This is a genomic window from Paraburkholderia sp. IW21 (assembly GCF_041321145.1).
Classification (GTDB): domain Bacteria; phylum Pseudomonadota; class Gammaproteobacteria; order Burkholderiales; family Burkholderiaceae; genus Paraburkholderia.
On the sequence record NZ_JBGGWA010000013.1, the window covers coordinates 1 to 183679 of the forward strand.

Consider the following 183679-nt stretch of genomic DNA (forward strand, 5'->3'; position numbering starts at 1 on the left):
ATAGCCGCGAAGCTCCAACCGCATCGGGGCACTCCGCGGTTTCCTCCATCGAGGCTTATTCGACGCCTGCCAACACGCGCAGAAACACCGTCACGTTCCTGTGGCCGATGGCAGGCATCGAATCACCCTTAACGCTCATGGCCGATTGGGTGAGGTCGCCAACGGCCGCTTTTAGGCCAGCTCTGTCTGCAAAACCCGAATTTGTGCACTGACCGGTTTGGAGGAAGTCGTCCGACCGGAGCGGGTCGATCAGCGCAATTTAAGTCTGCCACTGCCAAAGCAATGTGAATCTTGACGGCGCCCAAGATAGACACTTTTGCTCGGTATGGGTTGGCACTGACATGTCACTGGGTAGACACAGGGTCTTCTTGCTGCCTGCCTATTTCATTGCAGTGCTAATGAGGCACTTCCCTGTGCGACGGCGATTCCACTCCCTCACACACAAGCTGTCCAGTTCAGTCCCGTTATATAAGCTTCGGCTGCGTGTTCTGCTGCGTCGTAGGTGAGCGGGATCGCTCACTGGAGTCGATGATCCGTGAGCCTGAGCACGCGTACATGTCGGGGCTCAACGACTTCCGGAACTATCTGATGGCCACGCAATGGGACATGAGCCGGCGGGAGCTGGTAGGGCGCACCTTGAATGCCGATGGATGTGTGCGCATTCAGGCCGATACACTGAGCTTCCAGACACGTATGGATCTCCTGCGCTATCTGCTAACACTTGACGCGCTCGAGGTCGAGCGGGCCGAGCAGCACGACGCCGATCTTGCGGCGGGACGCATCGAAGACAACGCGGAGAACCGGGAGTTGTGCGAGGTGCAGTTCGAGATGATCACACCGGCTCAGCTAGTGGCGATCGATTTTATGCTGTCAATGCACCACTACGCGCCGCACGCTTTTCCGGCGCTGTCCGCGTGGTACGAAGTGAACCGGCTGGGTAGGCGGTACGTCATTCCAAAGGTGGAGCCATTCCCCAAGGTTCCGGTACCAAACTATGGTTGGTATCACGTCGGGCGTTTCGATGCCGAGGCTCCGGCTGATGGTTTGCGTGATTATCTGGCCGAGCAGTGGAATCCATATCGGCACCCCCAGCGCATCTCGACGTATGCGCAAACGAAGCAGGGTGAACGGGTTGTCTATTTCGAGGAAAGCGATCAACTGCGCGCAGACGCTGTACGCGCTTGCGAGTTTGTCACCTGTTCATTCGATCACGACTGGTACTCGCGTGTCCAAGGCCATCCGGCGATCGAGTCCGCGCGCTTCTGGCTTAACGAAGCGATCCTGACGCTCCCGGCCGGAAGCGCTCAACGCTATCAGGACATGGCGGTGCGCGGTCAATACTTCGCGCGGCTCGCGGAGCGTTTGAATCTTTCGCCGACGGAACTGGACCGGTATCTCATCGACAACGCGCTCAGTGATACAGAGGCGCGCGTCATCGAGGCTGGGCAGCTTGATCTATTCGCACTCGCTGCGTAGCCGTTAAACGACTCTTTTCTATCCCTCGCGGGGCATGCCCGCGAGGGGCTGCTCCGCACTTTTTTTGGAGTGGCAAATGACTATAGGACCACGCGTTCCCGGCATGCCGGTGCAGCAGAAAAACGCTCATGTAGATGACGGGCTCGTCGTGCGGGTCGGCATCCCTCATAGTGGCGGCCGGCTTGCGTTCCACGCTTTCAACGAGGGCTACCCGGCGATGGTGTCGGCGTCCGCATTCTGGAACCGGAAGACCGGTCAATTCCGCATCCCGCGAGCAACCGATCTGACGGAAATCGACTTTGCCCTGGATAGCGCGGGTTTTTCGGCGATGAAGCTCTTTCAGTCAAAAGGTGGACAAAGCGGAATTGCGGGCGTCTATCCCTGGACGATGGAGCAGTACGTCGAACTGGCATCCTGCTCAGGGGCGGCCTGGGTCGCCCAGCCGGATATGTGCTGTGAACCGGAGCTCGCAGCGGATCAGGATGCAGTCGACTATCGGGTGAACGCAACGGCAACGTTGCTCGAAGCGATGCTGCGGGTGGTTTATGCCTGGCAGGATCAGCTAGCGGCAAGTTGTAGCGCCGAGGTTGTGCAGAACACTGTCCGGATTCCCGTACCCGTCGCACAGGGTTGGGAAGTCGACGATTACCGACGGAGCATCGACCTGCTGCTCCAAGTCTGGGAGCGGTGGATGCCGTGGATTGCGGCGCCGGTTCTCGTCGGTCTGGGTTCGGTCTGTCGGCGGCACCTGACGGATCGCCGGCACGGGCTGTTCGCCATCCTCGAAGGGCTCGAAGCGCACCTGCCGGCCGGTTCCAAACTTCACCTGTTCGGCGTAAAAGGGCAGGCCCTGGAGCGCGTCAAGATGTATGACTGGGTGGCGAGCGTGGATTCCATGGCACCGGACTTTGCTGCCCGCGTGAAAGCGCGGCAGGCGGGGACGCCCAATACAATTGCTCACCGGGCGGCCGAGATGGACCGTTGGATGAGCAGTGCGTCGCGGCGGGTCGCTCCTCGGAGCGGCGATCAGTTTCGCCTTTCGTTCAACGGCTAGGCGCCGATAGTATTGTGATCAGCCCGCGGGTTCCTCTGGAACCGCGGGCTTTTTTTTGCTGTGCGACCAGCGCCAGCATAATCGCAGTCGAGCTGCCAAATCGCGCGTTTAAACGGAGGGGCACAGAACGTCCACGCTCACATCGAAAAAGCCACTGCATCCGGTACAGCGGAACAACCGCCGTTTGATTTCCGCCGCCGTCCGCTTCCTGGTCCGTTTGAAGCCGTGCGGCCGTGCTTCCACCCGCTTCAGGCAGTGCGGGCAGTCCATCATCGGCCACGGTGCCTTAAGGCCAAGTCGCACGCGTTTTTCGTAGTTACCCGCAGGATCGAGCGCCAGTAACCATTCGCGAAACCGCCTGACCCATGCCTTGACGACCTCTGGGGTTGTGCCCAGTTGATCTGCGGCATCTGCGAGCGGGCGATGCTGGGACAGAAGCGGAAGGATCCCGTAAGCGATGTCCTTCCGCAACATCTTCGCCAATGGCGTACGGGTCGCCCTCGAATACAGACGGGCGCAAGCGCGACATGGAATTGGGGCAAAGGCGAGTCCGCGCGCCTGGCGGAAACAAGCCTCGTAACGTCGCGGCCGCAATGCGGGCAGGGTGGAGGGTCGACACTGTCCGACAGCACTTCATCGACGTGGCGTCACAGAAACTTCGTCAGTTCCTTGTCCTCAGCCCACCTGCGCGGCAGATGACTGTTCTGTCGCAGCGGCCCGCCGAAATCAAACCGGCCGGCGTCGAGCGGAGCGACCGGGGGCGCGGGCACAACTGCTGGCGTAATGCGCGGCTCCGTCGTAACGGAACCCGCCTCGACACGCGGCAGATCTGGCGCGTCAAGTCCGGCGCGGCGGCGGCGCTCTGCCGCGTTCAGCGCCAGGTCGTTGACGACCACAACGGCGACAGCGCTGGAGTTTGAGTTCACGTTGAGCGGCCAATGGCAACCGCATGAGGGACATTTCACCTGCCGTCGGTTGTCAACGCTGAAGCCGCCATTATTGAGCTACCCCTCATACCCGCATCGGGTACAGGTCCCGTGCGGGCGGTACTTGAGCCCGAGCCGAACTAGCGGCGTCCAACGGCCGTCCGGATCGTTCAGTGCGATCAGTTGTCGGAACCGCATCAGCCAGTTCGAGATGGCGCCGTAGTCGATGCCGAGACGTCGCGAGACTTCCTCGAGTGGCAATGGCTGGGACAATAGCCGGAAGAATTCCGGCATCTTCGTCGCGAACCGCAGTCGTGCAATGGGAGTTCCCGTCAGACGGGTGTATAGGCGACGACAGTCGGCGCAGCGGAAGTACGGCACCGCGTGGTACGCGTTTGCCCGCGTATGAAACCGACCCCGGCCACCGTTGCAATGCGGGCAGGGAGGGATTGGAAGCGCGTCGACCGAATGCAGTTCCGCCCATAAGGTGCTGACAAAAGCCGTGAGCGCGGGAATCTCGCTCTCGCCGTAGTCACGGTCCTTACCGCGCGTCAGGGGATCGTCTGCATTGAACACGGCGGTGAGTACGGAGACTGGTCCGGACCCGGTTGCCTGAACTTTCACGCTGCGTTTCCTTGCCATCACATTTCGGGCCACTTAGACAGACACCGATTTTAATAGTATCGCCGAGGGGCCGGCCAGGGATCATCCTTGCCCCAGTGTGTCGAAGTCGCGGAAAACTTTGAGAAGGTCGTTGCGCAGTTCAGAGACATCCATTTCGTATCGCGCGCGTGTCAGACCGACATAGAGCAGGCGCTTTTCCTCGTCGGTCATCGTTGTGCGGCCGTCATCTTCGGTCCTGAAACGGAAATCGCCGCATACCTTGACCCGGTTCCATTCGAGACCTTTTGCCCGGTGGATCGTTGATACGACATAGTCTGCTTCGGCTTCCGGCGACGCGCGTGACAGGAGCTCGCGCAGATATGCTGTGCCTTCCCGGTCGATGATCTGGACGATCGGCAACAGGTCACGACCTGCATAACTCGCCGCGTACTCCTGGACGTCGCGCCACGTTTCGAAGAGCGCGAGCGATGCAGGGCTGAACGCGCGTTGCCCGCGCATCAACCGGTCGGCGCCGTCAGCAAATGCGAGGATCTCGTCGATGTTCGCGCGCACTGCTACCTTGTGGCCACTTTGCAACCCGTTTGCCAACGTTCCGATAACCGTTACGTTCTTCCGGCACAGGATTGCGTCGAAGGTACGGGCAGGGTCATGCTCTTCAAAAAAACTGGAGCTCACACCGCTCTGTCCGCGAATCGGCACACGTTCTCCGAGGAGGTTGAGAACTCGCGAGGCCAGCGCCGCGAAGTGAGGCCCGAAGCGGAAGGACTCCGTCAGTGCGCATTCCTTCGCCCTGATGTATTCCATCGCGTTGACCGCGCCACGCCACTCGTAGATCTGCTGGTAGGGGTCGCCTACATAGATGATCTGCGCGTGCTCCTGCCGACGCAAGACGGAAAGCATCAGGCCGTCGCTATCCTGGGCTTCATCGAACAGGATGAAGTCGGCGCCGATCTGCGGACGGGATCGCTCCCACGTTTTCAGATACGTGTCCGGGGTGATGGCGGTCTTACCGTTCGGGTCGATGCTCTCGTTCCAGTGCCGAACAACGAAGGGCAAGAGCATCGCACGCAGCTCGTCTGCAGCCTGCTCGGTGATCATCTCGTCGACGGGTATATGCCACATCTCTGGCTCGTCCTGAGCTGACCGGCAGAAGCGTGCGGCGCCGTCGGCGACCAGCCGGCCGACCTGGAACGCCGAGAGTTCGATGTTCTTGCCGATCACTGTGGGAACGCGCACCGGTCCGAGTCCATACCTGCTGGCGAGCATGTGAGGCGGCTCCTTGGGCAGATTCAGGCGCGCCGTGAGCGCGCGGGCGGAAGCACGGAATGCGACCGAATGAACGGTCTGGCACATGACGTTGCGGGGAAACTTCCGCTTGGCTTCGGCGGCGATGTCCCGGTTAAAGGCGAGGTACTGGCCGCGCTTCGTGCTGAACCGCTCGGCAATAATGCCGAGCGTAGAGGTCTTGCCGGCGCCAGCGTACGCTTTGACCTTTACCGTCTCGCCGGCGGCAACTGTCTCGAGTGTATGGAGCTGCTCGTCCGTCGGTTTCAATGCTGTCATGACGTGCAAGGTGGGGTAGATAACTGCGACGTTTGCGTCGCAGTTGTTGGGCAACACGAACATTCTGTCAGCCCTGCGACGGAATACCGTCGGGGAAAGAGGCGGGAATAGCACGGCCTTTTGGCGGTTACTGCCCCGCAGTCCCTTCCGACCTCAGCGCAAGGCGCTAAGAATGTCCCTCGGAACAGCCAGCGGCTCCGCGTGACTGGTGTGTACTCGCGTGTGGCCCGCGACGACGGACTCGGACCGGATCGCCACACGTTCCCGGAACAGTCCACGCGCCGTGGTGACATGTGTCGCTTCGTACGGATTGCCGCGCCTGATGTAATCGCCCACATCGAAATCGATGGGAAACAGGGACGACTGTCCGTCGTTCTCGACGACGAGCCGGATGGCGTTCAACGGCACACCGCGCAGGTGAGTGTCCAGAATGCGATTCAGGATCTGATCCCGGATGATGGATGAGTCCATCGGACCCTGGTATTCGGCCTTCGTTTCAAGCAGATGGACAATCGCCAGACGCTCAGTTGTTGCGGTAAGCGCAATGCGGAATTGAAGGGCGCACGGCCGGCCCGTTTCATCGGGATAGGCCATGTCCGCGAACGATGTTTTGTATGGCATGCAGCACTCCGGACAAAGGTCTTGCCGGCACAGACGTACCGGCAAGACCAGCCTACGGAGTGGGACGCGAAGTCAAGTCGCCTGGGCTCTGATGGTGTCGCGGATGCGGGTAACGGTGCGATGACTGGTGAGGCCCAGCATTGCGCTCGTCTGCTCGTTGGTGCGGCCAGAGAGCAGCTGACGACGCGCGAAGGTATTGCGCAACACGCGCGGGCTCATGTCCGGCGCGGCAAAGCCGATTGCGTCCAGTGCGTCGCGGACGATCGCGCCCAGGAGTACATCGTTGATCGGTTTGTCGTCTGTGCGCGGCGCGGGGAAAAGAAGCGCGCCGTCGGGCGACGGATGAAGCCGTTGCCATGCCGCAAGCGCGGGCGTCGAGAAAGCGGGAAGGGCCACGGTCCTCTCGAGGCGTGCGCCTCGCTTCGGAACGAACACCTGCGGCCTTATCCCCTCGACGACGATGTCGCGCCATCGCGCGCCGCGGAGTTCGGCCGCAGTGAGGCCCGCGCCAAGCAGCAGAGCTACGACCGCGCGGTTGCGGCACAGGCGGCCATCGTCGCCGGCGTCGGGTTGGACATAGCCTTGCAGAGCGGTGTCTGCATCGGTATCGAGAAAGAGCGGTTCGGGCTCGTCCTCGGGCCAGGCGGCCGAGAGCGCGAAGGTTGCCGCCGGATTGCTGTGACGCAGGCCGACGTCGACCAGATGGCGACACAGCCGGTCGATCAGTTTGACGTAACGCAGCCGGGTGGTCGTACCTGGCGCACAGCGGTTTTCGACGTCGTCAAAGAATGACTCAAGGTGCTCGGGCCCAAACGTCGCGAGTGCCGCGCCGCGCGTGACCAGATGGCGCAGGAACCGGTCGAACATCGCCTTGTGCTGCACGATCGAGCGTTGGGAGAACCGGCGGCGATCCGCGCCGGCCGCCTCGGTGGTCTGCCAATACAGGTAAGCGGTATGTGGCTCTGCTGTCCAGAGATGCGATTCGTTCATGGCATTCAGCACCTTATATACTGAAGTGACGTCATCCCTACGCCTGGCGAATCTCCGATCCGCCATTCGGTCTGCAGGAAGAGGGGGCTGTCGTCCCACCCTCATAGGCGTCGGAGATGGCACGCAGGCACTCAGCAGGACCGCCCTGGACGATCTTTGCCGCGCACGCGAGCATCAGGTTAAGGTGAAGCCCGAAATCCTCCACCAGGTAGCCGCGTTCGCAGACATCGCCGAGCCGTGTCGCGCTGCGTGGCACGCGCTCGCGCAGCGCGGCGAGATCCTCCCGATAAGCCCAGATGGGCTTCCCAAGCGCAGCCGCAAACCCGATTTCGAACGCGGTGCCGCTGTCCGGCTCGCCCGCGCCGCGAAAATCTGCCACGTTGGCCATGACGATATCCGCGCGTCCGATCGCGGCGAGGTTGGAGCGATAGATCCACGCAGCTTTTTCCTGCGGTGACAGGTCCGCCGGCGCCAGTGCATCGAGCGGGTAGAGCCCTTCGAATCCGGCGTCCGCGCACATACGCTGGAGCGAGCGACCGTAGTCGAGCGCATCGACGCGGAAAACGTCGAACCCCGCGAGATAGATCCGGGCCTTTGCAACGCCGTACTGCGCGCCGCTCATTCGGTGATGCGGAAGCGTTCGAGGTCCTGATCCTTGAGCCAGTGCGGTGCGCGGCCGCGCCCGCTCCACGTTTCGCCGGTCTCGGGATGGCGATACTTCGGCGCCACCGGCACGCCGGCGTCCTTGCGACGCTTCCCAAAGACGTCTTCCGGCGTGAAGCCGAACTCCGCGACGGCCTCGCGCACCCGTTCGAGCGCCGCACTGGCCTCTTTCTTATGCGCTTCGGCGATCAGCTTTTCCAACTGCTCCTTCTGCGCAAGCAAGTCCCTATAGCGTTCCATTTCGTTGAATTTTCGTTGGTTATGATGGACGATTCTACCAGGCTCCAGCTGCCGTCAAGTCCGCAGCCGGGCCACACCAATGAGCGCACACTCGACATTCACTGCAACAGGTACTGATGAAAAGAATTGCTGTCCGCCGCTCGGGCGTTCACGGTCGCGGCGTCTTTGCACTACATCCCATCAGGGAGGGCGAACTCATCCTTGAGTACGCCGGCACCGTCATGAGCTGGAAGCGGGCGATAACCCGCCATCGTCGGTTCGGCAAGGAGGGGCACACCTTCCTTTTCGGACTATCCGATGGGCGGGTCATCGACGGTTCGCTTGGCGGCAACAGCGCGCGCTGGCTCAACCACGCGTGCGTCGCCAATTGCGAGGCCGTCGAGTCCAATGGAAGGGTACACATCCATGCGGTCTCGGATATCGACCCGGGCGAGGAGCTTTTCATCACCTATGGGCTCTCGGTAGAGGGCCGCCTGTCGGCAGCCGTGCGGGCGCAGTACGAGTGCCGCTGCGGTCACCATCGCTGTCGCGGGACGATGCTCGCCGTGGCGGGACGCTTGACCTAGCGGCGGCGTCGGCAGATGCAACGCGTCGCCTGCATCTCTTCGTCCGCAGGCAACACGGTTCGGTCGTCAAGCGCGGGCACCGCCCACCCGAGCTTACCCGGCCCGGTCTGGCTGCGCCGCGGTTCTCGCCGCACGCAACCGTTCACGAAGCAGGACCTTCTCGACGACCGGCAGATCCGCGGCGAGCTCGTTGCATTTCTTGTGGGCCAGCGCCAGATTGGCGAGCCGCGACGAGCCTCCGTCTTTCTCTGATAGCAGGTGTTCAAGCGTGACGTTTTCATCTTCGAGCGCGGCACCACAGGAAAAGCAGTTACTGCAGTCCCGGGCGCGTAAGCTCCTTAGACGCGATGACCGCTTCTTCTGACTGGGATTAGGGGCATCTGGCGCTCTTCGTGCAGACGATCGAACTCCGTTTCCCAGTGGCCGCGTGAGCCTGATCGTCATCGGTGTCATGTGGACCAGTTCGGCCGCACCCTTCCCGATTAGAGCCATTGCACGTTCAAGCGAGCAGTTCGACGCCGCCACGCCAGCTTGATCCAATACCGAAACCGTAGACATTCCTGCTTCCGTTTCCATACCAGGCGGCGACGCCAGGCCATCGACAATCATACGCGACCCGGCGCATGGGGCCGCGAATGGCTAAATCAGCCGCGACTTCCCAGCGCATCGGCGCCGCTCAATGAAAAATATTCTCCGGTCGATCCACCGGTGCCATTACAAACTGATTTCGGGTCATGGCAGTCTTCTCGAGCCCGCGCGCGGGCAGTCCACAGTACTGGGTCGCCGCGGACACGGACGAGGTTGCTTACCGGAGAATCGGGAAAGATGACCTGATCGCGTTGCTGGAAGCGACGATCGGCTGGCACAGGGAGCGTACAACGCAGTATCCTCTCACCAAAATAAGGAGGTGATATGCGCCATCCGTTTCGTTCGGTTCTACCCTGTTTCGTCGCCGCCGCGACACTCGTTGTCACTCCGGTGGCATCGTTCGCTTGCACGCGGATTGTCTATCTTGGTGACGACTACGACGTTATCACGGCCCGATCGATGGACTGGAAGCTCGACATTTCCACCAATCTCTACATCCTGCCGCGCGGTATTGCCCGCACCGGCGAGGCCGGTCCGAACTCACTCAAATGGACCTCCCGATACGGCAGTGTTGTCGCTACCGGCTACGACGTATCCACTACCGACGGTATGAACGAAAAGGGTCTCGCCGCGGAACTGCTCTGGCTGGTCGAATCGCAATATCCGGCTTTTGACAGGAACTCGAAACCGGGCCTCACCATCGCCGCCTGGGCGCAGTACGTGCTCGACAACTTCGCGACTGTCTCGGAAGCCATAGCCGCACTCGAAAAAGAGCCATTCACCATCGTCACAGACAATGTCCCCGGAGAACAGCGCCTCGCCACACTGCACCTCGCCATGTCGGACGCCTCTGGCGATAGCGCGATTGTTGAGTACGTCGCCGGCAGGCAGGTTATCCACCACGGCCGGCAATATCAGGTCATGACCAACTCACCGACCTTTGACGAACAACTCGGCCTGAATGAATACTGGAAGAAGATCGGAGGCACCATCTGGCTGCCTGGCACCAACCGCTCTGCCGACCGCTTTGCGCGCGCATCGTTCTACATTAACGCCATCCCCAAAAGCGAGGATCCCGCCGTCGCACTCGCCAGCGTCTTCAGCGTAATCCGGAACGTGTCCGTGCCTTTCGGAATCACCACCCCGGGTGAACCAAACATCTCATCCACCCGCTGGCGCACCGTCGCCGACCATAAGCGCAAGCTCTACTTCTTCGAGTCGGCGCTCACCCCCAACACATTCTGGATCGACCTCAGGAAGGTCGATTTTTCCGCCGGTGCACCTGTCAAGCGTCTCAATCTCGGTAAGGATCAACGCAATACGTTCGAGGGCGAAGTCTCAAAGGACTTCCAGCCTGCACCACCGTTTCCTTTTCTGGGTATCGACGCCGGTAGGTCCCGCTGACGCATAGCGTCCAATCTGCGCCATGCCGAGCCCGGCCGTATCTGCCTGCTTGGTTGAAGGTTAGTCGCGTGGAAGCGGTTGTTCAAATTGTTGCAACCAGAGGCTGGTTGGAGCCGGCGGCGGCCCTCAGGCGCACGCGGCTCCAGGCTGAAATTCTTCCCAATCATTCGCGGACGCTTTGCGGTGAAGGGTGCGCAATGGGGGACCTTCCACGGCGAGCAAGCGCGATGACGGAAGAATCTGCATCCATCCAGGGATGGTAGTGCACGGATGTTCTCCCTTGGTCTATCGTGACCTGACCAAGGGGGAGGCCGCGATGACCGAATGGGAAGTCACCCAATTATTGGGGTTGAGGTGCAGTGAAACCGAAATCCGGGTCGTGGACCATCCGCGTCCTGACATCCGTCATCGTGCCCGCCTAACGTATCTTCGCGGCGTATCGATGGCGGATGTGTTCCATAATATAGGCGTGCAGGCCATCACCGGCAACGGCCAGCCGTTTTAGCTGCTCGACTTTTTCAGGTCCCGGCGTGAAGTAGTTGTACAGGTAGCCCGATCCATCCCGGAAATGCACCCGAATCGCTTCCCGGAAGAGTTCATATCCGACGACGGTGCATTTCCCGTTCGGCTCGCCATAGTACTCCATGCATAACCCCTTCATATGATTAGCAACGCTTTCATACACAACGACTGACAGCGTTGCCACGCGCGGCTGCAACGCATTTCAACATGCGCTTCCACCCCATCATTTACCACGCCCACCGAATACCAGCATTGCCCGTCACCGTGCGTTGATGTTCACCGCCCAGACTGGTGATGTAGCTGACCGTCGGTATGTGAACAACAATACCTATCAAAATTCGGCACAACCCGCACCGAGGCAGTCGCCGTTGATTCGAATGCTGGCGCGGTCCTTCTTCATATACGCTTCTCGGACCTACTCCAAGCCGTATCAGGCAATCGCTGCCGCGTCGTCGCGCCCCTAAAGTGTGCTCGCCGGAAGGACCTGGGGCGGTCCCCCGTCGCCGTGTTTCGCCTCCATCGCGCTCTCCTGAACGACCACAGTGCGTCGAAATCGTAACATCCGCCTCTGGCGGGCATCGGCGAGCCCGACGCGCCACAGAAGACGGGTGTAGCAACAAAGGTCAAAACGTGATCTTGCCTGCCAACACTGCGACGCGAACCACCACCGCGAGCACGATGGCGATCGAAACAATGCTGAGGACAATACTCTTGACATTCGCTTGCCTGGTTTGTGGCGCAGCGCAGCCGAAGCCGGTTAATACCGTCTGACAACTCCGGAAGAAAAGTGGGAGCGTGGCTTCCGAATTGGCAGACGTCGGCCTGTGCATCATTGCAGTTGATTCCGCACGCGCCTGGCGAGCCTGTCGCCACGGATCAGCTACATGCATCCTAACGCGACCAGAAGCGGAAGAATGCAAGCCAGTCGAACCCACGCCTGCACGTTAGCAACAATGTTCATCTTTGGTCCCGTTTGCCGATCTGCCCCGCCTTACCGACCACATCCTGCGCGTCGCCCGGCTACGAGGCCGTGCCCCGTCATCGTCTGCGAATCATCCTGATACGGGTACGGACGCCAGTCCGTTCAACAAGATCGCTTATGGATTGCAGCGCCTAAGCGCTTATCTTGGCTGTAACCGAAGTTTGCGCGGCTGGAATACACGCGCACAGAAAACCGGAGCGGGAATGCCCTGGCTGAGCGGATTCTGCCGGTCGGGAGAACCGGCAAAAGCAGAGGGCGGCAACTGCGCCAACCAACCTCAGCCTGCCGCGGTTTTGCGGCCGGTCAAGCTGACATTTGACCGTTATCGCGCCCGATGGTTGCCGATCACCCGGCTCCAGTTTTTCCGCCCATGCCAGGCGCAAACTGGGCGCCACCGTAAGGAAACCTTAAGAACCCACGTGTCAACCTCGTGCTGGAAAAAGGTCACATGGAGGCTGATATGCTGAAATTTATCGGAACCGGATTGGTTTGTGGGTTGTTGATTGCAAGTACTGGTGCTCACGCATTCAGCGGCGAGGAGCTCGCCAGGGACGCCAGGGTTGGCATCGCGCAGGCGCGCTCTATCGCACTCAAGGCACACCCCGGCAAAATCATCGACGAGGAGCTGGAAAAAGAAACGGGGGGCAGCGGGTTACGATATTCCTTCGTGATCCGCACGGGACAGCTGAAGCAGGAGGTTGGCATCGACGCTCAGAGCGGAGCGGTTCTGGAAAATAAGACAGAGGGCCCGAATCCCGACTGAAGGCAGACCGTCATGGTCGAAGTTGCGTTTTGTCGGACGGCAAGCCCACACAGCTCGCGTGCAGACCAGCAGATGTTCAACACGCGAGCCACGGCAACGCGCTGTCAGCAGGTGCTCGCCGGCGTTTTGTTCAGCCTCACTCGCGAGGGTCCCTGCGGGCGACGCGATACCTGTCTGATGCAGCAGTATCCTGCACGACTTTTCGACGGACCAGGCAGGCAGCCACGACAGGATAGCCGACGCTCGCGAAGCCCGGGCACGGCGCGCCGTTGTCGACGGTGGCCGGCCGTCCCGCAAAGTCCCGCCGCCATCGACTACTTCACGGATATGCCGGGACTGAGAGTCGAGACGGCCGAAAACACACGCGGCACGGGAATTGCGAACGAAGTGAGGCGGCGTCGAACCAGCCCGGTTGCAACCAGCCGCTTTGCGTTCAGGGGAGACGGTCATGAGCATTGCCAGAAAGGGAGCGATGTTTTCGATGCTGATTTTGAGCTTTTCGAGTGCCGCGTATGCAATGGGAGCCGGTGGCGGCGGTGAAGGCGGTGGGGCCGGGAGTGCGGGCCAGGGTGGCACCGGAATGGGAACGCCCAACGCGAGTGGCGCTACGGATACGATGTCGGGCGCCTCCGGCGCGGACACGATGGGTCACCCTGGCAGCAAGTCGAAAAACCAGATGCAGAAAAAGGGAGGAATGGACTTGCCTGCTTCCAGCAGTGACACAAAGAAGACCTACTAGAAAACCGGCGTCAGGTTCCTGTACCGGAGGCTGGAACTGAAGACTCCCGAAGGTGGAGGGGCTTGAATCCTGACTGTCGTACCCATCCGCGCGAACGTGCGATCTGCTCGCCCAGCGCCTTGGGGAAACCGGGGTGCCTGGCCCGCCATCGTCCCGCTCGGGTCCCTCGCGCATCGCCATGGCGCTGGCGCCGTCCTCGAAGCACTGCGCTCATGCCACCGGGGTGGGCCACGGTGGCATAGACGCTAGAGGGACAGTATCCGTCTGCCCGGATCGGCTTGCCGGGAAGCGCGTTTCAGTGTTCGCCCGGGCGAACCGCCGGGTCACCTTCCACGACCTCCCGGGTCGCTGACCAATACGGCTGCCGGTTGTAGTAGCTGTACGTTGACTCTGCCCACTTCGCATCTGCCATCGCCGGCCAGTGGTCCTTGTCGAAGCCGGGGTCATCCTTGAGGCGCTGCGCGGTAATGTCGACGAAGAAGCACTTCTCGTCCGTGTCGAGAGTCAGTGCACTCCAGGGGATGGCGTGCAGGTTCGAACCCATTCCCAGGAACCCACCCTCAGAAAGCACGGCATAGGCGATGCGGCCGTTCCGGACGTCCAGCATGATGTCTGAAATTTTCCCCACGTGTTCGCCATCGGAGGACATGACCCTGTTCCCGTCGAGCGTTGCTGCGGCCATGACGTCCGGCCCCGGTCCTTCGCCGACCCCACCGCCGACGATGTTCGCTCCGCCTTGAGCGCCACCTTGCGGGTTGATTGAGCCCATATTCACCTCCTTCAATAAAGTTACAGCAGTGGCACGCAAGCGACGTACCCGGGCCGACGGAGGGTCAAGCGCCTCCCTTCTTTCCGGGAACACAGGAACGCCTTCCTTCACAGCATGAATTCGACGGACTTTCTTTTTCCCGGCAACCGCGCAGGTGCAGAAAGGTCGGAGGGCCCGGATTGCCAGAATTGGCGGCGAGCTTCAGGACAGGAATTCTGGAAGTGATCGCAGGCACTGATTTGTGCACCGCGCATTGTGCGGTCCGTGCTTTTATCAAGCGCCATTTCGTTGCCACCCGGCGGCGATTTCATTGCCAGATCCCGTCAGCTACTCTCGACCCCACAGCGCGCGCCCTGTGCTGCAATACCGCATCGCCGCGCGGTCTCACTCCACCTGTGGACGAGGCATCGGTTCTTCGCCGTTTTTTATTTCTCGCACTATGGCCGCGAACCTGACGAGGTTGACAGTCGATGCCTCGCGGTCGCTCTTCGGTGCGAAGTACCGCTCAAGCGCCGCCTCCTTGACGGCCGACAACCGCAACCCGCACGACTGGTTGCTCTGCAATCAACTTCCGGCTGTGTCCATCGGGCGGAAAGGACGCACCGGTTGCCGTCGTCGTGCCGAAAGTAGAACAAGGCGCACATTGCGGCACGCACGGGTCGCTCGGCCGGGAACACGTATTGCGCGCGTCGCGTGCACGACGGCGTGAAAAGAAGCCGCCGGGCGGGCAGTACGCCGATTGTCACGGTCATCAGGAGGCGGTATGCGACTCTTAACAACACAGGACGGACTTCCCCGCGTTTCGTGGGGCGCCGTCATAGCGGGCGTGATTCTATCGCTCATCGTTTATCTGGTCCTAAGCGTGCTGGGCACGGCGATCGGCGCATCGTTACTGTCGCCGCTGTCGAGGCCCAATCCGCTGCACGGCTTCGGATTCGGCTCGGGCGTGTGGATCATCGTGACCACGGTCATCGCGGTGTTTGTCGGTTCGTATTTCGCGGGCCGCTGTGCGCCGGTACTGGGCTGGCTGCATGGTCTGCTCGCCTGGGCGGTGATGATTCTGGCCGTCGCGTACGGCATGACATCGATTATTGGCGGCGCCGTCAGTGTCGCGGGCAATGTCGCGTCTGCAGGGGCTGCGGTGGGTGCGACTGCGGGCAAACAGCCCGGCGGCGGCACGGTAACGGACCCTGTTGCGCAACAGGTGCAGGGCATGATCGCGTCGGCCGCCTCAGAAGTGTCCAGTCCGTCGGCCGCAGAGGACGCCCGTCAGGTCGGCGATACGGCAGCCCGGGACGTTGCGCGGGCAAGCTGGTTTTCATTCGCAGCGCTGATCGTCGGTGCGGTCATTGCGCTGGGGTCGGGAAGCCTCGGATTTCGTCATCAGCCGCCTTTCGAAGAAGGTGGGGGCGCTGCCCGAGACGACGCTGGGTTGAGCGGTACGGCGCCGCGTGGGACCCGAGCTTCGCGGCCTGTTCGTTGAGCGGGTCAGGGTGCCGCCGGACGTGTGGGCTTCAGTGCAGGGTAAGTTCCAGCGAGAAACGTCGGGATTCAATGCGCGCTGAGCACGGGATGTCAACGTCGGCAGATCCGAGTTGACGACGGGCACTGTTTCCCCACCGTTGGGCGCGTGTATCATGGAAATCTCTCCAATGGGACGCGGTGCGACCCGGGTCCCATCAGTCCGACGTTGTCAGGCGATCGGTCGAATGGGCAGAAATGCGGCGTACCCGGAGTGCGGAAGGTCGGGCACGGGACGACATCCTGTGCAAGGTCGGCAGTGGTTGAGAAAACATGGGCTCTCGAATGAACTCCATACACCCCTCGGCTGGAATCGCGAAGCGGCTGGCCGCTCATCGGTCCCACGTGACGTTTGCCGCGATAACTCTGGTGCTGTCTGCGTGCGGAGGCGGTTCGGACGACAACTGTCTGAACAACGGCACCTGCTACACGGTCGGCGGCAGTCTTGCCGGGTTGCTGGCGAACAGTTCGGTTACCCTACAGAACAATGGCGCCGATAATCTGGTGCTAAGCAACAATGGAGGATTTTCGTTTAACCACACGGTGGACGAGTCCCGCAACTTTACGGTCACGGTTCTAACGCAGCCCGTCGGACAGGCCTGCACCATCGACCACGCGGATGGCAGCGGATACGGTCCGTCCGACGAAAACGTTGATGTTAACTGCACGCCGAACAGCCATTCCCTGGGCGGCACGCTAAATGGTCTCGCGCCGGGGACGACAGTTACCCTGCAAAACAAAGGCGCAAATTCTCTCACTCTCGCAGCAAACGGCGGTTTCAGGTTTCCCACGAATGTGAAATACGGTGATGCCTATTCGGTTATGGTTTCCGTCCAGCCGAGCCCGCCAACGCGGGCTTGCACGGTAACGAACGGCACCGGCACCGTCCCGGACAGCGATCTGTCGACCGTAATGGTGACCTGTCAATGACAGCCACGATCATGCAAGTACCCCGGTCATCCCGGTCCTGAAAAATACCTGTGTCGGGGCGCTTGATCGCTGACGCCAGAAAGCGGCTGTCACGACAACGTAATGCCGACTTCTGCCACTGTCATGCCAGGCGCCACATGCGGCGATGTGACGGTGCGAGCAAGGCGGTGTCTTCCGGCAACGGCGACGGTACCTGCCGCCCTGGGCTCAGCGGTTGCCCCGTGGGCGCACGCCAATCGCCGTGCAGACGGCTATGGCTACTGCGTCAATCTTGCTGGCGGGGGGAACCGGCTGGAGTTCGCCAACGGGCTCGTGGAACTGCCGGAGCACGTTGCCTTGGGCGTCAAGGTATCTGCCGCCTGCGATGCCATACTGGTGGCTTGCGCAGTCCAGTACGAAAAGTGTCATGTCCGCCGCATACTGCGTCCCGACCGCTCCCTGTGGCGACGCATAGAACGTCTTGGTCCAGACCTTGACCAGTCCATGCGATTCCTGCTGCAGCGATTCCGCGTCCACGAAAACCTGAACATCGGGGCTCGCGGCGACCGGCACCCACGCCGCGCCTGCCGCCACGTTCAGTGACGCGACGACCATCGTAATGAAAGGCACGAGCCGTCGACTAACTAGCCCGCCGACTCCAGATGCGGCAGTCGTCCAGGTTCGCCCGGTAGCGCATTGCGTCATGATAAGTTCCCGATGTGTATCCAGCCGGAAGCGGTCCCGGGGACGGTCGGCAAGACCGGTCTCACAGGGCGTCTCTGAGTACGATAACGGACAGGACCGGGGCGCCGTTGCGCACTTCGCGCACTTCACGCATTCGCGGACCGGCGGTCGCTGGTTCACAACACCGTCGCCACCGGGCGCCGTCAGGATGCATGTGCCTGAACGGTCCGACGGGCGCCGCGATCCGCCAACAGCCCGCTGTCACGACCATCCGCCGGTTTCAGTGCAACAGCCCAAATACCGCAACGCCATTCGTCGCGCCGACATACACATGACCGTGCGCGATCATCGGCGTGATGAACTTGTTGCCCGCGCCGAACGCGTCGCGCGCACCGGACTGCGTACTGTCGTACAGCTCCCGACCGAGATCGCCCGCGTCAAAGGCATGCAGGCCGCCCGTCGGCCCGTTCTGCGCCGCCCAGACGATGCCGTTCGTCGTTCCGCTGGCCGAGATGCTCGGCGTCGCGCCGGGGTAGGGGAATGTGCCGGGACTATGCGACGACGGCGTCGTCGCGAGCCGTGCGGCGCTCAGGGGAAAGGCCTTCAGACTGTCGCCAACCGCGCCGAAGTAGACGACGTTGTTGTAGTACGCCGGCATGCCAAACTCGCCCCCGGGCAACTGGCCATCGACTTCCTGCCAGATCAGGTTCGCACTGGCGTTGAACCTGCCCATCGCATCGCGATTGACCACATAGATCTTCGAGTCCTTGCCGGCACCCAGCGCCAGATGGCGGATCGCGCCGCTCGCATCGGTCAGGTCCGGCAACACCAGTGCGCCGCCGGAACCCAGGTCCGCATCCTGCGCGGACTGGGCAATCGTGTCGAAGGTCGCGAAGTAGTCGGCCACCGCAAGCCGCGGCGACGTCGACAGCCTGAGGAACGCGTTGCCGTAGTCGCCGTTCACCGGGAAGCCCTGCGGGTTCAGCGTCGGGTCGAAGGTGCCGTTTGCGTCGAGCAGGTAGAGCGAGGTGCCATCCGACGCCATGCCGGCGCCGCTCATCCAGATAGAGCCTTCGCTGCCGTTGGGCGTCAGGTTCAGTGCGCCCGTCTGCGTCAGCGTCCGGGCGTCGTAGGCCATCACCCAGCCGCCATAAGTCCCCTGATCACAGTGTGAAGTCCAGCCGAGATAGACGTTGCCATTGACGAGCGCCAGTGCCTGCCGCTCCGCGTACTGCTGCGGGTCGAAGACAGTGACACCGCCGGTGCCGGGATAGGTCGCCGCGATCTCCGTCGGGCCGCCCAGCATCTCGGCACCCGTAGCGAGGTCGACCGCGTGTAGCCGCTGATGGATGCCGCCGCCCGCATCCTTGCTCATTGCGACCGCGTAGAGCACGCCGTTCGCGCCGCGGGCGCGATCGATGACGGGCGTGGCGGTAATGCCGATCTCCGGTGTGATCTGCCCGCAGTGCCGGTCGTCGCTCGTCGTTTCGCCGGCGCCGCGCAGGGAGCGTTGCCATAGCTGCGCGCTGGTGTCTGCGTCGAACGCGTAGACGCTGCCATGTTCGCTGACGACATAAACGACATTGTGGGCCACCCCGCCTATGCTGAGGTTGCTGACGTACAGCGGCTGCGCATCGACCTTGCCGTCTGCCGGCAGGAACGCGATCCTGCCGAAGCCTGACGCGTTGACATTGGCCGGCGTGAGGGAAGTTTCGACAAGGTACTGGCCGGTGCGCGCGAGATCATTGTGGTAGGTCAGTACATCGGTCGATGCGGCGGGATTACCGGAACTGCTGCCGGTACCGGAACCTCCGCCTCCAGAACCTCCGGTGCCACCGCCCGAACTTCCCGCACCTCCGGTGCCACCTCCCCCGGTTGTTCCCGCATCGACTGTCGCTCCGCCGCCACCGCTGCACGACACACACGCGGCCGCAAGCAGGGTGAGCAACACGCGCGGCAACCGGGACTCGATGCGGGAGTCGCCCCTGCCGCGACTGCCGGAATGTTCGATGCGATCCATGTGAACCTCCGGGGATCGGTTGCGTAGGCGGCGGCCACAACGTTGCCCGACCGGCGCAGTTGATCCGCGTAACCACACCGTTCTTGCAGCAAATCTCACGCCCGGAATAGACATTTGCAGCCGACCGAAGGCGACCGGCGACGTGAGGCGGGTCCTGGTCTATTGTCTTGGTGTGTCCTGCTCTACATGGACTGGCAGACGAACAACCAGTAAGGCATTCGCGTCGATGCCGCGCTGCCGGGAAACGGTCCCGCGTCAGTCAATGGTCGTCGCCTGCGGCAAGGCGAACTCGCGCAGCTGGAATTTGCCGTTGTTGTTGAAGAGCCAGTCTTCCAGCAGTTCCAGATGGCCGCGCCCGTCGAGCAGGTCCGGCGGTGGTTGCGGTAACGGCGCTGCCCGACGCAGCGCCGCGAGGGCGATGCGTTCGGCGCCACTGTCGCCGTTCGACCGGTAGACTGAAGACGACACGATCTGCCCATTACCGTCTACGGTGAATGCAACCACCACGACCGAGCGAAGCATCGCCTGCGGCGTCCCGTGCAGCACGGATGACGGGCTGCGCTCAAGTATGCGTTGGGCCACGCGCTGCCTGTACTGCTCGAGCGCTGCCGTATCCAGCCGCTGCGATGGGGCGGTCGCAGGCAGGCTGAACAGAGGTTTCGGGGGAGGGGTGACGGTACAGCCCGCCGCTGTGCCGAGCAGTAATGCAAGCATGCCGACGATGAGGCCCGAGCTGATCGGGAGTGTTAAAGAAAGCGGCGGGGTCTGCGGGTAAGACATCGGAAGCGCGCCTTTGGCCGTGCGTGACCAGTGCCTGATCACCATGACCCATGTTAGCGGAATCAGTCCCTCCCGGAAGCGGACGTCACGGGCACCTTCACACGTGTCTCATTCGCCACGGGGAGCCGCACCGCAGCGCAAGGGTTCGAGCAGGAGCTGGCTTCCCTGCGCCCCGTCTCGCTTGCCGTTCGCCGGACATGAAAATCAATGCCATGCCCGGCGGGTCGACGGCCGGCCGTACCCGGTCAGGCTTCTCCTTTCCTGAGACGCCCCCTAGCTGGCCTGCCGTCTTTCGACAGGGAACCGGATTTCGAAGGTCGTGCCGTGGCCCTCGCGGGACTTGAAATGGATGCGGCCCGCGAGAACCTGGCAAAGCTCCCTGACGATAGCCAGCCCGAGGCCCACGCCCGGTATGTCGTCGCCAGCGGCCCGTTCGAACTCGTCAAAAACGCGGCCCTGGTCCTGCGCCGCAATGCCAACACCGGTGTCAGCGACACGCAGATACCAGCTATCCCCGCCAGCGTTGCCCATCGCCAGTTCAATTTCACCAGCCTTCGTATATTTGGTCGCGTTGGACAGCAGATTGAGCGCCACCTGTTTCACCTTGATGCGGTTCGACAGCACCGTTGTCGCGCCAGCGTCGAAGAAGGTAGACAGACGCAATGCTTTCGCCTCAATACCCGGCCGGCAAGCCGTGACCAGCTCATCGAAAAGTTCGCGCAGGTCGAACTGCTCGACGGCGAGCGGCGTGTTGTCGCTCAGCACGACCGAGTACTCCACCATGTCGTCCACCAGCTGCTTCATGTCCGCCGCCTGCCGGGTCGCGAGCGCAAGGCCGGCCTCCGCCTTTGATGGGGCGCGGGATATCAGCTGCAGTGCGATCGAGAATGCGTTCAGGAAATTGCGCAGGTCGTGCACCACACTGCGGGTGATCTGCATGCGCGACTCGTAGAGATCGCTCACCAGCTGCTGTTTCAGCGTCAATTCATGGTTGGCCCGCTCCAGACTGCCGGTGTATTCGTCGATCTTCCGGTCGCGTTCGGTGACGACTTCCCGGATGGACGTGACGGTGACGAAGCCGATCGCTTCATCGATCAGCCGTCCGGCACGCCGTTCGTGGCGCCTCGTGAACGCGACATCCGATTCGGCGAACGTCTCGGCCGCATCCGCCAGTACGTGCCGGAACAGATCCAGTTCGTGAACCAGTTCATCGATGCGATAGCCCTGTCGCCAGCGTACCTTTCCATGGGTGCGGGCGTCGCGTTCGATCGCCGGCTCCGCCTGTTCAAGATCCTGTGAGTCGAGCGCAGTACAGATCCCGTCCAGGATTTCCGGTAGATGATCGGCGAGCTGCTCGTAGGTCAGCTTGTCGGCCTCGAAGAGGCCAGCATCGCCCACCACCGCGTGCATCCATTTTTCCGTCAGGCTGGTCCGCTGCTCGCGCAGGAATCCGGCAAAGCCGCGCAGGGGTGCTACTCGCATGTCAGTCATGATCGTTATTTGCAGAATAATGTTTCGGCAGTCGCTGATGAGCGTTCCCCCGCTGCGTCGAACGTGCGGGTCCCGGAACCTGCATTCGCGTCACGATGACCGGAACAGGGGAAAACCAGTCCGGATACACGGCCGGCCCGGACGCGCACCATTATCCGTTAATCCAGTGGCGGGAACACGTTTTGCTTCGCTATTCGAAGGTTCCAGAAAGATAAACCGAAGGTGGGTCCGGAATGTATTCGATCCTGCTCGTCGATGACGAGCCTGACCTCCTCGCGGTGTGGCATCTCATACTGAGCGGGGAAGGATATGACGTACGGTGCGCGAGCAACGGCGCTGAGGCGCTGGAGTGTCTCAGGCAGCGCGTGCCTGATCTCGTCGTCACCGACTGGATGATGCCATTGATGGGCGGGGCCGAACTGTGCCGCCGGATGCGGGCGCAACCGGAACTGGCGCGCGTGCCGATTTTCGTCCATACCTCCGCGCCGCTCCCACAGAAAAAAGGCAATGCATGGGATGTCTGTCTGCAGAAGCCGGTCCCGATGCAGCTTTTTCTCACAACCGTTGGACGGCTGTGTGCGGCGCGCGGATAGTCTGCCACGCGCGCCAGGTCGATTGACGATGGTCTGGCAGGCCAGCTGTCGAAGTACGAAACGGCGCCCTAAAAACGGTGCCCTGAACCTCGCACCTCGCTTTGAAACCAGGGAGAAAATCATGCACAGGAGACAGTTCATTCTGACAACCAGCGCGGCGCTTGCAGCGGGCAGCCTCGGGCTTGCCGGCTGTACCACCACTTCGTCGAAGTCTGCGTCGAGCACTGCGGGGAACGCGGACAAACGTCAGTCGATCAATGCCGGTATTGATTCGACGCTGGCGCGCCTGTATTCAACGGCCAACGGTTCGCGCGAACTCGTCGCGAAAGCCCGCGGCGTGCTGGTCTTCCCGTCCGTGATCCAGGCCGGCTTCTGGATCGGCGGCCAGTACGGCGAAGGCGCATTGCGCGTCGGCGGCCAGACCGCCGGCTACTACAGCACCGCCGGCGGCTCGTTTGGCCTGCAGATCGGCGCGCAGTCCAAGGCGATCATTTTCCTGTTCATGACGCAGGATGCGCTGGACCGGTTCCGCAACAGCGAAGGCTGGGCAGCGGGGGTTGACGCGACGGTCGCCGTCGTCAAGGTCGGGGCGAACGGCAATATCGATACGTCAACGGCGACCGCGCCGGTCGAGGCCTTCGTGCTGACCAATGCCGGCCTGATGGCCGGTGTCTCACTGGAAGGCACCAAGGTCACACGGCTGAAGATCTGAGCGCCATCCGGTACGCCCCGGCCCGGATCGCCATCGCATCCGGGCATCGGGATCCCGCCGTACGCGTGGTCAACGACGCGCAGCAGGGCGGACGATCAGGGCGAGGCATATCTGAATTCAGGTAACGCGGTCAGGGAATCCCGGGTCGCGCCTGGCAGACGCATCTGTGTGCCGGCGACCTGCAGCCTGGCAAAGGGCACCGCGATCAGATGAGTACCGAGGCCGAGAAAGCCGCCGACCGACAGGATCGCGTACGTCACGTTATCCTTCGGACTCACAATCAGATCGTCGATCGTTCCGATTGCGTCCCGGCTTTCGTTGTAGACGGTCGAGCCGATGACTTTCGAGGCCCGATAACCGGACGCCACCTGGACGACATCGACCCGACTCGCGGTGATCGACTGCGCCGTCCCCTGGGCCCGCAGGCTGTCAGTGGCAAACGCGGTGGCGAGCAGAACGGTGCAGGTGATGATTGCGTACTTCATATCAACCTCCCTGTGTATCGGACATGCCGCCCTGAAGCAACAGGGCTGCAGTGGTGGTCGTTTCAGGCGTGGCAAAAGCCATCCTCCCTGCTACGGGCGCTCCGATCATTCCATGTTAGCGCCTCACTGCAGCGACCAGGCAACGGGGGTTTGCTCGTTGCGCCGTCGGCAGCGCACGCTTCCGCACCAGGACGCTCGGGCACGCTGTTTGCTCAAATTCTGGGGGGCCTGCCCGGCGACGGGCGGCAACCCGTCCACGAAACAGTTTTGTATTGGAGGCCGGCCATGAACAAGGATCAGGTAAAGGGTGTGGCGGAGAAAGTCAAAGGCAAGGTGAATGAGACCATCGGCCGCGCAACGGGCGACCGGAAACAGGAGGTCAAAGGCGATGTCCAGCAGGCGGCTGGCGAAACACGGAAGAAGGCCGGCGACGTCAAGGAAGCCGTCAAGGACACGACCAGAAAGCCCGTCTGAAGCAGGGTTGCGTCGCGCTTCCGTTAGCAGGCGGTCTGCGCGAAGCATCTGAAGGGAGACGCCTGATGCGTATCGCGCAGATCGCCCCGTTGCACGAAGCGGTTCCGCCAAAGCTGTATGGCGGTACGGAACGCGTGGTGTCCTATCTCACCGAGGCGCTCGTCGGCCTAGGACACGATGTGACGCTGTTCGCAAGCGGGGATTCGCAGACAGGCGCGCGCCTCGAGCCGGCATGGCCGCACTCGCTGCGGCTCGATCCGGAAATTGGCGACACGTTTGCCCCGCACCTGGTGCTGCTCGAGAAGGTCCGGCGCGTAGCCCATATGTTTGACGTTCTGCATTTCCACCTGAGCTATCTGCCGTTTCCGACGTTTTCACCACTCGGCGTGCCGTTCGTGACCACCCTGCACGGTCGGCTCGATCTGCCGGAACTGCAGCCGGTGTTCGACATGTTCCCACAGGCGCCCGTCGTGTCGATTTCCCATTCGCAGCGGATGCCGTTGCCGTCCGCGAACTGGCTCGACACGATCTATCACGGCCTGCCGGAAAATCTGCTGGTGCCGCAGCCGCAAACACAGCCGGCCTATCTGGCGTTCCTCGGCCGGATCTGTGCTGAAAAGCGCGTCGACCTCGCCATCGAGATCGCCGCGCGCGCCGGTCTGCCCCTGAAAATTGCCGCGAAGGTAGACCGGGCCGACGAAGCGTACTTCCGGAACGTGGTCCAGCCGCTGCTATCGCGGCCGAACGTCGAATTCATCGGCGAGATCAATGACGCGCAGAAAGCCCGATTTCTTTCGGGTGCGCGGGCCCTTCTGTTCCCGATCGACTGGTCCGAGCCGTTTGGCCTGGTGATGATCGAGGCGATGGCCTGTGGCACGCCGGTCATTGCGTTCAACCGGGGCTCGGTGCCGGAGGTGATTGCCCACGGTGTAACGGGCTATATTGTCGAGGACGTGTCAGCAGCAGTCGACGCCGTGACACGGCTCGACGCTCTGTCGCGGACGGACATTCGTGCCGCCTTCGTGCGCCGCTTCACCTCGATGATCATGGCGCAGCACTACATGGACATCTATACCTCGCTCGCCCGAACAGCAGGATCCCCAGCATTGCGTCAGGTCGGCGCGGGCTGAGCCGGAGCGGAACGCCGGTCACATCTCGTACCGGGTTGATCGATCCGGCCGCCCCGCGCCTGTCGTCCGTCAGTAGACCGGAAACACGAAGTCCGGCGTCGGTGTGAACCGGATTCCGGAATCCGGACAGATGACGCGACCTCTCACGGCGACCCGCTGTCCCAGATAAGGGAGCAGGAGTAGCGGGTCTGTTCCGCCGGTCTTGCCGAGCAGGATGTCGGTCACGACCCTGTCGTTGCAGGGCGAGGTCGCCGGCCGGTCCAGCAGAAGGGTGGTGTAGTCACCCGGCGCGTATTGCCCGTTGCCTTGCTGGATGGTGCCGCTGATCCAGATGTCCTGCTGCAGCGGCAATGTTTTCAGGGGTGGCTCTGCGGCGCCCACAGTGGCGGGCAGCGAGCCCGCGACGAAGGCGGCTGATGCCAGCAGTGCATGCGAGCGTTTTTTCATGATGCGGCTCCCATCTGGCTTGACGGTAGTTATCCCGGCGCGGCCTGTGAAGCGCTGCGAGCGGCCGGCGCGGCGCGGCACAATCACTGGATGGGCGGCACGACGCCCAGTTTCTCGGCGAGCATGCGCTCATACACGCCGAAGTGCAGGTCGACTTCCTCCTGGCTGACCGTCGTCACCGTGATGTTTACCTGCTCCGGCAGCAGACCCAGTACAACCGCGAGTGCGGCTTCCAGCTGCGGTGCACAGACCCTGTCTTCCACCAGGGTGGTGCCCACGACAATATCGTAGGTTTTCTCCTGCTGGAAAACCAACTCGACCAGTCGCGCGCGGGCGCTCATGTTGCTGTCGATCGCGAGCCTGACGACCTCCGCTACGGTACGCATCGTTTCCGTCGGAAAGCCTTTTGTCGAGCGCAGCCTGACGCGGTGTCTGCCAAGCGTGAGCCAGTCCGAACCGAATTCCATGGTGTCCTCCGCCTCGTCGTTGCAATGCATCGCGACTATAGGACCGGGCAGGCGATTTTCAAGTCCGGAATTTCACCACTGCCCCTTGAAATTTTCACTGTAGCGCCTATCTTGGATTTCGCTCAGGCAGACGCGCTGGTGGTATCAGGCGCGCTGCGTGTTTCGATTTGTTTGCCAGCAGCTGGCAGGCGGACTGGAGCGCGTAGGCCCGTTCGCCTCCATGCTGCATTCAAGGAGGATACGACCATGAGTGATCTCTATTCCGGAACCGACCTGTTCAGTGAATTCGACCGTCTGCAGCGGCAGATGGCGAGTCTGTTCGGCGGCTTCCCGTCCAGCATCCGTGCCGGCCGCCTCGGCGCCTTCCCGCAGGTCAACATTGGTGCGACCGAAGACTCGATCGAGATCGTCGCGTTCGCACCGGGTGTCAACGCCGCTGAACTCGACGTGTCGATCGACAAGGGACTGCTAACCATCAGCGGTGAGCGCAAGCCGGCACAGGTCGGCGGCGGTGACGAAACCCGTGACGACACGCGCACGTACGCACAGGAGCGCTTTGCCGGCGCGTTCCGCCGCGTGATCGAACTGCCGCAGAACGCCGACCCCGACAAGGTGCGGGCGCGCTACACCAACGGCTGCCTGTCGATTACCGTCGGCAAGCACGAGGCGTCGAAGCCGCGGGCCATCACCGTCCAGTAACCCGTAGTAACGCCAGTCATTCAAGGAGGAAGCCATGAACGACAAGACCCAGGTTGCTGAACGCGACCAGAAAGCGGTAGCACGACGTGAGGGCGACCAGCCCGCACGCCGGATGACACTCACCCCGGCGGTCGATATCTTCGAGGACAGTCAGGGCATCACGCTGTGGGCGGACCTGCCAGGCGTCACAAAGGACAAACTCGACGTGAAGGTGCATGACGGCAATCTTTATATCGAGGCTGAAGCGGTCGTGCCGACCCCCGCCGGTCTTCGGCTGCAGCATGCCGAAATCCGCGAACCGCATTTCGCGCGGGCGTTCTCGCTGAGTCCGGACTTCGACACATCGAAGATCGACGCGAACCTGCAGGACGGCGTGCTGAAGCTGACCATTCCGCGCCGCGACGAAGCAAGGCCGCGCCGGATCGATGTCACGGGAGGCTAGATCGCGCGAATCGAACGGTGACATGGCAGAACGTGGTGGCGTCGATCGGGCGCCACCGCAAGGGAGTGCCTGACATGCAGGACGTGATCTGGGAGTCATGGAGAGGGCACACGATCAGCATCCGTGCGGTTCCGGTACGCCGACCGGTCACGCGCCGGTCCGCGACAGAGCAGTATGTCGCGCTAGTGCGGATCGACGCGCATGGCGACGCACACGCGGACTGGCATTCACCGCCTTCCAGGCGTCGCTGGTCGACAGCCAGCGAAGCGCAGTGGGAGGCGCTGCGATATGCGGTGCAACTGATCGACTGCGGCGTGGCGCGTGAACCGGTCGGCACGTCGGACTGTGGCCGTGGTGACGGTGAAACGTGACAGCCAAGGCCCCCGGCCAGCTTCGCATGCGGCCATATCTGCAAGCCGATGAACATCAACTGACGAACATCGTAAGGAGGATACGATGAATACTGATCTGAAAAAATGGAACCCGTTCAAGTTCCTGCGCAAAACCGGCGATCGTTCCGCGACGGATGAGGCGGCCAACGCGCCGGCGCCGAGACATTGGCCGGCGGAATGGCCGGAAGTATCCCGGCTCTTCTCAGGCGATCCATGGCGTGCGATGGGCGAATTCTTCCATGATCCGCTCGCGGGTGTAAGCGGCCTTGACCGGTGGTTCGGCGACTTCAGTTCGTCGCGATTCCGGCCCCGGATTGATGTCGTCGACGATGGCGAAGCGCTGCGCATCACCGCCGAACTGCCCGGCATGGATCGTGAGGATCTGCAGACCTCGATCGAGGACGGCGCGCTGGTGCTGCGCGGTGAGAAGAAGCAGGACGTGCGCAGCGAGGAAGACGGCTGCTACCGGCTGGAACGTGCCTATGGGGCATTCATGCGCACGATTCCGATGCCCGAGGGCGTTGACGTTGAGCGGATCGATGCGAAATTCGACAGGGGGGTGCTGACGCTGCGCCTGCCGAAAACGGGCGCCGCGGCGTCAACCGTCAGGAAGATCGAAATCAGGTAACGCAGGCAGCATGCACGCGGTGCGGCCATCCGGCCGCGCCGCTCTTTTCTGTCCGGCTGAGCGCACGCTGCTGCTGCGCTTCACTGCGCCTCAAAGTCGCAGATCCTGCGCCAGTATTCATCAGCCCGCCCTTCGGGCCGGCCTTCCTGATCCCACAGTGCGTAGGCGCGCTCACGCAGGTGCTGGTCAAGTGCGCGATGCCAGTATTCAGCTGCCCGCCCCTCGGGACACCCGTCCTGTTGCCAGAGAAAGTAGGCGCGTTCGCGTACGGTCTGCCCGAGGTCCGCTTTCGTTTCCGAACGGCCGGGCCGGTCGTCCCCGTAAGGCGCCATCTGCCCGCCGCGGCTGACGTGCATTCTGGCAGTCAGGGTGGCAAGCTCGGCGTCAGGAACCAGGTGACTGTGCGCGGCCGCCTCCAGCGCTTTTGCCTCGTACGCGGCATCATTGACCACGTCAGCCGGTTCCCCGACGGAAATGGGATACGTGTGCAGGACCGTGCCGCTCCTGTCCAGCACGTCGACCAGTCGTTGCGTCATCACCTGTCCTCCATTCCGTTGGTTCCGCGCTCGCTGTCATCGTTCGCACCAGTGGCAGTGAGGATCCCGAAGTTCAGCAGTCGACAGCTGTGCCGCACCGTACGCAGGCTACTGTTGCGCGATGAGCCCCGTTCCACATGCAGCCCCGGCGTTGCTCCTGCAGGCTGCGGGTCCGGATTATCGTTGCGCAAATGTCGGTCGATCAGTTTGCCGGCCGCTTACGCTGGCATTGCGCGTGTTGATCCAGTCAATCGCCCAGTTAAGCGCAATCTGGATCGCCTCGTCCTCGCTGTTGCACCAGGCAAGATCGCGTTCGATATGCATTTCAGTGTCTGCATCACATCCGGACGAGGCTCGTATTATTCGCGCGTGCGCGGAAAATTTCCCAAGCGAGAAATCTGGCATCGGGTCGATGCTCCAGCCACCATACTCGTACTCCATGATCACCTCCGATACCCGGGTTTATCGAGATTCGAACAGCGAAACCATGAGTTCGTCCGGTCGCAATCGCTAACCCTCAGTTTTGCTTTATAGACTTCGGGTCGCCGGAAAAAACGTTCCCCGCGTTGCTATATTGTTATAGACATTCCAGCGAAGCACGCCAGTGCTTTCGAATGTCGGAACGGCCGCCATCCGCCTGCGCTGCAATTGCTATGACCGGAGATTCCGAGATCCACGCCGACGCGTCGATGGGCCGGTTCAACGCTCCAGCAGACTGAGTTTGTCCCTTACGTCCTTGAACTGATCCGCTTCCGCGAGCGGTGCCTTCGTCTTCGTAATGGGTGGCCATTTGCGCGCGAGCTCTGCATTCAGTCTGATGAAAATCCGCTGATCGCCAGGGACATCTTCGTCCGCGTAGATCGCGTTCACCGGGCACTCTGCCACGCAGACGGCGCAGTCGATGCATTCGTCGGGGTCAATCGCCAGGAAGTTCGGACCTTCCCGAAAACAGTCCACCGGGCACGTGTCCACGCAATCGGTATAGCGGCATTTGATGCAGCTTTCGGTAACAACGTGAGTCATCCCCGCTCCCGCAGAATTCGTGACAGCGGCCGCATGGCCTGTTCCCGGCGGACCCGGGATGGCGGCTCAGTCGCCCAGGCACGCAGGCAAATTGAAGGAGACGCATGACCGCCTGGCGACACTCCGCAATCGCCTGATCGGACACCGGCGTTTTCCACTATCCCCAAAGTTCTCTGTGCGCCAGCATCCACGGAATCATCCAATACCGTCCACCTGGTCTCGCTCAAAAGCTTCGTACATGGCGCGCGTTTCCGGGCTCCGGCCAGTTCCTGCGCTTCGTCCATTCCACATACCCCTTCGTCAGTGACTCCAGTGATAATTCGGCCGTTGTTCCCATTGGCTTTGCCATCGCGCGGGAGGGCGCATGGCTGAACCGATGGGCGTGCGCCCAATGACGCCGCGATACCCGTCGACGATTAAAAGCCGCGGGGGCGTGGGTATGTCGGCGTCTCAAACAAGCTTACCGTTTTGTTTTCACTTCCCTGAATTCGGCGTCGACCACGTCGTCTTCGGGCTGACGCGCACCGTGCGCCGCCGATGCCGCGTCAGTCGCGCTGGCCGCTGCGTTGTCAGCGGCTTGCGCAGCTTGCATGCCGGCGTAGATCTTTTCGCCGAGTTTCTGTGAAGCCGTGGCGAGCGCCTGCGCTTTCGCGTCGATCTCCGTGCGGTCGGCGCCCTTGAGCGCCGCCTCGAGCTCCCGGATCGCGACGTCGATCTTTTCCTTCTCGCCCGCACCCAGCTTCTCGCCGTATTCGGTGAGCGCCTTACGCGTGCTGTGAACGAGCGCATCGCCGTGGTTGCGGGCATCGACCAGCTCACGCAGCCGGCGGTCTTCATCGGCGTGGGCTTCGGCTTCCTTCACCATCCTGTCGATTTCGGCGTCGGAGAGGCCCGAGTTCGCCCTGATCGTGATGCGGTTTTCCTTGCCCGTCGCCTTGTCTTTCGCGCCGACGTGGAGGATACCGTTCGCGTCGATGTCAAAGCTCACCTCGATCTGCGGCGTGCCGCGTGGTGCCGGCGGAATGCCTTCGAGGTTGAACTCGCCCAGCAGCTTGTTGCCGCTAGCTATCTCGCGTTCACCCTGGAACACCTTGATCGTCACGGCGCCCTGGTTGTCGTCGGCAGTGGAGAATGTCTCCGAGAACCGGGTCGGAATCGTGGTGTTCTTGTTGATCATTTTTGTCATCACGCCACCCAGGGTTTCGATGCCGAGCGACAGCGGCGTCACATCGAGCAGCAGCACATCCTTGCGGTCGCCCGACAGAACCTGGCCTTGAATCGCAGCGCCAACAGCCACGGCTTCGTCCGGATTCACGTCGCGACGCGGCTCCCTGCCGAAGACTTCCCTGACCTTGTCCTGCACCTTCGGCATGCGCGTCTGGCCGCCGACGAGAATCACGTCGTCAATCGACTCGACCGCTACCCCCGAGTCCTTGATGGCGATGCGGCACGGTTCGATCGTGCGTTCGATCAGGTCTTCCACCAGCGCTTCGAGCTTTGCGCGCGTGAGCTTCAGGTTCAGGTGCTTCGGACCCGACGCATCCGCCGTGATGTACGGCAGGCTGATTTCGGTCTGCTGGCTCGACGACAGTTCGATCTTGGCCTTCTCAGCCGATTCCTTCAGGCGTTGCAGCGCGAGCACGTCTTTCGTCAGATCAACGCCCTGTTCCTTTTTGAACTCACCGATGATGTAGTCGATGATGCGCTGGTCGAAGTCTTCACCACCGAGGAACGTGTCGCCATTGGTCGACAGCACCTCGAACTGCTTCTCGCCATGCACGTCGGCGATCTCGATGATGGAAATGTCGAACGTGCCACCGCCGAGGTCGAACACGGCGATCTTGCGATCACGGCTTTCCTTCCTGTCCAGGCCAAAGGCGAGCGCGGCGGCGGTCGGTTCGTTGATGATCCGCTTCACGTCCAGGCCGGCAATGCGTCCCGCATCCTTGGTGGCCTGGCGCTGGCTGTCGTTGAAGTACGCGGGAACCGTAATCACCGCTTCGGTGACCGGCTCGCCGAGATAGTCTTCAGCGGTCTTCTTCATCTTGCGCAGCACTTCCGCGGAGATTTGCGGCGGCGCCAGCTTCTCGCCGCGCACTTCGACCCATGCGTCACCATTGTCGGCCTTCATGATCCTGTACGGCATCAGGCCGATGTCCTTCTGCACTTCCTTTTCCTCGAAGCGGCGTCCGATCAGGCGCTTGACCGCGAACAGTGTGTTCGCCGGATTGGTCACGGCCTGGCGCTTGGCGGGCGCGCCCACCAGTGTCTCGCCGTTGTCCAGATAGGCGACGATCGACGGCGTGGTGCGCGCGCCCTCGGCGTTCTCGATCACCCTGACCTGGTTGCCTTCCATGATCGCCACGCACGAGTTGGTCGTGCCGAGGTCGATGCCGATGATCCTGCCCATGATGTTCAGTTGCCTCGCTCTGTCCTGTTCGGGAAATGCCCGTGAATGCTGATACGTTGTGCCGTCCGCCGCATGCCAGACGCTGGCGGCCAGTGCGATCCAGTCATCACGTGGGCGCTTCACGCCGCGTCGCGTCGTCAAAATCCCGGATCAGCCGGGACGCTGACGGCAACGCGCCGGGCACGAAGTAGTCTGCGGGCTCGCCGGCTGCCTCGGCCGTCAGCCGCAGGTCGCCCAGTCGGGCCTTGAGAAAGGCGTCGGCATTCATGAGCCAGCGGCCGAGTTCCTCCTCGCTGGTGCCGAGAACCTGCGCGGCTTCAGCTGGCGGCAGTGCTTCCCCCCGACAGAGCAGCAGTGCGCGGCGCCATAAGGTAGGCAGGTCCGCAAGAATCGCCGTCACGAGCTGCCGCATCTCCCGTGCGCTCACCGCCTCCTCGGGCGTGCCCGCGTCGGCCGCCGGCATCACGTCCTCGAGCCGCAGGACTTCGTCGGGTTGCCAGTATTCGAACAGCATGTCGTCATCGCCTTCATCCGGCTCGCGCAACTGGACCGGCACCCTGCTTTCCAGGGAGACCCAGCGACCTTCCTCCGACTGCCGGCGGGACACTTCCTCCGCCAGCACGGTAATCGCGATCTGCTGGAGCCACCGCAGCGGTTCGAGCCTGTGCGGCAGGGGCAGCTTTTCGCAGGCACGGGCCAGCGCTTCGTCGACCACGTCACCGAGCAGCGGATCGCCCGTTGCGAGGTCGCCGCGCGCCTGCAGATACGCGAGTTCGCGTTGCACGAAGCGCTCGAACGCGGGCAGCAGCGGACGTACGAGCTCGCCAAACCGCGCCCGCCCGGCGTCGTCATGATCCGCCAGCGCGGTTTTGAGCTGCCGCAGCCCGGCGCGTCGCTCCTTGCGACGCCAGCTGTCCTCGTGGCGTAAGTGGTCGAGGTGCCTTTCGAGTTGTCGCTCCAGTTCCACAAAGGACTGTTCAAGGGCCGGGCCGAGCCCGGGCGACTCGTTCCCGCATGCGAGTGCGCCACCCGGCAGGCCAAGCCGAAGCCTGGCGCGATACAGACTGCGACGGCGGCTTCTCTCCACGGTCGCCCGCAACCGCACGAGTTCCGCCGGGAAATGCGACAGATGTCGCTGGAGGTGCCGGCTGGCAAGCTTGCCGACCAGGCCTTCCAGATCAGGGTGGGCAAGCTTCGAAATGTTCCGGTAGCTGATCGCCGTTTTCATAACGAACCTGCATGTGTTCCTGTGGCCGCCTCATCCGCGGCAGCCCACACCGCTCTGCCTGGGCACCCGCACGCCGTGAATCGCGCACGTCCTGGCACGCTCCTGAGCATGGGATGCCCGACGTACCTGCCTGTACAGATGTACAGATGCGCCTGTCGGCTCAGTCCCAGCCTGCCCGAAGCTGACAACACAGAATATAAAAAAAACGGCGCAAAATTCAAGGGACCCGGACTCATCGGGGGCTGCTCCAGATCGCCGTTGCGTCCTCTTGAAATCTGCCGCCGCCTGCCCTAATTTGTGGTTGGGTCGCCGCTGCGGAACACCTAGCGTAGAGCACGTTTGCATCTGTCTGCAGCAGGGCAGGCGAACCGGCGCGTAAGTCCGTTCGCCTTCGGCGAACAGGGGAACGAGGATGAACCGCTTCCATTTGCATCGGGATATGCCGCGGTTTCCCCGTCGGCTTCGACGGCTTGCCACGGCGCTCCCCGGGGCGTTACGACCAGTGTTGCGCCGGTACGTCCGGACAGTGCCCCTGATATCCGGGGCGTCAAGGCAGTCGCGGCGAGCCCGGTCCTCACGGATGCGCAGCCGCTGAGCATGATGGCTGTCAAACCGCCGGAGGACACCGGGCGCCGCCAGATGCTGGTGCGGCCAGTGCGTACAGGCTCGCGCCGGGGGAGCGCAGCAAAGGAGCACTGAATGGACAGGATGAAAACGGAATCAGCAACATGAGCGCGCACGCCGAGGCTGTCTGATATCGCCGCCGACAGTGGCATGCTCATTCTGGACATCAATAGCGCCGACCCTATGAGGGAGAACCTCATAGGAGCCCAGATATTCAGGACCGGTCACCGGGTCGTTAGCTCAGCTGGTAGAGCAGCGGACTTTTAATCCGTTGGTCACTGGTTCGAATCCAGTACGGCCCACAGAACTCGTGTCGCAGGTCCAATGACTCACGTTGTTACCGAAAGCTGCATCAGGTGTCGCTATACCGATTGCGCGGACGTGTGCCCGGGAAACTGTTTGTATGCGGTCGAGAAACAACGCCCTTCCAATCAATGGCAGACGGTCTGAGGCCGCTCACAGCGTGGACCCATGTGCTCGTGAACGCCGTCTGACGTTTCGCAACCGGCGATCAGGGTATATCCGTACAAACAGGCATCTTGACTGCCCATTTAACAAAGTTAGAATGTTTGCTCTAATTGTTCGTGGCCGCTGGGGCCGGCGAGACGTGCTGTGGCGGACGGTCAAACCGGCTGCAAAAGCCGCTTTTCGTGCCTGACATCCGTCACGTGTCTGTTCAGTTGAACCTAGGGAGAGCATCAATGAGCGTTTTCACGCCCGAGCAACTCGTTGCGACGCACCAGGCTAACCTCGCCACCCTGTTTGCCTTCACGGATCAGGCCTTCCAGGGCTACCAGAAGCTGGTCGAACTGAACCTGCAGGCCGTCAGATCAACGCTGGCCGAAGGTCAGGAGAACTGGCAGGAAGCGCTATCTGGCAAGACGCCGGTGGAGCTTTTCGCGCGACAGGCCAGCCAGGCGCAGCCCGTGGCCGAGAAAGCGTTGTCGTACAGCCGCCATCTGGTTGATATCGCGTCGGTCACGCAAGTCGAATTGGCGAAGGTCGCACAGGCGCAGTACGAACAGCACACCCGGCGCACCCAGGCACTCGTCGACGGTCTGGTCAGGAACGCACCCGGCGGCACGGAAGTCACGACTGCCGTGCTGAATTCAGCATGGTTGACTGCCGGCCTCACCTGGGAAACGGCGCGCAAGGCCGCCGCGCAGGCCATCGAGATGGTGCAAGGCAACCTGGCCGCCACGACCGCCGCAGCCACAAAGGCTGGCCAGCACGCTGCGGCACAGGGCGCGCGCGCAACGAAGCAGTCGTGATTGCGGGTTGCACAGTGGTCGTCGCGACACTGAGCAGCGCATTCGCCGCGCGCCAAGGCCGACGCTCCTGGTCGCCAGACAGGCGACCATCCGGACAGAGCCGGGGCGCCGTAAACCCCATCTCGTCCGACCTTTGTCGGATCACGCTGGTGTCCGGAATATCGCGACGCGATGCCATTGCGCGGCCCGCACCCCGCGCTCGAGGTCGAACGCCGCGAGTCATTCAGGCGATACAAACTGTCCGGATGCGGGATGACCTGTCACGCGCACCCGGACCGGATTTCATTCGCGCAATACCATAAACCAAAAAACCCCGCGCAGTTCAGGCAATGCTGACCTGATCTCTCCTGCCCGGCAGGAGCGACGAGGCATGTGGCAAACCAGTGGCGGGCTGTGCGGGACGGCTATTGGGTATTCATGATCCTCGCAGATATTACGATCACGGATGGAAAGGATGACGAAACGAATCGCTGTGGTAACAGGCGGCATGGGCGGCCTCGGAGAGGCGATCAGCACGAAACTGCATGACGCCGGTTATGACGTCGTGGTCACACACTCACTGAACAACACCGACGTGACGGACTGGCTGGCCCGCATGGAAACCCAGGGCCGCGGTTTCCACGCCTACCCGGTCGACGTCGCCGACTATGACTCATGCCAGCACTGTGCGGCCCGGATCCAGCATGAGGTCGGCCCCGTCGACATTCTGGTGAACAACGCCGGCGTCACGCGCGACATGACACTCAGGAAACTGGACAAGGTGAACTGGGACACGGTGATCCGCACCAACGTTGATTCGGTCTTTAACATGACAAAACCCTTGTGCGAGGACATGCTTGCGCGCGGCTGGGGCGCATCGTCAACATCTCATCCGTCAATGGGTCCAAGGGTTCCGTTGGCCAGACCAGCTACGCTGCGGCCAAGGCCGGCATGCATGGCTTTACGAAATCGCTCGCGCTGGAAGTGACACACAAGGGGGTCACTGTCAACACGGTTTCGCCCGGCTATCTCGCCACGAAAATGGTTACCGCGATTCCGCAGGAGATCATGGACACGAAGATCCTGCCGAAGATTCCGGCCGGTCGCCTCGGCAGGCCGGAGGAAGTGGCGGCTCTGGCTGCCTGGCTGTGCACGGACGATGCGGGTTTTGTGACCGGGGCCAACGTTGCCATCAACGGTGGCCAGCACATGAATTGAGGCGCCCCCCGCCGGCAGTCGCGACTTCATCGCCACGCACGAACCGCCGTTCGTCTGTGGCCATGGACAGCGACGTCGGGTTTGCTGCGCCTTTTCGCGGATCGTCGCGCTGGTGTGAAAGCTGCCGCCGGCACCGTTTTTCCACGTTATTTTCCGCCGCTGTTGCCGACGTTCGACCGGCAGGGAGACGTATATAAGCGGTTGCTAAAATTCAGACAATCAGTTGCTGTGCGTATCGAGCAGCATCGTGACTCGTTAATATCGCGACATCGATCGCCGGCATTTAACGATGCGCCGCATCATTGTAATTTTCAGATTAATACAATATGACTTTTTTAACTCTCTTTGACTGCCGCATAAATTGCGCAGCATGCAAAAACCCAGAAGATCAGGAGGTGGACAGGCGATGGCGCTTGACCGTGAGCAGGACGAGTTCGTTCATATCCGGAAGATGGTACTTGAGCTCGAGCGGCAAGTGCTGAACGGTCATGAAGGTGATCTGAAAATCCCCGTGATGCAACCCGAATACTGGCGAAGCCGGATCAGGACGTTGCAGGCTATGCCACTGATTCCGGAACTCATGATGACACAGGCATCCGGATTATTGCTGAAACTGGATGGCATCGCCGACGCGCTGAAGAACGGAAGATAACGGATTGCGATTATCTGCGGTTGTCACCGACACCGAACAACCAATGAATAGTCGCGGGCGGGAAGGAGTTCAAAATGATCGAATCCTGGACAGGTGTACCTGTCGGCTCCTTTGTGCTTGCCATCGCGGCGCTGCTCATTGCCGGTCACTACCGTCGCGAGCGCGTGCGCGAGCGGCTGGCCAGCCGGATGGACCATCGTCACTGCCCGGACGTGATGCGGCGCCGGCGTTGACTACCATAACCCACAGACATGGCAACGGGCGCCCGTTGCACTTTCCATCACTGCGATGACCTACCCCGACGAACATCAGGCTGACGCCACTGCGGTGAACCTCACGATCCGGACTGCGGCTGGCCGGCTGAGGATCATACCGGTCTGGCAGGCTTTGGGAGCTCACGCCGTGCAGGCGAGACGGACTCGCGTTCACTGCAGCAGAAGGCACAATTTCGACGAAATGACGGTTACGTTCGAGTCAGTTCCGGTCGAGGAACTGGCCGAAATCGCCACGCGGCTGAATGCCCAGCCGTGGGTTGTAACCGCCTCGCTCCACACCCCGGTAGTCAAGGAATCGACCCCCGACGTGCGCGGCTAACCTGATCCCGGGGCGCGTGGCTGAACCGACCGCCGATCGCGACGCGCCGGCCGCTTATCCACGGTTTCTCGTGTACAGGGTCTCGGGTTCCGATTTTTGCATCGGGCACGTGCGCGAGATTGCCTGGTGATCCAGGGGATGAGTCCGGTTAAAAAACAACACGAGTTCGCCAGGGGCATGTGAACGGCAGCGGACACATGTGACTGAAACAGGGAAGGCAGGCAGCGATCGACAACCTGCTGTTCCTCAGATCAGCCGGACGTCTGATGACGATCGGTATCGTCATGGGCTGATGGATCCGGCATGCGCAACCGGCCAAGGCCGAATGCTGCGGCGAGTGATTGGGCAGGTGTCGCCAGATCCTCCAGCGTACAGGTATCGAGCTCGGCCAGGAACGCGTCCCGCGCATCAAGCAGAATATGCTGCAGGCGGCAATGCTCCACGATGGCGCATTCCCGTCGCCCGGCGGCGACGCCGGCCGCGTGGCAGCTTGCCAGCGCGAAATCGGGTTCCGTCGCGCGCACGACCGCGCCGACCGTCAGGTCGCGGGCGTTGTGCGCCAGCCGCACGCCACCGGAGCGTCCGCGAATGCCTTCCACCCAGCCGATCGCCACGAGCCGACCGATGATTTTCGACATGTGGTGCCTCGAAAGGCCGTACGCCTGGGCAATCTCCTCGATCGTCGCCAGTCTGTCGTCGCGGACTCTCAGATACATCAGCGCGCGCAACGTGTAGTCTGTGGAATCCGTCAGCCGCATACGACTTCTCCCCTGTCGGCATTCAAGGTTAAAACGGTTCGCTACGCCAGCCTGCGGAGCTGTGCGCGGGACTGTCAGTCTCCCGAGTAGCTCAGCTTCGGAGAATGATAGTTGCATGACGGCCAGACAGGAAGTAGGCGACTCGCGCTTTCGGGTTCGATCTGGATGTTCTGGCTACATGCCCATGGTCACTGACCCGAAACCGATTTCAGCCTGAACGACCATGTCTCTGTAGCCGGGTGTCGGCGCCCTGAGCCATGCGCGCAGACGTTGAAAAGGACCGGGTGCGGTGGCATGGTGCAGCCGTCGCTTTCTCCCCAATAACCAGCGGGATGGAGGCAGAAGTTTCTGGGACGTACGCCGTTTATGACCGTGTAGTCATCGGCTGGGAGAGCAGCATTATGTTGCTGCGCATTGCTCCTTGGGTGTGCACACCAGTTTTTGCTCCGCGGTTGTGAATATTAAGGGGGCGTCCTTCAAGCCATTATGCATTTCCATGCTGGTTTTCCAGTCTCGAGAATGCGTATTACAGATCTTCCCGGGATGCCCAGATAATGTCGTTCAAACACCTGAACGCAATCAGTTCTGTAGGACTGAGCTGGTCGGCACCAATGCAGCCCATGCGATGTGCGAGCATCCGGCGATAAAGTGCCGTCAGCAACTGCTCCTCAAGCGCGTCAGCAGGATTAAACCGCGCCTGCGCATAATGTTTGCGCCAGTAACCGATCGCCCTTTCGACCTGCGCCACCGTAAAAATCTGCATCGATCCATCCGTTGAAAAAATGGCTGACGCTCAGCACGATATCCCAGGATGGCCCATTGATGAAACCGTAGCACCCGTCACGCGTGAATGTAGCGTATCGACCCGGTTGCGGAAGTACGTCAGCGACACAGCACCAACCATTAAAGTCAATGATGGGCATGTGCGGATCTGGCGCGGCCCGTGCCCGTGACAATCATTTTCGAGATGGAGTGAAAAAGCTTGCGCGGGGCAGTCATCTTGTAACGCAGCGGCCGTCGCGGTGCTGGCACGACGCCCGTACCCCGGATGCTGGGCGCGCCAGCACTGCACGCGCGCGACCTGCTCGGCGCCGCGGAAATAGTCGCGGTTCTCGGGTTTGGCCAGCCACCGGCGCTGACTGGCAGCCTTGCTCGCCTGACGGCACGCGGCTTCGGAGCAATACCGCTGGTGCCGCACATTGCGCACATCGGGCTCGAACCACGCTCCGCAATTCGGGCACTTGCGCTTTCTTTGCTGGCGCTTCATGGACCGGCCCTCCCTGGGGCCGATCATGCGACGCGCCAATGCCCCGTGCCGATCGCACGAAGAACAGACACAACGGAAGGCAAGGAGAAACAGGGACTGAAGTCGCCGAAGAAAAGCCAGCCTTTAGAGAGATGACTTCGAAGAAAAACCAGGAAGAAAAGACGCTTTCACACCGTCAGTTTTTGACGACTTTCAGGTCGCCGATGACACGAACTTCTGAAGGTCGTGCTTGACGAGATCGGCCTGCGCTCCTTTCCGAAGACGAGCGGCGGTAAGGGCATTCACGTTGTTGTTCCTCTGACGCGCCGGCAGGGATGGAGCGAGACCAAGGCCTTCGCACACGCGGTTGCAAAGCATATGGCTAAGGTCGTGCCGCAAAGACTCTCGGCAGTGCTCGGGCCGAAAAACCGCGTGGGCAAAATTTTTATCGACTACCTGCGCAACAGTCGCGGGGCGAGCACGGTTGCCGCCTTCTCAGTGCGGACCCGCTCAGGGATGGGCGTATCGATGCCGTTCTCGTGGGACGAACTGAAGCAGGTGACGCGCGGCGATGAATGGTCGATGCGCAAGGCCGTTGAGCGTCAACGGTCGCTGAGAGATGACCCGTGGCATGGCTACTGGCAGACCCGGCAGGGCGTAACCGCGACAATGCGGCGGGCGGCGGGTATGGATTAACTGCGCCGGGCCGCGACGGCCCTGGCGAGGTGCTCCGACGCCGAGCATGGGGCAACACTGACCGCCGACGGGCTCACACCGACCCACAACGGCCGTTGGAAGACGCATCAGGTGAACGGCAGCCTTTTAGTAAGCAACGGTCGTCCGTGCCTTCGTGACGGACAAGCTCTGATGTCATTCGTCAGTTCGGCAGCGCAAGCTATGGAGCCATTTTCCTTCGCATCTGTGGGCGAGCGTACACTTTCCGCATCGCCTGTTCTCCATTTTGATTTAAAAGAGGGATGCGGCACCGGTTGAGTGCTTTGGCGTCTTTCTGGTTCCACCTTGCAGAGGGGAAGAGGCACGCGACAAATTAACCTGACATGCTCCAGCTCTGAGCCTCAGTGCCCTCACGTCGGTTGGCATCCGGTTGGGGGCTTCTGATGACCCCGATTTCGATAAATACGGAACGGATGCAGCCAAAGCACTCGCCTCAATTGACCCAAACGCCGCCGTGCACAACACCGAAAATCTAGAGTATTTTGCCGAGACCACCGCCTTCAACAGATAGTCACTCTGTAGCTAGATTGGAGATCGACTAATGCTCCATGAAAAATTGTTGGTTGTTCTTGCTATCGCGATCGTTGGCGAGCTCGCCCCTAAAGGGGCGTGGGCTCACGATATATCTCCGATAACTGCGACGCGCTCGGCGCTACCTGGCGACGCATACGACACCGACAAGCAGGACTTCCTCGGCGGGGCATGCGTTGCCGGATCACTCGTACCCGCAGGTACCGCGACGTCGTCATTTAGCTTCCAGAACTCACTGTCGCAGTCTGAAGCACAAAGCCAGCTTGGGATTGAAGTGGGAGGGCGTGCGCAATTTGGCGCTGTCAGCACTAGTGCGGCTGCAAAATTTGCCCAGAGCAGTACGTCTTCGCAATACTCTATATCTTCGATATGGTTATCTGATTACGAGCTTCCCACAGACCGGTTCCTGTATTCCGGACTTACGGCCGCGGGGAAGTCCGTGCAGTCTTCAGCAGGTCAATGGACGGCCACGTGCGGCGACGAGTATGTAAGCGAAATTACGCGGGGCGCCAAATTATTCTTTTCAATCCGGATTGATTTCAATTCATTGGAGCAAAAACAAAGCTTTCAGACAGAATTCAGCATAGCAGGACCGCTGTACTCTGTGAATGCGACGATGGCCCAGGCGTCGCGCCAATTTTCACGCGATACTAAAGTAAAAATTTCAGCGTTCCAAATTGGCGGTGACGTGAGCAAGATAACCAGGATCTTTGATCCATCGAGCAATGGATCCGAGAGTTTCGTGCAGTGCACCTTAGGTGACCTTTCTAAATGCGCCGCAGTTATCCAGTCAGCTCTGAATTATGCAACCGACACTAGCAAAGGCTTCCCTTCTCAAATCGCTCCGGGAGCGTCCCCCGGAAGCGCGCCACTGTTATATAGGACGACATCATACAGTAGCTTGGGCTTACAAGAGCCCGGACCGCCTTTTCTGTCGCAGATCGTGACGGAATCGCGAAAGAATCTGGCAAACACGTTTAATAACCAGCTCCAATATAAATTGGATATTGACCGTCTTTTAGAATTTGGCCTTGAGGGTGAAAAACGAACGCGTATTGAGGAGCAGCAAAAAAGCGTGGATGCTAATTTAGCGTCACTTCTTACGGCGAGCGCCGTATGCTACGATTCGCCGCCTAATTGTCCATCCGCAGTGTCGGATCTCCGACTCAATGCAGTAAATACTGCTGTGCTAATACTTCCGCCTCTGCCGACTGCCGATTATCGTCTCTTGACGACCCACCGGGGATTGTGGGGTCGCGATGCCTCCGTCTCGAAGATGAATGAGAGATACCATATCCGTATGTCTGTGCCGGGAATCCCAGGCCCGTTCGAGTCTTCTGGAAAAATGACGCTCCAGTATGTTGGAGACGGGGAAGCTAGCGCCGTGATAATGATTAACGGCACAGGTCTCGACCACGCAACCCTGATGTTCGAGGATACTGGCATCCGCACTTATCCCTTGTCAGTTAGTCAAGGACAAACACCCGAAAAAGCGACAGAGACGTCATCGTTTCTCGTTGTCGATTCGACGAGGGGCAATCCCGGCTGGCGCGACATAAATACTTCGGCGGAACGAGAAGCCTTATGGACATCCACGATGCCAAAGGCCGATGGGGTGTTCTATCTCTTGGTCTATGACGTATTCGGGCGAAAGACTCGTTTTGACATCGACTACCAGCACTGGTACCACATAGCCTCTAAGGATGGATCAAATTGTTTCTTAAATGAAAGTTACACCGTAGAAGATCGCTGGTGGATTCCGGGAGGGTCGGGCACCTCGGTGGCCGGGACTGGACCGTTTTCGAGAGCCTATACTCACGGAGAGATATCGACCAAGCCCATTCAAGGTGAATGTAAGTAAGTGTGCCTTTTAGGCGTGCCCGCAATGAAAATTGTTTTGTCTTTGGCAGCGGCGACAAATAGCGAGGCTATGGAACGCCCGGAGGCCTGCGTCGAAGGAACGGTGCAGCGGGGCAGGCGTTGATCTGTGCGGGCACGGGGCCAGGTTCGGCGGTGCCGGGAGGCGGCGATATGACCAGACGATGCGCAGTCGTGGCGGCTATGTTCGCTTCGACCTTTCTGCTCGGCTGCGCGGTCCGCGCCATGCCGTATAACGGCCCTTACCTAACGCCGAAAGAATGCCGTGACCTCGCGGCTCTAAAGTCGAATGCGCCCCCGACCATGGCGCAGCACCAGAGTGAACTGGCCGCGCTCAGGAAAGCCGGCTATGACCCGTCGCCATGGTATGACGATCCGTACTACCCCGATGACCTGCAAGCGGCACAGCGCCTCGTCGACTACTGGTTTCAGACCGAATGTCAGCAGCCGCAGCCCGGATGATGGGCGTGAATGTGCTGACGATCCCTAGGGGCCGAACCGGGAACCCGGGAGTTTCCCTTTGCGGATGCCGATTGCGGTCGTACCATGCGATTTCGTCCGACGAAAAGGAGGCGCGCATGGTCCAGCGTTACTACATTCGCAAAGGCGACAGCACCACCGCAGGCGGCACGGTAACCGAAGGCTCGGCCGTCATGCACTGTGATGGCTTGCCTCTCGCGTTTGAAGGCGACGCGGTGAGCTGCCCTGCATGCCACAGCACTGGCAAGATTCTGTGTGACGGTCCCCGCTGGTCAAAGGCAGGTCCCGATGGCAGACAAACCGCACTGAGTGATGATCTCTGTCTGTGCCGATGCAATCCATTGCCGCGGCTCATCGCTTCGCAAAGCACAATGTCAATGTCGATGGACGGCTCGCCGGCAGACCCAGTCGTGCAGCAGGCCACGGCCCATGTGTATGCGCCTAACGCGGAGGCCGCGACCACCGCGCCGAGCGCAACCTCTGGGTCAGCGGGGAGCGGGCTGAAGCAGTCGACGCCGCTCGCCTTTGCCAGCAACGCCGCAAGTAGCGGGGATGCGATGGAACTGGCCGCTCGAGGCGTGAGCGAGGACGACGAGGCGGAGTGTCATGCGCAGTACGAACTCGACATGGAAACGTGCAATGCGGCCAGGGCCATGTATAGAAATCCCGCGTATTTTCTGGCCTGCTCGCAGCGGGCGTTCGAGCGTTATCAACAGTGCAGGGGTTACTAAATGGAAGCGAAGCGCAAGACGTGCGTGATCACGCTATTCGATGAGGACGCAAAAGCAATTTCGTATCACCACGTTACGCAGGATCTCGTGGCGACAGCCATCGCGACAAGCACCAGCGTCGATGTGCCGCTCGAAGACTTTGATAACCGGCTCGACGATGATTTTGCACGTCGACTGGGCGGCATGATCTTGCTCATTCTCGCCGGCCGTTCGCCATTCCTTAAGAGCCATCTTGCGCTCACCACTGAAAACGATCGTGACGCATCTGAGCCGTCTTCCGGACCCGGTACGACGCCGCCGGAAACTGGAAAACGTTCATGGTGGGGGAAAAAGCCATAACGGGGTGCAAATGGCGACGCGCCCCCTAGAAGGTCAGGCAAACGTAAGAGGCCGGCGGTTCGCGCTGCCGCGTCTATGCATAGCCGGTGGCAGAATGATCGCCCCGATTCTCAATGGAGACTGGCATGTCGATTCTGGTGGGCACCGCTTCCTGGACTGACAAGACGCTGATTGAGTCCGGCGCCTTCTACCCTCCCGGCTGCAATAGCGCAGAAGCTCGCCTTCGGTATTACGCAAGCGTGTTCCCCCTGGTCGAAGTCGATTCCTCGTACTACGCGATGCCGAGCGCGAGCAACAGCGCCTTATGGGTCGAGCGCACACCGCCAGGGTTCGTCTTTGACTTGAAGGCCTTCCGGCTGTTCACCGGCCACCAGACCGAGCCGCGGTTCTTCCCGAAGGATTTACAGGCCCATCTACCGGACACTGGCAAGAAGAACCTTTACTACAAGGACATACCGCCGGCGGTGCTGGATGAATTGTGGGCCCGCTTTTTTGAGGCGCTGCAGCCGCTACATACGGCCGGCAAGTTAGGCTCAGTGCTTTTCCAGTTTCCTCACTGGATCACCGCGGCACCGAAAGCGAGGGAGCACGTTGAACACTGTGCCGAGCGGATGCACCCGTTTCTGACGGCGTTTGAGTTCCGCAACGAAAGCTGGCTGGGCGAGAAGCACCGCGAATCGACGCTGGCAATGGAGCGGGAGCGAGGTATCGTGCATGTCATCGTCGATGCGCCCGAGGGAGTGACCAAGCGCGCGCATACGGTATGGGAGACGACCTCGCCTGAGCTGGCGATCATGCGTCTGCATGGCCGCAATGCGTCGACGTGGAGTGGCGCCGAGTCCGCTGCCGAACGGTTCAACTATGAATACAGTGATCAGGAACTGCGCGAGCTTGCGCCACCGATCGCACAGATCGCACGGCGTGCTGCACGTACGCACGTCCTGTTCAACAACTGCTATCGCGATGTCGCGCAGCGCAATGCGGCAACGATGGCACGGCTGCTCAACGAGATCGAGGTGTGAGCCGACGGGTGCGCTTCCGCTAGCTGCGTGGCAAACCCGGCCCAATCGTCAGCGATCCAGGAGCCAAGGTAAGCTTTTTCCCGTGGACACCTCATTGATTGGTCAGGTGGACGAGAACCTGAAGGACTGGTTTGCTCATCGCGTCTGTCCCGCCGGCCGGCGTTGTATGCTGGCTGATGGACGGCTCCGTTCAAATCGACGCGGGGAGCCCTACGCGACGCTGGGCGGTCGCCAGCGGTCAGATAAGACACCGCTTCGGGGGTCTGATCGACCGTTTGCGGCGTGGCGGGTGCGGCTATCCTCACGCAGTCTCTCAGGTTCTGCCACGGCCCTCGGAAATGGGCAGAATCCTTGAGCCGACCCTTCGCGGTCGGCTTTTTTTGCCTGCCGTGGCCGCTTTTCCGAGGAATCGAATAAACAAGCCGTGATACGCTTGAAAAAGACACTCATCAAATCTCTCTCTGAATATGGCTTTAACCGATCCCATTCAGAGGGCGCATGACCCAAGCTGCAACACTCCGACCGGCTCAAATCCGGCATCTACTCGCCGTCACGTCTGCAACATCGCGCCATCCCGAGCGCGATTGTCTCGTTCTCCTGCTGGGCATCACGTGCGGAATGCGCGTCAGCGAAATAGCTCAAATCGAGGTTCAAGACGTGCTGTTTCCATCGGGCGCGGTCCGTTCAGAGGTCAGTCTCCGGGCCGCAATCACGAAGGGTTGTCGGCAGCGATGTGTCTATCTCACGCATCCGAGAACGGTTTCGGCTCTGGAGTGCTATCTGAACCATCGCATTGAACGTTGCATGGGAACCGAGCTAACCTCAGAGCGCTATCGAGGACTCGCGCCGTCAACGTGCCTGGTCCTTGCTGGCAAGGGCCGCAAGTTTGCGATGAGCACCAAGCGGCGAATCAACGAGGCCGGGGAGCCGGTTGATTACTCGGCGTGTGACAGCCTCCAAGCCTACGTCACAAAGCTCTACAGGGATGCGGGGATACGCGGTGGATCGTCCCATTCGGGACGGCGCTCGTTTGCTAGCAACCTCGTTGAGCAAGGGCACGATATTGAGACGGTGCAGCAGCTTCTAGGTCATGCGGAACTGGACCACGTTTTGCCCTATCTGGCCGTATCAGATAGAAGGCTCAGGCAGATGTTCTGCGACGTGCTATGAGGCTCGCGCGTGAGGTATGATCATGGAACACCTATGTTCCATTTGATAAACACCCATGAGGGATACCGACGTGCTTTACGGCGAAGACGTGCAGGCCCTGCGCAAGAAGGCCGGATTGACCCAAACGCAGCTTGCGGAGCGTTGGGGCTTGACTCGCCAACAAATCGGCCGCTACGAAAAAACCGGGCAGGAAGTGCCTGCGAAGGAGGCGGATGCATATCGCGGGCTAGTGCTTACGTTCAAATCAAATGCAACATAGGCGTCGCATTTGTAATTGCGGCGAGATATGATTCCCTCATGGTCGGCGCGCATGTGCCGATAACACGGACAGAAAAAAGGAAAAGAGGGTATGGAAAGCAATCAAGAACACGATGGCATTCTCGTTTCGATAGCAGGCACGCGCGTCCATGTTGTGAACGGCATTCAACGCCTGTTCGATCTTATCGAGACGCGCGGGAAGGCTGTAGCAATCTCGACGGATCGTAAGCGCGTGGAATTTACCAAGAGCGCTTGCGGGACTCATTTGGTTCCGCGTCTACTTGACCCGCAGGACGTGATGACCACGGACACACTGACGCTTGAGCAAAGCAAGGCGTCCGAGTAACAGCGGAAAACAGAAATCATGTCCGTCTACTTCATCCGCGAGCAGCCCGAGGAATACATCAAGGTCGGCGTATCCCGTAGTCCTCCGAAGCGTGTCAAGAACCTTCAGACTGGAAATCCTCGTGTGCTGGAACTGTTGGGGTGGATTCAGACGGAAGGTCAAGACTATGAGCTTGAGGCCATCCTCCACTCAAAGCTTGAAGATTACTGCGTGCTGGGTGAGTGGTTTGAAATAGACACGGGTGTTGTTTTGGATTTACTCAGAAGGGCTGGCATCGATGGCTTTGTTGCGAAGAACGCGGATGCGTTTGAAATCACCGGCAGAGATCGTGATGGTGTGCCGGAATACCTCGGCGTGTGCAAGTGGGTCGACTTGGAACTGTACGAATGCTGCCCGTATTGCGGATGTATGTGTGGGATGCACGAGCAAGAGGCCAGTGGAATGTTTCATTGTCTAAGCTGCGATGAGCTGACGCTATTCGATGAATTGCCAGACTAGGTATTGAACGGAAAACGAGGTAGAGCAACATGAAAAAGATCGCTTTGTTAATGCTCGCTGCGATGCCGCTGATCGCGTCGGCGCAGTCGCCTGCCGACAGCGACAAAATAGTTGTCATGCGTGATGGCGAGTCCGTACTGATGCTTCCGGCTGTCTTCGAACCGCAGCAGACCTATATGGTCGTTCAGCGACACGAGGATGTTGCCGTAGTCCCGTATTCGGGCGCCAAAGATTGCGCTCGCTTTGCTAAACAATTAGGCGGTAGCTGCCTCAGCGGTGTCGATGCCATGAAGCGATTTAATGCGCGGTAAAGCGCAACGGAAAACTAAATCATGATTACCAGCAAAGATAATTTGTTTAATGTGCTCGGGGCCGAAGTCGCCAAGAGTGGCCGTTCGGAACTGTACCTCGTCGCGGGTTTGCACTTCGAAATCGCGAATAAGTCACCCGAAGTTCAGCGTGTGCTCGATATTGCTGCCAGCGTTGCGGGTTGCAGCACGGCATCGGACGCATTGCGTGCGCATTACAACACTTGCGGCGGCATTCAAACGTCTCATCAAGCGTTCTGCGACGACTGCGGCGGGTTCGTCACGACCGACCATGTAGCGGTGCAGTTCTCGATTCAAAAAATTAGCGACAACCCTGATACGTACCGGGTGCTTTTCGTGCGCGTAGACGCGGGCAAGTTGGCGATGGACACGAAGGCGCACATCGATGCCCTAGAGGCTCGCGTAAAAAAAGGGGAAGATGCGCATTCGAGCGCCGTCCAGGCCCTCGCTGCGCGGCTCACGAAGCTCGGCGGCTAACTCGGAAAACGATGGACAGCAAGACGAACACACCAGCGCTCGATCTAGCGGCGGGCCTCACAGACAAGCAGTTGGCGTTGCATCCCTTTTGTGGAGCATGCGGCTGGCGAAAGGGTGGCCTCGACTCTTGGAGCGGCGGCGCTTGTAAGTGCGGCCACAGTGCGCCGAGTTTTCGAGATTCGTTCAAAACGCATTGATGTAGGAAAACAGGCACGATGGGAATTCTGGAGAACCATGCCGCGCAGGCAATCTTGCGCGAGGCATGCGAGAAACAGGACTGGTATTTGAAATGAATCGAGTATGTGCTGTGTGTCAGGCCAGAAGAAGTGCAGCCGTTCGCATTTTCGCCGCCATCGCCGTCGAGTTTTTCGGTTTCACGGTTGCCAGGCACTTCAATTCGGATTTGATAGCGGCGATCGGCGCGGCCACAACCATCATGATCGGCTGGGAGCCTATCCGAGTACTGTGGCGCTTGAGTGGTGCAACCTGCGAATAACCAACGGAAAACAGTCGAAGCATGGTTACGCGAATTTTGAACCGGCCCGACGACAGTCGAATCGCCGTATTGATCTTCAAGGCGATAGTCGAAGGTGCCACGATCAAGGGTGCGGGTCAGCGATTCGGTATCGAACCTGAACTGGCAAGGCAACGTTACCGTTGGGCTTGTCGTCAACTGCGGCATCCGCGCTTTCTTGGCTCGAATGTGCCCGACACTCTCTGGACGCCTGCCACGACCGAGACTGCGCAGCTTCGGCAGCACGCCACGTTTTGGCAAGAAGCGGCCGACAGAATGTTGGCTGAACTTGGCGCTGGGCAGTAAATGGGTTTGCTACACACCAGTGAATCGGAAAACGCTCGCGCTCGATGCGCTGGCCACACATGAAAAGCATCTGGCGCGTGGGCGCTCCGCACGGCCGGTAGCCGACAAGAGGACGTGAGAATGCAAACCATCGAAGTGGACGAATATCGAAAGGCTGTAGCCGATCCTGTGTACGAAAGTGCCGTGAAACGGTTCCGCAGCGAACTGCTCGCCGCGCACGCACTGCCGGCAGCTGCCTCAGAGTTCGATGAAGGCAAGTTCGTGCTTCCGGGGCATGAAGGTTCGGCAGGCGAATGGAGCGACGCTGATCGAGCCGATATCCGCGTCTTGCGCGCGACTTATCCTGAGCTTGCGTCGTGGGGTGACATGGCAATTGGCGGAGCGTGGGGTTCGTACTCACAGTTTGAGCTTGAAGTGAGTTGGTGCGACTGGCTGATCGGTCAGCGTCACGACGAATTTCTCGCTTACATCAAGGCCAAGTAGTCACACGCCGAACATCACGGAAAACGCTGGTGTTGCCAGCATCTAAGAAAAAGGCGCTTTGCAATGACGAAAGTATTGAAAGAGACGGTGGAATTCGCCGATGAAGGACATTTACAAGACGTGCTGGCCGGCGTCGGCGTTGGAGCGCAAGGCACTCGGGACAACCTCAGCCGCCTGGTTGAGACCGGTGCATCTGTGACGGTAACGGTACCCGGCATGCCTCGGCGCGCCGTCATGCAAAGGAGCAAAGTCGAGCCGGCTACCAAGGGCACGCCCGCTGGTTCGGACCTTGTCCTCGTTCCTTTCGAGCCGTAACCGATAACTGATAGGGAAAACGCCAACGGAGGCATGCACGACGGCGCAACGCACAGGATCTGAAAAAAATGGATGAACAAGATCTACTCAATGCAGTACCTGGCGAACTACTCCAAGCTGCGTACAGCGATGGAGTTTCGGATACATTGAAGGAAGTCGGAAAGATCGGTGTTGATTTCGCCAAGACGGCTCGCTTACTGCTTTTCCCCGTCCAGTTCGGAGCAATGCTGCAAGATCGTTTAGCGCGACATTTGCGCAACGCCATCGACCGTGTTCCGGTCGAAGCGCGGATTCCTCCTGTCGAATCCCTCGCTCTTCAAATTGGGGAGAAGCTGCGATACGAGGAGGACGGGACCGCGGTCGCCGAAATGTACGTCAATCTTTTGTCACGCGCGATGGACAAGGAACGGGTTTCCGATGCGCATCCGGCGTTTGTCCAAATTGTGGGGCAACTTGCTCCCGATGAAGCGCTTCTTCTTCAACAGCTATCTGAACGTGACCCATCTGCCTACATACGTCGAAAGGCAATTGACGATGTATTGTTGCAAGATGACCGCGACGAGGCCGTCAACAAAGCGCACTGCTCGGACGAATCCAAACAGTTGTTGAAGACGCTTTTCGTCCGTCCAGAAGAACTCCAGCAACCCTTCTTGCTGTACACCTACATTGAACATCTCGTTTCGCTCGGTCTTGTCTCATACACAAATGACCATCAATGGGCGTCGACTTACGGTGCGGTAAAAACAGCCATGAAAGAAACCGATTTCTGGTTTATCCGGCTGAACGGTTTCGGAAAGCTGTTTCATCGCGCGTGTCTAAACGGAGGCGACATCGATCCCCAAAAAGCAGATGCATAGGAAAATCGCACCATGACGAACGACAAAGACGATTCGCTGAAGCTCGCTCAAATGGGACACTCGAGCGGGCGAACTTCGCTCGCGCAGGAAACGCCTAGTGAGGACATGACCTTTGAAACTACGTTCTACGATCCGCTGCTGAATTCGCTTCGCGAGTTCTACGATAACGAAGACAGCGGGAATCAAGGCGTAGAGGTGATCAGCGGTGAGGAATATATGAGGCAGCTTGTCGCCGACATGAACAGTCGTGATACGACGAAGCTAGGTTGAACTCTCGGAAAAGTACCATGGCACACACTGTCGGGCTGGCTGAGGAATTGTTCAGGCGTATCGGCAACGCTGAGGATGTGGTTCGCACTGGCGAATATGCTAATGGCCACGTCGAGCGTCGCGGCAAGTGCCATGAGAACGTCGCGCACTGGTTGGATGGGCATCCTCACGATCGGCCCGTGCGAGGTTGGCTGGCAGATCAAAGCCAGTTGCAGTACGGCTTCATTGAGTTTCATGCGCATTCGGTTGTGGATGCTGCGGGCGATGGTCTGAAGGACGTGACGCTTGGAGAGAGCGACCCCGACTATCAGTTTTTGCGCGACGGACGGCCCGATGACGATTTTCTAATGCTCGCGAGCGCCGCGCCGACTTTACGTCATGTAGTCGATCAGGCTCGCTATGATGCATTTCAACTGGCCGTGGAGAACTCCCTGCTCTACGGTCGCTTCGACTCACAAGATTAACGGATCGGAAAACGTCATGCACGCATTGTCCATCATTCACGGGGTCGAAGCGGTTGCACTCGCAGGCGCCGGCATCGGGTGCCTTCGCGTCGGCAAATGGAAACTTGCCTTTTCACCGCTCGTATGCGCCGCGATGGTCGGCGCGGTGTTGGCTGCAGGCTACTAGGAAAACGGAAAAGATCAACATGCCTTTAGATACGACCATTAGTTACGGCGACTTGACCGGGAAGGCTGAGAGCGTCATCCGTGATTTTTTGTCCCATGGTGATAGCGGCTACGCCTTTGGCGCGTATTTCCTCTGGACGTCTGTTGCATTCCAGGCCGCATTGAACATAGGTCGGGCTGCCGTGAGCGAGTACGAGGCCGATAAGATTCGCCTGAAGGCGTTGCTCGACGAGACCAGGCAAGGATAGGAAAACGGGAGTGGTCATGCAGCACCAGATGAAACGCAGAACGATCATCGCTATCGCGATGGTGGGCCTGTCACGAATGGCGGGGGCGCATACGCTATCTGCTTCTGAAGTAGAGGCGGCTTGTCAAAGCGTGAAGGTCGCAGACGCGCACGAAAAATGCATCAAGACCTATGGTTCTATGGACCTCCGTTCATACACGGTCGCCGTTGAAATTTCAGGCAAGCCCTTCGCCCTGAACCTGGAGGATGGTGGCTCGCCGAAGTCAGCGAGTGCCGATGGCGTGACGGTACAGATCATGGCGCAGCCCTCATTGCATGACGGGGTGCTCAACGGGCTGCTGTTCGTTTCGGATAAAAAGGTCAGTCCGTCTGAGAAGGGCTGGTTCGGCCCGCCGACTTCGGTCGTTATCAGAAGCGATTTGCCGCTCATCGTGACGACTCCGACCGGTAAGCGAGTCACGATGATCGTCCGCAACATTCAGAGCTAGGAAAACCGGGAAAGCGCATGGACATTCCAAGAAAGCTGACTGAGGAGGATCTGTGGCCGAGTGCGCGGGACATCGTGCACTTCGTCGGAATCTGTGGTGCTGGCAAGTCCACCTTGTCGAGCCGCCTTGCTTCGCGTATTGCGAAGCACGGGGGAAACGTCATCGGCGCCATCGACTACGATCCACACGTTTCCGACAGTGATCGGTCGAGTGATCGCGCGTTCAGTCGCTTTCTCGACCATCGCAATATCCGGACAGGCTGCGCCGATCCAGTCGTCCACCAAGCGATCGTCGACCACACGCTGACCACGCTGGGCTGCTGGGTAGCGTCGGATGCGAACGTGGTGCTTGTCGACCGTTGGTACGAATCCTACGATGGGTTGCCGCACGAGCACATCGAGTACATCGAAACTGCTGTTCGTTCGTCGGGGTTCAGGGTGCATCACGTACTGCTCGTGGTGGCCGACAGTGTGTTCGGGTCAGAGGAAGGACCAATCAGACAGCGACTGCTTCACACAAAGGGCACGCGTCCCGCTGCGTGGTGGGAAAGCGGTCCGGGCTCACTCGACAAATGGGTGCGTGAGGAACAGGCCTGCCAGGACGCCTATCGTTTGTTCGTGCGCTGTTCGCCGTTCGGGTCGCTGACGCTGAGCACGGCCCGCATGAGCTGGGCAGAATACGAAGACGCTATCACCGGATCGCTGCTTCAAGGGCGGTGGTTCGAAGCGTTTGAACAGGCATGGAACGACCGCAAGCAAGAACATGCATCGTTCGCTGGCGATCCTGGGCGGCCGTGGGGTGCATCGCGCGCTGGAATGTCAGCACCCAAAATGTTCTAAATATCTCGGAAAACGATTAAAAGGATTTGGAAATGGAAAGCCGCTATTTTCGCGGTCTAGCTGCAGGTGCCATGCTCGGCTTCGGACTGGCTCTCCTGTTGGCCTGTATCGCGACGGGGAACACGGTTGGCGTAGCGTGGTTCTCGGCGGGACTGGCGTCGGCTCTTATTACTGCGTGGGTCAGTGCGCCGGTTGCCTTCCGAAAGTTGCGCAAATCGTTGCCTCGCGGTTGGCCCTTCAAGTAGGACGGAAAACACCAATGGGAACTCAGCAAAGCGAACTTCAGCCGTTGGGGAAACCGGTGCCGAAGACAGAGCGTCGGAAGCAAGCTCATTTGTTTTCACTTGACCGTATGGCCGAGGATCAATATCTCGGTTCACAAGAACCACCGGCGAAGTGCTACCACATTTGTCACCACGGCGAGCCGCCGTTCGGTTTCATATGGCTCGCCCTATCACGCGACGAAGACGCACCGGATCACTGCTACGTTCACGTGGACTATGTGTACGTTCTCCCGGAGAGGCGCGGAGGGATGTCGGTGTGGCTGGCTGGCGAGGTGCTCCGCAAGTTCGACAGTTGGGTGAAACGGCAGCGCCTTGAACCAGATGCAACGGTCGTTTCTTCCTCAAGCCCTGTGACTTTTGCAGGAAACGGGTTCGTACACCACTTGAATCTTAAACTCAGGGCTTACTGCAACGAAAATCAGTTGCGGATGATAGGCGACGGTTTATAGGAAAACCAGAGGCTGCCGATGGATCTCAATGACCTTGAGCACAACGACGCAGGCCGTGCGAAGTGGCTGGCTGATTGGGACGCCAGGCACGCGGCGAGGAAGAGAGAAGAACGAAGCGATTTCCGGTGGATGATCGCCCATTGTGTGCTGCTAACGCTGGCTATCGGCGGGATGCTCGTCAAGCTTGCGCAGGATTTGAAGTAGGAAAACTATGAGCGCGATGACACCCGAGCGCGCAAGCGTAATCCTAGACGACGCGACTTTTCAGAGCTTGCTTTGTAGCGCAAAACTGGGGAGTTGGCTTAACCTGACCGGCTCCCTGTATCGTTTGTCAGGAGAGCAGTTGGGACAGTTGCTCGTGGCATCGAAAGAAACACAGAAAGGCAAGGTCATTACGCGAGGCGAGGACTACGATCCAATTTGGCTAGCGCATCTCATGTTGAACTACGGCCCAAATCTCGACATTGTTTGGTCGACTTCAACGCAGCTTTGACGAATCAAAACGGGGGGGGGGCGAAGCATGGCACCGCTACTTCAAGAAATCCTGGAGACCACCGAACGCCTTGATTGTGTCAGGCGCATTCCTTGGGGACAATTGCGGCCATTATGTGCGGGCGCCACTGACGCTGAGCGCATGCGTGCCTTTATGAATTGGTGTGACGAGCGAGGTCGCGCTGTCACAGTGCCGGACCTCGCCGGTCCGAACGGGCTCGCTGATCACGTGCTCGTTACAATCGCTCGGCGATAAAAGGGAAAACGTATGCCAGTGACCGTAGAATCAGCGGCCAGCATAAATTGGGTGACAGTTGTGGCGTCGAGCGCTCTTGTTAGCGCGGTCGTCAACGTTGGCTGGAATGCGATCTCGAAGTTCCTAGATAGAAGGCACGAGAACGCAAAGGACAAACAGCGCATCGATCACGTCAAGCTGGAAATCATGGACCAGCTCGAATCGTTCGCGAATCGCTGCGCCAGCTTGATGTACGACATTCACGAAGGGCTGGCCGAGTATTACCGGCATGAACCGAACCCATTCTCTGGCGCGCAACGCGGTGTCGAGCTGAAGTTCGACCCGGAGCCGCGGTGGGTGGAACTACCCGTTCGGTTCGTCGCGCCGCTTCGCGCATTAATGCGCGAATATACGGACGCGGCTGAGTGGATCACCCGCAGCGGTGTATGGGCTGATACGGCGGATCAGTATGAATCCGAGTTGGAGCGCCTAGCCTTTTACGGTTTGGAAGTGCTCACCATCGCCGAGAAGATACGGACGGAAATCGACGCCGGAGAACGCGGAACCGCGCAGCTCGAAGCGTCGCGAGCGGAGTTCAACGGCCTGATTGAGCAGCGCAGAGACGCTTATAAGAAAAGACCCTTGGACGTGACGTTCATACCCGAGCTGGAAGCGCAATTCGAGCGGGAAATGCCCGATCACAAATCGCTGCATGCTCGCATCAGGAAAGCAGAGATTGAAAAGCGGAAGGCGGAAGAGAATACGGCCGAGTGACCGGCTTTTGTGCTGCGGTAACGGGCGACCTTAAAACTCGCTCGCGCCATCGCAAGTGGACTAGGAAAATCGGGGAGGCAACGATGCTGCGTCTTTACAGCGGGAGCGGGTCACAGGAAATCGATCTGCAGGGAAAGGCGATTCCCGATGATCAATGGGCCAAGTACAAGCACCTCGCCGTGAAAATGCTCAACGCGCGGAATGCTGGTGAGGCCGCGAGGTTCCTGGACGAAACGCCGTTTGAAGTGCATGCCGGTATCAATTTTTTCGGTGACGAGTTTTGTGTTCTGTACGCGTCGGTGGATTTTGATACGTACATAGCCCTCGGCGAGACCGCCAGTTCGCCAGAAACGAATTATGTGACCACGAAAATCGTCTCGACTCTCAATGAACTTCTATCGGTGTACATTCGGTTTGTCGCGGTGGATCTTGCAACGAACGACTTACCTTCGACGGTCCAGTCGCCCGTCTTGGCGATTTCATCGTCAACGGTAGAGCGCGCGCTTGAAGACGCACAGCAGTTGCTGTCATCGGGTCGGGGTGCTTCGAGCGCGATAGACCGAGCGCATACTGCTTTGCACGGGTATCTAATCGCAGTCGCGAAGTCAGCGGGCATCGAGGTCGAACCGAACGAGAAGATCACAGCAATTTTTAAGCGCATCCGGGAAGGACACCCCAAATTGAACTACATCGGGCCACGAGAGACTGAGCTTGGCCTAGTGCTTAAGGCGGCGGCGACCATCGTCGATTCAATCAACACGGTGCGTAACAATGCGAGCGTCGCGCATCCGAACGTGGAAGTCGTGCCGGAACCGGAGGCGATGTTCCTCATAAACATGATTCGCTCGATGTTGCACTACATCGAGATGAAGCTTAAAACTTGATCGGAAAATCATGGCACGACTTTATGCAGACGGTGGAGCGAAGAAGCGGACTGCCTTGGCGGCTAAATCGCTGACAGCGCCCGTAGCGGTTTCTTCGGGCATGGCGGTCGATTGGCTCGTCAACGAGAACTGTGACACGCTGGTTATCGAAGGGCATGTTGACCTCGCTGCGGCGACCGACGCAATGCAGCGCGAGAGCGGAGATTTTCCTGCGCCACGTCACGCATGGATGCGCTACATGGGCGCGCCGGAAGATGAACCTGTCGAGTCCGGGTATGGTTGGCGAGGGGAATGTCAACGCGGCGACAGGTACGCGGAACCAGTGACGATATCCGTTCGCAATACCTGACCGGGACCAAGGAAAACGAATATGTCCACATTGACCACTGCACTAGCGCTGCGCGCCGCAATCAACGTGCTTCGTGACTCGGCGGAATCACGCAAAATGCCATCAGGTGAACCGCTGAGCGACGCGAGTGTGCAACTGCATTTCGACGCTGCCGAAACGCTTGAAGAATCGCTGTCGGCCCTTCGCGATCACGAATAGCCCGGAAAACGAGGAGCGAGGCGAATGATGCACTGGATGTTGACTCCGTACGACAAACACTCGGACGATGGCTTTGGCGCAATGGCTCACGCCTTCCAGGCTAGTGCGGAGGCGCTCATGGCGGCAGAACGTGACTCCACTGCTCAGCGCGAGCTTCCGACCTGCTTTTTACTTCGTCACGCGGCAGAGCTGTATATCAAATCGGTGCTTATCGTCTCACATCGGTCGCTTGTCATAACAGACAAGTCGCTGCCCACCGTGCAAGTAGATGGGAAAGCAAAAGCGTTGACTAGCATCCACAACCTCGGTGTTCTGTACTGCGCTTTCATTGACTTGCTCAGTTCGAATCGCGTGGAGCTTGAAGCGCGCGCAAAAACCGCATGGCTGCCGCCGCCTCCAGAGTTGGACAAGGCTATAGCCGAGATTGATGCAATGGACCAACGCGGGGTGTTCTTTCGATATCCAACGGAGAACAACTCAACGAAGTCGAATAACAAGCCGCTGCCGCTGGAAGAGGTCCGAAGCTGGCAAACTGATCAGCAAGGATTATTGAAGGCCTTCTTCATCGTTGGCGACAACGACGAAGTAGTAGAAGCATTTCGTTACGATCATAATCTTTTGCAAGCGGAACTCGCAACGCTAAAGACGGCATGTGAATGGCTGACATGTTTCCACGTTGGACTCCGCCACAAATTGGCGGGCGGCTGGTAAAAACCTACCGGCAAACGAAGTTGGAGTCGGAGGTGGACATGAAACGTGTGAACCGGTTCGCGGAGTACGAAGGCTGGAAAATCGAGGCGTCGCCGACTATTTTGGCGCGTCAGCGGCTCTTCGTTTCGGGCGTGATCGTCTCGCGTGGTGACATGCGGTTCATCTTCACCGACCTCGGCAATCGTGTATATCGATGGCAAGCCTACGAACGCGGCATCGAATGGGCGAAGCAGTGGATCAACAACAACTACCTGCTCGGCGCCCACAAGTCACCGCGCGGATAACGGAAAAGCATCGCATGACTCACAACCAGAAGGTGCTTGCGCAGATTGTCGCGCAATACGCCGTACAGAAGGCTAGGCGCGTCGATGTTCGGCCACCGCAGGACCGCGTGATGGAGGCGCTGGGCGAGGCTATCGAGAGCAAGCGCAATGAAGTGCAAGCGCTCGTTCTGGCAGGAAGATTCGAGACGGACGCTTACCGCACGGCGAAGGCTCAACTTGCGAAGTGGACTGAGGCGTGGAACTCGAATCGATAACTCAGAAAACGGCTCGCGCCTAATGCTCGTGCTACACGGGGAAATCGGGAAACAGGGAAGCAAATGCGCATCGAGATACCTTCTCCAATCATATCTGTAGTTGCAGCCGTGATCGAGCGACGGGAGACGCACGCAACGATGAACAGCCTGTTCCTATACGCCAACGCACCCGGTGATGCGCCAGAAGGGAACAAGCTTAACAAGGCCACCGAGTGGCTTCGGCGTGTAAATAAAGTTGGGGACGATCCGATGCGCGTTCTCGGTAAGCTGATCGAGAACTGCATGGAGGTCGTGACGAATCCCGACGACTGGAACCACGCCCAAAGCGAGGCTGACAAGAAACGTCTGCAGGAGATACTCGCACAGCACAATCTGCAATACGTCCGAGGTGGAAACGTCGTCGGCGCTCTCGGTGTTCCATCCCGTACCCTTGACACGATGCTCCGAGAGTTTGATTTCGCTGCCGTCGATCATGAGTTCGAGCGAGCGTTGGGCAACGTCGAGTCCGAGCCGCGTGAAGCTGTGTCGGCTGCAAGCAACATTTTGGAGTCGCTGTGTAAGGCTTACATTGCGGAAGCTGGACTAATTTTGCCTCAAAGACAAGACCTGAAGCCACTCTGGGAACTGGTTCGGAAGGATCTCGGATTCGATCCGGGGGCGATCGCAGACCGCGACCTCCAAACGATCCTCACGGGACTTTTCGCCGTTGTCGAAGGAATCGGGGCGCTTCGCACCCATGCAAGCTCCGCGCACGGATCAGGCACCGTGCAGTACCGGCTTGAAGGAAGGCATGCACGCCTTGCGATTCATTCGGCTCATACCGTAGCCATCTTCCTGCTGGAGACGTGGCAGAAAAAGCGCCAGGCTCGATCATCCGCGCCTTGGCGGCAATGACAACAAGTTCGAACAGATCGGAAAACGCTGAGGTGGATATGAGAGAGGAAGAGCGCGCTAACACTCACGCGATGTTTGACACGAATGCCCACGAGCATCTCGACGGGCTAATTCAATGGGCGACCAAGAAAGGATATCCAGACTCGTCGCTGAATCTCGTCGGGTGCCGTGATGGGCGGTGGTTCATCGAAGTGGATTTCGGGAGGGAGTTTGATGGGATCGGGGGTATCTCGAAACCGTATCAAACTCCGTATGTGACACCCACGTTCTTCCCGAGCGACGATGATGCACGAGCGTTCGCCTATGAGGCAATCAAGCGCGTGCATCCCGGAGTCATCGGCGTGAACCTCGAAGAGTATTGGGACGAAGACTGACCACGGAAAACACCCGACGGGCAGCGAACACAAGGAGAGGCGGGATGACCAAGTTTTTCGAAGTGACGATCGTTTCGGACTCTGACGACACGTTGGCCCATGCCCGAAAGGCTTTGATACGGCCGGATCAAGTCACGTCCGTTGTCGATGTTTCTATGGCGAAGTATGCGGGTGAACCGGGGGTCAAGATAACCTTGGAACAACCGAACGACTACGTGAACGAGGATGACGATGCGGGGGGCGTGGTGCAAGCTCGGCGGACAATTTTCGCGTTGGAGAGCTACGAAGCTGTCAAGCAAGCGCTCCAAGTAACACTCTGAGAACTCGGAAAACAAGGACTGAACAATGGGCGTGAAAGCAAATATCTCCGCAACGGAGTTTCCGAAGCAAGGCGCTCTCGCCGGTAAGCGAGTCGCCGTTTGCTTTCATCATGACACGGCGCGGACGATAGAAGGCGTCGTATTGCGCGACGACATGGAGGAACCGTTTCGCCGCTTCATTCATCTGGACGATGGACGCGTAGTGCTCGATACCGAGTGCCAGTTCCAACCTCTCTGATAGCTCGGAAAATTCGGAAAACAGGGAGAACTTGCGTGGAATACAGGCGCCTTTCAAAAGAAGATTTTGATGCGATTGTCACCGGCGAGCTTACGCACTACGCGATCTGGTTTGAAGATCAGATCGTGGCTATTCTGGCGGACCATTTTGCCACTGACGCGGTACGGAGCGACTTTGTTCGCCTATTCCTGCGCCGCGATGGCTTAACATTTCAAGACAAGATCGAAATAGCCCGCGCAGCAGTGCCATCCTTCAAGAACCGGGGTGTTGCTGCAACGCTACCCGCGCTGCTAACCCGCGTGGAAACATTCAAATCGTTTCGCAATGCGTTCGCACACGGGATCGACGAGACTCCTGAAAACGCAGGCGGAGCGATACACGTGGAGGTTGTCAATCGCGCTGGAAAGGCAAAGGTCGTCGTAGTAACGCCAGATTCACATGAAGCGATGCTTGAGTCGGCCGAACGACTGCTGTCTCAGCTTAAAGAGGTTCGGGACGCACTCTCGGTCGCCTCTTCAGGCGCGTAGGAAGAGCGCTCGCGCCTGTCGTGCGGGCAATACAGAAAAACAGGAAACCACAGTATGGAATTGATTTACTTATCCTCGCATGGGAACGAAGTTAGCTGGCTTGTTGAAGAGGTAGTGCAAGGGCAAAGCTACCGGATCGTTGACGCCAACGGGAGGCCAAGTCCCCAGCAGGTGGACCATACAGAAGGTCGTTCTCGGTCCATTATTTTCTTTGATGGATTCACCCTGGAAGGGAACAAGGTGTACGCGACGGCCCTGCTTACCCGAAATCCGAAGATTGAGGTCGGGCACAGCCCACGCACTGTGTGAAGTGATAATAGGTAGCTCGATCGGTACATTCAACGTCAACAGATTGGAATGTGAAAGGAAGGTAAGTCAGATGGCCGATAAAAGAATCGTCGATGCTATGCGCCAGTGGATGCAGGTGGACACGTGGCACACCAACCATCCTATGGATGAGAAACGGTTTCACAAAGCCCTGCACGATGCATTCGCAGCTGTCGGAAAGCCCTTGACTGCCGACGACCTGCTTGATGCGCTGAGGGAGCTTGGACAGCAACTCGGTCGGCCCGTCAACGACTCGCAGTATTTCATTCCTCGTATCGAGGAGCGGGCCAGAATTGCAGAGCGGATTGGGGAGTACCTGCACGACAATGGTAAGTTGTAGGACGGAACAGCCGGCGCTGCCGGCGAACAGGAAAACAGATATGCACCCTTTGGAACAGATCATCGACGCCGAGCGTGAGCGTTGGGCATCCAACCTTGTCGCTGCCATTCGATCGCTCCGCAAACACGGCTTCAGCGTAATTCAAGACCCGCTTGCGGCAGAGCAAAGTGAAGACGCTCAAGTGCGTCAATCGCATGAGGCTGCATGCGTTCTGCTTGGGTTGCCGGCGACGCCTGAGAACCTCGGGCATCAAGTCGTCCAAGGCCTCGGCACCGAGCTTCGTGAGAACGGTGCGATTACCGCTCAGCAACTGCGCGCGCGCGGTTTTATCTAACGCCACGGAAGACAATGCGATGACTTTGGCTACGATGATTATCTCAGTTGTCGCGCTACTCACGTTACTAACGGCGACGAGCGTCGCGCTGGTGAACCGTTGGTACGGCGAGCATTTTTCGTCGGCAGTGGAGTGCAGAAAGATGATGCAAGGGGATGGTCAAGAGCGCGATGATTATTCATTCTCGGCTTCGCGCTCGAATACGTTCATCGGCTGCACCGTGGGCCGAGCCTACATCTCGTTCGCGGCAGTTCGCTATAACCGCCTGATGCTCAAGCATCGGCGGCCCATAAGCGCATAGGAAAACGACATGTTCGAAATTTGGGCAATCGAGGCCGATGGTAACCGCGTCTTGGTGCGCGATGCCGTAGTGGATCGAAGCTTGGCCCGCGCGCTGGTTAGTGAAGGCAATAACGGCGCGGCTATCCGAGGCGAGCCGCACAGGTACGTCGCCGTTCCCGACCCGGATGCGGTCGATGCAGAGAGCCAGACTTGAAACGGGAGACAAAGCATGAAACGACTCGAATACAGGCTTTGCAAAGACCGGCATGGTGCGCCGCTTGTCACGCTCGACTCTGCGATGGGGAATGGGCAAGACATCTATCCCGCGACGCTCCGGGCGCTGGCGAATGCTTTGTTGCAGGTCGCGGACGCGGCGGAACAGACGCAGCTCGGCAAGCACGAGCACTGGAAGTCGGGTGTTATCGAGCTGGAATAGCAAAAACACGCGAAAACTTTTCATCGCTGTGAGCGCGCCCATCACAAGTTCAAGCAGCCGGTCTGGTTCTCCATAGCACACTACGTCCTCCCGGCGATGGCATGTGTGCCGCAGCAAGACGGATTCCCGCAGGCTCCTGGCAGTCACCGGAAGATCGCCCTAGTGAACCTGCCGCCATGCACGTTCCAGTGCGCCGAACACGATCGGGACGAAGTCATGCCCCTCCAACGACGCAGGCCGATCGTCATTCGGATACTCCAGCACCGCCGGCGCGCAGATCATCTGCAGCAATCGCTCGCTGAACCTGCCACCAGCCGTTACCTCGGCCAGCACTTCCTCTTCCATCTGATGAAGCAGCTTCCACGTCAGAATGCCCTTCGAGCGATGCCGCTCGACAACGCGCGGTATGACTTCCTCAGCGGCCGCCTGCGCGTCAAACAGGACGTTGTAGTTCGCCATCGTTTCTTTCCTCGTTGTTTCAGTGAAAATTGCGGCTCGCCGTCTGCAGTTCACCAAGGAGATGTGACACGTCGACGAGCCGTTGCGCGACAAGGTGCATCACGTCGCCTTCGCGTTGCCACACGCCATACACAGCGAGCAGCGATGCCCCGAGCGCCTCGCGCCGTTGCCGCTCGAGCACCGACTGCCAGACGATGACGTTGACCGACCCCGTCTCGTCCTCAAGCGTCATGAACATCACGCCGTTTGCGGTGCCGGGGCGCTGCCGCACCGTCACAATCCCGCATCCCCGCGCGAGCTGTCCGTTGCGGTAGCGCGTCAGCGCTTCGGCGGGCATCAGCCGCATGGACAGCAGCTTTTCGCGCAGCAGTGCAAGCGGATGACGGCCGAGAGTGAGACCAGTCGAGCGGTAGTCCGCGATCAGGTCCTGTCCTTCCGTCGGAGCCGTGAGTGCCGGCGCCTCTTCCTCGCGTGTCGTTGCGCGCAACAGATCCTTATCGGGCACCGCGGCGACTGCCGCCCACAGCGCCTGCCTGCGGTCCCCGGAGAGCGGCTTGAGCGCGTTCGCTGCCGCCAGCACCTGCAGGTCGTGGCGGTCGAGTTGAGCGCGGTTGGCAAGATCGGCGACGTCGCGAAACGGCCTGGCTGCGCGTGCCGCCTCAATGCGCCTGGCAGTTTCCTCGCGCATGCCGCGAACAACGGACATGCCGAGCCGCACGGGCGCCATACTGCCATCGCCTTCCATGGCCGAATCCCAACCGCTGATGGTCACGTCAACCGGCAGCACGCCAACGCCGTGGCGCTTCGCGTCCTGTACAAGCTGCGAAGGCGAGTAAAAGCCCATCGGCTGGCTGTTCAGCATCGCGCAGAGGAACGCTGCGGGTTCATGGCGCTTAAGCCAGCAGCTTGCGTAGACGAGAAGGGCGAAGCTCGCCGCGTGACTTTCAGGAAAGCCGTACTCGCCGAAGCCCTGGATCTGGGCAAAGATGGACTCGGCGAATTCACGGTCGTAGCCGCGCTGAAGCATGCCTTCGACGATCCGGTCATGATAGTGCTGCAGGCCACCCTTGCGCTTCCATGCCGCCATAGCGCGGCGCAGCTGATCAGCTTCGCCGGCGCTGAAACCTGCCGCGAGCATCGCAACCTGCATAACCTGCTCCTGAAAGATCGGCACGCCGAGCGTGCGTTTCAGTGCCTGCTCGACTTCGGGGCTCGGGTAGGAGACGGGCTCGATGCCCTGACGCCGCCGCAGATACGGATGCACCATGCCGCCCTGAACCGGGCCCGGCCGCACGATCGCGACTTCGATCACGAGATCGTAGAACTCGCGCGGTTTCAATCGCGGCAGCATGCTCATCTGGGCACGCGACTCGATCTGGAATACGCCAACCGTGTCGGCCGCGCAGATCATGTCGTAAGTCGCTCCGTCCTCGGGCGGGATGTCCTGCATTTCGAACGGCTCGCCGCGCTGCTGCGATACGAGCTCGAGGGCGCGGCGGATCGCCGACAGCATGCCAAGTGCGAGGACATCGATCTTCAGCAGGCCGAGCGCTTCCAGATCGTCCTTGTCCCACTGGATCACGGTGCGATCCGGCATCGACGCATTCTCAACCGGCACGAGACGGGACAACTTGCCGCGCGCGATCACGAAGCCGCCCGTGTGCTGCGACAGATGACGCGGAAAGCTGAGCAGCTGCGCGGCAAGTGTCGCCCACTGCTGGATCATCGGCGTCTCGGGATCAAGGCCGCTGTCCACGAAACGTCTTGTCAGATCCGCGCTCGAATCGAACCAGTGATGTTCCTTCGCGACGCGGTCAACGATGACAGGGTCGATGCCAAGCGCCTTGCCAGAATCGCGGATCGCGGAGCGGGGCCGGTAGGTCGTCACTGCGGCCGCCAGAGCCGCGCGCGTGCGGGAGTACTTCCGGTAAATGTACTGGATGACTTCCTCGCGGCGCTGGTGCTCGAAGTCCACGTCGATGTCCGGTGGTTCGCCGCGCTCCTTGCTGATGAACCGCTCGAACAGCATGCTGCTACGCGCCGGGTCGACCTCGGTGACGCCAAGGCAATAGCACACGGCGGAGTTGGCAGCGGAGCCACGCCCTTGACACAGGATTCCCTCGTTGCGCGCGAAGCGCACGATGTCGTACACCGTCAGGAAATACGGCTCGTATTTCAGGTCCGAAATCAGCGCGAGTTCGTGTTCGATCTGCACTTGCACGTTGTGCGGAATGCCGCGTGGATAGCGGCGCTGCGCCCCCAGATAGGTTTCGCCGCGCAGGTAGTCGGTTGGAGTCGTGCCGGGCGGCACCAGTTCGTCTGGGTATTCATAGCGCAGTTCGTCCAGCACGAACGAGCACCGGGCGGCGATGTTCAACGTCTGCGCGAGCGCCTCCGCTGGATAGACGTTGGCAAGCCGCAAACGCGAGCGCAGATGCTGTTCGGCGTTGGGCGCGAGTTCAAAGCCGCATTCCGCGACCGGGCGGTTAAGCCGGATGGCGGTGAGCGTGTCCTGTAGAGGCTTGCGCGATCGCACGTGGATGAGTACCTGACCTGTCGCGACGACGTTCAGACCATGTCGCTCGGCGACATCGAGCACGACATTGCGGTGAATGTCATCCAGCGCCCGCGCGTGCAAGGTCAGGCCCATCCAGCAGCGATTTTCGCCAAACGTGCGTGCAGCCCATTCGGCCTGCGCGTCGAGGCGCGCTTCCTTCGCCGGGAATTCGGGCGTCAGGATGATCAGGCAGTCGGACAGGGCTCGCAAGTGCGCATACGGCGGGTCTGGATGGTCGAGATCGTGCGGATAGAGCAGGTACGTGCCCTTGGCCGTGCGCGTGCGTGCGAGCGTAATCAGTTCAGACAGGTTGCCGTACCCTTCGCGATTCTGTGCGATCGCCGTGAAGGCAAGGGCAGGAGAGCCGTCCGAATTGGTCAGCCGGAAATGCGCGCCGACGAGCAGCTTGATGCCCGCTTCTTTCGCCGCGACGTGCGCGCGCACGATGCCAGCGAGCGAGCATTCGTCGGTGACAGCGATCGCCTCATACCCGAGTTGCGCCGCGCGCGCGGCCAATTCCTCGGCATGTGACGCGCCCTGAAGGAACGTGAAGTTGGAGAAGCACTGCAACTCGGCATAGCCGGGCAGGGCGAACGACAGATACGACATGGCCTATCCGAAGAGACCATGCAGATACCAGCGCGGCTCATCCTCGTCGACCGCACCGATCCGCTCCCGGAAGATCCAGTAGCAGATGTGGTCGTCGGCTTCCGCGAGGAAGTAGTCGCGGGTGACCGCCTCGCCCTGGAACCAGCCTGCTTCAACGCGCTCGCCGGACGACACGGTGCGCAGCGGCGTGCCGTAGAAGGGGCGTTCGCCGCGCATTAGCAGCTTCAGCGGCTGTTCCAGCAGCCACGTCGGCCGCGGCGTATCGCTCGCCGGCGGCACATACTTTGTTTTATTGTCCGTCACGGACACCCAGCGCGCGGCGACCTCTGGCCGGTGGTCAGCTACCGGCGCCGGGCGCAGCACATTTTCCGCGCCGAGGCGCGCGACCAGCAGTTCTAGCAACCGCGCGTGATCGGACGCGGTGCCGCCCGGCTCCGGAAAGAGCGAGTCGGATGCCGCTTCCGCCTCGCTGACTTCCTGCACAACGAGTTGGAGGGCGATGACGGCGGCCGCAAGTTCCACGCGCGTAAGCCTTTCCTTCAGCAACCGCACGAGGTGATCCTCGCGCCACGTCGGTTCCGCGAGCGAAACTTCGATGGCGGTTGGCTCAATCGCATCGCGGCCGCGTTCATGCTCGAGCAGTAGAACGATGCGGGTCACGGCAAGCTGCTTCTGCGACAGCCAGCCGGTTAGCTGAACCACTAGCCGGCGCGCCGCAAACAGGCAGGCCTCGGCGTGTTCGATGCGATCCGGCAGTTCCACGCGCGCCTGAAAGGTCGGCGGCGTCTCAAACCATTCGTACACTTCGGGTGCATCTCCATTGGCGCGGTCGAGCAGATCCAGCAACGCTGTCCCGCAACGCTTCTTCAAACCTGCACGGGGCAGTCGCATCAGTTGTCCAACCGTTTCGCAGCCAATGCCAGTGAGCCAGTCCATATGGCGACGCGCGGACGGCGGCAGGCCGACCGGCAAACCGGCCAACGCGCGTTGGAGAGAATCGTGCGACAGTGCGACACCGCCACGAGCGCGCGCAAGCAACCATGCCGCCTGCCCCGTCGGCGCAACGCTGACGGTCGCGGTCATGCCGATAGCATCCACGACCCGGTGCGCCATGCGGCGCAGCGAGCGGATGCCCCCAAAGAGCCGCAGGCTTGCTGACACGTCGACGAGCACAGTGCTTTCCTCCGCGATGACCACTTGCGGCGAAAGATTCAACAGGCCTGTGGCGACCTCGCGCACCGTGTTCACCTCGGCCGCGCTGTCGCGCTCATGCATGACAGTAGCGGGCGCAAGCGTGAGTACGCCGCCGCGGCGCATGCCCGTACAGACGCCTGCCTCTCGCGCCCGCGCGTCCATGGCGATGACGCGCTCTTTCTCGAGCACGGCAATACCGTTGGCTGGGTCCGAGGTTTCACGCGACCACTTCGGCCGGAACACCTCGAGGCACAGCGACGGGAGATGGACGCCTAACCACAGTTGCATTGCGTTTTACGTTCAGAATCGGGGAGGGCGTCAGCGGGACGAAGAGCGGCTCATCGCGTGCGGGGCCGCGGCGTTTGATGAACTGGATATCGACACCGTCTTTCGCGGCCCGGATCGCAAGCCGAAGCGGCGCCGGGGAGGCGTCGCGCGTCGTCGCAAGCGGTCGCAACACGAAAAAGAGCGACTCGGACGCCTGTGCGGCCAGATGCAGTCGGCGCAGCGAGTCGGGCCGCACGTGGCTCTGCCAGAAAAGCAGAGCACCGCATGTGCCTGCGCGCAGAATCTGCTCCGCAGCCCACAGCGCATCGGCCGTGCGGGGCGCTTTGACCGTCATTACATTTGAAGGATCTAGTCCCCACCAGGCGAGAGCCGTCGGCTGAAGGTCATGAGGCGGTTGCAGCATGGCGACAGGCCTGGTCGACAACTGCTCGAATGCAGGACGAAGCAGCCGTAATTCGCCGCAGCCCGTCTGCTGCACAAGCAGATCGGTCAGTGCGCCACGTGGCCAGCCCCCCCCGGGCAACTCCCGCGCAAGATTCACGTCGCCGCAGTCAACGACGCGCGACCGGACGTGCGCAAGTTGATTGCCCCGCCACAGATCCGAATGAATCGTTTCGGGCAGCATGACGGCATTCATGGCTCTCTCCGTCTCAAACACCTGTATAAAAACACAGTATAGCCTGGGCGCCAGCGTGGATCCTCAAGAAATATGGGGTCGCATCGCAAACCGGCATTGCACCGGTGCAACTCGTCTGTTGCTGTGATTGACAAAGAAAACGATTTATTAGAAATTATTTTGTTGTTCTAAATGATGCCGATCATTAGGCTCCGTGATAGATTCCGGTTCTCATGATTCACCAAACGCCAGTTATGCAAATCCGCTTTGTGCTCGCCCTTGCCGTCGTGGGCGGGGCCATGTCGTCGCTTACCGCTTGTTCGGACAAGTCAGCCCCGAATGAAGAAAACTTCACCGCGGCGGTAAACCAAAAATTGGCCTCAAGCCCGCAGCGCTGCCTGCCCGCCGTGTCGTGGCCGGCCTCGGCGGAGCCAACGGATCACGGCAACCCATACGCGTTCTACGACGCCGGCGTCGGTTTCGTGAGCGCGGGGCTAGCGACAGTTAAAGAAGCGGGCCCAAATGCGTCGACCAATTTCCGTAAGAAGGCGATTTTCTCCCTTACCGACGAGGGCAAAAAGATCTTGGTGCGTGAGCCGTTTCAGCCATATCCGAATCAACAGACCGGCCGCTTTTGCTACGGAAATATAAAGCTGACCAAGATACTGAAGTGGGACGCGCCGGTGACGATCGGCAGCGCGACCGGTACCACCGTCTACTACGCATATGAGATCACCGACGCCCCCAAATGGGCTGTCAACGAGCAACTGAGGGCCGCATACCCGGACCTCGCAAATGACGTGGCAGGTAAGGGGCAAGCAACGCTCCCCGTCACCCTGACAAACGAGGGTTGGAAAGCGGCCAATTGAGCGGTTTTTCAAAGGCCATCCAAGGTTGCGGCCGGGGTAACGGGAGCGGATTTCGTTTGTCGTTCCACTCGGCGTTCGACACTCTTGAGCCTACATTTGTAAAACCACGCTGAGCCCAGTGACAGCCAGAGCATGAACTGAGTCGTGTCCCCGAGACCTTGACGATCAATATGCGGCAGGGCTCCTTGGGTAACCGCTATGGACGTGTATAAGGTGATAACGGAGGCCACGAGCAACACCACCGCGATGATCAACATGGTGTCTTGGTCGTCGTGCCCTTTTTTCTGGAGTTGAAGGCTCTTCAATGAGTCTCTGAGTACTTCAAAAAAAGCAATGAAAACGACGAACATGGCGTCGGGTCCACGGAACGCATCGTGCAGTGACGCGCCTATCTCCAGATAACAGAAAAAGATTATCACCAAGGGTATGCAAAGATAAAGCACCTGGACGAGCGCCCATCCCGCAGTTTCCGTATTGACAGATAGCCAGGATTTGACCCGCGTCCAAAGGCTCTCATCTGCGATATCTTTCATTTGCTATCGATTGCTAAAGGTCGAGTCTTTGTTATCGGCATCTTTCACCCTAGGTTGAGCGGTCAGCGGCCAACGTACACATAACGGCACGCAACTGCCGCTATGGTAGCGGCCACTATTCGAACTCTGTTCGACAGTTTTCAGCAAGAGAGGGCCGCTGTTCCGATGCCTCGGGGTCGCCGGTGCGGTGAGCGACCTCGCGCCGGGCGCGACGCTTCCCTTGTGGGGGCGTTGGTGGCAAGTGATAATCGGATCATGCTTCTGTCACAACGAGGTCCGCGCCAGCCGTTAGGTTCTTTAATTGATGAACGCTCACGTCCATCTGCTCTTTAGCCGCCTAGGTTCAGGTCTCTCCGGCTTGAACGCTCGGTAACGACTGCTTTGGAAGAGGCATTACTCAACAGGCTGCGATCGGCTCGCGAGTTGCGCGACGCAGGCAGAGCCGGTGCGCCCCCGTTTAGCGGCGCTTCCGACAGGGGCGCGGGGAAATCCTGACTGGAAAGGTCAAACCCTTATAGTGCAACCCAATCTATCATGGCCGATTCCAAAACTCCCCTTGAACATTTCCTAAGCTGGTTCGAGAGCGTGCCACCAGATCATCAGATGGATATCGCAACGGTAGCCTCTTTCCTTCCGGGCTTCCGATCCGCGCAGCGTGTCGCCGACCCCAACCAGATTCCCAACCGATTCGTTGAGATCGTGCGTTCATACATAACAACTCAATCTAAGCTGAGCGAAAAGGCGATGGCGATCACACTCCATTACTATATCGGCCCGGAGATCGTGGAAAAGCGAGCGGCGTCTGACTGGCGCGCCGGACAGGTCGGCCTCCGTGAGGTCATGGACATCCTCGGATATCAAGACGCTCCTCAAGTTCAGCCCGGCGTCAACGCTGCTGAGTTCCGTCATCGCCAATGGATTGCGACGCGCGATAAGTGGCGGAATCTCGTCGCCGGGCCTTTTTCCATCGAGGCCATTCGACGTTTCGCCGAGTCCGCTACTTAACCAATCGATAGAGTCCAGCGAGGGGCAAAGCGCGATCGCGATTATGCAACTTGCGTCCCATCTGCCTTAGCTCTCTCGATCAGGACCTCGCTAGCAAAATTCGGAACGACTGCATCCCATCCAGACTTCTTTCTGACCAGCAAATCAACGGGGGATGAACAAGGTGCGCGCGAATTCCTATCATAAGCGTCCAGGTTATATAAACCGGAAAGATCATGCCGTTTCAGGGCGGTTCAGCTGGAACCCTATCTTTCCGCGAAGGCGTTCCGGATCTGCTGGGCGCGCTTTACTTCGTCGCTGTGCAGGTAGATCGACGTCGTCGCGATCGAGGCATGGCGCAGGTTATCCCGTACCGTGGTCAGCTCAGCCCCGCGAGCCAGGGCGTGGGTCGCATGCGTGTGTCGGGTCCAGTGCGGACTCGCGCGACGCAGCTTTTCCGCGAGCACCGGGTTGTCCGCCTCGATGACTTCGGCCGCTTTCGCAAAAAACCGCCGTGTGACCTCCCATAGCCGGACACCGCTGATACCTGCCGCACTGTCCTGCTCGAGGCTGCCAATGAGTGGCGTATCGGGATGCCAGCGGGTCGGCGTGACCGGCAGCCTTCGCTCCACCAGGTAGCGGTCCAGCGCAGTACGAGCCAGTGGTGGTAGCGCGACCTTGCCCGCCTTGCGCCCTTTCCCGATGATGCTCAGCCAGTGATCGCCCCGGGCGTCGGTTTCGACGTTGCCGAGACAGGCGCCAACCAGTTCGCTGACGCGCAGGCCGGTCGCATACGCGAAGTCCAGTACGAAGCGCAGGCGTTGCCCAGCCGGCGCTTCCCAGCCATACGACCACTCAAGTCCGTCAGCAATGGCGCGCACGAGCATCCACTCGCCCTCGGTAAAGGCGTGGGACGTGTCGAGCACGGTTGAGCGGCTGGTGCTCCGCACCTTGACGCCGGCGAACGGGTTGGCCAGGAGATAGCGCTGCTCGATAAGCCAGCGGAACATCGCGCCGAGTACGGACAGCGCGTAGGCGGTTGAGCGGGCCGACAGCCCACCGGAAAATGGTCGCCACTCCGGCGAGGTGCGCGGGCGCATGGGTCCCACCCAGCGCTCGCGCGGGGTGGGCCGCCGGACGAAACTCCGGTATGCAATGGCATGCATCCTCCGTCGTGGTGTGGCCTTGATTTTCGCGCAGGTTTCCCGTTAGGGCGCCCTTGCCCGGCGGCGCATTGCCTTGCGTCCCCAAATATTTTTATATAAAAATCAGCTAGTTGCTGTCTACCTGTGTTGGGTACACATATAGGCGGCGGTGTATGCACTCAAAATGACCGTTGCTATGCGACCCTTCATCGAGCTGGGCGAGCGGTCAGTCTCCGCCAACTTGCCCGTGGCACGTGCAAGTCGCAGGCTTGCCGGGGATTGATGACGGCCGCCGAGTGCCGGGAAGCTTGCGGTGCGCAGGTAAAAGACATCTCCCGGCCCCCTTCGCCTCCAGCGCGACGTGGTGACCTGCAAACTTCTCAAGCATGGAGTCAAAGCCGACATGATCATTCGGAAGAGTCAACGGAGTGGATGTCACACCAACTGCTATGTCCAAAGTGGCTTTCGCCACGTCGATGCCAGCAATGACCAGTGTCGGATTCGGAACTGGCAAGCTCGCCATTACCCCTCCTTGTACATGCGAATTCGGTACAGACAACTGTTCGGGCTTTCGATGAGCAGTTCGGCACTGCGCCTTAATGCTTAGAGACGGGCTTCAAACCCCATGGAAGTTCTGGCTGCACGAGCCTCGCTTAACTTGCATCAACACCGGCCTGTGATGGCATTGCCCAACATCCGTTCGGCACGTTAGTCGCGTATGGGAAAAGCGGACTCGACGCCAACACATTCCTTTCGAACTAGCGATGGGAGAGGGAGGTCAGGGCGTACTGCGCGTGCGTCGCGCGGGCGAGCCACGTATGCCGGGAAGTCGAGAATGGCGACGAGGTGCTTGTGGTCTTTCATGCCGGGCGAAGCCTGCATGTCGCCGAACTGGTATCCGGGCAAGCATGAACTGCACGAGCGGGTGCCGACCTGAAATTACATGATTGTCCATGCTCGCGGACGCATCGCGATCATCGACGACAAGCGTTATGCGCGCAGCGTCATCGATCGGTTGACGCGCGCGCACAAAGCCTCGCAGCCATAACCATGGAACATGGTCGATGCGTCCAGGCACTACCTCACAGCCGAATCCAAACAAGGCTGCGTCTACTGACCAAATGCCGTTTTCATCATGCTCAAGCGATCGGCAACCCGTCGTGCATAGCCCTTGGCGCCCCCGCTATAGCGACATAGCGCGCCCTCGAGGTCTCCACCTGACGCCCTTATGTAGTCTCGGAGAATCGCGGACCCGATATGGACGTTGGTGCGCGGGTCGGTCAAATCGGATGTGCGAAGGACACGGTCTCTGTGTTGAGATGGAAGTACTTGCATGAGTCCCTTGGCGCCAACAACACTTATCGCAAATCGGTCGAAACTAGATTCGACTGCGATCACTGCAAGCAATAACAACGGCGAGATTGTGTAACGCCTTGCCGCAGTTAGCACCGCGTGACCGATTCCCAAGGCGTCGTGTAATCCTATATGAAAACGAGAACTCACAACAGCTGCGATTTCCTCTGCTGTGGGTGCTTCCTCTAGCGGCAGGTCGACCGCTTCAGCCGACGTCGGCCAAGCCGGCGCAACGGCGCCATAACACAGCCCCGTTAGCGAGCAGAAAACCACAATAGCCGAGAGGACGATGTCGCGCAGGCGGCGAGCAAGAGTGTGTAGCCACCCAATTGAATCTTCGCTCAGGTTCGTGAACATGGTCTATGTTCCTCAATATTCCATGGTCACGATCGGTTCAATCGGTCTTCCATGGAACGACACGACGAGGAATAGATGAAAACAACAAAGTAGAAAATCGGAGTATCGTGTACTGTCCAATTCAGTCTTTAAGAAATTAAACAATCTGCCCAGACCTTCCGCAGCGAAAACAGCAGAGTCGTCAAGCCAGACGCTCGAGCGCCCGATCAATGCAAGCTGCGCACGTTTCGCTCGCAACCAACTCGCGAACGCTGTTGGCATAGCGTTGGTGAGCTGCAGGCACCTGTCCACGCTCTTGCATTCTTCACGTTTGATTTGTTCATCCAGCTCGACCAGCCATGCCCGGGTCGCTCGAAGTCTTTTCGATACCCATCACAATTTTCCTTCAATGCCAACGAATCGTCGACGCTACAGTAAGCATACCTTATTAAAATCTACGGTCCGCCGGTAGACGTTCCTGTTCAGCCATGGCACGAACGTGTATTCGTCGTATGCATTGCTGCCCACATAAATCCAATTGCTGAGAATTCTGGACATCATCGTCTCCTACTTTTTCCACCATTAACGGGCGCCGGTTTTACAACAAAGGCCGCTCCATGCCGGCTTTCATGTCCTCCGATGCCAAGGCGCCGGGTTGCAAACTCGTTCGCCTGCAGCACGTCGCTACCAACAGATAGTACATGATGACTAAGATAGGTAAACATACCAACAACGTCAAGAAAAACTTTGGCGGCGTGTCCACTGGCTTCGCGCCTGAAAAGGCGGTCTCAAGCGCTCAAGCTGCTTGCGGGTGCCGGAACCGCTTCCCGGGAGTTGTCGTGGGGCTGGCAGGCTAGTGCGTAACCATGGGAAGAGCGGGAATACCCTCTCTTTTGCTCTTGCACAATGTTTTTCTTTCTGACCTAATTTCGGTAACGTTTACTATGACAATTCTGGAAGTGATTGCAACCGGAGCACACAACGACGTTTCAAGGGTTCAACGATCGATGAAGGCATGCGAGGCATTCGACGAGGAAGGTGTCGTCTGGCCATGGATCTTCCTGGCGAGCAGTAGCTGGCCCGGCGCTTCCTGATTTACGACCAGAGGATGGAAAAGCTGGACCCATGGCTGCCTGCTTCTTGAAGGTACGGCGCACAAGACTCACGGCCAAAACGCGAATCCGTTCGCGAAGGCCGCCCGGGCGAACTGGTCGGGCAGTCGCGGTTCGACCGGTTGTTCGCTGGTCTGGCAGGATCTGGGGCACGTTTGATACTTCGCCATTGGCCGTAACCCGCAGAACACAGGGAATTCCCTGTCTTTTTTCTTTTTCCTATTTTTGTATTATGACCTAACTTTGGTAGTATTTTCTACGAAGGCGCCGCAGGAAGCGTTTGCAACCGGGTCGCCTGTTGACGATTCAGGAGTTCAGCTATGGATGAAGCCACGCGCAAGGCGTTCGCAGAGGACGGCGCCGTTCTGGTCAAGGGCCTTCTCAGCGAGCAACAGTTGGCCCGGTGCCGACAGGTCTTCGACTGGGGTATAGAGAACCCCGGGCCTATGGCCTGCAGCCTCTTCGACGGCACAGTGCACAAGACGCACAACGACAACGCCAATCCGTATGCGAAGGGGCGTCTGGACGAGCTCGCTGGAGAGCTGCCGTTCGGCCGACTGTTCGCGGATCTCTGGGGCTCAGACAACGTCTGGTATTTCGCGGAGGAACTGTTCCTCAAAAGTGGGGGCAGGAGCGGGCGCTCGCCGTGGCATCAGGACACTTCCTACCTGCCATGGGAGGGCATGCACTTCGGCAATGCCTGGATCAGTTTCGAGGCCGTACCCAAACAGAATGCGCTCGAGATTGTGCGGGGATCGCATCGAGGCCCGCGGCACGACGGCACGACCTTTCAAAATGCTGAAGATCCGACTGATCCTCTGCATGGCGACGATGTCTGGCCACGCCTGCCGAATATCGAGGCTGAGCGCCGCGTTAGCCCGTCTGCTTACGAAATCATTTCCTGGGCGACAGAGCCCGGCGACGTCCTGCTGCTGCATCCGGGGGTGCTACACGGTGGCGGCGCGGTGGACGCCGCGTTTCCGGATCGCCACACGCTCGTGCTGCGCTTCTTCGGCGACGACGCGGTTTTCAGCCCGCTGCCGCAACCGAGCCTCTCGGGCTTCACGCCGGCTGGTGTGTTGTTCGTTGAAGAACTTGCCGCGTTGAGAGAAGGGGATCCGTTTCGCGCACCGTGTTTCCGTCAACTCATCTGACCAAAGGGGCCACCATCATGACAATGTCCACTACGCGGCAATCAATCATCCCGCCGCCGTTCCAGGCGTTCTACGACGCCTACCATTTCTCACCCGCGACCCGCGTGGGGGACACGATCTGGGTCTCCGGCCAGGTCGGCATCGGTCCGGATATGAAAGCCGGCGAAGGAATGTCGGCGCAGGCCCGTATCGCCTTCGAGTCCCTGAAGGCCGTGCTCGAGACGGCGGGCGCGAGCCTTTCCGATGTGGTGGAGCTGACCACGTTCCATACAGATCTGCGCGGCGAAATCGAGGCCTTTTCGGCGGTCAAGGACACCTACTTCCCGGCGTGCTTTCCCTCGTGGACGGCGGTTGGCGTAACACAACTGGCATTACCCGAGTTGTGCATCGAGATTCGGGCGGTGGCCGTGGCAGGGTGCGGCGAGGGTTGAGCGGTTTGGTCTCGATGCGTCAGGATTGAATCTGACACTTCGTATTGCGAATTAGATTGAAATCGGAAGGAGAGTCATGATGAGAAAGCACACTATTGGAGCCTTGTCGGCCATTGCGGCAGCCTTACTGCTCGTGGCCGGGGCCGCCGTTGCCGACGATCTCACGTCGGTAGGCGCGGAGCGCTCGGCCAGCAAGGACGGGCTCGTGCCGGCGTTTGCCGGCCGGGAAGCGACGCCGGCCGGTTGGGAGTGGGGCAAGATTCGCGGCGACTTCTGGAAGCACAAGAATGAAAAGCCCCTGTACACGATCGATGCATCGAACGTCGACAAATATGCCGACAAGCTTTCCCCTGGGCTGATCCAGCTCGTCAAGCAACTGAAGGGCTATCGAATGGACGTCTATCCGTCGCATCGCGAGTGCCAGTTGCCTGATTTTGCCGAGCAGAATTCGAAGGCAAATCTCACGACGGCGAAACTCGCTTCGGATGGCGAGACGGTGCAGGCCGCAGTGCTCCCCGGCGTGGCCTTCCCGCAGCCGAAGAACGGCGCCGAAGCGATCCTCAACTACGAGACGCGTTATCGCGGCGAGGGCGTCGAGTGGTCGCCGGTTGTCACGTCCATTGCCCCGCGCCCCGGCAGCAGTGACTGGATCGACGCAATCGGTCCCCAGTCGTTCTTTTTCCCGGCGGGCAAGGAAGGCAAGACCACACCGCAGGACGTCGACCAGTTCAACCTGGGCGCCTACTTCTCGGTCGATTCACCGGCTGCGCTGGCCGGACAGGCCTTCGTGCAGCGTCAGTATTTCGACAAGGATTCTGAGACGTACTACTACTTTCCGGGCCAGCGCCGCGTGAGGCGTATGCCGGCCTATACGCATGATGCACCGCTGATCGGCTTCGAGAATCAGTACCTGATCGACGAATCCAACATGTTCAACGGTTCCATCGACCGCTTCAACTGGAAGCTTGTGGGCAAGAAGGAAATGGTCGTTCCGTACGACGATTTCGGCATGTACAACTTCAAGGACAAGCTGCGTGACGTCGCCACGCCCAATGGCATCGCGTCCGACCATCGTCGATACGAGGTGCACCGCGTCTGGGTGGTCGAGGCGACGCTCAAGCCCACGGCACGTCACGTCGCGTCGAAGAAGGTTTTTTACCTGGACGAGGATAGCTGGCTAGCGCTTGTAGGCGAGGACTATGACGCGCAGGGCAAGCTCTGGAAGGTGCGCGAGAGCTATCCGATCCCGGTGTGGGAGCTGGGTGGCGCCTGCGATAACGAGCCGATGGCCCAGTATGACCTCAACAACGGACGCTACGTGTTCGACGCTTCGTCGATTGGCCAGGGCAAGGACCTTCACTGGTACGAGCAGGTCAGCGACCCGCGTTTCAAGACCGATTTCTTCACGGCGGAATCGTTGAGATCGGTGAGCGAGCGCTGAGGTTCGCGCAGGTGCAGGGGACCGACGCGCGCCGGTGGTGTGTGTCGGCATCGAGGGTGACGGCAGGGGAGACTCATGAAAACGAAGATCATCGGCAGATATGTTGCGGTATCGCTGGCCATGTTCGGAGCGGCAGCGTCGAGCGCGTACGGTTACGAGTTTACGACAGGAATCAACGATCTCACGGGCTCGTGGGTGACCAACCTGACGGCAGGCGCGGGTATCCGGACCAAAAGCCCGAGCTGCTCGCTCACAGGCGATCCGAACTCATTCGGTTGCGGGGCGGCCGCCAACGTCAACCAGTGGGGCGTGGGCGACGACGGCGACCTGAATTACCGCAAGGGGCAGCCCTTCAGCACCTACATCAGCGCGACGAGCGAACTGCTCTTCAAAATGCCGAGTGAAGGGCTCAAGTTCATGATCCGCGGCACCGGCATGTACGACTTCCTCGCCGGCGACACGAAGCGCACGCCACTCTCTAGCACCGCTGCCGCGCAGGTCGTCTACAACGCACAGTTGCTCGACCTGTGGGGGGAGAAAGACTTCACGATCAACGGGCAGAACGCACACGTGCGTCTCGGCAACCAGGTGATCAACTGGGGCGAGAGTATGTTCGCGCAGGGTGGCATCAACGCCACCAATTCGCTCGACGTGCAGAAGCTGCTGATTCCCGGTTCGCAATTGAAACAGGCGCTGCTGCCCGCGCCGATGATCAGTTTTGCTGCCGATCTTTCTCATGGCTTCAGCACTGAGGACTACTACCAGGTTCAGTGGAACGGAAATCGCTATCCGCCAGTGGGCTCGTACTGGTCCATCTCGAACAGCCTGGGCCGAGGAACGGACCCCTACACGGTTAGCACCACGAATCTGAATGTGGGTGGCCCTAGCGCCGGTACGATCGCGGGGGGCAGCAGCGGTAACCAGAATGTGCTCAACGGGATCAACTCCGGCCTTGTCAACGGCGCGTTTGCCGGTCCGCCCTTTAACGACATCGGCCTGCCTGTCAACTGGCAGGCGCCGTCGAAGTACAAGCCGCAGTTCGGCATGAAGTTCAACTATTCGCCGCGCTCCTTCGATGCGAACTTCGCAGTCTATTATGAAAACTACACCGACAAATCACCGGTACTCTCGTCGCTGGCGAACGGGACGCTGAACTGGTCGTATCTGCAGAACCGTCAGCTCTTCGGTGCCAGCGCGAACTTCGGCATCGGCAACTGGGCGATCGGCACCGAGCTCTCGTACCGGCCGCACGATGCCGTGGCGCTGTCGAGTTGCTATGGCGCGGGTGGCCCGCTCGACCTGAACACCAACGGCGTTGCTGGCGTGAATTGCCAGCAATGGGCAGACGAGAAGAAGTTCCAGTACGACATCAACGGACTGCTCGCGCTGACGCGTAGCGAGTACCCGTTCCTCAAGCTGCTCGGCGCGGACGAAGCCACGCTGACCTGGGAGCTCACCTGGATCTACTACCCCGGCCTGAGCACGCACGGCATCACGCGCACGGTCAACGGCCAGACCGTCACGCAGGTACCGCAGGCGGGCTACCTGCCGTGGCTGAACAACAACTCGGGCCTTGGCTACCCGATCGGCATGGCACAGGGCACCTCGAGTTCCGTGGGCGCGACCGTCGATTTCAACTGGACCTACGATGGCACGCTGATTCATGGCTGGCAGGTGACGCCAGGAGTGACCTTCGCCGATGGACTCTACGGCTATACGCCGACGCTCGGCGCGAACTACCTGCAGGGTGCGAAGTCGCTGAACCTCTACGTGCTGTTCAACCAGAATCCGACCGTCTGGCAGGCGGGCATCAATTACACGCTGTTCTGGGGCGGGCACAACACCGTGGGCAATCCCTACGCAGACCGCAACTTCGTCGGGATGTTCGTCACGCGGAACTTCTGATGGCCCGTTCCGTACGCCATTGAATCATCTGAAGGGAAAATGCCGTGTTAAATCGCCTGGTAAAAACGCTGGAGACGATGTTCTTCGGTCGCCGCATGGCCGTGCTTGTGAGCATCGGTCTGTTTACCGTCGTCATGGCGTTTTTCGCCGTGCAGCTGCACATGGACGCCGGCTTCGAAAAGCAGATGCCGATCGGCCACGAATACATCCAGACCTTCCAAAAGTACCGCGCCGACCTGCTCGGCGCGAACCGGATCACCGTGGTCGTGCGTGCACGCAAGGGCTCGATCTGGACTAACGAAGGGCTCACGCGCCTCTACAAAGTGACCCAGGCGGTGACGTATCTGCCGAACGTGGACCGCATTGGCGTGCAGTCGCTGTGGACGCCGAACGCCTACGTGAACGAGATCACCGACGAGGGCTTTCGTGCCGAGCCGATCATCTCCGGCACGATCACGCCCGATCAGCTCACGCCCGACGTCGTCGCGAAGATCCGCCGTGCGACGACCCTCGGCGGCTATATCGGCACGCTCGTTTCGCATAACGAAGACAGCGCCATGATTACTGCCGAGCTCAACGAGCGTGACCGGAACGGCAAGGTGCTCGATTACGTGGCGTTCAACCACCTGCTCGAAGCGCAGGTCCGCAAGCCATTCGAAGACGCCGGCTATGAAATCCAGATCATTGGCTTCGCCAAGCAGATCGGCGATATCGCCGATGGTGCAACGGCCGTGCTCGGCTTCTGCGGCGTCGCACTGCTGCTTACGGCGCTCGCGGTCTACTGGTACTGCCATTCGGCGCGCTTTACGGTGCTGCTGATTTCATGTTCGCTGACATCGCTCGTCTGGCAGTTCGGCACGCTGAAGCTGCTGGGCTTCGGACTGGATCCGCTCGCGGTATTGGTGCCGTTCCTGGTCTTTGCGATTGGCGTCTCACACGGCGTGCAGCAGGTCAATTTCATTGTGCGCGAGATTGCGCATGGCAACAGCTCGTTCGAGGCGGCGTGCCATAGCTTCAGTGGTCTGCTGATACCGGGTGTATTGGCACTGGTCACCGCATTCGTATCGTTCATCACGCTGCTGCTGATTCCGATTCCGATGGTGCGGGAGCTTGCCATCACGGCCTCGCTCGGTGTGGCCTACAAGATCGTGACGAACCTCGTGCTGCTGCCGGTCGCGGCGTCGTGCTTCAACTTCACGAAGAGCTATGCGGACAGCGCCCTCAAGCGCAGCGAACGCCGCTCGGCATGGCTGCACGGGCTCGCGCGCATCGCCCAGCCGAAGTATGCGGGTGTCACTGTGGCGCTCACGCTCGTGGTGTTCGCGCTGGCCGCCTGGCAAAGCCGCGACCGCGTGATCGGCACGCTTCAGCCGGGTGCGCCGGAGCTGCGGGCAGAGGCGCGTTTCAACCGTGACGCCACGTCGATCGCCTCGAGCTACGACATCGGCCTCGACTGGCTCACGGTCGCGATCGAGTCGGCGCAAAAGGGCTGCGATAACTCCGCAGTCGGCCTCTATGAGGACGACTTCGCGAGCGCGATTCGCACCGAGCCGGGAGTGGTGTCGGTTCAGTCGTATTCGGGCATGCTGCGCCGCTACAACCAGGGCTACAACGAAGATTATCCGAAGATGAATGTCGTGCCGATCGACCCCGAGAACTACGGCGCAGTGTCGGTGGACGTGGGGCGTGTGAAGGGTTTCATGAAGGCCGATTGCAGCATGACTGCGGTGCATCTGTTCCTCACCGACCACAAGGCTACGACGGTCAGCCGGATTCTGGACGACGTGAAGACGTATCGCGCAACGCATCCGTTCCCGGGTATTACGGTGCGTCTTGCGGCGGGCAATGCGGGCGTACTCGCCGCGACCAACGAGGAGGTGGCGGCCAGCGAGCTGCCGATGATGCTCTATGTCTACGCGGCGATCCTGATACTGGTGTTCCTCGCCTACCGCGACTGGCGCGCGATGCTGGCCTGCTGCCTGCCGCTTTCGGTGGCGACCTTCATTGGCTACTGGTTCATGAAGGAACTGCAGATCGGGCTCACCGTGGCCACGCTGCCCGTCATGGTGCTGGCGGTGGGCATTGGCGTGGACTATGCGTTCTATATCTACAACCGGCTGCAGGTGCATCTGGCGGGTGGACAAACCATTGTGAAGGCCGTGCAGCACGCGATGCTGGAAGTGGGCGTGGCGACGATCTTTACAGCGATCACGCTGGCGATCGGGGTAGCGACGTGGAGCTTCTCGGCGCTGAAGTTCCAGGCCGACATGGGCAAGCTGCTGGCGTTCATGTTCCTGGTGAACCTGCTGATGGCGATGACGGCGCTGCCGGCATTGGCCTCGGTGCTCGAGCGCTGGTTCCCGCGCCGCAAACCGGCGCGCGCGCCCGGACTCTTCAGTCACTGAACATGGGAGACGCAGTCATGATCAAAATGCTTGTTGCCTGTGCCGCGTTGTGTGCGAGTGCGGTGGTCTGGGCCTTGCCGCCGGGAACCGTAGCGGACTGGGCTACAAAACCCGCACATGCGTGGGCTGCGCCGGCGCACATGATGTTAATGGACGCGGCGCGCGCCGGTTCACGCATCGTCGCGGTAGGCGATCACGGTGTCATCATCCTTTCGGACGACGAAGGAAAGACGTGGCGCCAGGCGAACCAGGTGGTAGTTTCGGCAACACTCTCGTCAGTCACGTTTGCTGACGCGCAGCACGGCTGGGCGGTTGGCCAGTGGGGCGTGATTCTCGCGACGCGCGACGGCGGCGAGACCTGGCAGAAGCAGCGCATGGATCTCTCGGTGGACCAGCCGCTGTTCTCCGTGCTCTTCACTAATTCGCAGGACGGCATTGCAGTGGGCCTGTGGTCGCTGATGCTCGCCACGCACGACGGTGGCAAGACGTGGGAGAAGGTGACTTTGCCGAAGCCGCCGGGGGCTGGCCGAGCGGACCGCAACCTGTACCACATTTTTGCCGACCACCAGGGCGCGCTTTACATTGACTCGGAACAGGGCCTGGTGCTGAAGTCCACGGATGGCGGTGCGAACTGGACCTATCTGGCGACGGGCGGCAAGGGCACGCTGTGGACGGGCGTGGCGCTGCCCGACGGGCGCATCGTGGTGGGCGGGCTGCTGGGCAGCCTGTACCAGAGCAGCGACGGCGGGGCGACATGGGCGGCGCTGAGCGCGGGCACGAAGAGTTCGATCACCGATCTGGTGGCGACTCGAGACGGACTGATGGGCGTCGGGCTCGATGGCCTTGTGTTCCGGCAACACGAGGGCAGCACGTCGTTCGAGGTTCATCAACGCGACGATCGCGCGACGCTTACCGCTGCATTGATCGATGGCGCCGGCAAACCGGTGCTGTTTTCGCAGGACGGGGTGCTGACGGCCCCTTGAGACACGCCGTTCGCTACCTTGTTAGAACGTTCTCCTTAGTAGCTGGGAAGAAAGGGGAGAAACAATGAAACTGAATTGGGCATCGAAGATGGATCGGAAACGTAAGCCGGATACACAGACGCGGCGCCAGCTGCTTCGCTTTACGGCAATGGGCGCGGCGTCACTCGCGACCGGCGGCGTGTCGCTGGCACAGGCCGCCGCAACGACCGCGACGAAGCCCATGAACGGCGACATTCTGGACGTCGCAATCATCGGCGCGGGTCTTGCCGGATTGACCGCGGGCCGTGACCTCAAGCTGGCCGGATGCGATTCGTTCGTCGTGCTCGAGGCACGCAACCGCGTCGGTGGACGAACCTATAACCATGACCTCGGACACGGCGTCGTATCCGAAGCCGGAGGGCAGTGGATCGGTCCGGGCCAGACCGCGATCTTTGATCTGGCACGTCAACTCGAGATCGATACGTTTCCGAGCTGGTACACGGGGAAGACCGTCGTGATGGCGCAGGGCGCTACCGTGGCTCAGGATTTTCATGGCGGCACTGGGGGTGACGATACGATCGGCAACCGGCTTGCCGAACTGTCGCGCGGCGTGCCGTCCGGCGCGCCCTGGAAAGCACCGCATCTGGCGGAACTGGACAAGCTTTCTTACGGCGAGTGGCTGTTGCAGCAGGGCGTGAATTACGAGGACGGCTACTTTCTCGCATTAGCCGCGAAGCTGACCACGGGCGGTGCGCCAGCACAACTCGGTCTGCTGCACTACCTATCGATGATCAACAGTGCAAGCTGCAACTATACGCAACTCGAAGCGTTCAAGGGCGGCGCGCAGGAAACGCGCATCGTCGGCGGCTCGCAACGTCTGAGTATCAAGATGGCCAAACAACTCGGCGACAAGGTCAGGCTGTCCTCGCCGGTACGCAAGATCTCAGGGTGGGATCGCGAAGTGGTCGAACTGTATACCGATCAGGGCGTGGTCAGGGCGCGCCGCGTGATCTTGGCGATGAATCCTGCCCTGTGCAATCTGGTTGTTTTCGGTCCGCCGCTGCCCGGCGGGCGGGCGCAACTCCAGCAGAACTGGCCCACAAACGCCCCCATGCGCAAGACGGTCCACGTCTACGAAAAACCGTTCTGGCGCGACGCCGGTTACTGCGGAACGATCTTCCAGGTCGGCGGCCCGGTTTTCATGGCGTACGACAACTCGCCCCCCGATGCGTCGCTCGGCGTGATCGCCGCGTTCGTCGCGCCGGGGATGTTGCCCAACGATCCCACGACGGCGGAAAGAACGCTTTCGGCCACGTTTGCGAAGGCATTCGGCGACCGCGCGCTGCATCCGACGCAATTCCACGACTACGACTGGGGCCGGGTCGATCCATGGACCCTGCATTGCATCAATCCCATGCCACCGGGCTTCTGGACGAAGTGGGGCAAGTATCTGCATCCCGAAGTGGGCCGCCTGATCTGGTCAGGGACCGAAACCGCCGACATCTGGGCCGGCGCGATGGATGGCGCCGTGCGTTCGGGTCACCGCGCAGCCTTGCAGGCGCTGGCCGGTTTCACTCAACGCGGCGAGGTGGCGTGAATGAAACGGGCATGGATCGTAAGCGCAGTCGTCGTGCTGGCAGGCGTCGTGGGTGTGGGAGCGCTCTACGGGCGCGAATACCTCGACGGCATGCATTTCGAAAAATCGATGAGCGAAATCGACAAGACGGAAGTGGGCAACGGCGGCCCCTGGCCGCAGCCGCAGGAGACCTGTGTCTTCTGCCACGGTGCGCACGGCCAGTCCGTCAACGCCTGGTATCCGGCGCTGTCCGGACAACCCGAGGCTTATCTCGTTGCCCAGTTGCACGCGTTTGCCGGAGGGCAGCGACCCAACCCCTACATGGGGGCGATTGCGAGGGGGCTTACGGACGAGCAGATCAAGTCGCTGGCTGCCTATTTCGCGCGGCAGACGCCGTCCCAAAGCGAAGCGGTGCACGCCCAGACAGCTCTCGAAAAGCAGGGCATGGCGCTCGTAGCGGCGAAAAGCTGCCAGGCCTGCCACGGGGCTTCGTTCATGGGCCAGGGTGCCGTGCCGCGCCTGGCAGGCCAGGGCGAAGCCTATCTTGCGACGCAGCTTGCTGCGTTCAAGGCGGGCGAACGTCGTGACCCGAGCGGCGCAATGAACGGGATGGCGGCCGCATTGTCCGGCGAAGACATCCACGCGGTAGCCAGCTACCTCGCGGGCCTGAGGCCTGGGGGCAGCCCCGCAGGCGTGCAATAGCCGCATTGGCGTAGCGCGGCAGGAATCGGGAAGAGACAGGAAATACCCTGTCTTTTTTAGCTTTACGCATTTGGTATCATGAACTATGTTTTGTATTGTGTTCTATCAAATTGGCGTGCATTATCGCAGTATCGTCCGACGGCGGGGTTCGCCAGCCGCCGAAGACAATCCGGGCATTTAGCCAACTCGACATTCGACCAATCAAGTTTCAGGAGACAAGCATGGCAAAGCATTCCGTCGTCGTTTATGGCGCAAGCGGTTATACCGGCATGTTGATCATGGACTGGCTCATCGACCAGGACATTCCCTTTACGGCGGTCGCACGTAATGCGAAGCGCACGCAGGACATGATGGCGCAGCGTGTCGTGCGCCTCGAATCGGCGAACTACGAAGTCATCGAAGCCGAGCACAGCGTGGATTCGCTCGTGAACGCCTTTCGCGGTGCAAAGGTCGTGTGCAACACGGTCGGGCCGTTCTTCAACTTCGGCCTCACCGCTGTGGAAGCGGCGCTCAAGGCTGGCTGCCACTACCTCGACACTACTGGCGAGCAGCACTTTATCCGCCAGGTTCGCGAGCAGTTTGGCGAGCAGTTCCGGCAGGCCGGGCTGCTGGTGTCGCCCTCGAATGCCTACATGTACACGTTCGCCGAAATCGCCGCCGAACTGGCACTCGAAACGCCCGGTATAGACGCGCTGGAGACGGCCACGCTCACGCGCGGCCCGCGCGGCGCCGGCGCTGGTGTGAGCGTGGGCTCCACTGCGACCATCTTTGAAGGCTATCGCCAGGAATCGTCCTATCTGTGGGAAAAGAAGCTGGTGCCGCATGACAGGCACGCTTCGTTCAACATCGCTTCTCCCGATTTCCTTCAGCCCGTGTTTGCTCTGCCGTGGGGCGGTACGTCGCTGCCGGTGTATTTCGAGCACGATCCGCGCGTGCGCAGCTGTATCTCGTGCGTGGGTTTCTACGACAACAACGCGATGCAGATGGTGCATGGACTCGGTCAGAAGTGGGATGCGGAATACGCGCACCTGCCGCGCGAGCAGCAGGACGCGGTGCTGAAGCAGCTTGTCGATTCCGTGACTCCGTCAATGCCACCGCGCGAGCGCACGTCGCTTCATCGCACTGTCGACTTCGCGATCGGCCGCGGTCAACTTGCAGCGGTACGCGCGACCCTGCACGGCATCACGCCGTACATCGCCACCGGAGCCATTCATGCCGCCGGCGTCGCCAAGCTTCTCGACGGCGACACCGCCAAGGTCGGGTTTGCATCCGGCTCGAAGGCTTTCGGGCATCGCTATCTGCTCGGGTTCCTCGAGCAGCGCGGGCTCGCGCGCGCGACCGTCGCTCAGCTGTAAGCGCCGCGAACGAGCAGATTGAGGACAGATTCAGGGAAACATGGGACATGGCAATCATTGACTTCTTCGATCGCGGTTGGCGCATCAACCCCAACGGCATCGCCTACATCCAGGACGAGCGCAGCTATTCGTTCGATGATGTGCACACGCTGTCGTGCCGCATCGCCAACGGGCTGCTTGCCACCGGCTTCGAAAAGGAAGCGAAGGCAGCGGTCTGGGCCGACAACGACGTCACGGCATGGACCTGCACGCTGGGGCTGTGGCGTGCGGGCGTGGTATGGATTCCGGTGAACGGGCGCAGCGCGCCGCAGGAGAACCAGTACCTCCTCGAGGCATTTGACTGCGAAGCGCTGTTCTTTCATCAGGCGTTCGCACCGGCGATCGAGGCGCTGCGTCCCAGCCTGCCGAAAGTCAGGCTCTGGATCTGTATCGATGCCGATCTGCCATGGGCACCGTCGCTCGAGAAGTGGAGCGCGGCGCAGCCCGCGTCCGAGCCGCGCGTCGATTACGACATGGACGACATCGTGACGCTTTCGGGCACGGGCGGAACGACCGGTTTGCCCAAGGGCGTGATGAACACGCATCGCGCGTTTCAGACCTACTTCGCGCAGTTCATGATGGCGTTTCCGTATGGCGTGGAGCGTCCCGTGAATCTCGCCGCGGCGCCCATGACCCATACCGCGGGGATGCTGTCGCTGCCTTGCACCGCGCGCGGCGGTACGGTGGTCGTGCTGCCGAAGCCGGAGCCGGCACGTCTTCTCGCGGCGATCGCGAGGCACCGGGTCACGGAGTTCTTCCTGCCGCCGACGGTGATCTACCGCCTGCTCGATATCCCCGGCATCGAGGACCAGGATTTTTCGTCGCTCAAGTGCTTTCTGCATGGCGCGGCGCCGATGTCGGTGGAGAAGCTCAAGCGCGCAATCGAGGTGTTCGGTCCGGTCATGGCGGGCGGCTACGGCCAGACGGAAGCCCCTGCGTCGATCTCCTATCTCACGCCGGCCGAGCACTTCGTGGACGGCAAGCTTGCGCCGCAAGAGCGTCTCTCCTCGGTTGGCCGCCCCAATCCGCTCGTGCGCGTCGAGATCATGAGCGATCGCGGCGAGATCCTGCCGCAAGGCGAAACCGGTGAAATCTGCGTGCGCGGCGACCTCGTGATGAAGGGTTACTACAAGGCGCCCGACAAGACAGCGGAGACAGTCGTGGACGGCTGGCTGCACACGGGCGATATCGGTCATCTGGACGCTGAAGGGTATCTGCATATCACTGACCGTAAGAAGGACATGATCATCAGTGGTGGTTTCAACGTCTATCCGAGCGAAGTCGAGCAGGTGATCTGGGCGCACCCAGCGGTGCAGGATTGCGCGGTGATCGGCGTGCCCGACGAAAAGTGGGGCGAGGCCGTGAAGGCGGTGGTGGAGCTCAACGCGGGTCAGAGCGTCAGTGCCGAAGAGCTCGTGGCGCTGTGCAAGGAGAAACTCGGCTCGGTCAAGGCACCGAAGAGCGTCGACTTCATCGCGGCACTGCCTCGCAGCACAGCCGGCAAGGTGCTGAAGAAGGATCTACGGGAGCAGTACTGGCAGGGTCAAGCCCGCCGGATCTGAGTCAGTCACATTGAGATAAAACACCATGAGCGACATTTACATCGCCGGCATTGCGATGACCGTGTTCGGCCGGCACTTCGAGCGCAGCATTGACGATCTCGCGGGCGAGGCGCTACGCGGAGCATTGAAGGATGCGGGTTGCGATGCCGGGGTGATCGGCGCGGCTTTCTATGCGGGTATCACCAACGGGCAGCTGCAAGGCCAGTTGTCGATTCCGGGGCAGGTCGTATTCAGCAAGATCGGGATTGAAGGCATCCCGGTCTACAACGTCGAAAACGCCTGCGCTTCGGGTAGCACCGCAGTGCATCTCGCAGGTCATGCCCTCAGGTCGGGTGCTTGCGATGTCGCGCTCGCGCTCGGCGCAGAGAAGATGAACGTCCCGGACAAAGCGAAATCATTTGCCCTGTTCGAAGCGGGCTGGGATGTGTCGCGCGTCGACGAGAACTTCGCCAGCCTGATGAAGCTCGGTGAAGGCATCGAGCCGCCGCCTGGATCGGAGTCCGATCGGCCCTATAGCCGCTTCATGTCGGTCTATGCCGCGCTGTGCCGGTATCACATGAAGACCTACGGCACCACGCAGCGCCAGATCGCGGCGGTTTCGTCGAAGAACCACCTGCATTCGGCGCACAACCCGTACTCGCAGTTTCGCCAGCCGTTCACGATCGACGAAGTGCTCGCAGCGCCGCCGATCACGTATCCGATCACGCTGCCCATGTGTGCGCCGGTTTCAGACGGTGCGGCCGCAGCGATCCTCTGCACCGAAGAGGGACTGCGGCGCATCGGCGCCGACCGCAAGCGTTGCATTCGCGTTGCGGCAAGCGTGATCCGCAGCTTCACTCATCGGGGTATCGACGAGCCGGAACAGAACATCGGCCGCCTCGCGGCGCTGCAGGCCTATGAACAGGCAGGCCTCGGCCCCGAGGACATGGATGTCGCCGAGGTGCACGATGCGTCGGCGATGGGAGAAATCATCCAGGCCGAAAACCTGCAACTGGTTCCGCCCGGCCTGGGCGGTCCTGCTGCAGAGCGCGGCGAGTTCACCCTCGGCGGGCGCATTCCCATCAACACGTCCGGTGGACTCGAATCGAAGGGGCATCCACTGGGCGCGACGGGAATCGGTCAACTCTACGAACTGGTGACGCAACTGCGTGGAGAAGCGGGCGCGCGTCAGGTACCCGGCGCGCGTCATGCGATTCAGGAGAACGGCGGTGGATTTCAGGGCATCGAAGAGGCGGCGCTTGCCGTCCACATTCTGAGCAAGACTTGATGGAGCAGGAATGAGCGAGACGACGGAAACACAGGTGGAACAACACGACGGTTCACGTTCGGGAGTGAGCCGCCGCACGTTCCTGAAGGGCGCAGCGGCGGCAGCCGTAGTCGCGCCGGCCGTGGCGGCTACGCAATGCTCGCGCGTCGAATCGGCTGGACCCGTGGAGGAGGCCAAATTGACTGCTGACATGGAGAAGTACCGCACACTTGGCGGCTGGGTGGAAAGACCAGACGACTTGCGGCCGGAACTAGTGGGCGATGTGAATGCGGATGTGGTCATCGTCGGCGCCGGTTTTGCCGGGCTTTCGGCTGCGCTGGAGCTGGTCAGGCACGGAGCGAAAGTGGTCGTGCTCGAGCGCGAGTTCGCCGGCTTTGGCGCGAGTGGACGCAACGCGGGCTATCTGGCCGGCGCGCTCGCGCTCGAATACGATCTTTTTCTCAAGAGCGTGGGTAACGAGAAAGGGAAGGAGATCGTCCGCTACTACGAGGACGCCGTTCCCTTCGTGGAGGGGAAGCTCAGAGAGTACGAGATCGACTGCGACTACAACCAGACTGGCATTATCCGTGCGGGCATTGATCCCGCACAAGAGGAGAAGGTGCGCGAGGACATGCGAACCGGCGCCGGGTTGGGCTTTCAGTCGGAGTTTCTCGACCAGGCCGAGATGCGTGCGCGTGGCATTCCGCCGGCGTTTTTATTCGGCAATTACGTGTCGCGCGGCGGCACGCTCCACCCCGGCAAATACGTGATGGGGCTCAGGCGCGCGGCGTTGCGAGCAGGCGTGAAGATCTACGAGAATACGCCGCTGCTGTCTTACACCGAGGGGCCGGTCATCAAGGTGCAAACCCCGCGCGGCAGCGCGAGCGCGCCGGCGCTGATGCTGGCCACCAACGCCTATACGCCGCAGCTCGGCCTGCTCGCGGACAAGGTTGTACCGCTACGGGTCTCGGCGATCGAGACCGAACCGCTCTCCGACACCCAGCGCAAGGCGTTGGGTTGGCCGCGACGCGAAGGCATCGTGACGGCACACTGGACCATGGAAAGCCACCGCCTGACCGTCAACAACACGCTCGTCGTGACGACGAAGCGAATCCATTATCCATACGGCTCAAAAACGCCGAACGTGCCCGACTATGAGTCGTATCGCGAACTGCGCACGGCTCTGCATGACCGCTTCCCGTCCCTCAAGGGCATCGCGCTGCGGGCATGCTGGAGTGGCTATATCAGCTTGGCCAATGATGCGCTGCCGGTTGTCGGAGCCACGGGGGCGCATCGGAACATCTTCTACAGTGCCGGGTGCTCCGGACATGGCGTGGCTGCCCAATCCATGGTGGGCAACATGATTGCCGGGCGGATTCGCGGGACCGAAAATCCGCTCCTTTCCGCGCTGGATCACAAGACGCCATCGACGCTGCCCGAGCCGTTGCGATGGTGTGTTATGAACGGGGCGCTGGGGGTGGTGAATGCGCTCGACGACCGCGTGAACAGCAACGCGCGCGCCGCGCAAGCGCTGCGGGCGTGACGCGCGTCAAGGTATGGGACGCTTCCGGCGAACAAGCCTCGACGAGGCCTAATTGGGGCACTGTGCGAGCGCCTCAGTGATCGGCTACCGCGGTTGAAGGAGATGAGGAGCGGGGATGACCGCTGCAGCATGTCCCCCGTGTAGATGGAGTTTCAGCCTGGTGTAAGATATAGTCATGTTTACCTAGGAAGCGGTTCGTGTGACCGCATTGCCTCTCCCCGGCGAGGCGTCTCACTCAAGGCGGAAAGCGATGACAGTGACAAAAGAGCCAAGCACCCGTAGGCGGCGCACGTCGAGCGCAGCACCTTCCACGGGAACCGCACCCGACGGCCTGCGGGCCCAGGGCGTACGTACGCGCAATGCCATCATTCGTGTCGCAAGGAAGCTCTTGCTCGAGAATGGTCCCATGGATTTCTCGCTGCGTGCCGTCGCGCTGAAAGCGGGAATCAGTGTCAGCAATCTCCAATACTACTTCCCGACGCGGCCTGACGTCGTACGGGCGGTGATGGCGCCGGTGATCGACACGTATATCGATGTTCTGAAACAGGCGCTCCAGAGCAACGCCTCGCCGCGTGCGACAATCGAAGCCATTCTCGATCAGTCAGTGCAGGACGCGAAGGACTCGAAGAACATACCACTGTGGTGGCATTTCTTTTCGTTTGCGTCTACCGACCCGGAGTGCGCGCAGATGCGGGACGAATGGTACGACACCTTGACGAACGAACTTGCCAAGCTCATTCGCGCCGCGAATCCGGAGCGTGGGGCGGCCGAGAGTACCCATATCGCTGTGCTGCTCATTTCGATGGTGGACGGCATGACCATCCATCTGGGCACCGCGCGCGGCAAGCGCGCGTACATGCGAGGGTTTGAGGCGATGTTCCTTGAGACCGCGCGTAACCTGGTATGGGGGAAGACGGTGGATGCCGAGACGGCCTAGCAGCCCCGGCACTCTGCCGGCGAAGAAAAAGGACGGGGGAATACCCTGTCTTTTTTTTTCACCTCCTGTTTTGTATTGTTACCTATGTTTGTTATGGTGATCTATTAATGAGGCGGCTGGGTTGCGGGGCAGTCCGGTCGACATATGTCCAGGAGAGGAGTACTGAAATGATTCGACTGCACAAGTCCGTGGGGTTGCCTCTGGCAGGCTTGACTGGTTTCGAAACGCCGATGGGGGAGGAGGAACGTGCGATCCAGGAGACGGTTCACCGTTTCGCACGCGACGTGCTGAAGCCCGTCGGTCGCGAACTGGACCGCATGACGCCGGAGGAAGTGATCGCGCCTGGGTCCCCGTACTGGGGCGCCATGATGGAGAGTGCAAAGCTGGGCCTCGATCCGCAACTGCTTGCGCAACTTCCGCCAGACATGGCGGTGCGCATCGAATCGCTGATCGGCGAAGAGCTCGGCTGGGGTGATGCGGGGCTTGCCGTTTCGATCGGCGTGGCGCCCGCTCCGTTGATGATGGCACAGTCGATCGGTAATCAGGAACTGATCGACATGTGCACCGGCAAGATTGGTTGCTGGATGAATACGCAGCCCGACCGCGGCACCGATGCCGCGATTCTCTACCGCGACGAGATCAGCGCGGGCGGCAAACAGCCGGTGGGTAATCTCACGGCAAAGGTGGGCGCAGACGAAATCGTCATCAACGGGCAGAGTTCCGCGTGGATCTCGAACGGCTCGGTCGCGCAGGTGGCGCTCGCATACATGGCGGCGGATTATGGCGATGGCTTCTATGGCAACGGGGAACGAAGTGCGTTCACGAACGGGATCGGCATGATCCTTCCGCTCGATCTGCCGGGTGTGTCGCGCGGCAAACCGCTCGACAAGATTGGTCAGCGCTCGCTGCCGCAGGGCGAGATCTACTTCGACAACGTGAGGGTGCCCAGGCGGTTCGCCATTGCGCTGCAGGATGATTATCTCGGCAATCTGGCCTCAACCTGGTCGTTCGCCGGCACGCACATGTGCCAGGTGTTCGTGGGCGTAGCCCGCGCTGCGTTCGAACTCGCGCTGGGTTATTGCCACGAGCGCAAGCAAGGCGGGGCGCTGTTGATCGATCACCAGATGACGCAACTGCGCGTGGGCGACATGTTGCGGCGGCTGGAGATGGCGCGTGCGATTGCGCGACGCAGCCTCGCATTCTCACGTCTGTCTCCAAAGAGCCATCCATACGCTACGGCACAGGCCAAGGTCAGCGTGACTGAAGAAGCGATGAAGATCACGCACGAGGCGTTCCAGCTCTTCGGCGGCAACGGTACCACCCGCGAATTCCCGATCGAGAAGCTGTTCCGCGATGTGCGCTCCGCACTGATCGAAGACGGCGAGAACTATCACCTTACGTTGCGTTTGGGCGTGCTGGCAGGGAAGCTCTATCAGAACGGGTGGACGAAAGAGTAACCAGCCCGTCGACGCCGATATATTGGCCCGGCGTTGGGGCTCCATGGTACCCGAATGAAGCTGTCGAATAGCGGCTACTGTGTGTGCAGTGCCGCTAATCTGGGTTCGAATCCGTTTGTCTATCAGGAGTACGACATGAAAGCTGCTGCGATATCGAACCGTTCGGCACTCGCGGTTGTGCTGACGTCCATCCCTGTTTCTGCTCACGCGAGCGGCGGCGGCATTCGCCCGCAGGAACAATCGACTCCGCAATTCGTGTCCGTTTCAAGTGGAGCGCCCGACGAGTCAAGTGCGCAGACCGATGCGGCTCGTGCGGACGGGCGCCCGGGCACGGAAGTCAGCCAGGCGCTGGGTAAGACCCGGGCACAAGTCCGGGCCGAGCTCCTGCAGGCCGGGGAGGAGGGCATGCTTCCGCCACGCTGGGTTGATTATCCGCCCAGTGCGTCAACGAGGGCGCGCAATCGGGAAAACTTTATCCGCGTGGAACAAGTGTGGAAGGCGAAAGCGATCATTCCGCCGACGAGCGTAAATAGCACAGATGGACTGAACGAGGAGCAGCAATGAAATTGGTGGTCGCTGTAAAGCGGGTCGTGGATGCCAACGTCAAGGTCAGCGTGAAATCCGATGGCACGGGTGTCGACATCGCCAACGTGAAGATGTCGATGAATCCGTTCGACGAGATCGCCGTGGAGGAAGCGGTGCGGTTGAAGGAGGCAGGCGTGGCCACTGAGGTGATCGCAGTTTCGTGTGGCGTTCCGCAGGCACAGGAAACGTTGCGTACTGCGCTCGCGATCGGCGCGGACCGTGCGGTGCTCGTGGAGTCCGCAGTTGAATTGCAGCCTTTGGCTGTCGCGAAGCTCCTGAAGGCGCTGGTCGACAAGGAACAGCCTGGCCTCGTGATCCTCGGCAAGCAGGCCATCGACGACGATTCGAACCAGACCGGCCAGATGCTCGCCGCGCTGGCGAACCTGCCGCAAGCGACGTTTGCCTCGAAGGTTGTGGTGGCCGACGGCAAGGCTACCGTGTCGCGTGAAGTGGACGGCGGCGCGGAAACGCTGTCGCTGACGCTGCCCGCGGTGGTCACGACGGACTTGCGCCTGAACGAGCCGCGCTACGTCACGCTGCCGAACATCATGAAGGCGAAGAAGAAGCCGCTCGAAACGCTCAAGCCGGAAGACCTGGGCGTGGACGTCACGCCGCGTCTGAAGACGCTGAAGGTTGCCGAGCCGCCCAAGCGCAGCGCAGGCGTGAAGGTGCCGGACGTGAAGACGCTGGTCGAGAAGCTGAAGACGGAAGCCAAGGTGCTGTAAGGAGCGAGACGAAAATGACGAATCTGGTGAATCTGGTAATAGCCGAACACGACAATCAGTCGATCAAGGCCGCGACGCTGAACACGGTCGCTGCAGCACAGAAAATTGGCGGCGACGTTCACGTGCTGGTCGCGGGCCACAACGCTCAGGCCGCAGCGGACGCAGCAGCGAAGATCGCCGGCGTTGCGAAGGTGCTGCTCGCCGACGCGCCGCAACTCGAACAGGGTCTTGCAGAGAACGTCGAAGCGACGGTGCTGAGCATCGCGCAGAACTACTCGCACATCCTGGCTGCGGCAACGGCAGCGGGCAGAAACGTCACGCCGCGCATTGCCGCGAAGCTCGACGTTGCACAGATCAGCGACATTACCGCCGTGGATGCGCCCGATACGTTCGAGCGTCCGATCTACGCCGGCAATGTGATCGCAACGGTTCAGTCGTCCGATCGGGTCAAGGTCATCACAGTCCGCACGACCGCTTTCGACGCCGTAGCAGCCGAAGGCGGCAGCGCAGCGGTCGAGAAACTCGAAGCGGCAACAGACAGCGGCCTCACGCAGTTCGTCGGCCGTGTAGTGACGAAGCTCGACCGTCCAGAACTCACGAGCGCGAAGATTATCGTCTCGGGTGGCCGGGGTCTGGGCAGCGGCGAGAACTACACGAAGGTTCTGGAGCCGCTGGCCGACAAGCTCAATGCCGCGCTCGGCGCCTCGCGCGCAGCAGTCGATGCTGGCTACGTGCCGAACGACTACCAGGTCGGTCAGACCGGCAAGATCGTCGCGCCGCAACTGTATGTGGCAGTCGGCATCTCGGGCGCAATCCAGCATCTGGCCGGCATGAAGGACTCGAAGGTCATCGTCGCGATCAACAAGGACGAAGAAGCACCGATCTTCAGCGTGGCCGACTACGGCCTGGTGGGCGACCTGTTTACTGTCGTGCCGGAACTGGCGTCGTCAATCTGAACGCAAACTTGGAGTTGCGGCTGTGATGTCCGGGCGGATGCCGGGCTAATCCCGCTCACTTGGGCGGATCGTCAGAATCCCTGCATGGCGCGGCGCTTTGGTACCCAGCCAGGCGTCGGGAAGTGGAATGTCGCGAGGCATCTTTTGAGATACAGGGGAATACCCTGCATTCTTTTCGATCTCTATATTGGTATATTGACCTATCTTTGTCTATATGTACTAATACGTGGTCGCTGAAACAGCGGATCGCGCGGTCTCGCGCCAGGGCGCGAATGATTCTTAAGGGATTTCAAAGAAGTTGCGCAGCACGGTGTATCGACCGGATATGGAGACTGGCGCCTGAGCGCAGCGGTTTCGGTCACCCGCTCAGAGCGGGAGCCTTCATCAAGTAGACAGAGGCACTATGGCAAAAAAATCTTCTCAAGACAGCGCTGCAAACCTGCAGCGCAGGCAATGGCTCAAATATGCCGGTGCCTCGGCAGCTGCCGTGGGTACGCTCGCCATGAGCACCCAACAGGCGTATGCCGCAGTCACCAAGGCCGCGCCAGGCGCGGACGGCATTCTCGACGTCGCTATCGTAGGAGCGGGGCTGGCCGGACTGACCGCCGCGCGCGACCTGCGCCACGCGGGCTGCGAGTCCTTTCTGGTTCTTGAGGCCCGGGATCGCGTGGGTGGGCGAACGTTCAACTACAACATCCCCGGCGGGTACGTTTCGGAAGTCGGCGGGCAATGGATCGGGCCCGGCCAGACCGCCGTTGCGGATCTCGCGCGCGAGCTGGGCGTCGGGACTTTCCCGACCTACTACGACGGGAGTACGGTCATTCTGGGCGGCAACGGCCGCGTGGCAATCGATCTGAAGGGCACGTTCGGCACTGACGAGGCGATTGGCGCCAAGCTCAGCAGACTCTCGCGCGACGTGCCTTGTGGCGCACCGTGGACGTCCCCGAAGGTCGCTGAACTGGACAAGCTCTCGGTCGGTGACTGGCTGGAAAAGCAGAATATCAAGCCTGAAGATCAGGTCGCATGGAATGGCAGCATCACGCTTTCGGGCGGCGCGGCGCCGGCGAAGATGGGGTTGCTGCACTTCCTTTCGATGGTCAATTCGGCGGATTGCGATTATTCGCAACTCGACAGCATCAAGCACAGCGCCCAGGAAACCCGCTTCATCGGCGGCTCGCAAATCCTCAGCATCAAGATGGCCCAGCAACTGGGCGATAAGGTCCGCCTGTCTTCTCCAGTCCGCCAGATTTCCGGATGGGACGGCGACGTCGTCACCCTGCATACCGACCATGAAGAAGTGCGGGCACGGACCGTCATCATGGCCATCCATCCGGCTTTGTGTCATCAGGTGCAGTTCGATCCGCCACTGCCGGAAAAGCGTGCGGCCCTGCAGCGCGCCTGGCCCGCGAATTCCCCGGCACGGAAGACGGCCATGGTCTATCGCCGTCCGTTCTGGCGCGACAAGGGCATGAACGGGAGCATCTTCCAGGTCAATGGCCCCATTCTCTGGGCCTACGACAATTCTCCGCCCGCCGGAGAGATCGGGGTCATCAACGCGTTCATTGAGAATGCGATGGTCCCGTCCGAGCGGGACGCGGCAATGGCCATGCATAAGCAGTTCTACGCGCAGGCATGGGGCGATGAAGCGCTGTCTCCCATCGCGTACCACGATCAGGACTGGGGACGGGTCGATCGCTGGACCCTGACCTGCGTTTCCGCCATTCCGCCCGGCTTCTGGAGCGCTCACGGCGAGGCGCTGCGCCCCTCGTGCGGCAAGCTGATCTGGTCGGGGACGGAGACTGCGAATATCTGGGCCGGCTACATGGATGGCGCCGTGCGCTCCGGCCATCAGGGCGCGCTTCAGGCGCTTAATGCGCTGCGCCGGGCGTAGGAGGGTAACGATGAAGAAAACACTATTGATTGGCATTCCTCTGGTTATTGCCATGATACTGGCCATTTTCGGCTCCGATCTGCTGGGTCTTTACCGGCTGCAGCGCTATCTCACGGCATCGACCACGGCTTACCTGGCTGACGGCGGCCCCTGGCCGCATGTGACCGACGTCTGCATGGGCTGCCACGGCGTCAAGGGCAATTCACTCCATCAGGGGTATCCGAGTCTCGCCGGGCAGCCGGCACCCTATCTGGAGACCCAGCTCCACAATTTCGCGAGTGAGGCGCGCCGTAATCCGAACATGGGGCCCCTCGCGATGACGATGAGCGATCCGCAGATCAAATCGCTGGCTGAATATTTTGCCAGTGTGACCCCGGTCGCGAATCACTACTTCAAGCCGGATGCGCAATTGCGCGAAAGGGGACAGCGTCTGGTGGCCGCGAGCAACTGTGTCGCCTGTCACGGTGCCCAATTGACGGGCCACGACCAGTTTCCGCGTTTGGCGGGGCAGGGATACGACTATCTGCTCGCGCAGTTCGACGAGTTCGCATCCGGCACTCGCAGCGAACCCACAGGCGTCATGAAAAACCTTGCGACAGGTTTTTCGCCCGAAGACCGCAAGGCTATTGCCACCTATCTGGCAAGCCTTGACCCGAAGAAAGATTGACCAATCAGATGCAACCGGAAGTTGGGAGTTTAGTCATGGACCTCAGATCTGCAATTCTTATGCTCTCCAGTGCCTTGCTGGCATTAAGCTCATTTTTCTACGGCTGGAAGGTCGTCAGGAAACGAAATTATCTTCTCGGCCTGGAGATGTGGATCGTCGGCACATCGGCGACGAACGCCATTGGATTTTTTGCTACCGGAAATGCCGTTTCCTATGAAGTAGCGCACTTCTTCGATGCATTTTCTCGAGGATTCGGCATACCCATCATCGCCGTCGCGGGTCTGATGGCGATTACGCATGGCTACAAGCCGTCGATTCGCCAGGACGTCGCGGTATTCGTCGTCGCGTTTGCGCTTACGTTCGCTCTCGTGGGAGCGGAATTCATCGCTGGGGTTTTGCCTTACTACTATCTGACGATGTGGATTCTGCTGTCGATCTATCTTGTGTACTTCATCAAAAGACTTCTGGAAATTGGCGAGATGCTCCGTGCGCTGGCCGTGGGGGTGGCTCTGGTAACTTCACTGGGCATTGCGGTCATTTACGATTTTTACAAAATACCGGGCGAAGAAACAAACGTCTTTTTCAACTTCTACACGCTTGCCTTGTGCTCGTGGGCCTACTTCATGCCGGCGATCTATTACGGCTATTGCGCTTTGGAGCGCGCCAAAAATGGCAGAGTCGTTCTGAACTCGCCCACGCCTTACCAAACCTGACGTTTCCCGGAGATCAATGATGAATCAACCCTCGCATAAGGTCATGCGCTTCACGGCCTGGAGCGCAATCATCGGCGGAATTCTGGCGTACGCGAATGTCGGCTTGTCATTCATGGTGACGGGCCCGGATGCGGATATGGTGCTGCACGGTGCAACGATGCTGGCGTTGCCGCCGGATACCCGCGACGTGTTTCGCTGGTGCATGGTTGCAGACATATTTGGGTTCTATCTGCCTTTCCTGGTCATTGGCGGATACTTTGTGCACGTATTTCGCGAAGAGCTGGGTGCGCTTGGCAACATGGTGGCGATGGCGGTCGTGCTGTACGTCATGGTTGGCGTGACCGGCGCTGTCATGCAGTTTGCGATCCTTCATCCGCTGGCCCATCTTTATGCGGGCGGCGACGATGCCACGAGAAACGGCGCGGCGGCAGTATGGACTGCGATAGCCAACGGGACGCAAAACGGTCTCTGGTGGATTGAGGGCCCACTCGTGCTCTTCTGGACGCCGATTGCCGCCAACGTGCTCAAGAAGGAGGGCTGGAAGGGATCGTTTCTGCTCAAGATCGTCGGCTGGGCTTTCGCGGTCTTCTTCCTGCTCGGCTTGTTTCCGGATCTCGACGCGTTTTCGAATGCCAGCGAGATGGTCGTCGTGCTGGTTCTGCCGCTATGGATGTTGTTGTTCGGCTGGCAGATGCTGCGCCGCGCGCGAGCAATGCCGGCCCGAATGCAAGGCGCTGGCGCATCCACCTAACGCAACTCTCAACTGTATCCCAACACGGGACTGAATATGACTACCCTGATCGTTAGCTACCCCAGCACAGAAGGCGGGATGTTTGACCGCGAGTACTACCTTTCGACTCATGCTCCACTTGTCCGCTCAGCATGGAGTGACTTTGGTCTGCAATCAGCCGAGGTCCTGTTCCCATCACTGGATCCGCAACCCTTCGCATGCGTAGCGATACTGCGTTTCAGCGATCAGGACGGGATCAATATGGCCCTTTCGTCGGCAAAGACCGCTGAGGTCGTTGGCGACGTGAAGAACTTCACCAATATCACACCGACGATGTTCTGCGCGGACGACTGGGCGATTACGCGGCTGGCGTGACTTCGCCATTGCCGTCAGTCTTGCAATCCTTGCGACATCCGATACCAGTGTGACGAATCAACTTGCCCTATGACATTACTGATTGGCATTCCTCTGGAACTTGCCACCGGAGAGCGGCGCGTAGCGACCGTACCCGAGGTGGTCGAGAAACTGATCAAGCTCGGGTTCATGGTGGCCGTGCAAAGCAGCGCAGGCGTCGCAGCGAACTTTGATGACGACGCCTACCGTGCGGCCGGTGCCGAGGTCATGGCATCGGCTTCCGAACTCTGGGCTTGCAGCGACATCATCCTCAAGGTTCGCGCTCCGAGCAGCGACGAAGTCGCGTCGATGCGCGAGGGCGGCATGCTGATTGGCTTTGTCTGGCCTGCCCAGAACCCCGAGCTGATGCAGCAACTGGCCGCGAAACGGGCCACGGTACTGGCCATCGACTCGCTGCCGCGCACGCTCTCTCGCGCGCAGAAGATGGACGCGCTCACCTCGATGGCCGGCATCAGCGGCTATCGCGCGGTGATCGAGGCCGCGCATGCGTTCGGCCGCTTCCTGAACGGGCAGATCACTGCCGCGGGCAAGGTGCCGCCCGCCAGGATCTTCATCGCCGGAGCGGGTGTAGCAGGCCTGGCTGCAATCGGCACCGCGGCCAATCTCGGCGCAATCGTCCGCGCCAACGACACGCGCGCCGAGGTGGCCTATCAGGTCAAGTCCCTGGGTGGCGAATTCGTCAAGGTGGACTACGAAGAGGAAGGCTCGGGCGGCGGCGGCTACGCCAGGGTCATGAGCGAGGGCTTCCAGCAGGCGCAGCGCGCGATGTACGCGCGGCAGGCAAAAGACGCGGACATCATCATCACCACCGCGCTGATTCCCGGCAAGCCGGCTCCGAAGCTCATCACGGCCGAAATGGTGCAGTCGATGAAGCCGGGCAGCGTCATCGTGGACATGGCAGCCGAGCAAGGCGGCAACTGCGAGCTTACCGTGCCCGGAGAAGCGGTGGTGCGCCACGGCGTGACCATCGTCGGCTACACCGATCTTGCTTCGCGTCTGGCGCGGCAGTCGTCCACGTTGTATGGCAACAACCTGCTGCGCGTGGTCGAGGAACTGTGCAAGACCAAGGACGGCACGATCAAGGTCGATTTCGATGACGACGCCATCCGCGGTCTCACGGTCATCAAGGAAGGCAGCATTACCTGGCCGCCGCCGCCGATCAGGCAGCCGGCCGTCGCACTCGCACCCCGGCCCGCCGCTGCTGCGGCGCCAGTCGCGCCGAAGAAGGGCCACGGCAGCAGCGAGCCGATGTCGGCGAAGTCGCTGGCCATCGCGTTCGGCATCGGGGCGCTAGCCTTCCTGATGGTGGGGCTGTACGCGCCGGCCACGTTCCTCTCGCACTTCACGGTGTTCGTACTGGCCTGTTTCATCGGCTACATGGTGATCTGGAACGTCACGCCGTCGCTGCACACGCCGCTGATGAGCGTGACCAACGCGATCTCGTCGATCATCGCCATCGGTGCGCTGGTGCAGGTCGCGCCGCCGCTGGGCGGCTCCGCGGCGGGCGACCGGCCATCAGGGCTGATCCTTGGTCTCGCGATGGGCGCGTTGGCACTTACGGCCGTCAACATGTTCGGCGGCTTCGCAGTGACGCGGCGCATGCTGGCGATGTTCCGCAAATAAGGGGACGACAACAATGACTTCCAACCTGACTACTGTCTCCTATATCGGCGCGGCGATTCTCTTCATCCTGAGCCTGGGCGGCCTCGCCAATCCCGAGACCGCGCGCCGCGGCAATCTGCTCGGCATGATCGGCATGCTCATCGCGGTGCTCGGCACGGTGCTCGGTCCGCGCGTGTCGGCCGAAGGCATTCCGTACGTTGTCGCTGCGCTGGTCGTTGGCGGTGCGGTCGGCCTGATCGCCGCGAAGAAGGTGCAGATGACGCAGATGCCCGAACTGGTCGCGCTGATGCATAGCCTGGTTGGCCTGGCGGCGTGCCTCGTGGGCTTCGCCAGCTACATCGATACGTCGGTGCAGTTCACCGGCGCCGAGAAGGCCATCCACGAAGTCGAGATTTACGTCGGCATCCTGATCGGTGCCGTGACGTTCGCGGGCTCGGTCATTGCCTTCGGCAAGCTGTCGGGCAAGATCGGCGGCAAGCCGATGCTGCTGCCGGCGCGCCACAGGCTGAACCTGGCCGCGCTGCTGATCGTGATCTATTACGGTCGCGCGTTCCTGCATGCAGAGACGATTCAGGACGGCATGATGCCGCTCGTCGTGATGACGGTGATCTCGCTGCTGTTCGGTGTGCACATGGTGATGGCGATCGGCGGCGCGGACATGCCCGTGGTGGTGTCGATGCTCAACAGTTACTCGGGCTGGGCGGCGGCGGCCACCGGCTTCATGCTCGGTAACGACTTGCTGATCGTGATCGGCGCACTGGTGGGCTCGTCGGGCGCGATCCTCTCGTACATCATGTGCCGCGCGATGAACCGCAACTTCATCAGCGTGATTGCCGGCGGCTTCGGCAGCGGCGCGGGTGTGCCCGCAACTGCGGGCGGCGCGGGCGCGCAGCCGGCCGGCGAGGCGGTGGCGGTGAGCGCCGCCGAAACCGCCGAGCTGCTGCGCGACGCGAAGCGCGTGATCATCGTGCCCGGCTATGGCATGGCCGTGGCGCAGGCCCAGCACACGGTCTTCGAACTCACGAAGGTGCTGCGAGAAAAGGGCGTCGACGTGCGCTTCGCGATCCACCCGGTGGCGGGGCGCATGCCGGGCCACATGAACGTGCTGTTAGCCGAAGCGAAGGTGCCGTACGACATCGTGCTCGAGATGGACGAGATCAACACGGATTTCCCAGAGGCGGACGTGTCGATGGTCATCGGCGCGAACGACATCGTGAACCCGGCGGCGCAGGAGGACCCTGCCAGTCCCATTGCAGGCATGCCGGTGCTTGAAGTCTGGAAGGCGAAGACGTCGATCGTGATGAAGCGCAGTATGGCCTCAGGATATGCTGGTGTGGATAACCCGCTCTTCTACAAAAACAACAACCGCATGCTCTTTGGCGATGCCAAAACCATGTTGAGTGAGGTTTTTGGCGCGCTGAAGGCTTGACCACGGCCATCCATTCTCAATATCCCCGTGGCCCGCTCGCACGCCATTTCACAATACAGGGAGTATTTGCATGAAGAAGTCCCGTCGCACTTTTATGATCACGATCGCATGTGTTGCATCTGGGGTAGCGTTGTCTCGCGTTGCCTTTGCCGATGAGGCCAGGGTGTCCGAAGCCGATTCGACGTCGCTCGCGCTTGCTTACAAGGCGGACGCGACCAAGGTCGACAAGGCGAAGTATGCGAAGTACGCAGCGGGTCAGGCCTGCAGTAACTGCACGTTCTATCAAGGCAAATCGAACGATGCGTTCGCTCCGTGCCCTATGTTCGGCGGCAAGCAGGTCGCGGCAAGGGTTGGTGTAGTGCCTATAACAAAAAAGCTTGATGGCTCATAGGCGACATGGACACGGAAAACGTGTCTGCAGCACGTCATAGCGTGCCCCGCGCGCAATTGGTCAGCGCGGGCGAGCCGCTGGTATCACGCTAACTGGGTGAACGCTGTTGGCGCTAGCATCGGATAGCCAGGATGTCGGTCGCCAAGGTAATAACTCCGCCGGGTATCCAAAATTAATGGACTGGTTCAATGAGGGCATTCACGGGCACGATCCGATTCAAGATCATGCTGACGCTCGGCGCATGTGTCGCGCTGATGGTGTCTATTGGTTTGCTGGGCCTTCGCGGTCTCGCCAGGCTCAGCGCAGGTATGGGCAGCATGTATTCGGTGAGCACGGTGCCGATCGAGGATCTTGCGGCGGTACAGGCGGCCGCTCTGAAGATTCGCCTTCAGATGCGTTACATCCAGGCGCTGCATGGCCAGGACAACGCTGCAGAGCTCGTTGCAAGCATCGGCGAAGAACAGAAAAAGCTCGATCGGGCCTGGCATGACTATTATCCAGCGAAGATCGCCACGCCCGATGAGCGCCATATGGCTGATCGGGTGGCGAAGGAGCTTGCGGTCTTCCGGACACAGTCGGACGACGTTGTCTCGGTGCTGCGCGCCGGAAATCTGGACATGGCGGCATTCACGATAGATGAACTCACCCAGACCGGCGATGCGGTGTCCGACGCGATCGGTCGCGACGTTGCGTTGAGCGCGACGCAGGCGCGGCAACTGGCCGAACGGGGCAATGCAACGTTCAACGCATTGCGATGGACGGTGCTCGGCGCAATCGGTCTGGGTATAGCAGCGGCCTGTGCCGCGTCCGCGTGGCTGATGTGGGCGATTACAAGTCCCTTGAAGGCCGCGCTTGGCGTAGCCCGGCGAATCGCCGAAGGCAGGCTGGGCGACGCCGAGGGGATAAGCTTGCACGGCGAGTTCGGGCAATTGCTCCGGGCGCTTCGGGCGATGGACGGACATCTCGCGAGGACCGTCCAGACGATCAAGGTATCAAGCGACGCAATTCTGAACGCATCCAGCGAGATAGCCGACGGGAGTACCTACCTCTCGGCAGGCGTGCGGCGGCAAGCTGCGTCGCTCGAAGAAACGGCGGCGAGCATGGACGAGCTCATCCTGTCAGTTCGACGCAACTCTGATCATGTGCGGCAGGCCGCTGAGTTTGCGAACGCGACGTCGCTCGCGGCCGATACCAGTATGGCCGCAGTCGACCGGATGAGAGGCACGATGGACAACATTTCTGCAAGCTCGGCAAAGATCGTGGAGATTACCGCACTCATCGAAGGAGTCGCTTTTCAGACCAACATTCTGGCGCTGAACGCGGCTGTCGAGGCTGCCCGCGCAGGCGAGCACGGGCGGGGTTTCGCGGTTGTCGCCGAAGAAGTCCGCAACCTCGCGCATCGCGCCGCTATCGCAGCGAAGGAGATCAAGGTTCTGGTCCGGATCTCGGCAGAGGCGATTTCCGGGGGGGCCGTGCACGCGGACCACGTCGTGCAGGCCATGGCGGACGTTCGGGCGGCGATCAAGCGCGTGGTTGAGATCAACGACAACATTTTCGACGCTTCAGAAGAACAGCGCGGGGGAATCGGCCAGGTCAACGAGGCAGTGAGCCGCATGGTCCAGACAATTCGCAAGAATGCGTCGGTAGTTCAACAAGCGGCGGAAGCGGCGACCTCGCTAAACGAGCAGGTGGCCGCCCAGCGGCGCGCCATTGCCGTGTTCGAGGTCCATTCGCAAACCAATCCGTCATCGGCCTGATCCGCCTCTGCCAGCATGTACCCTTCAGGTCCTGCGAACGGACAGCGGGCGCTCGTCTACCTGATCAACAAGGTCGATGCGCGCAGCCACCCGGAGCTCACTTGTGTCGGCCAGTGTGTTGCTACGCATCGGCTGGCGTGGTCCCATCCCGGGTGCATCGGTAGCCAGGAGGCGCTTCACCCACTCACGGGCGCGACACGACTTGCGATATAGGCGTGGACAGACCCTCGATTGACGGGACTGCAATCTGGCGGTTAGGCTCAAACCATGCGTTCGTCCAAAGTCGATTTAAATCTCTTCGTCGTTTTTGAAGCCGTCTATCGAACACGCAACCTCACGCGCGCGGCGGAACTGCTTTTCATCACGCAGCCCGCCGTGAGCAACGCGCTCGCGCGCATGCGCAAGGCATTCGACGATCCCTTGTTCGTGAGCACGCCAACGGGCATGATGCCCACGCCGGTTTCCGAGAACATCATTGGCCAGGTGCGCGAGGCGCTTCAATTGCTCGATTCGAGCACCCATGCCGGCGAGCGTTTCGATCCGGCCTCGTCGCAGCGGACCTTTCGGCTCAGCATGAACGATCTGACCGAGGCATTGCTGCTGCCCGCGCTCGAAGAGGTGCTGCAGCGCCTCGCGCCGGGCATTCGCATCGAAAGCTACTTCACGACGCGTCGCGACGTGCCCGAAGCGCTCGCGAGCGGCGCGGTCCATCTTGCGATCGACGCGCCTCTCATCGACGACCCGTACCTCGAGCAGGAACCGCTGGGCCGCGACCGTTACGCGTGCATGGTGCGCAACGAGCATCCGTTTGCGAAGAAGAAACTCACGACTGACGACTATCTGCGCTTTGGCCATATTCATGTGTCCAGCCGCCGCCAGGGGCCCGGTCTCGTCGATACGGAACTCAACAAGCTCGGCCTGCGCCGCACCATTCAGACGCGCGTTCAGCACTATCTCGTCGCGCCCTTGATCGCGATGCGCACCGATCTCGTCCTCACCGCGCCGCTCATGCTGCTCAAGCGCTATGACGCGCGCATTCTGGCGCTGCCCTTCGATATTCCCGATCTCGAGACACATGGGTACTGGCACCGCAGCGTGACGGCGGATCCGGCGCATCGCTGGCTGCGCGAGCAGATCGGGCGCCTCATGCGCAAGCAGCGGCAATAGCCGAGGTGTCACGAATCGTTATGGCGGAGTATCACGAGAATAAATTTCCTGAATACTCGGCGACCCAGTATTGTTTCAGTCATGTTCAGACGAGGTTGGCATGGCGGAACTCTATCTGGTACGGCACGGGCAAGCATCATTCGGCGCTAAAAACTACGACGAGCTTTCATCTTCAGGCGGCGCCCAGGCGCGTTGGCTCGGCGAATACTGCGCGCAATCAAGCCTGACATTCGATCGCGTCGTGACCGGCACGATGCGCCGGCACGCGCAAACCGCCGACGCCTTGCTCACCGCAATGGGCGGCGCGCCCGTGAAGATCGTGCAAGACGCGGATCTGAACGAGTACGATTTTCACGCGCTCTTTTCCGCGCTCGGCGAGAGCGGCCTGGCGCCCGGCCTTCTGGCCGAAGGCTCGATGAGGCACTTCTACAAGCGACTCAGGCAGGCCCTGCAGCTTTGGTCCGAGGATAAGCTGCCAGGGTGCGTTCCTGAGACGTGGGGGCAGTTCCAGGCGCGTGTGGGGCGTGCCCGTCTCGCCATTCAGCGTTCGGGCGGCAAGCGCGTGCTGGTGGTGAGTTCGGGCGGCCCGATTGCCGTCTTCACGCAGCAGATTCTGCAAGCGACTGCGGCTGCCGCCATCGCGCTCAACATGCAGATCCGTAACAGCAGCGTGAGCCAGTACGTCTTCAACGACAGCGCGATGTCGCTGGTCACCTTCAACACCTTGCCGCATCTCGAACAGGCCGAGCGGCGCGAACTGGTCACCTATGGCTGATTCAAATCCGGATTCCCGCTCCATGATGAATGCAAGTCTTCAGTTCGATGCCGATGCACTCGCGCGCTATCTTCGCGCGCACGTGCCTGGTTTTCAGGGACCCATGGCCGTCGAGAAGTTCGCCGGCGGACAGTCGAACCCCACGTTTCTTCTCGAAGCGCAAAACGGCCGTTATGTGCTGCGGCGTCAGCCGCCAGGCGAGCTGCTTAAATCCGCGCACGCCGTGGACCGCGAATTCCGCGTGCTGAGCGCGCTCGGCGACACTCCCGTTCCCGTTGCGCGGGCCTTGCACCTCTGCGAGGACCGCGAGGTGATCGGCAGCCTGTTCTACGTGATGAGCTACGAAGAAGGCGAAATCTACTGGGACCCATCGTTGCCCACGTTGCGCGCTGGAGAACGCGGCGCGATCTATGAAGCGCTGATCGGCACGATGGCGGCCCTGCACGATGTGGATGTCGATGCGGTTGGCCTTGCGGACTACGGTCGCGCGGGGAACTACTTCGCGCGCCAGATCGACGTATGGACCAAACAATATCGCGCCGCGCAGACTGATCAACTCGATGCCATGGAAGCGCTGATCGACTGGCTGCCGGCTCACTGTCCATCCGAGGCGGGCAAGCCTTCGCTCGTGCACGGCGACTTCCGCATCGACAACCTGATCTTTTATCGCGGCGCGCCGAAAGTTCGCGCGGTGCTCGACTGGGAACTCTCCACGCTCGGCAATCCGCTCGCTGACCTCGCGTACTTCTGCATGTGCCTGCGGCTTCCGCCCAAAGGCCAGATCGGCGGTCTCGCGGGGCTGGACCGGGCAGCGATTGGCGTGCCGGACGAGGCTGCGATCGTCGAGCAGTATTGCACTCTGCGGGGCATTGCATCGATCGAGCACTGGAATTTTTACCTTGCGTTCAGCTTCTTCCGGCTCGCCGCCATCGCGCAGGGCGTGAAAAAGCGTGCGCTGGGCGGCAACGCATCGAATGAGAAGGCGCGCCAGGTCGGCGAAATGGCCGGTGCGCTGGCGAAGATGGGCGTCGACGTCATCTGACAGCTGAGGTTCGGCGCGGACACATGGAATATGAGGGGACAGTTGTGGCTACTAATTTATTCGATCTGCACGACAAGATTGCTCTGGTCACGGGCGCAAGCCGCGGCATTGGCGAAGAAATCGCGAAGCTGCTCGCAGAGCAGGGCGCCCATGTGATCGTTTCGAGCCGCAAGCTCGATGACTGCGAGAGCGTGGCGCGCGGGATCAGGGAAGCGGGAGGGAGCGCCGAGGCGTATCCGTGCCACGTGGGGCGTCTCGACGACATTCAAGGCGTGTTCCAGCACATCCGCTCGAAACATGGCCGGCTGGACATCCTCGTGAACAACGCGGCGGCGAATCCGTATTTCGGCCACATTCTCGACACCGATCTTTCGTCGTTCGAAAAGACGGTGGAGGTCAACTTGCGTGGCTACTTCTTTATGTCGGTCGAGGCGGGCAAGCTGATGCGCGAGCACAGCGGCGGCGCAATCGTCAACACGGCTTCCGTCAATGCGCTGCAACCCGGCGACAAGCAGGGCATCTATTCGATCACAAAGGCGGCCGTGGTCAACATGACGCGCGCATTCGCCAAGGAGTGCGGGCCGCTTGGCATTCGCGTGAATGCGTTGCTGCCGGGCCTCACCAGGACCAAATTCTCCGGCGCCCTGTTCGCAGATCAGGCGATGTACGAAAGCTGGATGACGAAGATCCCGCTGCGCCGCCACGCGGAGCCTCGCGAGATGGCCGGCACCGTGCTGTATCTCGTCTCCGATGCGGCGAGCTACACCAACGGCGAGTGCATCGTCGTCGACGGCGGGCTGACGATCTGATCAGTGAGCGGCGCGCACTGACGCTCGCGCCGCACGACATTCACCAGGATTGAAGGAAGAACAAAATGGACTTTGCCTATAGCCCGAAAGTCGAAGCGCTGCGCACGCAGGTGCGTGCGTTTATGGACACGCATATCGTGCCGCGCATTCAGCAGTGGCACGAAGAAGTGAATGCAGGACAGTATCCCGTTTCGTTCATGGAGGAACTGAAGGAGAAGGCGCGCGCGGAAGGTCTCTGGAACCTGTTCCTGCCGCATCTACGCGAAGACGAGCCGGGCACGCGGCTCACGAATCTCGAATACGCGCCGCTTGCCGAGATCATGGGACGCGTTTCGTGGGCTTCCGAAGTATTCAACTGCAACGCGCCGGACACGGGCAACATGGAGCTGCTCCATATGTTCGCGACGCCCGCGCAACGCAAGAAGTGGTTGGAGCCGCTCCTCGACGGCAAGATCCGTTCGGCGTTTGCGATGACGGAACCCGCAGTCGCCTCTTCGGATGCGACCAACATCACTACGTCGATTCGCCTCGATGGCAACGACTATGTGATCGATGGCAGCAAGTGGTTCATCACGAACGCCGCGCATCCGAATTGCCAGCTGTTCATCGTCATGGGCAAAACGGATCCGGACGCACCCACGCACCGTCAGCAAAGCATGATTCTCGTGCCGCGCGACACGCCGGGCGTGAAAATAGTCCGCAATATCACGGTGGTCAATCACACGGCGCCGGAAGGCCACTGCGAGATCGAATTCAAGGGCGTGCGTGTGCCGCGCTCGAATCTGCTCGGCGAAGAAGGCAGCGGTTTTGCGCTCGCGCAGGCGCGCCTGGGACCGGGTCGTATTCACCATTGCATGCGCTCGGTCGGCGCCGCCGAACTGGCGCTCGAACTGATGATCGAACGCGCGCAGGCGCGCACGGCGTTTGGCAAGAAGCTCTATGAGCACGGCTCGGTTGGCGAGTGGATCGCGAAGTCGCGCATCGAAATCGATCAGGCCCGACTCTTCGTACTGAAGGCCGCCTGGATGATCGACAACGTGGGCGCGAAGGAAGCGCGCAAGGAAATCGCCATGATCAAGGCGCTCGGGCCGAACGTGCACACCGCCGTGTGCGAGCGGGCAATCCAGACTTTCGGCGCGATGGGCCTGAGCCCCGACACGCCGCTCGCAGACAGCTGGACGTGGGGGCGCGCATTGAAGTTTGCCGATGGCCCGGACGAGGTGCATCTGCAGAGCATTGCGCGCATGGAGATCAAGGCGCGGCCTTATGAACCGGGCCACGAGAGTGCCTACCTGACGCGCTAGCAAGACGTCTTAGGATTGTCTTTGGACTCATTTAGGAGCTGTCGCGTCTTTCCGAAGGCTGCGCGACGAGACCTCTCCGAGGTTGCCTCCTGCCGATCGAGCGGTTTTCTTGCCTTTGGGAAATAGTACCTCTAGAGTTGGAGCGGGTGACGACAGCAAGTTAAAACATTCGCTTATCATTCCCATTGCACCGACGCTTTCTGGAAGTCGGGCCGGAAGCTTGCAAGTCGATGGCGTTCCGTGCCGCTCAAGTACAATGCGAGCGGTTTGGTTTACGGGGACGCGATGACCGGCTTACATTCACGTTCCGCCCAGCGCGGGCGCGCACTGCCGTCGCCGGGCGCCACGGTGCCGATCTCGCTCGTCAACGGTTTTCTATCGAGCGCGGGCGTGGGGCGCGATGTGATCGAAGGCTATCTGTACGAAGCCGGCATTGCAATCGAGTTGCTCGGCGAGCCGCATTCGCGCGTGACGGAAGAGCAATTCTCGACGCTGTACCGCACGCTCGCGATTGACCTCGACGACGAGATGCCCGGCATCTTCTCGCGCCCGCTGCGCGGCGGCACGCTCAAGTACCTGTGCCTGAGCCTCCTCGATGCGCGCAACCTCAAAACGGCGCTGCATCGCTTCGGGCAGTTCTTCCATATCCTGCTCGACGACTTCTTCGTCGAATCGAGGAACGACGGTCTCATCGTGCAGGTAATGCTGCGGCCGGATGCGGCGGTGGGCCCAATCAGCCCGCTCGGCCAGGAGCTGATGCTCAAGCTCGTTCACGGCGTGTGTTCGTGGCTGATCGGGCAGAAAATCCCGCTGCTGCAGATCGAGCTTGCGTGCCCGCTACCGCGCCATGCGGTCGATCACGTGTACTTCTTCACCGGGTCCGTGAAGTTCGACTGCGAGTGCACGCTTCTGCGCTTCAGCGCGGACTATCTCGACGCGCCAATCCGGCAGAGCAAGCGCAACCTGCGGAAGTTCCTCGCGCGCGCGCCAGGCGACTGGATCTTTGAATCATTCAGTGAACAGCTCGTGTGCCATCGCGTGCGGCAGTACCTGTCGGCGGCTCTGCCCGACCTGCCCGTAATCGATCTGGCGGCCGAGCATCTGCATTGCTCCGTACGCACCTTGAGCCGCCACCTAGCCGCCGAGGGCACGACGTTCCAGGTGCTCAAGGATGAACTGCGGCGAGATATCGCAATCCAGCGGCTCACCGACACGCCCGACACGATCGCGGCGATCGGCGCCGACGTCGGCTTCGACGATCCGAGCGCGTTCCATCGCGCGTTCCGGCATTGGACAGGCAGCACGCCGGGGACTTACCGGCGGCGTGCATAGCGCGCGGAGCAGGTGCAGCCGTTTTTCCGACGCTGGATCACCTGGCCGACTCACTTCGCCTGCTCCCACGCCCGGCTCCCCTATGCGGCCCATAACCGGCTCGCCTTGCCGGACGCTCCGCCAACTGTCACCACCGCTTCGGCCCCACCGGTCGGCACAACGATGCGCTTGTCTTTTCGCAGAGACCGGACTCGGGGAAACCCGACGCGGCCGGCTGCCTTCAGCATCGCCGGTGCATCGCGTGGCCGGTTTTGTCACCATGAGGGCCGGAAATGACAATGGGAGTTCGTCACTGCGGCGGTAGCATGCGTCACAACGTCTCCTGGATCTGGCCGGTTTTGCCGTATCGGGCCTTGAGACGCACCTCATTCACCGCCTGACTGGAACATCGACCATGAGCTATACCGCCCCCGTCAAGGACATGCTGTTCGTGCTTAGGGAACTCGCGGGCATCGACACCGTTGCGCAGCTTCCGGGCTTCGAGGATGCCGGTTACGACACCGCGCATGCCGTGCTCGATGAGTCGGCGAAATTTTGCGGCGAGGTGCTGGCGCCGCTGAACGTCGAAGGCGACCGCAATCCGAGCAGCTGGAAGGACGGCATCGTGACCTCTACGCCGGGCTTCAAGGAAGCGTTCCATAAGTTCGTCGAGGGCGGCTGGCAGGGGCTGCAGCATCCGGCCGAGTACGACGGTCAGGGGTTGCCGAAGCTGATTGCGGCGCCGTGCATCGAAATGCTGAACGCATCGAACCTGTCGTTCGCGCTGTGTCCGCTGTTGACCGACGGCGCGATCGAGGCGCTGTTGACGGCCGGCACCGACGAGCAGAAGCAGCGCTACGTGCCGAAGCTGATCTCGGGCAAATGGACCGGCACGATGAACCTGACCGAGCCGCAGGCGGGCTCCGATCTGGCGCTGGTGCGCTCGCGCGCCGAGCCGCAGGGCGACGGCACGTACAAGATGTTCGGCACGAAGATCTTCATCACGTGGGGCGAGCACGACATGGCGGACAACATCGTCCACCTGGTGCTGGCGCGCACGCCGAACGCGCCGGAAGGCGTGAAGGGCATCTCGCTGTTCATCGTGCCCAAGTTTCTCGTCAACGACGACGGTTCGCTTGGCGCGCGCAACGACGTGCACTGCGTGTCGATCGAGCACAAGCTCGGGATCAAGGCGAGCCCGACGGCGGTGCTGCAATACGGCGACCACGGCGGCGCGATCGGTCATCTGATCGGCGAGGAAAATCGCGGCCTCGAATACATGTTCATCATGATGAACGCGGCGCGCTTCGGGGTCGGGATCCAGGGGATCGGCGTGGCCGACCGCGCATACCAGAAGGCGGCGGAATTCGCGAAGGAACGCGTGCAGAGCCGCCCGGTCGATGGGTCGGCGAAGCAGTCGGTGCCGATCATCCATCACCCGGACGTGCGCCGGATGCTCGGCACGATGCGTGCGCTGACCGAAGGCGCGCGGGCGCTGGCCTACGTGGCAGCCGCGCACAGCGACATTGCCCACCGCCATCCGGACGAGGCGACGCGGGCGCGTCATCAGGCAATCTACGAGTATGTGGTCCCGGTCGTGAAGGGCTGGAGCACGGAGATGGTGAACGACGTCACGAGCCTGGGCGTGCAGGTGCATGGCGGGATGGGCTTTATCGAGGAAACCGGCGCCGCGCAGTACTACCGCGATGCGCGGATCCTGGCAATCTACGAAGGGACCACGGCGATCCAGGCGAACGACCTGGTCGGGCGCAAGACGGTGCGCGACGGCGGCGCGGTGGCGAAGGCGCTGATCGCGGAGATTGGCGAGACGGTGGCCGCACTGGGCCAGCTCGACGGCGCGGCGGCCGCGTCGATGAAGACGCAGCTGGAGAAGGGCGCGCGCGCGTTGTCGACGGTGGTGGACTACGTGCTCGCGAACGCGAAGCAGGACCCGAACGCGGTGTTCGCGGGCAGCGTGCCGTATCTGAAGCTCGCGGGCGTCGTGCTGTGCGGATGGCAGATGGCGCGCGCGCTGCTGGCCGCGCACGCGAACCGCGCAAGCGACACGGCGTTCTTCGATGCGAAGATCGCGATCGCACAATGTTATGCGGAACACGTCCTCGTGCAGGCAGGCGGGCTCGAGGCGTCGATCGTCGGTGCGAAGGGCAACGAGAGCGTGCTCGCGTTGACGGAAGAGCAGTTCTGATCGTAACGGTCAGGGCGCAGGAGGAGACAGGATTTTGACCACACACGACTTGCTCGCGCAATACGGGCCGCGCGAATCGATGGAATACGACGTCGTGATCGTCGGCGGCGGCCCCGCCGGGCTGTCGGCGGCGATCCGGCTCAAGCAGCTGGCCGCCGGGAAAGGCACCGAGATCGGCGTGTGCGTGCTCGAGAAGGGTTCCCAGATCGGTGCGCACGTCCTGTCGGGCGCGGTGATGGACCCGCGCGCGATCAGCGAACTGTTCCCCGACTGGAAGGAACAGGGCGCACCGCTCACTGTTGAGGTGACGGAAGACCGCTTCCTGTTCCTGTCTGAGAAGAGCGCGGTCACGACGCCGAACTGGGCGATGCCCGAGAACTTCGAGAACCGCGGCAACTACGTGATCTCGCTGGGCAACGTCACGCGCTGGCTGGGCCAGCAGGCCGAGGCGCTGGGCGTTGAGATCTTCCCGGGTTTCCCGGCCGCCGAGATTCTGTATAACGACGACGGCTCCGTCAAAGGGGTCGCGACCGGCAACATGGGCGTGGGCAAGGACGGCGAGGCGACCGGGAATTTCCAGCTCGGCATGGAGCTGCACGCGAAGTACACGCTGTTCGCCGAAGGCTGCCGGGGCCACCTCGGCCGCCAACTGATCGGGAAGTTCAAGCTCGACGCGAACGCGGATCCGCAGGCATACGGGATCGGCATCAAGGAACTGTGGGAAATCGATCCCGCGAAGCACAAGCCGGGGCTCGTCATGCACACGGCCGGCTGGCCGCTGAAGTCCGACACCTACGGCGGTTCGTTCCTGTATCACATGGACAACAACCAGGTGATGGTCGGCTTCGTAGTCGGTCTCGGCTACACGAACCCGTACCTGTCGCCGTTCGAGGAATTTCAGCGCTACAAGACGCATCCCTCGATCCGCGCGTTCCTCGAAGGCGGCAAGCGCGTGTCGTATGGTGCGCGCGCGATCACGGCAGGCGGGCTGCTGTCGCTGCCTAAGCTGGTGTTCCCAGGCGGTGGGCTGATCGGCGACGACGCGGGCTTCCTGAACGCGTCGCGCATCAAGGGCAGCCATGCGGCGATCAAGACCGGCATGCTGGCGGCCGACGCCGCCTTCGACGCGGTGCAGGCCGGCCGCCAGAGCGACGAGCTCAACGCGTACCCGGACGCCTTCAGGCAGTCGTGGCTGTACACGGAGCTGTACCGCGCGCGCAATTTCAAGCAGTGGATGGCCAAGGGCCTGTATCTCGGCACGCTGATGGTCGGACTCGAGCAGAAGGTGCTGGGCGGAAAAGTGCCGTGGACGCTGCACCACCAGCACGCGGATCACGATATGCTGAAGCCGGCGTCGCAGTGCGAGCCGATCGAGTATCCGAAGCCGGACGGCAAGCTGACGTTCGACCGGCTGTCGTCGGTGTTCATCTCAAACACGAACCACGAGGAGAACCAGCCGGCGCATCTGACGCTGAACGATGCGAGCGTGCCGGTGAACGTGAACCTGCGCACGTATGCGGGGCCGGAGGGGCGCTTCTGCCCGGCGGCCGTGTACGAGTTCGTGAAGAACGACGACGGCAGCGATCGGCTGGTGATCAACGCGCAGAACTGCGTGCACTGCAAGACCTGCGACATCAAGGACCCGACGCAGAACATCGTGTGGGTCACGCCCGAAGGTGGCGGCGGGCCGAACTACCCGAACATGTAACGCATCAACGCGCATGCGTGCGCGAACGAACCGGAGCAGAACGATGAGCAATGCAGTGAAAGAAGTCGTGGTGGTGAGCGGCGTCCGTACCGCGATCGGTGATTTCGGCGGCAGCCTGAAGGATTTCTCGCCGACCGACCTCGGTGCGAAGGTCGTGCGCGAAGTGCTGTCGCGTGCGAACGTGCCGGGCGACGCGGTCGGGCATGTCGTGTTCGGCCACGTCGTGAACACCGAACCGAAGGACATGTACCTCGCGCGCGTCGCGGCGATCGACGGCGGTGTCGCGCAACACGCGCCGGCGCTGACCGTGAACCGCCTGTGCGGCTCGGGCCTGCAGGCGATTGTGTCGGCCGCGCAGACCATCATGCTCGGCGATGCCGACGTCGCGATCGGCGGCGGGGCGGAGAGCATGAGCCGCGCGCCGTACATCGTGCCGGCCGCGCGCTTCGGCCAGCGCATGGGCGACGCCAAGCTCGTCGACATGATGCTCGGCGCGCTGCACGACCCGTTCCAGACGATCCACATGGGCGTGACGGCCGAGAACGTCGCACGCAAATACGGCATTTCGCGCGACGCGCAGGATGCGCTCGCGCTCGAATCGCACCGTCGCGCGGCGCGCGCGATCGCCGAAGGCCGTTTCAAGGACCAGATCCTGCCGGTCTCGATCCGCACGAAGAAGGGCGAGGTCGCGTTCGACACTGACGACCATGTGCGTCACGACGCCGGCCCGGACGATTTCTCGAAGCTCAAGCCGGTGTTCGTGAAGGAAGACGGCACGGTGACGGCCGGCAACGCGTCGGGGATCAACGATGCCGCCGCGGCGGTGCTGATGATGAGCGCGGAGGCCGCGCGCGCGCAGGGCGTGAAGCCGCTAGCACGTCTCGTCGCGTATGCGCACGCGGGCGTCGATCCGGCGTACATGGGCATCGGCCCGGTGCCGGCCACGCAGAAGGCGCTCGAGCGCGCGGGCCTGAAGATCACCGATCTCGACGTGATCGAGGCAAACGAGGCGTTCGCCGCGCAGGCATGCGCGGTCACGCAGGAGCTCGGCCTCGATCCGGCCAGGGTCAACTCCAACGGCTCGGGCATTTCGCTCGGTCACCCGATCGGCGCGACGGGCGCATTGATCACGGTCAAGGCGCTGTACGAGCTCAAGCGCGTCGGCGGGCGTTATGCGCTCGTGACGATGTGTATCGGCGGCGGCCAGGGGATTGCGGCGATCTTCGAGAACATCTGATAATCGAAAGCTCAGTGCCCCCAACACACAGGAATCGTCATGGCCATCGAAACCGTCGGCGTCGTGGGCGCCGGAACCATGGGCAACGGCATTGCACAAACCGCCGCCGTTGCAGGACTCAACGTCGTGATGATCGATGTCACCGATGCGGCGCTCGACAAGGGCGTCGCCGCGCTGAAGGGCAGCCTCGAGCGGCTCGTATCGAAGCAGAAACTCGATGCCGGCGCACGCGATGCCGCGCTCGCGAAGCTCGCGGCGGTCGACATCGTGATCGTCGGGGAGACCTCAAATGATGGCCGCGGTTAGGAACCGTTCCCCGGTCCGTAGGAAGTCTCGGGTTCGGTCCCGCCTAACTGGTAGTGGTCAGGCTCCATCGTCGGCCGACAAATTGAAAGTGCATAGACGCACCATGATCCATCGCTGTGTCCCTACGACGGGACGTGCGAACGCGCGGCACTCGGCCGGGCCGGCCGAAAGGGTGCGGTCGCACTAGCGCGCATCGCGTGTCACTTGTTCGCGGCTGCTTATTTGCTGTAGTCGTACACCCCGCGCCCCGTCTTGCGCCCGAGCCACCCCGCCGACACCATCTCGCGCAGTAACGGGCACGCGCGATACTTCGGATCACCGAAATCCTTCAGGAACACATCCATCACCGCAAGGCACACGTCGAGGCCGACGAGGTCCGCCAGTGCCAACGGTCCGATCGGGTGGTTCGCGCCGAGCTTCATCCCCGCGTCGATTTCGTCGGCCGACGCGATGCCTTCCGCGAGCACGAAGAACGCCTCGTTGATCATCGGCACGAGAATCCGGTTAACGACGAAGCCTGGCGCATTGCGCACACCGATCGGCGACTTGTCGAAACGCTCGGTCAGCGCGCGCACCGCCGATGCGGTCGCGTCGCTCGTCTGCAGCCCGCGGATGATCTCGACAAGCGGCATCAGCGGCACCGGATTGAAGAAATGCATGCCGACCAAGCGCGACGGATCGGCGAGCAGCGCCGCGAGCGCGGTGATCGAGATCGACGACGTATTGGTCGCGATGATCGCGTCGGGCCGCGCGACGGACTCGATCTGCTTCAGGATGCGGCTCTTCAGCTTGACGTTCTCCCGCCGACCAGTAGACCGTCCCACTGACTGGACATGCGTCAATGAATTCGAGCACGGGACCGCGACATAAAAATCCTGCCCGTGGCCGCCGAGTCGCTCGGCCCGGAGCTATGTCGCGTTGGGCCTAGCTGCGCGGGCACGAGCCTGTTCGCAGTGCCAGCACTCCATCCCTGATCCACGGAACCGTCAACGGTCGCGTCGGCTTGCACATTCTTGTTTTTTCTCCGGCAACAGGAAATGGCGGCCCACCAATACGGACCGATACCTGTAACAACATTGTGTAAGCCGATGAGCCGCAAGTGTAGTTAGATAGTCGTTGGCATTTGACATAATATAAATTATCACCGGAAATTTTGTAGTAGCTTTTTAGTAATGTCCGCTTAGCGCTCCAACGCAACCGACCACCCAAATTCAGCAGGTTTCAATGCAAGCTTGCGTTCAAATGGAAAATTCATGCGATTTTGCTTTTAGGACGCACCGTTGCGTTGGCGGTTTTTGTGATTTCTTTTTGCTCGCACAGTTGCATCGGTCGATGGAACAGAAATGTTGGTGGTCGTTCAGGCCCACTGAGTGCTTCTGAGCTAAAGTGTGAATGCGGATAGGTTTTCCTTCGAAATTCACAAATTTGCCCCGTCAAAACGCGCATTCACAAGTTTGCTACGCTGCCATTCTGACTCATTCGACATACACGTCTTTGCTCCCGCGTGCTGTTAGTCTCCTTTCACGAACTCTTAGTGCCGACGGGTCCCAATAGCGACAACAGTGCGCCGGAGCATAAATGTGCGGTTTGCCGTCGAAAGTACCATGACCACCTATCTATGCTCCGAACGCACTACAACCGCATACGATTGCTCCGGCTATGAACTAGTGGGCGAAAACCGAATGCCCATGCTCCGGCGCACCAAATCGCGGATACCTTGATAGTCCGCTGGGAAAGCTGCGATCTAACGACTAGCTCGCGCGCGCCGGAGCATCGGCATGTGGATTAACGTCACCGGTATAGGAACCGTATAGCTATGCTCTGTTCCGGGGTGCTCGTTACCGCCAACTTCTGTGACCAAGTAACTCAAAGTTGGGGGATTTGCCCGCTGTACTACCCCGTTCTTGGGACGAACACTACCTTATTGGCCCGCGCGCGTCTCATGGGCCACACTTTTTGCCAGATCCTCCATAACGCGTTGCACAACCGAAGCGTCAAATGAGAGAAAACCGAGCGGCACAGGTATCCCATTGTTCGCCTTGATCGGTGCGTGCACCAGCACTGCGGCAACCAGACCCGGAATTAAAAAAACCTCGACGGACGGTGCAAGTGCGGCTTGTTCGGCGAGGAACTGATGATGATCAAAAGCCTCTGCGAGGTAGCGCGGCAGCGGTTTGCGACTTATCGCGATTGCACCGACCTGTTGAGCTTCGGCGTCTCCCGAAGGCTGTGGCATCAGCAGATGCGCAATGCTGTTCAGTGTGGCAGGAAGAGCCCTTGTATGACCCCAACGTACCTCCGGGACTATCCATTGGATTTCCGGAATTGGTGGTTTGCCTGCGCACCTTTCGAGTGCATATCTGACTGCACTGTGCAGACGCTCATTGTTTGCCGAAGTAAATAGCGTTCCCAGCAGCGGAACCGTTGGCCGATCGGAACGTAGCTCCCCTGCCCGGGCCGCCGCCGTGTGAAAATACCGTTCGACCGCGAGCCCGTCGCGACGCATGAATTCCCGAAGAAAGTCGGGCGCCCATGTCGTGAGTAGCTGATAACTCTGAATATCGTCCGGTCGCTTGCTGACTTTCAGCGTCTCCATGAACGCGGTGACGGACTCCACCACGGTATATCGATCCTCGAGTTGCTGAGCCTCTCGCCAGTTAGACAGGTCAGCTTCAGCTGCATGAGGTCGGCCAGTCGAGGCGGTGACGGTGATTGGAACGATCGTCGAAAATCGGTCTCCGGCAGCCACATGATCGATTGAATAGAGCGTTGGCTTTTTGCTTGCGAGTTTCCGGTCCGACAGGAACAGCTCGGAAAAATGCGTCCGAAATGCTTTGGGCACACGTTGTCTTGCGTTTGCGACCACCTCGACATCCAGGACCGGGAGTTCATCGAGCTTCATGGCGAACACGCCAAGTCCGCGAAGTTCGACCGGACACAGAGAAAGCAAATCGAACGAGACGCTCTCCGTCCGCTTTTCGACTGCGTAAATTGCCGGTGACTGCTGATCTTCGAGAAAGAGGCTTTGTCCAGAAGGTGTGAGCCACGCTTGTCCGTTTGAGCGGGACACGTAGTCACGCGACGTAACCTCTTCGAGCACAAAAGACAATTCCCGTTGGTTGAATCCGAAGAAGCTGGCTATGTCGGCTTCCAGAATGCCGTCCGCAGCGTGCAGCAGACGAAGCAGGAACTCGCTTGTTGGTGATATCGAACCACGCTCAGATACCTTGAACGACACAGTAAAGCGACGGCAGGGAAGCAGCACATCGATCGAGTCCAGGACGATAACCTGTTCGTCCACGGACCCGGTAGAGCGGGACGGTAGCTTGAGGATCGGGCGATTTGTCTGTGTCATTGCGCGCCCCCCTTCACAGGCCTACGCGAACGTCCGGATGACGCCGCAGAATGCTGAACAGTGTCCGTCTCTCTCAACCCCCTGTACTCAACCCCATCGATTTCCCGGGCATCGCGCCGGTTCATCTGCGTTGCGAATTCCCTGCGAACTTGCCCCATGGGACCAGCGGATCGCCATCCTCGCATAGCGCCAACTAACACCAGCCGATCCATCGCACGGCTGACGGCGACATTCAGTCTGTTGGGGCGTGACATGAAACCCTCGCGAATAGTGTTCGCTCCAGCTTCCACTCTTCCGTCGCAGTTGTTTCGCACCAACGAAAGGATGACTACAGGATTCTCTTTGCCCTGATAGCTGTCAACGGTATCAATCTTGATTGTCGAACGCATGCCGTCGCTTATAAAGGCACTGCGGAGTTTTTGACGAACCAGTTCACACTGCGCGCGATAGGTGCAGATGATACCGATGGCATGCGCGTGCTCGGTCTGTGTCTCAATCCATTCGCGAAACGCGGTGTGTTGATCCCATTCCTTAACCAGATCAACGATCAGTTCCGCTTCAATGGGGTTGTTGATGGCATATTTGCGACTGTCGGGTTCGTTTTGATGAGCAAGTTCACCAAACTTATCAGTCGTGAGCCACGCTAACGGCTTATCGAGTGTAGTTGGAAGACATTCCGTCGGAATAATAAGATCGGTTCTACCGTGCGTCAGCGTACCGCCGTAGAACGCTTCCGAGGCGATGCTCCCGATCGGCGATAGCATACGATACTGTTCGGTGAGTGTGTGGCCTGCCGCAGTGCCGTAACCTGAACTGAAAACTCGTTCGAAGTCGCTCATGACAACCTGACGTTCGTTGGTCGAGATTATCTTTGCTACATGCTTTACCACCTCTGGACGGTGTGTCGGTTCGAGCTGGCAATGATCCCCCACGAGAACGATCCAACGCCCGGCCTGCAGCGGAACTGCCAGTTCGCTTGCGGTGCATCGCGCGGCCTCGTCCACGACGACCAGGTCGAAGGAAGTGGACGTCAACCCTAGCGAGGATCGCCCCAATCCGACACAAGTACCGACGACAATTTGCCTGGTGCCGGCAAGAAACGTCTCAAAGGTTCTCTCCCGAGTCGAGACGCTGCCGACAAAGTCGCGCGCGAGGTTCGCTACATCCCGGAAATGTTCCAACTTTGAGGCGTTTGTAAATCCAGCCTGGCCTGCGATATCGAGCGCTACATCATCGAGGTCGTCCGATGCGACGATGTCCTTGATGTCGAGCGGATGCGCGAGCTTCCCGACCAGCAATTCGAGAGTTTGACGCAGGCCCGATTCGCGCGGATCTGCAGACGAGTCTGACGATTCACCCTGGATTTGTTCCAGACGCTCAACGACTGGCCGAATGAGCGTCTCGAGAATGATCAGTTGCTCAAGGAGGTTATCTGGAATTCCGAGTACGCTACCGGCCAGACGCAGACGAACCGACTGATCCGCCCGAAACCGGTCCTTGAAAAGACCTTCGACCTTTCCCGTGTGGTAAGCCAGCAATCGGTCCGAGACATTACTCTCATGCCCTACTCTTAACAGGCTTGGCGTTTCTCCCGCCTCATGAAAAAGCTTAACCACCGCTTCGGCTGCACCATTCACAGCCTCGTGTGACTGGCTGGCGACGAGCACGTTGCGAGCCAATCCCTGTGTGAGAGCGAAGTGCACCAGAGCTCCTATGAATCGCGTCTTTCCAGTTCCGGGAGGACCCTGGAGCAAACCGACCGGCCGCGTTTCAAGGAGTTTCGAGAGCGCTTCTGCCTGGACCTTATTCAGCCCGTACCGCGCGGCCAGGTCAGATGGTTCGGCCGCCACGGGGCGTCTGGCTACGGAGTCCGCGCTTCTCTTATCGAAGACATCAATAAGGTCAGGGTACCGCGCCTCGCGGGAGAGCAATCGCATGGTAGCGTCCCGGCGCCGCGAGCGGCTCGTGATCTCAAAGTGACTTTCGAACTTCAACCGCTGCCCGTCGGCCACTAACCCTTCCCCTGTCTTCCCGCCCCACTTGCGGACATCAATCTCAAGCAGGTTCGCCGTAGACGTAATCAGGTCAAGCTGTCCAATGCGCGTCCATCGACCGCCTTTGTCCAATCGGCAGACTGTAACTGTGTCTTCCCGGCCGAACTCAAACGTCCCGGAGTCCAGATCGAATGGAACAATGTGTCGTTGCGTCTGAGGCTTATAAGCGCTTGGACCGGTCGCCTCACCCTCGATGACAAATTCCGCTTCCGAATCGATCAGGTGACGCCAAAGCGCCTGGACGTTGAGTTGTCCTGACTCGGACTGGGACGAAATCTTCTCTTCAAGCTCGTCAGCTGAAACTTCAGACGGGGGCTCAGCGTCTTCGCTGACATCGTCCCCGGCGGATGTCTGACGGTCGGCCTCGGTATTTAGCGCCAGTCCGTAGGCCGCATCCCATGCCTCCGCGATATCCTTGTCGGACAAGACATTCTCGAGATCGCTGAAATCGTCTCGATCCGCAGCTACAAGCGTGAGCTCCGCAGCAATTGCTGCGAATTCCCATCGCGCGATACTCGTGATCTGTTTCTGGTCAATGGATTCCCGGCGTACGGAAACTGCTTGCCTCCGGCCGTCCAGCTGAAAGATCAGTTGTTCGACTGCACCGCGAATACGTAACTGCCTTCCGCCGGGCGTAACCCGGAATGCCAGGGATCCCTCGTCCGAGAGGAATGGACGTGTATCAGTTGCGCAAACACGCAGGGCAATCTCACGGACAGCGTTGTCGGTGGTTGTGTCGAGAATGAAATCGAGCGCCTCTGCAAGCGGCAGTAGTGTTCCATTCTTCGGCGACTCGGTGCGGATCTTCACAATGGCTTCGTTAAGCCTCGCCAATCCGCCGGCTGCCATGTTTGCACAGGCGACAACTTCCTCGACAATACATGTTACGGCGTAACAGTCTCGCTCGAAGCGCCCCCCTGTCATTGGGGCATATGCCCGCGACATTTTCTCTCCGTCATCGATGTGGACAAAATCAAGAAGATCCACGAGAAGCGGCCGCGGCGATTCTTCAGCGATAACGAGGATGTTTTCAGGCTTAATGTCACCGTGGGCGATCTTTTTCTCGTGAAGGGACACCACCGTAGCAATGAACGATCGCAGGAAGGCAAGCCCAAACTCAGCCTCCGTCCACGGAAGATCGGAGGTTGACATGGATTGGGCGAGATTTGGGCTGTCGACAAAATCCTGAATCAGTACAACCGCATCACCAAGCCAAATGGCTCGCAGAATTCCTGCGCATCCCGCGGGGCGCTCGATGATCATGCTTTCCGCCTGCTCAAGGAACCCCAACAACCTTGGCGCCTCGCGAGTCTGGTCGCCCCACCCTTCGCGCTTCCACATTTTCACAAGGACCGTCTTCCCTTCAGAAACGCTTCGCCACATCGCAATATTCGCGTCATCTCTGATGTCTTCGACGACGGGATACTCACGCACGAGCTTCATTTGTGACGATATCGTGCGGAATCGCTCGAGCCCTTTCAGAACCTCCGCAGCTGAGGGTTTGGATTCCAGAGCTAGATTGAACGCTTCGAGCATCGTGGACGCGTCGGCGTATCGATCGTCCGCAGACCACGCGAGCGAACGCTCAAACCAATTGTGCAGGGTTTCGAATGCATCATCCTTGTCCACTGACGCGTCCCATTCGGGAGGATTGTCAGCGGTCGCTACAGGGGGACAGGCAAAGAGCAATCGATGAGCAACACACCCCAGCAGAAAAACGTCTTTCGTTCGGGAGTCGACGTCGAGTCCGAACGCGTCTTCCGGGAGTCTCACCGTGGACAGGAACTGATAGCGGTGACTGCCGAGGGATTTCACGTCTTGAAAGCTCGCGGACATCAGATGCGACAGCCGAACAAGGGACGGTGGTTCTATCCAGACGCTGTGCGCGCCGATATCAAGGTGTGATGCGTTAAGACGGTGCATCAACGCGGCCCTGTGTACGATCTGGCGAACAAGCTCGATCCGCGTTTCACGCGGGAACTCGCAAATCTGGTTGCGACTCAGATCCAGAAGACGCTGCAACCTCTTTCGACGGTCGAAGACCTCCCAATATTCGATGCCTTTTTCATCATCGTCGGTGCGGGGCTGCAGAATCGAGGTTTCAAATTCAGCATTTCGATCGTTAAGCCAGGCGATGATTTCGCGTTCGCGTCCCGCAATCTCACGGCGACCTTCCTCGTTCTGGAATCGTGTCTCCGCCTTTGTAAAGTCCCAGCGTCGCAATAGTCCTGTTGCACCACCGGCTGCGTTATCTGCGACATCGTATTCACGATAAATCTGCTTTGGATGTTCGAACGTGTAGGCATCCGACAAAGCCTGAAAGCTTCCGTACCGGCGACTTGATGGCTTGAAGTATCCCTCTTTCACGTTAAAAAACTGCTGCCACAGGTTCCGCCACGGGTCGGTCGTCAGATCCTTTGAGTGGAATGCAGCAGGAACCCCAGCAAGCATCGCAACCCGTTGCTTCGGGTCTTGAAGCGCCTTGATGAAAGCATCGAGACAAAATACGCGGTTAATTTCCGTGAGGGCTATTCCGGAACGGTCGTTTGTTCCCGTCAACACCACACAGCCGTCGACCTTGGGACACGTTGTCAATCCGTTCAGTTTCGCTCGTGCTGCGGGCGTCTTCAGATAGCGCTGCAGCATCAGATACAGTTCCCGTGAGTTCGAAAGGATCTTTTCAACCGGAGATCCACCTTCACGAGCGTTTCCGTTTACGCTCCAGGCTCCCCCGGAACTCGTAATCTTGCCGCGCCAATCTTTCAGGTCTACCGCGAGTACTCGATCTTCGATCACAAGTATTACGTCGATTTCACGACCGCCATAGGGTAGCGCAAGCTCCAGGTTGGTGAACGCCATCCACCCGCTGGGCAGGTCAGTCTGCAGTCGGTTGATACCATGTATCTCGCGATCGTGGATGCCACGGCCCTTGTTATAGATTTTCAATTGGCTTTTCTCTCAAATTCCAATTCGATTGCGACAGCCCGATCTGCACTCGGAGAACGCATGCTGGCCGCGATGATTGTTTTGTGCAGGCGCGCATGCGTAAATCCGCGTGGTCTCGATCGCCAGACGTCGTGATCCAGATAGTTGACCGCCCTTCCAGGCAATGCGCACAAACCGCCGGCTGCCAGCCGGCCCGCGCAACGAGTCACCCATGTAAACGCGTTGTCGACCGCTGATGGGTATGCGCATTCACGTAGAGACACTGCTCGTACGACGAGGTCCAACGGATCGTTTTTGCCCCTTTGCCAGATTACGACAGCATATCGGCAACTTCGAAACAGATCTTGAGTGCAATTTCGCATGGCGCCAACCTGCAAGGCATGTGGCAGCGGTGCCGCAGTCACAAAGATCAGGACCTCAACCGCCTCTTCGCTGCCTCAACGTTAAACTCACTGGCCATCTGTCGCCACGACGCGGCGATCTTTCGACACAACTGCTTGGCCCTTTGCCAACGCTCGGGAAGCGCCTGCGCCCGGAGCAGCCATTCTTCGGAAAGCTGTTCCTCGAGTGCGCCACCATCGAACACCCCCCGTGTCGTAACACCTCGACTGTTGACGACTTCCATGGCCAGACCATCCTCAATCTGGCGCGAACCCAGTTTTTCGAGAGCACCGGCCAGCACATCGCCTGGCCAGCGGCCATCGCGCTCAGGCGGGCTGTGCAATAGCACGGCTCCGATATACTGGTCAGCGACGGCCGCTCTGTCCGACTGCTCAGCAAGTGAGCGAGCCTCGGTTATCCACTCCATCAACAACGGCGTTTGCATCTCGCCTGCCGCGTTCAGGCCGGGGGGCGTGCGCCAGGTACGAAGGACACGCCAGGCAATAGTGGCATTCGCCTGCTCCAAAGGGTCTGGTGAGTCCTTCTCGGCATGCTCGTCCGCCCGGTTCGCGGGCGCATACGCGGCGCAAATTACAGCGATAAACTCATGAGGTTTCTGAGCCATGGTCCGATGAAAGGACAACTGCTCCCCTTCCCCCAATTCACCCAGAAGGAGAGGAAGGCAACGTAACTCTAGGCTGTCGAGCGCTTCCTGCGATCTCGTCACTGAGTGACTTGTCAGTATAACGAATGTATTGACTTCGCGTCGCCCAATAACGCGATACCGCTGAAGGCGGCTTGTCCTTCAGACTGTCTATTAGCGTCCGGCTGTCTGCCATGTCCGCCAGACAAAGTCCGAGAGACCATTCCGGCCAGTCACGCGAGACAGTCGCGTCTGAAAGCTGTCTCATCCAGTCGTCACCCGCGAGAGCAAGGCGCGTCGCACAAAGAACCGGTACGCCCCGTTCGTCACGAGAGGAGAGTCGTCCAAACCACCGGTCGAGCAAGGCAAAGATCCCTTCAGTATCCTGAATGCTCTCGGCCGCCTGCTGCGCCACGAGATACGGCTGGCGTGCCTTGCAGAACAGATCGTCCACCGCGCCAACACCGCTTTCCAGCACTTTGCGAAGTGCCTGGTCGCGCAATGCCTTTACCTTCTCCGAAGCCACATTGATGTCAGGTTCAACATCCGCCAGGTCCGGAAGAAATTCGTCGAACAGCCACCTGACTTCCTCCACTACTGTAGAACCCCGGAATTCCTGGCCCACTGCGTCCAGCGCGTCAGTTTCGACGGCCGGCATCGCCCAAACTGCGTTGGAAAACCTGCGATGTCTGGCTACCAGCTGCCGTATCCCTTCCAGGATACCTTCCCTTGTGGACGGAGCGAGATTCGGTGCCCTCGCTGTAGTCGTCAATTGCGTCCGCAGCATCGCGCGATGTTCCGGAGAAAACATCGGATAGTGGTCGATGAGGATCAGTTGACGCTCGGGAGCGGAATCACTCAAGGTAAGTGCAAAATCGATATAGGCCAGGAACGCTTCCCGTCTGTGTTCCTCGGTCAACGGCGCACGAGTAGACCGTCCAAAGTCTTTCCACACCGGCTCCTGCGTGGGGAAGTTAGTGTCCGAGTTTCGCGGCAGGATAGCCACTGCAAGTCGCCATGCTACTGTCGGGAATGTTTCTGCAAGGCTGTTCAGGGCGTCCAGGCGTTGGGATAGCGTCGCACTAGTGCCAGGACTCCACGCTAGGAAGATAGAACGGAGGCTGTTTGATGGCCTGTTCACAATCCTGCCGTCACCTTCGTACTCTACGAGACGCGCAAGGGCTCTGGTGCAAATAGAGTCGGTGAATCGGTTAAAGTTGTCGGAGCAAAACGAACTGATGACGCGCGATGAGCAAGCTTAAGAGTCTGCAGGAGTTGTTCGGTGGACGCCATTTTGATCGGGAGATCATCATTCTTTGTGTTCGGTGGTACCTGCGCTACAAGCTCAGCCTACGCGATCTGGTCGAGATGATGGCCGAACGGGGCTTGTCGCTGGCTCACACGACGATCCTGCGCTGGGTGAGGCGTTATACGCCGGAGTTTGTCAAACGCTGGAACCGCTTTGCTACACCTGCGGGTCGATCCTGGCGCGTCGATGAGACCTACCTGAAGATTCGTGGCAAGTGGGTTTATCTGTACCGGGCGGTAGATCGGTCTGGCCAGACGGTCGGCTTCTTGCTCAGGGCAAAGCGCGACGTGGCCGCGGCCAAAGCCTTTCTCAGCAAGGCCATCAGGCACCAAGGCCAGTCGCCGGAGGCCATCACGCTTGATGGCTATGCTGCCTCGCACCGCGCGGTGCGCGAGATGAAGGCCGATGGTCTGCTGCCTGAAGACACGAAGGTCCGATCCTCGAAATATCTGAACAACCTGATCGAGCAGGACCATCGCCACATCAAGTCCAGAACGAACGTGATGCTCGGCTTCAAACAGTTCAGGAGCGCCGCGTCCGCGATTTCAGGCATCGAGTTGATGCATCGAATTCGCAAGGGCCAGTTCGATCTCGCGAAGCTCGGCCTCAAGGATACCGCTGCGCCCGTCGTATGGAATGCTGCCCTGTCCGATCGCTAAGGTATCCTTCCTATATGAAACTTCTCAACCGGCTTACCTATTTGCACCAGAGCCCCCATTTGAATCACAAAGACCGCGCGACGGGAACGATTCAGGCCCGGGGTGCAGACGGCAAACTGGCTGCAGATCTATGACGGCACGATCGCCCCGATCCGCACCGTGTTTGCCGCCCAAGGTGGTGAACCGGGCAGCCGCTGAGGCAACCTATCAGTCAGCAAGTTTGAAGTTCGTTAATTCCGCTAGCCGTGTCCACAGAGGCGCTAATGGATGTCCGCCATTTCCGCTAGCGCACCTGCCGACGCTCGACGCGCACTCACTGTCCCGCACGGACGATGAAGCGCAGTGCGAGAGTGCGATTTCGGACATCCACCAGCGGAATGTAGAAGACCGCCGAGCAACACCTGAAGTGCCCTACGGTACGCCGCTTTTTGTCTGCGCCCGGAGGCCAGAGGCGTCGTATGGTCGCAGGAACGACTGTTGATACTTACGCCGGCCGCGGCCGTACCCCTGCACATCGGTTGCGTGGCTCAACAGCCGCATTAAAGGAATTAAAGGAAACGTTGAACGCGCTAGCAAAATTAACGGATAGTCAGCCGTTCACCCGTTGCTGACACGCAACGGCCGGCAAAACCGGCCACCTGGCCTTCCAGCCTTCTTGGGCGCGGGCCGCAGCCCTTTTTTCGCTAGCAAATACAGTGAGCATGGCTAGCAGAATTAACGAACATCAACAGCTGCGAAAGTGGACAGGACCAGATTTCCCCAATATCAGACTGGGCAGACATGCGCCAATTGCCAGCTCTATCAGGGCAAGTCCGGCTCGGCGACGGGCCCCTGTCCAACCTACAGCGGCCAGCTGGTTTATGCGAAGGGATACGGTGCAACGCTTACGTGAAAAAGAGCTGAATCTGGCGCGCCGGTGCTCAGCCATATAGAGTTGCATGTAGTTGTACGGGTAACAAGATCGAACGGTCACGCCGTTGTGCTGGCGAGCGGCTGAGTTGACCTCGATGCGAAGAATGCCGCCGGTTTCCGCGTGCGATCCTAACCTTCGATAGTCTCGCGGACTATAACGATATTCATACAGCGGACGTCCTGCGAGCGACCGATCGGCTCTGGCTCCTGTTCCGCATGACCGGCCCTCTGGAGGTCAGAATGCAATCAACCGACGAGCAAATCGAAGTATCACCGGACGATCCCACTATGCAGGTCATGCCAGCTCGGGCGACCGCGCCGGTCCAGCGCGATCATTACCGGCTCACCGTGCGTGCAAAGGCAGGAAACTTGAGGGTCGTTGCTGCCTGGCAGGTTCTCGGTTGCGAGGCTCACCGGGCTGACCACGTTCGGATTCGTGTGGATCGCCGTCACTGTTACGAAGAAATGACCGTTACATTCGCGGCCATGTCACCCGACACGCTTGCGGCTATGGTGGGCCGCCTGATCGCGCTACCGTGGGCGCTCGATGCGTACTTTTATCCCTATGCATTGCCTCAGGAATAAGAAACTCGAACGTCCCGTAATTCCAGAACATGTCGTCGATCTCGAACTCGATCGAGCACTCTTGCGCAAAAAGGTATCCTGACCTTTCGGCATCCTCTCGCCCCGAAATGTCGATTTGCACCAGCTACGTTAGCGTAATCTGGCCGGACCGCTTCGCGCCCGGTAGCGCCAAACGGCACGACACGACACGACACGAAGAGTAATCCTGCCGCAGTGGGCACGGCCATTGCACGCACGAAGGTTGCGTTGACCAGTCCTCTGAGTGAGGTATTAACATGCAAACCGATCCCACCATCGACCCTATTGCCGATCCGGCGAACCAACCACTGGACGAGCCTGAGAAGCAACCCCGTCCGTTACCGGACGGTCCGACCGATACTGACCCACTCGCGCCCGGATCTTCGCCCGAAGAGGAGCAGAAGCTGGGCGGATCCGAGCCGTCCTTGCCCGATCAGCAAAAGTAACCTCTCCATCGAGGCGTCGGCGGGTCCCAAGGGAAATGAGACGCAAGGGCATGTACCGTACGTGCCCGAACACGATCGTGTCGGCCGTGACCTCGCCCGGATGGTCCGAGCGCGGACCGGTAACACGGTTATCGCATCCTCGCTGCGCGACGCATGGGTGCGGTGATGCCCTGCTGTGTTCAGGCCAGGTTCAGGATCGACCGTACTCGAGGGAAGGATCTCGACGACGCTCGTGTGCGCGAGGCCGATCTGCAGCGTTTGCGACGAGCAGGAACAGCTGGCGAGGGCGCAACGCTGATGACCACTCATTTACGCGACGAATGAGAGCACGCTACCGGTGGTTTCTCGAAGAACTGGTAGGCTGCGATTTCAGGGACCGCTCGGGATCCTCGATATATTCGACGTCACCACAACCCGGGGTGCGTACGCGTTACAGCCTGGAGGGCTTCTGCCGCATCGGTCGTGCACATCACCGTCATGCGGCAATACGACGGGGTTTCGCCGGCGACGCGATGTAAGCCACAGTATGTGGCAGCGGGTGCACCTCGAACGAGGGTTCCGCAATCGTTTCTTGTTGCCTTGCGAGGACGATTGTGTCGATTCAGCTCAGGGACAAATGGTACCTGGACCCGACGGAAACGAGCGAGCTGGTTGGGCTGATTGGAACCGCAGTCAGACACGCCGACGCCCACAGGTGACCGACGTTGCAACACCCGGAGTGGTGTTCGTCCGGCTTATTTCGGCGTTGCGCGGAGCGCCACCGTAGCCCCCTTCTCCCGAAGTAGCGCAGGTGTGCTGACAAACGTTCAGCATCACGTGGAGTCTCGGATCGGCTGGTTGCGCTGCACCAGCATTCTAAGCCGGTGCGTTCCGAAAGCCGCATCTCCAGGTAGCGGAATATCTCGCTCTTAACCCTCGACCTTGAACACCGCCACCAATCGGTCCAGTTCCGCGGCCTGAAGCTGGAGGCTCTCTGCCGCTGCGGCGCTCTCTTCAACCAGCGCCGCGTTCTGCTGCGTCACATTGTCAAGCTGCTGAACGGCGTCACCGATCTGGCCAATGCCGGCGCTTTGCTCGACGCTAGCCGAGGTGATCTCGTTCATCATCGTGCTAACGCCTTGCACTTGCGCTACCACGTCGTCCATGACCTTGCCGGCGTCGACAACCAGGCGTGAGCCAACATTCACCGTCCCGGCGCTGTGCTCGATCAGAGCCTTAATCTCCTTGGCAGCCTGCGCGCTGCGCTGAGCGAGGTTGTGCACTTCCGAGGCCACCACCGCGAAACCGCGGCCCTGCTCGCCCGCGCGTGCTGCTTCGACCGCCGCGTTGAGAGCCAGGATATTGGTCTGGAAAGCGATGCTATCGATGAGCACGACGATTTCGGAAATCTTTCGCGACGCGTCGCTGATCTGTTCCATGGTTGTAACCACCTCTCCAACCACCCGGCCGCCTTGCGCGGCGGCTTCAGAGGCGCTGCTGGCCATCTGGGCCGCGGTGCGGGCGGTGTCCGTATTGTTCTTTACGGCAGCGGTAATTTCCTCCATTGACGCCGCAGTCCGCTCCAGGTTGCTGGCTTGCTCTTCGGTGCGCTGGCTCAGGTCCGCGTTACCCATCGCGATCTGCGCAGAGCCGGCGGCGATCGAGGTTGAGGATGCCCGAACGTGGAGCACGAGTGTTGCCATCGACGACACGAAGCGGTTGAATGCGTCTGCCAGGTGGCCCACCTCGTCCTGGCTCTCAACCATCATGCGTCGGGTGAGGTCGGCCTGCCCGCTGGCGATTTCTGATAACAAGGTGGCTGCGCGTCGGACCGGTGCAGCAATTGCGCGGCCTACCAACAGAATCACCACCAGCGCCACGCCGAGGCCCACGACAGCCGCTACCAGAGCCGCAATCCGGATGGCATGCTCAACCGGTCCGAGCAGTTCCGCCTGAGGCACTTCAACGACGACGTAGGCGTTCAGCTCCGGGATGAATGAGGTTGCGATGAAACGCCGTCCACGTGGCGTCGCGTAGGTCATGTAGGCGTAGGGCTTGCCGGCCAACAACCTGTCCGTAGTGTTGCCGGGTAGACCAGGCAGGTCTTTCAGGGAGTGCTTGCCATCAACCAGCGCGGTGTCTGGGTGCATCATGATTGCACCGTCCGGGTGCACGAGGTAGGCGAACCCAGTCTCGCCGATCTTGTAGCCCGAGATCCTCCTGGCCAGTGCGTCCACGGACAGGGCCATCCCGGTCATGCCCGTCGGGCCGTTGCTGCCCTCCACACGAGCGTTGATGAACATCATGTAGCCGTTCAGACTCACATCGTGGTCCATGTTGACTTCATACGGCTTGCCGGAGGCCAGGAAGTTTTGCAGCCACTGATCCTTTTCGGTAATCTTTCGCTGCAGGCCTGCCTCGGTAAAGTAGTTGCCGCTTGTCGTGGACACCCACTGCACGCTGGCAGCTTTTTGTCCTCCTTCATGTTCGCCGCCAGCCGCTTCCAGTTGCTGGTACCGGACTCGGGTTCTCCATCGGCTTCCCACTGCTGAAGAAACACGTTAACCGCCATGGCCCGCGAGGCCGTGATCGGCCCGGCAAGCTGGCGCTGCACATCGGCACGAATGCCGTTCACCGCGGTGGGCAGTTCATCCTGCACAACGCGCTCGCGCACGGTGTTGCCGATCAGCAAGATGCTCAACCCACTAGATATTCCAACAAAGACCAGCAGGCAGCTCGTCATGCTCAGAACCAGCTTGTTCTGAATGGAAAGTTTTCGCCAGATGTGCATGAAATACCCTTGTCAATGGCGTCGTGGTGGCCAATCCCGTCGTGGCGGCCAATTCAGGTGTTATCGGAACATTTCCCTTGAAATTCATGCCTGATGGCAAATAGTCCGTATCAGTCAAGTCCCCACCAGGCAGCCCGTCGAGGTGTGCGGAGATTGGTGAGCCTTGCTCGGAAACTCGCCAAGCCCAGCCTCGCGAGAGACACGAGTGTCGCTTTTGTTCTTAAAGGCGTAAGCGCAGCGAATTTGCGGGTGTTGTCAGCAGGCGATGCAACCGGCGGTTTTCCCGGGGTCGCCGCAGTAGTGGAGAGGCGTTCGAAGCGTCCGACGTTTTGACCGTCGGTGAACGTCGGCCGCCCTGCGACGATATTCACGTGGCGGCCAGGGCCTCTCCCTGAGTCGCAATTTCGCAGCCACGCCGAGTCGACGCTCACGCCGCGACATGGCTGGATTCGCGAACCTTCACGTCTGCAACGGCTTGGGGTAGCTTCGCGATGTCACGCTCGATATCATCGTCGAGCTGTTTTCCAATGCCGAGAATCCGATTCCGGATGCCGATGGACGAAATGCCCTTGTCCAGCGGCAACACTTCCTTGAGCACGGCCGCGGCCTGCCGGTATGGCAAATGAACTGCCCACTTAGCCTGGAGGTATTCCAGCTCTGGAGTGACGCGCCAGCTAAGGTCTTTGGACAGGGGACGCACCACATGCTGTGGCGTCGGCGCAGTCCGCTGGCAAGCACACGACCATAGCCGCGCACGACAGCAGTCAGGGCGCTCAATCACAGCCAGAACTCCGTCACCTTCCTCGACCGTATCATTGTCTCCGTCGGCCAACCTTGCTTCGATGATCAAACGCGTGGCTTGCTCCCACCCTTGCGAGACCGATCAGCCTGCACCAGACGAAATTGATGCCGCTACCGGAAGCACAAGCGGCCCTTCTTGAGAGCCACCCCAACTTTTGCACGCTCTCAACTTATGCGAATTGATAATCATTGAAAGGCCTCCTGGCCGCCCAGAGAAGGGGGCGGCCAGGGTCTACTGTTGAGAGGCAAACGATCAACTGACCCGTTCAGAAGGCTGAAATGAAGTTTAGCGGAATTGATCTGCACTCGAACAACGCCGTGGTCGCCGTGATCGACGACCAGGATCGGGTGCTGTACTGCAAGCGGCTGACCAGTGATCTCGGACTGATTCTGGCAGCGCTTGCGTCTTATCAGGCTGAGCTGGAAGGAGTGGTGGTGGAGGCGGCGTTCAACTGGTACTGGCTCGTTGACGGACTGATGGCTGCCCGCTTCGCCGTGCATCTCGCCAATACGGCCGCGACCAAGCAGCATGAAGGCCTGAAGTATGCCGGCGACGAACGTGACGCGGTGTTCCTGGCTCACATCTTCCGTCTTGGACTGCTACCTGAAGGCTATATATACCCACCGCAGGAACGCGCGTTACGCGATCTCGCCCGCGAGCGGCTACAATTTGTGCAGCAACGATCGCTGCACATCCTGAGTATTGAGAGCCTGCTGGCCAGACAGATCAACCTGCGGATGAACGGCGAACACATCCAGCGAATGGACGATGCAGCGGTACGCGCACCTGCGCTACCGCTGCATGTCGAGCGCGCGATGATGGCCAACATGGCGGTGCTGCGTACCTTGCGCAGTGAAATTACTGCGCTTGAGACGATCCTGCATCAGGAGGCACAGCTACGCCCCGAGTTCGAGACCCTGAAGACCACGCCCCGAATCGGCAACGTGCTCGCGGCCACGATCATGCTGGAGACCGGCACCATCACGCGGTTTCCTGACGTCGGCCAATTCAGTTCCTATTGCCGATGCGTTGACAGCAAGCGGATCTCGAACGGCAAGAAAAAGGGCGAAGGCGACGTGAAGAACGGCAACAAGTATCTCGCCTGGGCGTTCATCGAAGCCGCCGCGGTGGCGCTACGCTGCTGCCCACAGGCAAGACGTTTTTATGAACGCAAGAAGGCAAAGCGCCTGCCGGTTGCCGCGATGAAGGCACTCGCGCACAAGCTGGCGCGCGCGGCCTATTACATGATGCGTGACGGCAAACCCTTCGAGGTCAAACGATGTTTTAGCTAGGTTTGGCGGGGGGGCCGAGAGCCCGATAAAGTTGTTGGCGTCAAACCATTGAATTGATTGTGCCCGACCCCCGGCCATCCCGATGCAGCGAACCCTGAGACGCCTAGGCCATAAGCCGACAACAGTCTGGTGCCCGCACGCGGGCAACCATGGAATTGACGTGTACTCCTTTGGACATTGGCCTGGCACCGACGATTTTCTGGAGCTCGACTGAGCCAGGGGCGACGGCTAGAACACCGGCACTTGCCTTGATCCCGATGGGTGACTGGTGCGGATCAGTTCCGTAGCCAGACGATGATAAACCGGACGCGTCATCAAGCTTCGCATCATCAGGATGGCTAAAACGATTCTACAACGCTGCAGGGCCTGACCTTGAGGAGAGAGATATATCCCTTTACTGCGGTCTTTCAATGGGTGACAACTTTATTTCGTTCGGACTGGAAACAAAACTGTCAGTCCGATCGTTGATCCCCTTATGCCATCGCAAATCTGTGTTGACAGAATTAATTTGCTCTAAGATTTCGGCCTCAAAGCTCCGTCGCACGCGCCCCCTCGGGATATTCAGGGCCGACGACTTAATGTAAAGCGTCGCGGGTATTGAAAGCCCGCTCTCACGACCGGCATGGCCTTCTATCTGGTTCCTACATCGGCTCCCAACTTCGCTCCACGCCTTCCTTCGCACATTCGTCACCCGGGTGCAGTTGCGCTTCGATTCGTTCGCTGTGGTCAACTTACGGTGGGACTTGCACCCGCTGGAGTGCGCACCTGCGAGGCGCACCCAAAAAAAGCAGCCCTCACGGCGGAGGGCTGAACAGTGCTCTGACAGGAGGAGTGAGCACTGGAGACGAACAGTTGCATGTTCCTGGTGAGGCCGGGCTGCCCTTCTGAAGTTCAACGGCATGGGCTCACGCTAGCCGCGTCTTACCCCAGCAAGGGATTCGTATTTTGCCGGCAGGCTCAAAAAAGATGATGAACCCCGGCCAGCACGACAGTCTGCCGGTTCGATGAGGATGCCCCGATCCCCAGCGTATTGGCCACGGCGCCTGACGAGGCCTGTTCAAGCATCAGGTCGACATACAGTTGCGTCTGTCTGGACAGCGCGTAGACGTTTGCCACCGTCACCTGCGTCCACCGCTTTCCGGCGAGCGACGTGGTCCATGCCCCAGTATCGATCTGGTAGGCTGGCGTGAGTTGGAAGTTGATTCCTCCATCGGCAGTCCGGTAGTTCTCCCTCTGACCCTGACGCTCAATGCGCACCTGAGTGATGAGCGCATGGACCAGGATCCGTCTCAGCTGGTAGCTGCCGCCGATGCCTGCGTTCGTCACGCTGTTTGCAACGAACGGCGCTCCGCCGGCCAGATTGACGCCTTCGAAGCTGGTCAGTCCCAGGCCGCCCGCGAGGTTCAGCGTGCGATCGTGATATTCCGAGTAGGCTGCGGCGAGGGTTGCAGGACCATTCGCGTAGGTCGCGCCGAGGCTGAAGCTGCGTCCGGCGGTGCTGCTTGTCGTATTGGTGAACCCGTACATCGCACCAAACGTGACGCCCGCGAAGTTCCGGCTACGGAATTTGACGGTGTTCGACAACTCGACTGGCACGGTGTTACCCAGACCATCGACGTTGCCCGGGTGAAACGCGGAAAAGTCACCAAGCGTTTGCGCGGTGGACAGGGGGCCGAGCATCTCGAAGTGGAAATCGGTCTGGCGGCCCAGCGTGACCGTACCAAACCGGCTATCGGACAGGCCGACATAAGCCTGGCGATTGAATAGCGTTCCAGTACTCGACATCGCGCCGCTGGTCGTCGAGAAGCCAGCCTCGAGTTTGAATACCGTTTTCAGTCCCCCGCCGAGATCCTCGACACCCGTGAGGCCCCAACGGTCCGCCTGATAGGTGCCCTGTTCGGCGATAAAGGCGCGACCGCCGTGCAGATTGCTGACGTATCCGACCCCCGCATCCAGACTGCCATAGAGCGTCACGCTGCTCTGTGCATGCGCACCGCTGGCAATACCCAGCAACGGGAAGGCGATCAAAAGTAGCTGTTTTTTCATATGGTTTCCTCTGTGTTGAATGACATGGCTACCGGCAAATCATTTCAATGTCTGGTACAGGATTGCGGCACCCGATACGATCGCAAACGCCATCACGCTGATGCGCAAGGCCTTGTCGTTAAAGCGGTGATGAATATGCCGGCTGATGAAGGCACCTGCCACGACCGGAGGGACGAGCAATAGCGCAGACACGAACTTTCCGGGCGTGATCTGCCCGGCCACGCTGAGCATTAACAGCGAGACCGCCTCGCCGACCGCGAAACACAGGGCAATGGTCGAGCGCAGCGCGGGTGCGCGGTAGTGCTGGAAGACCATGGCCAGTGCCGGGCCGCCGATGCCGGTTGCGGTCTCCGTGATGCCGGTCACCGCGCCGGCGGCCACGAACGCCTTGCGGCCAGGTGCGAACGTCGGAGCGCACAGGGTGGCCACCGCCGCAGCGATGGTCGACGCGCCAATGAACAGATTCAGGTCATGTGCCGAGATGCGCGAAATGATCAACACGCCACCCACGGCGCCAACGGTGCGTCCAAGCGTGATCCACAGGGCGCCGTTCGAGTCGAGCGCGGGGCGCTCACGCCAGGCGAGGTACACATTTAAAGGCAGCATCAGGATGAGGAGTGACACCGGCAGCAGACCGGGGTCCACGAGCCCGATCACCGGTGCGGTAATGAGCGCGAAGCCGACACCGACCGCGCCTTGAACGAATGCCGCAATGACCACCGTAATGGCCAGGAGGGCGAATATTGTGAGGCTCACAGGAATTCTCGACAAAGAGTAGGAAAGTTGTTTGCGGGCATGATCAGGCGGGCGCTACAGCTACCGGCCTGCGGTGACGTTCGCGGCCTGCTGCGTGGCAAAGCCACCTCGCGTGTCCACAGCGGGCTGCGAGGCGGCATGAACCCGCTGGATCGGGGCACGTGCCACGACGTCGGCGGCCACTTCATCGACCTCCTTCAGGAAAGCGCGTGCGTCCCAGTCGAGTGGCCAGCCCTCCCAGAGACGCAGCCGCCCCGCAACAAACACCGCGTCGATCTGACTGCGACTGGCCAGCCGGACCAGTTCCCACCTGAGATTCCAGGAAGGCCGCATTTCCGGCACGTCGATGTCGACCAGCAGAAAGTCAGCAGCCTTACCCGGTGCGATGTCACCGGTCAGCGCATCCAGGCGCAGCGCATTGGCGCCCCCGCGCAGGGCGTGGTCAAGCCAGAGGTCGCCGGCACCGCAGGCCGAGTCGCCCGTCGCGAGGCCAAACGCGAAGCGCTGCGCGGTTTCCGCAGCGTCGAGCAGCCGGAAAGCGTCGCTGCGCGTGCCATCGGTACCCAGTCCGAACCGGATGCCGAGCGCTGCCATCTGCATGGCCGGTGCCACCGCGTTGCCTTTCCACGAACTGGCGACCGGGTTGTAGCTGACCGCCGTTCCGGTGTCGCGCAGCAGGTTCAGTTCCGCAGGCGTGACCAGTGTCGCGTGTGCGATCAGGGTTTGCGGACCGAGCGCACCGGCGTAGTGAAGATGCTCGATCGGGCGCATTTTGCGCCGGACGATTGATCGCTCGACCGAAGCCAGGTGCTCGTTGGCATGCGTCTGGAAGGCTGCGCCTGCGTCCGCACAGAGTGCGGCGACCGCCTGCAGCATCCCGTCCGATCCCGCTTCGGGTACCGAAATGGCCAGCGACGGATGCACGAGCGAGTGACCTTCCCAGCGCGAAAGGTGCTTGCGTGCGCGCCCGCCAATGGCCGCGCGTTCCCGGGCGTCAATGTCGTCGGCCAGATCGTTGCATATCAGGCCGAGCACACAGCGAATACCGACCTCCTGCGTGGCCGCTGCGATGGTCGTGGCATCGCCACTCGCGCGCGTGCCGGCGTCGCAGACCGTGGTGAAGCCGCCGCGCAACGCTTCCAGCGCGGCCAGCTTGGCTGACAGGTACAACAGGTTCTCGTCCAGACAGTTCTCCAGCGGCACCCAGATGCGGCGATAGATCTCCGATGGTTCGCCAAACGCAAGCGCCTTGCCAAATGACTGTGTGAGGTGATGATGTGCATCAATGAAGCCTGGCATGACCAGTTTGCCCGGCAGTCTGAGCGGGGTCAGGTGCGGGTAGCGCGCGATCAGGGCTTCGGCCCGGTCGACATCGAGAAATGTTCCGTTGGCGATGACAGCGCCGTGTCCGCGTACCGGTCCGTCTGCCAGCAGCAGGTACTCCGGCAGCAACAGGAGTTCGTCTGCAGACAGATCAGTGCGTGTCGGGATCTGCGGGTGACTATTGGAGGTCTGGGTGTACATGGGCGTTTTCGGGAAAAAGGAGCGTGGTTAATGGCAGGAATGGTTTTCGTTGACCCCAGCTTCGAGATGCCTGGCTGGGTTCGCGGCGTCCCGCACGCGCCAGTTCAGGTGCAGGTGTTCGAATACGATGTTGACGATCACCGCCGTCAGCGCGCCCATGGCGAGGCCATTGCCGAGCACAATCTGGAGCGTGGAGGGAAAGCGGCTGTAGACACCGGGCACGACGATCGGCAGGAAACCCATCGTCAGAGCCGCGGCAAGGGTGTACATGTTGGCGCGCGAGCGAAGGTCGACCTGGCGAAGCAGGTTGATGCCCATGACGCCGATGATCGAAAACACGATCAGTGCGGTGCCCCCAACGACGGCGGCGGGAATCGCGTTGGCCAGACGGCCCAGGGGCGCGAGCAGCGCGATGATAATCAGGATGAAGCCAGCAGCGGCGGTCACGAAGCGGGACCGTATGCCGGTCGCCTGGACGATGCCGATGTTCTCGCTGCTGGTGATGATCAGTGACGTGCCAAACAGCCCGCCCAGCAAGGACATCAGCGCATCCCCGCGGATCGTCCGCGGGACCGTGACGGCCGGATCGATTTCCTTGCCCACCACCTCAGCGATCGCCACGGTCTGGCCCGTCGCTTCAGCCATCGAGATCACGCTGAAAATCAGCAACGGAAGCGACGCAAGGACGTCGAAATGAGGCATGCCAAACGGCAGCGGCGTGGGCATCGTGATGAAGGCACCATGCCAGACGCCTGTGAAGTTCATCAGGCCCAGCGCGGCGGAAAGTACGGCCCCGGCGAGCAGGCCGAGCAGTACCGCGAGCTGTCCGAGCATGCCCTTGAAAAGCTTGGCGAACAGGACCGTAAAGGCGACGGTCGCGAGTGCCAGCCCGATCGCGAGCGGACTCGCAAAGTCGGCCGTGCCGGGGCGGCCGACAATGACGACGCCGTAAATCTTGATGAGGTTGGCGGCGACCAGAATCAGCATCGTGCCGATCACGATACGCGGGAAGAATCGCAGGCAGCGCGCAAAGACCGGGAGCAGCAGGAAGTAGAACAGGCCCGTCAGGATCACCGCGCCAGTTGCCGTCTGCAGATTGGTCTGTTGCCCGATAAGGACGAACAGCACGACCGGCGCTCCGCCGGGCACCATGATGAATGGCAGGCGGGCACCAAATTTGAGCGGACCGAACGACTGCAGCAACGTGCCTAGGCCGCACACGAGAAAGGTGGCGCTGATCAGATCCACGGTCAGCCCGGACGACAGTCCGAGCGCCTTGGCGACCAGGAAAACCGCCGTGATCGGCGAAGCGGCCACGACCAGGACGTGCTGCAGTCCGAACAGGACAAGTTTGAGGTATGGCAAACGCTCGTCGACAGCGTGAACCGGCTGGGTGTTCGTCATGGTGATATGTCTCCTGTTTCCCGACGGAGCGTCGCGCTCCTGTCGGGTTGCTCCGGTATCCGGATGCGATGGTGGCCTGCAACCCCAAATCGATTTGGGGCTAGTTTAAAAAAAATGGCAACGTCCCAAATCGATTTGCTATTGTAGAATGGGACGCGAAAATGACGTTGTCAAGATGGATTATTTATTGAACTGGTGGGGCCGATAGGTGCGGCCCCGACGCTGAGCTGCGGGCCTCCGCAGCCGAGCTTCAGGTCTCTGTCGCCATGACGGGATCCGGGACGTCAATCGAGAGGAGCAAACATGCAGATTCCAGCGCCGACGAGGCAGCGGCCAACGATTGCCGACGTCGCCCGCGCCGCAGGGGTTTCCACCACGACGGTTTCGCACGCGCTGAACGGCAAGGGTTACGTCGACGCGCGAACGCGTGAACGGGTGAAAGAAGCTGCCCGTGTGCTTGGCTACCGTCCGAGCGTCAGGGCCCAACGGCTGCGCACGGGGGAAGCCCGAACGATTGCGCTGATCTCCTCAATGCCGTTCGAAATCGCCGGCGGCGCCTCACGTCTCGGGTTCCTGATGGAAGTGGCCGCCGTGGCCGCCGCTACCGCCTTGACCCGCGGCCTTGCGCTCGTACTGGTGCCGCCCCTGATGGCCGGCCGGTTGCCGCTGGAGCAGCTCGACATCGACGGCGCGATCGTGATCGAGCCCACCGCTGACGATGCGAATGTGGCCCACCTGCAGGAACGGGGACTGCCGGTCGTTTGTCTCGGACGTCAGCCGGCAAACGATGCGGTGCCCTACGTGGACATCCATTCATCGGCGACCGCAGAGTTATTGCTACGCCATCTGAAGGACCAGGGCTGCCGGCACATCGCCTTGCTGATCGGCGCGCAGCAGCGCAATTCGTACATTGAGTCCCGGGCGTGTTACCAGACGTTCTGCGCCGAACATGGCATGCAGCCGATCATCGCGGTAGCGGATGAGTCGGGCGGCGAGGCAGCGGGCCAGGATGCATGTAACGCATTGCTCCGGGGACATCCCCAGATCGACGGACTGTGCGCACTTGTCGATGCATTTGCCGTTGGGGCGGTACAGGCTCTGCTTGAGGCGAGACGACAGGTGCCGTACGACGTGAGGGTTGTGACGCGCTACGATGGGACCCGGGCAAGAAGCTGCCGCCCGCCCCTGACCGCGGTTGATCTTCATCTCGACGACGTGGCTTCGCAGGCGGTCGCCCTGCTGTTCGACCACCTGGGCGGCAACCGGGACGCGCGCCATTGTGTCGTGCCGTCGAGGCCGGAACTGGTGATTCGAGAATCTTCGGTCGCACCCGCGCCATCCGCGGTCTGATGTGGGCTGGACAGCATCGGGAACCGCTGCAAACTTTTTCGATCCAGGCATTTCACTGTGCGCCAGCACCCGTCCGCGCACCCTTCCAGGTCGCCGTCCAGTTGACCAGAGTTCGTACCCCCGCCCACGATCTTTTCTTCCACAGTCGTGCCACTCATTGCGATAGTCTTCATTGGTCACAGAGATACGGATGACGAGCCCCAGGATCCACGCCGCGGCCGCCGGCAAGTGCATTCAGCGCCGCGATGGCTAGTGCGAATGAACCGAACGCAACCGGATGACCGTGAGTAACACCGCGTTTAAATACGATGGAATATTCCCGGCTGATCTCGTTTCCTTTGCACCGGACAATACGGCTCGGCGGCGGGAAGCGTTCGAGCCGCTCTCCCGCCGTCGGAATGGCCGATAGCGGCGCCCCCTCAAAACCTGTACTCCGGATTCTTTGCATCGAATACCGAGTCGTCGAAACGTTTCGGCGTCACATCGGTGAATGAAAACTTCTCGAAGAGTTCGAGATCGTTGTCCCACGCTTCGCTCGTACGAAAAAAAGGTTGCCGCAAGTCGAGGCCGAGCCGCTCCTTCTTTGCATAGAAGTCGGGCCGTCCGTTAGGTGTCTCCCACGTGAACGCTACTATGCGCGCACCGTGATCGTTCAGCACTTCAATCTTCGAGGGCTGCTCGACGCCTGCCGCGCGATACTTCTTTAGCTCAGCCAGAAACAGATCCGTGACATGGTCTATGCCCAGTTCGCGCACGGTATGGTTCGACTGTGCCTTGACGCGAGCGCCATTGATTGGCACCCACAGTGAAACGAGGTTGAGGATCCCACCCGGATGCGCGTAAAACCGATCCGGATCCTTCTTCTCGTCATAAATCATTTCCTGCCCGGCGTTCCTGCCGTCGGCCAGCCACTTAACGTAGACTTGCCGCGGCTTCTGACGATAGCGGACCAGCATGTGAGCCGGCTCCGTCTGCCACTTGCCTTTAACCCGTTGCTGGCTGAAGGTCTGGAACTCGTATTCCTGGTAGCGCGCGCTGCCCGTTTGCACATATCGAGGCAGCGTGTCGGGCGCGAGCGCTCGAAAGAGTTCGATCAGTTGCCCGTCGTCCAATCTTTCGAGCTCCCCACTTCGGGCGGCCCAGCTTAGCCAGACTATCTGACGCTCCACAGGAAGACTCGATACCTGGGTGATCGCGACGGGTGACTGATTTCCGGGCGCTCGATGGCCCACGGGTCTCGGCGCCTCCCCGGCATGCCCCGGCGCGACAATCATCGCAGCCGATGCGAGCGCTAGGGATGCGAGCCTCGCGAACCCTGCGGCGCGCGACTTTGTTAACGTCTTGGCGACACGCAGCATGGGGCACCTCGGATCGACCGATTTTTCATTGAGACCGCGAGGCAAGCACGATCCACTGCCTTCCCACATGAACCTTGAACGCCCCGCCCGTTTCGCGATCAGCTTTCGAGCACAAGTGCGACGTCTCGGCGATGTCGACCTGCTCATGGAAGTCATCGGCGAACTCGCTCCTTATGTCATATGGCAGCGACCGATCGATGGCAAGGGCAGGCATCCTACAATCCTGAACAATTTATGACGGCCCGTTCAAAGACCAAATCGTCTGTCGCGCGACGCGATTCGTCGGGCCGGCTAGGGTAAGTGAGCCAGTAACAGACTCATCCTGATGCGGTCCGTGCGTTCTCCGGACCACGCTGATTTTCTTCGGCCTGAAGCGTATTGCCGAGCAGTGACGCTCATCGGGGGAGCGCCTGACAGTCCCGCCCGACATATGATGATCGTGCCCCGTGGCTCGAAAAGCTCCCGTGCCCTATATGCGGCCCCGTCATAATGATGAGGTTCATCCGTTTAGCAGCCGCGCGCAGATGTTCTGCGGCGATAGTGACCAACGGTCGGTGTCGCCGCAATTGGGTGTACGAATACTCCGACGACCATGCCACCCCAAGATTCGATCATGGGGAACTCCTTCTCACGCGGTCGGCCACCTGCAACAGCAGTGCCCGCATCAGCTTCCCGGGCGCAATCGAAGCCCGGCCGGTGTCCGCGTAGATGACACTAGACAGCCCGTTGAGCCGTTTCAACGCATCATTCACCAGCAACCGGATCGGTCGCAGCGGGTGATCAGCTGGGACGAAGTCCTCCAGCTTGACTGTCGTGAACAGGGGTTCCTGCATCTCATCCATTCCGCGCATCGTTTCCACTGCCAAAGATCATGAACACGATATCCTTCGCCCGTCGGTCGAGAGCCAGTTCGTATATCACGGTGCATATTTCGGCTCACCGGACTTGCAATTTCCAAAGGCTCGATGGTCGCGTTCGAAAGCACGATCGCCCGGACACTGCGGGTAATCAGCCGACGTGACGGCCCAGTCACTGCGAGACCGGGACATCACATTCCGCGACCGTGGTCCCGAGCAGTTCAACCAGCGCAGATAATCGATTCCGGTCCTGCGCCGAGAGCTTGGGATGTATCAGCAGGCAGTCAATCCGCGATATCCAGTAGTCGCGCCGGATAAGTTGCGGGAGACGAACCAGCGCTTTCAGCGCCTTCTCAATCTGTTCAATGTCGGTCTTTACCGTATTCACGCCTGTCTCCCTCGTTGATCTTCTGAAAACCCGGAATGTCACATCGGCTGTCGCTCTTTGCGGAGTCGACGCCTGCTCGGATGCCAGCCCATTCCCTAAATCAGAATGTGTAAATCGACCGCGATCAGGCACGGACTGCGACCCAACACCCGTTATCCGTAATTGAGCCATATCGCCAGCACGACGTAAGCGAGGACACCGAGCCAACGCAGAACGAGACTAAGGGTTGGGAAGATGCTAAGGCGCGCGTTCATTTCATTCCTTCGGTCAGGCACCGCAGCCGTCGAGGTGTCCAGCCGCGTTGCCCATCCACATCGGACGCGCAAGAGACGGGAGTTGCCAAGAGAACACCAGGCATTCAACGCGAAGACACCTGTCTGCGGTAGTGTCACCTGCGACATCGCCGTCTTCACGCCTGACGTGTGCTTGCCTTTCCGCAAGAGCTCCAGCGATGGCTCGCCTGCCGGGCACGGTCGTTTGCGGTTCCACCGGTCCAGGGAGCGTCGCGGCGATCTCGGCGTCGAACATGTTGAACTATCCTCAGCGGGCTCACATTCCTGCCAACCCAAACCAGTAACAGCGCGCTTCCTGCACCGCCTTAAATGCCGCCGCCACGCCTTGATGCCGACGCACTGCGAGGCCGGTGCACCTGACGCAGCAACCATGCGTCGAAGCCCCTTGCGGCAGTTAGATTGACAAGTTTCGGGAGCAACGCTAGCCACAGCGCTCGGGCAAACGTTTGCTTTTGCATGTCCGGCCCCAGACACGGTACGAATTGAATCCATCTGTATTACGGCATCCGTTTCGGCTCTTTTAATTGAGGTAAACCCTATATTTTCTTGGCCTCGCAGACAGCGCGACGGAGGTGCAACAAAAGCCTTGATGGGTAGTCCTGAAGATGCGCTTTGTTGCAAGGCGGCGGTCCTGATCGGCTCGTATGCTCCTACCCATCCTGACGAACCCCTTCAACTTCGACGAGTTCTATCACTGCTTTGCCGACAGCTGGCGCGTGTCTGCGGAGGCGTCGATGTTGTCGGTGTGCAACGCCGGAGGAGATCGGACGGGGAGCGCCCAAGCAGGCGTTCTATGCAAAGGATCTCGAGCCGGCGGTGCGCGAGACGGCGCAGGGGAGTCTGCAACACGGCGGGTGTGAAGGCGGAACTGCTGCTTGAGGCCTGCACCCTCGACGTCGCCGTGGTTGGTCAGGACGCCGCGGCCAAGGTGTTCGTCGACGCGTTTCTCCCCTCGGCCGTCGGAACCCTCACTGGCGGCGGCATTCTGGAAAACTGGGTCGCTGACCGCTAGTCCTTTTCACGTCTAGATCACGCTACCGTCGTAACCTGAAATCACGGGATACCAATTAATTGCTCCGGCCAACGTATACAAAAACATTCAGAAGGTAGGCAACCACACCTAACGCGACTATCAGTTCACCAATCTCGAGAAAGGACAGTGCACCCGGGTGACCGGTCAGGAAAAAGGTGAGTGACGCTAACATTAGCGGGGCACCAATATTATGCAGCCAGAACTGTGCGAGTCCGAGCCAACTATTGGCTGCACGAGGGAAGAGCGTATAGGTAAGGCCCACGATTGCCGGCACCGCCCAACCGAGGAGATTTATGTGCGCGTGAATCGGATGCAACTCAAAATGCTGCGTCGCGCCGATCGCGATGCCGGCCGCTACGCCGAGCATCAGGTATATCACTGATAGCCTGAGCCAAATCAGTTCCACCGGACCGACGTTGATGTACCAACAGGAATTGCAAGACTGCTCATGGAAGTCTCCCGAGAAGTGCGCGACGAAAAGAATCGCGCGCTTTATGTGAAGAAGTTGCTTTAGTGAGTCGTTGGCGTCAGCAGACTTCTGCGCGCGAGTGCATACAGGGTCTGAGCCGCCAGCTTGCCATCGGACTCCGCGCGAATCCGGGTGCCAAGTTTCCCCGATGCCAGCCTGAAAGCTGGGGCGGACAGTAACTGTTCGACAGCACTGGCGATTTCATTGGTCGATGCCGACGGTTCCAGCATCAGTCCCGCGCCTCTGATTGTCACCCGGGCCGCATTGTCGCGTTGGTCTCTGCCCATGGGCAGACAAAGCATTGGCACGCCAGCTGAAAGCGCGCGCATGACTGTCCCGTGACCGCCATGTGTAACGACAAGCGATGCACGTTGCATCAATTCATCGTGCGGTGCACTGCGTCGCACGACGACCTTCTCGGTGCATCGAACGCCCGTGCCGTCGAATCCCTCCCCCAGGGTGACAACACCGCGCACCGGCAGCGAGGTCAACGCGTCGATTACGCGCTGCAGTGTTGTTCCCTGATTCTGGAAGGTGGTGCTGAAGGCGACTAACACCAGGGGGCGTGAATCTGCAGCCGGCCACGGTGACTCCCAGGCATCTACCCAACCGGGTTCATCGAGCTGGGGGCCGACGTAGTGAAACGACTCAGGCAGTTCCTCCACGCTGAAATCGAAGGCCGCACTGGTACCCAGGAGGGTGCAATCTGCTCGATTCAGTTGGTCAAAGATGCTATTTAGTGGCGCCAGACTGAGCGTTTTTCGGGCGCGGTTGAGGACGGGCAAGTATGCATCGAACACGCCGGTCGTTGTGCGCCGAACTTCGAGGTCGCGTTCTCTTTCGGCCTCGCATGTCGCAGGTGCAAAACCCGGTCCGGCAGGTGGCACGCCTCGCAACGTGGGATAGAGCCACAGATTCGCGGTGAGCAAGGCCAATTTACAGCCAGCGACTTCAGCAGCCATCATCGGACCAAACAACAGCTCACTGGTAACGACAACATCGGCTGGGCGGCGCGCGACCTCGTCCAGCGTATCTTGGGCATAAGCCACCGCGGGGCCGAAAATAAGGCGCTCACAGAGTCTGTCGATTATCTGCAGCGGTTGGGTGATTTCCCAATCCCGGATAGGGTCCGTATCGGGCGATTTATTGGGGCGACTCGTTGCCCGGGACCATGCAATGAATTCGAGTCCCTGTCGTTCCACTTCTTCTCGATTGCATGCGTCACTCATCACGCGCACCCGTGCCCCAGTACCCAGCAGGCGCCGTGCTGTGCCAAGAGCGGGCGGAATGGCGCCTCCTCCCTCCCAGACCGTAAATAGAAATTCAGGCTGCGCTTCACTAAACTTCATTTTGGATTCCTATGTGTATTAAGGAAACGTTGAGAAGGCATGAATTGTCGCCTTCACTCTATTGGTATTTCGTCAATGGACGTATCGGTTGCTCATGCTTTAAAATTGCAATGGCCTCGGGTTTGCATTTGTCTCACTTGGGTGGGGCGCAACGCTTGATCTCCTTGGTCTCGAGACTTGACCACAAAGCATGTCAGTGCAGCACGCCCCTAACCAAGGCGAGTATCTCCTGGCCAGTGGCCTTGGAAGTAAGCCCCATATCCCGGCGCAACAGTTTCCACACGTACACATCAGTGACGGTTATAAGTTTCCGTACCAACGACTCTCTGGCCGCAGTCTTCCGTTGCGCGAGCTCGCGACTAAACGTCTGCTCAACCCACGTACGGTGTCCCTTTCGACCGTTGTCAAGAGTCCCTTTCAGGATAGCGAAGCGCTCTTCCAAGGCCAGCGTGCGCACGAGCATGTCGCCTGCGACTTCGTAGTCATCGACCAGCGCATCAATGGCACCGTCGACAGTCTCGATATGCGGTTTGCGTCGCGCGACAACGTCGTCGTGAAACTGTTTGCTCGCGGCCTCAAACAACTGCTCCTTGCTGCCAAACCGACGAATCACCGTTTGCACCGTCACTCCCGACGCGCGTGCGACGTCAGCAAGGGTTATTTCGTCATACCAGCGCTGCACCGCCATGTCGAGGAATGCCCTGACGATACGCTCATGTGTGGCGGCAGCAGCTTCGGCACGGGCGACCTGCTTATACATCCGCCCGTCATCGGAACGTTGAACGATTTCGCGTGATTTCATGTAAGTCATAGTAACATGAACTATCGGGAAATCAATCCCGAAACTTCCGGACTTGCTATGCCGGAATCAGTTGCTACGGAAGTGGCCATTTGTCGTTGCTGGATCGTCGCATTTTTCATCGCGGCGCGGCGCTTTCCTGACCCGTCTGAATGGCTGCCGGCGTCACCCGCCGGCCGGCGACCGGGTGATCGTCTGGGCCCCACTGGCGGCAGCTTCTGGGTCTTGCCCGGAGACCGGTGCCCTGAAACTGACCCACGGCAACTCGCACGCGCTGCTCGCGTAATCACGGCCATGAAAAAGACGTGTTTCATCAAACTCCCGCTCGACGCACCCAGGGGAGAACTGTGTGTCTTCAGTCCGAGTTAAGGAATGTGGCAACACACTGCGGCGCTGGTCAGCGGAATTCACACGCTTGCCACTTACGAAGGCAACGTCCGAAAAAAGCGCTTCTTCGATCGCCGAAGGCACGCGGACGAGCGACTCTTGATGGCCGGCTGCAGCCGACCCAGCGCCCGCATGACGGAAAAAATTCCACTTTGCACAGGCCGGTGAAAGACTAGTTCGCAACGTCCAAACCTTAGCCCGTATGGGTTACTGTCCAACCTTCCGCGGGGCCATGTACGCTAGATAAGCGACGATCAGATCGATCTCGCGATCGCTCAGCTGGGTCTGCGGGAAAGCGGGCATAGTCCTGCCGGGCCAGTCTCGAACCGATGCCGGATTGCGAATGTAGCGGCGCAATGCAGCGGGCTGGAAGTACTCGACTGGATTCATTGGCACGTTGAGGTCGGGGCCGGTGTCCGCGCTGCCCGCGTGGTTGAGCCGATGACAGGCGAGACACTGAGTGATGAACAGGCTTTGGCCCGCGCGGATCGGATCGGTTGCCGGCAGTGCCGGATCGACGGCGAGCACCGGCCAGCGAGCGGATGGAGATGGTTGCGTAGCAAGTTGAGCGATCTGGTAAGGCCATTGCTCGCTGCGAACGGAGGCCGCTCCCCTGCCGACCCAGACCAGGTAGAACGGTCCCGCGCTGACCGGCTTGCCCGGCAGCTTGGGCCACGGCTGCGCCGGGTCCTCCACCGCGAGCCATGCGACGGCGGTCGCGGGATCACGGTTGCGCACGAGGTCCATCGGCAGTTGCGCGGCGAAACCGTCCGTCGCACGTGCCTCGATCACGCTGTCCGCAGGTAACGCCGTAGCGTCGAGCAGGTCGGCCAGCGGCACTGCGCGGTAGGTCACTGACGTACCATAGGCGACATCTTGCGGAACGTGAATCTCGGCAGCGTCCGGCCGCGCCAGCAACTGCGCCTGGCTAAACGACTGGGTCTTGCTGCCAATCGTAAGGTTGATCATGGGCTGCGCGGCCGCACAATCCTCGATCGCGCCAAGCGTCAGCAGCAAAACCGCAAACAGCACGCGTTTCGACATTTGTCCTCCGTGCAGTGTTGTTGCCGGCCACGTCGGCGGCAAAATCGCCGAAGCCGCCGGGAAAGACAGGACGCGAATCCATTCGGCACCGGTGAGCGGATTATGTCAGCGGTGGCGAATCGTCGGTAGCGCGCGCGTGATGTCTGTGCGAACCGATCAGCGAATGAAGCCGTGAGATGCGAATCCCCTCACGAGTCTATCTTGCTTTTCCGCCTCGCTTGACATCATTGCAGCTGCAATCGCACCACGTTCGCGGGCCGGGCCCGCAACGCTCCGGCCACTGGAACCGGGTCCCCTTCAATGACAGCTTCCTCGGTCCGACGGTCGACCGCGTCTTCGGCGGCGGCCAAGTCCCCGGACGGTCCCGAATTGCCACCGAGGCCGCGCAGCACCTTAACGCGGGTGTCCGCTTGCCAGAAAAACCAAGGGCTCCCGTCTGATCTTACTGACGTTTGGTGGACACCTTGAAAGGGCATACCATGCAGACTGAAGTGCTGGATCTGATCAAAGGACGAAGACGTCGCGGCGGTGAACTGCTGAGGCTGTGTTGGATGCGCTATACAGGCGCTTGTATGCGGTTGCCTCAGCATGCTGCTTCCGGCGCAACTGGCACCAACAATTGGCGTTGACCGCGGGCACACGTTTCGAACAAGCCATGAACTCCCATCTTTCGGGTTTGACCGCCTTCGTATTCGCTGGCGGTGGCAGCCTTGGCGCGATCGAGGTTGGCATGCTGCGCGAACTGCTCGAACGCGGTGAGCATCCGGGCTGCGTGGTGGGCGCCTCCGCAGGCGCGATCAACGCAGCGTATTTCGCCGGACGACCGGACGGCGGTGGCGTAGCAATGCTCGAAGCGCTCTGGTGCAAGATCCGGCGGCAGGACATCATGCCGCTTTCCATGCTCGGGCTGCTCGCGATGATCCTGCGCGGTCGTGCGCACCTCGTTGAGGCGAACGCGTTGCGTCAGCTGCTGGAGACGCATCTGTCGTATGAGCGGATCGAGCAGGCGACCTTGCCACTTCACATTGCCGCGACCGATATGCTTACCGGCGACGAAATCGTTCTTTCTACCGGTCCTGTGGTGAACGCCGTGCTGGCAAGCGCAGCGATTCCCGGCGTGTTCCCGCCGGTGCGTATCGACGGAGTGGATCTCATCGATGGCGGCGTCGCCAACAACACGCCGATCTCGGTGGCGGTCGCGCTCGGTGCGACGCGCATCATCGTGCTACCGGCCGGATTCGCGTGTGCGTTGCATGCGCCGCCGCGTAGCGCGATCGCGCAGGGCCTGCATGCGCTGACGCTCGTCATCGCACGCCAGCTCGTGCGCGACCTTGAGTTCTATTCGACGCGTGTGCAGATCTATGTCGTTCCGCCGTTGTGTCCACTCGATGTCTCGCCTTACGACTATACGCAGTGCGCGCAACTGATCGACCGCGCTGCGCAGAAGACGCGTGCATGGCTCAGCGATGGTGGCCTCGAGCGCGCTTTGATTCCCGGTGAGCTGCGCGAGCACGCGCACGCCGCGCGGTAATGGCGCAAGCAAAAAACTGAGAGCTACTTTGTGCCAAAGTCCAGTGACCCGACGAGCATGACTGGCTGCCATTGGTCCGCTATGTGAATCGAGCCGACATTCGAAAGTCCGTCTGAGACCACAGGCGAACGGCTGGAAGGGCCTCCTGCGGCCCCATGCATGAGGGACCGTTTCCTGTGGCACGTAAAGCGGTGATCTGCGGCAGGCTACCCGGAGCGCCCAGCCATCGCTACAAAGAGCAGACGCATGACGCACGTGATCAAACTGGAGTTGCTCCAATGCCGCTATCCATGTGCGTATTTCAAGTACCTGCAGCACGGATTGCCCGCGCGGTCTGTTAGCGTCCCGGGCTCACTAGCCTGGTGGCGAGCAAGCCTCAACCGCGGAGCGCCACAGTAGCCACAATGAAAGCCGAGAAGATCAGCGCAGGGGCGAGATGCCGGAACGGCTCCCGATTTCGTAGCAACGTGAAGAGCGCGCCAATCATGATCGCACCGGCCAGCATGAGGCCTAAAACTCTGGTTTGCTGTCCAAAAAGAAGTGCTGCACTGAGCAGCTCGAGAGCGCCACAGAGCAACTGAAACCATGCCGGGTAGCCCCAGCGTGCGAAGTCGCGCTTCACCGCGCCGCGTCCTGCGAGATTGACCACGCCAGCAACCGTGAACAGAACCGCTACGATCGTCGCGAGAATCGATTCGAAAGATGTAGTGTTTAACGCCATCGTCATGCTCCGTTGCTTTGCTGAAAGTGTTTCTGTACAGAGAGGTCCGCAATCAGGCCGGGGCCGTGGGGTTCCCATGCAAGAACTCGCCTGGCATGCTGGCCGCTTACCGTCTGGTCGAGCGCCAGTGCGTCAGCAAATGGCCCCAGCGATTTGCGAGCATCGTCGAGCGGCCAAAATTCGACGCGGTCGGCGCCGACCCAGGCCCGAATCGCTTCACCCATTTCGGCAACGGCAACGGCATCTTCCGCGACCACGTTGAAGATCTGTCCGGCGACTCGACCGCCCCCGCTTGCCGCCCGCTCCACCGCGCTCAGGTAAGCCGTGGCGAGATCATCGACGTGAACGGCAGGCCAGTGGTTGCGACCATCGCCGACGACCCTCACACTGCCGGTCTGACGGACCATGCCGGCAAGCATGCCGAAGATGCCGCCGCCGTAGCCGTGCACCATCGCCGGCCTGAGGATCACCGCGGCAATCGAGCGGCGTGCTGCCAGCGCCTGCACGTGTCGCTCCACTGCGGGCCGCCAGGCGACAAGTGGTGTCGGGTTCAGCGCCGATGCTTCAGTCGCGGGCTCGCCCTCCGTATTGCCGTAGACCCAGGTGCCCGACGTATAGACAAACGCCGCGCCCGGATGCGAATGCGAAAGCATCGCTACAGCCGCTGCTTCATCCGCAGCAGCGGCGCAAGCGTCGTTGGTCGACGCGGTGTGCACCACGCCATCAGCGGCACCGGCAGCCGCAGCGAAAGACTGTGGCTCGCGCAGGTCGCCGGAATGCAGTGTCACACCGAGACGTGCCAGCGCGCTGGCGGCGGCCGAGCTATCCTCGCGCACCAGCGCCGTCAACTGATGGCCGAGGCTGATTGCCTTGCGCACGACCGCTTGCCCGATGAAGCCAGTACCACCTGTAATGAACAGTTTCAAAGCGTTCTCCAATGATTGGCTGCGAAGTTGAACAGTCATACAAACGAGACCCGTCGGTCTCGTTTTGGCAAATCTAAACGAGACTGATCAGTCTTGTCAACTATTCGACGATCTGTTATTTATCTCGCATGGACACTTCCTCTCTCTCCGGCCTGAGCCCGCTGCAATGCCGCAAGCGGTCCGCCATCCTCGACGGCGCGAAAACCGTTTTCTTACGCGAGGGCTTCGGCCTGGCAACGATGGATGATGTCGCCGCGGCCGCTGGCGTCGGCAAACAGACGGTCTACCGCCACTTCAAGTCGAAGGAGGCGCTCTTCGTTGGTCTGGTGAGCTCGATGTGCGCTCAGGTGGGTGGACTTCTTGCCAGCGCTCAGGACGAGCAATCCGATGGATCACCCGAAGTCGAGTTGCGCGAGTTGGGATGGGTGTTGGCACAAATCCTTATCGCGCCGGATAATCTGCGGCTTTACCGGGCCGTCGTTGCTGAGGCCGAGCGTCTTCCGGAGCTCGGCCAGGTGTTTTACGAAAATGGTGCAAAGGGCGTGCGTGCCTTCGCCGCAAAAATTCTGCGAAAGCGATTTGACGAATCGACTGCTGCATTGCGGGCAGCGGCATTCGTTCAGTTGGTGCTAGGCGACGCGTATCTGGAACTGTCAATTGGCTACAGGGTGCCCGATGTTGAAGCGCGCTTTGCGCTGCAGATTGACGAGGCGGTGGCAGTTGCACTTCGCTAAGGAGCGCTGCATAAGATGTCGAGCTACTGCATGCGGAGCGCAACAGCGTGTAGCGCGGGAAGCAAGACACCGCGCTTCCGATTCCGAACGCATTCGCGCACCGGTTTCCGCACGATCCAGGCGCGTTTCTAAAAAATTGTGAGTGTCGTTTTGTGGCCGGCTTGCGTGACGGCGATCGGCGGGGCGGTGGTGCAAATAGCGATCAGCGAATCGGTTAGAGTGTCGGCCTGACCGATTTGAGGACCCGCGATGAGCAAGCTGGAGAGTCTGAACGGGCTGTTCGCCGGCCGTCACTTTGACCGTGACGTGATCATTCTTTGTGTGCGCTGGTATCTGCGCTAAAAGCTCAGCCTGCGCGATCTCGTCGAGATGATGGCTGAGCGAGGGTTGTCGCTTGGTCACACGACGATCCTGCGTTGGGTACAGCGCTATACGCCCGAGCTCGTCAAGCGCCGGAACCATTTCGCAACACCTGGGACGGTCGTGGCGGGTTGACGAGACGTATCTCAAGATCCGAGGCAGATGGGCTTATCTATATCGGGCGGTGGATCGGGGCGCCCAGACGGTAGACTTCATGCTCAGGGCAAAGCGTGACGTAAAGGCAGCCAAAACATTTTTCCGCAACGCCATCAAGCATCAGGGCCAGTTGCCGAAGACAATCACGCTCGACGGCTATGCGGCCTCACATCGCGCTGTGCGCGAGATGAAGGCCGAGAGCCTGCTGCCTGAGGACACGAAGGTGCGGTCTTCGAAAGTATCTCAACAATCTGAACGAACAGGACCATCGTCGCATCAAGTCCAGGACGAACGTGATGCTCGGGTTCAAACGGTTCAGGTTCAGGAGTGCCGCGAGCACGATTGCCGGCATCGAGTTGATACATCGCATTCGCAAGGGGCAATTCGACCGCTCCGCTCTCGCGCCCGAGGACATCACTGCGTCCTCCGTCTGGAATGTTGGCCTGCTCAGTCGATAAGGTGTCCATATCTATAAGAAACATCTCGGCCATGCTACCTATTTGCACCAGATCCTTCTCTAGCACCGGCAACAGCTTGAGCGCCCAGCGATGCACGGTCGAATGATCAACGCAAATGCCACGCTCTGCGTATCTCTTCAATGTGACGCAGGCTTAGCGGATAGGCCACGTCCCAGCGTACGCACATCAGGATCACGTCGAGCGGGTAATGCAGGCGCTTGAGCACTCGGGCCACCGCCGGATTCAACGTCGTCATCAAGCTTTCAGCCGTTCATGTTGTTCCGCGCATCATAGCGGATCGCCTTATTGCAACAGAACCGGATTTAGTGTCAGTCCATGACTTGCGTCGTCCATCCCCTGCAGGCGGTGTCTGGTTTAACGTTTACGTGTGAGGTATAGACGGTTAGTTGCGTATTTGACGATTGATAATCCTCTTAGGTGAGCTTTTTCAGGAAAACTTCCCTCGGCTAGACTTGCGGAAGACACCAAAGCGGTATTTACAGCGCCCTGACCGGGACACTTCCGGGTTTGCCACCACAACGCTACCGAATTAGCAAAATTATTAGGAATAGATAAACTATCGAAACGAACTGCAGGAATGCGGGTAACCCGACCCTAATCTGCCGGAAGTTACTGGAATTCGGAAAGTTATCTATAATCCATAACTTCACTAACATAGCTAGCTTGTGACACTATGGATCCGGTCTCAAACCCCTACGCTCCCGGCGCGGGTAGTCCTCCCCCTGAACTCGCAGGCCGCGGCGATGTCCGTGAGGCGGTACGAGTATGTATAGAACGCCAAAGACGTGGCAGAGCTGCAAAAAGTGTCCTGATGGTCGGTTTGCGTGGTGTCGGAAAGACCGTGCTACTCGACCAGATGCGCAGCGACGCCGAAGGAACGGGCGCCCACACTATCCGGATTGAAGCGCCGGAGAATCGCTCGCTGCCGGCCCTTCTTGCCCCTCAGTTACGTCTGGCCCTGCTTCGTCTCAACAGGATCGAAGCCGCAAGGGATATGGCTGTGCGTGGTCTGAAAGCGCTTGCCGGATTCGCGGGCAAACTCAAATTGACATACAGGGATATCGAGGTTGGCCTCGATTACGATCCTGAGCCCGGACTCGCAGACAACGGAGAGTTGGAAGGCGACCTGACAGCACTACTTGAACAGGTAGGGAGGACAGCCAAAGCGGCGGGCACAATACTGGTTATCTTCATCGATGAACTTCAGTACGTGGAGGAACGGCAGATGGCTGCCTTGATCTCTGCGCTTCACCGTTGCGCGCAGGCACAACTACCCGTGACCTTGGTCGGTGCGGGGCTTCCTCAGCTTCGTGGTCGCATGGGGGAAGCCAAGTCATATGCTGAGCGACTTTTCCAGTTCCCTGAAATTGGCGCACTGGCAACACCGGACGCAGAACGCGCCATCGTCAAGCCAGCCGGCGATGAGGGCGTACTGGTAGACGAGCCGGCAGTCGACCGGATAGTAAGCGAAACCAAGGGCTACCCGTATTTTCTGCAGGAATGGGGCAAGCACGCCTGGGACGCCGCGTCGCATAGTCCGATCACGGAAGACGACGTTATTAACGCGTCACGGGAGGCCGTTGCGGCTCTTGACGAGAGTTTCTTTCGTGTCCGTTTTGACCGGCTGACTCCTGCTGAGAAAAAGTATCTGCGCGGAATGGCCGAACTCGGCCCCGGGCCACATCGATCCGGTGATATCGCAGACCAGTTCGGCCGCCCTGTGCAGTCATTCGGGCCAATCAGAAGTAATCTGATTCTCAAAGGGATGATCTGGAGTCCAACGCACGGAGACACGGCATTTACCGTTCCCCTATTCGATGAGTTCATGAAGCGCATAATGCCAGGCGAAGATTGGAGGCAATAAGTCACTTGCCGTCGTCGAAGGACACTGTCAGGCTGCTCGGGAGGCGGCGGTAGCCCGACGCAGCGGGATCGCCAGATGCAGCAATACATGGGGAACCATCCTGAGCAGAACCCGCTGGCATGCAGATGGGCACTTAACGTTTGCGTGCGCGGCGGTCCTGTAGGTACTGGAGCAAGCCTGGGAGACGATATGCAGAATCCCCCTCTTTTTCATGTTCTCCTGGATCACCTTGAGGCGACCGACACACGTCCCATGGACGTGCAACGGTTCGTCGACCGCTGGCACCGCCTGAAGACGCACGAGGCATTTCCCTGCCCCGTTTGCTTTCTCGCAGGCAAAGAGCGATCGCTCGCCGCATTGCCGGCACAAGGCGATGTCGAGCCGATGAAATGCCCTTCGTGCAAAACGCAGTTCAATGTATCCATCGACGAATGACCAACGTTGCGACTTTCGATGACGAAGCCCGCGCTGAACTGCTCTGCTACCTCGTGTGCGCCCAGCTAATCGCTCAAGCTCGCACCGGCGAATGGCTGCGTACCGATCACCTGGTTGAATCGACACGGATCTGGCTGGTCAGCAATGGAGCCGAAGCCGATTGGAAAGAACGCATCCACTTCGGAACGCTATCGGGAAGGGTCGCTCTGGAATTTGCCGAGTTACCGCGGTTCTGGCATGCGGATTCGCTGGCGAAACTGTTCACGGATGGTTGGCGCCTGGACTATCGGTCAGCAACCGTCCGCGGGATCTACGCGGCGTGCGAGAACGAGTTGAAGGCGGATGAGGCGTAAGCGCCTCGCTCTCGACGCGCTACTGATCGACCGCCTTACAGCCCCAACGTCTGCGTCAGAACGTGGTGAAAGGCGCAGACCGGAAAAAGCCCTGGCTTGCCAGGCCGGGGTTCTAGGCTCAATCCATCAACGGGAGGTGGCCATGACGCCAGAGGACGTGATCACGGTATTTGAGCGACTGAACATGGAAGGCCGGGCCGATATCCCGATAGACGACGCGTGTGCGGGATTCGCCGGCTGGCTGGCGACACATTGGGGGATGTTTGAGGAAGACGACCTGGCGGTGCTGACGTCAGTCGGTGCTACGTTGTGGCGCGAGGGGTTTGCGCAGAGGCAGCAATGAGGGTTGTGGTGCAAATTACGAATTACGAGCGCGAGAAAAAACGGCGTATTCACCATTGCATCATCTGTATTAGCCTGGACTTGATGTTGCGATGATCCTGCTCGATCAAATTGTTCAAATACTTCGACGATCGCAACGTCGTGTCCGCGGGCAGAAACTGGTCAGCCTTCATTTCGCGCACCGCGCGGTGAGACGCAGCGTAACCGTCCAGCGTGATTGTCTTCGGAGCGAGCCCTTGACTTGACTCCTGATCGCTTTCGCGAAGAAAGCCTTGGCCGCAGCGACGTCGCGCCTGGCGCTGAGCCGGAAGTCGACCGTCTTTCCTGCGCGGTCAACTGCACGGTAAAGATAGACCCATTTGCCACGGACTTTCACATACGTCTCGTCGACTCTCCATGAACGCCAGCGGATTTCGCAAACCGGTCCCAGCGCTTGAGGAACTCCGGAGCGAAGCGTTTGACCCAGCGCATGATCGTAGTGTGCGCCAGCGACAGCCCGCGCTCGGCCATTATTTCAACGAGGTCTCGAAGACTAAGCTTGTAACGCAGATACCAACGCACACACAAGACGATGACTTCGCGGTCAAAGTGGCGGCCGTTGAACAGCCTGTCGATGTCTACCAGGTTACTCATAGCCTGCTCGCGCTCGTCAAAACCCGAGCTTAACCTACCGGCTTCACCGATTTGCACCGGAGCCGAGTTTCTCAGGAACAAGTTCAGGAAGCGACGGGTTTCCTAGGACGCTGCCTCCGCGTGTATCCCATTCCTTCAGTGAATGCGCCGGCAAGTCCAACACCTTAGCCGGCTCGTCAGTGATCCTCTGGACGCGGCGCGTGCGTACCGAATACCGTGCGGATCGAATCCCCGGAATCGGGCATGTGATTTGCGTCTCGCAGGTGTCTAGCTGGGAGGACGCTGCCTGCATTGCCGGTGCGAACTTCGGATGCCGATGCTTGCGAAATCCTTTCACGAACAGCTTGCCGGATCTTTCAGGACTGCATGCCGTGGGGCTTTGACTGCATGACCCGATGCTCGAGCGGTACGAGTCCGGAAGATGATGCGGTGCGGATAATGTCGACGCCAGGTCCGACCGGCCGTTACCGGGGTGTCGTTTATCGCATCGTTAGCTTCAGAAAAGGATTTATCCATGACTCCAACCAGCCCGAGATATCGGTCAAGATTGGCCACGGCGGTCTTCGATCTGTTCAATCCGATCCCGTACGGCCTCTTCGTCGGCACACTGATCTTCGACATCCTCTACGCGAGCACCGCCAATGTTTTCTGGGGAAAAGGGGCTGCGTGGCTCGTCACGGCGGGACTGCTTTTTGCGATCGTTCCTCGCGTGATCAATCTCTGCCATGTATGGCTCCCGTCGCGCTATACGGTAACGAGTATCGAGAAACTCGACTTCTGGTTGAACCTGCTGGGCATCGTCGCGGCGATCGTCAACGCATTCGTTCATAGCCGCGACGCGTACGCAATGGTGCCGCAGAACGTCATTCTGTCGGTAATCACAGTGACGTTGCTGAGCGTCGCGCAAATCGCGCTCGCGTTCGACAGGTTCGGTTTCAGGGAGGCGACTCGTGAATAGATCCATCTTGAGCAGCGTCGTCGTGATCGCGATCGCTGGCTCGCTCAGCGGGTGCAACGAGCGGGCCAGGTACGACGCCGAGCATCAGGCCGGAGCCAATCCGCCGTTGCCGAGTGCGCAGAGTTTTTTCACACCTCCGATGCAGGTACCGAAGCACGTCGGCTGGCAGAACGGCGAAACGCCGAAAGTGGCGGACGGCCTGAAGATCGAGAAGATCGCGTCCGGGCTCGAACATCCGCGCCAGGTCTATGTCCTCCCTGATGGCGACATCCTGGTGGCGGAATCGAACAGCCCCAACGCGGAGGCCGTCACCACGCCGAAGCAGCTGATCGCCGGGATGATCGAGAGTCGCTCCGGAAAAAAAGCAAAAGGCGCCAATCGCATTACGTTGCTGCGAAAGCGCACTGACGGTAGCGGGAAATGGGACAGATATGTGTTCATCGATCACCTGCATTCGCCGTTCGGCATGCAGCTCGTCGGCGACACGCTCTATATTGCCGACACGGATGCGATCCTGAAGTACCCGTACAAATCGGGCGAGACCAGCATTTCGGCGGGCGGAGTCGAACTCACCGATCTTCCGGACACGGTCAACCATCACTGGACCAAAGCGCTGCTCGCAAGTCCCGACGGCAAGAAGCTGTATGTCGGCGTCGGCTCGAACAGCAATGTCGGCGAAAATGGTCTGGACGTCGAATACCGGCGCGCAAACGTACTGGAAGTCGATATCACGACGGGCGGCAGCCGCATCTATGCGGCCGGGATACGCAACCCGACCGGGCTGCAATGGGAACCGAAAACGGGACGGCTCTGGGCGGTCGCGAATGAACGCGACGAAATCGGCGCGGATCTCGTCCCCGACTATTTGACCTCGGTGCAGGAAGGCGGCTTCTATGGCTGGCCGTACAGCTACTATGGCCAGCATGTCGACCGGCGTGCCCAGCCACAGCGCCCCGATCTGGTCGCAAAGGCGATCAGGCCGGACTATTCGATTGGCTCCCACGTCGCACCGCTTGGACTGCTGTTCTACACCGGCAGCAACCTGCCGGCGCAATATCGGGGCGGGGCCTTTATCGGCGAACACGGCAGTTGGGATCGTTCGCCACTGAGCGGTTACGCGGTCGCGTACGTCGCGTTCGAGAACGGTAAACCCGTCGGCACGCCGAAGCCCATCGTCACCGGCTTTACTTCCGACGACGAAAAGGAGTTGCGTGGCGCGCCGGTTGGGCTCGCCCAAGCTCAGGACGGCGCGCTCATCATCGCTGACGATGTCGGCAATACCGTCTGGCGTGTGACAAAGACGGGCGGCTAGGCGCAAAGCACGCCGACGTAATGATGGTGTCACGCCATGATCGTCGCGAGCCCCGGCATGTCCGGCCGTTCTCCCGGTAATGCCGGCTCAGCAGCACGCCGCGCCCACATTGACGTTTCGCGATGATCCCAACGTGCATGGTGGATGCGTAGCAGCGCAAGAGCGGAGGGGAAGCTAACATCGCGTTTGTCGTATCCCCGCACGGCAAATCCGGTCCGACAAAAGACAAAACAGCCCGACGGCCCGACTTATTGGACCTTCACCGCTACGATGTTCGGAGCGGTAGGCGGCGACGCTTGGGGTGGACTCAGGATTCGGACGCCAACGTGCGGCAGCGGTGCTGCACAATTAATCAAATCAAGGGCTTGCCATGAGGTGATTGTCGCCGGCTTAGCATCTTCAAACACGGTTCGCGCCAATCCTTACGTAGTGTCACTTTCCAGATCGCAAGCGTGCAGACAAGTACGAATCCTGACGGCACCCCGGTAGCGCTGCAATGTCTGCGCAGTGAACTGCAGGCGGATATCTTCCGCGCCGGCGTCACCGACGCATCGACATCGCGACCGCTACCGGCGTTCATGCCTCCATTCAGACATGACCTGCGCGGACCTGCATGGCTCTATCACGACGACGAATCCATCCAGACGCTGATTCAGGAAATCGAGCACCCTGGTGCGTTCGTCCTGCGGGTTGAAGAATTGTGCTTGTCATCCAGTGCTGCTGGCGTGCGGAAACGGATTGCGACCTCGCTGGGCTGGAAATCTGCGTGTGCGCGTCGAAACCGAAAAAAAACGCGCCGGCGTCATCGTGTCGGCCGAGCCTGCCCGACGCGAACAACGTGGGCTGACCGCACGCCTCGTGCTTGATTTTGCTGGACTGCCCGAGCGTGGATCGCCGGGTGTCGGAGAGGCGTGATGCGTCACAATTGACCGGCAGCACGAATTGTTGTCGCGTGGATGGTGACACCATATGTAATTCAAATGAATTACAATGGGAAATCTGGACTAGACGTAGGAGTAATTGCCATGGCTGCGACTGCATTGGTGCAAACACGCATCGACCCCGCGCTGAAAGAGCGCGCGGCTGCGGTACTCGACAACATGGGGCTGACGGTCTCGGATGCTGTGCGCATCCTCCTGACACGCGTTGCCAACGAAGGTGCGTTGCCGTTCGCCTTCGCGACCGACCCGGCCGCGTATGACACTTGGTTCCGCGCGAAGGTGCAGGAAGCATTGGACGATCCGCGCCCTGCTATCCCGGACGATGAAGTCGAGGCTCATTTCGCCAGGCGCCGCGCCGTTGCCCTTCGCAACGCCGGCGAAGGTGACGCGTGAGGCTTGAATGGTCCGCTTTCGCAATGGAGGATCGAGACGCGATTTTTGATTACATCGAAGAGGACAGCCCACATGCGGCCGTCGTCGTGGATGACCGGATCCGTATGCAAGTCAGGCAGCTACTGCAGTTTCCCGAGACTGGCCGTCCGGGGCGCGTCGAAGGTACTCGCGAACTGGTCATCAGCAGGACACCGTATATTGCGGCCTATCGCATTACAGGCGACACCGTGCGCATCCTGCGTGTGTTGCACTGGGCACAGCAATGGCCCGATGAAATGACGGATTAACCGTGATCGTGGAGGGGCACGGCCAAATGCAGTGACTTTCGTTCGAAACCGATCGGACATCGTAGTTGACGATATCCAGCGCCGATACCTGCAAATATCGTCAGGTACATTCGTCCAGCCGGGGTGGTCGTGCGTTAGCCGATGGTTCGGCGAGTGATCAAACCGCTACCGTACCGCCTTGACCTTCAATTCGACAGGTTATTTAATGGTCGCCATGGAGCTCAAACGGAAATTGCGCGCCTGCCGGCCGCTATCGTTCGACCAGGACAAGGTGCTCGACACAGCGATGCGGCTGTTTCTGGCGGCACGGCTTTGAAGGCGTGTCGATGGAGCACCTGACGAGGGAAACCGGTGTCGCAGCGCCGACCGTCTATGCCGCATTCGGCACCAAGGACCAGCTGTTCATGGCTGCGCTGGATATCTACGCTGTATCTCTGGGGTCACAATGGATCTTTCTGCCCTGAACGGGGCAACGACGCTCCTCGAAGCCGTGAGCCGTCTGCTGGACGAAGCGGTGAAGGCGGCCACGGACTCAAGGCGGGAGCGCGGATGTATGGTTGCGATTGGCATGCTGGATTGTCAGCCTGACCATACGGCCCTTGCTCGTGGAATGACCACGCGTCGGAATGTCCTGATAAACGGGATTGCCATGAAGCTGCAATGCTGGACGAGCCCGGACAGGGCTGCCGCACTTGCCCGCTATCTGAGTGCCGTTTTGCAGGGACTATCGGTTCAGGCCCGCGACGGGGCAACAATGTCTGAACTGCAACTGGTCGCTGCGCAGGTAGTAACTGGTCTTGCGGCGCAAGAGGCTTTACCCCAGATAGCTGCGACGCGCTAAGAGCTGCTGCTTTGCGTGCGTTCTGGTGGCAACCAGTCTGCGACGGCTCCACCGCCCTCCAACAATGATTCCCGTACAAAGGAGCGCGGCTCACGCGCGCGACGTCCTGCGGAAGGCATCGTCCACGGGGTCATCAACCCGATGGCAGCCGTCGCATGATGTTCTTACACTTCCCCATGCGCATCCTCTCTGGAAAGCCCCTTTTCGGTCAGAGAGGCGCGTAATCTGAGCCGCGCGCGATAGAGCAGGACGCTGCAGTGATTTGCGGTCATCTGCAATTCGGTGCAGATGTCGTCCGTGTCGAGGTCGAGGAATTCCCGCATCATGAACACCCGTCCAATATGTTCTGGCAATCGTTCGAGACATATCTCAAACGATTGCCAGAACTGCTGCTGACTCGGCGCGGTCTCGGGCGTCGGCCACGGGCGCGGCCTGGCCTCGTTCGACCAGCGGCCATTGTCCCTGAACAGCTCGCGATCGAGCAGCGCTTCGCCGTCGAGTTCGGATTCGAGTGCTGACAGGTTGACCGTGCGTTGCCTGGCGCGCAACGTATCGACGAGCTTATGGCGCAGGATGCCGAACACCCATGTCCTGTGTCCGGAATGTCCAGCGAAGCGGTCGGCTTGGGTCGACGCTGCTGCGAGTGATTCCTGGACAGCGTCTTTCGCCGCAGCCGCATCGCGCAACTGGAGCCGAGCAAAGCGCAGCAGGTCGCGCCGCAACCGGGTCAGGTAGACCGGGATCGTCGAATGCGGCGCCGGACGTTTGTGTCATGCGTGTCTCCTGCTGTCAGGCTGATTCAAAGAACAGGTTCTTTCTCCTGATTCCCGTAACGTCGATTTCGGGCCAACTATTGCTGGCCCGCCATCTCTCGCGAAGCATCCGGTCGCCGGCCCTGCGCCGGCGACTTTCTTGAAACAGACACGTGATGCTGACGGAAAGCGTCAGACACTCACCGTCTTCGCGCCACACCGCCATCTCAATCGACCGTCCCCCCCGAGTGGACGATTGTTCGCTTATTCCCGAAGCCCGGGCTTCGTCCGGAGAGCACCACGGGACCCCATATGGGGCAAGCGCAACGCCCGTGACGGCGGGTCGCGGACCGCCGTCGCGACGGCATTGTCAAGTTGACGGCTGCAGACTATCTGTTTGGTTCAAGCGTAGTTATCCTTATTAGATAGGTTTATGAGATGCGGCAGTGACAGTCCAACCATGCCATGTGACGAAGCGTTCCTGGAGTATGGCACGATGACATGCCGCGTTCATCTGATGTCTGGGCAGCGCGAAGTGCTGCCGGATCGGACCAAAGCATGAGAGAAACGCTTGCGTGCGACGCGCATCGCGAAAGCCGCACATGTGGCGTTCGCGCCTGCGGGTCGGTGGGTGGCTGTTCTCGGCACGGTTGTTCAAACGTGCAGCCGCCTTGACGAAAACGTGCTTCACATGACCGAGCTCAGGAATGTCAGCCTTCGCCGCCGGATAGCTGCGCAACTGGTCGGTCACGATCTTGCGCGGCACCGGGTTTGAACGCAGCACCCGCCGGAAGAAGCGCCTTGCCGCGGCCTTATCGCGCCGCTTTTGCACCAGCACATCGAGCTCAGCACCGTGCTCGTCGACTGCTCGCCACAACAGATACGGCTCGCCGCGCAGCGTCACGAACATCTCGTCCAGATGCCATATGCTGCCCGGCCTGGGCCGCGCCGCTCTGGCGCAATGGGCGAATCCAGCGCCGAATTTGTCGCACCAGCAACGGATCGTTTCGTACGTGACCACGACGCCACGCTCGAGCAACAACTCCTCGACGTCGCGCAGGCTCAGGCTGAACCGGAAGGCAGTATGACTTTGCGTGAGGCAAGGGCTGGCCCGCCGTGGGGAAACTGAACGCGGGTTAGCATTGCTGCCAGAGCCGCACGGGCGTGGAATGGGCGGGCCATGCCCCGGCGATTTCCTCCACGGAGGCCAGCATGCGAAACGATTGCACGGTGTACGTTGGACTGGATCTTCACAAGGACTCGATCACGGTCGCCTACGCGATCGACGCGGGCGAGATCGAGCTGCTGGGCAAGACCGGTACGACCGGGGCCGACATCGATCGCCTGTGCACACGCCTGCAATCCAAGGCGCCGCACGTGCGCGTCGTGTACGAGGCAGGTCCATGTGGTTACGGGCTGTACCGTCAGCTCGTCCAGAAGGGCTTCGACTGCATGGTCTGCGCACCTTCACTGATCCCGCGCAAGCCGGGCGAGCGCGTAAAGACCGACCGGCGTGATGCCATCAAGCTGGCGCGCTCGCTGCGCGCCGACGACCTGTCGGCCGTGTACGTGCCCGGCATTGAAGACGAGGCATTCCGGGATCTCGCCCGCGCGTGGGCGGCTGCCCGCGAGGATCTGCGACGTGCACGGCATCGACTGAAGTCGTTCCTGCTCGCGCATGGCGTCCGTTATACCGGTAGCGCAAACTGGGGCGAGGCGCACCGTCGCTGGCTGGGCCGCTGTTCGTTTCCCAGCGCCTGGCAGCACCTTGCCTTTGACGAACACCGGCGCACGATCGAGGACCGGCTTGCGCAGTGCGCCCGTCTCGAAACAGCCCTACGCGAAGCGGTGATCTCCTGGCGCTTCTATCCGGTAGTGCTGGCCCTGCAGGCCATGCGGGGCGTCCAGTTCGTTACCGCCGTCGGGATGGTTTCAGAAGTGGGCGACCTGTCCCGCTTCGAACACTCTCGTCAGCTGATGGCCTGGCTCGGCGTAACGCCATCCGAGCATTCATCGGGAGGCAAACGCCGCCAGGGCAGCATTACCAAAACCGGCAACAGCTACGCCCGAAGACTGCTGGTCGAAGCGGCCTGGAGTTACCGCCATCCTGCCCGCGTCAGTCCGGAAATCCAGGCCCGTCTCGAAGGTCTGCCCAAGGCCATCATCGACCGCGCCTGGGACGCCCAGGTGCGGCTGTGCCGACGATTCCGCCGGCTGACCGCGCGAGGCAAGCCCATCAACATCACGGTCGTGGCTATTGCCCGCGAACTGGCGGCGTTCATCTGGGACATCAGTCGACTGGCCATGGCGCTTGCAATACCTCACAGCAAACCGCCCGCGGCCTGTGTGTGATTTACCGAACAACGGACGGAGTTTCCTGAAGGCGGCGCAGCCCGGCATCCGAGCAACCCGCGATGGTATTACGCAACGGGCATCACCAACTTGCGGCGGAAGTTAGCGGCAGGCTCATGAGGCGGAATGAAATGAACGTCCCCCACCCATCGCCGGTGAGGAAATGCAGGAGGTGGATCCTCACGGGCCGACGGCATCAGAGTGCCCAAAGTAGGAGATCATGACGATTTCCCCAAGGCAAACCGGAGGACCTCTGTAATGCGGTATCCAACCCGCGGATGTCAGTGTGATCCACCGTCGAGACTTACTGCTGCGCCGCCCTCAGGAAATTCATGCGTCGATACAACCTGGAAACCAATTTCGCGATTGACACGCAAAGTCATATCAATATCCTTCAGGCCATCCCTTCTAGTGTGACGACCGACGATGAGCTAGCGCGTGCTGTCGGCCGGATGAGGCCCGACCTTGGCTTACCCATTTCGATGAACAAATGAAGAACCTCGTCAGTCGCCTTAAACTCCGCCACTTCTCGATTCTCCTTGCCGTTGCCCGCTTCGGCAGCATGCAGAAAGCCGCCGATTCATTGAATATCGGGCAATCAGCCGTGTCGAAGTCGATTGCCGAGCTGGAGGAGACGGTGGGTTGCTCAACTGATTGAACGTGATGCACTCGGCGCTAAACCGACTGTAGCCGGTCACGTATTGATTCGCCATGGGAAAGCAATCGCGACCACCATCCAGCGGGCGACCGCCGAACTTGCCGCCGTCCTTCGAGGCGAAGCGGGTCAATTCAACGTCGGCATTTTCGGTCCACTGGCCTGGTGGGACACCTTGACCCTATGTATTGCCGAGTTCCGCGATGACTGCCCGCGAGTGAGCCTGTCGATTAGCGAGGCGCCCATGGACCGTCTTATCGCAGACCTCGACGCCGGCGCACTGGATATCGTGATTGGCCGTTTGCCAGCGATCTACGGACGGGATAATTACGTAGTCGATATCTTGCAACAAGATACTCCGCGATTTGTCTGCCGACGTGGGCATCCCGTGCTCGCTGGCGAAACCGTAAATCTGGAAGACCTGATTGAATACCCATGGATTCTTGCCGCGCCTCCCAGTCTCCTGAGGATGCAGGTCGAGCACATGGCCCGCGACGCGGTGGGGCACCGTCCCTCAAATAGTGTCCTCACAAAGCTACGCTTTGAACTTTGGACTGGTCAGCCGAACCGACACCCTCGCATTGATTTCGGAATGCACCGGACTTCGCGTCGCAGAAGCTTTCGCTCTCGCGACCGTACCGTTCGCGCTCAATGTCTCGTTGGGGCCACTCGTGGCAATAACGAAGATCGGCGATGGAACGTCCGCGTTCTCGTCTGCATTCAAACTTCGTCTTCAGGAATTGAGCAAAAAAGCCGGATCGCCATTGAGCACTTCAAATCGGCGGTAGAAAAATGCGCCAGCGTGGTCTCGGCGATCTGGCAGGAAGGCCTCTAGCTGATCGAGCCTTCCCTTGCACCACCAGGGACCGGCACGCCGGTCGATAAAGTCATCGCGGCGCTAAAACCTGTCTCCTCGGTGAACCACGAAGGCCTGATGCGCTCTCGTCACTTCCTCGCCGACCCCTGCCAGCCGGAACGTGAATCACCGAAAGCGGTGCCCGGTATGCCTCGATCGCAGGCCGGCTGCCATCGATGCTGGTAGCAAGGCTGCAATGTCGCTGTCCCTCTGGGTCGGCAGTCGGATGAGGACTGCACTTCTGATTGACGTGCGGTTCGTGCCCGTTAAGTTGCGCTGAGCGCAACCGGCTTATGATGGCGGCAGCCGTTGTTAGCGGCGGTGTAAAACCGCTTTTAGATGGCGGCGCAACGCGTCGTTCAGTGGCCCCTGATCGAGCGGCGTAACGTGCGCCAGCTGATGAACGCCACCGTCAGCCCCACCAGAATGCTGCCGATACACGCAACCAGGAGTGTGTGAAAGAGCGTGGCCGAGCGCTCGTTCGCATCGCTCGCCTGCTGGCTCAGATAGTCCTCCAGCGCGCTTTGGCTCGTATTCATCGACGTATAAAGGCCGATCAGACGGTTCGCACGGCTTTCGTCCATCCAGCTCGCGTTGCCCGTGCGGATGGCATCAACCAGCTTGTCGATGCCGTCGCGCCGCACAGCAGTGTGCTTTGCGTCGAGATCGTCGGTGAGACGTTGAAGTTCCGGGGTTTTCGGCAGATCGCGGAAGCTGTTCCACCACTTGTCGGAATCGGCGAGCAGCATGCGGGCGCGGTCGAGTTGCGCGCCCAGTTGCGGCGAATGCGGATTGCTCATCGCCCACTCGAGCCCGAAGCGCGTGCGTGACATCGCCGTGCCGGATTTGCCAAGGGCCACGACCGAAGCGAAATGCACCGTGGAAACGTCGCGCTGCACCTCGTTAATTTCGTCACCCCGAGGATACCGAGTGCCGATGGCAATCAGCAGTAGGCCGAGAAAGGCGATGGTGATCGCAATCCTTAGATTGATGGTCAGGTTCTTGGTCATCATGGTTTTTGTAGGTTTGTTCCTTATGTGGAACATGTAACCGTATATGGAAAGTAGAGCGATTCGTGTACGTGAAAAAATTAAATTCGCGAGGCACGGTAAACGCGTAACAGGCCCCCAATCCATGTTTCGTGGTCGATGGAGGTCTCATTAAATAGATTTAATTTATTGAACTATAAAAAAACAACATTATTTTTATAGCTGACGACTTCGTATAGTCGAGCCCAGTTCGAATGCGCCCCATGCTCGGCGCCCCCTTTCCCGCTACTGGACCACGATGAAACTACTTAAGTTCGCCCCTCTCGCGATTGCCGGCGCGCTTTCCAGCGCCGCCCATGCGCAAAGCAGCGTGACGCTGTATGGCCTGATTTCGGCGGGTGTCGGCTATGCGACGAATCAGGGCGGCAAGAACGCGTGGCAGGCACTCTCGGGGACCAACCAAAATCCGCGCTGGGGTCTGAAGGGCGTCGAAGATCTGGGCGGCGGCACGACCGCAATCTTCCAGCTGGAAAACGGCTTTAACGTGATGACCGGCACCGCGTCGCAAAACGGCCGCGAATTCGGCCGGCAGGCGTTTGTCGGGCTTGCCAGCAAGCAATTCGGTACGTTGACCTTCGGCCGTCAGTACGACACGGTGCACGACTACGTCGGCCCGGTGATCATCGCGAGCAACGGCGTGAACATCGGCGACAACGACAACGGCTACAACGACATCCGCGTGCAAAACGCGGTGAAGTACGTGACGCCCGACTATCGCGGCCTGAAGGCCACAGCCGAGTACGGTTTCAGCAACGCCACCGGTTTCGCCAACAACAATGCGTACAGCTTCGGTGCTGGCTACGAGAACGGCCCGTTGAAGTGGAGCGTGGTCTACGCGCAGTACAACAACCCGTTTAGCGCGACCAATCCGGACGGTGCGATTTCGAACGACTACGCGTCGTCGCTACTGATCTTCGCGAAGAGCGCGCTGCATCCGGCTGCGTATGCAAGCAAGCAGCGCATCTTCGGCACGGGTGGCTTCTATACGGTCGGCCCCGCGCAATTTGCAGCGCTCTTCACCGATGTCCGCTACGATTATCTCGACGGTTCGCATCTGCACTTGCAGAACTACAACCTGAACCTGAACTACCACGTGAGCCCTGCGTTCATTCTCGGCGCAGCGTACGCCTTCACGGACGGCAAATACGATGTGATCAACACGAGCCCCAAATGGCATCAGGTCAATCTGCAAGCCGACTATTACCTGTCGAAACGCACCGACGTCGCGCTGACGGTGATCGCGCAGCAAGCCGCGGGCGACGCGCAACACGCGCAGATTTTTGCCTACGCTCAATCCACCGGCATCCGTCAAATGATCGCGACGGTCGGCATGCGTCACGTGTTCTGACGATGATGAACTCTTTAGATCCGACGCGGGACCGGCGCGCGTTTTTGCGCACGGCCATGGGACTGGCTGCGGGTGCATCGGCGTGGCCGATGCTGGCCGCCGCTTCAGGTGTTGCCGGCGTGGCTAGCGCGGCAAGTGGCACGTCCTCTTCGAGCGCTTCCGCTTTGCAAAGCGGCGCGCGCCGCAGCGTGATCATCGATTGCGATCCCGGTCAGGATGACGCGATTGCGATCCTGTTCGCCCTCGGCGCGAGCGACCGGCTCGACGTGCGCGCGATCACGACGGTCGCGGGCAACGTGCCGCTCAACCTCACCGAACGCAACGCGCGCATCGTGCGTGACTGGGCCGAGCGTACGCAATCGCTGCCGGTCTATGCCGGCTGCCCGCGCCCGCTCACGCGCGAACTGATCACGGCCGCCAACGTGCACGGCAAGACCGGCCTCGAAGGCGTGCCGCTGCATGAACCGCTCGCGCCTCTCGCGCCGCAACACGCGGTCGCCTTCCTGATCGACACCTTGCGCGCCGCACCGCCGCATAGCGTGACGCTGTGCGCGCTCGGGCCGTTGACCAACCTCGCCACCGCGTTCACGGAAGCGCCGGAGATCCGCAACGGCATCCGCGAAATCGTGCTGATGGGTGGCGCCTTCTTCGAACGCGGCAACATCACGCCCGCGGCCGAATTCAATATCTACGTCGACCCGCAGGCCGCGCAAGTCGTGTTTGCGAGCGGTGTGCCGATCGTCGTGCTGCCGCGCGACGTCGCTGTGAAAGCGCCGATCACGCCGGCACGGATCGCGCCGATTCGCGCGCTCGGCAATCGCTGCGGCACGATGGCCGCCGACATCATGGCCGCGGAAGTCGCGTATCAGAAGGGACGCCGGGGCGTCGAAGAAGCGCCGATGTACGACCCCTGCGCGACCGGCTACCTGATCGAGCCGTCGCTATTCAAAGGACGCGAGGTTAACGTGATGATCGAGACAGTCGGCGAATGGACGCTCGGTGAAACCGTGGTGGATTGGAGCGGACACAGCGGCCGTAAGCCGAACGCGACCTGGATCACCGAAGTCGACGCGGACGGTTTTTATGCCGCCTTGCGCGCACGGCTCGCCACGCTGCCGTGAGTCGGCAAACCCTTGAACCCGTAAAGGGCTCGACAACGGCCAAGCATACAGTGCGCCTTGCGTCGTCAGATATGCGCGGCGATCCACTCGCGGCAAGCACGCACGTGCGGGCCGCGATCGTCGCCGGCGAGCGAAATCAGTGCGATCGAACGGGTGACGCGCGGCTTGTCGAGGCGCAACGCGACCAGTTCCGTGTCGTGCAGATGCATGGTGTAGAGACTGGGCAGCACCGCAATCGCCAGACGGTTGCGTACGAGTTCGTACAAAGGCTCGGTGTACTCGACGCGGTACGCGACCGTCAGTTGCAGACCTTCGGCCCCGCCGGTGCGCTGCAACGCATCGCTGACGCTGCCGCGCACGAACACCGCCAGATCGCGGCCAACCAGCTTTGCCCACGCAAGGCTTTTCTTCTGCGCGAGCGGGTCGTCGCGCCGCACCACCACCACGATCTGATCCTCGAACAGATCGTGGTAGCGCAATGCGGCTTCGCCGTCGTTCTCCGTCTCGGCTGCATCGGGCTCGTGCACACCGACGCCGAAATCGGCCGCGCCCTGGCGCACGGCATCGATCAAGGCGGTGTTCGGCATGTCGTTCAGCGTGAAGCGCAGCGATGGTTGTTGTGCGCGCAACGAGGTAAGCGCGGGCAACAGGCGCGCCGCAGCCGACGGAATCAGCCCGATGCGCACCGTCTGCACGCGTTCGGCGAAGGTGCTCGCCATATCGTCGAAGGTGCCGCGCGCCTGATTGAGCAGGCGCTCAGCGAGCGGCAGGACGCTGGCGCCCGCATGTGTAAGCGTCAGTCGATGCGCGGAGCGCGCGAACAGCGGGCCGCCGAGCAGGAACTCGATCTGCCGGATCGCCGCCGTCAGCGCGGGCTGCGTCAAGGCGAGCGATTGCGCAGCCTGCGTGAAACTGCGTGCATGCGCAAGCGTGACGAAGTACTGGATTTGCCGCAGCGTGAGCGCGGGCAGCAGGGACGAACGGTCGGTCATGGAGAGCAGTGCATCGACACAATGCGCAGCAGTATAAATGGCGTGCTTACAGGATGAACCAATTGATCAATAACGAATCTTCAATGCCGAAGACCAACAACCCGGCACACGTCACGCGTGGCGGCTGGCTCGAACGGCGTTTCGCGCTCGCTGAGCACAAGACCAGCGCGCGTATCGAAACGATCGCCGGCATCACGTCGTTTCTCGCGGCCGCCTATTTGCTGGTGGTGATTCCGTCGCTGTTGTCGGCGGGCGGGATGGATCGCGGCGCGGCGACTACCGCGACGATTCTCGTGTTCGTGCTGAGCACAGTGTTGATGGCGCTGTATGCAAATCTGCCGTTTCTGGTGGGACCCGGCATCGGCGGTTCGGTGATTCTCGGCATTACGCTTGCAGGCGAGCACGTCGCATGGCAAACGGGCCTGGGCATTGCGTTCGTGTCCGGTGTACTGTTCCTGATCCTGACCCTGGTGGGTGCGCGCAGCCTCGTGGTGCGCTTGATTCCAGCGCAGATCAAGCTCGGGCTCGGGGCCTCGATCGGGTTGTTCATTGCTGTGCTCGGCTTCCGTAACGCCGGGATGGTGATCGCCAACGCGAAGACCAATGCACTCGCGCTCGGCGATTTTTCGCGGCCCGGCACCCTGGTGGCATTGATCGGCCTCGGCGCGGCTGTCGTGCTGCAAGGCCGCCGCGTGCCCGGCGCGATTTTGTGGGCGATCCTGATTGCGGCCGGCGCCGGTGTGCCGCTCGGCGTCACGCATATGCCCGCGTCGTTTCTGTCGTGGCCGCATGGCATCGCGCCGATCGCGTTCAAGCTCGACATTGCGAGCGCCTTGAGTGTGGCCGCGATTCCGTATCTGTTCGTGTTCTTCGCGGCGGAGTTTTTCTCGACGCTCGGCACCACGCTCGCAGTCGGCGCCAAAGCGGACTTGCTCGACGAAAACGCGAATCTGCCGAACATCAACCGTCCGTTTCTCGTCGATTCGATTGCCGCGACGCTCGGTCCGGTGTTCGGCATTCCGGCGCTCACCGCGCTGGTGGAATCGGCGGCAGGCGTTGAAGCGGGTGGGCGCACCGGCCTCTCCTCGCTCGCCGCGGCCGCGATGTTCGCACTGATGCTGTTGTTCGTGCCGCTCGCTCTGGCCATTCCCAAAGAAGCGACTGCCCCGGCGCTGATCCTGATCGGGCTGTCGATGTTCAGCACGATTCGCCATACGCATTTCGACGACTTCAGCGACTCGCTGCCCGTTCTTTCGATGGTGCTGCTCACGCTGATGTCGAACAGTTTCGGCACCGGCATCGCGGGCGGCCTGCTCTGCTATGTCCTCGTCAAGCTGCTCGCCGGACGGTTCCGTGAAGTACCGTGGGGCCTCTATGTGCTGGCCGTGCCGCTCGGCTATTACTTCTATACCGTGGTCAGGCCGCATTGAGTTCTTCACCTTGGTTACCCCACCTGGTTACCTAACGCAGTTGCACGTTTTCATCCTGCACTCGTACTAAACTGAGTTTGCGTCGAGTTTTACGCACTACCTAAAAACATACCGACATGAAAGAGACATTGGGCAATGTGCCCGCATCGCGCCTCGGCATTACGCTCACCGACGCGCATCGCGCCTTCTTCACCGCCCTGCCGAAGGTCGAGTTGCATTGCCACCTGCTAGGCGCGGTGCGTCACGAGACGTTCATCGCGCTCGCCGAAAAAAGCAACGCGCCGATCGAGCGCGAAGAGATCGACGCGTTCTATACCCGCGGCGAAAAGCCCGTCGGCGTGCTGCGTGTGCTACGCGCGCTCGACGAGCATCTGCTCACGCATGCAGACGACCTGCATCGTATCGCCTACGAATATCTCGCCGATGCCGCCGCGCACCAGGTGCGTCATAGTGAATTCTTCTGGAATCCTACCGGTACTGTGCGCGTCTCGAAGATTCCCTATGCGGATGCGCAAGCGGCCATCGTCACCGCGATTCGCGACGCCGCGCGCGACTTCGGCATCAGCGCACGACTGATCCCGAGCATCGACCGCGAAGCCGATCCCGACGAAGCGGTCGCGCTGGTCGAATGGATGTGCGCGCATCGAGCAGAGGAAGTGGCGGGCCTCGGCATAGACTACCGCGAGAACGACAGGCCGCCTGAGTTGTTCTGGAAGGCATACCGCAATGCGCGTAACGCAGGCTTCAAAACCACCGCGCATGCGGGCGAATTCGGTATGCCGTGGCGCAATGTCGAGACGGCCGTCGACCTGCTGCAATGCGACCGGATCGATCATGGCTATACGATCGTCGACAACCCGCAATTGGCGGCTCAATATGCGGAGCGCGGCATCGTGTTCACCGTGGTGCCGACCAACTCCTACTATTTGCGCACGCTCGCCCCGGAAGTTTGGGCCGAACAGCATCCGATGCGGCGCATGCCGGGCCTGGGCCTGAAAATTCACCCGAACACCGACGATCCGACGCTGCACAAAGTGACGCCAAGCGAAGCATGGCAATTGATGGTCAGCCACTTCGGCTTCAGCATCGCCGAGTTGCGGCAGTTCATGCTGAACGGTATCGACGGCGCATGGATTGACGAAGCGACGCGATACGCATGGCGCGCGGCGTGGAGCGCGGAGTTCGATGTGTTGGCGGCGGCCTTACCCGCTTAAGTGGGACAGCGCCTCGGGCCGCGCCCCCCACTCTCGCGCGGTTTCATTCACCAATCCACGACCCGCGCAAATCGCTGTCGTGCAGCAATTGCAGCAACGCGCCCGCCGGACGGCTCAGTCGTTTGGCGGCCAGCGCGATGAATTCCACCGAGGGCAGCGTCGGCAGACTGGCCGCGTTTAGCGGCGGCGCCAGGCCACGCGCGGCGAGATACTGCGGACGAACCGTTATGTCGAGTCCACCGCGCGCGGCCGCAATACAGCCCGCGGGACTGCTGCTCGTGCGGACCCCCTGCCAGCTGAAACCGGCTTCGGCGAGTGCATCGAGCACCACGGCACGCGTCACGCTCGGCTCGGCGACCAGAATCAGCGGCAACGGCTGGCTGAGATCGACCAGCGTGCCGGTGCGTGCCAGCCACTCCAGCCGCCCCGTGAAAAGCGGCACGCCGCGCCGGTCGCCGAGACGCCGCTGACCTACCAGTAGATCGATCGAGCCGGCGTCCAGCAATTCATACAGCTTTCCGGTCATACCGATCGTGATTTCCAGTTCGACGTCGGGATGCGCGTTGCGAAACGCTGCCAGCACCGTAGGCAGCGGCCCGAGCGCGACGTCGTCGGATGAACCGGATATGCGGTGCGAACTGGTTCCTGATTCTGATCAGGTCGAGATACGCGCTTTCGACGACACCAAAGGTAAGCGGTCCGTATTCGACGTCTACCGGCTGGCGGCATGAGCGAGGAGCATAGGTGCCCACCTATTTTGGTGGACACATGCTGCGCCTTCAGCCTGCGAGAAACCGTGTGCACTAGAAATCGCGCTTACTATACTTCAACATCCCGCCCAATCGCGTGATCGAAATCGGTACGCAGATCCAGATCTAGTTTCGTGAGTTTGGTAAATAGAAGGGAGATCGCCGTGGACGATGAGATCTACTCAACTCACACGCACGTTGCGCGCGTTCTTGCCAGAAAGCTGCTTAAAGAGCACGCGGCTACGGCGGCATCGCGCCGTCTGCCGACTTCCGTTTAAACTCGCGCGGCGAGACGCCGAAGCGTGCACGGAAATCCCGCGAGAAATGCGCGCCGTCGGAGAAGCCGCAATCGAGCGCGATCTGGGTGATGCTGCGCGGATTATTGAGCAATAGCCAACTGCCATATTCGAGCCGCAGCGAGCGCAGGAACGCCATCGGCGAGAGGCCAAGCGCGTCATGAAACGCGCGCTCCAGTTGCCGTCTGCCGACGCCCACATAGCGCGCAATGGCGTCGAGCGTAGGCGGATTGTCGATGCGCTGCTCGACGAAATGGGCCGCCTGACGCACGCGGATATCGGCGATATGTGTGAGGTCGGCGTAGAAGTGCGCCTGCGGCAATTTCGCTGGGCGCATGCCTTGCAGCATCATATGGCGCACAACCTGCTGCGCCTTGCCCCGGCCGCAATGACGGGCAACAAGATATAGACCGAGATCGATGGCTGCGGTTGAGCCAGCGCAGGTGATCAGGTCTCCTTCATCCACGAACAGGTGATCGACGACAGCGGGCGCCTGCGGAAAACGCGCGCGAAACGCGTCGAGCACATTCCAGTGTACGCAGACAACACGCGATCCAATCAGTCCCGCTTGCGCGAGCGCGAATGTGCCGGTGCAGATGCCTAGCATGCGGACGCGGCTTGCGCTCGCCTGCCGCAACCAGTCGGCTAGCAGCGGCGGCAATAGGTATTGGGGTAGTCGTTGCCACCGCAGACCGCGATGTAGTCGAACTCCGCCGGGTCGTCCGGCAATCCGCCGCCGACCGCGAGCGTCACGCCCGCGCTCGAGGTGCGCGGCAAACCGTCCATGCTCATGACCCGCCAGCGAGCGTGAATCTGCCGGCTACGGCCGCCGTGATCCGCAGCCAGACGCAGCACGTCGACCAGCCCCGCGAACGCGGCCAGTGTGAATTGGTGCAGCAGAATGAAACCAATCGAAAGCTCGGGTTTACCCGTTTCCTGCATGGCCGCGGCGGCAGGCGTGGCGCGGGTTTCAGCGTCGGCGTTGGGCGGATTCGGCATGACGCAATTATTCAATTAATTGGCCGTGACTTGCAAGCTGGCGGTGCCGTGCGACGCGCAAGATACAGGCGTGGTCACGACAAGCCAAACCTGGGGACGACATGGGACACGGAACGCGCAACACGATCAAGGCGGCCATTGCGCTCGCCTGCACGATGGTTTCACTGGGCGCCGCCGCGCAGGCGCCACGACTGACGGTCGCCATGTATGGCGGCAACTGGGGCGACGCCTTTCGCAGTTGCGTGGCCGAGCCTTTCACGAAGGTAACCGGGATCGCCGTGACGCCGGAACTCGGCACTTCGACTACGACGCTCGCCAAGTTGCAGCAGCAGAAGGCGGCACCCACCATCGACGTCGCGTGGATGGATGGCGGCATCAGCGAGCTGGCCTATCAGGCAGGTGTGCTCGACAACCTCGATAGCGCGGCGATTCCGAATCTCAAGCAGGTCATCGCCAAGGCCGTTTATCGCAACGGCAATACGACCTACGCGGTCGGCTCCGGCTACTACTCGCTGGGACTGGCCTACAACACCCGGTCGGTCAAACCGCCGACGAGCTGGAAGGACCTCTGGAATCCCGCGTATGCGGGCGCGGTGACGGTGCCGTCGCCGGCCAACTCCGCCGGGATCCCGTTTGTGGTGTTCCTCGCTCAGGTCTGGGGCGTCGACCCGGCTCATCTCGATCCCGTCTACGCGAAGCTCGCATCCCTCGATACGGCGCTCTTCTACGACAGCTCGGGCGCCGCGACGAACGCCTTCCAGAGCGGTGAAGCGACGATTGGCGCGTTCTTCAACGTCGGCGCGTGGGACCTGATCGACAAGGGCGCGCCAATCGGCTTTGTCGTGCCGAAGGAGGGGGCATGGGCGACCGACGCCCGCCTGCATCTCGTGAAGGGCTCGCGCAACAAGGCGGCGGCGGAGAAGTTCATCAACGCCGCGCTGACGCCGGAGGCGGCGACGTGTCTGGCCACGAAGCTGTATCTCGGTCCGGCCGTGGCAGGCGTCAAGCTTCCCCCCGACGTGGCGCGCAAGCTGCCTGGGGGCGCCAACGGTTCGGTCGACAGCCTGAAGCTGTTCGACTGGAGCGTCCTCAACGCGCGCCGTGGCGAGATCACGGCTGCGTGGAACCGCCAGGTGGCCACCAAGCAATGAACCAGGTGCAAGCGATGCCAGCCCTTCTGACTCTCGATGCCGTGTGCAAGCGCTTTGGCGGATACACCGCGCTCGAGCGGATTCACCTGGACATCCGCCAGGGAGAATTCATCGCGCTGCTCGGACCGAGCGGCTGCGGCAAGACCACGTTGCTGCGCTTGATCGCGGGCTTCCTAGCGCCTGACAGCGGCCGTATCGTGATCGAAGATGTCACCGGTTTGCCGCCGTACCGGCGTCCCCTGAACACGGTGTTCCAGAACTACGCGCTGTTCCCGCATATGACCGTGCTCGAGAACGTGGCCTACGGTCCGCGACGGCGGGGCGCGTCGCGCCGCGAGGCGAGCGAACGCGCCAGAGCGGCGCTTGAACTGGTCGGCCTGGCATCGCTCGCGGAACGCTATCCGCGTGAGATGTCGGGCGGGCAGCAGCAGCGTGTGGCGCTGGCGCGCGCGGTAGTCAACCAGCCGAAGCTGCTGCTGCTCGATGAGCCGCTGTCCGCACTCGACATGAAGTTGCGCAAACGCATGCAGCTCGAACTCAAGCATCTGCAGGCAAAGCTCGGCATTGCGTTTGTGTTCGTCACGCACGATCAGGAGGAGGCGATGACGATGGCCGACCGGATCGTCGTGATGAACGCGGGGCGGATCGAACAGATCGGCACCGGCACGGACATCTATCGCGCGCCTGCCACGCGCTTTGTCACGGAGTTCATCGGTGAGGCCAACCTGATCGACTTTACCGCGGCCAGTGGTGCGATTTCGCTGGCATTGCCGGGCGCGACCGCCCGTTTCGCGTGTGCCGGCGCGCCGTCGAAGGGCGTTGCGGTCCTGCGGCCCGAGCAACTGCGGGTGCTCGACAACGCGGGCCATGACGATGCGTCACTGTGCTGCGTCTCGGGCGTGCTGGTCGACGTGGTGAGTGTCGGCAGTCACACGATGCTTCACGCCAATGTCGACGGCCAGCATGTCGTTGCCCGCGTGATGGGGCTGCCGGCGGCGGCAACGCGAACGGGAGGCCCGGTGCGTTTCGGTTTCGATCCGTCCGACCTGCATCTGATCGGGGAGCCGGCATGAATCGCCCCGTCGTCACGCCGTTGGTCATGATGGCTGCGCCGATGGCGTTTTTCGCGGCGTTCTTTCTTGCGCCGCTCGCCGTGGTGCTGCTGGCCAGCTTCACCAGCCCCGAAACGCACGGCGTCTCGCTCGTCAACTATGTGCGCGTGCTGGCCGACCAGTATCACTGGGGCGTCAATCTCGTCACCTTCCGTCTCGCCTGCCTGAGCACGCTGGCCTGCCTGCTGCTCGGCTATCCGCTCGCCTGGTATCTCGTGCGGGTGGTCCGCTGGGGACCGTGGCGGCGGATCTGCGTGATCCCGCTCGTGGTGCCGATGCTGACGAGCAATATCGTCCGCTCGTTCGGCTGGATGGTTCTGCTGGGCCGCAACGGGCTCGTCAATCAGACGCTCCTTGCCACCGACGCGGTTGAGCGTCCGGTGCGCCTCCTCGGCACCGAACTCGGCATTCTGATCGGCATGGTCTATGTGCTGCTGCCGTTCGTCGTGCTGGCGGTCGGCAATGCGCTTGCACAAGTCGATCCCGCAGTCGAGCAGGCTTCGGCGGATCTTGGCGCGAGTCCGCTCGAGACCTTCCGCTATGTCACGTGGCCGCTGACCTTACCCGGTGTGGTGGCCGGCGCGATCATGGTTTTCACGCTCGCGGTCAGCGCCTATGTGACGCCGGCGCTGTTGTCGGGCGGCCGCGTCACAGTCCTGTCGATGTTGATCTTCCAGCAGTACAGCGCGACGTTCGATTTCAATTACGGCGGCGCGCTCAGTATCGTGCTGCTCGTCTTTACGCTCGTTATGGTCGCGCTCGCAGGCCGGGTCGGTGAGATTCGCGGGAGGGCGCGATGATCGCCCGAATGTCGATTCGTGTTGTCTCGTGGATCGTGCTCGCCTATCTGGTGCTGCCGCTTGTGGTCATTCTCGGCAGTTCCCTGACGGCGTCGCAATTCCTCGCGTTTCCGCCGCGCGGCCTCACCTTGCACTGGTACCAGGTGATGCTGTCCGACCCGAGCTACGTCGCGGCGTTCTCGACAAGCACGTTGCTGGCGCTGGCGGCCACGGCCGCGGCGCTGGTTCTTACCGTGCCCGCGGCGCTGGCCTTCGCGCGTTACCCGTTTCCGGGCAAGCGCGCGTTGACGGCCGCGCTGATGGCACCGCTCGTGCTGCCGCACATCGTGCTCGGCGCGGCCCTGTTGCAGTTCGGCGGTTACTTCGGACTCACGCGCAGTTTTGCTTCGCTATTGATCGGCCATACGGTGATCGTCTCGCCGTTCGTGCTGCGTTCCGTTATGTCGATGATGACCCCCGAACAACGCGCGCTCGAGGAGGCGTCTTATGACCTCGGCGCCAATCCGTGGACCACGTTCTTTCTGGTCGTGTTGCCGCGAATCCGTTCGGGCATCGTGACGGGATCGATCTTTGCGTTCATCTCGTCGTGGATCAACGTCGAGCTGTCGATCTTCAACACGACGGCCGACCTCAACACGATACCGGTCAAGCTTTTCAACTACGTGCAGTACACGATCGATCCGACGATCGCCGCCGTATCGGGCGCGACCATCGTGGTGGCGATCGTGGTGATCACGATTCTCGATTTGACGATCGGCCTGGACATGCTGTCCGACCGCAGCTAACCCTCACTCACTTTTCAACGAGGAGCTTCAACCATGCGTAAGCAGGACGCGTTCGATGTTATTTACACCCACACCGAAGGGGAGCCCCTTTGCATCGTGCATAGCGGCATTCCCTATCCGCCGGGATCGACGATCCTGGAAAAGCGCGCCTTTCTTGAGACGAACTATGACTGGCTGCGCAAGGCGCTTATGTGCGAGCCGCGCGGGCACAAGGACATGTTTGGTGTGTTCCTGACGCCGCCGTCGAGTAAGGAATTCGACGCGGGTCTGATTTACATCGACGGCACTGAATATTCGCACATGTGCGGTCACGGCACGATCGCGGTCGGCATGACGATGGTGGCGTTGGGCCTTGTGCCGCGCAGCGACAATGGCGTCACGCGGATTCGTTTCGAAACGACCGCGGGTCTTGTGGTCGCCGAAGTGGCTTCAGAGGGCGACGAGGTGCTGTGGACGCGTTTCGAGAATGTACCGGCCTATGTGGCCGCGCAGGACATTCCCGTGCACCTGCCGGGCTATGGCGATCTGAAGGCCGATCTCGTCTGGGGCGGCAACTATTTCGGCATCGTAGATCTGTCGGGCTGCGCGCTGCGGATCGCGCCCGAGAACGGCAGCGAACTGTCGCGCCTTGGCCTGCTCGTGCGCGACCAGATCAACGAGCAGATGCGCATCCAGCATCCGACTGAAGCGCATATCAACAATCTGAATTTCATCACCTTCTGGCACTCGCCGACGATCGAAGGCGCATTCTACAAGAACGTCCACGTGTTCAGCGCGGGCCAGCTCGACCGTTCGCCGGGGGGCACCGGTACCAGCGCGATGATGGCGATGTTCGAGGCGCGCGGCAAACTCAAACTGAACCAGCCGATCCTGTCCGAGGGGTTGCTGGGCAGCGGCACGTTCGAAGGCTGCCTGCTCGGCGAGGTCGACCTGAACGGCACGCGCGCCGTGCGTCCGACCGTGAAGGGTACGGCCAGCATTCTCGGCACGGCACGCTGGATGCTCGACCGGAAAGATGAGGTCGGCGCGGGCTTCGTGGTGCGCTAAGTCAGTGAAGCGAGCGGCGGGCACACTGCTCGCTTCACTGATGCCCGCACTCTGGCCGATCGGCATGCGGCCCATCAGTCCGCTGTCAAGGCTGCCGGCCAGCCCTTTGTCCCTGTTTCATGCCTGGAGACCACGGGCGATGTCGAGTCTGCGGGCTTGCTCGATCGGACGGCCGATATCGGCGACCTCAGCGGCGACGAAATCGTCGACGCGTGCCTGAATGCCGTCGGCGATCTCATCCAGCCAGTCGGCGCGTTCGGCAGGCTTCGTGTTGCGTCAGCCCGCGCGTTGCGCGGCGGTAGCTGCGCGCACGGCGGCGTCGACTGTGGCGGCGTCGGCTTCGCAGACCTGGGCGAGTACGGTGCCGTCGGCAAGGCTGACGTTCGGAAATGTCGTAGCGCTCGCCAGAAATTCGCCATTGATGTAGTGGCGCAAAAACCGCGCTTGAAGCGAGATGCTGATTGGTTCGTAGATCCAAATGTCTCCTGCTGAATATGACCGTTCAGCAGGAGTCTAAGCAATGAGAAGTTACTTTGGATATTCAAATATTCGGCTCGACGCATTCCAGTTCAGAATATCAGGTCGACATCCCCAATCGCGTCAAGCTGCTCCACCGCCTTGAGTGAACGCGAGTACTCACTCAGTTCTTGTACCGGTGGGCAATACAGATCTTTCATAGACGAGTACCGGTCTCGCAGCGAGCGTACGCGGGGGCATCTTCACTGTATGGGAGATCTGTCGTATAGGCCATCGAAGGCAGAGTGTCTCGACTTGTTCCCTGTCGCCTCGCCCGACTCTTCCCTTGTCGTCTTCTTTCACGGCGGCTATCGGCAAGAATTGTCGAAAGAAGACTCCAGTTTCCCTGCGGCCGGTTTCATTGAACAGAACATTTCCTTTTGTGCCGTTAATTACGAACTTGCACCTCGGGCCAGCATCGGCGACATCGTTCGTCAATGCGCTCGCTCGGTTGAATGGCTGCATTCACAGGGCTCCTCGCTCGGCTTCGATCCGACTCGCATCGTTCTGGCAGGCAGCTCTGCGGGTGCACATCTGGCCGCGATGACCGCGATGCTCCTGCAACGTGGCGCGCACGCGCGCAGTCTGGTGCGAGGAACGGTTCTCGCCTCCGGAATATTCGACCTGACGCCCTTGGTTCACACGAGCATCAATACCCCCTCGGCTTGACAGAAGAAATGGCAGACATGCTAAGGAAAGTCTGCAAAAGTCCTGGCATTGACGTGAGCGTGGACTATCCTGGGAGCAGGAGAATTTAAGGGGTGGGTGATGGCACAACTTGGCCTTGGTCTGGATCTGTCAACGAAACGCACG

The 183679-nt window shown here is 60.5% G+C and carries 187 protein-coding genes, 1 tRNA gene and 17 pseudogenes; 140 read left to right on the top strand and 65 right to left on the bottom strand.

Features of this window, described 5'->3' with window-relative positions:
• The 3 genes from ACAX43_RS26305 to ACAX43_RS26315 all read left to right on the top strand — a co-directional run.
• Positions 1-212 (top strand): hypothetical protein (locus ACAX43_RS26305; RefSeq protein ID WP_370711341.1); only part of this gene is annotated, 212 nt, incomplete at its 5' end.
• A 316-nt stretch (positions 213-528) separates the two neighbouring features.
• Positions 529-1476, top strand: coding sequence for a hypothetical protein (locus ACAX43_RS26310; RefSeq protein WP_370711342.1), 948 nt, complete (start codon positions 529-531; stop codon positions 1474-1476).
• A gap of 103 nt (positions 1477-1579) precedes the next feature.
• Complete coding sequence (locus ACAX43_RS26315; protein ID WP_370711343.1) at positions 1580-2530, top strand: hypothetical protein; 951 nt, start codon at positions 1580-1582, stop codon at positions 2528-2530.
• A 108-nt stretch (positions 2531-2638) separates the two neighbouring features.
• Here the strand turns inward: ACAX43_RS26315 and ACAX43_RS26320 are convergent, their stop codons facing one another.
• The 8 genes from ACAX43_RS26320 to ACAX43_RS26355 form a co-directional block, all read right to left on the bottom strand.
• Positions 2639-3004, bottom strand: coding sequence for a DUF746 domain-containing protein (locus ACAX43_RS26320; RefSeq protein WP_370711515.1), 366 nt, complete (start codon positions 3002-3004; stop codon positions 2639-2641).
• Positions 3005-3177: 173 nt separating this feature from the next.
• Positions 3178-3456: a hypothetical protein gene (locus ACAX43_RS26325; RefSeq protein WP_370711344.1), complete on the bottom strand. Its 279-nt coding sequence runs from the start codon at positions 3454-3456 to the stop codon at positions 3178-3180.
• A 78-nt stretch (positions 3457-3534) separates the two neighbouring features.
• Positions 3535-4080 carry a DUF746 domain-containing protein gene (locus ACAX43_RS26330; RefSeq protein WP_370711345.1) on the bottom strand — a complete coding sequence of 182 codons (546 nt, stop codon included), beginning with the start codon at positions 4078-4080 and terminating at the stop codon, positions 3535-3537.
• An 81-nt stretch (positions 4081-4161) separates the two neighbouring features.
• Positions 4162-5643 carry a 3'-5' exonuclease gene (locus ACAX43_RS26335; protein ID WP_370711516.1) on the bottom strand — a complete coding sequence of 494 codons (1482 nt, stop codon included), beginning with the start codon at positions 5641-5643 and terminating at the stop codon, positions 4162-4164.
• A gap of 153 nt (positions 5644-5796) precedes the next feature.
• Positions 5797-6264 carry a hypothetical protein gene (locus ACAX43_RS26340; protein ID WP_370711346.1) on the bottom strand — a complete coding sequence of 156 codons (468 nt, stop codon included), beginning with the start codon at positions 6262-6264 and terminating at the stop codon, positions 5797-5799.
• Positions 6265-6336: 72 nt separating this feature from the next.
• The gene (locus ACAX43_RS26345; protein ID WP_370711517.1) at positions 6337-7254 is read right to left on the bottom strand and encodes a tyrosine-type recombinase/integrase; all 918 of its coding nucleotides are present in this window, start codon (positions 7252-7254) and stop codon (positions 6337-6339) included.
• 37 nt (positions 7255-7291) lie between these two features.
• Positions 7292-7876 carry a nucleoside 2-deoxyribosyltransferase gene (locus ACAX43_RS26350; protein WP_370711347.1) on the bottom strand — a complete coding sequence of 195 codons (585 nt, stop codon included), beginning with the start codon at positions 7874-7876 and terminating at the stop codon, positions 7292-7294.
• Positions 7873-8157: an H-NS family nucleoid-associated regulatory protein gene (locus tag ACAX43_RS26355; RefSeq protein ID WP_370711348.1), complete on the bottom strand. Its 285-nt coding sequence runs from the start codon at positions 8155-8157 to the stop codon at positions 7873-7875. The genes ACAX43_RS26350 and ACAX43_RS26355 overlap by 4 nt, the downstream gene beginning before the upstream one ends.
• Before the next feature lie 116 nt (positions 8158-8273).
• On the opposite strand from ACAX43_RS26355, the gene ACAX43_RS26360 reads away from it, so the two are divergent.
• A complete protein-coding gene (locus ACAX43_RS26360) occupies positions 8274-8723 on the top strand; it encodes an SET domain-containing protein (protein ID WP_370711349.1) in 450 nt (149 codons plus the stop codon).
• Between the two features lie 93 nt (positions 8724-8816).
• On the opposite strand, the gene ACAX43_RS26365 is transcribed toward ACAX43_RS26360, so the two are convergent.
• Positions 8817-9281 (bottom strand): HNH endonuclease, encoded by a 465-nt coding sequence (locus tag ACAX43_RS26365; protein WP_370711350.1) that lies wholly within the window; start codon positions 9279-9281, stop codon positions 8817-8819.
• A gap of 354 nt (positions 9282-9635) precedes the next feature.
• On the opposite strand from ACAX43_RS26365, the gene ACAX43_RS26370 reads away from it, so the two are divergent.
• Entirely contained in the window at positions 9636-10715 is a 1080-nt protein-coding gene (locus ACAX43_RS26370) for a linear amide C-N hydrolase (protein ID WP_370711351.1), read from the top strand.
• Positions 10716-11133: 418 nt separating this feature from the next.
• Here the strand turns inward: ACAX43_RS26370 and ACAX43_RS26375 are convergent, their stop codons facing one another.
• Positions 11134-11361, bottom strand: coding sequence for a hypothetical protein (locus ACAX43_RS26375; protein ID WP_370711352.1), 228 nt, complete (start codon positions 11359-11361; stop codon positions 11134-11136).
• 1318 nt (positions 11362-12679) lie between these two features.
• Between ACAX43_RS26375 and ACAX43_RS26380 the strand changes: the two genes are divergently transcribed.
• Together ACAX43_RS26380 and ACAX43_RS26385 are read left to right on the top strand one after the other, a co-directional pair.
• Complete coding sequence (locus tag ACAX43_RS26380; RefSeq protein WP_370711353.1) at positions 12680-12982, top strand: PepSY domain-containing protein; 303 nt, start codon at positions 12680-12682, stop codon at positions 12980-12982.
• 448 nt (positions 12983-13430) lie between these two features.
• On the top strand, positions 13431-13721 hold the full coding sequence (locus ACAX43_RS26385; protein WP_370711354.1) for a hypothetical protein: 291 nt from the start codon (positions 13431-13433) through the stop codon (positions 13719-13721).
• 295 nt (positions 13722-14016) lie between these two features.
• Here ACAX43_RS26385 and ACAX43_RS26390 read toward each other — a convergent pair whose 3' ends face one another.
• Together ACAX43_RS26390 and ACAX43_RS26395 are read right to left on the bottom strand one after the other, a co-directional pair.
• Positions 14017-14490 carry a PRC-barrel domain-containing protein gene (locus ACAX43_RS26390; RefSeq protein ID WP_370711355.1) on the bottom strand — a complete coding sequence of 158 codons (474 nt, stop codon included), beginning with the start codon at positions 14488-14490 and terminating at the stop codon, positions 14017-14019.
• 107 nt (positions 14491-14597) lie between these two features.
• Complete coding sequence (locus ACAX43_RS26395) at positions 14598-14801, bottom strand: hypothetical protein (protein WP_370711356.1); 204 nt, start codon at positions 14799-14801, stop codon at positions 14598-14600.
• 452 nt (positions 14802-15253) lie between these two features.
• Here ACAX43_RS26395 and ACAX43_RS26400 point away from each other — a divergent pair, with 452 nt between their 5' ends.
• Together ACAX43_RS26400 and ACAX43_RS26405 are read left to right on the top strand one after the other, a co-directional pair.
• Positions 15254-15973, top strand: a complete 720-nt coding sequence (locus tag ACAX43_RS26400; RefSeq protein WP_370711357.1) for a YrzE family protein — start codon at positions 15254-15256, stop codon at positions 15971-15973.
• A 323-nt stretch (positions 15974-16296) separates the two neighbouring features.
• Positions 16297-16941 (top strand): hypothetical protein, encoded by a 645-nt coding sequence (locus ACAX43_RS26405; RefSeq protein WP_370711358.1) that lies wholly within the window; start codon positions 16297-16299, stop codon positions 16939-16941.
• A 207-nt stretch (positions 16942-17148) separates the two neighbouring features.
• Here the strand turns inward: ACAX43_RS26405 and ACAX43_RS26410 are convergent, their stop codons facing one another.
• The 4 genes from ACAX43_RS26410 to ACAX43_RS26425 form a co-directional block, all read right to left on the bottom strand.
• Positions 17149-17550, bottom strand: a complete 402-nt coding sequence (locus ACAX43_RS26410; RefSeq protein ID WP_370711359.1) for a surface-adhesin E family protein — start codon at positions 17548-17550, stop codon at positions 17149-17151.
• A gap of 334 nt (positions 17551-17884) precedes the next feature.
• A complete protein-coding gene (locus ACAX43_RS26415; protein WP_370711360.1) occupies positions 17885-19624 on the bottom strand; it encodes a pyrrolo-quinoline quinone in 1740 nt (579 codons plus the stop codon).
• Between the two features lie 255 nt (positions 19625-19879).
• Positions 19880-20338: a TonB family protein gene (locus tag ACAX43_RS26420; protein ID WP_370711518.1), complete on the bottom strand. Its 459-nt coding sequence runs from the start codon at positions 20336-20338 to the stop codon at positions 19880-19882.
• Between the two features lie 339 nt (positions 20339-20677).
• Positions 20678-21895, bottom strand: coding sequence for a sensor histidine kinase (locus ACAX43_RS26425; RefSeq protein WP_370711361.1), 1218 nt, complete (start codon positions 21893-21895; stop codon positions 20678-20680).
• A gap of 233 nt (positions 21896-22128) precedes the next feature.
• Between ACAX43_RS26425 and ACAX43_RS26430 the strand changes: the two genes are divergently transcribed.
• On the top strand, positions 22129-22488 hold the full coding sequence (locus tag ACAX43_RS26430) for a PleD family two-component system response regulator (RefSeq protein ID WP_370711362.1): 360 nt from the start codon (positions 22129-22131) through the stop codon (positions 22486-22488).
• 121 nt (positions 22489-22609) lie between these two features.
• A complete protein-coding gene (locus ACAX43_RS26435; protein WP_370711363.1) occupies positions 22610-23200 on the top strand; it encodes a YSC84-related protein in 591 nt (196 codons plus the stop codon).
• A 95-nt stretch (positions 23201-23295) separates the two neighbouring features.
• On the opposite strand, the gene ACAX43_RS26440 is transcribed toward ACAX43_RS26435, so the two are convergent.
• Positions 23296-23685 carry a PRC-barrel domain-containing protein gene (locus ACAX43_RS26440; protein WP_370711364.1) on the bottom strand — a complete coding sequence of 130 codons (390 nt, stop codon included), beginning with the start codon at positions 23683-23685 and terminating at the stop codon, positions 23296-23298.
• 285 nt (positions 23686-23970) lie between these two features.
• On the opposite strand from ACAX43_RS26440, the gene ACAX43_RS26445 reads away from it, so the two are divergent.
• Both ACAX43_RS26445 and ACAX43_RS26450 read left to right on the top strand, forming a co-directional pair.
• On the top strand, positions 23971-24159 hold the full coding sequence (locus tag ACAX43_RS26445) for a CsbD family protein (RefSeq protein ID WP_103154129.1): 189 nt from the start codon (positions 23971-23973) through the stop codon (positions 24157-24159).
• Between the two features lie 65 nt (positions 24160-24224).
• A complete protein-coding gene (locus tag ACAX43_RS26450) occupies positions 24225-25289 on the top strand; it encodes a glycosyltransferase family 4 protein (RefSeq protein WP_370711365.1) in 1065 nt (354 codons plus the stop codon).
• A 69-nt stretch (positions 25290-25358) separates the two neighbouring features.
• On the opposite strand, the gene ACAX43_RS26455 is transcribed toward ACAX43_RS26450, so the two are convergent.
• Both ACAX43_RS26455 and ACAX43_RS26460 read right to left on the bottom strand, forming a co-directional pair.
• Positions 25359-25736 carry a hypothetical protein gene (locus tag ACAX43_RS26455; protein ID WP_370711366.1) on the bottom strand — a complete coding sequence of 126 codons (378 nt, stop codon included), beginning with the start codon at positions 25734-25736 and terminating at the stop codon, positions 25359-25361.
• Positions 25737-25819: 83 nt separating this feature from the next.
• Entirely contained in the window at positions 25820-26203 is a 384-nt protein-coding gene (locus ACAX43_RS26460) for a hypothetical protein (RefSeq protein ID WP_370711367.1), read from the bottom strand.
• A gap of 246 nt (positions 26204-26449) precedes the next feature.
• On the opposite strand from ACAX43_RS26460, the gene ACAX43_RS26465 reads away from it, so the two are divergent.
• From ACAX43_RS26465 to ACAX43_RS26480, 4 genes are all read left to right on the top strand, one after another.
• Positions 26450-26902: an Hsp20/alpha crystallin family protein gene (locus ACAX43_RS26465; RefSeq protein ID WP_370711368.1), complete on the top strand. Its 453-nt coding sequence runs from the start codon at positions 26450-26452 to the stop codon at positions 26900-26902.
• Positions 26903-26936: 34 nt separating this feature from the next.
• Complete coding sequence (locus ACAX43_RS26470; protein ID WP_370711369.1) at positions 26937-27344, top strand: Hsp20/alpha crystallin family protein; 408 nt, start codon at positions 26937-26939, stop codon at positions 27342-27344.
• A 17-nt stretch (positions 27345-27361) separates the two neighbouring features.
• On the top strand, positions 27362-27715 hold the full coding sequence (locus tag ACAX43_RS26475) for a hypothetical protein (protein WP_370711370.1): 354 nt from the start codon (positions 27362-27364) through the stop codon (positions 27713-27715).
• A gap of 85 nt (positions 27716-27800) precedes the next feature.
• Positions 27801-28364, top strand: coding sequence for an Hsp20/alpha crystallin family protein (locus ACAX43_RS26480; protein WP_370711371.1), 564 nt, complete (start codon positions 27801-27803; stop codon positions 28362-28364).
• Between the two features lie 80 nt (positions 28365-28444).
• Here the strand turns inward: ACAX43_RS26480 and ACAX43_RS26485 are convergent, their stop codons facing one another.
• The 5 genes from ACAX43_RS26485 to ACAX43_RS26505 form a co-directional block, all read right to left on the bottom strand.
• The gene (locus ACAX43_RS26485) at positions 28445-28900 is read right to left on the bottom strand and encodes a DUF2934 domain-containing protein (RefSeq protein WP_370711372.1); all 456 of its coding nucleotides are present in this window, start codon (positions 28898-28900) and stop codon (positions 28445-28447) included.
• Between the two features lie 177 nt (positions 28901-29077).
• Positions 29078-29341, bottom strand: a complete 264-nt coding sequence (locus ACAX43_RS26490) for a hypothetical protein (protein ID WP_370711373.1) — start codon at positions 29339-29341, stop codon at positions 29078-29080.
• 258 nt (positions 29342-29599) lie between these two features.
• Positions 29600-29923, bottom strand: coding sequence for a ferredoxin FdxA (gene fdxA, locus ACAX43_RS26495; protein ID WP_370711374.1), 324 nt, complete (start codon positions 29921-29923; stop codon positions 29600-29602).
• Between the two features lie 460 nt (positions 29924-30383).
• Positions 30384-32333: a molecular chaperone DnaK gene (gene dnaK, locus ACAX43_RS26500; RefSeq protein ID WP_370711519.1), complete on the bottom strand. Its 1950-nt coding sequence runs from the start codon at positions 32331-32333 to the stop codon at positions 30384-30386.
• 106 nt (positions 32334-32439) lie between these two features.
• Positions 32440-33561 carry an RNA polymerase subunit sigma-28 gene (locus tag ACAX43_RS26505; protein ID WP_370711375.1) on the bottom strand — a complete coding sequence of 374 codons (1122 nt, stop codon included), beginning with the start codon at positions 33559-33561 and terminating at the stop codon, positions 32440-32442.
• An 853-nt stretch (positions 33562-34414) separates the two neighbouring features.
• Here ACAX43_RS26505 and ACAX43_RS26510 point away from each other — a divergent pair.
• From ACAX43_RS26510 to ACAX43_RS26540, 7 genes and pseudogenes are all read left to right on the top strand, one after another.
• Positions 34415-34487 (top strand) — tRNA-Lys (locus ACAX43_RS26510).
• Positions 34488-34509: 22 nt separating this feature from the next.
• Positions 34510-34584 (top strand): annotated as a pseudogene (locus ACAX43_RS26515) (ferredoxin); the annotation flags it as partial.
• Positions 34585-34886: 302 nt separating this feature from the next.
• Positions 34887-35456: a phasin family protein gene (locus tag ACAX43_RS26520; RefSeq protein WP_370711376.1), complete on the top strand. Its 570-nt coding sequence runs from the start codon at positions 34887-34889 to the stop codon at positions 35454-35456.
• 454 nt (positions 35457-35910) lie between these two features.
• A pseudogene (phbB, locus tag ACAX43_RS26525) lies at positions 35911-36653 on the top strand (acetoacetyl-CoA reductase).
• 406 nt (positions 36654-37059) lie between these two features.
• On the top strand, positions 37060-37305 hold the full coding sequence (locus tag ACAX43_RS26530) for a hypothetical protein (protein ID WP_370711377.1): 246 nt from the start codon (positions 37060-37062) through the stop codon (positions 37303-37305).
• Positions 37306-37379: 74 nt separating this feature from the next.
• A complete protein-coding gene (locus ACAX43_RS26535; protein ID WP_370711378.1) occupies positions 37380-37538 on the top strand; it encodes a hypothetical protein in 159 nt (52 codons plus the stop codon).
• A gap of 55 nt (positions 37539-37593) precedes the next feature.
• The gene (locus ACAX43_RS26540) at positions 37594-37899 is read left to right on the top strand and encodes a hypothetical protein (protein ID WP_370711379.1); all 306 of its coding nucleotides are present in this window, start codon (positions 37594-37596) and stop codon (positions 37897-37899) included.
• A gap of 251 nt (positions 37900-38150) precedes the next feature.
• On the opposite strand, the gene ACAX43_RS26545 is transcribed toward ACAX43_RS26540, so the two are convergent.
• The 3 genes from ACAX43_RS26545 to ACAX43_RS26555 all read right to left on the bottom strand — a co-directional run bounded on the left by ACAX43_RS26545 (position 38151) and on the right by ACAX43_RS26555 (position 39924).
• Positions 38151-38657 carry an Rrf2 family transcriptional regulator gene (locus ACAX43_RS26545; protein ID WP_370711380.1) on the bottom strand — a complete coding sequence of 169 codons (507 nt, stop codon included), beginning with the start codon at positions 38655-38657 and terminating at the stop codon, positions 38151-38153.
• A gap of 526 nt (positions 38658-39183) precedes the next feature.
• A complete protein-coding gene (locus ACAX43_RS26550; protein ID WP_370711381.1) occupies positions 39184-39420 on the bottom strand; it encodes a DUF3717 domain-containing protein in 237 nt (78 codons plus the stop codon).
• A gap of 30 nt (positions 39421-39450) precedes the next feature.
• The gene (locus ACAX43_RS26555; protein ID WP_370711382.1) at positions 39451-39924 is read right to left on the bottom strand and encodes a hypothetical protein; all 474 of its coding nucleotides are present in this window, start codon (positions 39922-39924) and stop codon (positions 39451-39453) included.
• A 225-nt stretch (positions 39925-40149) separates the two neighbouring features.
• On the opposite strand from ACAX43_RS26555, the gene ACAX43_RS26560 reads away from it, so the two are divergent.
• The 13 genes and pseudogenes from ACAX43_RS26560 (at position 40150) to ACAX43_RS26620 (ending at position 48697) form a co-directional block, all read left to right on the top strand.
• Positions 40150-40599, top strand: coding sequence for a hypothetical protein (locus tag ACAX43_RS26560; RefSeq protein WP_370711383.1), 450 nt, complete (start codon positions 40150-40152; stop codon positions 40597-40599).
• A gap of 580 nt (positions 40600-41179) precedes the next feature.
• Positions 41180-43030, top strand: a complete 1851-nt coding sequence (locus tag ACAX43_RS26565; RefSeq protein ID WP_370711384.1) for a hypothetical protein — start codon at positions 41180-41182, stop codon at positions 43028-43030.
• Positions 43031-43200: 170 nt separating this feature from the next.
• Positions 43201-43509, top strand: coding sequence for a DUF4148 domain-containing protein (locus tag ACAX43_RS26570; RefSeq protein WP_370711385.1), 309 nt, complete (start codon positions 43201-43203; stop codon positions 43507-43509).
• A gap of 116 nt (positions 43510-43625) precedes the next feature.
• A pseudogene (locus ACAX43_RS26575) lies at positions 43626-43850 on the top strand (PAAR domain-containing protein); the annotation flags it as partial.
• A gap of 48 nt (positions 43851-43898) precedes the next feature.
• Positions 43899-44258, top strand: a complete 360-nt coding sequence (locus ACAX43_RS26580; protein ID WP_370711523.1) for a hypothetical protein — start codon at positions 43899-43901, stop codon at positions 44256-44258.
• Positions 44259-44597, top strand: coding sequence for a hypothetical protein (locus ACAX43_RS26585; protein WP_370711386.1), 339 nt, complete (start codon positions 44259-44261; stop codon positions 44595-44597). It begins immediately after the preceding gene.
• A gap of 125 nt (positions 44598-44722) precedes the next feature.
• The gene (locus tag ACAX43_RS26590) at positions 44723-45619 is read left to right on the top strand and encodes a DUF72 domain-containing protein (RefSeq protein ID WP_370711387.1); all 897 of its coding nucleotides are present in this window, start codon (positions 44723-44725) and stop codon (positions 45617-45619) included.
• A 498-nt stretch (positions 45620-46117) separates the two neighbouring features.
• Positions 46118-46789, top strand: coding sequence for a tyrosine-type recombinase/integrase (locus tag ACAX43_RS26595; protein WP_370711388.1), 672 nt, complete (start codon positions 46118-46120; stop codon positions 46787-46789).
• Positions 46790-46844: 55 nt separating this feature from the next.
• Positions 46845-47048 carry a helix-turn-helix domain-containing protein gene (locus ACAX43_RS26600; RefSeq protein WP_370711389.1) on the top strand — a complete coding sequence of 68 codons (204 nt, stop codon included), beginning with the start codon at positions 46845-46847 and terminating at the stop codon, positions 47046-47048.
• 90 nt (positions 47049-47138) lie between these two features.
• Positions 47139-47393, top strand: a complete 255-nt coding sequence (locus tag ACAX43_RS26605; protein WP_370711390.1) for a hypothetical protein — start codon at positions 47139-47141, stop codon at positions 47391-47393.
• 18 nt (positions 47394-47411) lie between these two features.
• Entirely contained in the window at positions 47412-47891 is a 480-nt protein-coding gene (locus tag ACAX43_RS26610; RefSeq protein WP_370711391.1) for a GIY-YIG nuclease family protein, read from the top strand.
• 29 nt (positions 47892-47920) lie between these two features.
• Entirely contained in the window at positions 47921-48202 is a 282-nt protein-coding gene (locus ACAX43_RS26615) for a hypothetical protein (RefSeq protein WP_370711392.1), read from the top strand.
• A 21-nt stretch (positions 48203-48223) separates the two neighbouring features.
• Positions 48224-48697, top strand: coding sequence for a hypothetical protein (locus ACAX43_RS26620; protein WP_370711393.1), 474 nt, complete (start codon positions 48224-48226; stop codon positions 48695-48697).
• A gap of 312 nt (positions 48698-49009) precedes the next feature.
• Here ACAX43_RS26620 and ACAX43_RS26625 read toward each other — a convergent pair whose 3' ends face one another.
• On the bottom strand, positions 49010-49273 hold the full coding sequence (locus tag ACAX43_RS26625; protein WP_370711394.1) for a hypothetical protein: 264 nt from the start codon (positions 49271-49273) through the stop codon (positions 49010-49012).
• Positions 49274-49637: 364 nt separating this feature from the next.
• Here ACAX43_RS26625 and ACAX43_RS26630 point away from each other — a divergent pair, with 364 nt between their 5' ends.
• The 30 genes from ACAX43_RS26630 to ACAX43_RS26775 all read left to right on the top strand — a co-directional run bounded on the left by ACAX43_RS26630 (position 49638) and on the right by ACAX43_RS26775 (position 62631).
• The gene (locus ACAX43_RS26630; RefSeq protein ID WP_370711395.1) at positions 49638-50000 is read left to right on the top strand and encodes a hypothetical protein; all 363 of its coding nucleotides are present in this window, start codon (positions 49638-49640) and stop codon (positions 49998-50000) included.
• Between the two features lie 63 nt (positions 50001-50063).
• A complete protein-coding gene (locus ACAX43_RS26635) occupies positions 50064-50315 on the top strand; it encodes a hypothetical protein (RefSeq protein WP_370711396.1) in 252 nt (83 codons plus the stop codon).
• A gap of 68 nt (positions 50316-50383) precedes the next feature.
• Complete coding sequence (locus ACAX43_RS26640; RefSeq protein ID WP_370711397.1) at positions 50384-51172, top strand: DUF4393 domain-containing protein; 789 nt, start codon at positions 50384-50386, stop codon at positions 51170-51172.
• Positions 51173-51184: 12 nt separating this feature from the next.
• Positions 51185-51442: a hypothetical protein gene (locus ACAX43_RS26645; protein WP_370711398.1), complete on the top strand. Its 258-nt coding sequence runs from the start codon at positions 51185-51187 to the stop codon at positions 51440-51442.
• A gap of 17 nt (positions 51443-51459) precedes the next feature.
• Positions 51460-51906: a hypothetical protein gene (locus ACAX43_RS26650; protein ID WP_370711399.1), complete on the top strand. Its 447-nt coding sequence runs from the start codon at positions 51460-51462 to the stop codon at positions 51904-51906.
• A gap of 16 nt (positions 51907-51922) precedes the next feature.
• On the top strand, positions 51923-52072 hold the full coding sequence (locus ACAX43_RS26655) for a hypothetical protein (protein WP_370711400.1): 150 nt from the start codon (positions 51923-51925) through the stop codon (positions 52070-52072).
• Positions 52073-52091: 19 nt separating this feature from the next.
• The gene (locus tag ACAX43_RS26660) at positions 52092-52319 is read left to right on the top strand and encodes a hypothetical protein (RefSeq protein WP_370711401.1); all 228 of its coding nucleotides are present in this window, start codon (positions 52092-52094) and stop codon (positions 52317-52319) included.
• Positions 52320-52335: 16 nt separating this feature from the next.
• Positions 52336-52806, top strand: coding sequence for a hypothetical protein (locus ACAX43_RS26665; protein WP_370711402.1), 471 nt, complete (start codon positions 52336-52338; stop codon positions 52804-52806).
• Positions 52807-52823: 17 nt separating this feature from the next.
• Complete coding sequence (locus ACAX43_RS26670; protein ID WP_370711403.1) at positions 52824-53645, top strand: hypothetical protein; 822 nt, start codon at positions 52824-52826, stop codon at positions 53643-53645.
• A 259-nt stretch (positions 53646-53904) separates the two neighbouring features.
• Complete coding sequence (locus tag ACAX43_RS26675; RefSeq protein WP_370711404.1) at positions 53905-54378, top strand: hypothetical protein; 474 nt, start codon at positions 53905-53907, stop codon at positions 54376-54378.
• Positions 54379-54396: 18 nt separating this feature from the next.
• Positions 54397-54582, top strand: a complete 186-nt coding sequence (locus ACAX43_RS26680; protein ID WP_370711405.1) for a hypothetical protein — start codon at positions 54397-54399, stop codon at positions 54580-54582.
• A 7-nt stretch (positions 54583-54589) separates the two neighbouring features.
• Positions 54590-54871, top strand: coding sequence for a hypothetical protein (locus tag ACAX43_RS26685; protein WP_370711406.1), 282 nt, complete (start codon positions 54590-54592; stop codon positions 54869-54871).
• 267 nt (positions 54872-55138) lie between these two features.
• Entirely contained in the window at positions 55139-55879 is a 741-nt protein-coding gene (locus ACAX43_RS26690; protein ID WP_370711407.1) for a hypothetical protein, read from the top strand.
• A gap of 83 nt (positions 55880-55962) precedes the next feature.
• Entirely contained in the window at positions 55963-56763 is an 801-nt protein-coding gene (locus ACAX43_RS26695; protein ID WP_370711408.1) for an abortive infection family protein, read from the top strand.
• A 10-nt stretch (positions 56764-56773) separates the two neighbouring features.
• Positions 56774-57112 carry a hypothetical protein gene (locus ACAX43_RS26700; protein ID WP_370711409.1) on the top strand — a complete coding sequence of 113 codons (339 nt, stop codon included), beginning with the start codon at positions 56774-56776 and terminating at the stop codon, positions 57110-57112.
• Between the two features lie 21 nt (positions 57113-57133).
• Positions 57134-57310, top strand: coding sequence for a hypothetical protein (locus ACAX43_RS26705; RefSeq protein ID WP_370711410.1), 177 nt, complete (start codon positions 57134-57136; stop codon positions 57308-57310).
• A gap of 24 nt (positions 57311-57334) precedes the next feature.
• A complete protein-coding gene (locus ACAX43_RS26710) occupies positions 57335-58021 on the top strand; it encodes a hypothetical protein (RefSeq protein ID WP_370711411.1) in 687 nt (228 codons plus the stop codon).
• A gap of 38 nt (positions 58022-58059) precedes the next feature.
• Complete coding sequence (locus tag ACAX43_RS26715; RefSeq protein ID WP_370711412.1) at positions 58060-58305, top strand: hypothetical protein; 246 nt, start codon at positions 58060-58062, stop codon at positions 58303-58305.
• Between the two features lie 14 nt (positions 58306-58319).
• On the top strand, positions 58320-58559 hold the full coding sequence (locus ACAX43_RS26720) for a hypothetical protein (RefSeq protein ID WP_370711413.1): 240 nt from the start codon (positions 58320-58322) through the stop codon (positions 58557-58559).
• A gap of 138 nt (positions 58560-58697) precedes the next feature.
• Complete coding sequence (locus ACAX43_RS26725; protein ID WP_370711414.1) at positions 58698-59453, top strand: abortive infection family protein; 756 nt, start codon at positions 58698-58700, stop codon at positions 59451-59453.
• Positions 59405-59827, top strand: coding sequence for a hypothetical protein (locus ACAX43_RS26730; RefSeq protein WP_370711415.1), 423 nt, complete (start codon positions 59405-59407; stop codon positions 59825-59827). The genes ACAX43_RS26725 and ACAX43_RS26730 overlap by 49 nt, the downstream gene beginning before the upstream one ends.
• Before the next feature lie 44 nt (positions 59828-59871).
• Positions 59872-60147 (top strand): hypothetical protein, encoded by a 276-nt coding sequence (locus ACAX43_RS26735; protein ID WP_370711416.1) that lies wholly within the window; start codon positions 59872-59874, stop codon positions 60145-60147.
• Positions 60148-60172: 25 nt separating this feature from the next.
• Entirely contained in the window at positions 60173-60385 is a 213-nt protein-coding gene (locus ACAX43_RS26740; RefSeq protein WP_370711417.1) for a hypothetical protein, read from the top strand.
• 35 nt (positions 60386-60420) lie between these two features.
• Complete coding sequence (locus ACAX43_RS26745) at positions 60421-60912, top strand: hypothetical protein (protein WP_370711418.1); 492 nt, start codon at positions 60421-60423, stop codon at positions 60910-60912.
• Between the two features lie 54 nt (positions 60913-60966).
• Positions 60967-61221, top strand: a complete 255-nt coding sequence (locus tag ACAX43_RS26750) for a hypothetical protein (RefSeq protein WP_370711419.1) — start codon at positions 60967-60969, stop codon at positions 61219-61221.
• A 70-nt stretch (positions 61222-61291) separates the two neighbouring features.
• Positions 61292-61579: a hypothetical protein gene (locus ACAX43_RS26755; protein ID WP_370711420.1), complete on the top strand. Its 288-nt coding sequence runs from the start codon at positions 61292-61294 to the stop codon at positions 61577-61579.
• Positions 61580-61619: 40 nt separating this feature from the next.
• A complete protein-coding gene (locus ACAX43_RS26760) occupies positions 61620-61913 on the top strand; it encodes a hypothetical protein (RefSeq protein ID WP_370711421.1) in 294 nt (97 codons plus the stop codon).
• A gap of 19 nt (positions 61914-61932) precedes the next feature.
• Positions 61933-62214 (top strand): hypothetical protein, encoded by a 282-nt coding sequence (locus ACAX43_RS26765; protein WP_370711422.1) that lies wholly within the window; start codon positions 61933-61935, stop codon positions 62212-62214.
• A gap of 9 nt (positions 62215-62223) precedes the next feature.
• Positions 62224-62409, top strand: a complete 186-nt coding sequence (locus ACAX43_RS26770; protein ID WP_183802273.1) for a hypothetical protein — start codon at positions 62224-62226, stop codon at positions 62407-62409.
• Positions 62410-62424: 15 nt separating this feature from the next.
• The gene (locus ACAX43_RS26775) at positions 62425-62631 is read left to right on the top strand and encodes a hypothetical protein (protein ID WP_315697566.1); all 207 of its coding nucleotides are present in this window, start codon (positions 62425-62427) and stop codon (positions 62629-62631) included.
• Positions 62632-62790: 159 nt separating this feature from the next.
• On the opposite strand, the gene ACAX43_RS26780 is transcribed toward ACAX43_RS26775, so the two are convergent.
• Genes ACAX43_RS26780 through imuA form a run of 4 tightly spaced genes read right to left on the bottom strand, consistent with a single transcriptional unit; the run spans position 62791 to position 68375 of the window.
• On the bottom strand, positions 62791-63090 hold the full coding sequence (locus tag ACAX43_RS26780; RefSeq protein ID WP_370711423.1) for a DUF2471 family protein: 300 nt from the start codon (positions 63088-63090) through the stop codon (positions 62791-62793).
• A gap of 19 nt (positions 63091-63109) precedes the next feature.
• Complete coding sequence (locus tag ACAX43_RS26785) at positions 63110-66256, bottom strand: error-prone DNA polymerase (protein WP_370711424.1); 3147 nt, start codon at positions 66254-66256, stop codon at positions 63110-63112.
• Positions 66257-66259: 3 nt separating this feature from the next.
• Positions 66260-67738 (bottom strand): DNA polymerase Y family protein, encoded by a 1479-nt coding sequence (locus ACAX43_RS26790; protein ID WP_370711425.1) that lies wholly within the window; start codon positions 67736-67738, stop codon positions 66260-66262.
• Positions 67668-68375 carry a translesion DNA synthesis-associated protein ImuA gene (imuA, locus tag ACAX43_RS26795; RefSeq protein WP_370711426.1) on the bottom strand — a complete coding sequence of 236 codons (708 nt, stop codon included), beginning with the start codon at positions 68373-68375 and terminating at the stop codon, positions 67668-67670. The genes ACAX43_RS26790 and imuA overlap by 71 nt, the downstream gene beginning before the upstream one ends.
• Positions 68376-68587: 212 nt before the next feature.
• Here imuA and ACAX43_RS26800 point away from each other — a divergent pair, with 212 nt between their 5' ends.
• Positions 68588-69223 carry a hypothetical protein gene (locus ACAX43_RS26800; RefSeq protein WP_370711427.1) on the top strand — a complete coding sequence of 212 codons (636 nt, stop codon included), beginning with the start codon at positions 68588-68590 and terminating at the stop codon, positions 69221-69223.
• 8 nt (positions 69224-69231) lie between these two features.
• Here ACAX43_RS26800 and ACAX43_RS26805 read toward each other — a convergent pair whose 3' ends face one another.
• A complete protein-coding gene (locus ACAX43_RS26805; RefSeq protein ID WP_370711428.1) occupies positions 69232-69756 on the bottom strand; it encodes a hypothetical protein in 525 nt (174 codons plus the stop codon).
• 534 nt (positions 69757-70290) lie between these two features.
• Here ACAX43_RS26805 and ACAX43_RS26810 point away from each other — a divergent pair.
• A complete protein-coding gene (locus tag ACAX43_RS26810) occupies positions 70291-70761 on the top strand; it encodes a hypothetical protein (protein ID WP_370711429.1) in 471 nt (156 codons plus the stop codon).
• Positions 70762-71006: 245 nt separating this feature from the next.
• On the opposite strand, the pseudogene ACAX43_RS26815 reads toward ACAX43_RS26810, so the two are convergent.
• Positions 71007-71900 (bottom strand): annotated as a pseudogene (locus tag ACAX43_RS26815) (tyrosine-type recombinase/integrase); the annotation flags it as partial.
• A 669-nt stretch (positions 71901-72569) separates the two neighbouring features.
• Between ACAX43_RS26815 and ACAX43_RS26820 the strand changes: the two are divergent.
• Positions 72570-72930, top strand: a pseudogene (locus ACAX43_RS26820) (FMN-binding negative transcriptional regulator); the annotation flags it as partial.
• A gap of 65 nt (positions 72931-72995) precedes the next feature.
• Here ACAX43_RS26820 and ACAX43_RS26825 read toward each other — a convergent pair.
• Positions 72996-73595: a lytic transglycosylase domain-containing protein gene (locus ACAX43_RS26825; RefSeq protein WP_370711430.1), complete on the bottom strand. Its 600-nt coding sequence runs from the start codon at positions 73593-73595 to the stop codon at positions 72996-72998.
• 1411 nt (positions 73596-75006) lie between these two features.
• On the opposite strand from ACAX43_RS26825, the gene ACAX43_RS26830 reads away from it, so the two are divergent.
• The 36 genes and pseudogenes from ACAX43_RS26830 to ACAX43_RS27005 form a co-directional block, all read left to right on the top strand.
• Positions 75007-75840 (top strand): phytanoyl-CoA dioxygenase family protein, encoded by an 834-nt coding sequence (locus ACAX43_RS26830; RefSeq protein WP_370711431.1) that lies wholly within the window; start codon positions 75007-75009, stop codon positions 75838-75840.
• A gap of 17 nt (positions 75841-75857) precedes the next feature.
• Positions 75858-76271 (top strand): RidA family protein, encoded by a 414-nt coding sequence (locus tag ACAX43_RS26835; protein WP_370711432.1) that lies wholly within the window; start codon positions 75858-75860, stop codon positions 76269-76271.
• A gap of 76 nt (positions 76272-76347) precedes the next feature.
• Complete coding sequence (locus ACAX43_RS26840) at positions 76348-77712, top strand: DUF1329 domain-containing protein (RefSeq protein ID WP_370711433.1); 1365 nt, start codon at positions 76348-76350, stop codon at positions 77710-77712.
• Between the two features lie 75 nt (positions 77713-77787).
• Positions 77788-79617, top strand: coding sequence for a DUF1302 domain-containing protein (locus ACAX43_RS26845; RefSeq protein WP_370711434.1), 1830 nt, complete (start codon positions 77788-77790; stop codon positions 79615-79617).
• A 44-nt stretch (positions 79618-79661) separates the two neighbouring features.
• Positions 79662-82022 carry an RND family transporter gene (locus ACAX43_RS26850; RefSeq protein ID WP_370711435.1) on the top strand — a complete coding sequence of 787 codons (2361 nt, stop codon included), beginning with the start codon at positions 79662-79664 and terminating at the stop codon, positions 82020-82022.
• 17 nt (positions 82023-82039) lie between these two features.
• Positions 82040-83005, top strand: coding sequence for a WD40/YVTN/BNR-like repeat-containing protein (locus ACAX43_RS26855; RefSeq protein ID WP_370711436.1), 966 nt, complete (start codon positions 82040-82042; stop codon positions 83003-83005).
• An 88-nt stretch (positions 83006-83093) separates the two neighbouring features.
• The gene (locus tag ACAX43_RS26860) at positions 83094-84581 is read left to right on the top strand and encodes a flavin monoamine oxidase family protein (protein ID WP_370711520.1); all 1488 of its coding nucleotides are present in this window, start codon (positions 83094-83096) and stop codon (positions 84579-84581) included.
• Positions 84582-85262 (top strand): cytochrome c, encoded by a 681-nt coding sequence (locus tag ACAX43_RS26865; protein WP_370711437.1) that lies wholly within the window; start codon positions 84582-84584, stop codon positions 85260-85262.
• Between the two features lie 221 nt (positions 85263-85483).
• A complete protein-coding gene (locus ACAX43_RS26870; RefSeq protein ID WP_370711438.1) occupies positions 85484-86617 on the top strand; it encodes a trans-acting enoyl reductase family protein in 1134 nt (377 codons plus the stop codon).
• A gap of 47 nt (positions 86618-86664) precedes the next feature.
• Entirely contained in the window at positions 86665-88218 is a 1554-nt protein-coding gene (locus ACAX43_RS26875) for a class I adenylate-forming enzyme family protein (protein WP_370711439.1), read from the top strand.
• Between the two features lie 25 nt (positions 88219-88243).
• Entirely contained in the window at positions 88244-89485 is a 1242-nt protein-coding gene (locus ACAX43_RS26880; protein WP_370711440.1) for a thiolase family protein, read from the top strand.
• A gap of 10 nt (positions 89486-89495) precedes the next feature.
• Complete coding sequence (locus tag ACAX43_RS26885; RefSeq protein ID WP_370711441.1) at positions 89496-91007, top strand: FAD-dependent oxidoreductase; 1512 nt, start codon at positions 89496-89498, stop codon at positions 91005-91007.
• Positions 91008-91257: 250 nt separating this feature from the next.
• Positions 91258-91944 carry a TetR/AcrR family transcriptional regulator gene (locus tag ACAX43_RS26890; protein ID WP_064269530.1) on the top strand — a complete coding sequence of 229 codons (687 nt, stop codon included), beginning with the start codon at positions 91258-91260 and terminating at the stop codon, positions 91942-91944.
• A gap of 167 nt (positions 91945-92111) precedes the next feature.
• On the top strand, positions 92112-93401 hold the full coding sequence (locus ACAX43_RS26895; protein ID WP_370711442.1) for an acyl-CoA dehydrogenase family protein: 1290 nt from the start codon (positions 92112-92114) through the stop codon (positions 93399-93401).
• 54 nt (positions 93402-93455) lie between these two features.
• On the top strand, positions 93456-93965 hold the full coding sequence (locus tag ACAX43_RS26900) for a DUF4148 domain-containing protein (protein WP_370711443.1): 510 nt from the start codon (positions 93456-93458) through the stop codon (positions 93963-93965).
• Complete coding sequence (locus tag ACAX43_RS26905) at positions 93962-94711, top strand: electron transfer flavoprotein subunit beta/FixA family protein (RefSeq protein WP_370711444.1); 750 nt, start codon at positions 93962-93964, stop codon at positions 94709-94711. Before ACAX43_RS26900 ends, ACAX43_RS26905 begins: the two co-directional genes overlap by 4 nt.
• 23 nt (positions 94712-94734) lie before the next feature.
• Entirely contained in the window at positions 94735-95667 is a 933-nt protein-coding gene (locus tag ACAX43_RS26910; protein WP_370711521.1) for an electron transfer flavoprotein subunit alpha/FixB family protein, read from the top strand.
• A 403-nt stretch (positions 95668-96070) separates the two neighbouring features.
• Complete coding sequence (locus tag ACAX43_RS26915) at positions 96071-97558, top strand: flavin monoamine oxidase family protein (RefSeq protein ID WP_370711445.1); 1488 nt, start codon at positions 96071-96073, stop codon at positions 97556-97558.
• Positions 97559-97568: 10 nt separating this feature from the next.
• Positions 97569-98225, top strand: coding sequence for a cytochrome c (locus tag ACAX43_RS26920; protein ID WP_370711446.1), 657 nt, complete (start codon positions 97569-97571; stop codon positions 98223-98225).
• Between the two features lie 35 nt (positions 98226-98260).
• Positions 98261-98938 carry a hypothetical protein gene (locus ACAX43_RS26925; protein ID WP_370711447.1) on the top strand — a complete coding sequence of 226 codons (678 nt, stop codon included), beginning with the start codon at positions 98261-98263 and terminating at the stop codon, positions 98936-98938.
• A 16-nt stretch (positions 98939-98954) separates the two neighbouring features.
• Complete coding sequence (locus tag ACAX43_RS26930; protein ID WP_370711448.1) at positions 98955-99689, top strand: hypothetical protein; 735 nt, start codon at positions 98955-98957, stop codon at positions 99687-99689.
• Between the two features lie 36 nt (positions 99690-99725).
• The gene (locus tag ACAX43_RS26935) at positions 99726-100043 is read left to right on the top strand and encodes an EthD family reductase (RefSeq protein WP_370711449.1); all 318 of its coding nucleotides are present in this window, start codon (positions 99726-99728) and stop codon (positions 100041-100043) included.
• A gap of 69 nt (positions 100044-100112) precedes the next feature.
• A complete protein-coding gene (locus tag ACAX43_RS26940) occupies positions 100113-101705 on the top strand; it encodes a Re/Si-specific NAD(P)(+) transhydrogenase subunit alpha (RefSeq protein ID WP_370711450.1) in 1593 nt (530 codons plus the stop codon).
• A gap of 13 nt (positions 101706-101718) precedes the next feature.
• The gene (pntB, locus tag ACAX43_RS26945; protein WP_370711451.1) at positions 101719-103134 is read left to right on the top strand and encodes a Re/Si-specific NAD(P)(+) transhydrogenase subunit beta; all 1416 of its coding nucleotides are present in this window, start codon (positions 101719-101721) and stop codon (positions 103132-103134) included.
• Positions 103135-103204: 70 nt separating this feature from the next.
• Positions 103205-103515, top strand: a pseudogene (locus ACAX43_RS26950) (high-potential iron-sulfur protein).
• 198 nt (positions 103516-103713) lie between these two features.
• A complete protein-coding gene (locus ACAX43_RS26955) occupies positions 103714-105282 on the top strand; it encodes a methyl-accepting chemotaxis protein (protein ID WP_370711452.1) in 1569 nt (522 codons plus the stop codon).
• A 267-nt stretch (positions 105283-105549) separates the two neighbouring features.
• Positions 105550-106449 carry a LysR family transcriptional regulator gene (locus tag ACAX43_RS26960; protein ID WP_370711453.1) on the top strand — a complete coding sequence of 300 codons (900 nt, stop codon included), beginning with the start codon at positions 105550-105552 and terminating at the stop codon, positions 106447-106449.
• A gap of 100 nt (positions 106450-106549) precedes the next feature.
• Positions 106550-107224 carry a histidine phosphatase family protein gene (locus ACAX43_RS26965; RefSeq protein WP_370711454.1) on the top strand — a complete coding sequence of 225 codons (675 nt, stop codon included), beginning with the start codon at positions 106550-106552 and terminating at the stop codon, positions 107222-107224.
• A 22-nt stretch (positions 107225-107246) separates the two neighbouring features.
• Entirely contained in the window at positions 107247-108266 is a 1020-nt protein-coding gene (locus ACAX43_RS26970; protein ID WP_370711455.1) for a phosphotransferase, read from the top strand.
• 44 nt (positions 108267-108310) lie between these two features.
• Positions 108311-109075, top strand: coding sequence for an SDR family oxidoreductase (locus ACAX43_RS26975; protein ID WP_370711456.1), 765 nt, complete (start codon positions 108311-108313; stop codon positions 109073-109075).
• 65 nt (positions 109076-109140) lie between these two features.
• Complete coding sequence (locus ACAX43_RS26980) at positions 109141-110379, top strand: acyl-CoA dehydrogenase family protein (RefSeq protein WP_370711457.1); 1239 nt, start codon at positions 109141-109143, stop codon at positions 110377-110379.
• A 240-nt stretch (positions 110380-110619) separates the two neighbouring features.
• On the top strand, positions 110620-111711 hold the full coding sequence (locus ACAX43_RS26985) for an AraC family transcriptional regulator ligand-binding domain-containing protein (protein WP_370711458.1): 1092 nt from the start codon (positions 110620-110622) through the stop codon (positions 111709-111711).
• A 394-nt stretch (positions 111712-112105) separates the two neighbouring features.
• The gene (locus ACAX43_RS26990; protein ID WP_370711459.1) at positions 112106-113896 is read left to right on the top strand and encodes an acyl-CoA dehydrogenase; all 1791 of its coding nucleotides are present in this window, start codon (positions 112106-112108) and stop codon (positions 113894-113896) included.
• A gap of 79 nt (positions 113897-113975) precedes the next feature.
• On the top strand, positions 113976-115604 hold the full coding sequence (locus ACAX43_RS26995; RefSeq protein WP_370711522.1) for an electron transfer flavoprotein-ubiquinone oxidoreductase: 1629 nt from the start codon (positions 113976-113978) through the stop codon (positions 115602-115604).
• Between the two features lie 43 nt (positions 115605-115647).
• Positions 115648-116841, top strand: a complete 1194-nt coding sequence (gene bktB, locus ACAX43_RS27000) for a beta-ketothiolase BktB (protein ID WP_370711460.1) — start codon at positions 115648-115650, stop codon at positions 116839-116841.
• Positions 116842-116880: 39 nt separating this feature from the next.
• Positions 116881-117132: pseudogene (locus ACAX43_RS27005) on the top strand (3-hydroxyacyl-CoA dehydrogenase NAD-binding domain-containing protein); the annotation flags it as partial.
• 233 nt (positions 117133-117365) lie between these two features.
• Here ACAX43_RS27005 and ACAX43_RS27010 read toward each other — a convergent pair.
• The 5 genes and pseudogenes from ACAX43_RS27010 to ACAX43_RS27030 form a co-directional block, all read right to left on the bottom strand.
• Positions 117366-117947, bottom strand: a pseudogene (locus ACAX43_RS27010) (3-hydroxyacyl-CoA dehydrogenase family protein); the annotation flags it as partial.
• Between the two features lie 1121 nt (positions 117948-119068).
• Positions 119069-120502 carry a hypothetical protein gene (locus ACAX43_RS27015; protein ID WP_370711461.1) on the bottom strand — a complete coding sequence of 478 codons (1434 nt, stop codon included), beginning with the start codon at positions 120500-120502 and terminating at the stop codon, positions 119069-119071.
• On the bottom strand, positions 120499-125502 hold the full coding sequence (locus tag ACAX43_RS27020; protein ID WP_370711462.1) for an AAA domain-containing protein: 5004 nt from the start codon (positions 125500-125502) through the stop codon (positions 120499-120501). Before ACAX43_RS27020 ends, ACAX43_RS27015 begins: the two co-directional genes overlap by 4 nt.
• A 409-nt stretch (positions 125503-125911) precedes the next feature.
• Positions 125912-126508, bottom strand: coding sequence for a hypothetical protein (locus ACAX43_RS27025; RefSeq protein WP_370711463.1), 597 nt, complete (start codon positions 126506-126508; stop codon positions 125912-125914).
• Between the two features lie 37 nt (positions 126509-126545).
• Positions 126546-127532 carry a hypothetical protein gene (locus ACAX43_RS27030; protein ID WP_370711464.1) on the bottom strand — a complete coding sequence of 329 codons (987 nt, stop codon included), beginning with the start codon at positions 127530-127532 and terminating at the stop codon, positions 126546-126548.
• 242 nt (positions 127533-127774) lie between these two features.
• Between ACAX43_RS27030 and ACAX43_RS27035 the strand changes: the two genes are divergently transcribed.
• The 4 genes from ACAX43_RS27035 (at position 127775) to ACAX43_RS27050 (ending at position 130455) form a co-directional block, all read left to right on the top strand.
• A complete protein-coding gene (locus tag ACAX43_RS27035; RefSeq protein WP_370711465.1) occupies positions 127775-128494 on the top strand; it encodes an IS6 family transposase in 720 nt (239 codons plus the stop codon).
• A 739-nt stretch (positions 128495-129233) separates the two neighbouring features.
• The gene (locus ACAX43_RS27040) at positions 129234-129386 is read left to right on the top strand and encodes a high-potential iron-sulfur protein (RefSeq protein WP_370711466.1); all 153 of its coding nucleotides are present in this window, start codon (positions 129234-129236) and stop codon (positions 129384-129386) included.
• A gap of 260 nt (positions 129387-129646) precedes the next feature.
• Positions 129647-129991, top strand: a complete 345-nt coding sequence (locus tag ACAX43_RS27045; protein ID WP_370711467.1) for a hypothetical protein — start codon at positions 129647-129649, stop codon at positions 129989-129991.
• 275 nt (positions 129992-130266) lie between these two features.
• Entirely contained in the window at positions 130267-130455 is a 189-nt protein-coding gene (locus ACAX43_RS27050; protein ID WP_370711468.1) for a hypothetical protein, read from the top strand.
• A 908-nt stretch (positions 130456-131363) separates the two neighbouring features.
• Here ACAX43_RS27050 and ACAX43_RS27055 read toward each other — a convergent pair.
• Together ACAX43_RS27055 and ACAX43_RS27060 are read right to left on the bottom strand one after the other, a co-directional pair.
• A pseudogene (locus ACAX43_RS27055) lies at positions 131364-133225 on the bottom strand (methyl-accepting chemotaxis protein).
• Between the two features lie 427 nt (positions 133226-133652).
• Positions 133653-134075: a hypothetical protein gene (locus tag ACAX43_RS27060; protein WP_370711469.1), complete on the bottom strand. Its 423-nt coding sequence runs from the start codon at positions 134073-134075 to the stop codon at positions 133653-133655.
• Between the two features lie 230 nt (positions 134076-134305).
• Between ACAX43_RS27060 and ACAX43_RS27065 the strand changes: the two genes are divergently transcribed.
• Positions 134306-135319 (top strand): IS110 family transposase, encoded by a 1014-nt coding sequence (locus ACAX43_RS27065; protein WP_370711470.1) that lies wholly within the window; start codon positions 134306-134308, stop codon positions 135317-135319.
• Between the two features lie 957 nt (positions 135320-136276).
• Here the strand turns inward: ACAX43_RS27065 and ACAX43_RS27070 are convergent.
• The 4 genes from ACAX43_RS27070 to ACAX43_RS27085 are packed head-to-tail and all read right to left on the bottom strand — an operon-like array spanning position 136277 to position 141049.
• Complete coding sequence (locus tag ACAX43_RS27070) at positions 136277-137365, bottom strand: porin (protein WP_370711471.1); 1089 nt, start codon at positions 137363-137365, stop codon at positions 136277-136279.
• Between the two features lie 39 nt (positions 137366-137404).
• On the bottom strand, positions 137405-138121 hold the full coding sequence (locus tag ACAX43_RS27075; RefSeq protein WP_370711472.1) for a sulfite exporter TauE/SafE family protein: 717 nt from the start codon (positions 138119-138121) through the stop codon (positions 137405-137407).
• A 60-nt stretch (positions 138122-138181) separates the two neighbouring features.
• Positions 138182-139645, bottom strand: coding sequence for an amidohydrolase family protein (locus ACAX43_RS27080; RefSeq protein ID WP_370711473.1), 1464 nt, complete (start codon positions 139643-139645; stop codon positions 138182-138184).
• Between the two features lie 27 nt (positions 139646-139672).
• Positions 139673-141049 carry a uracil-xanthine permease family protein gene (locus tag ACAX43_RS27085; RefSeq protein ID WP_370711474.1) on the bottom strand — a complete coding sequence of 459 codons (1377 nt, stop codon included), beginning with the start codon at positions 141047-141049 and terminating at the stop codon, positions 139673-139675.
• Between the two features lie 303 nt (positions 141050-141352).
• Here ACAX43_RS27085 and ACAX43_RS27090 point away from each other — a divergent pair, with 303 nt between their 5' ends.
• Entirely contained in the window at positions 141353-142399 is a 1047-nt protein-coding gene (locus ACAX43_RS27090; RefSeq protein WP_370711475.1) for a LacI family DNA-binding transcriptional regulator, read from the top strand.
• 419 nt (positions 142400-142818) lie between these two features.
• On the opposite strand, the gene ACAX43_RS27095 is transcribed toward ACAX43_RS27090, so the two are convergent.
• The 3 genes and pseudogenes from ACAX43_RS27095 to ACAX43_RS27105 all read right to left on the bottom strand — a co-directional run bounded on the left by ACAX43_RS27095 (position 142819) and on the right by ACAX43_RS27105 (position 145002).
• Positions 142819-143913, bottom strand: a complete 1095-nt coding sequence (locus ACAX43_RS27095; protein WP_370711476.1) for a DUF1571 domain-containing protein — start codon at positions 143911-143913, stop codon at positions 142819-142821.
• Between the two features lie 470 nt (positions 143914-144383).
• Positions 144384-144599 (bottom strand): annotated as a pseudogene (locus ACAX43_RS27100) (IS5/IS1182 family transposase); the annotation flags it as partial.
• Between the two features lie 187 nt (positions 144600-144786).
• Positions 144787-145002, bottom strand: coding sequence for a hypothetical protein (locus tag ACAX43_RS27105; protein WP_370711477.1), 216 nt, complete (start codon positions 145000-145002; stop codon positions 144787-144789).
• A 1149-nt stretch (positions 145003-146151) separates the two neighbouring features.
• On the opposite strand from ACAX43_RS27105, the gene ACAX43_RS27110 reads away from it, so the two are divergent.
• Positions 146152-146307 carry a hypothetical protein gene (locus ACAX43_RS27110; RefSeq protein WP_370711478.1) on the top strand — a complete coding sequence of 52 codons (156 nt, stop codon included), beginning with the start codon at positions 146152-146154 and terminating at the stop codon, positions 146305-146307.
• A 55-nt stretch (positions 146308-146362) separates the two neighbouring features.
• On the opposite strand, the gene ACAX43_RS27115 is transcribed toward ACAX43_RS27110, so the two are convergent.
• From ACAX43_RS27115 to ACAX43_RS27130, 4 genes are all read right to left on the bottom strand, one after another.
• The gene (locus ACAX43_RS27115) at positions 146363-146734 is read right to left on the bottom strand and encodes a hypothetical protein (protein ID WP_370711479.1); all 372 of its coding nucleotides are present in this window, start codon (positions 146732-146734) and stop codon (positions 146363-146365) included.
• Positions 146735-146838: 104 nt separating this feature from the next.
• A complete protein-coding gene (locus ACAX43_RS27120) occupies positions 146839-148146 on the bottom strand; it encodes a nucleotide disphospho-sugar-binding domain-containing protein (protein ID WP_370711480.1) in 1308 nt (435 codons plus the stop codon).
• 193 nt (positions 148147-148339) lie between these two features.
• The gene (locus ACAX43_RS27125; RefSeq protein WP_370711481.1) at positions 148340-148948 is read right to left on the bottom strand and encodes a TetR/AcrR family transcriptional regulator; all 609 of its coding nucleotides are present in this window, start codon (positions 148946-148948) and stop codon (positions 148340-148342) included.
• A gap of 591 nt (positions 148949-149539) precedes the next feature.
• Complete coding sequence (locus ACAX43_RS27130; RefSeq protein WP_370711482.1) at positions 149540-150376, bottom strand: cytochrome c; 837 nt, start codon at positions 150374-150376, stop codon at positions 149540-149542.
• Positions 150377-151031: 655 nt separating this feature from the next.
• On the opposite strand from ACAX43_RS27130, the gene ACAX43_RS27135 reads away from it, so the two are divergent.
• Positions 151032-151907: a patatin-like phospholipase family protein gene (locus ACAX43_RS27135; protein WP_370711483.1), complete on the top strand. Its 876-nt coding sequence runs from the start codon at positions 151032-151034 to the stop codon at positions 151905-151907.
• A 376-nt stretch (positions 151908-152283) separates the two neighbouring features.
• Here ACAX43_RS27135 and ACAX43_RS27140 read toward each other — a convergent pair whose 3' ends face one another.
• Positions 152284-152628, bottom strand: coding sequence for a DoxX family protein (locus ACAX43_RS27140; protein ID WP_370711484.1), 345 nt, complete (start codon positions 152626-152628; stop codon positions 152284-152286).
• A gap of 2 nt (positions 152629-152630) precedes the next feature.
• Positions 152631-153554 carry an NAD-dependent epimerase/dehydratase family protein gene (locus tag ACAX43_RS27145; protein ID WP_370711485.1) on the bottom strand — a complete coding sequence of 308 codons (924 nt, stop codon included), beginning with the start codon at positions 153552-153554 and terminating at the stop codon, positions 152631-152633.
• 128 nt (positions 153555-153682) lie between these two features.
• Here ACAX43_RS27145 and ACAX43_RS27150 point away from each other — a divergent pair, with 128 nt between their 5' ends.
• Positions 153683-154288: a TetR/AcrR family transcriptional regulator gene (locus tag ACAX43_RS27150; protein ID WP_370711486.1), complete on the top strand. Its 606-nt coding sequence runs from the start codon at positions 153683-153685 to the stop codon at positions 154286-154288.
• Positions 154289-154546: 258 nt separating this feature from the next.
• Positions 154547-155262 (top strand): annotated as a pseudogene (locus ACAX43_RS27155) (IS6 family transposase).
• A 54-nt stretch (positions 155263-155316) separates the two neighbouring features.
• On the opposite strand, the pseudogene ACAX43_RS27160 reads toward ACAX43_RS27155, so the two are convergent.
• Positions 155317-155518, bottom strand: a pseudogene (locus tag ACAX43_RS27160) (IS6 family transposase); the annotation flags it as partial.
• A 438-nt stretch (positions 155519-155956) separates the two neighbouring features.
• Here ACAX43_RS27160 and ACAX43_RS27165 point away from each other — a divergent pair.
• From ACAX43_RS27165 to ACAX43_RS27180, 4 genes are all read left to right on the top strand, one after another.
• On the top strand, positions 155957-157147 hold the full coding sequence (locus ACAX43_RS27165) for an AAA family ATPase (RefSeq protein WP_370711487.1): 1191 nt from the start codon (positions 155957-155959) through the stop codon (positions 157145-157147).
• A 75-nt stretch (positions 157148-157222) separates the two neighbouring features.
• The gene (locus ACAX43_RS27170; RefSeq protein ID WP_370711488.1) at positions 157223-157582 is read left to right on the top strand and encodes a hypothetical protein; all 360 of its coding nucleotides are present in this window, start codon (positions 157223-157225) and stop codon (positions 157580-157582) included.
• Positions 157579-157935 carry a hypothetical protein gene (locus tag ACAX43_RS27175; protein WP_370711489.1) on the top strand — a complete coding sequence of 119 codons (357 nt, stop codon included), beginning with the start codon at positions 157579-157581 and terminating at the stop codon, positions 157933-157935. Before ACAX43_RS27170 ends, ACAX43_RS27175 begins: the two co-directional genes overlap by 4 nt.
• 142 nt (positions 157936-158077) lie before the next feature.
• Entirely contained in the window at positions 158078-158278 is a 201-nt protein-coding gene (locus ACAX43_RS27180) for a hypothetical protein (protein ID WP_370711490.1), read from the top strand.
• 58 nt (positions 158279-158336) lie between these two features.
• On the opposite strand, the pseudogene ACAX43_RS27185 reads toward ACAX43_RS27180, so the two are convergent.
• Positions 158337-158910 (bottom strand): annotated as a pseudogene (locus tag ACAX43_RS27185) (IS6 family transposase); the annotation flags it as partial.
• Positions 158911-159424: 514 nt separating this feature from the next.
• On the opposite strand from ACAX43_RS27185, the gene ACAX43_RS27190 reads away from it, so the two are divergent.
• From ACAX43_RS27190 to ACAX43_RS27220, 7 genes are all read left to right on the top strand, one after another.
• Positions 159425-159868, top strand: coding sequence for a DUF2231 domain-containing protein (locus ACAX43_RS27190; protein ID WP_370711491.1), 444 nt, complete (start codon positions 159425-159427; stop codon positions 159866-159868).
• Positions 159861-161180, top strand: coding sequence for a sorbosone dehydrogenase family protein (locus ACAX43_RS27195; protein WP_370711492.1), 1320 nt, complete (start codon positions 159861-159863; stop codon positions 161178-161180). Before ACAX43_RS27190 ends, ACAX43_RS27195 begins: the two co-directional genes overlap by 8 nt.
• Positions 161181-162205: 1025 nt before the next feature.
• Positions 162206-162514 carry a type II toxin-antitoxin system RelB/DinJ family antitoxin gene (locus ACAX43_RS27200; protein ID WP_370711493.1) on the top strand — a complete coding sequence of 103 codons (309 nt, stop codon included), beginning with the start codon at positions 162206-162208 and terminating at the stop codon, positions 162512-162514.
• Complete coding sequence (locus tag ACAX43_RS27205; RefSeq protein ID WP_370711494.1) at positions 162511-162801, top strand: type II toxin-antitoxin system RelE/ParE family toxin; 291 nt, start codon at positions 162511-162513, stop codon at positions 162799-162801. Before ACAX43_RS27200 ends, ACAX43_RS27205 begins: the two co-directional genes overlap by 4 nt.
• A 178-nt stretch (positions 162802-162979) precedes the next feature.
• Positions 162980-163117: a hypothetical protein gene (locus ACAX43_RS27210; RefSeq protein WP_370711495.1), complete on the top strand. Its 138-nt coding sequence runs from the start codon at positions 162980-162982 to the stop codon at positions 163115-163117.
• A 10-nt stretch (positions 163118-163127) separates the two neighbouring features.
• The gene (locus tag ACAX43_RS27215; RefSeq protein WP_370711496.1) at positions 163128-163265 is read left to right on the top strand and encodes a TetR family transcriptional regulator; all 138 of its coding nucleotides are present in this window, start codon (positions 163128-163130) and stop codon (positions 163263-163265) included.
• Positions 163247-163642 carry a hypothetical protein gene (locus ACAX43_RS27220; protein WP_370711497.1) on the top strand — a complete coding sequence of 132 codons (396 nt, stop codon included), beginning with the start codon at positions 163247-163249 and terminating at the stop codon, positions 163640-163642. Before ACAX43_RS27215 ends, ACAX43_RS27220 begins: the two co-directional genes overlap by 19 nt.
• A 164-nt stretch (positions 163643-163806) precedes the next feature.
• Here the strand turns inward: ACAX43_RS27220 and ACAX43_RS27225 are convergent.
• Positions 163807-164416: pseudogene (locus tag ACAX43_RS27225) on the bottom strand (RNA polymerase factor sigma-70).
• Between the two features lie 399 nt (positions 164417-164815).
• Positions 164816-165472 (bottom strand): annotated as a pseudogene (locus ACAX43_RS27230) (IS6 family transposase); the annotation flags it as partial.
• Between the two features lie 134 nt (positions 165473-165606).
• Here ACAX43_RS27230 and ACAX43_RS27235 point away from each other — a divergent pair.
• From ACAX43_RS27235 to ACAX43_RS27245, 3 genes are all read left to right on the top strand, one after another.
• Positions 165607-166746 carry an IS110 family transposase gene (locus ACAX43_RS27235; RefSeq protein WP_370711498.1) on the top strand — a complete coding sequence of 380 codons (1140 nt, stop codon included), beginning with the start codon at positions 165607-165609 and terminating at the stop codon, positions 166744-166746.
• A 490-nt stretch (positions 166747-167236) separates the two neighbouring features.
• Positions 167237-167404: a LysR family transcriptional regulator gene (locus ACAX43_RS27240; RefSeq protein WP_370711499.1), complete on the top strand. Its 168-nt coding sequence runs from the start codon at positions 167237-167239 to the stop codon at positions 167402-167404.
• Between the two features lie 43 nt (positions 167405-167447).
• Positions 167448-168236, top strand: a complete 789-nt coding sequence (locus ACAX43_RS27245) for a LysR substrate-binding domain-containing protein (RefSeq protein WP_370711500.1) — start codon at positions 167448-167450, stop codon at positions 168234-168236.
• 380 nt (positions 168237-168616) lie between these two features.
• Here the strand turns inward: ACAX43_RS27245 and ACAX43_RS27250 are convergent, their stop codons facing one another.
• Positions 168617-169270: a Tar ligand binding domain-containing protein gene (locus tag ACAX43_RS27250; protein ID WP_370711501.1), complete on the bottom strand. Its 654-nt coding sequence runs from the start codon at positions 169268-169270 to the stop codon at positions 168617-168619.
• Between the two features lie 274 nt (positions 169271-169544).
• On the opposite strand from ACAX43_RS27250, the gene ACAX43_RS27255 reads away from it, so the two are divergent.
• Together ACAX43_RS27255 and ACAX43_RS27260 are read left to right on the top strand one after the other, a co-directional pair.
• Entirely contained in the window at positions 169545-170654 is a 1110-nt protein-coding gene (locus tag ACAX43_RS27255) for a porin (RefSeq protein ID WP_370711502.1), read from the top strand.
• Positions 170655-170656: 2 nt separating this feature from the next.
• Positions 170657-171775, top strand: a complete 1119-nt coding sequence (locus tag ACAX43_RS27260) for a nucleoside hydrolase (protein WP_370711503.1) — start codon at positions 170657-170659, stop codon at positions 171773-171775.
• Positions 171776-171840: 65 nt separating this feature from the next.
• Here the strand turns inward: ACAX43_RS27260 and ACAX43_RS27265 are convergent, their stop codons facing one another.
• Positions 171841-172767 carry a LysR family transcriptional regulator gene (locus ACAX43_RS27265; RefSeq protein WP_370711504.1) on the bottom strand — a complete coding sequence of 309 codons (927 nt, stop codon included), beginning with the start codon at positions 172765-172767 and terminating at the stop codon, positions 171841-171843.
• An 83-nt stretch (positions 172768-172850) separates the two neighbouring features.
• Between ACAX43_RS27265 and ACAX43_RS27270 the strand changes: the two genes are divergently transcribed.
• On the top strand, positions 172851-174197 hold the full coding sequence (locus ACAX43_RS27270) for an NCS2 family permease (RefSeq protein WP_370711505.1): 1347 nt from the start codon (positions 172851-172853) through the stop codon (positions 174195-174197).
• Positions 174198-174313: 116 nt separating this feature from the next.
• Complete coding sequence (gene add / locus ACAX43_RS27275; protein WP_370711506.1) at positions 174314-175411, top strand: adenosine deaminase; 1098 nt, start codon at positions 174314-174316, stop codon at positions 175409-175411.
• Positions 175412-175454: 43 nt separating this feature from the next.
• Here add and ACAX43_RS27280 read toward each other — a convergent pair.
• The 3 genes and pseudogenes from ACAX43_RS27280 to ACAX43_RS27290 all read right to left on the bottom strand — a co-directional run.
• Positions 175455-176033 (bottom strand): annotated as a pseudogene (locus ACAX43_RS27280) (LysR substrate-binding domain-containing protein); the annotation flags it as partial.
• 367 nt (positions 176034-176400) lie between these two features.
• Positions 176401-177063 carry a GlxA family transcriptional regulator gene (locus tag ACAX43_RS27285; RefSeq protein WP_370711507.1) on the bottom strand — a complete coding sequence of 221 codons (663 nt, stop codon included), beginning with the start codon at positions 177061-177063 and terminating at the stop codon, positions 176401-176403.
• Between the two features lie 38 nt (positions 177064-177101).
• Positions 177102-177455 carry a hypothetical protein gene (locus ACAX43_RS27290; RefSeq protein WP_370711508.1) on the bottom strand — a complete coding sequence of 118 codons (354 nt, stop codon included), beginning with the start codon at positions 177453-177455 and terminating at the stop codon, positions 177102-177104.
• A 101-nt stretch (positions 177456-177556) separates the two neighbouring features.
• Here ACAX43_RS27290 and ACAX43_RS27295 point away from each other — a divergent pair, with 101 nt between their 5' ends.
• From ACAX43_RS27295 to ACAX43_RS27315, 5 genes are read left to right on the top strand one after another with little or no spacing between them, the layout of a single operon-like run.
• A complete protein-coding gene (locus ACAX43_RS27295) occupies positions 177557-178606 on the top strand; it encodes an ABC transporter substrate-binding protein (RefSeq protein ID WP_370711509.1) in 1050 nt (349 codons plus the stop codon).
• A 14-nt stretch (positions 178607-178620) separates the two neighbouring features.
• The gene (locus ACAX43_RS27300; RefSeq protein ID WP_370711510.1) at positions 178621-179679 is read left to right on the top strand and encodes an ABC transporter ATP-binding protein; all 1059 of its coding nucleotides are present in this window, start codon (positions 178621-178623) and stop codon (positions 179677-179679) included.
• A complete protein-coding gene (locus tag ACAX43_RS27305) occupies positions 179676-180518 on the top strand; it encodes an ABC transporter permease (protein ID WP_370711511.1) in 843 nt (280 codons plus the stop codon). The genes ACAX43_RS27300 and ACAX43_RS27305 overlap by 4 nt, the downstream gene beginning before the upstream one ends.
• Positions 180515-181303 carry an ABC transporter permease gene (locus ACAX43_RS27310; RefSeq protein WP_370711512.1) on the top strand — a complete coding sequence of 263 codons (789 nt, stop codon included), beginning with the start codon at positions 180515-180517 and terminating at the stop codon, positions 181301-181303. Before ACAX43_RS27305 ends, ACAX43_RS27310 begins: the two co-directional genes overlap by 4 nt.
• A gap of 33 nt (positions 181304-181336) precedes the next feature.
• Positions 181337-182350: a proline racemase family protein gene (locus tag ACAX43_RS27315; protein WP_370711513.1), complete on the top strand. Its 1014-nt coding sequence runs from the start codon at positions 181337-181339 to the stop codon at positions 182348-182350.
• A 126-nt stretch (positions 182351-182476) separates the two neighbouring features.
• On the opposite strand, the pseudogene ACAX43_RS27320 reads toward ACAX43_RS27315, so the two are convergent.
• Positions 182477-182824 (bottom strand): annotated as a pseudogene (locus ACAX43_RS27320) (aldehyde dehydrogenase family protein); the annotation flags it as partial.
• Positions 182825-183121: 297 nt separating this feature from the next.
• Here ACAX43_RS27320 and ACAX43_RS27325 point away from each other — a divergent pair.
• Positions 183122-183535, top strand: a complete 414-nt coding sequence (locus ACAX43_RS27325; RefSeq protein WP_370711514.1) for an alpha/beta hydrolase — start codon at positions 183122-183124, stop codon at positions 183533-183535.
• Positions 183536-183679 lie beyond the last annotated feature (144 nt).

Excerpts from the sequence above, each read along its gene's own strand:
- ACAX43_RS26865 (WP_370711437.1), top strand. The coding sequence starts at position 84,582 with ATGAAACGGGCATGGATCGTAAGCGCAGTCGTCGTGCTGGCAGGCGTC.
- ACAX43_RS26720 (WP_370711413.1), top strand. The coding sequence starts at position 58,320 with ATGACTCACAACCAGAAGGTGCTTGCGCAGATTGTCGCGCAATACGCC.
- fdxA (WP_370711374.1), bottom strand. The coding sequence starts at position 29,923 with ATGACTCACGTTGTTACCGAAAGCTGCATCAAATGCCGCTATACCGAT.
- ACAX43_RS27125 (WP_370711481.1), bottom strand. The coding sequence starts at position 148,948 with ATGAAATCACGCGAAATCGTTCAACGTTCCGATGACGGGCGGATGTAT.
- ACAX43_RS26870 (WP_370711438.1), top strand. The coding sequence starts at position 85,484 with ATGGCAAAGCATTCCGTCGTCGTTTATGGCGCAAGCGGTTATACCGGC.
- ACAX43_RS26485 (WP_370711372.1), bottom strand. The coding sequence starts at position 28,900 with ATGACGCAACGACTGGTCGACGTGCTGGACAGGAGCGGCACGGTCCTG.
- ACAX43_RS26790 (WP_370711425.1), bottom strand. The coding sequence starts at position 67,738 with ATGCAACTGTGGTTAGGCGTCCATCTCCCGTCGCTGTGCCTCGAGGTG.
- ACAX43_RS27015 (WP_370711461.1), bottom strand. The coding sequence starts at position 120,502 with ATGACACAGACAAATCGCCCGATCCTCAAGCTACCGTCCCGCTCTACC.
- ACAX43_RS26480 (WP_370711371.1), top strand. The coding sequence starts at position 27,801 with ATGAATACTGATCTGAAAAAATGGAACCCGTTCAAGTTCCTGCGCAAA.
- ACAX43_RS26845 (WP_370711434.1), top strand. The coding sequence starts at position 77,788 with ATGAAAACGAAGATCATCGGCAGATATGTTGCGGTATCGCTGGCCATG.
- ACAX43_RS26965 (WP_370711454.1), top strand. The coding sequence starts at position 106,550 with ATGGCGGAACTCTATCTGGTACGGCACGGGCAAGCATCATTCGGCGCT.
- ACAX43_RS26465 (WP_370711368.1), top strand. The coding sequence starts at position 26,450 with ATGAGTGATCTCTATTCCGGAACCGACCTGTTCAGTGAATTCGACCGT.
- ACAX43_RS27200 (WP_370711493.1), top strand. The coding sequence starts at position 162,206 with ATGGCTGCGACTGCATTGGTGCAAACACGCATCGACCCCGCGCTGAAA.
- ACAX43_RS27170 (WP_370711488.1), top strand. The coding sequence starts at position 157,223 with ATGCAGCAATACATGGGGAACCATCCTGAGCAGAACCCGCTGGCATGC.
- ACAX43_RS27025 (WP_370711463.1), bottom strand. The coding sequence starts at position 126,508 with ATGGCTCAGAAACCTCATGAGTTTATCGCTGTAATTTGCGCCGCGTAT.
- pntB (WP_370711451.1), top strand. The coding sequence starts at position 101,719 with ATGACTTCCAACCTGACTACTGTCTCCTATATCGGCGCGGCGATTCTC.
- ACAX43_RS26825 (WP_370711430.1), bottom strand. The coding sequence starts at position 73,595 with ATGTTCACGAACCTGAGCGAAGATTCAATTGGGTGGCTACACACTCTT.
- ACAX43_RS26585 (WP_370711386.1), top strand. The coding sequence starts at position 44,259 with ATGGAAGCGAAGCGCAAGACGTGCGTGATCACGCTATTCGATGAGGAC.
- ACAX43_RS27255 (WP_370711502.1), top strand. The coding sequence starts at position 169,545 with ATGAAACTACTTAAGTTCGCCCCTCTCGCGATTGCCGGCGCGCTTTCC.
- ACAX43_RS26430 (WP_370711362.1), top strand. The coding sequence starts at position 22,129 with ATGTATTCGATCCTGCTCGTCGATGACGAGCCTGACCTCCTCGCGGTG.
- ACAX43_RS26995 (WP_370711522.1), top strand. The coding sequence starts at position 113,976 with ATGGAATACGACGTCGTGATCGTCGGCGGCGGCCCCGCCGGGCTGTCG.
- ACAX43_RS26550 (WP_370711381.1), bottom strand. The coding sequence starts at position 39,420 with ATGCAGATTTTTACGGTGGCGCAGGTCGAAAGGGCGATCGGTTACTGG.
- ACAX43_RS26900 (WP_370711443.1), top strand. The coding sequence starts at position 93,456 with ATGAAGCTGTCGAATAGCGGCTACTGTGTGTGCAGTGCCGCTAATCTG.
- ACAX43_RS26555 (WP_370711382.1), bottom strand. The coding sequence starts at position 39,924 with ATGAAGCGCCAGCAAAGAAAGCGCAAGTGCCCGAATTGCGGAGCGTGG.
- ACAX43_RS26450 (WP_370711365.1), top strand. The coding sequence starts at position 24,225 with ATGCGTATCGCGCAGATCGCCCCGTTGCACGAAGCGGTTCCGCCAAAG.
- ACAX43_RS26535 (WP_370711378.1), top strand. The coding sequence starts at position 37,380 with ATGATCGAATCCTGGACAGGTGTACCTGTCGGCTCCTTTGTGCTTGCC.
- ACAX43_RS26655 (WP_370711400.1), top strand. The coding sequence starts at position 51,923 with ATGCACGCATTGTCCATCATTCACGGGGTCGAAGCGGTTGCACTCGCA.
- ACAX43_RS26860 (WP_370711520.1), top strand. The coding sequence starts at position 83,094 with ATGGATCGGAAACGTAAGCCGGATACACAGACGCGGCGCCAGCTGCTT.
- ACAX43_RS27085 (WP_370711474.1), bottom strand. The coding sequence starts at position 141,049 with ATGACGAACACCCAGCCGGTTCACGCTGTCGACGAGCGTTTGCCATAC.
- ACAX43_RS26520 (WP_370711376.1), top strand. The coding sequence starts at position 34,887 with ATGAGCGTTTTCACGCCCGAGCAACTCGTTGCGACGCACCAGGCTAAC.
- ACAX43_RS26405 (WP_370711358.1), top strand. The coding sequence starts at position 16,297 with ATGAACTCCATACACCCCTCGGCTGGAATCGCGAAGCGGCTGGCCGCT.
- ACAX43_RS26785 (WP_370711424.1), bottom strand. The coding sequence starts at position 66,256 with ATGTCGTATCTGTCGTTCGCCCTGCCCGGCTATGCCGAGTTGCAGTGC.
- ACAX43_RS26770 (WP_183802273.1), top strand. The coding sequence starts at position 62,224 with ATGTTCGAAATTTGGGCAATCGAGGCCGATGGTAACCGCGTCTTGGTG.
- ACAX43_RS27090 (WP_370711475.1), top strand. The coding sequence starts at position 141,353 with ATGCAGATTCCAGCGCCGACGAGGCAGCGGCCAACGATTGCCGACGTC.
- ACAX43_RS26750 (WP_370711419.1), top strand. The coding sequence starts at position 60,967 with ATGGAATTGATTTACTTATCCTCGCATGGGAACGAAGTTAGCTGGCTT.
- ACAX43_RS26775 (WP_315697566.1), top strand. The coding sequence starts at position 62,425 with ATGAAACGACTCGAATACAGGCTTTGCAAAGACCGGCATGGTGCGCCG.
- ACAX43_RS27250 (WP_370711501.1), bottom strand. The coding sequence starts at position 169,270 with ATGATGACCAAGAACCTGACCATCAATCTAAGGATTGCGATCACCATC.
- ACAX43_RS26415 (WP_370711360.1), bottom strand. The coding sequence starts at position 19,624 with ATGGATCGCATCGAACATTCCGGCAGTCGCGGCAGGGGCGACTCCCGC.
- ACAX43_RS26885 (WP_370711441.1), top strand. The coding sequence starts at position 89,496 with ATGAGCGAGACGACGGAAACACAGGTGGAACAACACGACGGTTCACGT.
- ACAX43_RS26675 (WP_370711404.1), top strand. The coding sequence starts at position 53,905 with ATGGGAACTCAGCAAAGCGAACTTCAGCCGTTGGGGAAACCGGTGCCG.
- ACAX43_RS26315 (WP_370711343.1), top strand. The coding sequence starts at position 1,580 with ATGCCGGTGCAGCAGAAAAACGCTCATGTAGATGACGGGCTCGTCGTG.
- ACAX43_RS26345 (WP_370711517.1), bottom strand. The coding sequence starts at position 7,254 with ATGAACGAATCGCATCTCTGGACAGCAGAGCCACATACCGCTTACCTG.
- ACAX43_RS26800 (WP_370711427.1), top strand. The coding sequence starts at position 68,588 with ATGATTCACCAAACGCCAGTTATGCAAATCCGCTTTGTGCTCGCCCTT.
- ACAX43_RS26760 (WP_370711421.1), top strand. The coding sequence starts at position 61,620 with ATGCACCCTTTGGAACAGATCATCGACGCCGAGCGTGAGCGTTGGGCA.
- ACAX43_RS26765 (WP_370711422.1), top strand. The coding sequence starts at position 61,933 with ATGACTTTGGCTACGATGATTATCTCAGTTGTCGCGCTACTCACGTTA.
- ACAX43_RS26380 (WP_370711353.1), top strand. The coding sequence starts at position 12,680 with ATGCTGAAATTTATCGGAACCGGATTGGTTTGTGGGTTGTTGATTGCA.
- ACAX43_RS26340 (WP_370711346.1), bottom strand. The coding sequence starts at position 6,264 with ATGCCATACAAAACATCGTTCGCGGACATGGCCTATCCCGATGAAACG.
- ACAX43_RS26680 (WP_370711405.1), top strand. The coding sequence starts at position 54,397 with ATGGATCTCAATGACCTTGAGCACAACGACGCAGGCCGTGCGAAGTGG.
- ACAX43_RS26685 (WP_370711406.1), top strand. The coding sequence starts at position 54,590 with ATGAGCGCGATGACACCCGAGCGCGCAAGCGTAATCCTAGACGACGCG.
- ACAX43_RS26565 (WP_370711384.1), top strand. The coding sequence starts at position 41,180 with ATGCTCCATGAAAAATTGTTGGTTGTTCTTGCTATCGCGATCGTTGGC.
- ACAX43_RS26715 (WP_370711412.1), top strand. The coding sequence starts at position 58,060 with ATGAAACGTGTGAACCGGTTCGCGGAGTACGAAGGCTGGAAAATCGAG.
- ACAX43_RS26580 (WP_370711523.1), top strand. The coding sequence starts at position 43,899 with ATGTCAATGTCGATGGACGGCTCGCCGGCAGACCCAGTCGTGCAGCAG.
- ACAX43_RS26335 (WP_370711516.1), bottom strand. The coding sequence starts at position 5,643 with ATGACAGCATTGAAACCGACGGACGAGCAGCTCCATACACTCGAGACA.
- ACAX43_RS27310 (WP_370711512.1), top strand. The coding sequence starts at position 180,515 with ATGATCGCCCGAATGTCGATTCGTGTTGTCTCGTGGATCGTGCTCGCC.
- ACAX43_RS26425 (WP_370711361.1), bottom strand. The coding sequence starts at position 21,895 with ATGACTGACATGCGAGTAGCACCCCTGCGCGGCTTTGCCGGATTCCTG.
- ACAX43_RS26960 (WP_370711453.1), top strand. The coding sequence starts at position 105,550 with ATGCGTTCGTCCAAAGTCGATTTAAATCTCTTCGTCGTTTTTGAAGCC.
- ACAX43_RS26980 (WP_370711457.1), top strand. The coding sequence starts at position 109,141 with ATGGACTTTGCCTATAGCCCGAAAGTCGAAGCGCTGCGCACGCAGGTG.
- ACAX43_RS26400 (WP_370711357.1), top strand. The coding sequence starts at position 15,254 with ATGCGACTCTTAACAACACAGGACGGACTTCCCCGCGTTTCGTGGGGC.
- ACAX43_RS26395 (WP_370711356.1), bottom strand. The coding sequence starts at position 14,801 with ATGAAATCGCCGCCGGGTGGCAACGAAATGGCGCTTGATAAAAGCACG.
- ACAX43_RS26490 (WP_370711373.1), bottom strand. The coding sequence starts at position 29,341 with ATGGAGTACGAGTATGGTGGCTGGAGCATCGACCCGATGCCAGATTTC.
- ACAX43_RS27305 (WP_370711511.1), top strand. The coding sequence starts at position 179,676 with ATGAATCGCCCCGTCGTCACGCCGTTGGTCATGATGGCTGCGCCGATG.
- ACAX43_RS26880 (WP_370711440.1), top strand. The coding sequence starts at position 88,244 with ATGAGCGACATTTACATCGCCGGCATTGCGATGACCGTGTTCGGCCGG.
- ACAX43_RS26875 (WP_370711439.1), top strand. The coding sequence starts at position 86,665 with ATGGCAATCATTGACTTCTTCGATCGCGGTTGGCGCATCAACCCCAAC.
- ACAX43_RS26840 (WP_370711433.1), top strand. The coding sequence starts at position 76,348 with ATGATGAGAAAGCACACTATTGGAGCCTTGTCGGCCATTGCGGCAGCC.
- ACAX43_RS27095 (WP_370711476.1), bottom strand. The coding sequence starts at position 143,913 with ATGACTTCCATGAGCAGGTCGACATCGCCGAGACGTCGCACTTGTGCT.
- ACAX43_RS27120 (WP_370711480.1), bottom strand. The coding sequence starts at position 148,146 with ATGAAGTTTAGTGAAGCGCAGCCTGAATTTCTATTTACGGTCTGGGAG.
- ACAX43_RS26370 (WP_370711351.1), top strand. The coding sequence starts at position 9,636 with ATGCGCCATCCGTTTCGTTCGGTTCTACCCTGTTTCGTCGCCGCCGCG.
- ACAX43_RS26665 (WP_370711402.1), top strand. The coding sequence starts at position 52,336 with ATGCAGCACCAGATGAAACGCAGAACGATCATCGCTATCGCGATGGTG.
- ACAX43_RS26350 (WP_370711347.1), bottom strand. The coding sequence starts at position 7,876 with ATGAGCGGCGCGCAGTACGGCGTTGCAAAGGCCCGGATCTATCTCGCG.
- ACAX43_RS27315 (WP_370711513.1), top strand. The coding sequence starts at position 181,337 with ATGCGTAAGCAGGACGCGTTCGATGTTATTTACACCCACACCGAAGGG.
- ACAX43_RS26620 (WP_370711393.1), top strand. The coding sequence starts at position 48,224 with ATGATTACCAGCAAAGATAATTTGTTTAATGTGCTCGGGGCCGAAGTC.
- ACAX43_RS27285 (WP_370711507.1), bottom strand. The coding sequence starts at position 177,063 with ATGCTAGGCATCTGCACCGGCACATTCGCGCTCGCGCAAGCGGGACTG.
- ACAX43_RS26310 (WP_370711342.1), top strand. The coding sequence starts at position 529 with ATGATCCGTGAGCCTGAGCACGCGTACATGTCGGGGCTCAACGACTTC.
- ACAX43_RS26705 (WP_370711410.1), top strand. The coding sequence starts at position 57,134 with ATGTCCACATTGACCACTGCACTAGCGCTGCGCGCCGCAATCAACGTG.
- ACAX43_RS26435 (WP_370711363.1), top strand. The coding sequence starts at position 22,610 with ATGCACAGGAGACAGTTCATTCTGACAACCAGCGCGGCGCTTGCAGCG.
- ACAX43_RS26990 (WP_370711459.1), top strand. The coding sequence starts at position 112,106 with ATGAGCTATACCGCCCCCGTCAAGGACATGCTGTTCGTGCTTAGGGAA.
- ACAX43_RS26810 (WP_370711429.1), top strand. The coding sequence starts at position 70,291 with ATGGCCGATTCCAAAACTCCCCTTGAACATTTCCTAAGCTGGTTCGAG.
- ACAX43_RS26700 (WP_370711409.1), top strand. The coding sequence starts at position 56,774 with ATGGCACGACTTTATGCAGACGGTGGAGCGAAGAAGCGGACTGCCTTG.
- ACAX43_RS26385 (WP_370711354.1), top strand. The coding sequence starts at position 13,431 with ATGAGCATTGCCAGAAAGGGAGCGATGTTTTCGATGCTGATTTTGAGC.
- ACAX43_RS26955 (WP_370711452.1), top strand. The coding sequence starts at position 103,714 with ATGAGGGCATTCACGGGCACGATCCGATTCAAGATCATGCTGACGCTC.
- dnaK (WP_370711519.1), bottom strand. The coding sequence starts at position 32,333 with ATGGGCAGGATCATCGGCATCGACCTCGGCACGACCAACTCGTGCGTG.
- ACAX43_RS26375 (WP_370711352.1), bottom strand. The coding sequence starts at position 11,361 with ATGGAGTACTATGGCGAGCCGAACGGGAAATGCACCGTCGTCGGATAT.
- ACAX43_RS27130 (WP_370711482.1), bottom strand. The coding sequence starts at position 150,376 with ATGTCGAAACGCGTGCTGTTTGCGGTTTTGCTGCTGACGCTTGGCGCG.
- ACAX43_RS26540 (WP_370711379.1), top strand. The coding sequence starts at position 37,594 with ATGACCTACCCCGACGAACATCAGGCTGACGCCACTGCGGTGAACCTC.
- ACAX43_RS26605 (WP_370711390.1), top strand. The coding sequence starts at position 47,139 with ATGGAAAGCAATCAAGAACACGATGGCATTCTCGTTTCGATAGCAGGC.
- ACAX43_RS26930 (WP_370711448.1), top strand. The coding sequence starts at position 98,955 with ATGATGAATCAACCCTCGCATAAGGTCATGCGCTTCACGGCCTGGAGC.
- ACAX43_RS27070 (WP_370711471.1), bottom strand. The coding sequence starts at position 137,365 with ATGAAAAAACAGCTACTTTTGATCGCCTTCCCGTTGCTGGGTATTGCC.
- ACAX43_RS27300 (WP_370711510.1), top strand. The coding sequence starts at position 178,621 with ATGCCAGCCCTTCTGACTCTCGATGCCGTGTGCAAGCGCTTTGGCGGA.
- ACAX43_RS26615 (WP_370711392.1), top strand. The coding sequence starts at position 47,921 with ATGAAAAAGATCGCTTTGTTAATGCTCGCTGCGATGCCGCTGATCGCG.
- ACAX43_RS26890 (WP_064269530.1), top strand. The coding sequence starts at position 91,258 with ATGACAGTGACAAAAGAGCCAAGCACCCGTAGGCGGCGCACGTCGAGC.
- ACAX43_RS27220 (WP_370711497.1), top strand. The coding sequence starts at position 163,247 with ATGGATCTTTCTGCCCTGAACGGGGCAACGACGCTCCTCGAAGCCGTG.
- ACAX43_RS27165 (WP_370711487.1), top strand. The coding sequence starts at position 155,957 with ATGGATCCGGTCTCAAACCCCTACGCTCCCGGCGCGGGTAGTCCTCCC.
- ACAX43_RS27215 (WP_370711496.1), top strand. The coding sequence starts at position 163,128 with ATGGAGCACCTGACGAGGGAAACCGGTGTCGCAGCGCCGACCGTCTAT.
- ACAX43_RS27295 (WP_370711509.1), top strand. The coding sequence starts at position 177,557 with ATGGGACACGGAACGCGCAACACGATCAAGGCGGCCATTGCGCTCGCC.
- ACAX43_RS26670 (WP_370711403.1), top strand. The coding sequence starts at position 52,824 with ATGGACATTCCAAGAAAGCTGACTGAGGAGGATCTGTGGCCGAGTGCG.
- ACAX43_RS26925 (WP_370711447.1), top strand. The coding sequence starts at position 98,261 with ATGGACCTCAGATCTGCAATTCTTATGCTCTCCAGTGCCTTGCTGGCA.
- ACAX43_RS26355 (WP_370711348.1), bottom strand. The coding sequence starts at position 8,157 with ATGGAACGCTATAGGGACTTGCTTGCGCAGAAGGAGCAGTTGGAAAAG.
- ACAX43_RS26600 (WP_370711389.1), top strand. The coding sequence starts at position 46,845 with ATGAGGGATACCGACGTGCTTTACGGCGAAGACGTGCAGGCCCTGCGC.
- ACAX43_RS26895 (WP_370711442.1), top strand. The coding sequence starts at position 92,112 with ATGATTCGACTGCACAAGTCCGTGGGGTTGCCTCTGGCAGGCTTGACT.
- ACAX43_RS26570 (WP_370711385.1), top strand. The coding sequence starts at position 43,201 with ATGACCAGACGATGCGCAGTCGTGGCGGCTATGTTCGCTTCGACCTTT.
- ACAX43_RS27050 (WP_370711468.1), top strand. The coding sequence starts at position 130,267 with ATGCAAACCGATCCCACCATCGACCCTATTGCCGATCCGGCGAACCAA.
- ACAX43_RS26805 (WP_370711428.1), bottom strand. The coding sequence starts at position 69,756 with ATGAAAGATATCGCAGATGAGAGCCTTTGGACGCGGGTCAAATCCTGG.
- ACAX43_RS27135 (WP_370711483.1), top strand. The coding sequence starts at position 151,032 with ATGAACTCCCATCTTTCGGGTTTGACCGCCTTCGTATTCGCTGGCGGT.
- ACAX43_RS26905 (WP_370711444.1), top strand. The coding sequence starts at position 93,962 with ATGAAATTGGTGGTCGCTGTAAAGCGGGTCGTGGATGCCAACGTCAAG.
- ACAX43_RS26645 (WP_370711398.1), top strand. The coding sequence starts at position 51,185 with ATGACGAACGACAAAGACGATTCGCTGAAGCTCGCTCAAATGGGACAC.
- ACAX43_RS26635 (WP_370711396.1), top strand. The coding sequence starts at position 50,064 with ATGACGAAAGTATTGAAAGAGACGGTGGAATTCGCCGATGAAGGACAT.
- ACAX43_RS27190 (WP_370711491.1), top strand. The coding sequence starts at position 159,425 with ATGACTCCAACCAGCCCGAGATATCGGTCAAGATTGGCCACGGCGGTC.
- bktB (WP_370711460.1), top strand. The coding sequence starts at position 115,648 with ATGAGCAATGCAGTGAAAGAAGTCGTGGTGGTGAGCGGCGTCCGTACC.
- imuA (WP_370711426.1), bottom strand. The coding sequence starts at position 68,375 with ATGAATGCCGTCATGCTGCCCGAAACGATTCATTCGGATCTGTGGCGG.
- ACAX43_RS27240 (WP_370711499.1), top strand. The coding sequence starts at position 167,237 with ATGAAGAACCTCGTCAGTCGCCTTAAACTCCGCCACTTCTCGATTCTC.
- ACAX43_RS27270 (WP_370711505.1), top strand. The coding sequence starts at position 172,851 with ATGCCGAAGACCAACAACCCGGCACACGTCACGCGTGGCGGCTGGCTC.
- ACAX43_RS26710 (WP_370711411.1), top strand. The coding sequence starts at position 57,335 with ATGATGCACTGGATGTTGACTCCGTACGACAAACACTCGGACGATGGC.
- ACAX43_RS27035 (WP_370711465.1), top strand. The coding sequence starts at position 127,775 with ATGAGCAAGCTTAAGAGTCTGCAGGAGTTGTTCGGTGGACGCCATTTT.
- ACAX43_RS26780 (WP_370711423.1), bottom strand. The coding sequence starts at position 63,090 with ATGGCGAACTACAACGTCCTGTTTGACGCGCAGGCGGCCGCTGAGGAA.
- ACAX43_RS26835 (WP_370711432.1), top strand. The coding sequence starts at position 75,858 with ATGACAATGTCCACTACGCGGCAATCAATCATCCCGCCGCCGTTCCAG.
- ACAX43_RS26740 (WP_370711417.1), top strand. The coding sequence starts at position 60,173 with ATGGGCGTGAAAGCAAATATCTCCGCAACGGAGTTTCCGAAGCAAGGC.
- ACAX43_RS26650 (WP_370711399.1), top strand. The coding sequence starts at position 51,460 with ATGGCACACACTGTCGGGCTGGCTGAGGAATTGTTCAGGCGTATCGGC.
- ACAX43_RS26915 (WP_370711445.1), top strand. The coding sequence starts at position 96,071 with ATGGCAAAAAAATCTTCTCAAGACAGCGCTGCAAACCTGCAGCGCAGG.
- ACAX43_RS26320 (WP_370711515.1), bottom strand. The coding sequence starts at position 3,004 with ATGTTGCGGAAGGACATCGCTTACGGGATCCTTCCGCTTCTGTCCCAG.
- ACAX43_RS27045 (WP_370711467.1), top strand. The coding sequence starts at position 129,647 with ATGCAATCAACCGACGAGCAAATCGAAGTATCACCGGACGATCCCACT.
- ACAX43_RS26830 (WP_370711431.1), top strand. The coding sequence starts at position 75,007 with ATGGATGAAGCCACGCGCAAGGCGTTCGCAGAGGACGGCGCCGTTCTG.
- ACAX43_RS27180 (WP_370711490.1), top strand. The coding sequence starts at position 158,078 with ATGACGCCAGAGGACGTGATCACGGTATTTGAGCGACTGAACATGGAA.
- ACAX43_RS27080 (WP_370711473.1), bottom strand. The coding sequence starts at position 139,645 with ATGTACACCCAGACCTCCAATAGTCACCCGCAGATCCCGACACGCACT.
- ACAX43_RS26440 (WP_370711364.1), bottom strand. The coding sequence starts at position 23,685 with ATGAAGTACGCAATCATCACCTGCACCGTTCTGCTCGCCACCGCGTTT.
- ACAX43_RS26660 (WP_370711401.1), top strand. The coding sequence starts at position 52,092 with ATGCCTTTAGATACGACCATTAGTTACGGCGACTTGACCGGGAAGGCT.
- ACAX43_RS26460 (WP_370711367.1), bottom strand. The coding sequence starts at position 26,203 with ATGGAATTCGGTTCGGACTGGCTCACGCTTGGCAGACACCGCGTCAGG.
- ACAX43_RS26755 (WP_370711420.1), top strand. The coding sequence starts at position 61,292 with ATGGCCGATAAAAGAATCGTCGATGCTATGCGCCAGTGGATGCAGGTG.
- ACAX43_RS26470 (WP_370711369.1), top strand. The coding sequence starts at position 26,937 with ATGAACGACAAGACCCAGGTTGCTGAACGCGACCAGAAAGCGGTAGCA.
- ACAX43_RS26545 (WP_370711380.1), bottom strand. The coding sequence starts at position 38,657 with ATGCGGCTGACGGATTCCACAGACTACACGTTGCGCGCGCTGATGTAT.
- ACAX43_RS27290 (WP_370711508.1), bottom strand. The coding sequence starts at position 177,455 with ATGCCGAATCCGCCCAACGCCGACGCTGAAACCCGCGCCACGCCTGCC.
- ACAX43_RS27260 (WP_370711503.1), top strand. The coding sequence starts at position 170,657 with ATGATGAACTCTTTAGATCCGACGCGGGACCGGCGCGCGTTTTTGCGC.
- ACAX43_RS26855 (WP_370711436.1), top strand. The coding sequence starts at position 82,040 with ATGATCAAAATGCTTGTTGCCTGTGCCGCGTTGTGTGCGAGTGCGGTG.
- ACAX43_RS26735 (WP_370711416.1), top strand. The coding sequence starts at position 59,872 with ATGACCAAGTTTTTCGAAGTGACGATCGTTTCGGACTCTGACGACACG.
- ACAX43_RS26505 (WP_370711375.1), bottom strand. The coding sequence starts at position 33,561 with ATGAAAACGGCGATCAGCTACCGGAACATTTCGAAGCTTGCCCACCCT.
- ACAX43_RS26590 (WP_370711387.1), top strand. The coding sequence starts at position 44,723 with ATGTCGATTCTGGTGGGCACCGCTTCCTGGACTGACAAGACGCTGATT.
- ACAX43_RS26630 (WP_370711395.1), top strand. The coding sequence starts at position 49,638 with ATGCAAACCATCGAAGTGGACGAATATCGAAAGGCTGTAGCCGATCCT.
- ACAX43_RS26420 (WP_370711518.1), bottom strand. The coding sequence starts at position 20,338 with ATGCTTGCATTACTGCTCGGCACAGCGGCGGGCTGTACCGTCACCCCT.
- ACAX43_RS26725 (WP_370711414.1), top strand. The coding sequence starts at position 58,698 with ATGAACAGCCTGTTCCTATACGCCAACGCACCCGGTGATGCGCCAGAA.
- ACAX43_RS26360 (WP_370711349.1), top strand. The coding sequence starts at position 8,274 with ATGAAAAGAATTGCTGTCCGCCGCTCGGGCGTTCACGGTCGCGGCGTC.
- add (WP_370711506.1), top strand. The coding sequence starts at position 174,314 with ATGAAAGAGACATTGGGCAATGTGCCCGCATCGCGCCTCGGCATTACG.
- ACAX43_RS26365 (WP_370711350.1), bottom strand. The coding sequence starts at position 9,281 with ATGTCTACGGTTTCGGTATTGGATCAAGCTGGCGTGGCGGCGTCGAAC.
- ACAX43_RS26390 (WP_370711355.1), bottom strand. The coding sequence starts at position 14,490 with ATGGGCTCAATCAACCCGCAAGGTGGCGCTCAAGGCGGAGCGAACATC.
- ACAX43_RS26970 (WP_370711455.1), top strand. The coding sequence starts at position 107,247 with ATGATGAATGCAAGTCTTCAGTTCGATGCCGATGCACTCGCGCGCTAT.
- ACAX43_RS27175 (WP_370711489.1), top strand. The coding sequence starts at position 157,579 with ATGACCAACGTTGCGACTTTCGATGACGAAGCCCGCGCTGAACTGCTC.
- ACAX43_RS27235 (WP_370711498.1), top strand. The coding sequence starts at position 165,607 with ATGCGAAACGATTGCACGGTGTACGTTGGACTGGATCTTCACAAGGAC.
- ACAX43_RS26690 (WP_370711407.1), top strand. The coding sequence starts at position 55,139 with ATGCCAGTGACCGTAGAATCAGCGGCCAGCATAAATTGGGTGACAGTT.
- ACAX43_RS27265 (WP_370711504.1), bottom strand. The coding sequence starts at position 172,767 with ATGACCGACCGTTCGTCCCTGCTGCCCGCGCTCACGCTGCGGCAAATC.
- ACAX43_RS26530 (WP_370711377.1), top strand. The coding sequence starts at position 37,060 with ATGGCGCTTGACCGTGAGCAGGACGAGTTCGTTCATATCCGGAAGATG.
- ACAX43_RS26455 (WP_370711366.1), bottom strand. The coding sequence starts at position 25,736 with ATGAAAAAACGCTCGCATGCACTGCTGGCATCAGCCGCCTTCGTCGCG.
- ACAX43_RS27150 (WP_370711486.1), top strand. The coding sequence starts at position 153,683 with ATGGACACTTCCTCTCTCTCCGGCCTGAGCCCGCTGCAATGCCGCAAG.
- ACAX43_RS26595 (WP_370711388.1), top strand. The coding sequence starts at position 46,118 with ATGACCCAAGCTGCAACACTCCGACCGGCTCAAATCCGGCATCTACTC.
- ACAX43_RS27140 (WP_370711484.1), bottom strand. The coding sequence starts at position 152,628 with ATGGCGTTAAACACTACATCTTTCGAATCGATTCTCGCGACGATCGTA.
- ACAX43_RS26445 (WP_103154129.1), top strand. The coding sequence starts at position 23,971 with ATGAACAAGGATCAGGTAAAGGGTGTGGCGGAGAAAGTCAAAGGCAAG.
- ACAX43_RS27065 (WP_370711470.1), top strand. The coding sequence starts at position 134,306 with ATGAAGTTTAGCGGAATTGATCTGCACTCGAACAACGCCGTGGTCGCC.
- ACAX43_RS26940 (WP_370711450.1), top strand. The coding sequence starts at position 100,113 with ATGACATTACTGATTGGCATTCCTCTGGAACTTGCCACCGGAGAGCGG.
- ACAX43_RS26640 (WP_370711397.1), top strand. The coding sequence starts at position 50,384 with ATGGATGAACAAGATCTACTCAATGCAGTACCTGGCGAACTACTCCAA.
- ACAX43_RS26610 (WP_370711391.1), top strand. The coding sequence starts at position 47,412 with ATGTCCGTCTACTTCATCCGCGAGCAGCCCGAGGAATACATCAAGGTC.
- ACAX43_RS26695 (WP_370711408.1), top strand. The coding sequence starts at position 55,963 with ATGCTGCGTCTTTACAGCGGGAGCGGGTCACAGGAAATCGATCTGCAG.
- ACAX43_RS26935 (WP_370711449.1), top strand. The coding sequence starts at position 99,726 with ATGACTACCCTGATCGTTAGCTACCCCAGCACAGAAGGCGGGATGTTT.
- ACAX43_RS26920 (WP_370711446.1), top strand. The coding sequence starts at position 97,569 with ATGAAGAAAACACTATTGATTGGCATTCCTCTGGTTATTGCCATGATA.